215 protein-coding genes, 8 tRNA genes, 2 pseudogenes and 1 CRISPR repeat array (2 of these 226 running past the window's edge) are annotated in these 226,753 nt (G+C 71.8%); of the genes and pseudogenes, 174 read left to right on the plus strand and 51 right to left on the minus strand.

Translation table 11 applies throughout. The annotated features are described in order from the left end of the window. Nucleotides 1-674 carry the 5' portion of a GGDEF domain-containing protein gene (locus tag C1701_RS12225; RefSeq protein WP_051314165.1) on the minus strand. Its footprint begins 130 nt before the window's first position, so 674 of the gene's 804 nt are visible here — the first part of the coding sequence; it begins with the start codon at nt 672-674; its stop codon lies off the left edge, out of view. Between the two features lie 539 nt (nt 675-1,213). Continuing rightward, complete coding sequence (gene dusB / locus C1701_RS12230) at nt 1,214-2,356, minus strand: tRNA dihydrouridine synthase DusB (protein WP_016697503.1); 1,143 nt, start codon at nt 2,354-2,356, stop codon at nt 1,214-1,216. Nucleotides 2,357-2,763: 407 nt separating this feature from the next. Between dusB and C1701_RS12240 the strand changes: the two genes are divergently transcribed. The 4 genes from C1701_RS12240 (at nt 2,764) to C1701_RS12255 (ending at nt 6,471) form a co-directional block, all read left to right on the plus strand. Further along, on the plus strand, nt 2,764-3,711 hold the full coding sequence (locus tag C1701_RS12240) for a DMT family transporter (RefSeq protein WP_026419665.1): 948 nt from the start codon (nt 2,764-2,766) through the stop codon (nt 3,709-3,711). Between the two features lie 51 nt (nt 3,712-3,762). After that, a complete protein-coding gene (locus C1701_RS12245) occupies nt 3,763-4,692 on the plus strand; it encodes an AEC family transporter (RefSeq protein WP_016697506.1) in 930 nt (309 codons plus the stop codon). 100 nt (nt 4,693-4,792) lie between these two features. After that, a tRNA-Lys gene (locus C1701_RS12250) sits at nt 4,793-4,865 on the plus strand. A 436-nt stretch (nt 4,866-5,301) separates the two neighbouring features. Continuing rightward, entirely contained in the window at nt 5,302-6,471 is a 1,170-nt protein-coding gene (locus C1701_RS12255; protein WP_337662249.1) for an erythromycin esterase family protein, read from the plus strand. Nucleotides 6,472-6,638: 167 nt separating this feature from the next. Here C1701_RS12255 and C1701_RS12260 read toward each other — a convergent pair whose 3' ends face one another. After that, nucleotides 6,639-6,920 (minus strand): hypothetical protein, encoded by a 282-nt coding sequence (locus tag C1701_RS12260; protein ID WP_016697508.1) that lies wholly within the window; start codon nt 6,918-6,920, stop codon nt 6,639-6,641. A gap of 429 nt (nt 6,921-7,349) precedes the next feature. Here C1701_RS12260 and C1701_RS12265 point away from each other — a divergent pair, with 429 nt between their 5' ends. From C1701_RS12265 to C1701_RS12275, 3 genes are all read left to right on the plus strand, one after another. Beyond that, a complete protein-coding gene (locus C1701_RS12265; RefSeq protein WP_030104600.1) occupies nt 7,350-8,231 on the plus strand; it encodes a helix-turn-helix domain-containing protein in 882 nt (293 codons plus the stop codon). Nucleotides 8,232-8,257: 26 nt separating this feature from the next. After that, nucleotides 8,258-8,464: a DUF397 domain-containing protein gene (locus tag C1701_RS12270; RefSeq protein ID WP_030104599.1), complete on the plus strand. Its 207-nt coding sequence runs from the start codon at nt 8,258-8,260 to the stop codon at nt 8,462-8,464. An 806-nt stretch (nt 8,465-9,270) separates the two neighbouring features. After that, complete coding sequence (locus tag C1701_RS12275) at nt 9,271-10,176, plus strand: alpha/beta fold hydrolase (protein WP_030104598.1); 906 nt, start codon at nt 9,271-9,273, stop codon at nt 10,174-10,176. A gap of 73 nt (nt 10,177-10,249) precedes the next feature. Here the strand turns inward: C1701_RS12275 and C1701_RS12280 are convergent, their stop codons facing one another. Continuing rightward, nucleotides 10,250-10,909 carry a response regulator gene (locus C1701_RS12280; protein WP_016697513.1) on the minus strand — a complete coding sequence of 220 codons (660 nt, stop codon included), beginning with the start codon at nt 10,907-10,909 and terminating at the stop codon, nt 10,250-10,252. Continuing rightward, nucleotides 10,906-12,054 (minus strand): sensor histidine kinase, encoded by a 1,149-nt coding sequence (locus C1701_RS12285; RefSeq protein ID WP_103055941.1) that lies wholly within the window; start codon nt 12,052-12,054, stop codon nt 10,906-10,908. Before C1701_RS12285 ends, C1701_RS12280 begins: the two co-directional genes overlap by 4 nt. 642 nt (nt 12,055-12,696) lie before the next feature. Between C1701_RS12285 and C1701_RS12290 the strand changes: the two genes are divergently transcribed. After that, nucleotides 12,697-13,413, plus strand: coding sequence for a hypothetical protein (locus tag C1701_RS12290; protein WP_016697515.1), 717 nt, complete (start codon nt 12,697-12,699; stop codon nt 13,411-13,413). 100 nt (nt 13,414-13,513) lie between these two features. On the opposite strand, the gene C1701_RS12295 is transcribed toward C1701_RS12290, so the two are convergent. Continuing rightward, nucleotides 13,514-14,089: a hypothetical protein gene (locus tag C1701_RS12295; protein ID WP_016697516.1), complete on the minus strand. Its 576-nt coding sequence runs from the start codon at nt 14,087-14,089 to the stop codon at nt 13,514-13,516. A gap of 144 nt (nt 14,090-14,233) precedes the next feature. On the opposite strand from C1701_RS12295, the gene C1701_RS12300 reads away from it, so the two are divergent. The 4 genes from C1701_RS12300 to C1701_RS12315 all read left to right on the plus strand — a co-directional run bounded on the left by C1701_RS12300 (nt 14,234) and on the right by C1701_RS12315 (nt 18,888). Further along, nucleotides 14,234-14,752, plus strand: coding sequence for a hypothetical protein (locus C1701_RS12300; RefSeq protein ID WP_337662250.1), 519 nt, complete (start codon nt 14,234-14,236; stop codon nt 14,750-14,752). A 491-nt stretch (nt 14,753-15,243) separates the two neighbouring features. Continuing rightward, nucleotides 15,244-16,260: a GNAT family N-acetyltransferase gene (locus tag C1701_RS12305; RefSeq protein ID WP_155886207.1), complete on the plus strand. Its 1,017-nt coding sequence runs from the start codon at nt 15,244-15,246 to the stop codon at nt 16,258-16,260. Between the two features lie 140 nt (nt 16,261-16,400). Then, nucleotides 16,401-17,855: a hemolysin family protein gene (locus C1701_RS12310; protein ID WP_026419660.1), complete on the plus strand. Its 1,455-nt coding sequence runs from the start codon at nt 16,401-16,403 to the stop codon at nt 17,853-17,855. Beyond that, entirely contained in the window at nt 17,845-18,888 is a 1,044-nt protein-coding gene (locus tag C1701_RS12315; RefSeq protein ID WP_026065774.1) for a hemolysin family protein, read from the plus strand. The genes C1701_RS12310 and C1701_RS12315 overlap by 11 nt, the downstream gene beginning before the upstream one ends. 39 nt (nt 18,889-18,927) lie before the next feature. Here C1701_RS12315 and C1701_RS12320 read toward each other — a convergent pair whose 3' ends face one another. Further along, on the minus strand, nt 18,928-20,148 hold the full coding sequence (locus tag C1701_RS12320; RefSeq protein ID WP_103055943.1) for an ROK family transcriptional regulator: 1,221 nt from the start codon (nt 20,146-20,148) through the stop codon (nt 18,928-18,930). A gap of 208 nt (nt 20,149-20,356) precedes the next feature. Here C1701_RS12320 and xylA point away from each other — a divergent pair, with 208 nt between their 5' ends. The 6 genes from xylA to C1701_RS12350 all read left to right on the plus strand — a co-directional run bounded on the left by xylA (nt 20,357) and on the right by C1701_RS12350 (nt 27,392). Then, nucleotides 20,357-21,529 carry a xylose isomerase gene (gene xylA, locus C1701_RS12325; RefSeq protein ID WP_026419658.1) on the plus strand — a complete coding sequence of 391 codons (1,173 nt, stop codon included), beginning with the start codon at nt 20,357-20,359 and terminating at the stop codon, nt 21,527-21,529. Between the two features lie 62 nt (nt 21,530-21,591). After that, the gene (locus C1701_RS12330; RefSeq protein WP_030226646.1) at nt 21,592-22,659 is read left to right on the plus strand and encodes an alcohol dehydrogenase catalytic domain-containing protein; all 1,068 of its coding nucleotides are present in this window, start codon (nt 21,592-21,594) and stop codon (nt 22,657-22,659) included. Then, entirely contained in the window at nt 22,656-24,080 is a 1,425-nt protein-coding gene (xylB, locus tag C1701_RS12335; protein WP_030226643.1) for a xylulokinase, read from the plus strand. The genes C1701_RS12330 and xylB overlap by 4 nt, the downstream gene beginning before the upstream one ends. Nucleotides 24,081-24,286: 206 nt before the next feature. Next, the gene (locus C1701_RS12340; protein ID WP_026419655.1) at nt 24,287-25,375 is read left to right on the plus strand and encodes a Gfo/Idh/MocA family protein; all 1,089 of its coding nucleotides are present in this window, start codon (nt 24,287-24,289) and stop codon (nt 25,373-25,375) included. 122 nt (nt 25,376-25,497) lie between these two features. Beyond that, on the plus strand, nt 25,498-26,604 hold the full coding sequence (locus C1701_RS12345) for a PmoA family protein (RefSeq protein ID WP_245588871.1): 1,107 nt from the start codon (nt 25,498-25,500) through the stop codon (nt 26,602-26,604). Continuing rightward, a complete protein-coding gene (locus C1701_RS12350; protein ID WP_245588870.1) occupies nt 26,601-27,392 on the plus strand; it encodes a cupin domain-containing protein in 792 nt (263 codons plus the stop codon). Before C1701_RS12345 ends, C1701_RS12350 begins: the two co-directional genes overlap by 4 nt. A gap of 93 nt (nt 27,393-27,485) precedes the next feature. Here C1701_RS12350 and C1701_RS12355 read toward each other — a convergent pair whose 3' ends face one another. Continuing rightward, nucleotides 27,486-28,103, minus strand: coding sequence for a phosphoribosylanthranilate isomerase (locus C1701_RS12355; RefSeq protein WP_026419652.1), 618 nt, complete (start codon nt 28,101-28,103; stop codon nt 27,486-27,488). Between the two features lie 790 nt (nt 28,104-28,893). Between C1701_RS12355 and C1701_RS12360 the strand changes: the two genes are divergently transcribed. Continuing rightward, nucleotides 28,894-30,162, plus strand: a complete 1,269-nt coding sequence (locus tag C1701_RS12360) for a hypothetical protein (protein WP_103055944.1) — start codon at nt 28,894-28,896, stop codon at nt 30,160-30,162. Between the two features lie 55 nt (nt 30,163-30,217). Here the strand turns inward: C1701_RS12360 and kynU are convergent, their stop codons facing one another. Both kynU and C1701_RS12370 read right to left on the minus strand, forming a co-directional pair. After that, on the minus strand, nt 30,218-31,477 hold the full coding sequence (kynU, locus tag C1701_RS12365; protein WP_337662251.1) for a kynureninase: 1,260 nt from the start codon (nt 31,475-31,477) through the stop codon (nt 30,218-30,220). A gap of 5 nt (nt 31,478-31,482) precedes the next feature. Continuing rightward, nucleotides 31,483-32,319 carry a tryptophan 2,3-dioxygenase gene (locus C1701_RS12370; RefSeq protein WP_103055946.1) on the minus strand — a complete coding sequence of 279 codons (837 nt, stop codon included), beginning with the start codon at nt 32,317-32,319 and terminating at the stop codon, nt 31,483-31,485. Between the two features lie 619 nt (nt 32,320-32,938). On the opposite strand from C1701_RS12370, the gene C1701_RS12375 reads away from it, so the two are divergent. Then, entirely contained in the window at nt 32,939-33,865 is a 927-nt protein-coding gene (locus C1701_RS12375) for an LCP family protein (protein WP_030104579.1), read from the plus strand. 67 nt (nt 33,866-33,932) lie between these two features. Here C1701_RS12375 and C1701_RS12380 read toward each other — a convergent pair whose 3' ends face one another. Then, the gene (locus C1701_RS12380; RefSeq protein WP_051314162.1) at nt 33,933-34,229 is read right to left on the minus strand and encodes a hypothetical protein; all 297 of its coding nucleotides are present in this window, start codon (nt 34,227-34,229) and stop codon (nt 33,933-33,935) included. A gap of 818 nt (nt 34,230-35,047) precedes the next feature. Between C1701_RS12380 and C1701_RS12385 the strand changes: the two genes are divergently transcribed. The 10 genes from C1701_RS12385 to C1701_RS12430 all read left to right on the plus strand — a co-directional run bounded on the left by C1701_RS12385 (nt 35,048) and on the right by C1701_RS12430 (nt 43,494). Then, the gene (locus C1701_RS12385) at nt 35,048-35,284 is read left to right on the plus strand and encodes a hypothetical protein (RefSeq protein WP_016700499.1); all 237 of its coding nucleotides are present in this window, start codon (nt 35,048-35,050) and stop codon (nt 35,282-35,284) included. 352 nt (nt 35,285-35,636) lie between these two features. Then, nucleotides 35,637-36,272, plus strand: a complete 636-nt coding sequence (locus tag C1701_RS12390) for a ScbR family autoregulator-binding transcription factor (RefSeq protein ID WP_162147322.1) — start codon at nt 35,637-35,639, stop codon at nt 36,270-36,272. 436 nt (nt 36,273-36,708) lie between these two features. Beyond that, nucleotides 36,709-36,781 (plus strand) — tRNA-Glu (locus C1701_RS12395). Between the two features lie 22 nt (nt 36,782-36,803). After that, nucleotides 36,804-36,880, plus strand: a tRNA-Asp gene (locus C1701_RS12400). 31 nt (nt 36,881-36,911) lie between these two features. After that, nucleotides 36,912-36,985, plus strand: a tRNA-Phe gene (locus tag C1701_RS12405). A 1,371-nt stretch (nt 36,986-38,356) separates the two neighbouring features. Then, entirely contained in the window at nt 38,357-39,736 is a 1,380-nt protein-coding gene (locus tag C1701_RS12410) for a sugar transferase (protein ID WP_026419647.1), read from the plus strand. Beyond that, a complete protein-coding gene (locus tag C1701_RS12415) occupies nt 39,736-41,004 on the plus strand; it encodes a class I SAM-dependent methyltransferase (protein WP_030104574.1) in 1,269 nt (422 codons plus the stop codon). Before C1701_RS12410 ends, C1701_RS12415 begins: the two co-directional genes overlap by 1 nt. Then, nucleotides 41,001-41,813, plus strand: coding sequence for a glucose-1-phosphate cytidylyltransferase (locus C1701_RS12420; protein ID WP_026419645.1), 813 nt, complete (start codon nt 41,001-41,003; stop codon nt 41,811-41,813). Before C1701_RS12415 ends, C1701_RS12420 begins: the two co-directional genes overlap by 4 nt. Beyond that, nucleotides 41,810-42,472: a PIG-L deacetylase family protein gene (locus C1701_RS12425; protein WP_026419644.1), complete on the plus strand. Its 663-nt coding sequence runs from the start codon at nt 41,810-41,812 to the stop codon at nt 42,470-42,472. Before C1701_RS12420 ends, C1701_RS12425 begins: the two co-directional genes overlap by 4 nt. Continuing rightward, nucleotides 42,457-43,494, plus strand: coding sequence for an NAD-dependent epimerase/dehydratase family protein (locus tag C1701_RS12430; protein WP_030226635.1), 1,038 nt, complete (start codon nt 42,457-42,459; stop codon nt 43,492-43,494). Before C1701_RS12425 ends, C1701_RS12430 begins: the two co-directional genes overlap by 16 nt. A 23-nt stretch (nt 43,495-43,517) precedes the next feature. Here the strand turns inward: C1701_RS12430 and C1701_RS12435 are convergent, their stop codons facing one another. Next, nucleotides 43,518-44,072 carry a dTDP-4-dehydrorhamnose 3,5-epimerase family protein gene (locus tag C1701_RS12435; RefSeq protein ID WP_026419642.1) on the minus strand — a complete coding sequence of 185 codons (555 nt, stop codon included), beginning with the start codon at nt 44,070-44,072 and terminating at the stop codon, nt 43,518-43,520. Between the two features lie 83 nt (nt 44,073-44,155). Between C1701_RS12435 and C1701_RS12440 the strand changes: the two genes are divergently transcribed. From C1701_RS12440 to C1701_RS12480, 9 genes are all read left to right on the plus strand, one after another. Next, on the plus strand, nt 44,156-45,319 hold the full coding sequence (locus C1701_RS12440) for a methyltransferase C-terminal domain-containing protein (RefSeq protein ID WP_030226633.1): 1,164 nt from the start codon (nt 44,156-44,158) through the stop codon (nt 45,317-45,319). Further along, the gene (locus tag C1701_RS12445) at nt 45,316-46,245 is read left to right on the plus strand and encodes a glycosyltransferase family 2 protein (protein ID WP_051314160.1); all 930 of its coding nucleotides are present in this window, start codon (nt 45,316-45,318) and stop codon (nt 46,243-46,245) included. The genes C1701_RS12440 and C1701_RS12445 overlap by 4 nt, the downstream gene beginning before the upstream one ends. A gap of 92 nt (nt 46,246-46,337) precedes the next feature. Then, a complete protein-coding gene (locus tag C1701_RS12450; protein ID WP_103055948.1) occupies nt 46,338-47,075 on the plus strand; it encodes a hypothetical protein in 738 nt (245 codons plus the stop codon). Next, the gene (locus tag C1701_RS12455; protein WP_103055949.1) at nt 47,072-48,463 is read left to right on the plus strand and encodes an O-antigen ligase family protein; all 1,392 of its coding nucleotides are present in this window, start codon (nt 47,072-47,074) and stop codon (nt 48,461-48,463) included. Before C1701_RS12450 ends, C1701_RS12455 begins: the two co-directional genes overlap by 4 nt. 4 nt (nt 48,464-48,467) lie before the next feature. Continuing rightward, entirely contained in the window at nt 48,468-49,517 is a 1,050-nt protein-coding gene (locus C1701_RS12460; RefSeq protein ID WP_026419638.1) for a glycosyltransferase family 2 protein, read from the plus strand. Continuing rightward, nucleotides 49,514-50,800: a glycosyltransferase family 2 protein gene (locus tag C1701_RS12465; RefSeq protein ID WP_051314159.1), complete on the plus strand. Its 1,287-nt coding sequence runs from the start codon at nt 49,514-49,516 to the stop codon at nt 50,798-50,800. The genes C1701_RS12460 and C1701_RS12465 overlap by 4 nt, the downstream gene beginning before the upstream one ends. Continuing rightward, nucleotides 50,797-52,353, plus strand: a complete 1,557-nt coding sequence (locus tag C1701_RS12470; RefSeq protein WP_026419637.1) for an oligosaccharide flippase family protein — start codon at nt 50,797-50,799, stop codon at nt 52,351-52,353. Before C1701_RS12465 ends, C1701_RS12470 begins: the two co-directional genes overlap by 4 nt. 170 nt (nt 52,354-52,523) lie before the next feature. Beyond that, nucleotides 52,524-53,789 (plus strand): glycoside hydrolase family 6 protein, encoded by a 1,266-nt coding sequence (locus C1701_RS12475; protein WP_155886205.1) that lies wholly within the window; start codon nt 52,524-52,526, stop codon nt 53,787-53,789. Between the two features lie 492 nt (nt 53,790-54,281). Beyond that, nucleotides 54,282-55,076, plus strand: a complete 795-nt coding sequence (locus tag C1701_RS12480; protein ID WP_051314157.1) for an ESX secretion-associated protein EspG — start codon at nt 54,282-54,284, stop codon at nt 55,074-55,076. Nucleotides 55,077-55,106: 30 nt separating this feature from the next. Here C1701_RS12480 and C1701_RS12485 read toward each other — a convergent pair whose 3' ends face one another. Both C1701_RS12485 and C1701_RS12490 read right to left on the minus strand, forming a co-directional pair. Beyond that, entirely contained in the window at nt 55,107-56,321 is a 1,215-nt protein-coding gene (locus C1701_RS12485; RefSeq protein WP_337662252.1) for a glycosyltransferase, read from the minus strand. Next, a complete protein-coding gene (locus tag C1701_RS12490) occupies nt 56,318-57,139 on the minus strand; it encodes a WecB/TagA/CpsF family glycosyltransferase (RefSeq protein ID WP_337662253.1) in 822 nt (273 codons plus the stop codon). The genes C1701_RS12485 and C1701_RS12490 overlap by 4 nt, the downstream gene beginning before the upstream one ends. A 165-nt stretch (nt 57,140-57,304) precedes the next feature. Here C1701_RS12490 and C1701_RS12495 point away from each other — a divergent pair, with 165 nt between their 5' ends. Continuing rightward, complete coding sequence (locus C1701_RS12495) at nt 57,305-58,693, plus strand: glutamate-1-semialdehyde 2,1-aminomutase (protein WP_103055953.1); 1,389 nt, start codon at nt 57,305-57,307, stop codon at nt 58,691-58,693. 93 nt (nt 58,694-58,786) lie between these two features. Here the strand turns inward: C1701_RS12495 and C1701_RS12500 are convergent, their stop codons facing one another. The 3 genes from C1701_RS12500 to C1701_RS27355 form a co-directional block, all read right to left on the minus strand. Beyond that, the gene (locus C1701_RS12500; RefSeq protein ID WP_030104560.1) at nt 58,787-59,596 is read right to left on the minus strand and encodes a protein phosphatase 2C domain-containing protein; all 810 of its coding nucleotides are present in this window, start codon (nt 59,594-59,596) and stop codon (nt 58,787-58,789) included. 675 nt (nt 59,597-60,271) lie between these two features. Further along, complete coding sequence (locus C1701_RS12505) at nt 60,272-61,261, minus strand: hypothetical protein (protein WP_156038321.1); 990 nt, start codon at nt 61,259-61,261, stop codon at nt 60,272-60,274. A gap of 28 nt (nt 61,262-61,289) precedes the next feature. Further along, nucleotides 61,290-61,469: a hypothetical protein gene (locus tag C1701_RS27355; RefSeq protein ID WP_030104558.1), complete on the minus strand. Its 180-nt coding sequence runs from the start codon at nt 61,467-61,469 to the stop codon at nt 61,290-61,292. A gap of 166 nt (nt 61,470-61,635) precedes the next feature. Between C1701_RS27355 and C1701_RS12510 the strand changes: the two genes are divergently transcribed. The 4 genes from C1701_RS12510 (at nt 61,636) to C1701_RS12525 (ending at nt 66,801) form a co-directional block, all read left to right on the plus strand. Then, entirely contained in the window at nt 61,636-62,859 is a 1,224-nt protein-coding gene (locus tag C1701_RS12510) for a S8 family peptidase (RefSeq protein ID WP_026419632.1), read from the plus strand. 120 nt (nt 62,860-62,979) lie between these two features. Continuing rightward, entirely contained in the window at nt 62,980-63,594 is a 615-nt protein-coding gene (locus tag C1701_RS12515; RefSeq protein WP_051314154.1) for an RNA polymerase sigma factor, read from the plus strand. After that, on the plus strand, nt 63,584-64,075 hold the full coding sequence (locus tag C1701_RS12520) for a hypothetical protein (protein ID WP_026419631.1): 492 nt from the start codon (nt 63,584-63,586) through the stop codon (nt 64,073-64,075). Before C1701_RS12515 ends, C1701_RS12520 begins: the two co-directional genes overlap by 11 nt. After that, complete coding sequence (locus tag C1701_RS12525) at nt 64,072-66,801, plus strand: CHAT domain-containing protein (protein WP_103055954.1); 2,730 nt, start codon at nt 64,072-64,074, stop codon at nt 66,799-66,801. Before C1701_RS12520 ends, C1701_RS12525 begins: the two co-directional genes overlap by 4 nt. A gap of 95 nt (nt 66,802-66,896) precedes the next feature. Here C1701_RS12525 and C1701_RS12530 read toward each other — a convergent pair whose 3' ends face one another. Next, on the minus strand, nt 66,897-68,078 hold the full coding sequence (locus C1701_RS12530) for a pyridoxal phosphate-dependent aminotransferase (RefSeq protein ID WP_103055955.1): 1,182 nt from the start codon (nt 68,076-68,078) through the stop codon (nt 66,897-66,899). Nucleotides 68,079-68,173: 95 nt separating this feature from the next. Here C1701_RS12530 and C1701_RS12535 point away from each other — a divergent pair, with 95 nt between their 5' ends. Beyond that, complete coding sequence (locus tag C1701_RS12535) at nt 68,174-69,382, plus strand: DUF445 family protein (protein ID WP_030226620.1); 1,209 nt, start codon at nt 68,174-68,176, stop codon at nt 69,380-69,382. 60 nt (nt 69,383-69,442) lie between these two features. Here the strand turns inward: C1701_RS12535 and C1701_RS12540 are convergent, their stop codons facing one another. Next, nucleotides 69,443-69,940, minus strand: coding sequence for a CGNR zinc finger domain-containing protein (locus C1701_RS12540; RefSeq protein ID WP_026419627.1), 498 nt, complete (start codon nt 69,938-69,940; stop codon nt 69,443-69,445). A 364-nt stretch (nt 69,941-70,304) separates the two neighbouring features. On the opposite strand from C1701_RS12540, the gene C1701_RS12550 reads away from it, so the two are divergent. From C1701_RS12550 to C1701_RS12585, 8 genes and pseudogenes are all read left to right on the plus strand, one after another. Next, on the plus strand, nt 70,305-70,694 hold the full coding sequence (locus C1701_RS12550; RefSeq protein ID WP_030104551.1) for a VOC family protein: 390 nt from the start codon (nt 70,305-70,307) through the stop codon (nt 70,692-70,694). 310 nt (nt 70,695-71,004) lie between these two features. After that, nucleotides 71,005-72,006, plus strand: coding sequence for a LacI family DNA-binding transcriptional regulator (locus tag C1701_RS12555; protein ID WP_103055956.1), 1,002 nt, complete (start codon nt 71,005-71,007; stop codon nt 72,004-72,006). A gap of 41 nt (nt 72,007-72,047) precedes the next feature. After that, a complete protein-coding gene (locus tag C1701_RS12560) occupies nt 72,048-73,289 on the plus strand; it encodes a sugar ABC transporter substrate-binding protein (RefSeq protein ID WP_026419623.1) in 1,242 nt (413 codons plus the stop codon). Nucleotides 73,290-73,386: 97 nt separating this feature from the next. After that, nucleotides 73,387-74,307 carry a carbohydrate ABC transporter permease gene (locus C1701_RS12565; RefSeq protein WP_026419622.1) on the plus strand — a complete coding sequence of 307 codons (921 nt, stop codon included), beginning with the start codon at nt 73,387-73,389 and terminating at the stop codon, nt 74,305-74,307. A gap of 53 nt (nt 74,308-74,360) precedes the next feature. After that, the gene (locus C1701_RS12570) at nt 74,361-75,122 is read left to right on the plus strand and encodes a carbohydrate ABC transporter permease (RefSeq protein ID WP_211256544.1); all 762 of its coding nucleotides are present in this window, start codon (nt 74,361-74,363) and stop codon (nt 75,120-75,122) included. Between the two features lie 49 nt (nt 75,123-75,171). Further along, nucleotides 75,172-75,698: pseudogene (locus C1701_RS12575) on the plus strand (PadR family transcriptional regulator). Further along, a complete protein-coding gene (locus C1701_RS12580) occupies nt 75,695-76,420 on the plus strand; it encodes an ABC transporter ATP-binding protein (protein ID WP_051314153.1) in 726 nt (241 codons plus the stop codon). Before C1701_RS12575 ends, C1701_RS12580 begins: the two are co-directional and overlap by 4 nt. Next, nucleotides 76,417-78,783, plus strand: coding sequence for an ABC transporter permease (locus tag C1701_RS12585; RefSeq protein WP_026419619.1), 2,367 nt, complete (start codon nt 76,417-76,419; stop codon nt 78,781-78,783). The genes C1701_RS12580 and C1701_RS12585 overlap by 4 nt, the downstream gene beginning before the upstream one ends. Before the next feature lie 457 nt (nt 78,784-79,240). On the opposite strand, the gene C1701_RS12590 is transcribed toward C1701_RS12585, so the two are convergent. The 3 genes from C1701_RS12590 to C1701_RS12600 all read right to left on the minus strand — a co-directional run bounded on the left by C1701_RS12590 (nt 79,241) and on the right by C1701_RS12600 (nt 80,880). Further along, nucleotides 79,241-79,630: a zf-TFIIB domain-containing protein gene (locus tag C1701_RS12590; RefSeq protein ID WP_035292516.1), complete on the minus strand. Its 390-nt coding sequence runs from the start codon at nt 79,628-79,630 to the stop codon at nt 79,241-79,243. Between the two features lie 346 nt (nt 79,631-79,976). After that, nucleotides 79,977-80,354 carry a fluoride efflux transporter CrcB gene (crcB, locus tag C1701_RS12595; protein ID WP_337662254.1) on the minus strand — a complete coding sequence of 126 codons (378 nt, stop codon included), beginning with the start codon at nt 80,352-80,354 and terminating at the stop codon, nt 79,977-79,979. A 67-nt stretch (nt 80,355-80,421) separates the two neighbouring features. Continuing rightward, on the minus strand, nt 80,422-80,880 hold the full coding sequence (locus tag C1701_RS12600; RefSeq protein WP_051314152.1) for a fluoride efflux transporter FluC: 459 nt from the start codon (nt 80,878-80,880) through the stop codon (nt 80,422-80,424). Here C1701_RS12600 and C1701_RS12605 point away from each other — a divergent pair. From C1701_RS12605 to C1701_RS12625, 5 genes are all read left to right on the plus strand, one after another. Then, on the plus strand, nt 80,879-81,283 hold the full coding sequence (locus C1701_RS12605; RefSeq protein ID WP_026419615.1) for a DUF5313 family protein: 405 nt from the start codon (nt 80,879-80,881) through the stop codon (nt 81,281-81,283). The genes C1701_RS12600 and C1701_RS12605 overlap by 2 nt on opposite strands. A gap of 296 nt (nt 81,284-81,579) precedes the next feature. Next, nucleotides 81,580-82,050 (plus strand): helix-turn-helix domain-containing protein, encoded by a 471-nt coding sequence (locus C1701_RS12610; RefSeq protein WP_103057040.1) that lies wholly within the window; start codon nt 81,580-81,582, stop codon nt 82,048-82,050. Continuing rightward, nucleotides 82,050-82,757, plus strand: coding sequence for a hypothetical protein (locus C1701_RS12615; RefSeq protein ID WP_051314151.1), 708 nt, complete (start codon nt 82,050-82,052; stop codon nt 82,755-82,757). Before C1701_RS12610 ends, C1701_RS12615 begins: the two co-directional genes overlap by 1 nt. Nucleotides 82,758-82,965: 208 nt before the next feature. After that, on the plus strand, nt 82,966-83,277 hold the full coding sequence (locus tag C1701_RS12620) for a DUF2516 family protein (RefSeq protein WP_026419613.1): 312 nt from the start codon (nt 82,966-82,968) through the stop codon (nt 83,275-83,277). Nucleotides 83,278-83,295: 18 nt separating this feature from the next. Beyond that, nucleotides 83,296-83,856, plus strand: coding sequence for a YbaK/EbsC family protein (locus C1701_RS12625; protein WP_103055958.1), 561 nt, complete (start codon nt 83,296-83,298; stop codon nt 83,854-83,856). A gap of 71 nt (nt 83,857-83,927) precedes the next feature. Here the strand turns inward: C1701_RS12625 and purU are convergent, their stop codons facing one another. The 3 genes from purU to C1701_RS12640 all read right to left on the minus strand — a co-directional run bounded on the left by purU (nt 83,928) and on the right by C1701_RS12640 (nt 86,541). Beyond that, nucleotides 83,928-84,809 carry a formyltetrahydrofolate deformylase gene (purU, locus tag C1701_RS12630; protein WP_026419611.1) on the minus strand — a complete coding sequence of 294 codons (882 nt, stop codon included), beginning with the start codon at nt 84,807-84,809 and terminating at the stop codon, nt 83,928-83,930. Between the two features lie 302 nt (nt 84,810-85,111). Continuing rightward, on the minus strand, nt 85,112-85,930 hold the full coding sequence (locus tag C1701_RS12635) for a hypothetical protein (RefSeq protein ID WP_030104543.1): 819 nt from the start codon (nt 85,928-85,930) through the stop codon (nt 85,112-85,114). 101 nt (nt 85,931-86,031) lie between these two features. Continuing rightward, a complete protein-coding gene (locus C1701_RS12640; protein WP_051314150.1) occupies nt 86,032-86,541 on the minus strand; it encodes a DUF2505 domain-containing protein in 510 nt (169 codons plus the stop codon). Between the two features lie 17 nt (nt 86,542-86,558). Between C1701_RS12640 and C1701_RS12645 the strand changes: the two genes are divergently transcribed. Further along, a complete protein-coding gene (locus C1701_RS12645) occupies nt 86,559-87,659 on the plus strand; it encodes a UDP-N-acetylmuramate dehydrogenase (protein WP_051314149.1) in 1,101 nt (366 codons plus the stop codon). Between the two features lie 110 nt (nt 87,660-87,769). On the opposite strand, the gene C1701_RS12650 is transcribed toward C1701_RS12645, so the two are convergent. From C1701_RS12650 to C1701_RS12665, 3 genes are all read right to left on the minus strand, one after another. After that, complete coding sequence (locus tag C1701_RS12650; protein WP_051314148.1) at nt 87,770-88,558, minus strand: SDR family NAD(P)-dependent oxidoreductase; 789 nt, start codon at nt 88,556-88,558, stop codon at nt 87,770-87,772. 87 nt (nt 88,559-88,645) lie between these two features. Then, entirely contained in the window at nt 88,646-89,941 is a 1,296-nt protein-coding gene (locus C1701_RS12655; RefSeq protein WP_081715557.1) for a GDSL-type esterase/lipase family protein, read from the minus strand. Between the two features lie 198 nt (nt 89,942-90,139). Continuing rightward, complete coding sequence (locus C1701_RS12665) at nt 90,140-91,381, minus strand: GDSL-type esterase/lipase family protein (RefSeq protein ID WP_051314146.1); 1,242 nt, start codon at nt 91,379-91,381, stop codon at nt 90,140-90,142. Between the two features lie 402 nt (nt 91,382-91,783). Between C1701_RS12665 and mshA the strand changes: the two genes are divergently transcribed. The 8 genes from mshA to C1701_RS12705 all read left to right on the plus strand — a co-directional run bounded on the left by mshA (nt 91,784) and on the right by C1701_RS12705 (nt 100,754). After that, a complete protein-coding gene (gene mshA, locus C1701_RS12670; RefSeq protein WP_245588866.1) occupies nt 91,784-93,118 on the plus strand; it encodes a D-inositol-3-phosphate glycosyltransferase in 1,335 nt (444 codons plus the stop codon). Continuing rightward, nucleotides 93,115-93,630, plus strand: a complete 516-nt coding sequence (locus C1701_RS12675; protein ID WP_030104538.1) for a YbjN domain-containing protein — start codon at nt 93,115-93,117, stop codon at nt 93,628-93,630. Before mshA ends, C1701_RS12675 begins: the two co-directional genes overlap by 4 nt. A gap of 599 nt (nt 93,631-94,229) precedes the next feature. Next, nucleotides 94,230-94,982 carry a phosphoglyceromutase gene (locus C1701_RS12680; protein WP_026419606.1) on the plus strand — a complete coding sequence of 251 codons (753 nt, stop codon included), beginning with the start codon at nt 94,230-94,232 and terminating at the stop codon, nt 94,980-94,982. Nucleotides 94,983-95,110: 128 nt separating this feature from the next. After that, nucleotides 95,111-96,319 carry a sensor histidine kinase gene (locus tag C1701_RS12685; RefSeq protein ID WP_081715555.1) on the plus strand — a complete coding sequence of 403 codons (1,209 nt, stop codon included), beginning with the start codon at nt 95,111-95,113 and terminating at the stop codon, nt 96,317-96,319. Beyond that, complete coding sequence (locus tag C1701_RS12690; RefSeq protein ID WP_026419605.1) at nt 96,316-96,996, plus strand: response regulator transcription factor; 681 nt, start codon at nt 96,316-96,318, stop codon at nt 96,994-96,996. The genes C1701_RS12685 and C1701_RS12690 overlap by 4 nt, the downstream gene beginning before the upstream one ends. A gap of 513 nt (nt 96,997-97,509) precedes the next feature. Beyond that, nucleotides 97,510-98,817, plus strand: a complete 1,308-nt coding sequence (locus tag C1701_RS12695) for a hypothetical protein (protein ID WP_103055962.1) — start codon at nt 97,510-97,512, stop codon at nt 98,815-98,817. Nucleotides 98,818-98,822: 5 nt separating this feature from the next. Then, nucleotides 98,823-99,746: a sugar phosphate isomerase/epimerase family protein gene (locus C1701_RS12700; protein ID WP_030104535.1), complete on the plus strand. Its 924-nt coding sequence runs from the start codon at nt 98,823-98,825 to the stop codon at nt 99,744-99,746. Between the two features lie 126 nt (nt 99,747-99,872). Continuing rightward, the gene (locus tag C1701_RS12705; RefSeq protein ID WP_051314143.1) at nt 99,873-100,754 is read left to right on the plus strand and encodes a hypothetical protein; all 882 of its coding nucleotides are present in this window, start codon (nt 99,873-99,875) and stop codon (nt 100,752-100,754) included. Between the two features lie 319 nt (nt 100,755-101,073). Next, a CRISPR array of direct repeats spans nt 101,074-101,468; the repeat unit is 29 nt; unit sequence GAAAGCCCCGCGCAAGCGGGGGTGAGCCG. Between the two features lie 229 nt (nt 101,469-101,697). Here C1701_RS12705 and C1701_RS12710 read toward each other — a convergent pair. Both C1701_RS12710 and C1701_RS12715 read right to left on the minus strand, forming a co-directional pair. Next, the gene (locus C1701_RS12710) at nt 101,698-101,880 is read right to left on the minus strand and encodes a DUF397 domain-containing protein (protein WP_103055963.1); all 183 of its coding nucleotides are present in this window, start codon (nt 101,878-101,880) and stop codon (nt 101,698-101,700) included. Further along, nucleotides 101,877-102,710, minus strand: coding sequence for a helix-turn-helix domain-containing protein (locus C1701_RS12715; RefSeq protein ID WP_081893384.1), 834 nt, complete (start codon nt 102,708-102,710; stop codon nt 101,877-101,879). Before C1701_RS12715 ends, C1701_RS12710 begins: the two co-directional genes overlap by 4 nt. A 676-nt stretch (nt 102,711-103,386) precedes the next feature. Here C1701_RS12715 and C1701_RS12720 point away from each other — a divergent pair. The 12 genes from C1701_RS12720 to C1701_RS12770 all read left to right on the plus strand — a co-directional run bounded on the left by C1701_RS12720 (nt 103,387) and on the right by C1701_RS12770 (nt 113,915). Next, nucleotides 103,387-103,800 carry a hypothetical protein gene (locus tag C1701_RS12720; RefSeq protein ID WP_337662255.1) on the plus strand — a complete coding sequence of 138 codons (414 nt, stop codon included), beginning with the start codon at nt 103,387-103,389 and terminating at the stop codon, nt 103,798-103,800. 2 nt (nt 103,801-103,802) lie between these two features. Beyond that, nucleotides 103,803-103,958 carry a hypothetical protein gene (locus C1701_RS27360; RefSeq protein WP_337662256.1) on the plus strand — a complete coding sequence of 52 codons (156 nt, stop codon included), beginning with the start codon at nt 103,803-103,805 and terminating at the stop codon, nt 103,956-103,958. 443 nt (nt 103,959-104,401) lie between these two features. After that, complete coding sequence (locus C1701_RS12725) at nt 104,402-105,397, plus strand: radical SAM protein (protein ID WP_103055965.1); 996 nt, start codon at nt 104,402-104,404, stop codon at nt 105,395-105,397. A 53-nt stretch (nt 105,398-105,450) separates the two neighbouring features. Next, nucleotides 105,451-107,187 (plus strand): asparagine synthase-related protein, encoded by a 1,737-nt coding sequence (locus C1701_RS12730; protein WP_337662257.1) that lies wholly within the window; start codon nt 105,451-105,453, stop codon nt 107,185-107,187. After that, on the plus strand, nt 107,184-107,480 hold the full coding sequence (locus tag C1701_RS12735) for a PqqD family protein (RefSeq protein ID WP_103055967.1): 297 nt from the start codon (nt 107,184-107,186) through the stop codon (nt 107,478-107,480). The genes C1701_RS12730 and C1701_RS12735 overlap by 4 nt, the downstream gene beginning before the upstream one ends. Nucleotides 107,481-107,518: 38 nt before the next feature. Beyond that, a complete protein-coding gene (gene lysX, locus C1701_RS12740) occupies nt 107,519-109,027 on the plus strand; it encodes a bifunctional lysylphosphatidylglycerol synthetase/lysine--tRNA ligase LysX (protein ID WP_103055968.1) in 1,509 nt (502 codons plus the stop codon). Nucleotides 109,028-109,062: 35 nt separating this feature from the next. Further along, a complete protein-coding gene (locus tag C1701_RS12745; protein WP_103057041.1) occupies nt 109,063-109,455 on the plus strand; it encodes an Imm1 family immunity protein in 393 nt (130 codons plus the stop codon). A gap of 222 nt (nt 109,456-109,677) precedes the next feature. Further along, nucleotides 109,678-110,514 (plus strand): pyrroline-5-carboxylate reductase, encoded by an 837-nt coding sequence (proC, locus tag C1701_RS12750; RefSeq protein WP_016698404.1) that lies wholly within the window; start codon nt 109,678-109,680, stop codon nt 110,512-110,514. A 174-nt stretch (nt 110,515-110,688) separates the two neighbouring features. Then, nucleotides 110,689-110,901 carry a helix-turn-helix domain-containing protein gene (locus tag C1701_RS12755; RefSeq protein WP_016698403.1) on the plus strand — a complete coding sequence of 71 codons (213 nt, stop codon included), beginning with the start codon at nt 110,689-110,691 and terminating at the stop codon, nt 110,899-110,901. 377 nt (nt 110,902-111,278) lie between these two features. Continuing rightward, nucleotides 111,279-111,380: a 30S ribosomal protein bS22 gene (locus C1701_RS12760; protein WP_003402602.1), complete on the plus strand. Its 102-nt coding sequence runs from the start codon at nt 111,279-111,281 to the stop codon at nt 111,378-111,380. Nucleotides 111,381-111,734: 354 nt separating this feature from the next. Beyond that, nucleotides 111,735-112,769, plus strand: coding sequence for an NAD-dependent epimerase/dehydratase family protein (locus tag C1701_RS12765; protein WP_103057042.1), 1,035 nt, complete (start codon nt 111,735-111,737; stop codon nt 112,767-112,769). A gap of 111 nt (nt 112,770-112,880) precedes the next feature. Next, the gene (locus C1701_RS12770; RefSeq protein WP_026419600.1) at nt 112,881-113,915 is read left to right on the plus strand and encodes a 1-acyl-sn-glycerol-3-phosphate acyltransferase; all 1,035 of its coding nucleotides are present in this window, start codon (nt 112,881-112,883) and stop codon (nt 113,913-113,915) included. A gap of 51 nt (nt 113,916-113,966) precedes the next feature. Here the strand turns inward: C1701_RS12770 and C1701_RS12775 are convergent, their stop codons facing one another. Beyond that, complete coding sequence (locus C1701_RS12775; RefSeq protein WP_372492988.1) at nt 113,967-114,959, minus strand: HAD family hydrolase; 993 nt, start codon at nt 114,957-114,959, stop codon at nt 113,967-113,969. A 130-nt stretch (nt 114,960-115,089) separates the two neighbouring features. Beyond that, nucleotides 115,090-115,662: a sigma-70 family RNA polymerase sigma factor gene (locus C1701_RS12780; RefSeq protein WP_026419598.1), complete on the minus strand. Its 573-nt coding sequence runs from the start codon at nt 115,660-115,662 to the stop codon at nt 115,090-115,092. A gap of 244 nt (nt 115,663-115,906) precedes the next feature. Between C1701_RS12780 and C1701_RS12785 the strand changes: the two genes are divergently transcribed. The 18 genes from C1701_RS12785 (at nt 115,907) to C1701_RS12870 (ending at nt 135,059) form a co-directional block, all read left to right on the plus strand. After that, the gene (locus tag C1701_RS12785; RefSeq protein WP_026419597.1) at nt 115,907-117,064 is read left to right on the plus strand and encodes an acyl-CoA dehydrogenase family protein; all 1,158 of its coding nucleotides are present in this window, start codon (nt 115,907-115,909) and stop codon (nt 117,062-117,064) included. Next, on the plus strand, nt 117,061-117,309 hold the full coding sequence (locus tag C1701_RS12790; protein ID WP_030104529.1) for a glutaredoxin family protein: 249 nt from the start codon (nt 117,061-117,063) through the stop codon (nt 117,307-117,309). Before C1701_RS12785 ends, C1701_RS12790 begins: the two co-directional genes overlap by 4 nt. Before the next feature lie 524 nt (nt 117,310-117,833). Next, the gene (locus C1701_RS12795; protein ID WP_081715553.1) at nt 117,834-118,619 is read left to right on the plus strand and encodes a fasciclin domain-containing protein; all 786 of its coding nucleotides are present in this window, start codon (nt 117,834-117,836) and stop codon (nt 118,617-118,619) included. Between the two features lie 346 nt (nt 118,620-118,965). Beyond that, nucleotides 118,966-119,811, plus strand: coding sequence for a redox-sensing transcriptional repressor Rex (locus C1701_RS12800; protein ID WP_026419595.1), 846 nt, complete (start codon nt 118,966-118,968; stop codon nt 119,809-119,811). Beyond that, nucleotides 119,808-121,214, plus strand: a complete 1,407-nt coding sequence (locus C1701_RS12805; RefSeq protein WP_026419594.1) for a glutamyl-tRNA reductase — start codon at nt 119,808-119,810, stop codon at nt 121,212-121,214. The genes C1701_RS12800 and C1701_RS12805 overlap by 4 nt, the downstream gene beginning before the upstream one ends. After that, on the plus strand, nt 121,211-122,149 hold the full coding sequence (gene hemC, locus C1701_RS12810; RefSeq protein WP_030104527.1) for a hydroxymethylbilane synthase: 939 nt from the start codon (nt 121,211-121,213) through the stop codon (nt 122,147-122,149). Before C1701_RS12805 ends, hemC begins: the two co-directional genes overlap by 4 nt. 15 nt (nt 122,150-122,164) lie before the next feature. Continuing rightward, nucleotides 122,165-123,694, plus strand: a complete 1,530-nt coding sequence (locus C1701_RS12815) for a uroporphyrinogen-III synthase (RefSeq protein WP_026419592.1) — start codon at nt 122,165-122,167, stop codon at nt 123,692-123,694. Nucleotides 123,695-123,779: 85 nt separating this feature from the next. After that, complete coding sequence (hemB, locus tag C1701_RS12820) at nt 123,780-124,760, plus strand: porphobilinogen synthase (RefSeq protein WP_030226591.1); 981 nt, start codon at nt 123,780-123,782, stop codon at nt 124,758-124,760. A gap of 334 nt (nt 124,761-125,094) precedes the next feature. Further along, nucleotides 125,095-125,634, plus strand: coding sequence for a hypothetical protein (locus C1701_RS12825; protein ID WP_155886203.1), 540 nt, complete (start codon nt 125,095-125,097; stop codon nt 125,632-125,634). A 147-nt stretch (nt 125,635-125,781) separates the two neighbouring features. After that, nucleotides 125,782-126,486, plus strand: coding sequence for a hypothetical protein (locus C1701_RS12830; protein WP_155886202.1), 705 nt, complete (start codon nt 125,782-125,784; stop codon nt 126,484-126,486). 84 nt (nt 126,487-126,570) lie between these two features. Further along, entirely contained in the window at nt 126,571-126,969 is a 399-nt protein-coding gene (locus tag C1701_RS12835) for a hypothetical protein (protein WP_051712999.1), read from the plus strand. Nucleotides 126,970-127,074: 105 nt separating this feature from the next. Then, on the plus strand, nt 127,075-128,397 hold the full coding sequence (gene hemL / locus C1701_RS12840; protein WP_030226589.1) for a glutamate-1-semialdehyde 2,1-aminomutase: 1,323 nt from the start codon (nt 127,075-127,077) through the stop codon (nt 128,395-128,397). Further along, nucleotides 128,394-129,026 (plus strand): histidine phosphatase family protein, encoded by a 633-nt coding sequence (locus tag C1701_RS12845; RefSeq protein WP_026419587.1) that lies wholly within the window; start codon nt 128,394-128,396, stop codon nt 129,024-129,026. The genes hemL and C1701_RS12845 overlap by 4 nt, the downstream gene beginning before the upstream one ends. Nucleotides 129,027-129,151: 125 nt before the next feature. Next, nucleotides 129,152-129,868: a TlpA family protein disulfide reductase gene (locus C1701_RS12850; RefSeq protein WP_081893383.1), complete on the plus strand. Its 717-nt coding sequence runs from the start codon at nt 129,152-129,154 to the stop codon at nt 129,866-129,868. Nucleotides 129,869-129,944: 76 nt separating this feature from the next. Next, entirely contained in the window at nt 129,945-130,826 is an 882-nt protein-coding gene (locus C1701_RS12855) for a cytochrome c biogenesis CcdA family protein (protein ID WP_051314140.1), read from the plus strand. Then, the gene (gene resB, locus C1701_RS12860) at nt 130,826-132,484 is read left to right on the plus strand and encodes a cytochrome c biogenesis protein ResB (RefSeq protein ID WP_103055970.1); all 1,659 of its coding nucleotides are present in this window, start codon (nt 130,826-130,828) and stop codon (nt 132,482-132,484) included. Before C1701_RS12855 ends, resB begins: the two co-directional genes overlap by 1 nt. Further along, complete coding sequence (gene ccsB / locus C1701_RS12865; RefSeq protein ID WP_103055971.1) at nt 132,484-133,473, plus strand: c-type cytochrome biogenesis protein CcsB; 990 nt, start codon at nt 132,484-132,486, stop codon at nt 133,471-133,473. Before resB ends, ccsB begins: the two co-directional genes overlap by 1 nt. A gap of 125 nt (nt 133,474-133,598) precedes the next feature. Then, complete coding sequence (locus tag C1701_RS12870; protein WP_443098151.1) at nt 133,599-135,059, plus strand: nucleotide-binding protein; 1,461 nt, start codon at nt 133,599-133,601, stop codon at nt 135,057-135,059. Between the two features lie 184 nt (nt 135,060-135,243). Here C1701_RS12870 and C1701_RS12875 read toward each other — a convergent pair whose 3' ends face one another. Both C1701_RS12875 and C1701_RS12880 read right to left on the minus strand, forming a co-directional pair. Further along, nucleotides 135,244-135,483 carry a hypothetical protein gene (locus C1701_RS12875; RefSeq protein ID WP_372492990.1) on the minus strand — a complete coding sequence of 80 codons (240 nt, stop codon included), beginning with the start codon at nt 135,481-135,483 and terminating at the stop codon, nt 135,244-135,246. Between the two features lie 134 nt (nt 135,484-135,617). After that, nucleotides 135,618-135,779, minus strand: a complete 162-nt coding sequence (locus tag C1701_RS12880) for a BldC family transcriptional regulator (protein ID WP_245533479.1) — start codon at nt 135,777-135,779, stop codon at nt 135,618-135,620. A 302-nt stretch (nt 135,780-136,081) separates the two neighbouring features. Here C1701_RS12880 and C1701_RS12885 point away from each other — a divergent pair, with 302 nt between their 5' ends. Continuing rightward, entirely contained in the window at nt 136,082-136,549 is a 468-nt protein-coding gene (locus C1701_RS12885; RefSeq protein ID WP_026419583.1) for an Lrp/AsnC family transcriptional regulator, read from the plus strand. Nucleotides 136,550-136,668: 119 nt separating this feature from the next. Continuing rightward, complete coding sequence (locus C1701_RS12890; protein WP_245588864.1) at nt 136,669-137,025, plus strand: DUF4229 domain-containing protein; 357 nt, start codon at nt 136,669-136,671, stop codon at nt 137,023-137,025. 45 nt (nt 137,026-137,070) lie between these two features. Here C1701_RS12890 and C1701_RS12895 read toward each other — a convergent pair whose 3' ends face one another. Together C1701_RS12895 and C1701_RS12900 are read right to left on the minus strand one after the other, a co-directional pair. Then, nucleotides 137,071-137,943, minus strand: a complete 873-nt coding sequence (locus C1701_RS12895; RefSeq protein WP_026419581.1) for a 1,4-dihydroxy-2-naphthoate polyprenyltransferase — start codon at nt 137,941-137,943, stop codon at nt 137,071-137,073. A 101-nt stretch (nt 137,944-138,044) separates the two neighbouring features. Then, the gene (locus C1701_RS12900) at nt 138,045-139,568 is read right to left on the minus strand and encodes a peptide deformylase (protein WP_026419580.1); all 1,524 of its coding nucleotides are present in this window, start codon (nt 139,566-139,568) and stop codon (nt 138,045-138,047) included. A gap of 236 nt (nt 139,569-139,804) precedes the next feature. Between C1701_RS12900 and C1701_RS12905 the strand changes: the two genes are divergently transcribed. From C1701_RS12905 to C1701_RS12920, 4 genes and pseudogenes are all read left to right on the plus strand, one after another. Next, the gene (locus C1701_RS12905) at nt 139,805-140,248 is read left to right on the plus strand and encodes a hypothetical protein (RefSeq protein ID WP_155886201.1); all 444 of its coding nucleotides are present in this window, start codon (nt 139,805-139,807) and stop codon (nt 140,246-140,248) included. Between the two features lie 131 nt (nt 140,249-140,379). Beyond that, a complete protein-coding gene (locus C1701_RS12910; protein WP_103055972.1) occupies nt 140,380-141,573 on the plus strand; it encodes a helix-turn-helix domain-containing protein in 1,194 nt (397 codons plus the stop codon). 210 nt (nt 141,574-141,783) lie between these two features. Continuing rightward, nucleotides 141,784-142,221 carry a hypothetical protein gene (locus C1701_RS12915; protein ID WP_155886200.1) on the plus strand — a complete coding sequence of 146 codons (438 nt, stop codon included), beginning with the start codon at nt 141,784-141,786 and terminating at the stop codon, nt 142,219-142,221. A gap of 116 nt (nt 142,222-142,337) precedes the next feature. Further along, nucleotides 142,338-142,976 (plus strand): annotated as a pseudogene (locus C1701_RS12920) (DedA family protein); the annotation flags it as partial. 379 nt (nt 142,977-143,355) lie between these two features. Here the strand turns inward: C1701_RS12920 and menE are convergent. Further along, nucleotides 143,356-144,591 (minus strand): o-succinylbenzoate--CoA ligase, encoded by a 1,236-nt coding sequence (gene menE / locus C1701_RS12925; RefSeq protein WP_030104512.1) that lies wholly within the window; start codon nt 144,589-144,591, stop codon nt 143,356-143,358. Nucleotides 144,592-144,822: 231 nt separating this feature from the next. Here menE and menB point away from each other — a divergent pair, with 231 nt between their 5' ends. The 3 genes from menB (at nt 144,823) to C1701_RS12940 (ending at nt 148,008) form a co-directional block, all read left to right on the plus strand. Next, nucleotides 144,823-145,692 carry a 1,4-dihydroxy-2-naphthoyl-CoA synthase gene (gene menB / locus C1701_RS12930; RefSeq protein ID WP_081715548.1) on the plus strand — a complete coding sequence of 290 codons (870 nt, stop codon included), beginning with the start codon at nt 144,823-144,825 and terminating at the stop codon, nt 145,690-145,692. Next, the gene (gene menD, locus C1701_RS12935) at nt 145,689-147,446 is read left to right on the plus strand and encodes a 2-succinyl-5-enolpyruvyl-6-hydroxy-3-cyclohexene-1-carboxylic-acid synthase (protein ID WP_030226569.1); all 1,758 of its coding nucleotides are present in this window, start codon (nt 145,689-145,691) and stop codon (nt 147,444-147,446) included. Before menB ends, menD begins: the two co-directional genes overlap by 4 nt. A 91-nt stretch (nt 147,447-147,537) precedes the next feature. Continuing rightward, nucleotides 147,538-148,008: a DUF3592 domain-containing protein gene (locus C1701_RS12940; RefSeq protein ID WP_245588863.1), complete on the plus strand. Its 471-nt coding sequence runs from the start codon at nt 147,538-147,540 to the stop codon at nt 148,006-148,008. A gap of 11 nt (nt 148,009-148,019) precedes the next feature. On the opposite strand, the gene C1701_RS12945 is transcribed toward C1701_RS12940, so the two are convergent. From C1701_RS12945 to C1701_RS12955, 3 genes are all read right to left on the minus strand, one after another. Next, entirely contained in the window at nt 148,020-148,511 is a 492-nt protein-coding gene (locus tag C1701_RS12945) for a hypothetical protein (protein WP_026419573.1), read from the minus strand. A 94-nt stretch (nt 148,512-148,605) separates the two neighbouring features. Continuing rightward, nucleotides 148,606-149,835, minus strand: coding sequence for a helix-turn-helix domain-containing protein (locus C1701_RS12950; RefSeq protein WP_030104508.1), 1,230 nt, complete (start codon nt 149,833-149,835; stop codon nt 148,606-148,608). A gap of 111 nt (nt 149,836-149,946) precedes the next feature. After that, on the minus strand, nt 149,947-151,044 hold the full coding sequence (locus C1701_RS12955) for an alpha/beta hydrolase family protein (protein ID WP_162147321.1): 1,098 nt from the start codon (nt 151,042-151,044) through the stop codon (nt 149,947-149,949). A 1,013-nt stretch (nt 151,045-152,057) separates the two neighbouring features. Between C1701_RS12955 and C1701_RS12960 the strand changes: the two genes are divergently transcribed. The 17 genes from C1701_RS12960 to C1701_RS13040 all read left to right on the plus strand — a co-directional run bounded on the left by C1701_RS12960 (nt 152,058) and on the right by C1701_RS13040 (nt 172,273). Next, complete coding sequence (locus tag C1701_RS12960) at nt 152,058-152,747, plus strand: demethylmenaquinone methyltransferase (protein WP_081715546.1); 690 nt, start codon at nt 152,058-152,060, stop codon at nt 152,745-152,747. A 226-nt stretch (nt 152,748-152,973) separates the two neighbouring features. Then, complete coding sequence (locus C1701_RS12965) at nt 152,974-154,224, plus strand: geranylgeranyl reductase family protein (RefSeq protein WP_026419570.1); 1,251 nt, start codon at nt 152,974-152,976, stop codon at nt 154,222-154,224. A gap of 604 nt (nt 154,225-154,828) precedes the next feature. Continuing rightward, nucleotides 154,829-155,194 (plus strand): NADH-quinone oxidoreductase subunit A, encoded by a 366-nt coding sequence (locus C1701_RS12970; RefSeq protein WP_026419569.1) that lies wholly within the window; start codon nt 154,829-154,831, stop codon nt 155,192-155,194. Nucleotides 155,195-155,224: 30 nt separating this feature from the next. Further along, nucleotides 155,225-155,776 (plus strand): NuoB/complex I 20 kDa subunit family protein, encoded by a 552-nt coding sequence (locus tag C1701_RS12975; RefSeq protein WP_016698904.1) that lies wholly within the window; start codon nt 155,225-155,227, stop codon nt 155,774-155,776. A 91-nt stretch (nt 155,777-155,867) separates the two neighbouring features. Then, a complete protein-coding gene (locus C1701_RS12980) occupies nt 155,868-156,566 on the plus strand; it encodes an NADH-quinone oxidoreductase subunit C (RefSeq protein ID WP_245588885.1) in 699 nt (232 codons plus the stop codon). Next, on the plus strand, nt 156,563-157,939 hold the full coding sequence (locus C1701_RS12985; RefSeq protein WP_026419567.1) for an NADH-quinone oxidoreductase subunit D: 1,377 nt from the start codon (nt 156,563-156,565) through the stop codon (nt 157,937-157,939). Before C1701_RS12980 ends, C1701_RS12985 begins: the two co-directional genes overlap by 4 nt. Further along, nucleotides 157,936-158,697 carry an NADH-quinone oxidoreductase subunit NuoE gene (nuoE, locus tag C1701_RS12990; RefSeq protein WP_026419566.1) on the plus strand — a complete coding sequence of 254 codons (762 nt, stop codon included), beginning with the start codon at nt 157,936-157,938 and terminating at the stop codon, nt 158,695-158,697. The genes C1701_RS12985 and nuoE overlap by 4 nt, the downstream gene beginning before the upstream one ends. 15 nt (nt 158,698-158,712) lie before the next feature. After that, entirely contained in the window at nt 158,713-160,041 is a 1,329-nt protein-coding gene (nuoF, locus tag C1701_RS12995; protein ID WP_026419565.1) for an NADH-quinone oxidoreductase subunit NuoF, read from the plus strand. Further along, nucleotides 160,041-162,596, plus strand: coding sequence for an NADH-quinone oxidoreductase subunit G (locus tag C1701_RS13000; RefSeq protein WP_026419564.1), 2,556 nt, complete (start codon nt 160,041-160,043; stop codon nt 162,594-162,596). The genes nuoF and C1701_RS13000 overlap by 1 nt, the downstream gene beginning before the upstream one ends. Continuing rightward, a complete protein-coding gene (nuoH, locus tag C1701_RS13005) occupies nt 162,593-164,026 on the plus strand; it encodes an NADH-quinone oxidoreductase subunit NuoH (protein WP_081715545.1) in 1,434 nt (477 codons plus the stop codon). The genes C1701_RS13000 and nuoH overlap by 4 nt, the downstream gene beginning before the upstream one ends. After that, on the plus strand, nt 164,013-164,579 hold the full coding sequence (gene nuoI / locus C1701_RS13010; RefSeq protein WP_026419563.1) for an NADH-quinone oxidoreductase subunit NuoI: 567 nt from the start codon (nt 164,013-164,015) through the stop codon (nt 164,577-164,579). The genes nuoH and nuoI overlap by 14 nt, the downstream gene beginning before the upstream one ends. Beyond that, complete coding sequence (locus tag C1701_RS13015; protein WP_026419562.1) at nt 164,576-165,589, plus strand: NADH-quinone oxidoreductase subunit J; 1,014 nt, start codon at nt 164,576-164,578, stop codon at nt 165,587-165,589. The genes nuoI and C1701_RS13015 overlap by 4 nt, the downstream gene beginning before the upstream one ends. Continuing rightward, on the plus strand, nt 165,586-165,885 hold the full coding sequence (gene nuoK / locus C1701_RS13020; RefSeq protein ID WP_016698086.1) for an NADH-quinone oxidoreductase subunit NuoK: 300 nt from the start codon (nt 165,586-165,588) through the stop codon (nt 165,883-165,885). Before C1701_RS13015 ends, nuoK begins: the two co-directional genes overlap by 4 nt. A gap of 10 nt (nt 165,886-165,895) precedes the next feature. Further along, nucleotides 165,896-167,878, plus strand: a complete 1,983-nt coding sequence (gene nuoL / locus C1701_RS13025) for an NADH-quinone oxidoreductase subunit L (RefSeq protein WP_026419561.1) — start codon at nt 165,896-165,898, stop codon at nt 167,876-167,878. 142 nt (nt 167,879-168,020) lie between these two features. Continuing rightward, entirely contained in the window at nt 168,021-169,610 is a 1,590-nt protein-coding gene (locus tag C1701_RS13030; protein ID WP_337662259.1) for an NADH-quinone oxidoreductase subunit M, read from the plus strand. Nucleotides 169,611-169,632: 22 nt separating this feature from the next. Continuing rightward, nucleotides 169,633-171,219, plus strand: coding sequence for an NADH-quinone oxidoreductase subunit NuoN (gene nuoN, locus C1701_RS13035; protein ID WP_051314138.1), 1,587 nt, complete (start codon nt 169,633-169,635; stop codon nt 171,217-171,219). A gap of 34 nt (nt 171,220-171,253) precedes the next feature. Beyond that, the gene (locus C1701_RS13040; RefSeq protein ID WP_030104495.1) at nt 171,254-172,273 is read left to right on the plus strand and encodes a polyprenyl synthetase family protein; all 1,020 of its coding nucleotides are present in this window, start codon (nt 171,254-171,256) and stop codon (nt 172,271-172,273) included. A gap of 750 nt (nt 172,274-173,023) precedes the next feature. On the opposite strand, the gene rarD is transcribed toward C1701_RS13040, so the two are convergent. Next, nucleotides 173,024-174,001 (minus strand): EamA family transporter RarD, encoded by a 978-nt coding sequence (gene rarD / locus C1701_RS13050; protein ID WP_026419556.1) that lies wholly within the window; start codon nt 173,999-174,001, stop codon nt 173,024-173,026. 347 nt (nt 174,002-174,348) lie between these two features. Here rarD and C1701_RS13055 point away from each other — a divergent pair, with 347 nt between their 5' ends. Next, nucleotides 174,349-175,797 carry a hypothetical protein gene (locus C1701_RS13055; RefSeq protein ID WP_026419555.1) on the plus strand — a complete coding sequence of 483 codons (1,449 nt, stop codon included), beginning with the start codon at nt 174,349-174,351 and terminating at the stop codon, nt 175,795-175,797. 189 nt (nt 175,798-175,986) lie between these two features. On the opposite strand, the gene C1701_RS13060 is transcribed toward C1701_RS13055, so the two are convergent. The 3 genes from C1701_RS13060 to C1701_RS13070 all read right to left on the minus strand — a co-directional run bounded on the left by C1701_RS13060 (nt 175,987) and on the right by C1701_RS13070 (nt 179,894). Further along, entirely contained in the window at nt 175,987-177,051 is a 1,065-nt protein-coding gene (locus tag C1701_RS13060; protein WP_026419554.1) for a 2-oxoacid:ferredoxin oxidoreductase subunit beta, read from the minus strand. Nucleotides 177,052-177,145: 94 nt separating this feature from the next. Further along, nucleotides 177,146-179,086, minus strand: a complete 1,941-nt coding sequence (locus tag C1701_RS13065) for a 2-oxoacid:acceptor oxidoreductase subunit alpha (protein WP_030104492.1) — start codon at nt 179,084-179,086, stop codon at nt 177,146-177,148. Nucleotides 179,087-179,429: 343 nt separating this feature from the next. Next, nucleotides 179,430-179,894 (minus strand): Lrp/AsnC family transcriptional regulator, encoded by a 465-nt coding sequence (locus tag C1701_RS13070; protein WP_026419552.1) that lies wholly within the window; start codon nt 179,892-179,894, stop codon nt 179,430-179,432. 215 nt (nt 179,895-180,109) lie between these two features. On the opposite strand from C1701_RS13070, the gene ddaH reads away from it, so the two are divergent. Then, nucleotides 180,110-180,898 (plus strand): dimethylargininase, encoded by a 789-nt coding sequence (gene ddaH, locus C1701_RS13075; protein WP_030104490.1) that lies wholly within the window; start codon nt 180,110-180,112, stop codon nt 180,896-180,898. Between the two features lie 96 nt (nt 180,899-180,994). On the opposite strand, the gene C1701_RS13080 is transcribed toward ddaH, so the two are convergent. After that, complete coding sequence (locus tag C1701_RS13080) at nt 180,995-181,240, minus strand: hypothetical protein (RefSeq protein ID WP_026419550.1); 246 nt, start codon at nt 181,238-181,240, stop codon at nt 180,995-180,997. Nucleotides 181,241-181,297: 57 nt separating this feature from the next. On the opposite strand from C1701_RS13080, the gene C1701_RS13085 reads away from it, so the two are divergent. The 5 genes from C1701_RS13085 (at nt 181,298) to htpX (ending at nt 184,476) form a co-directional block, all read left to right on the plus strand. After that, nucleotides 181,298-181,837: a VOC family protein gene (locus C1701_RS13085; protein WP_211256542.1), complete on the plus strand. Its 540-nt coding sequence runs from the start codon at nt 181,298-181,300 to the stop codon at nt 181,835-181,837. 96 nt (nt 181,838-181,933) lie between these two features. Continuing rightward, nucleotides 181,934-182,440, plus strand: coding sequence for an NADH-quinone oxidoreductase subunit B (locus C1701_RS13090; RefSeq protein ID WP_026419548.1), 507 nt, complete (start codon nt 181,934-181,936; stop codon nt 182,438-182,440). Then, nucleotides 182,437-183,024: an NADH-quinone oxidoreductase subunit C gene (locus C1701_RS13095; RefSeq protein ID WP_026419547.1), complete on the plus strand. Its 588-nt coding sequence runs from the start codon at nt 182,437-182,439 to the stop codon at nt 183,022-183,024. The genes C1701_RS13090 and C1701_RS13095 overlap by 4 nt, the downstream gene beginning before the upstream one ends. After that, complete coding sequence (locus tag C1701_RS13100; protein ID WP_245588861.1) at nt 183,021-183,566, plus strand: 4Fe-4S binding protein; 546 nt, start codon at nt 183,021-183,023, stop codon at nt 183,564-183,566. Before C1701_RS13095 ends, C1701_RS13100 begins: the two co-directional genes overlap by 4 nt. A gap of 40 nt (nt 183,567-183,606) precedes the next feature. After that, the gene (gene htpX / locus C1701_RS13105; RefSeq protein ID WP_026419545.1) at nt 183,607-184,476 is read left to right on the plus strand and encodes a zinc metalloprotease HtpX; all 870 of its coding nucleotides are present in this window, start codon (nt 183,607-183,609) and stop codon (nt 184,474-184,476) included. 58 nt (nt 184,477-184,534) lie between these two features. Here htpX and rfbA read toward each other — a convergent pair whose 3' ends face one another. Together rfbA and C1701_RS13115 are read right to left on the minus strand one after the other, a co-directional pair. Next, on the minus strand, nt 184,535-185,413 hold the full coding sequence (gene rfbA, locus C1701_RS13110; protein WP_026419544.1) for a glucose-1-phosphate thymidylyltransferase RfbA: 879 nt from the start codon (nt 185,411-185,413) through the stop codon (nt 184,535-184,537). Nucleotides 185,414-185,675: 262 nt separating this feature from the next. Then, the gene (locus tag C1701_RS13115; RefSeq protein WP_026419543.1) at nt 185,676-186,167 is read right to left on the minus strand and encodes a YajQ family cyclic di-GMP-binding protein; all 492 of its coding nucleotides are present in this window, start codon (nt 186,165-186,167) and stop codon (nt 185,676-185,678) included. A 282-nt stretch (nt 186,168-186,449) separates the two neighbouring features. On the opposite strand from C1701_RS13115, the gene C1701_RS13120 reads away from it, so the two are divergent. Next, nucleotides 186,450-186,530: transfer RNA gene (locus C1701_RS13120), tRNA-Tyr, on the plus strand. Nucleotides 186,531-186,768: 238 nt separating this feature from the next. Next, nucleotides 186,769-186,957, plus strand: a complete 189-nt coding sequence (locus tag C1701_RS27365; protein WP_026419542.1) for a hypothetical protein — start codon at nt 186,769-186,771, stop codon at nt 186,955-186,957. Here C1701_RS27365 and C1701_RS13130 read toward each other — a convergent pair. Next, nucleotides 186,944-187,900, minus strand: coding sequence for a quinone oxidoreductase family protein (locus tag C1701_RS13130; protein WP_030104488.1), 957 nt, complete (start codon nt 187,898-187,900; stop codon nt 186,944-186,946). The genes C1701_RS27365 and C1701_RS13130 overlap by 14 nt on opposite strands. Before the next feature lie 641 nt (nt 187,901-188,541). On the opposite strand from C1701_RS13130, the gene C1701_RS13135 reads away from it, so the two are divergent. The 6 genes from C1701_RS13135 (at nt 188,542) to C1701_RS13160 (ending at nt 192,767) form a co-directional block, all read left to right on the plus strand. Then, nucleotides 188,542-191,172 (plus strand): putative bifunctional diguanylate cyclase/phosphodiesterase, encoded by a 2,631-nt coding sequence (locus tag C1701_RS13135; protein ID WP_026419540.1) that lies wholly within the window; start codon nt 188,542-188,544, stop codon nt 191,170-191,172. Nucleotides 191,173-191,252: 80 nt separating this feature from the next. Next, nucleotides 191,253-191,328 (plus strand) — tRNA-Thr (locus tag C1701_RS13140). 62 nt (nt 191,329-191,390) lie between these two features. Further along, nucleotides 191,391-191,466: transfer RNA gene (locus C1701_RS13145), tRNA-Met, on the plus strand. Between the two features lie 72 nt (nt 191,467-191,538). After that, on the plus strand, nt 191,539-191,703 hold the full coding sequence (gene rpmG / locus C1701_RS13150; RefSeq protein ID WP_016698064.1) for a 50S ribosomal protein L33: 165 nt from the start codon (nt 191,539-191,541) through the stop codon (nt 191,701-191,703). 153 nt (nt 191,704-191,856) lie between these two features. Continuing rightward, on the plus strand, nt 191,857-192,342 hold the full coding sequence (locus C1701_RS13155) for a MaoC family dehydratase N-terminal domain-containing protein (RefSeq protein ID WP_051314184.1): 486 nt from the start codon (nt 191,857-191,859) through the stop codon (nt 192,340-192,342). After that, on the plus strand, nt 192,339-192,767 hold the full coding sequence (locus tag C1701_RS13160; RefSeq protein WP_026419539.1) for a MaoC family dehydratase: 429 nt from the start codon (nt 192,339-192,341) through the stop codon (nt 192,765-192,767). The genes C1701_RS13155 and C1701_RS13160 overlap by 4 nt, the downstream gene beginning before the upstream one ends. A gap of 69 nt (nt 192,768-192,836) precedes the next feature. Here C1701_RS13160 and C1701_RS13165 read toward each other — a convergent pair whose 3' ends face one another. Then, nucleotides 192,837-194,078: a pyridoxal phosphate-dependent aminotransferase gene (locus C1701_RS13165; RefSeq protein ID WP_026419538.1), complete on the minus strand. Its 1,242-nt coding sequence runs from the start codon at nt 194,076-194,078 to the stop codon at nt 192,837-192,839. A 311-nt stretch (nt 194,079-194,389) separates the two neighbouring features. On the opposite strand from C1701_RS13165, the gene C1701_RS13170 reads away from it, so the two are divergent. The 4 genes from C1701_RS13170 to rplA all read left to right on the plus strand — a co-directional run bounded on the left by C1701_RS13170 (nt 194,390) and on the right by rplA (nt 196,561). Next, a tRNA-Trp gene (locus C1701_RS13170) sits at nt 194,390-194,462 on the plus strand. Between the two features lie 34 nt (nt 194,463-194,496). After that, nucleotides 194,497-194,889 (plus strand): preprotein translocase subunit SecE, encoded by a 393-nt coding sequence (secE, locus tag C1701_RS13175; protein ID WP_026419537.1) that lies wholly within the window; start codon nt 194,497-194,499, stop codon nt 194,887-194,889. A 72-nt stretch (nt 194,890-194,961) separates the two neighbouring features. Beyond that, a complete protein-coding gene (gene nusG, locus C1701_RS13180) occupies nt 194,962-195,747 on the plus strand; it encodes a transcription termination/antitermination protein NusG (RefSeq protein WP_026419536.1) in 786 nt (261 codons plus the stop codon). A gap of 94 nt (nt 195,748-195,841) precedes the next feature. Continuing rightward, nucleotides 195,842-196,561, plus strand: coding sequence for a 50S ribosomal protein L1 (gene rplA / locus C1701_RS13185; protein WP_026419535.1), 720 nt, complete (start codon nt 195,842-195,844; stop codon nt 196,559-196,561). Between the two features lie 93 nt (nt 196,562-196,654). Here rplA and C1701_RS13190 read toward each other — a convergent pair whose 3' ends face one another. Together C1701_RS13190 and C1701_RS13195 are read right to left on the minus strand one after the other, a co-directional pair. Further along, nucleotides 196,655-197,089, minus strand: a complete 435-nt coding sequence (locus C1701_RS13190; RefSeq protein ID WP_026419534.1) for a hypothetical protein — start codon at nt 197,087-197,089, stop codon at nt 196,655-196,657. Nucleotides 197,090-197,186: 97 nt separating this feature from the next. Beyond that, on the minus strand, nt 197,187-198,434 hold the full coding sequence (locus tag C1701_RS13195; protein ID WP_035273677.1) for a hypothetical protein: 1,248 nt from the start codon (nt 198,432-198,434) through the stop codon (nt 197,187-197,189). A gap of 402 nt (nt 198,435-198,836) precedes the next feature. On the opposite strand from C1701_RS13195, the gene rplJ reads away from it, so the two are divergent. The 32 genes from rplJ to secY all read left to right on the plus strand — a co-directional run. Beyond that, nucleotides 198,837-199,370 (plus strand): 50S ribosomal protein L10, encoded by a 534-nt coding sequence (gene rplJ / locus C1701_RS13200; RefSeq protein ID WP_026419532.1) that lies wholly within the window; start codon nt 198,837-198,839, stop codon nt 199,368-199,370. Between the two features lie 69 nt (nt 199,371-199,439). Beyond that, nucleotides 199,440-199,823 (plus strand): 50S ribosomal protein L7/L12, encoded by a 384-nt coding sequence (rplL, locus tag C1701_RS13205; RefSeq protein WP_026419531.1) that lies wholly within the window; start codon nt 199,440-199,442, stop codon nt 199,821-199,823. Nucleotides 199,824-200,537: 714 nt separating this feature from the next. Further along, a complete protein-coding gene (gene rpoB, locus C1701_RS13210; protein WP_030104484.1) occupies nt 200,538-204,032 on the plus strand; it encodes a DNA-directed RNA polymerase subunit beta in 3,495 nt (1,164 codons plus the stop codon). 78 nt (nt 204,033-204,110) lie between these two features. After that, entirely contained in the window at nt 204,111-208,022 is a 3,912-nt protein-coding gene (locus tag C1701_RS13215; protein ID WP_026419529.1) for a DNA-directed RNA polymerase subunit beta', read from the plus strand. A 152-nt stretch (nt 208,023-208,174) separates the two neighbouring features. Next, a complete protein-coding gene (locus C1701_RS13220; RefSeq protein ID WP_051712997.1) occupies nt 208,175-209,410 on the plus strand; it encodes a sensor histidine kinase in 1,236 nt (411 codons plus the stop codon). Then, nucleotides 209,407-210,012 carry a response regulator transcription factor gene (locus tag C1701_RS13225; protein WP_026419528.1) on the plus strand — a complete coding sequence of 202 codons (606 nt, stop codon included), beginning with the start codon at nt 209,407-209,409 and terminating at the stop codon, nt 210,010-210,012. Before C1701_RS13220 ends, C1701_RS13225 begins: the two co-directional genes overlap by 4 nt. A gap of 497 nt (nt 210,013-210,509) precedes the next feature. Then, complete coding sequence (gene rpsL, locus C1701_RS13230; protein WP_016698050.1) at nt 210,510-210,884, plus strand: 30S ribosomal protein S12; 375 nt, start codon at nt 210,510-210,512, stop codon at nt 210,882-210,884. A 2-nt stretch (nt 210,885-210,886) separates the two neighbouring features. After that, complete coding sequence (gene rpsG, locus C1701_RS13235; RefSeq protein WP_016698049.1) at nt 210,887-211,357, plus strand: 30S ribosomal protein S7; 471 nt, start codon at nt 210,887-210,889, stop codon at nt 211,355-211,357. A gap of 88 nt (nt 211,358-211,445) precedes the next feature. Continuing rightward, nucleotides 211,446-213,545 (plus strand): elongation factor G, encoded by a 2,100-nt coding sequence (fusA, locus tag C1701_RS13240; protein ID WP_103055975.1) that lies wholly within the window; start codon nt 211,446-211,448, stop codon nt 213,543-213,545. Between the two features lie 157 nt (nt 213,546-213,702). Beyond that, nucleotides 213,703-214,896 (plus strand): elongation factor Tu, encoded by a 1,194-nt coding sequence (gene tuf, locus C1701_RS13245; protein ID WP_016698485.1) that lies wholly within the window; start codon nt 213,703-213,705, stop codon nt 214,894-214,896. Between the two features lie 396 nt (nt 214,897-215,292). Then, nucleotides 215,293-215,598, plus strand: coding sequence for a 30S ribosomal protein S10 (gene rpsJ, locus C1701_RS13250; protein ID WP_016698486.1), 306 nt, complete (start codon nt 215,293-215,295; stop codon nt 215,596-215,598). A 44-nt stretch (nt 215,599-215,642) separates the two neighbouring features. Beyond that, nucleotides 215,643-216,296, plus strand: a complete 654-nt coding sequence (gene rplC, locus C1701_RS13255; protein WP_026419526.1) for a 50S ribosomal protein L3 — start codon at nt 215,643-215,645, stop codon at nt 216,294-216,296. Next, a complete protein-coding gene (rplD, locus tag C1701_RS13260) occupies nt 216,296-217,012 on the plus strand; it encodes a 50S ribosomal protein L4 (protein ID WP_026419525.1) in 717 nt (238 codons plus the stop codon). The genes rplC and rplD overlap by 1 nt, the downstream gene beginning before the upstream one ends. Beyond that, nucleotides 217,009-217,308, plus strand: a complete 300-nt coding sequence (rplW, locus tag C1701_RS13265) for a 50S ribosomal protein L23 (RefSeq protein ID WP_026419524.1) — start codon at nt 217,009-217,011, stop codon at nt 217,306-217,308. Before rplD ends, rplW begins: the two co-directional genes overlap by 4 nt. Before the next feature lie 49 nt (nt 217,309-217,357). Then, nucleotides 217,358-218,191 (plus strand): 50S ribosomal protein L2, encoded by an 834-nt coding sequence (gene rplB, locus C1701_RS13270; protein WP_016698490.1) that lies wholly within the window; start codon nt 217,358-217,360, stop codon nt 218,189-218,191. 18 nt (nt 218,192-218,209) lie between these two features. Continuing rightward, entirely contained in the window at nt 218,210-218,491 is a 282-nt protein-coding gene (gene rpsS / locus C1701_RS13275; protein ID WP_016698491.1) for a 30S ribosomal protein S19, read from the plus strand. A gap of 46 nt (nt 218,492-218,537) precedes the next feature. After that, the gene (rplV, locus tag C1701_RS13280; RefSeq protein WP_016698492.1) at nt 218,538-218,969 is read left to right on the plus strand and encodes a 50S ribosomal protein L22; all 432 of its coding nucleotides are present in this window, start codon (nt 218,538-218,540) and stop codon (nt 218,967-218,969) included. After that, a complete protein-coding gene (gene rpsC / locus C1701_RS13285; protein ID WP_026419522.1) occupies nt 218,969-219,787 on the plus strand; it encodes a 30S ribosomal protein S3 in 819 nt (272 codons plus the stop codon). Before rplV ends, rpsC begins: the two co-directional genes overlap by 1 nt. 3 nt (nt 219,788-219,790) lie before the next feature. Then, nucleotides 219,791-220,210: a 50S ribosomal protein L16 gene (rplP, locus tag C1701_RS13290; RefSeq protein WP_016698494.1), complete on the plus strand. Its 420-nt coding sequence runs from the start codon at nt 219,791-219,793 to the stop codon at nt 220,208-220,210. Beyond that, nucleotides 220,210-220,464 (plus strand): 50S ribosomal protein L29, encoded by a 255-nt coding sequence (gene rpmC / locus C1701_RS13295; RefSeq protein ID WP_016698495.1) that lies wholly within the window; start codon nt 220,210-220,212, stop codon nt 220,462-220,464. The genes rplP and rpmC overlap by 1 nt, the downstream gene beginning before the upstream one ends. Beyond that, on the plus strand, nt 220,461-220,763 hold the full coding sequence (rpsQ, locus tag C1701_RS13300; protein ID WP_026419521.1) for a 30S ribosomal protein S17: 303 nt from the start codon (nt 220,461-220,463) through the stop codon (nt 220,761-220,763). The genes rpmC and rpsQ overlap by 4 nt, the downstream gene beginning before the upstream one ends. A 135-nt stretch (nt 220,764-220,898) precedes the next feature. Then, entirely contained in the window at nt 220,899-221,267 is a 369-nt protein-coding gene (rplN, locus tag C1701_RS13305; protein WP_016698497.1) for a 50S ribosomal protein L14, read from the plus strand. Continuing rightward, on the plus strand, nt 221,267-221,581 hold the full coding sequence (rplX, locus tag C1701_RS13310; protein WP_026419520.1) for a 50S ribosomal protein L24: 315 nt from the start codon (nt 221,267-221,269) through the stop codon (nt 221,579-221,581). Before rplN ends, rplX begins: the two co-directional genes overlap by 1 nt. 2 nt (nt 221,582-221,583) lie before the next feature. Continuing rightward, entirely contained in the window at nt 221,584-222,147 is a 564-nt protein-coding gene (rplE, locus tag C1701_RS13315; RefSeq protein WP_016698499.1) for a 50S ribosomal protein L5, read from the plus strand. Nucleotides 222,148-222,195: 48 nt separating this feature from the next. Then, nucleotides 222,196-222,381 (plus strand): type Z 30S ribosomal protein S14, encoded by a 186-nt coding sequence (locus C1701_RS13320; protein WP_016698500.1) that lies wholly within the window; start codon nt 222,196-222,198, stop codon nt 222,379-222,381. Between the two features lie 103 nt (nt 222,382-222,484). Beyond that, nucleotides 222,485-222,883 (plus strand): 30S ribosomal protein S8, encoded by a 399-nt coding sequence (gene rpsH / locus C1701_RS13325; RefSeq protein WP_026419519.1) that lies wholly within the window; start codon nt 222,485-222,487, stop codon nt 222,881-222,883. Between the two features lie 16 nt (nt 222,884-222,899). Further along, nucleotides 222,900-223,439, plus strand: a complete 540-nt coding sequence (gene rplF / locus C1701_RS13330) for a 50S ribosomal protein L6 (RefSeq protein ID WP_026419518.1) — start codon at nt 222,900-222,902, stop codon at nt 223,437-223,439. Further along, nucleotides 223,436-223,852: a 50S ribosomal protein L18 gene (gene rplR / locus C1701_RS13335; RefSeq protein ID WP_016698503.1), complete on the plus strand. Its 417-nt coding sequence runs from the start codon at nt 223,436-223,438 to the stop codon at nt 223,850-223,852. Before rplF ends, rplR begins: the two co-directional genes overlap by 4 nt. A 40-nt stretch (nt 223,853-223,892) precedes the next feature. Further along, entirely contained in the window at nt 223,893-224,498 is a 606-nt protein-coding gene (rpsE, locus tag C1701_RS13340; RefSeq protein ID WP_016698504.1) for a 30S ribosomal protein S5, read from the plus strand. Between the two features lies 1 nt (nt 224,499). Next, nucleotides 224,500-224,682, plus strand: a complete 183-nt coding sequence (gene rpmD, locus C1701_RS13345) for a 50S ribosomal protein L30 (RefSeq protein WP_016698505.1) — start codon at nt 224,500-224,502, stop codon at nt 224,680-224,682. A gap of 5 nt (nt 224,683-224,687) precedes the next feature. Next, nucleotides 224,688-225,131 carry a 50S ribosomal protein L15 gene (gene rplO / locus C1701_RS13350; RefSeq protein ID WP_026419516.1) on the plus strand — a complete coding sequence of 148 codons (444 nt, stop codon included), beginning with the start codon at nt 224,688-224,690 and terminating at the stop codon, nt 225,129-225,131. Nucleotides 225,132-225,622: 491 nt separating this feature from the next. Then, a protein-coding gene (gene secY, locus C1701_RS13355; RefSeq protein WP_026419515.1) for a preprotein translocase subunit SecY crosses the window boundary here: on the plus strand, nt 225,623-226,753 show its 5' portion. It continues 180 nt past the right edge of the window; only the first 1,131 of its 1,311 coding nucleotides appear in the window; the start codon lies at nt 225,623-225,625; the stop codon falls past the right edge of the window.

A 226,753-nucleotide genomic window follows, 5' to 3' on the forward strand; every position in this document is an offset into this window, starting at 1 on the left:
CTGTCGGCCTGGAGCAACTGCTCCTCGTGGTTCTCCGGAGGTCTCGCGGCGCCCTCCGCCGGCCGGGGCTGGTGGGCGAGCCCGATGCTCACCGTCACCCGGAGACCCGCCGTCAACTGCTGCCACGGGTGCCGCTCGATACGAGCCCGGGCGGTCTCGCAGACGGCCACGGCGGTGGCCTCGTCGATGTCGGGCAGCACCAACACGAACTCCTCGCCTCCGTACCGGGCGCAGAACGCCTCGCCCGGGAGTCCTTCCTGCAACAGGTCGACGACGCGCTGGAGCACCCGGTCACCGACCAGGTGTCCGTAGGTGTCGTTCACCTGCTTGAAGAGGTCCAGATCGACCAGGGCCACCGCGAGCCCCCGACCGGGGGTCCCGGCCCGGCCGAGGTCGGCCAGCATGCCGACGAGGCGCTGGTCGAGGTACCGGCGGTTGTAGCTGGCCGTCAGGTCGTCCCGCAGGCTCTGCTCGTGCACCTCGGCGTGTTCCCGCCGCAGGCGGTCGACCTCCCTGCGGAGCTGTTCCGGTACCCGGATGGGCTCGGAACCCTCGGTGCTCGCCAGGTCGAGCGCGGACCGCAGGTGCTGGTACGCCTCCCGCCACTGCCCCCGCGAGGCGTGGAGCGCCGCGATGGACTCGTGCAGGCGGACGAGACCCGAGGTGTCGATCATGTCGGCGAGGTGGTGCGCCCGCTCTCCGCGTCGCCTGGGGCCGCCGTCCCGAGAGCCGGCGGCAGCGCCCGTGCCCGTCTGCCCTCGCTCACGCCCCGGTCCGGACTCGCTGACATCGGGTTGCAGTACGGTCACCGCACACACCTCCCTACATGTCTGAGGTGTCGACTCTCCGACGGTGTCGCTTGAGGCGCCATCGCAGTGAAGTTTCGATTTCGCTCATCTGGCTGACCGTCGTGGCGACGTCCGTCGGGGTCCTGTTGGGCTGATCGTGGGTGCCCTCATCCTCCCGGTGGAGGTCGTGGCGGCGGCCACCGCGGCGGCCGCCTCCTCGGGGCGCGGTTCGTTCGTCGGGAGCCGCGGCCGACGGACGCTGGGGGTTCGGCGGCGGGTCGGAGTGGAGGTCGCTTCCCGGCCCACCGCCCAGTCTCCTGCCCGCGCCCAGCGCTGTCACTGTGCGATGGATGGATTGCCAGGCGACACTCCGGTGCCGTAATCCGGGTTTACCGGCCGAATCCCACTCGTTCGAGCGAGCCCGGTCATCCTCCCGAGTGGTCGATCTCGGCTCCCGCTGGCACGGTGTCGTCCTCGGCGTCGTTCAGCCAACCGGCGGGCAGGGCCACCTTGCCGGCCGAGCCCTGCCGGCCTCTCGGTCCCTCGGCGTCCGAGGGGAACGGGGCGGACGCGTCCAGCCTGCCCAGCAGGTCGGTGAGCTCGGCGATGCTCGTGATGAGCCCGAAGGACCGGCGCAGGTCGTTGCCCACCGGGAACCCGCGCAGGTACCAGGACATGTGCTTGCGCAGGTCGCGGCAGGCCTTGTCCTCCCCGAGGTGGTCCGCCAGCAGTTCCGCGTGGCGGAGCAGCACCCCCGCCACCTCGCCGAGCCTGGGAGCGGGCGGCACCGGACGACCGGCGAACACCGCCTCCAGATCGCGGAACAGCCAGGGGCGTCCGAGGCAGCCCCGCCCCACCACCACCCCGTCACAACCGGTTTCCCGGACCATGCGCAGCGCGTCGTCGGCGCTGAAGATGTCGCCGTTGCCGAGTACGGGAATGGTGCGCACGGCCTGTTTGAGCTCGGCGATCCGCGTCCAGTCGGCGGTGCCGGAGTACCGCTGCGCGGCGGTCCTGGCGTGGAGGGCCACCGCCGCCGCGCCCTCCTCCTCGGCGATCCGACCAGCGTCGAGGAACGTCGTGTGGTCGGCGTCGATACCGACCCGGAACTTCACGGTCACGGGAATCCCGGCGGGGGCGGCCTCGCGGACGGCGGCCCGGACGATGGAGGCGAACAGCCGACGTTTGAACGGCAGCGCCGCGCCGCCACCCTGCCTGGTCACCTTGGGGACGGGGCAACCGAAGTTCATGTCCACGTGGTCCGCGAGGTCCTCGTCGACGATCATGCGGACCGCGCGCCCCATCGTCACCGGGTCGACGCCGTAGAGCTGCATCGAGCGGGGGCGCTCGTCCTCGTCGAACCGGATCATGTGCAGCGTCCCCGGGTGGCGCTCGACCAGGGCGCGCGAGGTGATCATCTCGCACACGTAGAGACCCGCGCCGTAGCCGCGGCACAGCTGCCGGAAGGCGATGTTGGTGATGCCGGCCATCGGCGCGAGCACCACGGGCGGGTCGACCGCGTGCGGGCCGATCCGCAGCGCTGGCTTGGTCAGGGCCTCGGTAGTCACGTCCCCATTGTGGCCGTGACGGGGGACACCCCACGGGTGGAGGGCTGGTCGGTGGGCGGGCCGACGGGCCGCCTCCGGCCGACCGCGTTCGTCGAGCCCAGGCCGACCGCGTTCCTCGACGCCGAGCGGGGCGGCGCCCGGCGGCACGAGGGCCCGAGGATCCGCGCCCTGTCGTGGACCGACCAGGGCGGCGGACGGGACACCGCGGGCGCGGACCGGGCAGTGACCGTTGTCGCTTTGCGCCCCGCATCACTCCCGATCGGCCGGAACGGCCGCCGTCCCGCGTGGTCCAGCCTCCGTCGTACCTGGTCAGCGGCGGTGGGCGTCGACCAGTGCCCCGCCGGCGGAGGAGTGGGCGCGCGCCGGAGCCCGAAATGTCCCCTGGCCTCGGTGATTACCGTGTTCGAGTGACGACGGCAGGGGAGACAGCGGGCGGAGCCCGCACCTCGGGAACCGGAGACCGGACCTGGTTGGTCGCCTGCGCCGCCGCGCTGTGGGGCACGGACGGGCTCCTGCGCAAACCGCTGGCCGAGACCCTGCCCGCCTCCTCGGTGGTGTTCTGGGAACACCTGATCATCGTGCTGGTGATGCTGCCGTTCCTGCCGAGCGCCGTGCGGGCCTTCCGCCGCTCCGGGGTCCGGGAGCGGGTGGCGATGGTGACCATCGGCGTCGGCTCCTCGGCGCTGGCCACGGCGTTGTTCACCGCGGCCTTCGCGGTGGGCGATGGGATCACGCCACTGGTGCTCCAGAAGCTGCAACCCCTGTTCGCCGTCCTGGCCGCCTACCTCCTGCTCGGGGAACGGGTGCGGGCCCGCTACTGGGCCTTCGCGCTCCCCGCGTTGGCCGGAGCCTGGCTGCTCAGCTTCCCCGACCCGCTGTCCGTCCAGATCAGCGCCCTCCAGCCAGCCCTGCTGGCGATCGGGGCGGCGGTGCTGTGGGCCGCTGGCACCGTGCTCGGGCGGGTGGTGAGCCGTTCGATCCCAGCCCGTGACGTCACGGTCCTCCGCTTCGGGCTCGGGCTGCCCGCCGCACTGGCGGTGCTCACCGTCCAGGGCGATCCCCTCGCGGTGGGCTGGGAGAACGCGGTCGGTCTCATCCTGCTCGCGCTGATCCCCGGGCTGATCTCGCTCAGCGTGTACTACCTGGGGCTGCGGGGGACACCGGCCGCCAGGGCGACCCTCGCCGAGCTCGCCTTCCCCGCCACCGCGGCGTTCATCGGCGTCACGGTGCTCGGCGAGCACCTAGTCGCCACCCAGTGGATCGGGTTCGTCGTCGTGATCACCGCGATCACCGCGCTGGGGTGGCACGAACGCGTGGGGCGCAGGGCGGTGCTGGCCGGCACGCCACCGGCCTGACCCGCTCCGGGTGCCGGGGCGAGCGGAGGGCCGAGGAACGGGAGGAGTGCGGTGCAGGGCGTCATCGCCGGGTTCAGCGTCATCGCGGTGGTCATCGGGATCGGCTACCTCCTCGGTCGCACCGGGACCCTGGGGCCGTCCGGTCGGGACGTGCTGTCCACACTGGCCTTCTTCGTCGCGACTCCCGCGTTGCTCTTCGAGACGCTCGCCACCGCCGACGTGGGAACGGTCTTCTCCCCCACGCTCGTGGTCACCGTCGCCAGCACCGTGGTCGCCGCGCTCGTCTTCGTCCTCGTCAGCTGGCTGGTACTGCGGCGTTCCGTCGCGGAGACCACGATCGGCGCGCTCACCGCGAGCTACGTCAACGCCGGGAACCTCGGCATCCCCATCTCGGTCTACGTGCTCGGGGACGCCGCCTACGCCGCACCGATCATGATCTTCCAGCTCGTCGTCATGACGCCCCTGTCGTTCGCCGTGCTCGACACGGCGACCGCCGGGCGGCGGCGTTCCCTGTGGCGCGTCTTCGCCCAGCCGCTGCGCAACCCGGTGACCATCGCGTCATTCCTCGGGCTGGGGGTGGCGCTGGCGGGCCTCCCGCTGCCCGAGCTGGTGCTCCAGCCGTTCCAGCTGGTCGGCGCGATGGCGGTTCCGGCGATGCTGTTGGCGTTCGGGATCTCGCTGCACGGCGGAGGCCGCCCCGGCAGCGGCCGGTACAAGCGGGACCTGTGGACCGCCGTGGCGCTGAAGAACCTGCTGCAACCGGTCGTGGCCTTCCTCCTCGCCCGCTACGCGCTCGGACTGGAGGGGACCATGCTGCTCGCCGCGACCATCACCGCGGCCCTGCCCACCGCGCAGAACATCTTCGTGTACGCCATCCGCTACGACCGGGCCGTCGACCTGGCCCGGGACGCCATCCTCATCACCACGGTGGTCTCGGTGCCGGTGATCGTCACCATCACCGCCCTCCTGGCCCCCGGCTGACCCCGGAGGAGCGCCTCGGCGAGATGGGAGCCGGGGCCGAGCCCCGGCCACCGCGCTCCAGGAACCCCGGGCGCGTCGCGGTGGTCTAGAATGCCAGCGCGGGGCGTTAGCTCAATTGGTAGAGCTGCGGACTTTTAATCCGTAGGTTCTGGGTTCGAGCCCCAGGCGCCCCACCTCGCGCACGAGGCTCGAACCCTTGCCGATGGGATCGTTGGCCGGGGTTCGAGCTCGTTCTCCCGCATCGGGCGGGGCCGCTCCCGTGTCGTCGCCATCGTGGTGCCCTGCCGAGCCCCGAGCACCGGCCGGTCAGGCCCGGTGGCCACCACGCCGGGAACACGAGCAACGACACAAGGGACGACGTGCCCATCCGGCACGGCGGTGCACCCGACGAGTCCCTACCGGAGCACCAGCCTCGGCGATCGGATCGCCACGCCAGGCCGAGCAACGGGTGGCCGACCTCAATGGCCAGCTGAACTCGCCCGGTTCGGCTGAGCTCGGTGAGCCGGGCGCGGCACCGGGCTCCTGAGCTCCGCCAGCCCGTGGACGCGGCTGAGGTGATCCGGCCGCACCCCTTGACCTCAACATATGTTGAGAGACGAGGCTGCTGGTATGAGCACGCCACCAGTCCTCCCGCCCGACCCGTCGCCTCCCGTTGCCGCATGGCTCACCACGCAGCCTGTCGGCGCGCGCCCGGAGCTGATCGCCGAGGCCGCCCGCGAGGCGGTGATCGTGGGCCTGGGTGTGAGCACCCGCGAGGCCCACGAGGTGTTCGCCTTCGTCACCGACACCACCTGGCTCCTGGTCGAGCGCGGGTTCACGACCATCGCCGTGCTCGACAACCAGCGCGTCGCCGACCTGTACGACCGGTACGTGTCCGGTGAGGACATCGACCTCGACCGCGCGCTCGCCCAGGCGTGGGGACCGTGGCAGGTCGTTGAGATGCGAGACGCGCTGGTCCGGTTGCGTGAGCTCAACCGGACCCGGACCGGTGCTCGGGTGCGGATCGTCGGCGTGGCCAGCTCGCGCGTCCTGTCCTCGGACTATGACCGCGTCGTCGACCTGCTGGCCGGGATCGACGCCAGCACGGCCGTGAGGGTCGAAGCGCTCCTCGACGTCATCCGCGTCGCGCACGGCAGCGGCGAGCACGTCCTGCGCGCACGCGGCACCCACCCCGGCACGCCCTTCGTGGAGATGGCCCGCACAGCCCGAGCCCACACGGCCAGGCTGGCGCCCAGCGGCGAGAGGGATGCCGCGCTGGAGCTCCTCGACGCGGTGGTGGACTTCCACGCGAACGCGATCGGTGTCGGCCACGACATGGCTCGCGAGGAACACCTGGCCGCCGACCGGCTCCTGGACCACCACCGCCGCACCGGGGAGCGGATCGTGCTGTGGGAGGGCAGCGCCCACATCGCCGCGCACCCCGGCCCGATGCTCGGTTCACACCTGCGCACCGCGTTGGACGATCGGTATCTCGCCGTGCACATCACCTTCGGCCAGGGCCACATCACCAGAGCGACGATCCCCGCTCCGCGCGCGGACTCCATCGACGCACGACTCGCCGGCGCGCACGGTGAGCGCACCATCGACCTGCGCACACCACCCCCGGCGACGGTCGCGGGAGACCTCGGCCGCTCCTGGCCGACCAGGCTCATCTCCGGGCTGTACGACCCCGCCGACGATGACGAGCACTACTTCGACCTGCCCTCCCTCACCGGGAGCTTCGACGCGCTCGTGTACATCCCGACGATCACGCCCATCCGTCCACTCGCCGACGAATGACGTCCCGGCCGCTCCTACGAAACCCGGGCAAGGGGTGGGCATGCCAGCCAGCGGGTGACCTCGACCCAGGTCTGGGCGGCGGTGTACCGCGGCGGCTGCCCCGTACAGCGGCCGGAGCAGGGGCAGCGGCGGCTGAGATGGTCAGGACGGCACCGTCGTCGGACCGCTCACTCCCGCTGCCCCGGGTCAACGGCTTCCTCCAGCAACAGCACCGTGTTCGGTGAATCCGCCAGCTCGCGGCCCTGCTCGTCCAGCGCACTCATCTCGACCAACGCCCGGCCGGCCAGTTCGACGAACTTCCGAAGTGCTTCGCCCTCGTAGACCAACTCGAATGTCTGTGAGTGGCCGCTGACCGTGAACTCCACCGCGTCACTGCCGTTGATCCGGTATGTCATCTGACAGTCATCACGGATGCCAACCCACGAGCTGACGATCAGATCGCTGTACATGACGTCCCCCTCCTGGTGCTGTTCCAGAACGCGTGGTGGAGTGCCAGGAGGTTCGGGCGACGGCGAGCGCCCGCGACCGGGTGAGCGCCAGCTCCACACACTCCCCAGGAAGTGGCTGGATGCCGATGTGCTCGGTCTCGGCCGCGACCGACCTCGCTACTCGGTTTCGCTTCGTGTCGTCGGTGCGAATGGTTTCTCGCAGCTGGCTGTTCCGCACCCCAGCCCTCCTCCCCCGGCTCGATTCCCCGCCCCGTAGCCCTGGGCTAAAGTCGCCACCGCAGAACCTGCGGATTTTCCTGGGCGGTGTTAGATGTAGCTTACGACGAAAGTTCCGTCGTACATGCGCATAAACGGGTGAATCTGCTCGTGACTGTCGGTGGTCGCGGGGCCGTGCGTTGCCCCTGCGCCCCGGACGTGGAGGGTGTACCGATGTTCGTAGACGACCCGGTCGTCGCCCAGATCCAGCTCGGCATCCTGCTGCGCGAGCTGCGAGAGCGCGCCGGCCTCACCGCCGACGAAGCGCGCCGATCCGTCGACCTGTCGTCAGCGAGCATGAGCCGCATCGAGAACGGCAAGCAGGAGGCCAGGCCGGAGGTCGTCGCGGCACTGCTGGAGCTGTATGAGGCCGGAGACGCGGATTCGGCGGAAGCACTGCGGCTCGCGGCGGTGCCCAAACCGCGTGCCCGGCGTCGACGCAGTGCCTCGTACCGGGACGCCGCACCCAACTGGTTCACCCGCTTCCTCGTCCTGGAGGGTGAGGCCAGCGACATCTGGGTCTACGAGAACGAGGCGATCACCGGGCTGCTCCAGACCGCCGACTACGCGCGGGCGACCCTCCAGGCAGGCGCGCCGCTGGCCAGCAGGCAGGAGGTCGACAAACGGGTCGACCTGCGTATCGGGCGGCAACGCATCCTCACCCGCGACGAGCCACCACCAGCCAAGGTCGAGGCGATCCTGCACGAGGCGGCACTGCACAGGGTCATCGGTGACGACGCGGTCATGGCAGCCCAGCTGGCGCACCTGCTCGACATCGGCGAGCGCGCGAACGTCGACATCCGCGTACTGCCCTTTCGGCCCGAACCCACGTCCAACCACGACGAGTCGTTCGTCGCCGCAGCACGGTTCATCCTGCTGAAGCTGCCCGAACGAGGCACGATGCTCTACCTCGACGACTTCGCCGGAGCGACCTACCCCGAGGACATCACCGTCATCCAGGAGTATGCCGCCGCGTACCAGCGGTTGCGCAACGTCGCACGGGATCCGGGGTCGTCCCGCGAGCTGATCGCTAAACTGGTTGAGCGATACCGATGACCAGACAAGGAGAGGAGGTGGCTGCGATGGTTCCAGTGGACCCCGGCCAGCTCCGATGGCGTACCAGCAGCTACACCGGGAGCAACGGCTCCTGCGTCGAAATCGCGCCTGTGGGCGGCGGCGCCGCGATCCGCGACACGAAGGACCGGGACGGCGGCATCCTGATCGTGAGCGAACGCTCCTGGAACACCTTCCTCGCGGCGGTCAAGGCGGGCAGAGCGGGTAGCGCCTAGTCCAGCTCCTCGAGGTTGCCGGGGCGGGCGTCCCACCCCTTCCTGTCCGAACCCCTCGGGTCCACCGGACCGGCCCCGGCGCACCGTCGGGGCGGCTCGATGTCCCATCGGTGAAGCGAATCCCACCTCGCCGGTGCTCCGGTCGACATCGCGTCGATCCGGGTGGTCGGCGGGTCGGCGCCGACCCGGGTGCCGTCACAGGATCAGCAGGGCACCGGGCCGAACCGGGTCCAGGCGACGACCCCGGCCACGGGGTTCGAACTCCCACTTCCCCCGTGCACGACGATGGCCCCGATCACCAGCGGCACCACCCCGCGGGCGGCGATCGGCGGCGGCACCGGTCAGGAGGTTGAGCGGGCCCGGCACGTTCGTGCCCGCCGCGTCCACCGCGTCCGGTTCGGCCGCCCAGCCCCGTTCCCTCCCCCGCCCGTCCCGGGTCGTCTCTCCGCCGGTGGGCGATCGCGGCCAGCCCGGTGCGGGTCACGGCCGGAGGGGTCCTTGGGGAGGCGGGATCGCCGCCCAGAGCGGGCGGCACCTCCGTCGCGACCGACGCGCACGAACCGCCGAAGTCGCTCCGGCGTTGTCCCCCGAGCGAGCTACACGCGAGTGTCCACCGAGTGGTGACGACATGGCGCCCGTGGCTCCGTAGCTTCTTGACCCAGCGATGGCGCGGGGCGGTGGACCCCGCACCGGGCCAGTGGTCCGACCGGCCCCCGACTTCCCGTTCCGTGCCAACGACACCGGTTCCGGCACGCCCGCGTCATCGCGTGCCGGTCCGCCCACAGCTTCCGCACCTGGAGTTCCTCATGACCCGTAAGGCATCCGTCGCGGCCGCGTTGGTGGCCGCCGTCGCCGGAACCGCGTTGGCGGGCTGCGGCGCGGCCCCGCAGCCCTCCCCGGCCCCCTCCGCGAACGCCACCTCGACCGCCGGCGAGCCACGGGACGCGTTCACCGGCGTCTCGTCGATCGACGTCGACGGCCGTTCCGTGCGGGTGTCCTGTTCGGGCGACCCGGTGGAGGGCAGGCCGGTCGTCGTCCTCCTGCACGGGGGAGGCGACGGGCTCGCGGAGCTGGCGGACCTCCAGGAGACCCTGGGTGAGCGGGACCGGGTCTGCTCCTACGACCGCCTCGGCGCCGGTGACAGCGACGAGCCAGCCGGCCCGCAGACCCTCGACAGCACCGGGGAGGTCCTGACCGAGGTGATCGACCAGGTCGCCGGCGACGCCCCGGTCGTCCTGGCCGGGCATTCCCTCGGCGGGCTGATCGCCGCCCGGTACGCCCCCGACCACCAGGACCGGGTCCGCGGCCTCGTCCTCATCGACGCCACCTCCCCGACGCAGGGCGCGGACCTCCGGGCGAGCATCCCGGAATCAGCCACCGGGCCGGCGGCCGAGCTGCGGGACCAGACCCTGGCCGTCTTCGAGGGGGAGTGGCCCGAGCGGCTGGCGGTCGCCGACGGCGAGGTCGCCTCCGCCGGGGACATCCCGGTGGAGGTCCTCCAGCACGGCGGGGACTACCTCACGGCCATTCCCGAGTACGGACCGGACCTGGAGCGGGCGTGGTCCGAGGGGCAGCGGAAGTGGCTGGCCGTGTCGAGCCAGAGCACCCTGAGCACCGCGAGCGACAGTGGGCACCACATCTACCTCGACGAACCCGAGGTCGTGGTCGAGGCGATCCAGCGGGTCGTCTCCGAAGCGGCGGACCCCTCGTAGGCGCCGAACCGCCGCTTCCCGGCGCGGGCTGGTGCTGGTCGCCGCCCGCGCCACGCGCCTGGCGGCCGAGCGATCAGGTGACCAGGCCGTTGCGGTAGGCGAAGACGACGGCCTGGACGCGGTCGCGCAGTCCGAGTTTTCCGAGCATGCGGGACACGAAGGTCTTGACGGTCTCCTGGCTGAGCACCAGTGCCGTGGCGATCTCCCTGTTGGAGAGGCCGTCCGCGACGAGCCGGAGCACCTCGAGTTCACGCGGGGTCAGCGGCAGGTCGTTCGGGGCGCTGGCCGCCGGCCGGATCCGCGTCGCGTACCTGCCCACGAGCTGCCGCGTCACCTCCGGCGCCAACAGCGCCGCGCCCGACGCCACGGTCCGGATGCCGTCCAGGAGCTGGCTCGGCGGAGCGTCCTTGAGCAGGAACCCGCTCGCCCCGGCGCGCAGCGCCTGGTAGACGTACTCGTCCAGGTTGAACGTGGTCACCACGAGCACCTTGACCGGTTGGGCGACGTCGGCACCGGCCAGGAGGCGGGTCGCCTCGATGCCGTCGAGCACCGGCATCCGCACGTCCATCACGACCACGTCCGGCTCCAGCCGGCCGGCCAGCGTGACGGCGGTCTTCCCGTCCCCGCACTCGCCCACCACGTCGAGGTCGGGTTGCGCGTCGATGATCGTCACCAGCCCGGTGCGGACCAGCACCTGGTCGTCGCAGACCAGGACGCGGATCGGAGCGGTCATGACGGGACCCCGGTCCGGAGGCGGGCCCGCACGAGGAACCCGCCGTCGGCGTCCCGGCCGGCGGTGAACTCGCCGTCGAGGGCGTCGACCCGGTCGCGCAGCCCGGCGAGGCCCCGGCCGTTCCCGCCTGGTGAGCCGGCCGAGGTGCCGGAACCGTCGGTGCTGACCTCCACGGTGATCTCCTCCTCGCCGTGCCGCACCCGCACCCGGGTGCCGCTGCCGTGCGCGTACTTGAGGGCGTTGGTCAGTGCCTCCCGCACCACGCGGTAGGCGACCGGACCGGCACGCCCGGCCACCGTCGAGGGGGTGCCCTCCTCCGTGAACTCCACGGGTTGCCCGGCCTGGCGTGTCCGCTCGACGAGCGCGCGGAGCTCGTCGGAGGACGACGACTGGACCTCGTGGTCCGGACTGAGCACGTCGAGCAGGTGTCGCAGGTCGGAGATGGCACGCCGGCCGGTGGCGGTGACCGAGGTCAGGCTCTGGTCCAGGCGTTCGGGCGCCGAGGTGAGGTAACGGGCGGCCTCGGCCTGCACGACCATCGCCGTCACGTGGTGGGTGACCACGTCGTGGAGCTCCCGCGCGATCCGGGCGCGTTCGGCGGCACGGGTGTCCTCGGCGACCCGGCGGCGACGTTCGGCCTCCAGCAGGCGGGTGGAGCGCAACCACGTCCCGACGGCCCAGAAGAGGACCAGCGCCAGGTAGAAGGTCAGGACCTCCGCGAGCGGCTCACCGGCGCCGAGCAGGGGGAACGCGGCGGCGAACGGCACGTACGCCGCGGAGAACCCGAGTGCGGTGGCCCGCCGCCGCCGGTCGAGCCGTGACCCCGCGTTCAGCAGGGCGAGCGGCAGGGCGGTGCCCGCGAACGAGTGGTAGCCCAGGAGCTGGTCGGCGGCGAAGCCCACGGACACCAGCGCGAGGCAGGGCACCGGCCACCGCCGGCACGCCACCAGCGGGAGGCACTGGAGGGCGATCGCCACGACGGCCAGGACGTCGAACGGGCGGTCCGGCATCCCGCCGAACCTCGTTCCGTGACCGTGCGACGCCGGTACCAGCGACCCGACGAGGAGCACCAGTCCCAGCAGGGAGTACCAGGCCGTGCCGCCGAACCGTTGCCACGACTCCGGGATCCACCTCGGAGTGATCACCGGGGAAGCCTAGTGGCGGCCCCTCGGACGAGTGACAAGCTCCCGGAGCTGGCCGTCGCTGAGCGGGGGAGGTGGTGCCGGGGTGAGCGCCCCCCAGCGGGCCGTGGCGGCGGGATCGGTGGCCGTCGCCGAGGATCGCGGTACCCGCTCGCCGGCGTGGGGGCGTGCCGTCGCGCCGTTCGGTGCCTGGTGGGGAGCTTGGGTGTTCCCGAGGGGTCGCCAGGCGCGATGTCCTGAACCGGGCGAGCAGTGCCCGAACGCGTGGCTGGAACCCGAGGCACCGAACGAGGCGGGAACGACCAACACCTCCCGTCCCACCTCGTCGGTGCTGTGGCCTGGCATCGATCGGGATCCGGGGCCGGAGCGAGGGCGTGCCAGCCGGACCCGATCGCCTGGTGCGGCCGTCGCCGGTCGCCGCCCTCGCGTGGCCTGCCGCCTGTCGGCGCGGTGGTAGCGTCGGCCCGCCGCCTGCCCGACAGGCCGGCTGTCGAGCGTCGCGAGCTCGTCCCGGTGTCGAGTCGAAGGCTGTAACGGCGGGTCGCTGGCCGTCGATCTCCGGGGCGACACGGTGGCCCTCGGCGGGAGAGCGTCGGTGGACATACCAGCTGACGTCGGACGGGCGTCGTGGTGAGGGGGAGGGACATGACGAGCCAGGAAGGCACGCGGGGCGACCAGACCGGTGCGGTCGCCACCGGCGGCAGGGGGCCTCGCGGCTTCTGGTACTACCCGGTGGTCCTCGTTTCGCTGGGCCTGTTCGCCTGGGTGCCGTTCGCCCACGCGGCGTCCAGGCTGCGCACCCCCAAGGCGCGGAGGTACGCCTGGCTGTTCGGCGCCATCGACGCGGTCCTCTACGTCCTGGTGTTGGCCACGCCCGAGACGGGGCCCGAGGGCGAACCCTCGGTGGGTGCGTTCGGCGGGCTGTTGGCGTTGACCGCCATGATCCTGGGTTGTGTCCTGATCTCGCCGTTGCGCCGCCAGGTGTACGAGGGGGCTCCCCAGGAGGGCGCGCCCGCGTCCGCGTCCGATCCCGCCGTCGCCGCGGCCCTCGCCGCGCGGGCGAAGCGCGACGAGGCCCGCACCCTCGTCGCGGATGACCCGCTGCTCGCCAGGGAACTCAAGATCGGCCGTCCCGACCTGGCGGGCACCTACGACGACGGCGGCCTGGTCGACCTCGGTGCCGCCCCGGCCGAGGCGATCGCCCAGACCTGCGGCCTCACCCCGGAGCAGGCCGCGACCATCGTGCGGACCAGGGGACAGCAGGGGACGTCCTTCTTCACGGTCGAGGAGTTGCTGATCGCCGCGGAGCTCCCGGTGGAGGTCTGGGACCGCGTGCGGGACCGGGCGATCCTGCTCGTCTGACCCGGCCGCCGGGAACCGGCACGGTTCGCCTGCCCCCTGTCGACCCGACAGCCAACAATGTGGTGGCAGGGCACCCCGGTGCGGGGTGCCCTGACCGCTGTCAGCCGCCGAAGGCGGCGGCGTTCTCCCGGACCCACCGCTCGAAGGCCCGAGGCGGGTGACCGGTGACCTCCTCGACGGTGGGTTGTGGCACGGCCCCCTGCCGGGGCGGATTGGTCCGCATCTCGAGGAAGAACTCGATGTGTTCCTGGGTGAAGCCGGCCGCCCGCCAGCCGGCCACCGCCTCCTCACGGGTCTGTTCGACGTACCGGATCTCCCGCCCCAGCACGTCCGAGATCGTCCGGACCTTGTCGTGCACGGTGAGGGCCTCCGGCCCGGTCACCCAGTACTCGCGTCCACCGTGGCCCCCCTGGACGAGGGCGGTGGCGGCGACGGCCGCGATGTCGGCCTCGTGCACGATCGCGCTCCGGACGTCGGGGAACGGTTCGGTGACGTACCCGCGTTCCCGGAGGGTCTCCGCCCACTCCAGCAGGTTCGACATGAACTCGCCCGGGGTCAGCGCCGTCCACTCCAGGTCGCTGTCGGCGGCACACTCGCTCGGCCGGATGAGCGCGGTGGCGTGTCCCCTCGCTACCGGCCAGCCGACCAGCGGGGAACGGCGGAGCGGCGGGACCACCCCGACTGGGTCGGTTTGGGGGCCACGACCGCGGGTAGGTCTTGCGGGCCGGTGGTACGTGGCGGAGCGGGGACGCGGTCCTCGGCCAGGGCTGAATGGCCCTGGCCCGGCTGGCCGTGCCCTGGCGGGGGAGGGAGGCGGCCGATGGGCGCGTTGGTCGCGACGCGACGACTCGCGGTGGTACCCGGCTGGTGGCGTCGCGCCCGTGTTCCCGCTGGCGGGTCGCTCCGCCGGCTCCGAGGCGGGATGGGCACGGTTGCCGGGATGGTCCTCCAGTTCCGGGGGAACGGTCGGACGACGCTGCGGGTGCGCGGTTGGCGCGGCGGCCGTGTGGTCGCCAGGCCCGTCCTCGTCACCCGGTACGAGGGCGGCCGATACCTCGTGTCGACGATTTCCGGTTCGGAGTGGCTCGCCGACGTGCGTGCCGCCCGAGGCCGGGCCGTGCTCGGCCGGGGGCGGAGGCCGGTGCGCCTGGTGGAGGTCGATCCGGCGGACAGGGCACCCGTGCTGCGTCGGCGCCTGGAGTGGCGTGGGAGCCGCTGGCCGGGACGCCCCCTGCCCACCGGGCTGTCCGAACCGGATTTCGCGCGGGCGGCCCGGCACGTGCCCGTGTTCCGCGTCCTACCAGTCGGAGGTCGGCGGTCGCGTTCCCGCCGTGGTTGACCGCCCGCCGGAGCCGCGCCGTGCGCCTGCCGGCCCCGCGCCGCCCCCGGCGGAAGCGGGCGGATCCCGTTCCCGCGCCGCGCGGTGCACCCGGTGGGGCCGCCGGGTGCTCTGAGGGCCGGGGCGTGGGGCAGGGCGTCCCCGACATCTGAGGTGCGACGTCCGGGCAGGTGCCGGTGGATCCCCCACCCGGACTCCCGGCGGCATGCGGTCGGCCCCGACCACCCCCAACGCGGTCGGCGGCCGGGGTCGAAGTGAGTGGTCCCTCGTCCCGGGCGGTGCGTGGCGGCGTGCGAGGAACGTCACCGGTGGACGGGGGAGAGCCGAGCACCGAACGAGATCGGGTCGACCTGGAAGTGATTCACTGTCCCCACGTAATCATCAACACTCGATGGATACCTCGCTTTACCCGATCGAGTCCCGTATCAATAATGGGTCATGGTCGCTGCGGTGAGATCGACGGGTGACGGGCTATCGGTAGGGCTTCTGGTATGACTGGCCATCGCGTGGAGACGCGAGGCGCCGGGGTGCCGCGACCACGCACGGCCGAGGATTCGGCGAGGCTGGAACGAGACGTTCTCCGGACCTACGCCTACGCCATCCGAGTGCGGGAGGACTTCGACCCGCAGGTGCGCGGCCCGTCGAGGCGCGGTTCCTCCCGCTCGGCCGGTGGTCCGCAGCGACTCGCCCTCTACATGAGACTCCTGGTCCGCAGCGTCGACAGCGATCCGTCACGGCTGGCCGCGACACGGCAGGTCTGCCGTCGTCGCTCGGAGGGCCACACCGCGACGGAACTCGACGACGACCGCCGGCAGGTGTACCGGGTCGCGGCCGACCTGGTGGGACAGGCACTCGACACCATCGAGCCCCGTGGGCCGGTGGACGGCCGACAGCGCGGACCAGCCGGGGCGGGGACGCCCTTCGGCACCACGGAGCCCTACGTCCAGGGCTCCTGGCACCGGCACGGCGCGGTGCGCCGTGGGTTGCGCCGGCTCAACCCCGTGTACTGGCTGCGGAGACTCCGCGCCGAGCAGCTCAGGCTGGTGCACCGCCGGCCGGCCCGCCCGGCCGGGATCCAACGCATCGAGGTGCGGCAGGGGCGGACCGCCGTCGGCTGGATGCTCTTCCAGGTGTGCGCGGAGTGCCGGCTCGGGTACGTCGGCAACGTGGTCGTCGACGACGCGTTCCGTGGGCGCGGGCTGGGGAGGCGGATGGTGCTGGCGGCCCGCGAGCTGGCGCCCGGGTGCAGCTGGTTGACCACCAGCCAGTACGACACGGCGGAAACGTTCTGGCGCGAGATGGCGCGCCGGACCGGTGACGCCTACCGCGAGGTGAGCGGGGTGTCCGCCTGCCCGCACACCGGGCACGAGGTGATGCGGTACGCCGCAGGGGCGGACGTGCGGCGCAGCGTTCCGCTCACCCGGGTCGAGCTGCCCGCCGACCTGGCGGCACGCGGCCCGCGCGGGCCGGTGGGCGGGGCGCCCCGCCCCGGCCGTCCCCGCTCCTGATCCCCGGGAAGGTGGTCGGGGGGCCTGGTGGTGCCCGCTCCTGATCTCGGGGGAGGGGCGGCGGGTTTGGTCCTCCGGCCGGTGGGGCACCAAGGCGGTACCGTCGATCCACGGTCGGCGATCATCCGCGGGGGTTGTCTGTGACCGAGTGGTTGCTGTTGGGCGTCGTGGTCCTGCTGGTGTTCCTGAACGCGTTGTTCGTCGCCGCCGAGTTCAGCCTCGTCACGGTCGACCGCGCCACCGTCGAGGAGCGGGCCCAGCGCGGGGACGCCCGTTCCGCCGGGGTCCTCTCCGCGCTGCGGACGCTCTCGACCCAGCTGTCCGGCGCGCAGCTGGGCATCACCGTGACCAGTCTCGTCGCCGGGTACGTCGCGGAGCCCTCCCTCGGCGCGTTGCTGGTCGGCCCGCTCGACGCCGTCGGTCTGGGGGCCGCCGCCTCCGGCGTGGCGTTCACCCTGGCGTTCGTCCTGGTCACCGCCTTCCAGATGGTGCTGGGTGAGTTGCTGCCCAAGAACTGGGCGATCGCGAGGCCCCTCGTGGTCGCGCGGGCGGTCGCCGGTGCCCAACGTGGTTTCACCGCGCTCGCCCGCCCCCTGCTGCGGGTGCTGAACGGCAGCGCCAACGCACTGCTGCGGGCGGTCGGTGTCGAGCCCCGGGAGGAGCTGGCCTCGGCGAGGTCCGCGCAGGAACTCGCGTCACTGGTGCAGCGGTCCGGTGAGGAGGGCACGCTCGACTCGGGGACGGCGCGCCTGGTCACCCGGTCCCTCGAGTTCGGCGAACGCACCGCGGGGGACGTGATGACCCCGCGCGGGCGGGTGCGCTTCGTCCGGGCGGACGCGCCGGTGTCCGAGGTGGTCTCCCGAGCCAGGGCCACCGGCCACTCCCGGTTCCCGGTGGTCGTCGACGACCTCGACGACCTGGTGGGGGTGGTGCACCTGAAGCACGCGGTCGCGGTCCCCGTCGACCGCCGGGCCGCCACCGAGGTGCGGGCGGTCGTCTCCGACGCCCTGCTGGTGCCGGAGACGCTGCCGCTCGACCCGTTGCTGGTCCGGCTGCGGGGGTACGGGCTGCAGCTGGGGGTGGTCGTCGACGAGTTCGGTGGCACCGCCGGCGTGGTCACCTTGGAGGACGTGGTCGAGGAGATCGTCGGGGACATCAGCGACGAGCACGACCGGCCGGTGTCCCAGGCGCGCCGACTCGCCTCGGGGGCCTGGCTGCTGTCCGGGTTGCTCCGGCCGGACGAGATCGCCGAGATCACGGGGACCGCGCTGCCCGAACACCCCGACTACGACACGGTGGCCGGGCTGGTGAGCCACCTGCTGGGCCGCATCCCCGAGGTCGGTGACGAGGCCAGGCTGGCGCTGCCGGGCCAGGAGGTGGTCCTCACCGTTCGGCGTCGGGACGCGCTCCGGGTCGATCTGGTGGAGCTCCTGGTGCGGGACGAGGCGGAGGGAGAGCCCGGCCGGCGCGCCGGTCCGGATGCCGAGCCGGGTGACCCGGCGTCGGGTTCACCGGGTGGGACGGGCCGGGGCGACCCCGGCCCGCACGGCCGGGGCGGCCGCGCGGATCGAGGGGGTGAGGACCGTGACCGGTGAGCTCACCGCCCTGGTCGTGGCCGTCGCGCTGCTTGCCGGCAACGCCTTCTTCGTCGGAGCGGAGTTCGCCCTCATCTCGGTGCGGCGCACCCAGTTGGAACCGCGGGTCCAGGCGGGTTCCCGGGTCGCCCGGCTCACCCTGCGCGCCGTGGAACGGGTGTCGTTGATGATGGCCGGCGCGCAGCTGGGGATCACGATGTGCTCCCTCGGCCTGGGCGCGGTGGCCGAGCCGGCGGTCGCGCGGCTGTTGGAGGGGCCGTTCGAGGCGTTGGGGGTTCCGGCGGGGCTGGTCCACCCGGTGGCCTTCGCGGTCGCGATGGCGGTGGTCGTCTACCTGCACATGGTGTTGGGGGAGATGGTGCCGAAGAACCTGGCGGTCGCGGGCCCCGTGCCCGCCGCCCTGGTGCTGGGGCCGCCGCTCTACCTGCTGGTCACCATCCTGAAACCCGCGATCGTGGTGCTCAACGCGGTGGCGAACGGCCTGCTCCGGCTTCTGCGGGTCGAACCGAGGGAGGAGGTGGCGTCGGCCTTCACCCGGGAGGAGGTGTCCGCGCTGGCCGCCGAGTCCCGGCGGGAGGGACTGCTGGACGCGGACGAGTACCGGCTGCTCACGGGTGCGCTGGCGCTGCCGGAGAGCAGTGTGCGCTCGGTGCTGCTCCCCTTGGCCGACCTGGACGCGGTACCGACCTCCGTGACACCGGCCGACCTCGAGCGGGCGGCGACCCGCACCGGTTTCTCCCGGTTCCCGGTGGTCGACGACGCGGGAGAACCGGTCGGCTACCTGCACCTGAAGGACGTCCTCGAGGAGGACCCGGCGCGGCGGGAGCGGCCGGTGCCCTCGGAGCGGGTGCGGCCCCTGATCGGCGTGCGGCCGGAGGACACGCTGGAGAGCGCGTTGGGGTTGATGCGTCGGCACCGCGCGCACGTCGCGGCCGTGCGGGGCGCGGACGGGCGGACGCTGGGGATCGTGGCGCTCGAGGACGTGGTGGAGGAGCTGGTGGGGGAGATTCGGGACGCCACCCGTCGGCGCTGATCCCGGCCACGCCCTCCGTCCCCGGGGCCGGGTTCCGGCTCAGGTGGGCGGTCCGACGAGGAAGGGCTCCGGGTCGTCGAGGATTCCCCGCACCACCCAACCGGCGGCCCCCTGGACGGCGGCCCGGCTGCCCAGCACCGAGGGTTCCACCGCGATCGGAGCCCACCCGGAGGACACGACCCTGCGGTCCAGCTCGGCCAGCAGCGTCGAGCGCAACCAGGGCTCGAGCCTGGCGTAGGTACCCCCGAGCACGACGGTGGGGATGTCCACGAGGTTGATCACGTCGGCCATCGCGATCCCGAGCCAGCGTCCCGCGTCGGTCACCGCCGTCAGCGCGGCGGCGTCGTGGTCGCGCAGCCGCCCGAGCAGGTCGGCCATCCCGTCCCCTCCACCGCCTTCGGGCTCGGCCGGAACCCCGGCCGCGGCGAGCACGGCCGCCCGGCCGGCGAGCCGTTCGAGGCAGCCCCGGCCGCCGCAGGAACAGGGTGGGCCGGCCGGGTCCACCGACAGGTGGCCGATCTCGCCGCCGAAGCCCCGCACGCCGGGGAAGAGCTCTCCCGACACCACGAGACCGGCCCCGATGCCGATCTCGCCGGACACGTGCACGAAGTCGCGACGGTCCTCCCGGCCACCGAACCAGAGTTCGGCGAGGCCGGCGAGGTTCGCCTCGTTCCCGACGAGCAGGGGGCGGTCGGTCACACCCGTGCGGGCGCGCAGCTCGGTGTGGAGCGGGACGTCGCGCCAGCCGAGGTTGGGGGCGCTCCGCAGCAGGCCGGTCGAGGACTCCACCAGGCCGGGGACCGCCACGCCCACGCCGCCCACCGACACCCCGAGCCGGGCCGCCTCCGCCTGGGCGAGCCCGACGAGGTCCGCCACCTGGGAGAGGCCCTCCTCGACGGTCCGTCCCCGAGGTTCCACGTCCCGCGTCCAGCTGACGCGGACGCGTCCGGTGAGGTCGACCAGCGCGCAGGAGAGGGTGTCCACCCCGATTTCGACGCCGAGCCCGTGCGGCCCGGTGGGGGACAGCGACAGCGCGGTCCCCCGCCGCCCCCGGCCGACCCGGTGTTCGGGGCCGCCGTCGACCACGAGGCCGGCCGTGATCATCCGGTCGACGAGGCTGGAGACGGTGGCCTTGGTGAGGCCGGTACGCGCCGCGACGGACGCTCTCGACAGCCCGTCGGCCGTCGCGATGGTGTTGAGCACCAACGCCGAGTTGTGCCTGCGCACCGTGTGCTGCCCGGCCGGGCCCGACTGGTTCACCCGGCCACCCTAGTTTCCGGCCGGTGCCAGGCGGACGAGCGCGGTGAGGTCCTGGCCGCCGCGCCCTGAGGGGAACGTCCTGGCCAGGACGCCCGCGGGGCCGGGCCGCACCACCCCGGTCGTGCGCCGGCCAGGTGGAGGGTTGACCCGACCGGACCACGCGCGTACAAATTCAGTCATCAAACTATTTGGGGCACCGGGAGGCAGCGTGGCCGACAAGCCGACTCGCGAGGACAGGTTCAGCTTCGGTCTGTGGACCGTTGGCTGGCGGGCGAACGACCCCTTCGGGGACGCCACCCGCGCCGCGCTCGACCCGGCGGAGGCCGTGCGCCGACTCTCCGAACTCGGCGCCTGGGGCATCACCTTCCACGACGACGACCTCATCCCCTTCGGGAGCGACGCCGCCGCCCGCGACGGGCACATCGGCCGCTTCAAGCAGGCCCTCGAGGAGACCGGGCTGGTCGTCCCGATGGTGACCACCAACCTGTTCGGGCACCCGATCTTCAAGGACGGCGCCCTGACCAGCAACGACCGGTCGGTGCGCCGGTTCGCGCTGCGGAAGGTCATGCGCAACATGGACCTCGCCGCCGAACTCGGGGCGAGCACCTACGTGCTCTGGGGCGGCCGTGAGGGTTCCGAGACCGACGCCGCCAAGGACGTCGCCGCCGCGCTGGACCGCTACCGCGAGGGCGTCGACACCCTCGCCCAGTACTCCATCGACCAGGGCTACGGCCTGCGGTTCGCCATCGAACCCAAGCCGAACGAACCGCGCGGGGACATCCTGCTGCCCACGATCGGGCACGTGCTGTCCTTCGTGTCCACCCTGGAGCACCACGAGCTCGTCGGCGTGAACCCCGAGGTCGGCCACGAGCAGATGGCCGGCCTGAACTTCGTCCACGGCATCGGCCAGGCGCTGTGGCAGGGCAAGCTCTTCCACATCGACCTGAACGGCCAGAAGGGACCGCGCTACGACCAGGACCTCGTGTTCGGGCACGGTGACCTGCTCTCGGCGTTCTTCCTCGTCGACCTCCTCGAGCACGGCGGGTACGACGGACCCCGGCACTTCGACTACAAGCCGCTGCGCACCGAGGACACCGACGGCGTGTGGGCGAGTGCCGCGGCGAACATGCGCACCTACCTGCTGCTGAAGGAGCGGGCGGCCGCCTTCCGCGCCGACCCCGAGGTCCAGGCCGCCCTGGAGGCGTCCCGGGTGCCGGAGCTGTCCCAGCCCACCCTCGCGCCCGGCGAGTCCGTCGCCGCCTTCCGCGCCGACCGCACCGCGTTCGAGGACTTCGACGTGGAGGCCGTGGCACGCCGGGGTTACGGTTACGTCGATCTGGCCCAGCTGGCGCTGGAGCACCTGGTCGGCGCTCGCGGCTGACCCGAGACGCCCTGGGTGTGGCGCGGCCGGCTGGGCGCGCCACACCGAGCACGGGGGTGAAGATGACCAGGCAGCGCGTGGCCGTCCTGGACCGCGTCGGTCATGTCAGGACCGAGGAGCGGGAGGTACCGGAACCGGGAGTGGGGCAGGTCCTGGTCCGGGTCGCCGCCGTCGGCGTCTGCGGTTCCGACGTCCACTACTACGAACACGGCAGGATCGGGGACTTCGTCGTCGACTCGCCGCTGGTCCTCGGCCACGAGGCCTCCGGAACCGTGGTCCGACTCGGCCCGGAGGTCCTCGGACCGGAGGTGGGCCAGCGGGTGGCACTGGAACCGCAGAGCACCTGCGACCGTTGCGAGCAGTGCGCGCGGGGCCGCTACAACCTGTGCCCCAACGTGGTCTTCTTCGCGACGCCCCCGGTGGACGGCGCCTTCGCCGAGTACGTGGTCGTCGACGCCCGTCGGGCCCACCCGGTGCCCGACGGGTTGTCCGACGAGGCCGCCGCCCTGATCGAGCCGCTGGCCGTGGCCGTCCACGCCACCGCCAAGGCCCGGGTGGAGCCGGGGCAGAGCGTCCTGGTCAGCGGAGCCGGGCCCGTCGGACTGCTGTGCGCCCAGGTCGCGCTGGCCAGGGGCGCCGGCCGGGTGACCGTCACCGACGTCAACGAGCACCGGCTGCGGGTGGCCGCCCGCCTCGGCGCCCACCAGGTGCTGAACGTGGCGGAGGAACCCGACGCGGACGTGGCACCCGCCGAGGTGGTGCTCGAGTGCAGCGGGGCTGCCCGCGCGGTCGAGTGGTCGGTGCGGCGCGCCGCACCGGCCGGCACCGTCGTCCTGGTCGGGATGGGCGCCACGGTGACCTTGCCGCTCGACCTGATCCAGGCCAGGGAACTGTGGATCACCGGCACCTTCCGGTACGCCCACGCGTACCCCGCCGCGATCGCTCTCGCGTCCTCGGGAGCCGTCGAGCTCGACGACCTGGTCACCGGCCGGTTCGACCTCGACGGCGTGGAGGACGCGCTCCTCTCCGCCCGCCGGGACCCGACCGCACTCAAGTCCGTGGTCAGCCCCGGAGGGCTCTCCCGGGCGTCGGCACCAACCACCTCCGACCGAGCAGGAGAACAGGCATGACCGAGCAGCGCACGCTGGTCGCCGGCATCGACTCGTCCACCCAGTCCTGCAAGGTGGTGGTGCGGGACGCCGACACCGGGGAGCTCGTCCGGCAGGGGCGGGCGAGCCACCCGGACGGGACGGAGATCGACCCCGCCCTGTGGTGGGGGGCCTTAGGCGAGGCGGTGGACCAGGCGGGAGGGCTGGACGACGTCCAGGCGCTCTCGGTGGGGGCCCAGCAGCACGGCATGGTGTGCCTCGACGAGGCGGGGGAGGTCGTCCGGCCCGCCCTGCTCTGGAACGACACCCGTTCCGGTCAGGCCGCGCTCGACCTCCGCGCCGAACTGGGCGCGGACGGTGCCGGCGACCGGGCCTGGGCCGAGGCGGTCGGGGTGGTCCCGGTCTCCTCCTTCACCGTGACGAAGCTGCGCTGGTTGGCGCGCAACGAGCCGGCGGCGGCCGAACGGACCGCGGCGGTCGCGCTCCCCCACGACTGGCTCACCTGGAAACTGGCCGGCGCCGCCGGGATCGAGACCCTCGCCACCGACCGCAGCGACGCCAGCGGTACCGGGTACTGGTCGGCCACGACCGGGGAGTACCGGCGCGACCTGCTCACCCTCGGCCTCGGGCACGACGCGGTGCTGCCGGCGGTGCTGGGGCCGAGGGACACGGCGGGCAGCACGCCGACCGGGGCGGCCCTGGGGGCCGGCGCTGGAGACAACGCGGCCGCCGGTCTCGGTGTCGGCGCGCGCCCCGGTGACGTCGTCATCTCGATCGGCACCTCCGGCACCGTGTTCGCGGTCGCCGACAACGCCGTCGCCGACCCCAGCGGCATCGTCGCCGGGTTCGCCGACGCCACCGGTCGGCACCTCCCCCTGGTCTGCACCCTCAACGCCGCCCGGGTGCTCGACGCCGTCGCCGGCACCCTCGGGGTCACCCTGGACGAACTGGGGCGCCTCGCGCTGTCCGCCCCGGCGGGCAGCGACGGGCTCGTCGTCGTCCCCTACCTGGAGGGAGAGCGCACCCCGGACCGCCCGGACGCCACCGGTTCGGTGCACGGCCTGACCCTGCGCACCTCCACGGCCGCGCACCTGGCCAGGGCCGCGATCGAGGGCATGCTCTGCGGCCTGGCCGACGGGCTCGACGCCCTCATCGCCCAGGGGGTCCGCTGTGACCGGGTCCTCCTGGTGGGTGGGGGCGCGCGGTCGGAGGCCGTGTGCCGCATCGCCTCGGCGCTGCTCGGACGTCCCGTGGTGGTGCCCGCTCCCGGCGAGTACGTGGCCGACGGCGCGGCGCGGCAGGCCGCGTGGCTGCTCTCGGGCGGCACGGAGCCGCCGGAGTGGTCCATCGGTGACACCCTCGGTTACGAGGAGGACGCCGCTCCCCAGGTGCGGGAACGGTACGCCGCCGCCCGGGACAAGGTGCTGCCCCAGGTCGGTTGACCTCGCGCACCCCTGGTGGTGGGCCGATGCGGGTTCGGGACCGTCGCGGTGTCGGCCACCCGCGGCACCGGGACGTCCGTTCCAGCGGCTCCGGGCGCGGGCGGGCGCGGCGGAACCGGGCCGCCGGCGCGCCGCTCGTGGCCGGCACCGGCCGCGTGTCCCGCCGTGGTCGGTCCGTTCCCACGTCGGTGTGAAACAAAGGAACGATGGGACGAACGCGTATCGCCATCGTCGGCACGGGGGGCATCGCCCACGCCCATGCCGACGGGCTCAGCGGGCTGGCCGAGCGTGCGGAACTGGTCGCCGCGGTCGACGTGGACCAGGGGCGGCTCGACGAGTTCGCCGAGCGGTGGGGCATCGAGAACCGGTACACCGACCTGGCCACGGCGTTGCGGGAGGCGGCACCCGACCTCGTCCACCTCTGCACGCCCCCTGGGGCGCACCACCAGCAGGCCATCGCCTGCCTGTCGGCGGGTGTCCCGGTGCTGTGCGAGAAACCCCCGACCCTCTCGCTGGCCGAACTCGACGACATCCTGGCCGCCGAGCGGGCCGGCGGGGCCCGGTTCGCCACCGTCTTCCAACACCGCTTCGGCAGCGCCGCGCTGCGGCTGCGCCGCCTGGTCGAGGCCGGTGACCTCGGCAGGCCGCTCGTGGCGGTCTGCCACACGCTCTGGTATCGGCCTGACGAGTACTTCGCGGTGCCGTGGCGCGGGAACTGGGAGATCGAGGGCGGTGGCCCCACGATGGGCCACGGCATCCACCAGATGGACCTCCTGCTCTCCGTGCTGGGCGAGTGGGCCGAGGTCACCGCCGTCGCCGACCGGAAGGCGCGCCCCACGGCCACCGAGGACGTGTCCTGCGCCCTCGTGCGCTTCGAGAACGGTGCCGTGGCCACCGTGGTGAACTCGCTGCTGTCGCCCAGGGAGACGAGCTATCTGCGGTTCGACCTCGAACACGCGACCGTCGAGGTGGAGCACCTGTACGGGTACCAGGACCAGGACTGGCGGGTCACCCCGGCGCCGGGGCGGGAGGCGGAGGTGCGCGCGGCGTGGGACACCGGGGACGAGGACGTGGCCAGTGGGCACCGCGCCCAGTTCGACGCGCTGCTGACGGCCCACGAGGGCGGCCTGCCGCTCCCCGTGTCGGCCGCCGACTCGCGGTCCACCCTGGAACTGGTGGCGGCGATCTACGCCTCGTCCTTCACCGGCACGCCGGTCCGCCGGGGCGAGATCACCGACGGCCACCCCTTCCACGGCCGGATGAGCGGTGGCGCGGTGCCGTGGCCAGCTCCCTAGGAAAGCGTTTTCCACCTGACATCCGTCCCGAGAGGGGTCTGGCGCGGGGCGAGCGCGTCCGTACGGACCGCCACCCGGCACCCGGCACCAGCAAACCAGCGGACCAGAGCGTTCCCCGGGTGATGACCGCCCCCGGGACCCCGGACCCGAACCCCGAGAGCACCGACCCGACCAGCGGAGGCGAGCCGTCCGTGCGCACCGAGTACGCCAGCCCCCGTCCGGAGCAACCTGCCTCCGGACACCGGCCACTGCCCACCTCGACAGAACCAGCCCCGGCCGGCCTCGGCCTCCACCACGACGCGGAGCGCTCGCTCCAGGTGACCGTGGACGGTCGGGAGATCGTCCGCTACGTCTACCGGCCCTGGGACGTCCAACTGGAGTCCCCCCGACCGTTCTTCCACCCGCTGCGGACGCTCGGCGGTGACCTGGTCAGCCTGTTCCGCCCGCACGACCACGTGTGGCACCGGGGCATCGCCTGGTCACTGCCGCACGTCGGCGAGGACAACTTCTGGGGCGGCCCCACCTACGTGACGGGCAGCGGTTACCAGCAGCTGGACAACGACGGGTCGATGGACCACGAGGGCTTCGCCCGGGCCGAGCTCACCCGGGGCACCGCCGTCGTCGAGGAGGCGCTGCGCTGGCACACCCAACAGGGCGTGCCGAGGATCGCCGAACACCGCCGCTTCGCGGTCGGGCTCGCTCCGGAGGTCGACGCCTGGGCGCTGGCCTTCGAGTCGACGATGACCAACCTCGGAGCCGAGGCCGTGGCCTTCGGCAGCCCCACCACCAAGGGCAGGGAGAACGCGGGCTACGGCGGTTTCTTCTGGCGGGGGCCCCGATCCTTCACGGGTGGGCGCATCGAGCTGCCCGGCACCACCGGAGCCGACGAACTCATGGGCGAACGGGCGCCGTGGGCGGCGTTCGTCGGCCAACACGACGACCACGGCAGGTGGTCGACGCTCACCTTCGTCGACGACGAGTCCAACGCGGCGGCCACCGGGGCCGGCGGGCCCACCCGGTGGTTCCTCCGGTCGGACCCCTTCGCGGCGGTCTGCCCCGCTCCCTTCTTCTCCACCGAAGTCGACCTCGACCCGGGGGCGGCGCTCACCCTGCGCTACGCCGTCGTGATCGCGGACGGGGACCGGGGACAGGACGGCTGCGCTCGTCTGGCCGAGGCCGGGGTCCGCGCGCTCGCCTCGCTCGCGTCGGACGAGGGGGGCCAGCGGTGACTGGCGGGATCGAGCCCGGGTCCGCCGAGGGCTTCCCCGGCGCGACGGCCGTCTCCCACCTCCGCGTGTACGACTGGCCGGCCGAGGACGGCCGGCGGGGCGGGTCGCCGCACCTGCACACGGCCTCGAGCGAGGGCTACGTCGTGCTGTCCGGCGAGGGCCGGCTGGAGACGCTCGGCGCCGATGGATACCAGGAGACCCCGTTGACCAGGGGGACCCTGTTGTGGTTCACCCCGGGGACGGTGCACCGGCTGGTCAACCTCAGTGGTGACCTGGAGATCCTCGTCGTCATGCAGAACGCCGGGCTTCCGGAGGCAGGTGACGCGGTCCTCACCTTCCCCGCCGAGGTGCTGGCGGACGGGGCGCGGTACGCCGACGCGCACCGCATCCCCGCCCCGGCACCCGACGAGGGACCCGAGGACCTCGACAGCCCCGCCGCGCTGGCCGCCCGCGCCCGCCGCGATCTCGCCGTCAGCGGTTACCTGGAGCTGCGGGAGCGGGTTCGCGCCGAGGGCCCTGGCGCGCTGGAGCCACTGCACGACGCGGCGGCCCGCCTCGTGGCGCCCAGGATCGACGAGTGGCGGTCGAGGTGGGAGCGGGGCGCGGCCGCCCAGGCGGATCACACCGGGCGCGCGTTGGCGGACCTGGCCAGCGGGCGCGGCCCCCACCTCAGGGACGCGCGGGTGCGTTCGGTGCTCCCGAGGACCGGGCCCCTCGGATACGGGATGTGCGGCCGGCTGCGGGTCTGGGACCTGGATGGAGCCGTGGTAGCGGGCGGCGGCGACTGAGACCGGCGGCCGGGGCGCGGGCGACGGCCCCGTTCCGGCCGCTCCCCGCGACCGGGCCGGTAGGGCGTGCTCCGCCGCGCGCTGGTCCCGAGGTCAGTCGGTGGCGGCGGCGCGCGCCGCGCGGACGAACTCCTCGATCAGGAGGTGGTCCTTCACACCCCGTTCGCGCTCCACGCCGCTGGAGACGTCCACACCCCAGGGGCGGAGCACCCGGACGGCGGTTCCGACGTTGCCGGGGCGAAGACCACCCGCGAGCAGCCACCGCCGGCCCGCGAGGAGTTCGGCGTCGGTCGGGGACCAGTCCCAGCTCTCGCCGGAGCCCGCGACCGGGGAGTCGACCAGCAGCAGGTCCGCCCGAGGTTCCTCGCCGTCGGCGGGACCACCGCGAACCGAGTCGATCGGCACGGCCCGCACCAGCCGAACGGGGAGGTCGCGCACCTCGTCGAAGGCCGACGCCGGGTAGTCGCCGTGGAGCTGGAGCGCGCCGACCCCGGACTCCACCGCCAGTGCGCGCGCACCGGCGGCGGACACACCCCGGACCACTCCGACGGTGAGCACCTCGGGGGGAACCAGTTCGGCGAGCTCACGCACCCGTCCGGGCGCGAGCTGACGCGGGCTCTCGGTCAACACGAAACCGATCGCGTCCGCTCCCGAGGACACCGCCACCTCGACCGCGGCCTCGGTCGTGAGCCCACAGATCTTGACGAACACCCCCCAAGCCTAGTGCCACCGGGCGGAACCCGGTGGCGCCCGGTCCGGCTCCCGAATCCCGGGGACCCGTCCTCTCGGGGGCGCCCGGTCGCGGGGCCCGCACCCCAGCGGACGGGAATGGGAATGCCAACCCCATTCGTGGTCGGACCCGTTCCTCGGAAAACACCTCCGCCGACGGGATGCGGAAACGGGTCGGGCAGGTCCCCGCGCCGGCTGGGAACAATCCGTCGAGGAGTCGTGCGGGTTCTCGTGGCGGGCGAGCGGTCGCGGGTTTTCCGCCGCCGCCGGAACCGGATCACGTTTCGCGCTCCGCCCTTTCTCGATAACGGGACGCCGTTTCTCCGGAAATGGGCGGCGCGCGCTCCTCGGCTCGTGCCGCCCGTGGCCGGGATGGGCGCGCCCGTGCTCGGCGCGGTGCCGGGCCGGGACGCCGTCACCCTGCGTGGGGGAGGGGCGCCGTCGACGCGCCCGTCGCCTTCGAACACCTGATCGACCGCGACATCCCGTGGAGTGTCCCCCATTCCGGGGGCGGGCCGCCCGGGAACCGGGTGAGTCGATCGCTCGAGCCCCGGGTGGTGGCCGTCGTCGGCCGAGCGGTCCCCCGGCCGGGTTATGGATCATTCGTCAGGACCGCACCCGATGTGGCCGATGTCCGCTCTGCCGTGATCGCGACGTGATCTCGCCTGGTCGTCGCGTCGTGACTCCTCCGGGACGGACCGCCCCCGGCCGCTCCGGTCGCTCCGCTCGGTGGAGGCACAACGGGAATCGTCGACGGTGTTAGAATCGTGCGATGGCGCGCGAAGAGGATGGAGAACTGATCCCTCTCAACCCGCCCTTCGACGTCGTCTATCGCGGTTTCCACAGAACCCAGGTCCTGGATTACGTTCGGTCGCTGGAGGGCGACCTGCGCATAATCGCGGCCGACCGGGACGCCGCGTTATCGCAGTGCGCCGATTTACGGAACAGCCTGGAACTCACCCGGCGGGACCTGGACCAGGCGCGGGAGGCCGCCGACCGCATGGTCCAGGAGCCGGTCAGCGCCGCGACGCTGAGTGAACGCCTCCAGCGGATGCTCGCCCTGGCCGAGTCCGAGGCGGACGCGCTGCGGGCCCAGGCCGACGAGTACGTCGTCAACCGCAGGGCGGAGGCGGAGCGCGAACGCGACGACCTCTGCCGGGAGTACGAAGGGCTCGTCGCCGGCCAGGAGGAGCACCGCCGCCAGGTCGAGCGGGACTACGAGCGCCGTGTCGCCGACATGGCCAGGGAGTACGAACGCCGGTACGCCGGCATGTTGGCCGAGGCGGAGGCGGTCCTCGCGGACGCGAAGGCCAAGGCCGAACAGCGGGTCTCCGACGCGACGGCCGCCGCGGAGCAGACGGTGGCCGAGGCCACCACCACCGCGGAGCGGATGGTCGCGGAGGCGACCGCGACCGCGGAGGGGATGGTCGCCGAGGCCACCCGCAGGTGCACCCACATCGAGTCCTCCTCCGCCGCCAGGCGACGCCAGGTGGAGAAGGACTTCGAGATCGCGATGGCCAAGCGGCGCAGCGACGCGGCGCGGAGACTGCGCGAGCACGAGGCCGAGGTCGAACGACGCCTCCACGCCAGGACCAGGCAGGTCGACGACCACGTCGAGAACCGACTGCGCCACGCCCAGGACAGGGAGGACGAGGTCCGGGACGCCCAGCGTTCCGCGCTCGCCCAGTTCGAGGTGGCCCGGCGACTGCTCGACCAGGCGGCGGACAGCGTCCACGTCCTGCCGGAGCGCCGGGACGCCGCCCGGCCGTCGCGGCAGCCCTCGGATGCTCGCCCAACACCCCCGGCCGAGCGGGGAACGGTGGGTGCCTCCCCGCCGGCGGACCTCCCCGCCCGGGCCACGACGGGACCCGCCAGCCGGGACCAGGCCCCCGGCGCGGTGACGGACGAGGCCGCCGAGGAGGGGGACGACGACGCCCCGCCCGCGCGGCAACAACCCGGGAAGTCGCTCGCCGCGCAGTCGGCGAAGAAGAACCGCAACGCACGCGCCCGGTCTCGGCGTCCGGCGAAGTCGCGCCGCTGAAGGGGGTCGCCGGACCCGCCACCCGTGGCGGGGCGTCCGGCGACCGTTCCTCACCTCAGGCGCGACCGATGCCGACCCGTGCCCGCAGACAGGTGGAGAGCGCGTCGGCGGCGGTGAGCGCGTCGACGAACCGCGTGTACAGCGGCGCGAAGCCGAACCGGCAGACGTTCGGCGGGCGGTGGTCCCCGATGACCCCCTGGCGTTCCAGCGTCGCCATCACCGCCCGCGCGTCGTCGCACTCCAACGCCACCTGGCTCCCGCGTCGTCCGTCCTCACGGGGCGTCAGGAGGCGGAACGAGCCCGGTGGCGCCAGGGCGTCGAGGCAGGACACGAAAAAGTCGGTGAGGGCCAGGCTCTTCCGCCGGACCTCGGCGAGGTCCACGTCCGCCCACACGTCCAGCGCCGCGTCGAGCGAGAGCAGGGAGAGGATCTCGGGCGTACCGGTGCGGAGGCGGGTCGCCCCCTTGGCCGCCCGGTACTCCGGCTCCATGCCGAAGGGGTCGGCGTGCGAGCACCAGCCGGCCAGCGGTTGGTCGAGCCGGTCCTGGAGGTCGGAGCTGGCATAGCAGAAGGCCGGCGCGCCCGGGCCGCCGTTCAGGTACTTGTAGCCGCAGCCCACGGCGAGGTCGACCTCGGCCCGGTCCAGTCCGACCGGCAGGGCTCCCGCGCTGTGCGAGAGGTCCCAGAGGGTCAGGGCGCCCGCTCCCCGGGCGGCGGCGGTGAGCGCGGGGAGGTCCCACAACTCGCCGGTGCGGTAGTCGACGTGGTTGAGCAGCACCAGCCCGGTGCGGTCGTCGAGGCGGTCCACGAGCTCCGAGGGGTGGCACGGCACCAGTGTTGCCCCGGTGAGCCGGGCCGCGGACTCCGCGAGGTAGCCGTCCGTGGGGAACGTGGTCCCGTCGACGAGGAGTTCGGTTCGACGCGGGTCCCGCCCGACCGCCGCCCGCAGCCCCGCGACGGTCAGGCGGAACACGTTGACGCTCGTGGAGTCGCCCACCACGATCTGGCCGGGAGCCGCGCCGACGAGCGGTGCGATCCGGTCCCCCACCCGTTCCGGGGCGTCCCACCACCCGGCGTCGCGCCACGACCGGATCAGGCCCCGGCCCCACTCCTGCTCGACGACCTCGCGCAGGCGGCTCGGGACCGAGGTGGGAAGCGCCCCGAGCGAGTTGCCGTCGAGGTACACGAGCTCCTCGTCCAGGTCGAACTGGTCGCGGAGGTGGGCCAGCGGGTCGGCCGTGTCCGCGGCGGCCGCCCGTGCGGCCAGCCCCGCGACCGACGTGTCCCGGCCGTCAGCCACTCGCTGTGGCACCACGTGCCTCACACCCTTCCTCGCGCGGACCAGAGTTCGGGGAACACCGGCCGAGCCGCTCGCTTCGTCAACCAGGCGACCCCCGAGGAGCCACCGGTACCAGTCTTGTCACCCATCGCCCGCCGGGTCGCCATCAGGTGGTCCTGCCGCCACCGCCACACCCCCTCCGCCACGTCGGTGAGCACCTCGCCGAGCGAGAGGAGATCTCGCTCCTCGTCGGCCGTGCCCTCCGCGCGGTAGATGTCGGCCCAGGCGCGTTCGACGGCCTCCGTGTGCTCGTGGCGCAGCGAGGGCTCGCGGTCGAGCACCGACGCGGGGAGGGGGTGGCCGCGACGGTGCAGCAGCCGGAGGGCCTCGTCGTACAGGCTCGGGGTCGCCAGCTCCCGTTCCAGGCTGGCGTGGGCCACCGGATCGGCCCGGTGCGGGGTGAGGAAGTTCGTCGAGCGGTCTCCCAGCACGAACTCCAGGTGCCGGTACTGCGCGGACTGGAAACCCGACCCCTCGCCCAACGCCGACCGGTAGGAGTTGAACTGGGTCGGGGTGAGCCAGGCGATCGGCTGCCAGGAGGCGACCAGCGCCGCGAGGGTCGGAAGGCTCCTCCGCAACGAGGTCACGCCCGTGGCCACGTCGTCATCCCGGAGCGCCCGTCTCGCGTGGTCCCACTCGTGCGTCAGCAGGCGGAACCAGAGCTCCATCACCTGGGTGGTGACCAGGAACGCCATCTCGGCCGGGTCGCCGGAGCGGGGTTGCTGGAGGCTGGTCAGCACGGATGCGCGCACGTAGTCCTCGTACGGGGTGGCTCCGCCGAAGTCGAGCCTCGGTTCGGATTCGTCGTCGACCGGCATGGGGTCCTCCTGTCGGTGTCGGCGTCGGTGTCGGACCGCCTCGGGGTCGCCGCGGGGCCCGCCCAATTCCACCCGCTGGACGGAGAAAGCGGAAGGACCGCGCCGCGACTCACCCGCCGTTCGCGGCGCGGCCGCGTCCACCGGTGCCGGGTGGGGCGCGCGCCCACTGCCCCCGGGAGCCCACGGGCCGGGCCTCGACCGGCCGAGGCCGGCTGTACGGCACCTGAGCTGGGCCGGAACGCGCATCCGATGGTGCTTGATGTGCCACCTCGACGGGGAGCACCGCCTGGTTGGTGCCGCCGGCGGCGCAACCTCCCGCGTCAAGGCGCGTCTACTCTCCGTGGGGGCCGACCGGCCCGAATTCCGAGATGTAGCGGGTGCGAGGCGTATGAGTGGTAGGTGGGACGGTCCGCGGCAGCCCCCGAGACGACCCCCGCGACAGCCGCCGCCGGACCGGACGGCGATGATGCCCCAACCTCCGCACGGTCGACGTCCTCCGCCGCGCCCGGGGGGTGGACGGCCCCGCCCCGGCGACGCGGACCGACCCCGGGCCACCAGCACCGCCCATCCGCCGCCGAGGGGCCGGGCGCGCCGGCGGCCGCGCTGGGGCCGGCGGCTGATGGTCCTCCTGCTGGTCCTCGTGGTCGGCCTCGGTGCCCTGGTCTTCTGGTTGGACACCCGGTTGAACCGCGAGGAGATCCTCGCCGACTACCCCGGCCGTCCCGCCGGCACGGCGGGCACCAACTGGCTGATCGTGGGCTCGGACAGCCGGGAGGGCCTGGACGACGACCAGCGTTCCGACCTCGCCGCCGGGGACGCGGCGGGGCGGCGGACCGACACCATCATGCTGGTCCACGTCCCCGACAACGACACCCCGCCCACGATGGTCTCGCTGCCCCGTGACTCCTATGTGCCGATCGAGGGGTACGACGACAACCGGATCAACGCGGCCTTCGCCTTCGGCGGCCCCCAACTGCTGGTCCGGACCGTCGAAGGCGCCACGGGCCTGCGCATCGACCACTACGCGGAGGTGGGGTTCGCCGGGTTCGCCGGGATCGTCGACGCGGTCGGCGGTGTCGAGATGTGCCCGGACGAGCCGATGCGGGACCCGTTGGCCGGACTGGACATCGAGGCGGGGTGCCAGGAACTGGACGGCGCCCAGGCCCTGGGCTACGTGCGGACCCGTGCGAGTGCGCGGGCGGACCTCGACCGGGTCGAGCGGCAGCAGGAGTTCTTCTCCGCGTTGATGGACCGGGCCACCAGCGCGGGCGTGCTCGCCAACCCCTTCCGGGTCTTCCCCCTCGCCTCCAACGGTGCCGAGATGCTGACCGTGTCCGAGGGGGACCACCTCTGGCACCTGGGTGGGCTCGCCCTGGCGATGCGGAGTTTCTCCTCCGGCGAGGGGGTGAGCACCACGGTGCCCATCGGGTCGATGGAGCGCCGGCGGGGCATGGCTGTGGTGCTGTGGGACCAGGCGGCGAGCCAGCAGCTGTTCGGCGCACTCGCCGAGGACCGCCCCGTGCCGCCGGAACTGGTGGGCGGCTGATGACGAGGGCGTCCGGGCGGGATCGCTGACGAGTCCCCGCCCGGACGCCCTTCGCGTGGAGCCTCGGTCAGATCTGGCCGCTCAGCTGGCTCTCCGGTTCGGTCCACTGCTGTTGGCGTTGGCGCACCTCCCAGGCCAACCGCTGCTCAAGCCATTCCTGGGCCAGGGTCGTCGGAGCGGTGTCCAGCTCCTCGGCGAGCTGGCGCAGCTGCTCGCTGGACTCCGGTCGCAGCCGGAGCTGGAGCACCTGGGCCTTGCCGAAGCGGAGCCCGGTCGCGGTCGTCTCCTCCTCGCTCTCCGGCGCCAGCGCGGCCAGGTAGGAGTCGAGTTCGTTGTCCGGACCCGCCTCCGTCCCCTGCTTCACCGCGGGGCGCCGCCGTCCTGAAGGTTTCGCTCGTCCGAAAGCCACCCGTCAACGATAACGACTTGGTTGCGGTCGCCCAAGGGGGCGGCGGCAAGCACATCGTCCTCAGTGGACTCGACGTGCCCGGGGCCGAGGGTGGCGCGAGGCCCAGGAATGCGGAGGCCCCCGCGCCAGGGGGAGGAACGCGGGGGCTGGAGGGGAATCTCCACAGTGCTGGCTGGGGGTTTGCCAGCGGGGAAATTGTCGCACGTCGGGCCGTGATACCGCATCGGATTCGTCAACTTTCCTTCGTGATCTTTCCGTGAGGTGACCAGCTGCCGCCGTTGGGCGGCAGCTGATGACCACCCAACGGTCGTGTGGGGAGGGCCGAGCGGAGCACTCGGTCCCGGACCGCCCTGAGCCAGGGCCCCGGCTGGTGCGGTCGGTCACCTCCGCCCGCCATGCGGCGACGATGGGGGCACGCGTTCCCCCGTTGTACCGGGAGCCCACCGCGCCTGTCGCCGACGACGCGTCACTCTTCGTGTTCGAAGCGGGTGGTGGGGACCAGGGGTCGGGAAGGCGGGGTCGGGAGGGTGTCTCCGGGGCCCGCGCGGGGTAAGCCCGGGAAAGCCACGCCCAACCGGGGTGGGCGACTCCGGGGAGCGGAGCCATTTGTCCCCGGAAGAGTGGTTTGAACTGACGTCAGCGCGGCACTCTACAGCGAAGACAGAGGTGCGTTAGCACACTACACACGGTAGTAATCGAATCACCCCTGCGGGGGGCTGCTGATGGGGTCGGCGGGCAGATACTCTGCGCCGAAACCAGATCGGGGAGGTGTCATGGCCGGCTCACTGGACATGCGGAAGTTCCTGTGGCAGAGCGATGAGCCGTTGTCGTCGACGCCGCAGGTGCCGGCGCCGCGGAACGGCGAACTGCCCAGGGTCTCCGAGGAACAGGTGCACCGGGCGCGGGTGGCGGTGGCGGCCGGCGCGACCGGAGCGGAGGACTGCCGGTTGCTGCTGGACATGCTCGGCCTGACACCCGGCGAGGACGGGGTGCCGCCCGTGCGGCGGTGACCACGACGTTGGTAGCGGCGGGGGTGGGCGCGTTGGCGCCCACCCCCGCCGCGTGTTCGGCGCCGGGGCGCCGAACCAGGCGCGCACCCCCCGGAGCGCGACTGATCTCGGGTTGGCGGCCGCGAAGGCATCGGTGATCTCGAAACGCGGCGACCGTCCCGGGGGAAACATACCGACCGGTCCCTTTCCCGGCAACGGGTCGCGTATCGGCAGTAATGGTTCCGGCGTGCGGCCTACTCGTTCGGGCCACCAATGTGGGTGACACGGTAACTTTGTTGATCACCGACCGATGTCGTCGGTGTGGGCCTCGGCCGGGGTCCACCTGTCCGTGTTTCCCCATGTTGGAGCCGCAATGCCGCAGCAACATCGGGCCAGGGTCACCCGCGAGGCCATAGTGCTGGCCGCCGCCAGGGAGTTCGCCCGTCTCGGGTTCGGGGCCACCTCGCTGAACATCATTCTGGAACGGAGCCGGGTTACCAAGGGCGCCTTCTATTTCCACTTCCCGTCGAAAGAGGCGCTCGCCCAGCACTTAATTGACCATTCAAGGAGGGGGTGGATGGAAATCGAGCGGCACCGGCTGCGTGCCGCGTCCGACCCGCTGCGCACCGTGGTCCTCATGGTCGACGACTACGCCCGCCTGTTGACCGAGGACGAGCTCGCCTGGGCGGGGATCCGCCTCCTGGGGGAGGACGGCGGACCCGGTGAGCTGTTCGGGGCCTGGTACGTCAGTTGGGAGGGGTTGCTGCGCCGGTTGTTGACCGACGCCGGGCGGAGGGGACTGCTGCGGCCCGGCGTCGACCCGGGGGACGTGGCCGGTGTGATCGCCGCCGGTGTCGTGGGGGCGAGAGCCGTGTCGCACGGCACCGCCGGGAGCGGCGATCTCGCGGATCGGGTCTCCCGCCTCTGGCGCGTGGTGCTGCCCGGTGTGGCCACGGCGGGGTGGTGGAGCGAGTTCCAGGGCAGCGACCCGGCTCTCGTCGGTGCCTGACGCCGTCCGCCCTCCCCGGTGGGGCAACGGGGCGCGGCCGGGTGGGGCGGGCGACGGGGCCGGGTGGCCGATCGGGGCCCGCGCCGGCACCGGTCGCCATCCGGGCGGCCCCACTCGTTCCCTACGCCGAACGGAGTAATCTGGCGAGTGACCAGCGCCACGTTCGCGATGTTGTTCGCCCGTGGCACTTCGGGAGGGGGGTGCGCGCCGGGGCGCCGCGGAGGGCTTGAAGGGCCAAAATGCCCTCTGACCAGCGGAGATGCCCTCGATCGCCGGGACGGGGAAGGGGTTGTCGTTCGCGTGCCCAGAGGGGTCGCGGGCCTCTGACCACCCGTTTTGGCATTCACCTCGAACGTGTCCTAAGCTATGCGTGCTCCCAACGAGAGAAGTTAACAAAATCGTTGAGGGCGAGGCCGGGTCAGGCTAGTCCGGCCACGCTCCCATCGTCTAGCGGCCTAGGACGCCGCCCTTTCAAGGCGGTAGCGCGGGTTCGAATCCCGTTGGGAGCACGGCACAACACAAGGCCATCAAGGCCCCGTGGCGCAGTTGGTTAGCGCGCCGCCCTGTCACGGCGGAGGTCGCGGGTTCGAGTCCCGTCGGGGTCGCCAGAGCTATCGGTCAGCATGACCGGGAGCGAACGGCCAGGTAGCTCAGTTGGTACGAGCGTCCGCCTGAAAAGCGGAAGGTCGCCGGTTCGACCCCGGCCCTGGCCACAGCGGACGAGCAGCAACGAGAGGGCTCCACCCAGCAGGGTGGGGCCCTTCGTCGTGCGTGCCGGACGCGGCCCCGCCTGCGTGCTGGTCCCAGGCGGACGCGCGTTGCTGGCCCGGGGAACCGACTCGCGAAGGGTGCGGCTTCCGCACCCGACCTCCCCGCACCTCCGATCCCGCGCACCGGCCGTGGTGGGCCAGCTGGCGCCGCCGGCCGGTTCTCGCGCCGCCCAGGGGCGGCCGCTGCCCGGCGGGACGCGCTCCCCCGCCGTCCGCTCGCGTGTGCGGCCCAGCGCGGGACCGTGCCGACACGCTCGTCCGGTCTCCCGTCCGGGGTGGCGGTGCCTCCCCGGCCCGTCCGAGCACGCCGAGTGGGATGCCACGTGCCCGGCGGTCGAGGAGCCCTCGCCCGCCCCCCCGGTGCGAGGCGGTGACCCGCTCCGGCCACCCGCGGTGGCCCACTGGACCAACGCTGGTCGTGGCGCGCCCCCGTGTCCGGCTGGGCTCCGGGGAGGCGAGGAGGGGGAGGGAGCGAGCCGGGCGAGTGGCGGCGGGGCCGGCGAACCCGCCCACGGGAGCGCGTGTCGGCGTGGAGCGCCAGCCTCGACGGAGTAGCAGGTGTGACTCTGCGCTGATCGCGGGTCGCCTCGGTCGATCGCGCGGCCGGTTCGGCACCGCCGATGGCGGAGCGGGCTGAGCCGTTCGTCGCGCCCGCCTACGCTGATCGTTTCGATCCGATAACAGACGGTCACCGGCTTCTGGTTCCGCTGCGTGACGGCCCTCCGCCGAGAGCTCGACACCTGTCAGGACCGCGCGGAGTGCAAGTCCGAAGATCAACTCTGTCGAGGGACATGTTCGCGGCGGTGCGTGACTTGATCCATCTCTTCGAAGGTTTTTTCTCGCCTCGAACGAACGATTGTCAGCCGTCTGATTCGGAACGCTGCGCCGTGAGCCGGGTGGTTGACTGCGCCCGGTGGTGCCGCGGGTCGCCGCTCGCCGTCGCGGACGTGCGGACACCGGGGCACCGCCGGGATGCCTGGCAAGAATGGGAAAGGCTGGGGGTTCATCAGCGTGCACACGCAGCGCACCGTTCGGTTCTCGCGAAGCTTCCAGGACGGGACGGGTACCACCGCTACCGGCGTACTGTCCGGACCAATCTCCCTCGACACCGCACAGGACACGACGACCCTGCCACTGGCGAGGCCCACGTTCGCCACCGCCGCAGCGGAGGAACCCCGGGCGAGCGCCCCGACGGGGCGACCCCCGACAGCGGTCGACGGTGGGCATCCGCATCCGCATCCGACTCCACCGTGTCCGCCCTCGCCCTCCGCTCGACCAACGACGGGTTGGGAACGCCGGCACCGCACCGGTGTGGTGCTGGCCGACCAGCTGATCACCGTGGCGGTCGCGCTCGGGGCCGCCCTCGTCCTCGGTGGCGGTCCCTCCGAGGTGGCCCCGGCGGTCGCGTTCACCCTCGCCGGCGTCACCTGGGTGACGGTGACGCTCGCGATGGTGGGCTGCCGGGTGTGGGAACCGCGCGTACTCGGGCAGGGCGCCGAGGAGTACCGCCGCCTCGGTCGGGTGCTGCTCACCACGATGGTCTTCCTCGCACTGGCCGCGATGGCGCTCGACACGCCAGCCCTGCGGCCCTGGATCTTCGGTGTGGTCCCGGTTCTCGCCGGCGGGCTCATCCCGGCGCGGTACCTGCTGCGGCAGGCGCTGCACCGTCGGCGTCGTCGCGGCGAGTGCCTGTTGCCGGTGCTGGCCGCCGGTGGGGCGGGGGCGTTGGCCGACCTCATCGACCGGACCCGGCGGGAACCGCACTACGGCTGGCGGGTGGAGGCGGTGTGCCTGTCCACCGCACCGACCGCCCCACTCGACGGCTGTGTCGGTGAGGTGGGCGGGGTTCCCGTCGTCGGAACGGTGGAGGACGTGGCCGCCCGCGTCGAACGCGGTGGTTACCGGGTGGTGGCCCTGGCCCCCGACCCCTACTGGACACCGGCTCGGGTGCAACGGCTCGCCTGGCAGTTGGAGGACAGCACCGCGGAGATGGTGGTGGCCCCCATGCTGCTCGAGGTGACGGGCCCCCGGCTGCACGTCGCCCCGGTCTTCGGGCTGCCGCTCCTGCGGGTCAGCGCTCCCTGCCTGACCGGCGCCCGCCGGGTGGTGAAGAACCTGGTGGACTGCCTGCTCGCCGCGGTGCTGCTCGTGCTCACCCTGCCCCTCCTGCTGGTGATAGCCCTGCTCGTCGTCGTGGACTCCGGTGGCCCCGTGCTCTACCGGCAGCGACGGGTCGGGCGGCACGGCCGCATGTTCACCATGCTCAAGTTCCGCAGCATGGTCGTCAGGGCCGATGACCAGCGGGCCGCGCTGGTGGCGGCGAACCGGGGCGCCGGCCCGCTGTTCAAGATGCGTTCCGATCCGAGGGTGACGCGCCTCGGAGCGGTCCTGCGCCGGTACTCCCTGGACGAACTCCCCCAGCTGGTCAACGTGCTGACCGGGTCGATGTCGCTGGTGGGGCCCCGCCCGCCCCTCCCGGAGGAGGTGGCCTGCTACGACGCGGCGGCGCACCGGCGCCTGATGGTGAAGCCGGGGCTCACCGGGCTGTGGCAGATCAGCGGCCGGAGCGACCTGTCGTGGGAGGAGTCGGTGCGGCTCGACCTGCGGTACGTCGAGAACTGGTCACTCGCCCTCGACTTCGTGATCCTCTGGAAGACGGGCTGGGCCGTGGTGCGCGGCCAGGGGGCGTACTGATGGACACCTGCCGACTGTGCGAGCGCCCCGACCTGCGCGGCGTGCTCGACCTGGGAGCGACGCCCCCCTGCGAACGCTTCCTCGGACCGAGCGAACTCGACCTGCCCGAACCCACCTACCCGCTGCATCTCAGGGTCTGCTCCTCCTGCCTGCTCGCCCAGCTCCCCGCCTTGGTCACCCCGGAGGAGACCTTCACCGAGTACGCCTACTTCTCCTCCTTCTCGGTGTCCTGGGTGCGGCACGCCGCGCGGTACGTCGCCGACGCGGTGGCGCGGCTGGGCCTGGGGCGCGACTCCTTCGTCGTCGAGGCCGCGAGCAATGACGGTTACCTGCTCAGGCACCTGGTCGAGCGGGGCGTCCGCTGCCTCGGGGTAGAACCGGCGCGCAATGTCGGCGCCGTGGCCAGGGAGAACGGTGTGCCGACCCTCACCGAGTTCCTCGGACCGGAGACCGCCGCCCGGATCCGGGACGAGCACGGCCCGGCCGACCTGGTCGTGGCCAACAACGTCTACGCGCACGTCCCCGACATCCGGGGCTTCACCGCCGGCCTGCGCGGTCTCGTCGCGGACGACGGCTGGGTGAGCATCGAGGTCCAACACCTGCTGAGCCTCGTCAGGCACTGCCAGTTCGACACCATCTACCACGAGCACTTCCAGTACTACACGGTGCGATCGGCGCAACAGGCGCTGGCGACCGGCGGGCTCGTGGTGGTCGACGTGGAGCTGTTGCCCACGCACGGTGGGTCGATCCGGCTGTGGGCACGCCCGGCCGACGCCGCCGGACCGCCCTCGGCGGCGGTGCTGGAGGTGCTCGCGGCGGAGGCGGACGCGGGCCTGCACACGGCGGACGGTCACCTGGGGCTCGCCGAGGACGTGCACCGCATCCGGGCCGACCTCCTGACGTTCCTCCTGGAAGCGCGTCGGTCCGGGCGGACGGTCGTCGGGTACGGCGCTCCTGGCAAGGGGAACACCCTGCTGAACCACTGCGGGATCCGACCCGACCTGCTGCCGTACACGGTGGACCGCAACCCCTACAAGCACGGCCGTTACACGCCGGGCGCCCGCATCCCGGTGCACCCGCCGGAGCGGCTCGCGCTGGACCGCCCGGACTACGTGCTGGTGCTGCCGTGGAACCTGCGGGACGAACTGGTGGACCAGCTCGCCCACGTGGCCGACTGGGGCGGCCGGTTGGTGTTCCCCATCCCCAGGCTCGAGGTCGTCGATCCCCGGTCCGCGCAGGGCCAGCCCGTGGTGAGGAGCCAACGATGAAGGTCGTGTTGTTCTGCGGCGGCCACGGCATGCGGATGCGTGTCGGGACCACCGACGAGCTGCCCAAACCCATGCACCCGGTGGGCCCACGGCCGTTGCTGTGGCACGTGATGCGCTACTACGCCCACTTCGGGCACACCGAGTTCGTGCTGTGCCTGGGGTACGGGGCCGAGCACATCAAGAACTTCTTCCTCACCTATTCCGAGACCGCGTCCAACGACTTCGTGCTGCGCGGCGGACGGGTGCAGCTGCGCTCGTCCGACATCCGCGACTGGACCATTGAGTTCGTCCACACCGGACTGGACTCCCCCATCGGGGAGCGGTTGCGCCGGGTCAGGCACCTCGTGGAGGACGAGGAGCTGTTCCTCGCCAACTACGCGGACGTGTTGACCGACGCCCCGCTCGACCGGGTCGTGGAACGGGTCCGCCGCGGCGATGTCGCGGCCGGGATGATGGTCGTCCCCCCGCAGTCCTCGTTCCACTGCGTCGAGCTCGGCGAGGACAGCAGGGTGGGCGCGATCACGCCCGTCAGTCGGCTGCCGATCTGGGAGAACGGCGGCTACTTCGTGTTGCGCCCCGAGGTGTTCGATCACCTGCCCCCCGGCGGCGACCTCGTCGAGGACGCCTGCGGTGAGCTGGCGAAGCGGGGACGGTTGCTGGCCTACCCGCACCGGGGGTTCTGGGCCCCGGCGGACACCGTCAAGGAAAGGGTCGCCCTCGACCGAGCCTACGCGGCCGGAGAACGGCCCTGGATGCTGTGGGACGTCGACGGGGCGTCCGAGGCGCGGCGTCCGGTGGCGGCCCCGTGATCGGCCTGCGCCCGGAGCGGGTCGACCGGGTCCTGGTGCTGGGGGCGCACTGCGACGACATCGGCATCGGGGCGGGCGGGACGTTGCTGTCGCTGTGCTCGTCCCGTCCAGGGCTCGCGGTGGACGCCCTGGTCTGCACCGGCGGCGGCGGTGACCGGGAGGCCGAGGAGCGGAAGGCGCTGGCCGCCCTCTGCGGTGGGGCCGACCTCTCGTGCCGGGTCCTGGACCTGCCCGACGGCCGCCTCCCGGCCCACTGGTCCGAGGTCAAGGACGCGTTGGAGCGCCTCGCCTCGACCCTGGACCCCGACCTCGTGTTCGCCCCGGCCGCCCACGACGCGCACCAGGACCACCGCACCCTCGCCGCCCTGGTGCCCACCGTCTTCCGGGACCACCTCGTGCTCGGTTACGAGATCCCCAAGTGGGACGGCGACCTCCTCCAACCGGCGGTGTTCGTGCCGCTGAGCGAGGAGTGCGCCCAGGCCAAGAGCCGGATCCTGGGCGAGTGCTACCCGTCGCAGGCGGACAGGCACTGGTTCGACCCCGAGACGTTCCTGGGCCTCGCGAGGGTCCGAGGGGTACAGAGCAGGGCCAGATACGCCGAAGGCTTCTTTGCGGACAAGTTCGTGCTGAACGGAGGCACCCCATGCGCGTGCTGGTGACCGGGCACCAGGGATACCTGGGCAGCGTCGTGGCGCCGATCCTGGCGGGGGCGGGGCACGAGGTGGTGGGTCTGGACTCCGGGCTGTTCGCCGACTGCGTGCTCGGCCCGGCGGTGCCCGACCCGGTGGGCTACACCACCGACATCCGCGACGTCACCCCCGGCCAGCTGGCGGGGGTCGACGCGGTGGTGCACATGGCGGCGCTGTCGAACGACCCGTTGGGCGCGCTGACCCCGGAGGTGACCTACGAGGTCAACCACAAGGCCTCGGTGCGACTGGCCAGGCTGGCACGGGAGGCGGGCGTCCGCCGCTTCCTCTACGCCTCCACGTGTTCGGTGTACGGGGCCGCGGGTGACGCACTGGTCGACGAGGACGCCCCGCTGCGCCCGGTCACGCCGTACGCGACGAGCAAGGTGATGGTCGAGGACGACGTTCGCGACCTCGCCGACGACGACTTCACCCCGGTGTTCCTGCGCAACGCCACCGCCTTCGGCGCCTCGCCCCGGATGCGCGCCGACATCGTGTTGAACAACCTGGTGGGTCACGCCGTGCTGACCGGTGAGGTGCGGGTCCTCTCCGACGGCACCCCGTGGCGGCCGTTGGTGCACGTCCGGGACATCGCCGCGGCGTTCCTTGCGACGTTGGAGGCACCGAGGGCCGCGGTGCACGGCGAGGCCTTCAACGTCGGTACCTCCGCGAACAACCTGACCGTCGCGGACATCGCCCGCCGGGTGGTGGACGCGGTGCCGGGTTCCCGGCTCGTCATCACCGGGGAGACCGGCGGCGACCCCCGGTCGTACGTGGTCGACTTCTCCCGCATCATGTCGCGGCTGCCCGCGTTCGAGCCGAGGTGGGGCGTGAGCGCCGGCGCCGAGGAGCTGTCCGCCAGCTACACGGCCTACGGCCTGACCCAGGATGGGTTCCGCCGGCGTTTCACGCGGCTCGCCAGGCTGTCCGAGCTGCGTGCCGACGGCGTGGTCACCGAGGACCTGCGGCCGGCTCCGGCGGGGGCCCCGCTGTGAGCGCCCCCGTCGACCGCTCGACGTCAGGCTCCCGCCACCAGCCTGTCGCGCAGTTCCTCCCACCCGCCGGCAGTCGCGTCACGTGCGCTGACGACGCTCACGGGCAGCGGCCACACCACCCCCAGGCCGGGGTCGTCGTAGCGCACGGCGACATCGGCCGAGGGGTCGTGGGTGGCGTCGATCCGGTAGCAGACGTCGGCGACGTCGGTGAGCGCCTGGAAGCCGTGCAGGAAACCGGCCGGCACGTAGAGCTGGGAGAAGGAGTCGTCGTCGAGCCGGAACGCCTCGTACTCCCCGAAGGTCGGCGAGTCGGGCCGGGCGTCGACCACCACGTCGTACACCGCTCCTCGGGCGCAGCGCACCAGTTTGGACTCGCCCCGGCCGATCCTGCCGTGCAGTCCGCGCAGCACACCTCGGCGGGACCGCGACTGGGAGTCCTGGCGGAACGCGGTTCCGTCGACACCGTGTTCGGCCGCGACGTCCACGTCGAAGGTGCGGGTGAACAGGCCCCGGTCGTCGTGGTGGGGAGTGGGCACGAAGAGCAGCACCCCTGGAAGCCGACCCGGCCGGACACGCATGGCCGCCATTGTCCACAGTGGTCCACCCGGGTCGGCGGCAGGGGTGGGCGGAACCGCCGTGGCCAGGGAAGGCGGCTCGCGCGATGACCCGGTTCGACTGCCGCTGGTGCGGCACCAGCGCGCCCCAGCCCGTCCTGGACCTCGGGGAGCAGCCGCCCTGCGACCTCTTCCCCTCGGTCGTCGACGGCGGCCCTGATCCCCGTTGGCCGCTGCGGATGGGCTGGTGCCGGGAGTGCGGGCTGGCGCAGCTCCTGGAGGACCCGGGCATTCCCGAGCGGGCCAGGGGGGTGGAGCCGGCGGCGCTCGCCCGCCAGGCCGAGGAGGCGGTGTCCCGGGTGGCCGCCGAGGGCTGGCTACCGGACCGTGGGGGTTTCCTGGAGTTCGGCAGCCCGCACGGAGGTTCCTGGTCGCTCCTGCTCACCCATCGGGGGCTCACGCCGACGGCTCCTGGCGCGGCCTCCGACCTGGTCCTGGACTGCTTCGGGATGATGCACCACCCCGACCAGGCCGCCGCCCTGCGACGCCGGGTGCGAGCCCTCGCGGAGGACGGGGTGCTCCTCGTGCAGTTCCACAGCCTGGCCGCGATCCTGCGCGGCGACCAGTGGAACGCGCTGCGGCACGGCCACTTCGCCTACTACTCCACGGCGGCGCTCGTGACGATGCTCGGCCAGCTCGGTGTCGTCGTCCGGAGGGCCTGGCGGTTCGACCTCTACGGGGGGACCGTCCTGCTCGCCTGCGCCCGACGTGGCACCCAGGACGACAGCGTGCGGGCGCTCCTCGCGGAGGAGGCGGCGCTGGGGGTCGGTGACCCACGACACCTGCGGGCGCTCCAGCACGCGGTGACCCGGGACGTCGAGAGCCTCCGGTCCTGGCTCGCCGAGGGCAGGGCGTTGGGCCGGCGCGTGGTCGGTTACGGGGCGGGCTCCCGCGCGGTGCCGCTGCTGTGCGCGGCCGGCGTCGGCCCCGACCTGCTGCCGTTCGTCGCTGACGCGTCGGTGTCGAAGGACGGTCGGCGGTTCCCCGGCAGCCGGGTTCCCATCGTCGCACCGAACCGGCTGCGTTCCCGGCGTCCCGACGTCGTCCTGGTGTTCCTGCCCGAACTGCTGCCCGAGGCCCGGGCCGCCCTGCCCTGGGTCGAGGAGTCCGGGGGCCGTTGGGTCGCTGTCGACCGGCTGCCGCCCTGGCTGCCACGACAGCGGGCGGACACCGCGGCGGCCGAGGTGACCAGGGTGGGGAGGAACGGATGAGCGACCCGGTCGCGGCTCCTCCGATCAGCGTCGGCCTGCCCGTGCGCAACGGTGAGCCCTACCTGGAGGCGGCGCTCAGGTCGCTGCTCGACCAGCGGGACGTCGACTACGAGCTGATCGTGGCCGACAACTGCTCGACCGATGCCACCGCCGACATCGTCGGGGACCTCGCCCGAGGCGACGCCCGCGTCCGCTACCTGCGGCGGGCCCGGGACATCGGCGTGATGGGCAACCACAACCGGCTGGTGGGGGAGGCCCGGGGCGGGCTCTTCGCCTGGGCGGCGGCGGACGACGTGTGGCGCCCCGACCGCCTCGCCCGGCTCGCCGCCGCGCTCGCCGACCGACCCGAGGTCGTGCTGGCGTCGTCCTCGGCGACCGAGATCGGCCCGGACGACGGGGTCCTCGGCTCCTGGCACAACGAGTGCCGGGTCGACCACCCCGACCCGGCCGTGCGGGTGCGGGACCTGTTGGAGGTGCCGCATCACAACTACTACTGCTACGGCCTGGTCCGCCGGCACGTGCTGGCGAGCACGATGCTGAACCCGCCGATCAAGGCGGGGGACCGCGTGCTGGTGGCCGAGCTGGCTCTGCGGGGCCCGTTCGTCCACCTGGACGAGGAGCTGCTGCTGCACCGGATCCACCCCGACCGGATCAGCGAACGGGTCGACCCCCGCGAGTTCTACCGGAGCCAGCGTCCCGGTCGGCGGTCGCTCGTGCTCCCCAACGTGGAGGAGGGCGGCTGGTTCCTCCGGGCCGTCCTCCGATCGCCGCTGTCCCCGGGCCAACGGCTGGCGGCGTTGGCCGCGTTGCGGCCGTGGCTCCGGGACAACGCGGTGCCCATGGCCCGCAACGTCGCCAGGGCGGCGGTGGATGCGGGTCGACGGCTCGCCGGGGCGGCCGACCGGTCATCCAGGCCCCGGGGCTGAGAGAGCGGGCTCGGCACGGGACGACTTCCTGGTCCCGGCCGGGAGCCCGCCGACCTCGCGCCGGGACGACACGAGAGGTACGGGAAGCGGAGATGGACGCGGTGCAGGTACTCCGGGTGCTCGCCCGCCGGTGGCGGCTCACCCTGGCGCTGGGTGCCCTGCTCGGCGGGGTGCTGGCCGCGGTGGCGGTCGCGGTTCCACCGCAGCAGCGGGTCACCGCCGTGCTGCTGGCCATCACGGAGCCGGGACCGGAGGGGGGCAACCCCTTCGCGCGAGTGGACCGAGCCCAGGAGCAGGCCGCGACGCTGGTCAGGACGGTGCTGACGGCACCGGGTGCCGACGAACGCCTCGCGGCCGCCGGGGTCGTGGGTGACGTGGAGGTCAGCAACGACGACGTCCAACTGGGTGGGGCGAGCGCGTTCCTCACCGTCACGGTGACGGCGGAGACCGGCCCCCGTGCGAACGCCTCGGTGGCCCGGGTGATCGATCTCGCCGGCGCCGAGCTCCGGGAACGCCAGGAACGGGCCGGTGTCACCGCCGGTGAGCTGGTCGTGCTCAGCGAGGTGGTCGCACCCGGGAACGCGGTCACGACCCGGGGCGCGCAGCTGCGCGCCCTCGGCCTGCTCGGTGCGCTGGGGGCGGCGGCGCTCACCGCCGTGGTCCTGCTCGTGGACCGCCGGAAGCCCGGACCCGGGGAGCGCGGGGCGGGGGACCCGCCCGAGCCGACCCCCCGGCGGGGCGGTGGCGAACGGACCGCCGCCTCGGCACCGGGGGACGGGGCCGTGGCGGACCGCGTCGGCGTGACCCCGGAGCGGGTGGCCGGCGGGTGACCTGGGGGCTGGCGGAGCGGCCGGTCAGCCACCCGCTCCCGCGCGGGGAAACGGGCACCGGCCGGTGGCGCGCACCGGTCGGTGCCGTCCTCGCGGTGTTCGCGCTGCTGCTGGCACTGCCCCAGAACCTCGTCGTGGTGGGGGGAGCGGGCGGGGTCACCCCGGCTCGGCTGCTCGCCCTCGCCTGCCTGCTGTGGTGGCTGGTCGCGGTGGTGGGCGGGCTCCGGAGGTCCACGGGCGCGAACCCGGTGACCCGCGCGCTGCTGGGGTTCCTGGTGCTGGTGCTCACGGCGCACGCCCTCGCCACCCTCGATGGTGGCGGGGTCGGCGCGGACCGGATCGTGGAGACCGACCGGGCGCTGTTGGCCCTCGTCCCGGCGATCGGGGTCGCGTTGCTCGCCTCGGACGGGGTTCGCGGTCGCCGTGAGGTGAGGTGGGTGCTGGGGGCACTCGTGCTCGGCACCACCGCGTCGGCCGGGGCGGCGGTGGTCCTCTTCACGGTCGGCGTCGACCCGCGACCGCTGCTGGAGGTACCGGGCCTGGAGCTCGCCCCGCTGTGGGACGCGGATCTCGCCAGGGGCGGCCTGGTCCGGGCGATGGGGTTCGCGCACCACCCCATCGAGCTGGCCGCGCTCGCCGCGATGGCACTGCCGCTCGCCATCCACCTGGCCGGTCACGGCCGGCGGCCCTGGCTGTGGTGGGGGTGCGCCGCCCTGCTGGCCCTCGGAGTCCTCACCACGATCTCCCGCACCGGGCTGCTCGGGGTGGCCGTGGTCCTCGTCGCCCTGCTCCCCCGGATAGGGCTGCGGCGGTGGGTGTCGTTGGGGTTCGGCCTGGTGGGGGCGTTGGTGGTGGTGGTCACCGCCTGGCCCCGGCTGGCGGAGGTCCTCGCCGCCACGGTCCTCGGGTCCCGAACGGACAACAGCGTGCGCGGCCGGTTGGAGGACTACACCTACGTCGCCGGTCGCCTCGCCGAGCACCCGTGGTGGGGGCAGGGCTTCGGGACCTACCTGGCGCCTCCACAGCCCTACCTCGACAACCAGTACCTGCTGACGCTCGTCGAATCCGGGCCGCTCGGGCTGCTCGGGCTGCTCGTCCTGCTGGCCACGCCCCTGCTGCTGGCCCGCCGGGTCGCGGGGGGCGCCGTGGGGAGTGGTGACGGGGACGCGACGGGCGAGGCGACGCGGGATCGGGACACCGGTTGGGCACTGGCCGTCGCGCTGCTGGTCGGCGTCTGCTGCCTCGGCACCTTCGACGCGCTGGCCTTCCCCCAGTTCCAGGGTTACCTGTTCCTCCTCATCGGCCTGGTCGGTGCCGTGTCCTCCCCGGCCGCGTCGGCCCGTGCCAGGTCTCCGCGCTCGACCGACCACCCCACCAGGAAGGGATGAGCACGTGCACGTTGGTCCAGACGTCCTCGTCGCCGTCGTGACCCACCAGTCGGCGGAGGACCTGCCCGGGTTGCTGGAGTCACTCCCGGCGGCCATGCGCGGTGTCGGGCGGTGGCGACTGGTGATCGCCGACAACCACTCGACGGACGGGACGCTCGACGTCGCCCGCCGCCTCGCGCCCTACGCCCACCTGTTGCCGTTGGGGGCGAACCTGGGTTACGCGAGCGGGGTGAACGCCTGCGCCGCGCTCGCCACCCCGGCGGAGGGCCTGCTGGTGCTCAACGCGGACGTGCGTCTCGATCCAGGCTCCGTCCTGCCCCTCGCGGCCGCGTGCCAGCCCGACAGCGGCGCCGTGATCCCGACGTCGTCCGGCCCGGGAGGCCGAGGTCGGAGCGGTGACCGAGCCCGCGATGAGGCGCGGGGCGGTGTCGGGGTGGCGGCACCCGCGGTCCGCGACGGTGCCGGACGGCCAGAACCGACGATGCGCCGCCGCCCCAGCCCGGGACGGGCCTGGGGTGAAGCCCTCCTCGGCGGGTGGGCGGGCCGCTTCCCCGCCCTCGGGGAACGCATCGACCCCACCGGCCAGGAGGAACCGGGCTGGGCGAACGGAGCGGTGCTCTTCGTACCGGCCCACGTGCGGCGGCGCATCGGACCCTGGCGGGCGGACCTCTTCCTCTACTCGGAGGAGGTGGACTACTGCCGGCGGGTGACCGACGCGGGTTGGCGGATCGCGCGGGTGCCGGAGGCGACCGCGGTCCACCTCGGCGGGCAGGTGTCCTCCACCCCGGCGCTGTGGGCGCAACTGGTCACGAACCGGGTGGTGCACGTGGCGCGGTGGGACGGCCGTCGGGCGGCGCGGTTGGTCTGGAGCGCCCTGCTCGTGGGGCAGTTGGTCCGGATTCCCCTCCGGCGGCGGGTCCACCGCCGGGCGTTGCGGGAACTCTGGGCGGGCCGTGGCCGGCTCCTCGCCGGGCACCCCACCCACCCGGCCGCCGGCCCGGACTTCGGGACCCACCGGCGGACCACCCCCTGGCCGTTGGAGGTGTCCAGGTGAGCGATCCCAACCGGCGGGCACCGGTGGAGTTCCCCCGCCTGGCGAAGGACCTGCTGCGACGGCTGGTCGGACGCCACGTCGTCGCGGAGCGCTGGTACCGGCTGCGCTACGCGGCCACCAGACGGGCGGCACGGGCCGAGGAGGACGCCGAGGTGGAGCGGCTGTCGACGGTGGTGGCCCCCGTCCCGGAAGCCACCGTCGTGGTGGTCATCCCCACGTACCGCCGACCGGGTCGCCTGCTCGCCGCGGTGCGGAGCGCCCTCGGCCAGACGGTCCGGGACGTCGCGGTCCTCGTGGTGGACGACGGCGGCGGTGAGGTCGGAACGCTGCCACCGGACCCCCGGCTGCGCCTGATCAGGCTCGGGCGGAACCACGGGAGCTGTGGTCTCGCCCGCAACGTGGGGATCAGGCTGTCCCGGTCGCCCTTCGTGGCCTTCCTGGACGACGACAACACGTGGCGGCCGGACCACCTGGAGCGCGCGCTCCGCGCCCTGCGGGAGGAGCCCGGCCCGGGGCTGGCCTACACGGCGGTGCGCCGCCTCCGTGCGGACGGTTCCCAGCTGGACATCATCGGCCGCGAGTTCGACCGGCGCGCCCACACCGACGACTCGTGGGCGGACTCGAACTCCATCGTCGTGACCAGGAGCCCCCTCGTGCGCTTCGACCCGTGGGCCCGGCCCCGGTCGGTCAACCCGAAGGAGGACTGGGAGCTGGTGCACCGGCTCTCCCGGCGGATGCGGGTCACTTACGTACCGGTGGTGACGGTGGACTACGCCGTGCACCGGGGGAGCTACTTCACGGACTGGGGTGAGCGGTCGGGCGCCGGGGCGTGGAACGGGACCGGCCCGGGCGCGCGGCCGCCTGCCGCGGCACCCCTCGCGTTGCCGGCGGGACGGGAGGGGGCGGGCCCGCCTCGGCCGGCGCGAGCGCCCGAGGCGGGACCCGGGCGCGCCGGGTCCCCGGAGGCCAGGACGGGGCCGGGCGACGACGGGCGCGAGGACCCGAGGGTGGTACCCCGCCCGGGAGGGGTGCCCTGGTCACCGCCGTCCGGTCCGATGCGTCGGCCGGTGGCGCCACCCGTCCGCGTCGAGGAGGGGACGGCACCACCCGAGCTGACCGGGCGGTGCGGGGTCCCCGAGGGCGGGTGGCCGGAGGAGTGGTTCGCGGGCCCGGGCCAGGGTGGCCGATCGCCCACCGGTGGAGCGCCGCCGGCACCCGGTGACCCGGTTCCCGGGGCACCGGCGGACGGGCGCCGGCCACCGTTACCGGGGGAACCGGGATGAGGGGCCTGGAACGGGGCGAGGTGTCCGCCGAGTCGGGTCGGGACGGCTCCCCCGACCCTCCGACGTCCTCCCACCCGTCCGACGCGGCTCGTCACCTCGGCCAGGAGGACGGCGGTGCTGGCCTGGGGGCGCGAGTGCGCCGCGGCCTGGGCCTGAGCCTGGCCAACACCCTGCTGTCCAGGGTGGGCACCTTCGCGATGGGGATCGTGCTGGCCAGGCTGTTGGCGCCGGACGAGTTCGGCGTGTACGCGGCGGCCCTGGTCGTCCAGCACCTGCTGCTCGCGGTCAACGACCTCGGTGCGGCGGCCGCGCTGGTGCGGCAACCGGGCAGCGGCAGGAGCGCCGTCAGGCCGCTGCTGCCGACCGCCTGGACCCTGTCCGTCCTGTGGGGCCTCGTGGGTTTCCTGCTGTGCCTGCTCTCGGCGCCGCTGCTCGCCGAGGCGCTCGGTAGTCCGGAGGCCACCGGGGTGATCCGCCTGATGTCGGTCAACGTGGTGCTCGACGGGTTCGCCGCCGTGCCGGGAGCCCTGCTGACCAGGGAACTGGCCCAGGCCCGCCGGCTGGTGGCCGACGTGTCCGGGATGGCGTTGAACCTGGCGGTGACCGGGGCGCTCGCCGTCCTCGGCGCGGGGGCCTGGTCCCTGGCTGGGGGGAACATCGCGGGGACGGCGCTGGTGGTGGTGCTGTTGGTGGTGCTCGCCGGTACCCGGCCGCGTTTCGGCCTCCACCGCGCGCACGCGGCGACGATCACCCGGTGCGGCGCGGCGATGCTGGGTTCCTCGACGGTCCTGGTACTGGCGCAGGCCACCCCGCAGCTGGTCACGGGGACGCTGCTCGGGGCGAGCGCCCTCGGTCTGCTCTACCTCGCCTCCAACGTCGCCAACTGGCCGGCCGCCATCGTCACCGGCACGGTGGAGCGGGTGGCGCTCGCGACGTTCTCCCGGGTCAGGGAACGCGGTGGGGACCTCTCCCGCGCGGTCTCCGGTGTCTTCGGGTTGGTCGGGGTCGTCGTCCTGCCCGGGGGGATCGGTCTCGCGGTGCTCGCCGAACCGCTCGTCCTGGTCCTCTACGGCCCGGACTGGTCCCCGGCCGCGATGGCGCTGTCCGGTCTCGCGGTCGCCGCCGTCGCCCGCGTCGTCTCGGAGCTGGTGTTCAACCTCATGGTGGCCGCGGGTGCCCTGGCGTCCTCCGTCGGCCTGCAACTGGCCTGGCTCCTCGCGCTCGTGCCGTTCAGCTGCGTCGGCGCGTGGTGGTGGGGGTTGACCGGCGTCGCGTGGGCGCAGGCGTTCGTCGCCGCGACCGTCGCGTTGCCGTTGCAGGTGTGGGGAGCCCACCGGGCGGGGGTCCGGGTCCGGGAACTGGCGCGCGGTGTGTGGCCGGCCTCGGTTCTCGGCCTGGTGCTGCTGCTCGCGCTGCTCGCCCTGCGCCTCACCGGTCTCACCGCCGTGGTCGAGCTCGTGGTGGGGGTGGTGCTCGTCGGGGTGATCGTCGTCCTCGGGGGCCTGCGGCAGTACCGGCGCTGCCGCGGGCTGCTGGACGAACCGGCGCGGTGACCCCGCTGAGGAGTGACACCCGGTCAGGTTGTCAACCACGGTCGGACGCCCGACCGGGTCCGCCGTTCGGGGTGGGCCCGCGCTCCAACGGGTGTCACCTACTGCGGTTCCGCCCCGGCGCTGCCATCGTGTGGGCAGGGCGTGTGGAACGGGAGGCGGGTGGGACGAACGTGACCAGGTACGCGGGATGGACGGCGACGTTGTCCACGGCACTGCTCGGCGTGGCCCTCGCGGTCCCGGCGCCGCCCGCGGCGGCGGCGGAGGTCTCCGGGACGGCGGCCGTCGGCACCCCGGAACCGGCGGCGTCCAGCGAGCAGTCCCAGCCAGAGGACGCCGTGCACTGGTCCGAACTCCGCGCCCCCTGGTCCGGGTGGTTCCCGGCGGGGTGGCCGCTGTGGTTCTGGGACTGGGGCGACTGGTACCAGGACGACCGAGGGCCGGTGCCCTCCGGCGAGGTCGAGCCACCCGAGCCGACCCAGGCACCCGGCGGGGCGGGGAGCGATTCGGGCGGTCCCTCCGACGACGACCAGCACGTCGTCCCGGGCAGCGAGAACCCCTTCGAGGCCACCACCGGGATCTACGGAGATCCGGCGACCGAGGCGTGGAAGTGGATCAGCGACAACGCCGGCGACGAACGGGCGACCCTCTTCCTCCGGGACATCGCCTCCCAGCCGGTGGCCAAGTGGATCGGGGGCGGCGGCATCCGCGACGAGGTGAGCCGGTACGTCTCCCAGGCCGGCGCCCGGGGTGAACTGCCGGTTGTCGTCGGGTACAACGTGCCCCACCGGGACTGCGGGGGCCATTCCTCCGGCGGAGCGGCCAACGCGCGGGAGTACCGGCAGTGGCTGCGCGACGAACTCGTCCCGTCCTTCGGCGACACCCCCGCCGTGCTGGTCCTCGAACCCGACTCGTTGATCCACCTGACCTGCCTCTCCGAGGAGCGCCGCCAGGAGCGGCTCGACCTGCTGGGCGAGGTGGTGGCGGAGATGTCGGAGCGGGCTCCCCGGACGTGGGTCTACCTCGACGGTGGGGACGGGCGGCACAACCGCCCCTCCGAGATGGCGCCCCGTCTGGCGGCGGCCGGAGTGGCGGACGCGCGGGGCTTCGCCGTCAACGTGTCGAACTACAACAGCACCGAGGAGGCGGTGGCCTTCGGCGAGGAGGTTCGCGCCCTGTTGTCCTCGGACCACGGCATCGACGCGCACTACGTGATCGACACGAGCCGCAACGGCGCCGGCGCGACCGGGGACTGGTGCAACCCCCCGAACCGGCGGCTCGGGGAACCACCTCGTCCCGCCACCGGCGACGAGCCGATGGACGCGCTGCTCTGGATCAAGCACCCGGGCACCTCCGACGGTGACTGCGGCTCGGGGGAGGGGACGGTGAGCGGCCTGTTCTACCCCCATCTCGCCCTCGACCTGATGGGCCTCCGCTAGGAGGGCGGTCCGAGGTCGTCGGCGGTCGTCGGCGAGGGCCACCGCCGGTGGCGCCGCGGGTGCTCGACAGCGTGGCCCCGGCGGATGGCACCCACTTCCACGCGGGTGCCGTGCCACCCCGCCGAGCGGAATCGGGGCGGCGCACGCTCATTCGAACCGTTCCGCGTGGACGCCCCGCGAGCCCCGGTGGACTTCCGAGCGCATTTCCACGATGTCGAATTCGTCGGTGACCGAGTCGAACTCCGGTTTTTACCGTGAATAACGGAACAATCACGGCTGTTTTCGGTGGTACGCCCCGTCGGTATGGTGCTGAGGGGTTTCCGAACCGCGGAGGACGGCGATGGTGGCGGAAGGCGAGTACGTCCCTGTTCCCGGTCGAGGTGCCACGTCTCGCCCTCGACGTCCCGGGACGGCGCGAACGTCGGTTCGTCCGAGCGGGGAACCCCGTTCCCGCCGGCGGTCCTCGGCGAAGCACCCGCGAGGTGGGCTGCGGTGAACGCGCCGATCTCCACCGGCACCGCGCACCTCACCCTGTCCCTGGTCGAGTTCGACGTCTGCTGGGAGGTGCTCGGCCTCAACGCGACACCTACGCACCTCGAGGTGCCGAGTCCCGGGAAGACCTGGGAGGAACGTCGGCAGATCGTCCGGGCGGTGCTGTCCGGTCTCACCGCCCGGGGGCTGGCTCGGGGTGGTGCGCCGCACCCCGACCTGGAGTCCTCACTCGGCTTGCTCGCCCACCCTGACTGGGGCCTGCACGGGGGGATCCGGGGGACACGCCAGGTGCGCGCCATCGGTGCCGCGAGGGAACGGCAGGGCGTGGTGGCCGCGCGGCGCGGGGACGAGGTGCGGCTGTGGCCGGCCCCGGTCTGGGAACTCGCGGACCAGCTCGTGGGCCTCGCCGGTGACCGGCCCGCCGGGCCCGGCGAATCGGTCAGCCTGCGCTCGGAGGTCCTCGAGGTGGCGAACAGGCGGGCCACCGACGCCCGGGCGCTGGCCCGCCACCTGGTCGCGGAGGGTGAGCCGCCGGGGCAGGCGCGAGCGCTGGCCGCGATGGTCGACGGGGCGTTCGGTGGCGGGCACTTCGGCGCGGTGGTCCCGGACGGCGGAACCGGGCGCCGGCGGGGCGCCGGCCGGCTCGTGGCGTTCCACGACACCCCCGGTGGTCGGTACCTCCAGCTGCGGCGCCGCACCCCGTCCGGGGCGGAGTGGGTGACGGTGACGCCGGCCGGCAACGCCAGGGTGGCCACCGCCCTGCGGGAGTTGGTCGACGAGGCGCGGGCCGACTGACCGGGGTTCCGCCAGCCGGCCCGCCCGAGCTCAGGCGCTGGTGACCGGGAGGACACCGTCCAACGCGGCGAGCGTCTGGCCGGCGTCCTGCGCGCGCACCCAGGAGCCGACGTCCGGGGACTGCCTGAGCCGCCACCAGCGGGCGATCGCCGCCGCCATCGAGTCCGTGTCGTCCGCCACCAGCCACGGGCCGGCGGGGTCGATCGCGGCCGCCAGCGGGCTCGGCACGAGGGCGGGCACGCCGTTCTCCGCGGCTTCGAGCACCTTCACGCTGACACCGGTGCTGGCCCCGAACCGGGGAACGACCACGAGGCCGACCCGGCGGTAGAAGTCCGAGATGTCGGCCACCCGGCCCGTCGCCACGACCCTCGGGTGGTCCGAGACGGCTTCGGTGCCCCGCCCGGCGAGCACGTAGTCCACGGGAACGCCCAACTGGGTCAGCCGGTGGTGGACGGGGCCGAGCAGCGCGCGGATCGCCCTGGTGTTCGGTGGCCACCCCGCCTTGCCGATGAACCCCACCACTGCCGGGGTTCTCGGTTGTTCCGGCAGCGGCGGCACCGGGGCCCGCCCCCAGCGCGGTTCGGGGGTCCTGGCGGCGGGAACCGAGGGCTCGGCCGGGGCGGGCGCGGCCGTCAGGGGGACGGGAAGCGCGGTGGCGGGAATCCCCCACTCCCGGAGGATGCCCGCATCCGTCCGGGAGAGGGCCAGCACCCGGCCGGCCCGTCCCAGCAGCCACCGTTCCGCGCGGCGGAGGCGCGGGACCTCCCCGAGCACCCTGAGCGGGAGGGGGGCGTGCTCGGCGGCGACGGCTGACTCCACGTTGTGCGCGACGTGCCCTGCGACGGGGACCCGGGCCGCGTCGGCGAGCAGCAGCGCGGGCCAACCGCTGGTCAGCACCGTTCGTCCCGGCGACCGCTCGGCGAGCAGCCCCGCCGCCTGCGGCCAGCCCTCGAAGGAGGTGAACTTGTGGCACAGGTAGGGCTGCGTCGAGGTCATCATGGCGACGGCGACTCCCCACAGCCGCCGCCGGTCGTGCCGGATCTCCAGGGGGACGGAGCCGGCGGAGCGTTGGACCACGCCCTCGCTCGTCCACTGCCCGGGCGGGCCGGTGACGCACACCACCTCGACCTCGTGCCCCGCCGCCTGGAGGGTCCGCACGAGGCGCCGGTCCACCCAGCTGCCACCGCCCAGGTCCTGCCGTTCCAGCGGGTAGCTCGTGACGAAACAGATCTGGTTCGCGCTCATTGCTCGACTCTCCTGTGCGACGGACGGGCTGGCGGTTCGGAGATCTCGGGTGCGGGGAGCTGGCTGGTCCGCCGGGGGAAGCACCGTTCGCGCACCACCCGGGCCAGGAAGAGGGGGTTTCCGACGACGTACCGGTGGAAGAGGCGGCCGGGTTCCTGGCCGAGCCGGAAGACCCATTCGACCCCCGACTCACGCATCCACCGGGGGGCGCGAGGAACCCGCCCCGCCGCGAAGTCGAGGAAGGCTCCCCCCGCGATGCCCAGCCGGACCCCGGTCCTGCGCAGGTGGGCGGCGAGGAACAGTTCCTGGGCTGGGCTGCCGAGTCCGAGGACGAGGAGGTCCGCCCCGCTCGCTCGCACCGCGTCGGCCACCGACCGCGCCGCCCCGGGCGGGAAGTAGCCGTGGGCGTGGCCCACGACGCGGAGGCCGAGGTGCCGCCCGGCCAGCGCGCTGGCCGCGCTCCGCGCGACCCCCGGGCGCCCGCCGAGCAGGAAGACCCGGTGCGACTGGCACGCGGCCAGGTCGAGCACGAGGGGGATAAGGTCGGTTCCGTTCAGGTTCGCTCGGAACCGCGTTCCCTGGAGGCGCGCGGCGAGCTCCACGCCGGACCCGTCGTTGAGCACCAGGTCGGCCGCGAGCAGCGTCCGGCGGTAGGCGGGGTCGCGGTGCGCCAGGTTGGCGGAGTGCGCGTTGACGAAGCACAGCACCGCGGGCTCCGGGTGGTTTAGGAGCCGGTTGGTCTCGGCGATCGCGTCGGGAACGGAAAGGTTCGCGACGGGAACACCGAGAACGGAGGTCGTCGGGATGGACGCGCGCATGCGAACATCGTGCCGCTTTCCCATGCGAAATCAGGCGTGCCACTCCTTCAACTATCGAGTGAGAGTGGAGAACCCAATGGGGGATGAGGCGATGAGAAAAGCAACTCACTGCTACCGAATTGAGAAGAAAAACCGACTGGATCGGCGATTCGGATGAAAAAGGGAGTGAACTTCGAGCCGTGGGTCCGGTCGGCAGGAGGGGCCGTCGTCACCGACCTCGCCCGGTCGAGGCGGCTACAGGCCCGGCTGCACGAGCTGGTGCCCGGCGGTGCCCACACCTACGCGCGGGGATCCGACCAGTACCCGGAGGACATGGCCCCCGTCCTGGTCCGAGGTCGAGGTGCCAGGGTCTGGGACGCGGACGGGAACTCCTACGTGGAGTACGGGAGCGGGCTGCGGTCGGTGACCCTCGGCCACGCCCACCCGCCCGTGGTCGAGGCGGTCCGGGCGTGCCTGGCCGACGGCGTCAACTTCAGCAGGCCCACCGCCCTGGAACTCGCGGCGGCCGAGGACTTCCTGGCCCTGGTGCCCGGGGCGGACATGGTGAAGTTCGCCAAGAACGGCTCGGACACGACGACGGCCGCCGTCCGACTCGCCAGGGCGGCCACCGGGCGTGACCTGGTCGCCGTCTGCCGGGACCAACCCTTCTTCTCCACCGACGACTGGTTCGTGGGAACGGTGCCCATGAACGCCGGCGTACCCGCCGTGACCCGCCAGCTCACCGTCGGCTTCGGGTACAACGACCTCCCCTCGCTGGCCGAGGTGCTCGATCGGCACCACGGGAAGGTCGCGGCGGTCGTGCTCGAACCGGCGACCGCCCTGCGCGAGCCGGAACCGGGTTTCCTGGCCGGCGTGCGCTCCCTGTGCGACCAGCACGGCGCGGTACTCGTGTTCGACGAGATGATCACCGGGTTCCGGTGGGCGGCGGGAGGCGGCCAGGCGCTCTACGGGGTGACCCCCGACCTGTCCTGCTGGGGCAAGGGAATGGGGAACGGGTTCCCGATCGCCGCGCTGGCCGGGAGACGCGAGCTGATGGAGCTGGGTGGACTGGCCACGGCCCGGCCGAGGGCCTTCCTGCTGTCCACGACGCACGGCGCCGAGTCCGTCGGGCTCACCGCGTTCCGCGCGGTGGCCCGCGTGTACCGCGAGACCGATCCGGTCGCCGTGATGGAACGGCGGGGCGCCCGGCTCGCGGACCTGGTCAACGGGGTGGCCCACGAGTTGGGGGTGGCCGACCACGTGGCGGCGGTCGGCCGACCGTCCTGCCTGGTCTTCACCACCTCGGACGCCAGGGGCGTGCCCTCGCAGGCCTTCCGCACCCTCTTCCTCGCGGGCCTGCTGCGGGGTGGGGTTCTCGGCCAGTCCTTCGTGGTCTCCGCCGCGCACACCGACGACCAACTGGACCAGACCGCCTCCGCGGTTCACTCCGCCCTCGTCACGTACCGGCGCGCCCTGGAGGCGGGGTCGACGGAGGGCCTGGTGGCCGGTCCTCCGGTGGCACCGGCGCTGCGGTCCCACGCCAGCCCGCGACAACGACCCGCCGCTCCGCCCTGACCGGGTTGAGGCGGTCGGTGCGCGGGTGGGGGTGCGGCGGGAGCCGGCGTTCCCGATGACCGGCGTGGGCGCCGCCTTCCAGGCGACCCCGGGTCACCCGAAGCGCAGAACGACGAGGCTCTGGTCGTCGTGCCGCTTGGCCCGGGGCCACCGCCGTCCGTCCGGGTCACCCTCCTCGGCGGCCCGGACCCGGTCGAGCACCGCTCGGGGCCCGTCCGTGGTCGCCTCGGCGAGGAGCTCCGGCCAGTCCCGGTAGAGGCCGTAGTCGTCGACGCCGCAGGACACGCCGTCGCTGGCCAGCAAGGCCGCTCGCACCTCGTCGCGGGGCCACCGGGCGACCACGGCGCGGTCGGCGGCATCCGGGTCGGCTTCGGCCACCCAGAACCCGCCATCGACGTTGCGCGACCGCGCGGTCCCCCGCATGGCCGCGCGCAGCCGGGTCCAGTGCTCCTCGTCGTAGCCCGAACCGGAACGGAGCCGGTCCCGGAACCCACCGCGCCGCCCCGGTGAGCGCAGCCGCGCGAGTCGGTCGTCCGTCACGGGGTGGTAGCCGGTCCCGGTGAAGACCACGACCGGGCTGTCGGCCAGGACCAGCGCCTCCACGGCCGTCGACGTCCACCTGAGCAGCGCGGCGGTGCTGGATGGTGAGTCGCCGGGCACCAGGCCGTGCCGGGAGGCGGTCGAGGCGATGCCCGCGCGCAGGATGTCCCGGAGCCCCAACTCCTCGCGGGGGAGCAGCTCGGCGAGTTCGGCCGCGAGACGCTCCGCGTACCAGCCCCCGGTACGCGCCCCCGGTTCCAGTGAGGTGGCGCCGTCGAGCAGGGCGACGGAGTTCGGCAGCACCACCACCCGGTCCTCGGAGTGGTCCCGGCCCGGCCGCTCGGCCACCTCGACGTGGGGCATGGGATCAGCCTAGCCAGGGTCCGCTGGTGGAACGCGCGCTTCGGCGCACCAGGCAGGGAACGGGAGCCGGTGTCCCGGTCGGCACGGGTACCCGTGGAGCTCCCTGGAGGGCGGGCGAGGCCAACGGCCCGGTGGGTCGGGCGGGGCGGCCAGGCGGGCGTCGCTCCGGGCACCGGGTCCGCGTAGGAGCGGGGAGCGGGGGGAGTGGGGGGAGCGGGGCTGGCGCGGGTGCCCGCTCAGGACGCGGTCGCTCGGCAGCACCGCGTGCCTCGCGGTGTCGTGCGGGCGACGACGGCGCCCAGTGGCGGGACGGATTCGGTGCCCTGGCTGGTGGCGGGGTGGGGAGCGCGTGCTCCCCACCCCGCGTGGGCCCGGCCGGCACGGCCCCTCGACGTGCCGGTCGGCGAACCAGCCCTCGCCGGTTCGCTCCAGTCCCGACCAGGGTGGGTCTCGCGCGCGGGCGGGCTCTGGAGCAGCTCCGAGACACCCGCCCGTGGCGGAGGCTCGGAGGTTGGGATGTCTCGAGTGGAGTGGTGGCTCCCCGCTCGCCGAGCCGCGTTCTGGTGTGCCGAACGCCAGCCGACCGTACCCGCTGTCGACTGTCGACGGTGCCTCGTCAGCGGAGTGGGGGGTCTGGGCATCGGGCGGGGGAGCGGGAGCGGAACACCCGAGGTCTCAGTCGGGGGACGGCGCGGGGCGTCTCGCCAGGTGCGTCGACGGCGACATGTCCTCCAGTCGGGAAACCCGTACCAGGGTGGGCTCGTCGAGGTCCGGCGTGAAGGTGAGCATGGCGGTGATGGTGCGGTAGCCACCGTCGTGGCCAACGGCGGAGCTCGCCGGGCTGATGGCGTGCGCCGGTCGGCTGGCGGGTTCCCCCGGCGGCCCTGGGGTGTCGGGGTGGGCGTCCTCGCCGGCCGTCGAGCCGTCCGCTGAGGACGGGACACCCGGCGACGGGGAGTGCCGTGCCCTGCCGGCCTGCTGCGCTTCCCGGCGGACGGGGTCGGCCGTGAAGCCGGCGTGCGCCGGTGACGGGGCCGAACCGCCGTCCGCGTGACCGGACACCGCCTCCTCCTCGGTGGCGGTGCGCTCCTGTTCGGGATCCGTCGACGGGTCGCCGCTCGGGCTCGCGGTGCCGTCCTCGGCCGCGCCGCACTGGCTCGCCGCCGGTGGGGTGCCGTGTTCGCCCTGGTCCACCAGCTCGTCGGGCGATGGGTCGTCCGGGACGCCGGGGCGGGCGGTGAGGAACACCTCGGGCACGGTCGGAGCGGCGGGCGGGGCCTCCTCGGCGGAACCCCCCTCCCAGGGCAGCGCCGGTCCGGGCTCCCGGGCGGGTGGTGCGGTGACGAAGTCCACCGGGACAGGTTCGAGCGGGGGGAGGTCCGGCTGGAGGCCCTGGATTCGGTCGGGAAGACCCCGGAGGCGTTCCTCGAACGCCCGCGTCGCCGCCACGATCCGGTCCTCGACGGTGTGGCTCGCCGCGGGCACCGGCGGGGGATGGGAGGGCAGTGGCGCGGCGCCGGGCGCCGGCGGGGTGAACTCCTCGGCCGACGCGGTCACGCTCGTGCCGAGCCAGGCTCCGACGACGAGCCCCCCGGCGGCGAGGACCCGCAGCCCGATGGCCCGCAGCAGCCGCCCGCGACGGGCCGCGGTCGCGGTGCTGGCCACCCTCACCATTACCACCTGTTGGTTGCCTTCACCTGAGTTCGTTCCGCACGTGCCCTGGAAGGTCCGGCGGTGTCGTGTCGCCGGCGGGGTGGGGCACGTCGCGGAGGACATTGACATCGTCCGCTCCCGCCGTCCGCAACGCGAGCATCCCCTGTCCCAACCACTCGTACAGGCGGACGATCCGCACCGGTTGAGGGATAGGCGACATAGGGGTCACTGTGGGTTATCCACGCCCGGAAGCAGGCTTGATCGGTTGAGTGCGCCGGTCCGCCGCCCGGATGCCCACGCATCCCCACTCACCACCTCGGGTGAAGAGATCACCGGCCGGGCGCGTCCGGCCGATGACCGAAGATGATCTTGGCAAGCTGGCTGCCATGACGATCTCGAACCTGCCGGTGGGACCGGCCGCCGAGTCCCAGCGGCCGCTGCCCGACCTGGTGGAACAGCTTCGTCCCTACGACCCGGACCTCGTCGTGCACGACCCGGGCGGCCCGGCGGAGTGCGTGGTCCGGGGCGGTGAGCTGCTCGTCGCCGCCGACAAGGCCGAGCTGGTGCGGGACGGGCTCCGGCGTTGGGTGGACGGGGAACAGACGCACGACCAACTCGGCGTGACCCGCCTGCGGCTCCGCCCCGCGGAACGCGGTCACTGCGTCGAGCTCGCGGCGGAGGCCGCGACGGCGGCCGGCACGACCGGACCGTCGTCAGTGCAACCCAACCACGTGCACTTCGGCAGCCCGGTCCTCCACGGAACCCCCCTGCTCCAGGACACCCCCGCGCCGGTCGGCCCCGAGCTGGACCGACCAGGGGAACCGGTTCCCCCCGCGCCCGCCGACGAGGTCTGGGAGCCGGCGGTCACGGTGGCCGTGCTCGACACGGGCCTCGACCCCCACCCGTGGTTCGCCGGCCGCACCTGGTTCTCCGAGTGGGGTCTCTCCCCGGAGGTCCTCGACGCCGACGACGACGCCGGCCAGGACCGGCACGCGGGCCACGGCACCTTCATCGCCGGCATCCTCCTCCAGCACGCGCCAGGGGTGACCCTGCGCCACCAGCGGGTGCTGTCGTCCCTGGGGATCACCGACGACGTCACGGTCATGGGTGGGCTGCGCCGGGTCCGCCGCCGTGCCGCCGGCAGCGGGGAGCACGTGCACGCCGTCGTGCTCAGCTCCGGATGCCTGACCGCCGACAACGCCTGCCCGCCGCTCCTGCGCCGGGAGGTGCTCGCGTATCGGGACGCCACCGTGGTGGCCGCCGCCGGGAACCTCGGCTCCGACCGGCCGTTCTGGCCGGCGGCCCTCCCCGAGGTGCTGGCCGTCTCCGCGATCGATGCGGCGGGCCGGCGCCCGGGCTTCGCCAACCACGGGCCCTGGGTGGACGCCGCCGCTCCTGGCGTCGACGTCGCCTCCAGCTTCGTGCAGCTGCGGCCGGGGGCCGGGTACCACGCACCGGGGACCGAACACCGGAGGTACGGCTTCGCCCGGTGGAGCGGCACTTCCTTCGCCGCGCCGAGGATCGCGGCCGAGTTGGCCCTGCTGCGGCGGAACGGGGTGACGGCGGAGGCCGCCCGGGCCGAGGTGTTGCGGCACTTCCCGGCACGCTGAGGGACCGCCGACGGCCGTCCCCGCTCACCCCTTCGGGCGGTCCTGGGCCCCGCTCGGAGCCGAGACGGGTGCTGACGCCTCCAACCCGCGTCGTGATCGGGAACGGGGCGGAGGTGCGGGGTGCGGGGACGGCCGAGGCAGGACGGGGCACCAGGACTGGTCGAACGAGCGCTCGCGGGTGACGAGGTGGCCTGGCGCGAACTGGTCGACGAGTACGCCGAACTCGTCTGGGCCGTGGCGAGGTCGTTCCGGCTCGACCCCGCCGACGCCGCTGACGTGGCGCAGACGACATGGCTGACCCTGGCCGAACGCCTCGCCAGTGTGCGGGACCCGTCCCGCCTGCCTGGCTGGTTGGTGGCCACCACCAGGAACGCCGCCCGTCGGCTGTTGCGCGACCGGCACGGCGAGATCCTCGCCGGCGCGGGCGCGGACATCGCCACCTGGCACGGCCAGGCCCGTTCGGCGGAGGTCGAGGCGATGCTCGGCGCCGAGCGCGCCGGGGTCTGGCGGGCACTGCGGTCCCTGCCCGACCGCTGCCAGCGGCTGCTCACGGCGCTCGCCTTCGCCCCCGAGTGGAGTTACCGGCAGATCAGCCTCGCGTTGGACGTCCCGCTCGCCAGCATCGGCCCCGCCCGGGGCCGCTGCCTCCGGCGGTTGCGCGAACGGTTGGGCGGCGCGACGCCAGCCGACCACCGGTCCCGGGGCGAGGACGTCGGAGGCCGAGGTGAGCTCTGAGCGTCCCGGCGCCCCCGACGAACTCCTCGACGTCCTCGCGGCCGCGCTGCGCACCACCGACCCGATGCCGGAGCGGGCGCGTCGGGACGCGCTGGCCGCCTACTCCCTGGGGCGACGGCGCGCCGCGACCAGCGCCGGTCAGCTGCGTCGACTCGGTGACCAGCTCCTCGCCGGCGGCGGTCCCGTCCTCCGGCGGCGCGGATCGGGGGTGGGGGCCCGCGTGCTGGCCTTCGCCGGGGAGGGAGTGACCCTCACCCTCGACCTGGACTGGGGTGAGCGCGACCAGCTCCGGGTGGTCGGGTTCGTCACCCCGTTCCCCCGCCCGGGCGGCGGAGTCCGGGTCCTGCACCCCGCCGGTTCGGTGTTCGTCGAGCTGGACGGGGGCGGCCGGTTCACGGCGGAAGTCCCCGCCGGCCCGCTCCAGCTGATGCTGGTGCGGCAGGACCAACGGCCGCTGTCCACCGGGTGGTTGGTGCGATGACGGCGCTCGCGCGGGAACACCCGGCGGCCGGGCACGGGCGGGGCGGGCCGGATCCGAGGTGGTTGCTCCGCCGGGCGACCGCCGAGCCCCGGCGGGTCCTCGACGAGTCCGCCCGCGTGCTCGCCCCGGGCACGCGGGGCACCGCTGACCGTTCGCTCGTCGAACACGCCAGGGCGCTGGCCTTCCTGGAACTCGGCGAGCCGGCGCGAGCCCAGCACAGCCTCGACTCGGCGCGCGCGGCCGCGGTCCGCGCCAGGGGAGGCCCGGGGACGGCCTCGGGGTCCTCGCTGAGGCTCACCTCGGCCTGGGTCCGGCTCCGGCTCGGGGACACCGAGGGCTGCCTCGCGCACCTCGACCACCTCGCCCGCCGCCCGGACCCGGGAGTTCGGGCCAGGGCGCACTGCGTGCGGGCGGTGGTGGCCTGCTCCCTGGGTGAGTGGGCCGAGGCCGTCGGACGGCTGGACCGCGCGCTGCGGTCGCTGGCGGCCAGGGGGGACCGGCGGTGGCTCGCCGTCGGGTGCAACGCCCGGGCGGTCGCCTGCGGGTACCTCGGGCGGGAACGGGAGGGTGAGCGAGGACTCCGGCGGGCGGAGCGCATCTGGGAGGCGTTGGGCGAGACCCCGCGTCTCGCCGCCTGCCGGGACAACCGCGGGTTCCTGGCGCTCCGGCGAGGGGACGTGGCGGCCGCGCTGCGCGCGTTCGACGGACCCACCGAACGGGCGGGCGGCCACCGAGGGGACCCGGGGGCGCTGGTCGACCGGGCGGAGGCGCTGATCGCGGCCGGCCTCCTCCGGGAGGCTGGCGACGTGCTGGACGAGGTGGTGTCGCGGGCCGAGGAGTCACGGGATGACGTGGCACGGGCCGAGGCGCTCGTCACGCGGGCGTCCTGCGAACTGGCGCGGGGGCGGCCCGACCTCGCGGTCGGCTCCGCGCGGTCCGCGGCCAGGCTGAGCCGCGCCCGCCGGGGCGCGGCGTGGGTGGTGCTGGCCGACGCGCTGGTGTGCCGGGCGTCCCTGTCCCTCGGCGGACCCGCCGCCCCGGACCTGGCGGCCGCCGAGCGGGTGGCGATGGCGTGCCGTCGGCGCGGCTGGCACTCGGTCGCCGTGGGACTGCTGCTGGCGGTCGGGCGGTTGGCGGCGGAGCGTGGGGTGGCGCACGAGGCCGACCGGGCGCTGCGCGCGGCCAGCGACACCGCGGAGGACTACCCCGGGGGCGATCGTCTGGTGACCGCGAACGGTCTGCTCGCCAGGGGCCTGCGAGCCCTGGGACGGGGCGACGCCGCCGCGGCCGGGCGCGCCGCGACCAGGGGGATGGCCGTCGTCGACACCGATCCGACGCTCCGGGCAGCGGTGGAGCTTCGGGGGCGGGCACTCGAGGTGAGCTCGGAACTCGCCACCGTGGGGCTGGTGTCGGCGGTGCGGGCCGGGGAGCCGGCCGCCGCCCTGCGGTTCGTCGAGCGGCACCGGGCGCGCACCGAGTCGGTCGGGCCGGGTGGGGATCGGAAGCCCCCGTGCCGGGGCGGCGGGCGCGGGGCCTCGCCGGGGCAGCCGGCGGTGGGGTCGCCGCCCTCAGCGGGAACCGAGCCCGGGCGGTGGTCGCGGGACGCGTTCCTGCTGCGCCGTCGCCTCACCGAGCTGCGGGCGGTCCGGCGGACACGCGGCGAGGAGTTCCCCGCGTCAGCGGAGCGGGCGGTGGCGGAACAGGCGCTGCGGCGGGCGAGTGGTCAGCTGTGCGCGCCCCGCGCGCCGGTGCCACCGGAGGTGCTCCCCGACCTGTTGCTCGACCGGTGCCTGGTGAGTTTCTCGCAGGTGGGGGGCCGTCTGGTCGCGGCGACGGTGGTCGCCGGTTCCGAGCCTCGCTGGTGTGACCTCGGGACGACGCGCGAGATCGCGGCGGAGGTCGGTTACCTGCGTGCCGGCCTCGTCCAGCTGGTCGCCACCCCGAGGGGCCGGCTCCGAGGGGCCGCCGCCGGCGCCGTGGCGCGGTCCTCGGCCGCGCTGGACCGCGTCCTGCTCGGGCCGCTGCGAGGCGCCCTGGCCGACCGAGGCGTGGTGGTGGTCCCGACGGGGCCGTTGCACTCGATGCCGTGGGCGGCGCTGCCAGGTCTGGCCGACCGGCCGGTGGTCGTGACCTCCTCCGTGAGCGCCTGGGCGGAAGGCGAGCGCGCTGGGCCTCGCGGTGCCGTGCGGATGGACGGCCCCGCGCTGTGGGTCGCCGGCCCCGGGCTGCCCGCCGCCGAACGGGAGGTCCGCGTCCTCGCCAGGAGGTTCGGTGGCCGCACGCTGGTGGGCGGCGCGGCGACCGCGTCCGCCGTGCTGACCGCCGCCCGGCACGCCTCGCTGGTGCACGTGGCCGGCCACGGGGCCCTGCGGCGGGATCGCCCGCTGCTCTCCGGGCTGGTGCTCGCCGACGGCACCGTCTGTTGCCACGACCTCGCGCCCGCCGGCGGTCGTGGCGGCCCCGACCTGGTGGTCCTGGCGGCCTGCGACCTCGGCCTGGCGTCGGTGGGGCCGGGCGGAGCGGCCACCGGGGTGCCCGCTGCCGTCCTGGCCGGTGGGGCCCGCACCCTGATCGCCAGCGTGCTGCCGGTCCCCGACGGCAGGACGGCGGCCGTGATGGGCGCCCTGTACCGGAACCTCGCGCGGGGCCAGTCGCCGGCGGCCGCCCTCGCCGGGGCGGGGTCAGCCACCGGCGAGCGCGGCTTCGTGTGCCTCGGCGTCGGCTGAGGACCCCGGAGTGGCGGGTCGGGGGGCGCGTCGGAGCCGGGGCGCGCTGAAGCGGGGTGCCCCGCCGTCCCGCCGGCGGTGGGACGCCGGCGTGCTCAGAGCCTCCGCAACCGGCGCAGTGCCTCGTCCAGCACCGCCGTCTTCTTGCAGAAGGCGAAGCGCACCAGGTGCCGCATCGGATCCGGGTTGTCGCAGAAGACCTGGACGGGGATGGCCGCCACGCCGATCCGCTCCGGCAGCGCCCGGCAGAGCTCGGCGCCGTCCTCGTAGCCGAGCGGACGCGCGTCGGCGCAGACGAAGTAGGTCCCCGCCGTGCCCAGCACGTCGAACCCGGCATCGGTCAGCCCCTCCGACAGGCGGTCCCGCTTCGCCTGGAGGTCCTTCCGGAGGCGTTCGACCCAGTCCATCTCCTGGCGCAGGGCGTGCGCGATCGCCGGTTGGAACGGCGCGCCGCCGACGAAGGTCAGGAACTGCTTCGCCGCCCGCACCGCCGAGACCAGTTCGGCCGGCCCGCAGACCCAGCCGATCTTCCACCCGGTGGTGTTGAAGGTCTTGCCCCCGCTGGAGATCGCCAGGGTGCGGTCGACCATGCCCGGCAGGGTCGCCAGCGGCCGGTGGACGGCCCCCTCGGGGGCGTCGTCGTAGACGAGGTGCTCGTACACCTCGTCGGTGATGGCGATCAGGTCGTGCTCCCGGCAGAGCTCCGCGACGGCGGTGAGCTCGTCCTCGGTGAGCACCGTGCCCGTCGGGTTGTGCGGGGAGTTGAGCAGCAGCGCCCTGGTGCGGGGGCCGACGGCCGCCCGCAGCGCGTCGATGTCGAGGCGGAAGCGCTTGGTCGCCGGGTCCAGGACGAGGGGGGCCACCCTGCGGGTGGCGCCGGCCAACGCGACCGCCGCGGCGTAGGAGTCGTAGTAGGGCTCGACCAGCACGACCTCGTCGCCCGGTTCGACCAGGGCCAGCAGGCTGGCCGCGATGGCCTCGGTGGCCCCGACGGTGACCAGCACCTCGGTGTCCGGGTCGTACTCGGTGCCGTACCTGGTGCTGCGGTGCGCCGCGATGGCCTCCCGCAGCTCCGGGCGGCCCGGTCCGGGCGGGTACTGGTTGACTCCCTCGGCGATCGCGCGCCGCGCCACCTGCAACATGCCCATCGGGCCGTCGCTGTCCGGGAAACCCTGCCCGAGGTTCACCGCGCCGGTGCGGGTGGCCAGGGCCGTCATCTCGGCGAAGATGGTGGACGTGAAGGGTCGCAGCCTGTTGACGAGAGCTGGAGTACTCACACGTCGCATCCTGTCAGCCCGCTCCGTCGGGAAGAATCGGCGTCGTGTCCCAGCCTCTGCCCGATGAACTGACCAGGCGGCGCGCCCTGCGCCGGATGAAGGCCGTCGCCACCGGCCTGCTGCTGCTCGCCTCGGTGGTGTACGTGGTGGCCAGGTGGCAGGAACACGCCGGGGCACCGGTCTGGGTGGGGTACGTGCGGGCGGCGGCCGAGGCGGGCATGGTCGGTGCCCTGGCCGACTGGTTCGCGGTGACGGCGTTGTTCCGCCGGCCGCTGGGGCTGCCGATCCCCCACACCGCCATCATCCCCACCAGGAAGAACGAGATCGGCGACAGCCTCGGTGACTTCGTGGGGGCCAACTTCCTCGCCGAGACGGTGGTCCGGGACCGGCTCCGCCAGGCCGAGGTCGGGGCGCGGGTGGGTAGGTGGCTCGCGCGTCCGGACAACGCGGAACGGCTCACCTCCGAACTGTCCACTGCCCTGCGCGGGGCGGTCGCGGTGCTGCGGGACGACGACGTGCGGGTGGTCCTGGAGCAGGCCGTGGTGCGGCGGTTGGAGGAACAACCGTGGGGGCCGCCGCTGGGGCGCCTCCTCGGCCAGGTGGTGGCCGAGGGCAGCCACCACCGGCTCGTGGACCTGCTCTGCGACCGCGCGTACGAGTGGGTGCGGGACAACGAGGACACCCTCCGGCGGGTCGTGTCGGAGCGGGCGCCGTCCTGGTCGCCCCGTTTCGTGGACTCCATGGTCGGCGACCGGGTCTACGGGGAGGTGCTCACCTTCGCCCGGGCCGTCCGGGACGACCCGAACCACCGGGTCCGCCTGATGCTCGACGACTTCCTCACCCAGTTCGCCAGGGATCTGCGGGAGGACCCGGAGGCGATGGCCAGGGCCGAGCGGTTCAAGCGCGAGGTGCTGGCGCATCCCGCCGTGCAGGGTCTCGCGGCCTCGCTCTGGAGCAGGGCCAAGGAGATGCTGTTGTCCGCGGCGGAGGACCCGTCGAGCGAGCTCCGGACCCGGGTTCGCGGCGGGATCGAGTCGTTGGGCGAGCGGCTGGCCACGGACCCCGAGATGCGGGACAAGGCCGAGCGGTGGCTGGAGACCGCGGTGGTCCACGTGGTGGAGAACTACCGCCACGAGCTCACCTCCCTCATCAGCGACACCGTGCGGCGCTGGGACGGGGTGGAGACGGCGAGGAAGGTCGAACTCCAGGTGGGCCGCGACCTCCAGTTCATCCGGATCAACGGCACCGTGGTGGGCGCCCTGGCCGGGTTGGCCATCCACACCTTCTCCCACCTGGTGCTCTGAGCTCGGGACCGCCCCCCTCGGCCGGCCCGGCCTCGGGCGGCTGGGCGGGGGCGGCCACCCTCACTCCCTGGCGCGGTGCCGCCAGTTCCTCGACTTGGCCCGGTTGCCGCACACCCGCATCGAGCACCAGGAGCGGGACCGGTTGCGGGACCGGTCATAGAAGGCCCACAGGCAGGTGTCGGCTGGGCAGATCTTGACGCGGTCCCAGGTGCCGAGGACGGCGAGCCTGGTCGCGGTGATGAGCAGGGTCCCGATGGCGTCCTCACTGGTCAGGGCGGGTACGCCGTCGAGGAGCGTCACGGCGACCGGCCAGGGGCGTGGCGGTTCCACCCGCTCCGTTCCCGGTGCGCCGGCCGCCGCCCGGAGCGCGTCCCGCACCCGCCTGGCCGCCTGGGCGTCGCCGGGCTCGCCGAGCCCGCGCTCCGCGACCCAGCGTTCCCACGCGCTGCCCGAGTCGAGCAGGTCGGTGCCCCGCTCGGCGTCCGCCGTGTTCATGAAGACGATCAGGAGCTCGATCTCCGCGTCGTGGGGGCTCGTCACCGAGGGTCCCTCCGTCATCGGTCAACCCTAGAACGTCCGGTCGTGTGATCCACCCGTTGCGCCCTCTCTGGCATAACCCCCATAATCCTCACGGTGGTTGCTAACCACTGTGACGAGAACGGTGGTGTCGGCGCGAGGGTGGGAAGAACGGCGGTCGAGGTGGACCTGCTCATGTCCGAGCACCGACGTCGAGTGGCGGGAGCCGTCGAACGCGCCCCGGTGGGCTCGGTGGCCTTGTCACCGGCCCGGACCGCGTGGGGGTGGCCGCGGTGGCTGGGCGCACGTGCCTTCCGGCCTCGGTCGCCGGCCGTCCGACTGGCCGCCCGACCGTGCGGAACCGACGATGCGACCGGAACGTGACCGAGGAGAAGGGTGATGACCGATGAGTGAGACGGCCGCCTCCGACAGGCCCGCGACGCCGTTGGCCCTGGAGGGCTACGTGCTGGACTGTCCGGACCCGAAGGCGTTGGCCTCCTTCTACCAGGACCTCCTGGGGTGGACCGAAGTGGTCGCGGACGACCCGGACTGGGTGTCGCTGCGCAACCCGAGCGGGGGGACGCTGTCGTTCCAGCGGGACCCGGAGGTGCTCCCCTCCACCTGGCCCGACCGGGAACGGCACCAGATGGCCCATCTGGACGTCACGGTGGGGGACCTCGAGGCCGAGAGCGAGCGGGCGATCCGGATCGGGGCGACGCGGTTGTCCGAAGGACAGGGGAACTGGGTGGTCTTCGCCGATCCGGCCGGCCACCCCTTCTGCCTCTGCCGGTCCTGAGGTGGATTGAATCGGGGCGGTGACGCGGAATCCCCGGAACTGATCCGGGTCGCCGTTTCCGATTCCTCCGCCGTACGGCTGAGCTGGATTCGACCGTCCGGTGGTGGCCTGCGGTCCGGCCAGGTCAGACGGCTCTCGGCTGTTCGCCGCGCTGGTGACGACGATTCCCGTTTCGCGGTCTCCCTGGTGGCGGAAACCGTTTCGACAGCGCCGAAAAATCCGTCGTCCCCCTTTTTTCTCCAATCCGTTGAGTCGGGAATATTCGCGGTGCTAGTTTCGCGGAACCGGTTCGGCGGCGAACGGGGAAGAGATGGCGACGATCGCCGATGTGGCCAGAGCCGCGGGGGTTTCCCGCAGCACCGTCTCCTACGCCCTGTCGGGGAAGCGGGCCGTCGCACCGGAGACCCTGTCCAGGGTGCGGCGCGCCGTCCGGGACCTCGGCTACACGCCCCACGCGGGAGCCCAGGCCCTGGCGCTGGCCAGGACCGAGGTCATCGGCCTCGTGCTCCACGTCGACCACACCGGGGCGGCGCCGGCGGTGACGCGGTACGTGGCACCGATCTCCTCAGCCGCGCGCCGACTCGGGTACGACCTGCTGCTGGTGACCGACATCGACGGTCCCTCGGCGCTGCGCCGCATCACCGCGTCCGGCCGGGTGGACGGGCTCGTGCTCCTCGACGTCACCCAGGACGACCTCCGACTGCCGGTGCTGCGCGCCGCGGAGCGGCCCGCTGTCCTCATCGGACTACCCCGCGACGTCGGAGGGCTCGACGTCCTCGATCTCGACTTCCCGGCCGCCGCCGAGGTGGTGGTCGACCACCTCGCCGCCCTCGGCCACCGGCGGGTCACGCTGGTCACCCCGCCACGGGAGGTCTTCGCGCGGGGCGTCGGCCACGCCTGGCGCTTCCGGAGCGCCTGCCTTTCCCGGGCCAGGGAGTGGGGGCTGCGGGTCTACCCGCACTTCGCGGCCGCCCGGCAGGTGGACACCGGGCCCGTCCTCGACGCCGTGTTCCGCGCCCACCCCGACGCCACCGCCCTGGTCGTCCACGACGACCGGTCCGTCGCCGCGCTCCCCTCGGTCCTGCACCGCCGTGCGATGCGCGTTCCCGCCGACCTGTCCGTCGTCGCTCTCCACTTCTGGGGCGCCGGTGGCACGCCACCGCCCTACACCGCCGTCGACGCCGCACCGGCCGAGCTGGGCCGGCTGGCGGTGCGGCGGCTGGTCAGCCGGATGACCGCCGCGTCGGGCGACGAGCCCGCCGGCGTCACCTTGGTCAGACCACAGCTCACCGACCGGGCCAGCACCGCCTGACGGTGTCGTGGTCGGGGCCAGCCAGGACGAGGGGAACGGCGATGACAGGAGCCAGGGCCAGGCGGGTGCTGACGGCGACGGCGCTGGTGCTCGGCCTGGCGGCGGCCTGTTCCGGCCCTGGCGCCGACGGCCGGGGCGGAGAGCGCGACTACCGCTTCTGGGACCCCTACACGCAGTTCGGGGACGACTCGGAGTGGGCCGCCCTGGTCGCCGACTGCGGACGCCGGGCCGGTGTCTCCCTGCACCGGACCGGGTACGACGGTTCGGACCTGACGACCAGGGCGATCCTCGCCGGGCAGCAGGGCAGCTCCCCCGACGTCCTCGTGCTCGACAACCCGGTGGTCACGACCCTCGCGGAGGGCGAACTGCTCCTGCCGGTCGACGAGCTGCCCGTGGACCTCGGCGACTTCGAGGAGAACCTGCTCGAGTCGGGGGAGCTCGACGGGACCAGGTACGGGGTGCCGATCGGAGCGAACACCCTCGCCCTGTACTACAACGCGGACGTGCTCGCCGACGCGGAGGTCGATCCGGCGGCCATCCACGACTGGGCCGACCTCAGCGCCGCCCTGACGGAGATCTCGGCGAAGGGCCACCGGGGCATCACCTTCGCGGCGATCGGCAACGAGGAGGGCACCTACCAGTTCCTGCCCTGGTTCTGGGGCTCGGGCGCCGACCTGGAGGAGCTGGACTCACCGGCGGCCGTCGCGGCGCTGCGGCTGTGGAAGGGGTGGCTGGACGCCGACCTCGCCCCCAACTCCGTCATCAACAACAACCAGACCACGAGCTGGCAGGAGTTCGAGACGGGGACGTACGGGTTCGCCCTCAACGGGACCTGGCAACTGGCCAACGCCCGCGCGTCCGGCATCGACTTCGGGGTCATCCCGATCCCCTCCCGGCACGGCGGTCCGGCTCCTGGCGCCGCGGGCGGGGAGATGGTCACCGTCCCCGTCCAGGAGGACCCCAGGAGGTACGAGCGCAGCCGCGCCATCGTCGAGTGCCTCGTCAGCGACGACAACCTGCTGACCACGGACACGGTGCTCTCCTACGTGGCCCCCGTCGAGGCGCTCACCGCCCGCCAGCGGGCCGAGGACCCCGAACTGTCGCCCTGGATCAGCGCGGTGCGGGAGGCCAGGGGGCGCACCGCCAACGACCTGGGGACGAGGTACCCGTTGATCTCCGAGAACCTCTGGACCGCCGTGGGGAACGCGTTGTCCGGCGCCGAGACGCCCCAGGACGCCCTCGCCTTCGCCCAGGAGGCGGTGACCAGCGACTTCGGGCGCTGAACTGGACCGTCCCGCGCCCCCGAGGGCGGGACGGACGCGCGTGGGCGGCGAGGGGCGGAGCCAGCCGGGGAGGCGGGGGCCGACAGTGAGGAACCAGATGACGACCGCACCGAACAGGAGTGGGCCGCGCCGGCGTTGGCCGTCCCCGAGAACGACCGCCTGGGGGTTCCTCGCGCCGCTGGTCGTGTACCTGGTGGCGTTCTACCTCTACCCGCTGCTGCGGAACCTCGACCTGAGCCTGCGCGACCACACCGTCCGTTCCTTCGTGCGGAACGACGCGCCCTTCGTGTGGCTGGACAACTACGTGCGGGTGGTCACGAGCGCGGCCTTCGCCCCCGCGTTGTGGAACACCCTCGTCTTCACCGCGCTGTCCCTGGTCTTCCAGTACGGGATCGGTCTCGCGCTCGCCGTCTTCTTCCACCAGCACTTCAGGTTGTCGGTGCCCCTCAGGGCGCTGTTCCTCGTGCCGTGGTTGCTGCCGCTCATCGTGTCGGCCTCGACCTGGTCCTGGATGCTCAACAGTGAGTCGGGGGTGGTGAACTCGGTCCTCACCGCGTTCGGCGCCGACCCCGTCAACTGGCTCACCTCTCCCCAGTACTCCCTGCTCGCCGTCCTCGTCGCCAACATCTGGATCGGGATCCCGTTCAACCTCGTGCTGCTGTACAGCGGTCTCCGGAACATCCCACCGCGACTCCACGAGGCCGCCGCCCTCGACGGTGCCGGCGGCTGGCAGCGGTTCTGGCGGATCACGATGCCCCTGCTGCGACCGGTGTCGGCGATCACGCTCCTGCTCGGCCTCGTCTACACGCTCAAGGTGTTCGACATCATCTGGATCATGACGCAGGGAGGGCCGGGGAACTCGTCGACGACCCTCGCCACCTGGTCCTACGAGCTCGGCTTCGGTTCGCTGCTGCCCCGCTTCGGCCCGGGGGCGGCGGTCGGGAACCTGCTCATCCTCATCGCCCTGTTCTTCGGCGTCATCCACATCCGGGTCCAGCGGCGGCAGGAGGCGGCGTGAGCACACGGCGGCAGTGGTGGAAGACCGCGCTCGGGGTCGTGCTGACAGCCCTCATGCTCTTCCCCGTCTACTGGATGATCAACGTCTCGCTGACACCCGGCGAGCGGATGCGCCAGACCCCACCCGACTGGTTCCCGACCTCGCCGACCTTCGAGGGGTACGCGGCCGTCCTCCGTGACCAGCTGCCCGCGTTGGGCACCAGCCTGCTGGTCGGGGTGTGCACCGCGGCCCTGACCGTGGCCGTGGCCGCCCCGGCGGGCTTCGCCCTGGCCAAGCTCTCCCCCCTCGGGGGTGGACCACTGCACTTCGTGCTGGTCATCGCCCAGATGATTCCCGGCATCATCATGGCGATGGGGTTCTACTCCCTCTACCTCAGCGTCGGGGGTCTGGACACCTGGTGGGGGCTGGTCATCGCCGACTCCACCCTGGCGGTGCCCTTCGGCGCGCTGGTGTTCACCGCCTTCATGTCCGCCGTCCCCGACGAGATCATCCAGGCCGCGCGCATCGACGGCGCCGGTCTCTGGCGCACCTTCCGGTCGGTCGTCCTGCCCGCCAGCCGGAACGCGGTGGTCACCGTCTCGCTGTTCGCCTTCCTGTGGGCGTGGTCGGACTTCGTCTTCGCCAACACGCTGAACGGGAGCGGGGACGTCCGGCCGATCACCCTGGGCATCTACCGGTACATCGGGAACAACGACCAGGACTGGAACTCGATCATGGCCACCGCCGTCGTCGCCTCGGTGCCGGCGGCGGTGTTGCTGGTGGTCGCCCAGCGCTACGTGGCCGCCGGTGTCACCGCGGGCGCGGTCAAGGACTGACCCCAGGAGTTGCGCACCCGGTGCGTACACCCGGTGTAGGGTGCGCCCCATGTCGACGAGCCAGGCCCTGCTCGGGCTGCTCGACCAGGGGGCTCGGCACGGTGACGACCTCGAACGTGCCTATGACGAGCGCTTCGGCCGCGAGCGGGAACTGAAGCTCGGCCAGGTCCACTCGACCCTGTCCCGCTCGCTGCGGGACGGGTTGGTCGAGGTGGAGCGGACGGAACCCGGCTCGGGACCGGAGCGCGAGCGCCACACGATCACCGAGGCCGGTCGCCGCCACGTCGCCGAGTGGCTCTCCACCCCGGAGAGACCCAGCGCCCACCTGCGGAACGTGTCGTACACGGAACTGAGCCTCGCCCTGCTCACGGGACGCGATCCCGTCCGGTGATCGACCTGCAACGGGGAGAGCACCTGACGCTGATGCGCGAGTTCACCCGCGGGAAACGGGATGGCGACGTGGCCGACCAGCTCGTGCGCGACTACGCGCTGCCGCACCTCGAGGCGGACCTGAGATGGTTGGACACCGCCGAGGCGAGGATGGGACAGCTCGTGAACAACGGGGGACAGGAATGACGGCGGGCGTGAGGGGTGCGGCGGACGGTGGATCCGGGCCGCTGCTCACCGCGGTGGGACTCGAACTCACCTTCGGGCGGAACCCGGCGCTCAGAGGCGCGAACTTCACGATCGAGCCCGGTGAGATGGTCGCGGTCCTCGGCCCCTCTGGTTCGGGCAAGTCGACCCTGTTGCACTGCCTCGCCGGAATCCTGGTGCCCACGGCCGGCTCGGTGGTCTTCGACGGCCAGGAGGTCTCGGCGATGAACGATGTGCGGCGCAGCGAGCTGCGCCGCACCTCCTTCGGGTTCGTCTTCCAGTTCGGCCAGCTCATCCCCGAGCTGACGGCCCTCGAGAACGTGGCGATGCCGTTGCGGTTGTCGGGGAAGCGGCGTCGGGTGGCGGAACGGCAGGCCCTCGAGTGGCTGGACCGGCTGGGCGTGGGTTCCGTGGCCGACCAGCGCCCCGGCGAGATCTCCGGCGGGCAGGGACAACGCACGGCCATCGCGCGGGCCTTGGTGGCCGGTCCGAGGGTCGTCTTCGCCGACGAGCCGACCGGCGCCCTCGACTCGGTGCAGGGGGACGAGGTGATGACCCTGCTCGCATCCGTCGCGAGGGAGACGGATGCCGCCGTCGTCCTGGTCACCCACGAACCACGCGTCGCCGCCTACTCCGACCGCGAGGTGATCGTTCGGGACGGGCGGACCGACGACCAGCGGGCGAACGGGGAGCGGAACCTGTGAGTCCGCCGTCCTTCACACCGGTTCGCTGGCTGCGCGACCTCGCGCTGGGGGTCAGGTTGGCGTTGACCGGCCGCACCCCCTGGGGCCGGATGGGCCTGAGCGCGGCCGGGATCGCGCTCGGCGTCACGGCCCTCTTCGCCGTCGCCACGTTGCCCGAGATCATCGGCCTCCGCGAGGAGCGGGACGCGGCGCGGGCCCCCGTCGCCGTCCACGAGCTGTCCGACGCGGAGGGCGTACCGGCCGCGGCGCTGGCGGCGACCTCCGCCAGCACCAGGTTCCAGAACGAACGGATCAGGGGTTTCTACGTCACCGACGTCGGCCCCGAGTCCCCGCTCCCGCCCGGCGTCGACGCGCTGCCAGGCCCAGGGGAGATCGTCATCTCCCCTGCCCTGCGCGAGCTGCTGGCCGCCCCCGAAGGGGAGCTGCTCCGGCCCCGCTTCCCCGAGCGCGTCGTCGGCGAGATCGGCCCGGAGGGGCTGACAGGGCCGTCCGATCTGTACTTCTACGCCGGCGCGGAACGGCCGATGGTCCAGTCGGACGTGGTGGTCGGTTTCGGCGGGTACGACCGGATCGGAACCCTGTCCCCGATCCTCTGGGTCAGCTACGCGGTGGGGACCGGGGCGATCCTCGTGCCCGTCGTCGTCTTCGTAGCCAACGCGACCCGGCTGGCGGAGTTCTCCCGCATCCGTCGACTGGCCGCGCTGCGGCTGCTGGGCGCCGACCGCCACCAGATCCGGCGGCTGGCCGTCGGCGAGGCCCTGCTCGGAACCGCTCTCGGGCTGCTGGTCGGAGCGCTGCTCTTCGCGGTCGCCAGGGCGTGGCTGACGTCCCTCCCGATCGTGGAGGGCGGGCTGTTCCCGGACGACATCCGCCCGAACCCGTGGATCCTGGCCGTCGTGGTCGTGGGACTGCCGCTGCTCGCGGTCGGCAGTGCCCTCTTCGCGACGCGTCGCGTCGCGGTCGAACCACTGGGGGCGGCCAGGGCGGGCGCGGCGGAACCGAGGCAACTGGGGTGGCGGGCCGTCCCGCTGTTGCTCGGCCTGGTCGGGATGGCTCTGGTCAACTGGGGCATGCTCTCGGGGAGCAACGATTTCGCGCCGTTGCTCCTGACCACCTCGGTGGTCCTGATGCTGGCCAGCATCCCCGCCCTGCTGCCGTGGATCGTCGAGCGGCTCGTCGGTGGGGCACGCGGGGGGCCGGTGGCGTGGCAGCTCGCGGTGCGACGTCTCCAGCTGGACAGTTCGACGGCCTCCCGGTCCGTCAGCAGCGTCGCGGTCGTCCTGGCGGGTGTCATCGCGCTCCAGGCCGTGCTCACCTCGACCGCCGCGTCGCTCAGGGAGATCGAGGCGACCGGGGACGGGAGCTCTGGATTCACCATTTCCTCCTCACCCCAGGTGATCCCGGTCCCGAGGGAGGAGGGCGTTGACGCGCTCCGTGGCCTGCTCGACTCCCTGTCCGCCGACTTCCCCGAGGGGCACGTCACCGGGTGGCTGGAGACGTCGGGCGAGGACGGGGACGGGGACCACTTCCCGGTCGTGATCGGCGACTGCCCCAGCCTGGTCACGATGTTCGAGGTGAACGACTGCGTGGACGGCAGTTCCTACCGCGCGGCCCTGGACGGCGAGCCCATTCCGCTCGTCCCTGGGCAGACACTGACCCTCGACCCCAACATCTGGCCGGTGAGGCCTGGGGAGCCGGTGCGGGTGGGCGAGCCCTTCGAGATTCCGGCCGGCGCCAGGGTGATCAAGCCCCTGGACGAGACCGTCGGCTGGTACCACGGTCGCGCCCTGGTCCTCACCCCCGGGGCCGCGGTCGACCTGCCCGAGGCCACCTACTACCAGCACCTGCACCTGCGGTTCGACGAGGTGGATCCGAGGCTGGTCGAGGAGGTGCGCAGCGCGGTCTGGGAGGAGTTGCCCGCGACCTACCTGTACGACGACATCCTCAGCTTCGACGAGGAGGCCAGCTCCCTCGTCCACGCTCGCCAGGGGCTCTGGATCGGAGCGTTGATCACCTTCGCGCTGGTGGCGAGCAGCCTGCTGGTGGTGGCCGTGGAACAGATCCAGGAGCGGCGCCGCCCGCTGGCCGTGGTGGCGGCGGTGGGGGCGCGTCGGCGCACGCTGGCCGGGTCCGTGCTGGTGCAGACGGCGATCCCGATGGTCGCGGGACTGTTCATCGCCGTGGTGGTGGGACTGCTGATCGCCGGGTTGGCCCTCGTCCTCCTCTTCGACCACTTCGAACCGGACTGGGCCGGGATCGCGGCGATGGCGGGCGTGTCGGCGGCAGCCGTTCTCGTGGTGACTTTGTGTACGCTGCCCACACTCCGGCGCGCGTCCCGCCCGGAGGAGCTCCGTTCGGAATAGGTAGGGCCGGGCGAGCTGCGCCGGGGGAGTCCTCGGTGGTGGTGCGGCGTTCGGGGCGCGGCACCAGCCTGGTGGCGACCGGAGTGGACCCGACGAAGCCGCGTCGGTTCACCGTGACGGCCGCCGGCGAGCCTGGGCCGTGGTCGAACGGGGTGGCCACGGCCCAGGCCCTTCCCGGGAGGACGATGCTCCGGCGCGGTACCCGCCGCACGGGTGCCCGGGGCGAGGCCGATCGGTCGGCCCGCGAGGTGCTCCGCCCGTGTTCGCCGCGACCCGTCCGCACGCTCCCACCGGGGGATGGGCGCGGGGTCCCGGGCACGGCGAGCGCGCCTCACCGGCGGCGGTAGGCGAGCGGGCGCGGCCCGCCGTGCGCAGCGGGTCCGGTAGCCGCAGCGGGTTCGGCCGTGCGAGGTGCCGGCCCGGGCGGGCGAGGACGCGCCACCCGGCGGCCGGCGGATCACCCGAAGATGTCGAACACGTTGTCCAGGAAGTCCTTGCGCCGCTTCTTCTTGGAGTCCCGGTACCGTCCGTGGTGGTCCCGGTCGCGGTGGTCGTCGTCCCAGTACTCGCGGTCGCGGTGGTCGTCCCGGTAGCGGTCGCGGTACCGGTCGTCGCTCCGGGGATGGGGCTCGTGACGGCGGTCGTGGACCCGCGAGGGGGGTGGGCCGGGGCGAGGTCCGGGTGGTGGCGCCGGCCGGCCGTAGTGCGCCCGCTCGGCGAGTGCGAGCTGTTCGAGTTCCCCCCGGTCGAGGAAGATCCCCCGGCAGCCCTGGCACTGCTCGATGTGCACTCCGTTGCGCTCGTACGTGCGCATCACGTCGTGACACTTGGGGCACAGCAGATCCATGCCGTCAGAGTAGGAACGACCTCGTTCGTACCCGGTGAGGTCGTCGGTACCGCCGCTGCGCGCGCGTGGCGCGGCCGGAGCCTCGCGCGTTCGGGGGCTGGCTCCCCTCCCGTGGGAGCCACCAGCCCCAGGGTCACCCCTCGCGCCGGCACACGGGACCGCCGGGGTGCCCCGCCCCCTTCTCGCCGGGAGGGGGCGGGTCGGGACGCCCCTCCGCCGAGTCTCGGTGGTCCAGGCCCGGGTGCCCGGCGGAGGCTCCGCGTCGCCCCTGGCCGGGGCTCGGTTCGCGGCGCGGGGTGCGCGAGCGGGCACGATCGGGACGGCGCCGGGCCGGGGTCACCGGGGGTCACCCGAGGAACAGCGAGCCGAGTCCCCAGCCCAGCGCGGCGGCCGCCAGCCCGAGCGCCAGGTTGGCTCCCACGTTCGCCAGCGCCAGCCACCGCCGGCGGTCGTCGAACAGGGCCAGTGTGTCGTGGGCGAAGGTCGAGTAGGTGGTGAACGCCCCGCACAGGCCGGCTCCCAGGAGCGGCTCCGACCAGGTCGGCGCCCACCCCGCGCCCAGCCCGGCGGCCAGCAGCCCGAACACCAGGGAGCCGCTCACGTTCACGAGCAGTGTGCCGAGGGGGAAGGGGCCAGGATACCACCTCCGCGCGGCCCGGTCGACGAGGTAGCGCAGCGGCGCGCCGACGCCAGCCCCCACGGCGACCAGGAGCGAGGTCAGCACGCCGTACCCCCGGCGGCACTGGGAGCGAACGCGTTCGCCGGGCTCCGCCCGTCCGGGCCGCGCCGCATCACCACCGCCCCTCCCGGGTCCGCACCACCCACCGCGCGAACGCGTCCCCGCCCGCCACGGCCACCAGCGCCCCGAGGAGGGTGCCGGCGAGCACCAGCACGGCGACCGCCGGCCTGCCGGCGACCAGCAGTGCCGTCACCTCGACGCTGTGGGCGGAGAAGGTGGTGAACCCGCTGATCACCCCGGTGACGAGGAACGGCCGGAGCAGGGGGAGGCGCGGCCAGACGCGCGGGGCGAGCACGGCCACCACGCCGATCAGGAAGGACCCGAGCAGGTTGACCGACCAGGTCGCGAGGGACGGGCCGCCCGTGGGCAACGCCACGCCGACGCCGTGGCGGGCGAGCGAGCCCACCACACCGCCCAGCGCGACCACGCCCACCGTCGCGAGCTGACTCCTCCCGGCCATGACGGCTCGACGGTAGTCCCCGAGGGCGGCCTTCGGTAGCGTCCCTGGCATGAGCTCTCCTCGCCCGAATCCGCCGCAGCTGCTCTGGTACGCCCTCGGAGGACGGCTGCCGGGGCGGTACCGGGAGTGGGTGCTCGCGGACGTCACCACCCCGGGTTGGCTGTGGCGGTACGGGGCACGGGCGTTCGTCCGCCTGGCCCCGGTGGCCGCGCTGGTCGCATGGGCGCTGTGGCTCGTGAGCGGTGAGCCGCTGGTCGCGGCGATGTCGGTCTTCCTCGGCCTCATCGTCGGCGTCTACTTCTCCCTGTCCTACGCCATCGAGAAGGCGGACGCCCGTCTCGTCAGGTACGGGTACCCGCCCAACCACGCCTCGGCGGTCCGCCGGGCGGACCGGGAACGGCTGCGGCAGGAGGAGAGCGCCCGCTACGCGGCCCGATGGCGTTCCTCCCCCTGAGCAGGGGCACCGCTCGCCACCCGTTCCCCGTCCTCGCTCGCCCGGCTTCCCGCCGGCGCCGTCCCCCGCCCGGCCTCGGCCTCGGGGTCCCCCGGTGCTCTCGGGCGTCGGAGGCGTCGACGGCGCACCCGCTCGTCCCTGATCGGATCCCGGCCTCGAGGGGCCAGCGGACGCGCGGGCATGGGGCCGTGCAAGCAGGGTGCTTGCGGTAGCTAGCACGCGCGCGTACCGTCGAAAGCGCGGAGAACGTCCGCGCGAGCGAGTCCGCCGCTGATCGAGGACAGGGAGACGTGCCGATGCCACGGGTCGACAGGGTGGTCAACCGGGCTGTCGCCGACATCGGTGAGTACATCCGCACCCAGCGGAACAACGCCCAGATCTCCCTGCGGCAGCTCGCGAGGGCGGCGGGGGTGTCCAACCCCTACCTCAGCCAGATCGAGCGGGGGCTCCGACGCCCCAGCGCCGAGATCCTCTCGCAGATCGCCAAGGGGCTGCGCATCTCCGCCGAGACCCTCTACGTCCAGGCCGGGATCCTCGACCGGCCGCGAGGGGGGCCGGTGGTGGACGCCATCCACGCCGACCCGGACCTCACAGAGCAGCAGAAGCAGGCCCTGCTGGCCGTCTACGAGTCGTTCCGCGTCGGAGCCGAGCAGGCCGCCGAAGATCCCGACGACTCCGCGGTCGGCCGGTCCGTCGACCTGAGCGGAGCCGGAGCGGGAGAGGCCCCGCCCGTCTCCTCCGAGATCCGACCCCACGACAAGGAGTGATGACCATGCCCGCACTGCCCACCGCTGAGGACATCGACAAGGCGCGCGAGCAGGCGTCCGCCGTCGTGAACGAGGTGCTGTCCCAGGCCCGCACCCCGCTTCTGGCCGTGCTGGGAGCCGGCGACGTCGCGGCGAGGACGGTTCGTGACGCGCTGGAACGCGCCCGGAAGGAGCTCGCCGAGCGCGCCGAGGCCGCCAAGGACGGCATCGGCGAACTGCAGCTCGACACCGGCCAGTGGCGGGAGAAGTTCGACCCGGCCGAGCTCCGCAAACTGGTCGACGCCTACAGCGAAGCCGCCGTCCGGATCTACGGCACCCTCGCCGAACGCGGCGAGGAGACCTTGGGCAGGCTGCGCGCCCAGCCTCGGGTCCAGCAGGCGTTCGACCAGGTCGGAGCCGGCGTGGACACCGCCCAGGAACGGGTGGAGACGGTCGTCGAGGACGTCCGCGAGCTCGCGGACGACGTGCTCGGCAAGGTGAGCCGGAGCACCCGGTCCACCGGCGAGAAGGTGGCGGTGGCCACGAGGAAGGCCGCCGACGAGACCGCCCGCGCGGTGCGGGACACTGCCGAGGAAGCGGCTGACGCCGTCACCGAGGCCGGCGCGTCCGCCGCCTCGGCGACGCGGAGCACGAGCAGGAAGGCGGCCAACCGCACGCCGAGGAAGGCGCCGACCGGCGGTGCTCGGCGCGGCCAGAAGAAGGACTGAACGCGGCGACCACGTCTCCGGGGCGTGCCGTGGCCGGGGGGCCGGCGCCGGCCGGGGGGTGCGCCCCGCAGAGCCCGCGCCGGATGGCTGGCGGCCGGGCGGGGTGCGCCGTCCACTCGTGACCGAGGTCACCCGTCGGCCCCTGTCGGACGTGGACCTCGGCCGACACTCGGGGACACCCCTTCCGCTCGGCCCGTAGGCTGGGGGCATGTACCAGGGACACCCAGCTCTCGAGCCCATCGCCTGGATCCTGTTGGCCATCAAGCTCGCTGGGATTCCAGTGGGAGCGTTCGCCTTCCTGCACGCGGTGACCCAGCGGGCGGATGCCTTCGTGGCGGCGGACAAGCTGAGCAAGAACGCCTGGATGGGCATCACCGGTGGCGCGACCCTGGTGCTGCTGCTGTTCCACCCGATCGGGCTGGGCACGATGTTCTGGATCGCCGGCCTCGTGGCGGCTCTGGTGTACATCGTCGACGTTCGACCGAGGATCACCGACGTGCAACGCGGGCCGAGGTGGTAGGCGGCTAGCCTCCACCAGATGGGCACCTTCAGCATCGGAGCACTGGGTACCGAGCCCGCGACGGATCACACCGACTTGCTGGCCGAGCCGGTCGCGGCGGCCCTGGCCGCCCTTCCACCCGATGTCGCCCGCCAGTTCGGGGTCGCCGAGATCGACCCCGACGACTCCGACACCGCGAGGTTCACCGAACGGTACGAGGTTCCGCTCGACGCCTCGGCCAACTGCGTGGTCGTCTCGGGCCGGCGGTCCGGCGAGACCCGCACGGCCGGCTGCCTGGTGCTCGCCACGACCAGGGTGGACGTGAACGGGGCCGCCAGGCGGCGGCTCGACGTGCGGAAGGCGTCGTTCGCGGCGCAGCGGGACGCGGTGGAGCTGACCGGGATGGAGTACGGGGGCATCACCCCGCTCGGGCTGCCCCCGGGGTGGCCGCTGCTGGTGGACGAGGCCGTCCTCACGGCTCCGCTCGTGGTCCTGGGCAGCGGGGTTCGGCACGGCAAGCTCGTCGCGCCCGGTGCCGCCCTGCTCGCGCTCCCCGGCGCCGAATCCCTCCCGGGGCTGGGAGTTCCCCCGGTCTCCTGACCCGATCGGCGCCGACGCCGTCGTGTCCGCCCACCCGGCTCCGGGGGCCGTTGGGGTGCGCGCGGCGCTGGTCAGAACACGACGGTGCGGTTGCCGTGGGTCAGGACCCGGTCCTCCAGGTGCCACCGCAGGCCCCTGGCGAGGACGACCTTCTCGATGTCCCGGCCCTTGCGCACCATGTCCGCCACCGAGTCGCCGTGGTCCACCCGGATCACGTCCTGTTCGATGATCGGCCCCTCGTCCAGGTCGGCCGTCACGTAGTGGCAGGTCGCGCCGATGAGCTTCACGCCCCGGGTGTGCGCCTGGTGGTAGGGGCGGGCTCCGATGAAGGACGGCAGGAAGCTGTGGTGGATGTTCAGCACCCGCCCGGCCCACCGCTGGCACAGCTCGGTCGGCAGGATCTGCATGAAGCGGGCCAGCACCACGGCGTCGGGGTCGTGCTCGTCGACGATCTCGGCCACCCGGGCGAAGGCCTCCGCGCGGCGTTCAGGCTCCCGCCCGGAGGCGGGGAAGGGCACGTGGTGGAAGGGGATGCCGTGCGCCTCGGTGATCCCGGCGAGGTCGGTGTGGTTCCCGATCACCGCGCGGACGTCGACGTCGAGTTCCCCGGAGGCGACCCGGCCGAGCAGGTCGTAGAGGCAGTGCCCGGCCCGGGAGACCAGCAGGACCACGCGGCGACGGGTTCCGCTGTCGCTCACCCGCCACTCCGTGCGATCCCCCAGCTCGGCGGCGACCTCGGCGAACCGGGCGCGCAACTCCTCGAGGTCGAGGTCGAGGGAGTCGGCCCGCACCTCCTGCCGGGTGAAGAACCAGTTGGTCTCCGGGTCGGTGTGGTAGCCAGCGCCGACGATCGAGCCCCCCAGGCGGTACAGGAACCCGGAGATCGCGGCGACGATCCCGGTGCGGTCCGGGCAGCCGAGGGTGATGACGTAACGGCGGTCTGGCGTGGACATGGTTGCTGAGTCTGTCATTCCGCCTGGTCGGCTCCCGCACTGCCCGGTACCGATGACGCCCACCAGCGCGGTGCTCGACCGCAGGTCAGGCGGTGGGCGGGCCGGCGGGGACGGCGCCGGCCGCGTCCGGTGACCGGGGCGCGACGGTGGGTTCACGCCGACGAGGGACCCGCGCCGGGGGCATGGCGGGAGCCGACCCGGTGGAGCATCCACGTGAGGCCGCCGGGTCGACGTCGTGGCGCCCCCGCGCGTCCGGGGGAGGGCTCTGGGGGGGCGTGGGGTGCGGCAACCCCGTGGTCCGCTCAGCCCGGGGCGACGGCCGACCAGTCCACGGTGAGTTCCCCGGCCCGCCACCGGCGGTGGTTGTCCCGGACCGGCCACCCCCTGGCCGTGAGGAGGCGCACGGCCTCCGCCCACCGCGCGCGGGGCCCGAACGGGCGCAAGGGCGCCGCGGTGGCCCAGCACGAGTCCAGTTCCGCCAGCAGCGCGTGGACCCGTTCCCCGGGCACGTTGCGGTGGATGAGCGCCTTGGGCAGGCGTTCGGCCAGGTCGGACGGTGTGTCGATGTGCGCGGGCGAGCAGGCCATGGTGAAGCTCAGGGGACCGTTCCGGGAGAGGGTGACCCAGCAGCACCGCCGGCCGATCTCGTCACAGGTCCCCTCCACGAGGAGACCGCCCGGCGCCAGACCGGACGTGATGGTGGTCCACGCCGCCAGTGCCTCGGGTTCCGCGTACTGGCGGAGCACGTTGAACGCCCGCACCAGCACCGGGCGCTGACCGGCGAGTTCGAAACCACCGCGGGTGAAGCGGAGCCGGGGTGGGTCGGCCAGGCGGACGGCGTTGCCGACCCGCTCCCCATCGATCTCCAGGCCCAGCACGCGCACGTCGCTCCGCACATCGGTGAGGCGCGCGGCGAGCTCGACGGTGGTCACCGGTGAGCTCCCGTAGCCGAGGTCGACCACGAGCGGATCGGCGGCCGACCGCAACACCTGGGACACCCACGGCGTGCCGCGCACCCAGCGGTCCACCCGCCGCAACCGGTTCGGCCCGGTGGTGCCCCTGGTCGGCATGCCCAGCGCGCGGGCGCGGCCGGCCGCCAGTCGGGGCGCTCGCTTGGCCATCCGATGTCCTCCCACACCTCTCCACCGTCGCCCGGGTCCGCCGTCCAGCGCGGTGGGAGGTGGTCGATCTCCGGGGCGCGCCCGCTCGTTCCGTGACGGGATCAGCCGCTGCGCCGGCGGGCGACGTACTCCAGCGTGAAGCGGGACTCCGCGTCGAGCAGCGCGGTCACCTGCTCGGACACCGCCTTCTCCACCATCCCGCCGACGAGTGGGAGCCGGACCGTGACCTGGCCGGCACCCCGGAGTTCCGCGCCCCCGCCCACCGGGCGGATCGACGTGGTGGCGTCGATGGTGGCGGGGGTGTCGGTGACCCTGGCCGCCATCGTTCCCACGTAGCCCGCGCCCTCGCGCCGCCACGTCTCGGTGCGTTCGACCGAGATCCCGTTCGGGGCGATCGAACGCATCGCGGCCGGCAGCCCGCCGGAGGAGATGCCGTGTCGGAAGACCGCGCGGGACCCGTTGTCGTCGCTGGTCAACGCGACCAGTTCCGCCGAGGAACCGCCGAGCTCGGCCAGTCTGTCCCGCAGGTACGTCTCGTCGACCAGCACCGCGTGGAGCTCGTCGGGGGAGAGGGAGTCGGCGTGGAGGGTGAACTGGATGGGGCGTGCCATGGCAGCACAGATTACCGTTGGCGTCCGTGACTACTCGTTCGTCCGGCGAGGCCGTCGGCGTCGCCGTTCCCCTCGCCGAGCACACCACCCTCCACCTGGGCGGGCCCGCGGCCCGCCTCGTGGAGGCGACCACGGCGGAGGACCTCGTCGAAGCGCTGCGGCGCGCCGACACCGGCGGTGACGACGTCCTCGTCCTCGGTGGTGGATCCAACCTGGTCGTCGGCGACGAGGGGTTCGCCGGGACCGTGGTGCGGGTGGCGACGACGGGGAGACGAGCGGACCGCGTCGCGGACGGCACCGTCCAGCTCACGGTCGAGGCGGGTGAGGACTGGGACGCGGTCGTGGCCGCCGCCGTCGCCGACGGGCTCTCGGGCGTGGAGTGCCTGTCCGGCATCCCGGGCCGGGTGGGCGCGGTCCCCGTGCAGAACGTGGGCGCCTACGGCGTGGAGGTCGCGGAGCTGCTCGACTCGGTGGACGTCTACGACCGCCTCGACGGGTGCGTCCGCACCGTGCCCGCAGCCGATCTGGGGCTGGCCTACCGGACGAGCCGGCTCAAGGGCAGCGCCACGTCGGTCGTCCTCCGCGCGCGCTTCGCACTGGCGGACAGCGGCTCCTCCGTGCCCATCCGGTACCCCGAACTGGCCAGGGCGCTCGGGGTCGAACTGGGCGACCGGGTGCCGCTCGCCGCCGCGCGGGAGGCGGTGCTCGCGCTGCGTGCCGGCAAGGGCATGGTGCTGGACCCGGCGGACCACGACACCTGGAGCGCCGGATCGTTCTTCACCAACCCGTTGGTGCCCGACGAGGCCGTTCCCGAGGTCCTCGCCCGGATCGCCGAGCGGCTCGGCGGGGAGGCACCGGTGCCGAGGTACCCGGGAGGGCCGGGGCGCACCAAGTTCTCCGCGGCCTGGCTCATCGAGCGAGCGGGCTTCCGGCGCGGCCACCAGGGCCCCGGCGGCCGGGTGGCGTTGTCGAGCAAGCACACGTTGGCCCTCACCAACCGGGGGACGGGGAGCACCGCGGACCTGCTGGCGCTGGCCTCGGAGGTTCGTGACGGTGTCCGAGCGGCGTTCGGTGTCGTGCTGGAGCCGGAACCCGTGTTGGTGAACTGCGCGCTCTGAGACCGGCGGGCGGTGGGGGTGAGACGGGCCCCGGCCCCCGCCGGACCGCTCACCGGAACTGGTTACCAGTGGTGGCCGGTTGGGGCCGTTCGCGGCCCCGCCTGGTCGGTTCAGGACCGCCGGTGGGCTCGGGTGGCGGAGTGCTGGTCCCGGGGTTTCAGCACGATCTGGTCGATGTTGACGTGCGACGGCCTGGTGACGGCGAAGACGATGGCCTCCGCCACGTCCTGCGCGGTGAGCGGTGTGAGGCCCTGGTAGACGGCGTCGGCCCGAGCGGCGTCACCCTCGAACCTCACCAGGGAGAACTCCGTCTCCACCATGCCCGGGCAGATCTCGGTGAACCTCACCGGATCTCCCAGGTGTTCCCCGCGCAGCGTCCGGTGCAGCACGGCCTGCGCGTGTTTCGCGGAGGTGTAGCCGGAGCCGTTGTCGTAGGCCTCCAGGGCCGCGATCGAGGTGACGGTCACCACGTGCCCGTCACCGGAGTCGATCAGCCTGGGCAGGAGCGACCTGGTCATCCGGAGGGTGCCGAGGACGTTCGTCTCCCACATCCACCGCCAGTTGTCCTCGTCCGACTCGGCGACGCGCTCCAGCCCGCGTGCCCCGCCGGCGTTGTTCACCAGCACCCGGCACGTCGGGACCTCGGCGAGGAAGGCGTCGACGGATTCGGCGTCGGTGACGTCGAGCCGGTGGGCGGAGCCGCCGATCTCGGCGGCCAGCTCGGCGCACCGGTCGAGGCGGCGGGCGCCCAGGACGACGTGGAACCCGGCTTCCGCCAGGCCGCGCGCGGTGGCCTCGCCGATGCCGGCGCTGGCTCCCGTCACGACCGCGACCGGCTTTCCGGCGGCCGGGGACGTGGTCGGTGGGGTGTGGTGCTGGGGCTGCTGGTCGTGGGTCATGACGCCGATCGTGCCTGACCCGCCGGTGGTCTGTCAGCGGCGGGCGAGCGGGGAGCCCCGGCCCTCGCGAGGCCGGGGCCGCTGTTCTCAGTCCAGCAGGTTGAGGTCGCCGAGGATCATGTCGAGGTCGACGGCGTTCGCCAGTTCGACGGCGCCGGCGCTGTTCGGGTGGATGCCGTCGTGGACATCCCACTCCGGGAGGATCCGGCTCGGGTGGTCGGGGTCGCGGACGGCGGCGTCGAAGTCGACGACCCCGTCGAACTTGTCGGAGGCGCGGATGCGCCGGTTGATCTCCTGCCGGTTCTCCTCCAGGTGCGGTTCCCAACTGAACCAGCCCTCGAACGGCGTGATCGTCGCCATGTAGAAGAGCATCCCGCGCTCGTGCGTGCGGTCGGCGAACTCCTCGAAGGTCGCCATCAGCAGGTCGAGGTCGGTGGTCTGCGGGGGGTGTTGCATGTCGTTGATGCCCGCGGCGAAGAGGACGGCGTCGGCCCCGGGGAGGTCGAGCACGTCGCGGTCGTACCGTTCCAGCACCCGCTGGCCTCCGTAACCCGAGGAGGTCAGCATCCTGTTGCCCGACATGCCCGCGTTGGCCACCGAGAGCCGGCGCGGCCCGTACTCGTCCACGATCCGGCGGGACAGCACGTCGGACCAGCGGTCCGAGCCCTTCGAGAAGTCGACGCCGACACCGTCGGTCATCGACCCGCCGATGGTCACCAGGGTTCCCGTGGCCGTCTCGGGCACCACCGTGATGGCGCCGACGAGCGGACGGGTGCTCATCGTCTTCTCCTCGACCTGGAAGGGGCGGCCGTTGACGTTCTCGGTGTGGTCACCGGTCGCGATGCGGCTGTGCTCCCCGGCGAACGAGTGGGTGGTGACCCGGCCGGTGGGCCCCGGGAAGTAGAAGGACACCGCGACGTCCGCCCCGTCGGGGATCTCCATCCGAGCCAGGTCGGTGTACACGCTCTCCCCCGGCGCGAGGGTGAAGGAGGTTTCCCGCTCCACCCGGAGCTCGGTCAGGCTGGACGGGTTGATGCCGCCCTCACGGTCGGTGGCCAGCGCGATGGTCACCCGGCCGACGTGCAGCTCGTCGGGGCTGAAGGTGTTGTCGAGCCGCACACGGACCGCCGAACCACCGGAGCTGACGCGCATCCGGGTGCGGACGGTGTTGTCGGTGAACCCCTCGAACTCCCGTTCCCTTTCCTGGGCTGCCTTGGGTGAGGCGGTGAAGGTCGTGATCTCCCGCTCTTCCGCGAGCTCCGCACCGGCGGGTAGTGCCCGTTCCAGCGTCGTCTCCGGGACCATCGCGCATCCGGCCACCAACAGGCTCATGCCCGTGACCGCCGCGAACCACCGTCGGCGCACCATCATCTCCGTCCTCATGCCGCTGACTGCTCGCCGACTCACGGACGACGTGGACGCCGGGGATCTGGGAGACCGGACAGCAGAACGGCTCCGGATTCGCCTCGGGCGCCACGCGACCGGCTCGGCGAGTTTCTGCGGAGAAGAATAGACAACCCCGAGATCAACACGGGTCGCCACGGTGCCGGAACGGTCGGCGACCACGTCCTGGCCGGGGGTTCAGCGGGGGAGGAGCGCCTCCACCGGCACCGACTCGCCGACGAGGGTGTACCCGCGCTGGTTCAGGTGCAGGCCGTCCCCGAGGTCGAGATCCGGCCGGACGAGTTCCGGGTCGTCCGGGTCCCGGAGCAACGTGTCGAGGTCGAAGACGGCGTCGTACTCGTCGGCGTGGGTCCGGATGAGGGCGTTCACCCGGGTCCTCGTGGTCTCCAGTTCGGGCTTCCAGGTCTCCCAGCTCCCGAAGGGGGGGATGGTGGCCACGACGACCCGCAGGCCCGCGTCCCGGCTCCGCCGGGCGAGGTCGTCGATGGCGGCGAAGAGCGTCCGCGCGTCCGTCTCGTGCGGTGTCTGCTGGATGTCGTTGGTGCCCACGGCGAGGATGACGGCCGCCGCGCCGGGCAGCGACAACACGTCGGTGTCGTAGCGGTCGAGGAGGCGCGGGCCGCCGCCGACCGATCCGAGGAGGATGCGGTTGCCGGACAGGCCGGAGTTCGCGACCGCCAGCCGACGTCCCGGTGGTAGGGAGAGCAGGCGGTCCGCGAGGACGTCGGGCCAGCGACCGGATTCGGGGAAGTCGACTCCGAGGCCGTCGGTCAGCGAACCGCCGACGGCCACCACCGTGCCGCTGGCCTCGGAGCCCAACACCAGGACCGCGTCCACCACCGCCCGGTGCTCCACCGGGCGGAACCTGTCCGAGGTGGGGTTCTCGGTGTGGTCTCCCCTGGCGAGCAGGGTGGGTTCCCCGCTGATCGGGTGGTTGCCCAGCGGACCGGTCGGACCGGGCAGGAAGAGGCTGACGTGGAGCCGAGCGCGGTCGGGCACGTCCAGGCCGGCGGGGTCGGTGTAGCGGTGGTGGCCGGGCGGGACGGTGAAGTCCGACCGCCCGTCGAGCAGCAGCGGCCGGACCGTCCCCGGGAGCGAGGACCCGTCGAATCCGTCGGCCAGGGCGACCGAGGCCGCCCCGATCCGCAGCGGACGGTCGCCGTAGGTGTTGTCCAGGCGGACCCGGACCCCGGAACCACCGGCGCTGATCCGGACCATCGTGCGCAAGGTCACGTTGGCGAAGCCCAGTTCCTCCCGTTGGTTCGGTTGGGCCGGCATCTGCGGTGCGGCCCAGGTGGTCACCCCGGTGGTGGGTACCGGCTCGGCCGTTCCCGGGGACAGCGGGGTCGGGGGCACCACGGGTTCGGCCGACACGAGGAGGCCCAGGCAGCACACGACGATCAGCAGGAGTCGGACCACGGCGCGACCCCCCTCGGTGCTCCCTCGCCGTCAACGCGCGCCGACCGGGCGTGCGCTGGCGTTGCCCCGACGGCGTGGCCAGGGTAGACACCGGTCGTCCTCACCCAGGTGAGCGACTGATCACGGCCCCGCGAGGGGCTGGAAGCTCTACCGCCTCGTTTGTGTTGCATTCCCATGACAGGCAGCGAGCATCGGGGCGCGGGCAGGCCCGGAAAGGTTGACTACACGTGGCTAAGCGTGGGTTCGTGTGCGCGACAACCGCGCAGGTTCGACTCGCTGGTAGCAGCGGATCCTCCGATCGAGGAGGGTCTCCTCGTGAGTGACTCGTTACGAGTGATAACTGGTGGCGAGGGGAGATCGGCGACTTCCGCCGGCAGTGGTTCCCCCCGCCGGGTGGCGCTGTTGTCGCTGCACACGTCGCCGTTGGAACAACCGGGCACCGGGGACGCGGGCGGGATGAACGTCTACGTGCTCCAGACGGCCCGTCGTCTCGCCCGGCGCGGGGTCGAGGTGGAGGTCTTCACCCGGGCCACGTCCTCCGAGCACCCACCGCTGGTGCGGGTGGAGCCGGGGCTGCTGGTCCGCAACATCATCGCCGGGCCATTCGAGGGCCTGGGCAAGAACGACCTCCCCGCCCAGCTGTGCGCGTTCGCCGCCGGGGTGCTGCGGGTCGAGGCCAGGCACGAGCCCGGCTACTACGACCTGGTCCACTCCCACTACTGGCTGTCGGGCCAGGTGGGGTGGCTCGCCCGGGAGCGGATGGGGGCGCCGCTGGTCCACACGGCGCACACCCTCGCGCGGGTGAAGAACGCCGCGCTCGCCGAGGGGGAACCCGCCGAGCCCCGGGTCCGGGTGATCGGGGAGCAGCAGGTCGTCGACGAGGCGGACCGCCTGGTGGCGAACACGAGCGTGGAGGCCGAGCAGCTGGTGCGGCTCTACGGTGCCGACCCCGCCGCCGTGGTGACCGTCGAGCCCGGGGTCGACCTCGACTGCTTCACCCCCGGGGAGCGGTCGGAGGCGCGACGGACCCTCAGAGCGGCCGGCGTGGTGCTCCCGCCGGACCCGGTCGTCCTGACCTTCGTCGGGCGGATCCAGCCGCTGAAGGCGCCGGACGTCCTCCTGAGGGCGGCGGCGCGCCTGCTCGCCGAGGAGCCACGCCTGCGGGGCCGGCTGGCCGTGCTCGTCGTCGGCGGTCCCTCCGGCTCCGGGCTCCAGGAACCGGAGGCCCTCCAGAAGCTCGCGGGGGAGCTGGGGATCACCGACGTGGTGACCTTCCTGCCGCCCCGGTCCGGTGCCGAGCTCGCGGACGTCTACCGCGCCTCCGACGTCGTGGCCGTCCCCAGCCACAACGAGTCGTTCGGCCTGGTGGCGCTGGAGGCCCAGGCCTGCGGGACGCCGGTGGTCGCCGCGGACGTGGGCGGCCTGTCGGTCGCCGTGGTGGACGGGTCCACGGGACTGCTGGTGCCCAGCCACGCACCGGAGGACTGGGCGGCGGCCCTGCGCGCCGTGGCGCTACCCGCGACCGGCTCACCGGACGAGGTCCCGGAGTCGGTGCGTTCCCGGGCGGCCGGGGTTCGGCCGGAGAACGCGGTGCGGCACGCCAACGACTTCTCCTGGGACCGCACCACCGACGGGCTGCTGCGCGCCTACCGGCAGGCTGCCCTGGCCTTCGGCCGGGGCGTGCGCGACGCTGGTGGGGGCAGGAACCGGCACGGACGGCGAGGGGGCGAGGCGTGAGCTCGGACGCGGACGGGAGCTCTCCCGAGGAGGCGGTGCGGACGGTGGAGCGCACGCTGCGCGACCGCGACCTGGACTTCGACCACGCCTCCCCGGGTCGCTTCCTCGTGCGGCTGCCGGGGGAACGGAAGCAACGGACGAGTTGCTGGCTCGTGGTCGGGCGCCACGGGCTGCTCGTCGAGGCGTTCGTGTGCCGCCGCCCCGATGAGAACCAGGCCGGGGTCCACCACTTCCTGCTCCGGCGCAACGCCAGGCTGTACGGGGTGCACTACACGGTCGACGAGGACGGTGACATCCACCTGGTGGGGAGGTTGGGGGCGCACGCCGTGACCGAGGACGAGCTGGACCGGGTGCTGGGCCAGGTGCTGGAGGCGGCCGACGGCGACTTCAACAAGCTCCTGGAGCTGGGCTTCGCCGGGGCGATCCGCCGGGAGTGGGCCTGGCGGAGGTCTCGTGGTGAATCCCTGGCCAACCTCGCCGCCTTCGAGCACCTCGCCCGGGACCAACGCTGACGCCCTCGACGGACCGGCGCGACCGCCAGGTGCGCCGGCCGGGGGAGTGGCAGGGCGGGGCGGCTTGGGAGAGAGGGGGAGTCACGAACTCAAGCCGCCCCGCCGTGAGGTCCCGCCACTGCGGGTTCCCCTGGCGGGGGGCACCCGGGAACCCGGACGGGCCGCGGCCTGACGGGGGAGGCAGACCACGGTGCACCCTCTCAAGATCGGGGAGTGCGTGGGAGCCGATCGAAGAGAGTGTTGCCAACTTGGCAGAATCGACGACCTGGGCACAAGCCCATCGCGCTACTCCATTCGAGTGTATCTGCGACGTGATCGTAACGTCGCGGAGTCAAAGCCTCGTAACGTAACCGCCCGGGTCGCCCCATCTCACACCGCTGGGCCAGGTCAGTGAGCGTTTCTTCCTTCCGGTGACTGTAAGTGTTGGTGGGCGTGGGTGTGGGCCGGTGCCCCGCGAGCGCCGTCACCCCAACGCCACCGCCTTGCCGCTCCGGCAACCCGCGCGGCCCCACCGGGGTGGACCGGACCGGAGCGGTGGGAGCGCGGCCAGGAGACGACGTCGTCCGCCGTCCCTCGACCGGACCTGGCAGGCTGGGCGCATGACCAAGGCAGTAGGCACCCTGGTGCTCCTCCGCCACGGAGAGAGCACGTGGAACGCGGAGAACCTGTTCACGGGATGGGTCGACGTCCCCCTGTCGGAGAAGGGGCAGGCGGAGGCCCGGCGCGGCGGCGAACTGCTGGCCGAGGCTGGCCTGCTCCCCGACGTGCTCCACACCTCCCTCCTGCGCAGGGCGATCTCCACCGCCAACATCGCGCTCGACGTGGCGGACCGGCACTGGATCCCGGTGCGCCGCGACTGGCGGCTCAACGAGCGCCACTACGGCGCCCTCCAGGGGAAGAACAAGAAGCAGACGTTGGAGGCCTACGGCGAGGAGCGGTTCATGCTCTGGCGCCGTTCCTACGACACCCCGCCTCCCGAGATCGAGCCGGGAGCGGAGTACGGGCAGGACGGCGACCCGAGGTACGCCGAGCTCGGGGACGAGCTGCCCCGCACGGAGTGCCTCAAGGACGTCGTGGCCAGGCTGCTGCCCTACTGGGAGAGCAGCATCGTCCCCGACCTGCGCGCCGGCCGGACGGTGCTGGTCGCGGCCCACGGGAACTCGCTGCGCGCCCTCGTCAAACACCTCGACGGCGTGTCCGACGAGGTCATCGCCAAGCTGAACATCCCCACCGGGATCCCCCTGCGCTACGACCTGGACGAGCAGCTCATGCCGGTCGTCCCCGGCGGGACCTACCTCGACCCCGACGCGGCGGCCGAGGCGATCGACGCTGTCGCCAACCAGGGGCGTTGACCAGCGGGTGAACACCGGGTGACAGGATGCGCAACCCCGCCGCCCAGGGTGTAGTTACTGTCACGTCCTGGGCGGCAGGGCTGGGCTAACCGGGTGGTTTCGTGCTTACGATTCGGAACGTGACCGGGATGGGTTACCTCGCCCTGTCGATCAGCCTCGTGCTCGTCGGCGGGCTCCTCGGTTTTGTCGCCGGACGGCTCTCGGAGCGCCGGCCACGCCGAGGACACGGCGGCGTCACCGTCGCGGAGCTCCTCCGCAGGCTGGTGAACTCCTCGCACAGCGGGGTGGCCGTCCTGAACCGCTTCGGCGATGTCCTCTTCCACAACCAGCGGGCCGTGGAGCTGGGGGTCGTCACCGCCAACGTCATCGACCCCAGAGCCGGCCAGGCGGCCGACCTGGCACTGGCGGAGAACCGGGTCGTCGCGGTCGACCTCCCGCCGACCGGGGCCGTCCGCAAGCGCCGGCCCGAGGCGGTCGCCGCCGAGGTGCGTCCCCTCGGGGAGGGGTTCACGGTCGTCGACGCGGCGGACGAGTCCGAGGCCGTGCGGCTGGAGGCCACCCGCCGTGACTTCGTCGCCAACGTGAGCCACGAGCTGAAGACCCCCGTCGGCGCGCTGGCCCTGCTCGCCGAGGCGATGCTGGACGCAGCCGACGAGCCGGACGAGGTCCGTCGCTTCAGCGAGAAGATCCGCCACGAGGCCACCAGGCTCGGGGCGCTGACCAGCGAACTCATCGTGCTCTCCCGTCTCCAGGGCGCGGAGCCGCTTCCCGACCCCGACCCGGTGTCAGTCGACGCGGTCGTCGACGAGGCGCTCGGTCGGTGCCGGCTGACGGCCGAGGCGGCGGGCATCACCGTGACCACCGACCCGAGGAGCGGGCTGGTGTGCGCGGGCGACCGAGTGCTGCTCACCACCGCGCTGTCCAACCTGCTGACCAACGCGATCGCCTACTCCCCGGAGGGCAGCGCCGTGTCGGTGTCCCGCCGCCTCCGGGACGGGATGGTGGAGGTCGCGGTCACCGACCGGGGGCTGGGCATCGCCCCTGAACACCAGGAACGGGTCTTCGAACGGTTCTTCCGGGTCGACCCGGCCAGGTCGAGGGCCACCGGCGGGACGGGCCTCGGGCTGGCCATCGTCAAGCACGTCGCCAACAACCACGGCGGCTCGGTGCGCCTCTGGAGCCTGCCGGGCACCGGGTCCACCTTCACGCTCAGCCTGCCGGCCCTCGACGCGGAGGAACCGCGTGCGGGAACGGAGCGGCCACTCGCCGCCGCGTCCGCCGGTGGACCGGGCACCACGATCTCCTCGCAACCCAGGAATCCGGGAGGAAAGCCATGACGAGGGTGCTCATCGTCGAGGACGAGGAGTCCTTCGCCGATCCGTTGGCGTTCATGCTGCGCCGGGAGGGCTTCACTCCTGCGGTGGCCACCGACGGTCAACAGGCGCTGGCCGAGTTCGACCGCAACGGCGCCGACATCGTGCTGCTCGACCTGATGCTGCCCGGAATGAGCGGGACGGACGTCTGCCGGCAGCTGCGCGCCAGATCATCGGTGCCGGTCATCATGGTGACGGCGAGGGACAGTGAGATCGACAAGGTCGTGGGACTCGAACTCGGGGCCGACGACTACGTCACCAAGCCGTATTCCGCCCGGGAGCTGATCGCGCGGATCCGGGCCGTCCTCCGCCGAGGCGGTGAGTCCGAGGAGACCGCGCCCCAGGTGTTGGCCGCCGGGCCGGTGCGGATGGATGTCGAACGTCACGTGGTGACGGTGGGTGGCGGCGACGTCACGCTGCCGTTGAAGGAGTTCGACCTGCTGGAGTACCTGTTGCGGAACTCCGGTCGGGTCCTCACCCGCGCCCAGCTCATCGACCGGGTCTGGGGGGCGGACTACGTCGGGGACACCAAGACGCTGGACGTGCACGTCAAACGCCTGCGGTCCAAGATCGAGCCCGACCCGGGGAACCCGAGGCACCTGGTGACCGTGCGCGGGCTCGGCTACAAGTTCGAGGCCTGACCCCTCGCCGACGCGGCCAGCGGGACGTGGTGCCCCGGAACGAGGTAACGTAGCGTGTCACGTCCCGCGGGGTTCGACCACCGTCGAGCGCTCGCGGCAGGTGGGGACGCGGCCCTGTCACGATCCGACGTCGTCGTGGCTCCCGAGGGAGCCGGTCGCCGGGGTGCCAGCGGCCACGGCCGGCGCCGGTGCCGGGGCACCGTTCACGAACGCCGAGGGCGGGGGCCCGGCGGGAGTGCGGAGAACCACCGCTGGTCCGGGAGGACTCGGCTGCCGGCCCCTCTCCGGAGAGCGGCGAGGGGTGACGCGGGCCACGACCCGTGCTCGGTCACTCGTCCGGCCCCTGCCTGTTTGCTGCCAGTATGGAGCGAGGGCATCGCACCTGCTCTGTCGGATAGATGGTTCAAACAGGAGAGAACGAGCTGCTGTGACTGTTCCAGCGCCCCGGCGAACCGAGCGAGTGACGGAACCAGTCACTGGACGAACGACGCCTTACTGGGCACGGTGGAAGCGATGAGTCGGGATAACCGGTCGGAGAGCGAGGGCCAGCGCAGCGTCGCGGAGCTGCTGGCCGCCTACGGCGGCAAGGGGGGCGGCGGCCGCCGCCGTCGCCGCAGAGCCGAGGACCCCACCGACACCGCTCCGCAGGCCATCATCGACCGGGTCCTGTCCGAGAGCGGGAACCTCCGCCGGGTCGAGGAAGCCGACGAGGCCCCCGGACCCGAGGGACAGCAGTACCAGCCGCCGCCCAGGCCGGCTCCCGTCGGCCAGGACCGACCGACGCCCTCACCGCACCCCGAGCCACCGCACCACCCGGCCGAGCCGGACTACCCGCGAAACGACTACCCGCAGGGTGACTACCCGGAGGACGACTACCCGACCGCGAGCGACTACCCGCGGGGCGACTACCCGGTGGACCGGGGGCAACGTGGCCAGGTCGATGGGCCAGGTCCGCAACCCGAGGCCGGTGCCCGCCCGGCGTTCCCCGCTGCCGGTCAGCTCCCAGCCGACCAGACCGTGCTCTACCCCGTCGACCCCGACATGACCGCCCAGTACCCGCCACTCACCGGGGAGGCACCGGCCGTGGCGTCCGACGTCGGGGGGCGGCTGGACGCACCCCCCGACGACCCGCACACGGAGCAGTTCCCCCGGGTCGCCGGCGACAACTTCGGCGGCTCCATCCTCGACGACCCCGCGGGCACCTTAGACGCCGGCTCCGACGCGGAACGCACCGTCGTGGGGACCGGCTGGTTCGAGACCGGTGAGGTCGCCGCCTACCGGGAGGACGGTCCGGACCCCTCGGCGGGGCCCGCCGAGACGCGGCAGCAGGCGCCGGTGGCACCCGGGGTGGACGTCGACCCGGACGCGGGGGAGCGCCCGGCGGACCGGCGCGACGACGCGGACGACCACGACTACGAGCCCGGCGACTACGGGGCCGATGACTACGGGTCCGGCGACTACGAGCCCGATGACTACGGGGCAGACGACTACGACGAGGACTACGACGAGGACGACTCGGCCGAGGAGGGCGTCGAGGAACCGGCGGAGAAGCCGGTGTCCCCCGTCAAGGAGTGGCTGCTCATGATCGGGCAGCTGGTGGTCGGAGTGGTGGGAGGAGCCGGGCTGTGGCTCGTCTTCCAGTGGCTCTGGCTGAACATCCCCGCCGTCGCCCTGGTGGTGGCGCTCCTCGTCATCACCGGCATGGTCTTCCTCGTGCGGAAGATCCGTCGCAGCGACGACCTCCAGACCACCCTGTTCACCGTGCTCGTCGGACTCATCGTGACGGTGTCGCCGGCCGCCCTGCTCCTGTTGGGAACGTGATCCCGGTGGGAGATGGCGTCAGGATTCCCGTGGGCCTGTCCACCGCCTCCGTCTGGCCGGAGCCGGCTGAGGGAGCCTTCCGGCTCGCCGCCGAGCTCGGTTACGACGGGGTCGAGGTGATGGTGTGGGCCGACCCGGTCAGCCAGGACCCGGAGGCCGTCCGGCGGCTGGCTGGCCAGTACCGAGTTCCCGTGCTGGCCGTGCACGCCCCGTGCCTGTTGATCACGCAGCGGGTGTGGTCCTCCGACCCGGTCGAGCGACTCCGCCAAGCGGTGCGCGCGGCCCAGACGCTGGACGCCGCGACGGTCGTGGTGCACCCCCCGTTCCGCTGGCAGCGGCGCTACGCGGACATGTTCGCCGACCTCGTCGCCGAACTGGAGGACGACACCGGCATCACCGTCGCCGTGGAGAACATGTTCCCGGTGCGGCCGTTGGGCAACCGGCAGCTCGGCACCCGGCCACCTGGCTCTGGCCCCTTGTCGTCCCGGCTGATGAACTCGCAGCTCATGGGCGCCTACCTCAAGGGCGAACAGCTGATCGGAAGTCAGCTGCGGGACTCCTGGCCCCCGAGGGTGTCCGCCTTCCACCCCTCGCCGGACCCCACCGAGGCCGGCTACCGCAGCTACACCCTCGACCTGTCCCACGCGGCCGTCGCCCACGCCGATGCCATGCTGCTGGCAGCCCGGATGGGAAGCGGCCTGCGTCACGTGCACCTCGGGGATGGCACGGGTGCGCCCCGCGACGAGCACCTGCTCCCGGGGCGGGGGAACCAGCCCTGCGCCGAACTGCTCCGCAGCCTCCGGCCGTCCGGCTTCGACGGGTCCGTGGTGCTCGAGGTGAACACCCGGAAGGCCCGAGCACCGGGGGAACGGGCGGCGGAGCTCACCGAGGCACTGCTGTTCGCCAGGAAGCACCTCGGTCCGGAGTGACCGGGCCCGGGGCGGAGTGAGCCGGCCTCGGGGCGGTGGTGCTCGCACTCGCCTCGCCCGTGGTCGCGGGGAGGTCCACCCGGGCGGAGTCTCGCGCGAGGCAGCTGACGGTGTTTCCATCGAAGCATGCCGTCGAGGGCCCGGGTTCTCCTGACGAGCGCCGCGCTGGCCGCGGCGAGGAACGACGCCGTGCGCGGCCGGTCCGTCGTGACCCGCCGGCGCACCCGGCAGAACGCGGGGAAGGACGCGGTCGGGGCGGTGCTGGCGGCCCGTCGCCTCGTCGCCAGGTTCGGTCGAGTCCGCCTCGACCACCTCGTGGAGGGCGCCACCGACCGAGGCGCGGCGGTCCGGGCCACCCAGGAGTTGCTGGACCTGCTTGGCGAGATCGACCTCTCCGGACTGGCCCCGTTCGTCGACGTCGGGCTCCGGCCCTCGGGCTGCGGGCTCGCGCTGGACGTCGGCCTGGCGGAGGAGAACCTCGACCGGATCTGCGGGCTCGCCCACCGCGTCGGGTGCACCGTCACCCTGGACACCGAGGACCACTCCTCGGTGGACCAGGTCCTGGCCGTCGCCGGCTCGCTGCGCGACCGGTGGCGCGGCCTCGGGGTGGTGCTGCACGCGAACCTCCACCGGACCGTCGAGGACTGCGTGGCGCACTCGCGCGCCGGTTCCCGGGTCGTGCTGAGCCCGGCGTCCCACCCCGAGTCGGCGTCGGTCGCGGTGTTCGACCCCCACGAGGTGGACCTCCAGTACGTGCGCTGCGCCCGCGTCCTCCTCGCCGGTGCCTGCCGACCAGTGTTCGCCGCCCGACGTCCCCGGCTGCTCGGCGCCGTGGTCGGCGCGGCCAGGTGGCACCGACGGGATGTGCGCTCGTTCGAGTGCCAGGTGCCCCCCTGGATGCCGCCGTCGGACCGCCGCCGGCTGGCCGGAGCGGGGGTGGCGCTGCGGGCGGTGGTGAGGTTCGGGGCGGACGCCGGGCCGCCGGTGGTGCCTCGGCCTGGGCACTGAACTCGAGCGTGGTGCTCCGCCTGCGGGCCGGCGCGGTGGTGCGAGTGGTGGACGGGGACGTCGGTGGGTGTGCCCTGACGGTCGGTCACTGGGGCGGGCGTTGGAGCACGTGGCCGGTGGTGGCGGCGGTACGGTGGGCGGCGTGACGAGGTCGGCGGTGGGAGTCGCGGCGGTCGAGGGCGAGGTCGCGAGTCCAACGGGGACCGACCGCGCCGGGAAGGGGCAGCCATCGCGGGCCGGAGCCCGGCGCCAACGGTGGCGCCGAACCGCACAAGGTCAAGAAACGGTAACGGTCCTCCATTGGTGCAGGTCGCGAAGGGAAAGCCCCGCGCAAGCGGGGGTGAGCCGCAGCCCCGGACGAGACCCTTCGCGGAGGACCCGAAAGCCCCGCGCAAGCGGGGGTGAGCCGGATGCCCTCGACATCGGTCGGCGTCTCCCCTTGAAAGCCCCGCGCAAGCGGGGGTGAGCCGTGCGTGATGGCGGAGATCGCCTGGCCCACTATGAAAGCCCCGCGCAAGCGGGGGTGAGCCGTCGGACACGGCGTAGGCGACGCCGCAGCTCACGAAAGCCCCGCGCAAGCGGGGGTGAGCCGGCCGTGTACCAGGGGCAGGAGTACACCGCGAGGAAAGCCCCGCGCAAGCGGGGGTGAGCCGCCCGACCGCACCCGTCACACGTGTGACGCCGTGAAAGCCCCGCGCAAGTGGGGGTGAGCGGCCGCCACCTGCCGGCCGCATCCGCACCCCCCGGAAAGCCTTGCGCAAGTGGGTGAGCCGCGCCTCGCGACCGGGTACCCGGTCACCCCTCGGCGGCGGGCAGGGGCGTGTCCGGAGTGATGTTCCGGTCCCGGCACGGGGTGCTGGTGGTGTGGTCCGCCTGGCTCCCGCTGGCTGGGCGGCACGGAACAGCCCCCGGCTCCGCGCGGAGCCGGGGGCTGGGGTGGTTGTCAGTGCAGGCGGTCGGCCTTGACGGCGTCGACCAATGCCGCGAACGCGGCCCGGTGCACGAGGAGTGTTCCGCCGTCCCGGTTCTTGGTGTCGCGGATGCCGACGACCTCGCTCGCTCCCGTACCGATCTCGACGCAGTTGGACGACGAGACGGATCGTCGAGGTTTGCGCCACCGTGTCACAGCTCGCCCTCCAGTGCGCGCAGCCGCGTCCGCGACTCCTCCTCCGACAGGGCCACGCCGAGCAGGTGGTCTCTCGTCGCGACCACGGGCGCGACGTCCCGTTCGCTGTACAGCCAGGTGGATGACCGGTAGTGCTCCAGGTGCACGACCGCCGGCGCGTCATCGAACTCGATGATCTCGAACCCGGCGACCAGGCCCCGGTAGAAGCCCCGCTCGGCGGGGATGACGCGGACCGACACGGCGGGCAGCCGTGACCACTCGCGCAGGGCCGCCAGTTGGCCGCGACGGACGTCGACCCCGCCGGGCGGCGTGGTCCTCCGAAGCGCCAGCTCGTCGATGATCGCCAGGTAACCCACGTCGCCGCCGAGGACGTGAGCCCGCCGACGTTCCCTCATCGCGAGTGCCTGGTCCATGTCGATCGCCGGCGTCTCCCCGTGCGCCAGCAGCGCCGCCGCGTACTCGCGCGTCTGGAGCGGGCCGGGGACGAGGACCGGGTGGACCTCCGTGATGGAGCTGGCGTCGCGTTCGTAGCGCTCCAGATCGGTCAACGATTCGGCGATCTCGTCCGATCCGACCGGCGACCACTGCTGGACGGTGACCGTGTCGACCAGTTTCCCCAACTCGGCGCGGAGCGCACCGGGCGGGTCGTAGAGCTCGATCATCCGGTCGACGGCGCTGCCGTCCGGTGTCCGTGAACCGCGTTCAGATCGGGATATCAGCGACTGGCTGACTCCCAGCTGTCGGGCTGCCTGCTGCTGGCTCAGGCCCGCTGCGGTGCGGGCTTGTGCCAGGGCGCGGCCCAAGGCCAGGACTGCCGGTGAGCGCGCCATACTGCCTTCCTTTCATGCTTACGGGTTATTCGCTGACTGTCGATTCGCACTAGTCGACTGAGTCGCGACTGGTTATGACGGAATGAAAAGTCGCGCTTACGGATTGAGGTTAGCGCACGAGCGGATCGCTTCTTGTCGGTGTGATCGTCGTTGTACCGGCTGTCCTCCTGGTCGTCGTCGCGGTCCTGGTCGGATACCACGTGGACCGTTCTGAGCAGCACCGCGACCCTGACCCGAAGGTGGTGGTCTCCGCCTCGTCCGCTCGTCGGGTTCCCGCTCGTTCGATCCCTGTGGCGGTGTTGCTCGCGACGTGTGCCCAGGACAGGCCGGACGCGCTCCCCGCCCCGACGCGGCGCGCCCGGCCGGGGACAGCGGCCCCCGACGCTGTCCCCTCCCAACGGCCGGCCCCACCTCCCCTTGAGGGCCGGTCCGGTGTGGCGGCGGGAGGGCAGCCCGCCGCCACACCACCCCCACCGTCGCCCCCCGCCCCGCGCGACCCGTGCGGGAGGCGACGGCAGGGGACGGTGTTCCCCGGCGCCGTCCCCGAACACCCGGCCCGCACAACCGATGCGCCCCGGCGCGGGCCGGCGGGGGTGGTGGCGTTCGACGCTTCCGCCACCACCCCCACCCTCCCCGCTTTCGCCGGTGTGCTGCCGCTGTGGACGGAGCCGGGGCGGTGACCGCCCCGGCCCGACGGACCAGCCGCCAGTGTTCGGCCACCGTCCCCGCCGTCGACCCGACCGGCCGGCTCACCACACTCGCCCTCACCCTCACCGTCGAGCGCTCCGCCGTCGCCCTCGCCGGCAGCGGAACCAGGTTCCTGGTGCTGCCCTCGGGCGTGCGGCAGGTGGCCGCCGCCCTACGAACCCGGCGACGCCTGGCGGTTTCCGCGCACATCGGACCCACGACCCGAACGCTGTCCGTCGCGCCCACGGCCATGCCGGGTGCCCTGGCCTCGGGGGCGAGGCTGACGCTGCGGTCGGCCTCCCAGGTCGCCGCGTACTGGCCGTTGATGCTGGGCCCTGGCCCGGCGCGGTCCCTGGCCCGCCTGCTGGACCAGGCCGCCGACCAGTGCCAGCCGAGGCGGTGACCGTGATCCCCACCGCCACGATCACCGACTCGGTCACCCAGGCCGTCACCCTGCTGATCCCCCGGGTGGACGCACGGCCCGCCTCCCGCATCCGCCGCTACGCCCTGCCCCACCGAGCCCGTCGAGTGCGGCCCTTCCTGGGTTGGGGTGCTCGATGAGCGCCACGTGGCCGAGCTAGGTGAGAAGCGCACTGGTTCCTCAGCCGTGATCACGCTCGTGACCGAGGCAGGCGATGTGCCTTCGTCCGAGATATGCCATCACAGCGGGGTGAGCGGTGGCAGGGAACCAGGGTCCCCCTTTCCTTAATAGCTCGAAAGTGGGAATCGCCTTCGGCTCGCGAGCTATTACATTTTGTAGTCAAGTGCCAGTTGATCAGGAGGTATGTGATGCAGGCAAAGAGCACGGAACCCGTGGCCAGCCGGTCGTGTCCTGCGAACAGTGACTACGAGCGGCCGACTGTCGTCGCGACGTTCCCGAAGCGCGACCTCGCGAACGATCTGCCCGAAGACCTGGCGCCACACATCCACTCGACTCAGAACAGCTAACACGCCGAACCCACGAGTGTGAGCAGTGATCACAACTCGGGCAGAGAGGTGAAGTCATGCGCTACAACACGCTTGGTATCCACATGACGAACACATGTCAGCTGAGTTGTGATCACTGCATCACCGACTCGTCGCCGACGGCCTCCGGGGATTTGGAGTGGGCCCAGATCGAGGCCGCGATCCGCGCGGCCGCGTCCCATGTGGATGGCGTCTGCGTGACAGGCGGCGAAGCCCTCATCCGCCGTAGTCGAACGCTGAGAACCATCCGGTTGACAAGGGAGCTCGGTCTGATCAGCTCCCTTGTGACGAACGGGTACTGGGCACGCCGTGAAGCGTTCGCACAACGTACGCTCGACGAACTCGTCACGGCAGGCCTACACAAAATGGCTGTCTCGTACGACACCTACCATGAACGGTTCCTCGGTCCCGAGGTCTACGCCCGCCTGCTCGCCCTTGGTACCGACACGGACATCGTCATCAAACTCCAGTACTGCGGCGACGGACGTGACGAGGCATACCGGAACGCCGTTGCCCTCGCCAGTCGATACGGCGTCGAGCTCGACCGAGCCGAAGTCCTGCCCTTCGGGCGCGGCAGCGCACTTGTGCCGGCCGGCGTACCCGCTGTTGACGAGGTTCCGAACGGGCCGTGTGGAGTGGTGGTCCGCCCGGTGCTCACACCTGAGAACGAACTGTTCACCTGCTGCGGGCCGGCTCGCGGCTCGCACCCTCACTCGCCTCTACGTCTCGAGATCACGACTACGTCGGACGTGGGCAGCGCTTTGGGAGAGGCCGAGGCTGATCCCATTTTGAACGTGATTCACAGTCACGGGCCACGCCGGCTGTTCGACTATCTCGATCCCTCGACCCGAGACCGGATCACGGGCCGACTGCGGGATCCCTCGCTGTGCTCGATGTGCCGGGCCATCACTGACGATCCTGATGCGGTCGCTGAACTAACCAGAGCCTTGGACCCACAACGGCTCCGTCTGATCGCGTTGTCCGCAGTGCTGCACGACGCGCGGGAGGACCAGAAACGGAGGTCGGCATCTTGACCGGCCTTGCCCTCGCCGTAGTGCCTGACCAGCCGCGAGGCACCGTGCAGGCCATGCTCGCCGCGATTGGCCGGGACATCAGCACGTGGAACATCGCCGAGGGCCCTGGCGCGGCCTTGGGTGTCGGTGTAGTCAACCAGGGCTCGCCGACTGCGGAGATGCTCACCCTCCCCGGCGGTGTTCGGATCGCGGTCGACGCGCCCGGATGGGTGCGACGGGACCTCGCGTCCCGGCTCCATCGACTTCGGGAATGCGAAACCCGGACGACACCGGCCGCGTTGGTGGGGCTGTTCGCCTCAATCGCAGGTGACGGCCACTGCGTTGCCGTCGTGCCTGACCTGGGCTGCGTTGCCTATCGGGGGCCGATGTCGCCCCGACCGCTGTTCTACACCTGCGACGAGGGCTCGATTCTGGTCGCCTCCCAGATCCGGGCGCTGAACGCCGCGCGGCCCACCGAGATAGACGCAGACGGCTTGGCCTCGTTCCTCGTCCCTCAGCTCTGCGACCCTCGTGGCACCACATGGAAGGCGGTTCGCCGTCTTCCTCCCGGGTACGTGCTGACCACAGGGGATGGCACCGTTGACGTGCGTCCCGTCGCTCAGGTTGAACCGCTCGACAGTCGTGGTGCCAGCAGATCTGACTTCATCACCGAGTTCCGTGAGCGTTTCCTCATGGCGGTCAGACGGTGCAGCGGCCCGTCTACGGGGATACTGCTCTCCGGTGGCATCGACTCCTCGGCGTTGGCCTGTGCCTCTACCGCCGTTTCCGATACACCGGGCAGAGCCTATGTCCTCGACTACGAGGCACCGCTGACCTCCTGCGATGAACGACGGTTCGCCGACGATGTGATTGCCACGTGTGGACTGGAAGCCGTTCGGGTTCCAGGGAACCGGCTGCTGCCGCTGGTCGCCGACTACCCACACAGTGATGAGCCGGAGGCGTGGGCGTACTCCGGGAGGAACTGGGCGATGCTGCGGCGCATCGCTGCCGGTATGCCCGCACCCACGACCGTGCTTGCGGGTGAGGGGGGCGACGAGCTGCTACTCGGACAGGTTTTCGCGGTCGCCGACCGTATCGCCCTCGGTGACACCGATGCGGCACACCGGGAGTTGGCGACGTTCCCCGATCCCGACGGTACCGCGAAGGTGGTCCACCGCTTGTTGGCCGGCGACTACGACACTCGTGGCGCCCGCGTCATCCGTGCGTTGCGTGAGCTGCCGCCATGGTTGAGTACTGCCTACGTCGAAAGCGTAGGGATCGTTGACCAGCTCGCCTCCACGTACCCGAGCCTTAGCCCACCTGGGCACATCGCGAGCTCATACTCACGGGCACTGGTCGCTGAGGCGGGAGCTGCCGGTCGAGCTCAATGCGGTGGATGGTGGCCCGACATGGGCCACCGCGTCGGACTCACGATCACCTACCCGTTTCTCGACCCTGATCTCGCCGCGCTCGTGTGGTCTCTACCACCGGTACTGCTTCGTGACATGGGAGAGGAGAAAGTTGTACTCCGTGAGGCTCTTGCCGACCGCCTGCCAATATCGGTCGCTCGGCGTCGCGACAAGGCCGAGGCACTCGCGCTCCTGCGCGCCGGCCTTGTTGAGGGCATCGATCAGCTCCACTCCATGGCCTCCGAAAGTCCGCTCAATGACCTCGGCATCATCGATTGCGCCCGGCTCCGTAACGGAATTGACCGCTACGCAGCCGGCGAATCAGGCCTAGGCCCCGCACTGTGGGCAACCGTCTCAACGCACCGCTGGCTCACCGAGATCAACAGAGGAGCTCCATCATGAGTGCCAACTACCTGCCGTGCCGGGTGCCTGCCACGATGACCAAGATCGGTGTTCACTGGGTGATCGTGCCCGTTGATGACGCCGAAGTCGCGCTGATCAACGAGACCGGGCGGACCATCGTCGAGCAGTGCGACGGCACCCGCACGGTCGAGGACCTGGTACATGCGGTTGCCGGGGCCGGTGTCGAGCACGATATCGCATTGGCCGACGTGACCGAGTTCCTGAACCGCTTGTACAGCTCCGGCCTGCTCAAGCGAGTTCTGGGGCCGACACCGCTTGATCACGTTGGGTGAGGAGTAGGTGTTTTCGCAGGATGGATACACTGCCGGCCGTGAGCGACACCGCCGACGACCTCGCGGACCTGACGACTCTCCCTGAGCAGATCCGGGTCCGCCGCGAGAAGCTCGACCGGCTGCGGGCAGCTGGGGCCGACCCCTTCATGCAGCGCTCGCCCCGGACGATCTCGATCGGCGACGTTAGGGAGAAACACGGTCATCTCGAACCCGACCATTCCACCGGAGAGCAGGTTGGCGTCGCCGGTCGCGTCATGCTCTACCGCACCGGCGGCAAGCTGTGCTTCGCCACGATCCGCGATGCCACGGGTGACCTCCAGATCATGTTGTCCCTCGACCGGCTCGGCGAAGAGGCACTCGCCGCCTGGAAGTCCGACGTCGACCTCGGCGACCACGTGGGCATCGAGGGCGAGATCATCACGTCCCGCCGGGGCGAGCTGTCGGTCATGGCCGATCGGTGGGTGTTGACAGCGAAAGCGCTCCGCCCATTGCCGGAGAAGCACAAGGGGCTCACCGACCCCGAGGCGCGAGTTCGTCGTCGCTACGTCGACCTGATCGTCAATCCCGAAGCGCGTGAGATGGCGCTACGACGCTCGGCGGCCGTGCGGGCGCTGCGTGACGGCCTGCACGAGCAGGGCTTCGTCGAGGTCGAGACCCCGATGCTGCAGCAGGTGCACGGCGGCGCGACGGCACGGCCGTTCACCACGCACATCAACGCCTACGACCTCGACCTGTACCTGCGGATCGCACCTGAGCTGTACCTCAAGCGCCTGGTCGTCGGAGGCATGGACAAGGTGTTCGAGATCAACCGCAACTTCAGGAACGAGGGCGCGGACTCGACCCACAACCCCGAGTTCACGATGCTGGAGTTCTACCAGGCGCACGCCGACTACGACGAGGTCGCGCGGGTCACGCGGGAACTCGTTCAGGGGGTCGCGCGTGCCGTCCTCGGGGGCACCGTGATCGAACGCGACGGCACCGAAATCGACATCGGCGGCGACTGGCCTTCGATCACGCTGTACGGCTCGGTGTCCGACGCGCTTGGTGAGGAGATCACCCCGCACACCTCGGTCGAGACCCTGGCCACGCTCGCCGATGCTCACGGCCTGGGGCGGGACGTCCGCTGGGGCAACGGCAAGTTCACCGAGTACCTGTTCGAGGAGCTCGTCGAGCCCACGATCGTGCAGCCGACGTTCGTGCGGGACTTCCCGCTCGAGACCTCCCCGTTGACCCGGCAGCACCCCGACGAGCCGCTGCTCACCGAGAAGTGGGATCTCATCGGCTGGGGTATGGAGCTTGGTACCGGGTTCACCGAGCTGACCGACCCGCTCGAACAGCGACGCCGCCTCACCGAGCAATCCCTGCTCGCCGCCGGTGGCGATGCCGAGGCCATGCAGCTCGACGAGGACTTCCTCGAAGCTCTGGAGTACGGCATGCCCCCCACCGGCGGGGTTGGGGTCGGGGTTGACCGACTGCTCATGGCCTTCACGGGCAGGGGCATCCGCGACACGATCCTGTTCCCCATCGTCAAGCCCAACGTCCAGTAGCGGAGACCACCCATGTGGACGGCGTGTCGCTCGTGATGACTCGAGGTGGATGGGTTCGTCGAACGATCGCACGTTCCCGGGGGGCGTGGCTGCCCCACACCCGGGCCGTGGACGGTGATGTCCTCAGCCGAGGCCGCCCCGCTGAATTGTGGTCACGGCAGGGCGGCGGAGGGGGTGGCGGTCACGACCTGAGGAAGCTCACGTGTTGCTCGGCATGGTCCAGCCACAGCGAGTGCCGGCCGGTGTCGGTGACGGTGAGCCCGTTCCGTTCGGACGGTGAACCCGTCGAGTTCGACCAGTCCGTTCCGCTGTTCTTCCCGTCGTTGGCGTCGCTACCGATCGAGCAGGTGCGCCGGGCCGTCGCGGAGTACTTCCAGACGGGCCGCCGGCCGGACTGCGTCCAGCGGCAGCCGGGGGACTGGTACTGAGAACGCCCTCGCCCGCCTCGTGGGCGAGTCCGGCGGCGATGACGAACCAGGCTCCGTCTCCCGGTCGCGGCGCCGGCGGTGTGGTGCGGGAAAGCCCCGCGCGAGCGGGGGTGAGCCGGTTCGGGCGACCGGGTTTCGCGCACCGGCGGGAATCCCACCGATCGGGCGGGCTCCGCTGGAGTGCGTGCGGCGGCGGAGCGCGAGCTGGCAGGCTCACCCTCCATGAGTTCTATCGCAGTACTCGGTGCGGGCAAGATCGGCGAGGCGTTGCTCTCCGGCCTGATCCGAGCCGGACACCAGCCCGACACGCTCTCCTTCACCGAGCGCCACCCGGGCCGGGCGAAGGAGCTGGCGGGGCGGCACGGGGTTGACGCGGTGGCGGTCGCCGAGGCAGCCGTGAATGCCGACGTCCTGGTGGTGGCGGTGAAACCGCAGGACATCGAGCCGCTGCTCGACGACCTGAGCGGCTCGGTGGCCGAACGCCCGGCGGACAGGGGCCTCCCGCTGGTGGTCTCGCTCTGCGCGGGCCTGCCCACCGCCCTCTACGAGAGCAGGTTGCCGCCGGGCACGCCGGTGGTGCGGGCGATGCCGAACACGCCGATGCTGGTGGGTGAGGCGATGAGCGTCATCTCGGCCGGTAGCCACGCGTCCGAGGACGACCTCTCGCTGGTGGAGGAACTGCTGGCGAGCGTGGGCCGGGTCCTGCGGGTCCCCGAGGAACAGCAGGACGCCGTGACCGCGCTGTCCGGTTCCGGCCCGGCCTACTTCTTCTACCTCGTCGAGGCGATGATCGACGCGGGCATCCTGCTCGGACTGCCCAGGGCGGCGGCGGCCGAGCTGATCATCCAGTCGGCGGTGGGCGCGGCCACCATGCTCCGTGGATCGGAGAGCCATCCCGTCATCCTCCGGGAGGCCGTCACGTCTCCGGCCGGCACGACGATCGCCGGGATCAGGGAACTGGAGAAGCACGGCGTGCGGGCGGCGATGATCGACGCGATCGAGGCGGCCAGGGACCGGTCGGTGGAACTGGGCAGAGCCCACGAGGGAACCGGGAGCTGACCCGGGTCCGGCCTGGTCAGCGCGGCTCCCGCCGGTCGTGCGCCCCTCGGCCGCCTCGCTCGTGCGTCGCAGGAACACCAGGGGCACCGTTACCCTCGACAGCAGCACGTGCGTGTCGGTACCGCTGGGAGGGGAAGCCCGGCGGCGCGGCAGGTGCCGAAGGAAACGGTGGCTATGTTGACGCAAAGGGAGCATGACAACGGATTCGGCCAGGTTCGATTCCTGACTGTCGCCGAAGTGGCGGCGATGATGCGAGTGTCCAAGATGACGGTCTACCGACTGGTCCATTCGGGTGAACTGCCCGCGGTGCGGGTCGGCAGGTCGTTCCGCGTCCCGGAGAAGACCGTGCACGCCTATCTCCAGAAGTCGTACTACGACGTGGGATGAGCGAGCGTCCGGCTGCCGGCCGTCCGGTCGGCAGCCGGGTCACTCCACCAGGCGCCGCGTCCACCACCGCCCGCGTCGCTCCCGAACGCGTCCACCGATCGTTCCCGGAACCGTGCTCTTCCCCCGGCCCACCGGCGCGGGAGGGCACGATCCGTCTCGGCGCCCGCGCGGCGCCGGAAACCCGGCCCGGCGCGTCCCGTGCCCCCGCCCCGCCCCGGTGGCCGACGCCGGCGCCCGGACAGGGCTGCGAGGACCGGCTACCGACCCGGGTACGCTGGTAGGCCGTTCGCACCCGACGTGTTCCCGCGGTCCTCGACTCGCGGTTCGCGTGGTGCGAGGAACGCACCAAGAGACGATGAGAACTGCGAGGGACCCGTATGGGCTCGGTCATCAAGAAGCGTCGCAAGCGGATGTCCAAGAAGAAGCACCGCAAGCTGCTCCGCAGGACCCGCGTGCAGCGGCGCAAGCTCGGCAAGTGAGTCCGAGCCGGCCGGTCCGCCCCGCAGGTGGCCCACCGCGACGCCCAGCGGCGTCGCGGTGGCGGCTCCGCGCGTCATGGGCGACCGGCCGGCCGGCGCCGTCCACCCGGCTCGTCCGTTCCCCGCGGGGCGGTGGGCGTCCGGGTGAACCGATCGGCCGCCCGTGACCCGGCTCAGCCCGCCGGATTGCGCCGATCGAGTGGAACGGTCACCCGTCGGTTGTCGCGGCCCTCGTGACGTCTCGTAGCCTGGCACCAGCGGTCTCGTCGGCGATCCAGCGAGGTGTCGGCCGCGACCCGGTCCGTCTGGACGGGTGCCGCCGTGGTCCCGACACCACGTGATGGGAGCCAGACCATGACACCTCGCGTCGTCCTGGTGACCGGTGTGAACGGGTTCCTGGGAGCCCAGCTCGCGATGCGGCTGGCGTCCGACCCGGACATCGAGCGCGTGCTGTGCGTGGACATCGTTCCCCCCTCCCCCGAGGTCCGGCGGAGGCTGGGCAGGGCGGAGTTCATCCGCGCCGACATCAGGAACAGGCTGATCGCCAAGGTGATCGCCGCCGCCCGGGTGGACACGGTGGTGCACACCTCGGTCAGCCCGGAACCCGTCGGTGGTGGTCGCGCGCTCAACAAGGAACTCAACGTCATCGGCACGATGCAGCTCCTCGCCGCCTGCCAGACCTCGCCGCTGGTCCGCAGGGTGGTCCTGAAGTCGACGAGCGCCGTCTACGGCAGCAGCCCCCGGGATCCGGCGGTCTTCACCGAGCGGACGGAACCGCGCGAACTGCCCAGCGGCGGCTACGCCAAGGACGCCGCCGAGATCGAGGGCTACCTGCGGGGCTTCGCGCGACGGCGGCCCGACGTCGTCACCACCACACTCCGTTTCAGCAACTTCCTCGGCCCCCGGGCCGACACCGTCCTGTCCCGGTACTTCGCGCTGCCGGCGGTACCCGTTCCCCTCGGTCACGATCCCCGCCTCCAACTCGTGCACACCGAGGACGCCGTCGCGGTCACCCGACTCGCCACCCTCACCGACCTGCCGGGCGTGTACAACGTGGCGGGTGAGGGCGTGCTGACGCTCACCCAGGCGGTGCGCAGGGCTGGCAGGCTGCCAGTGGTCCTGCCCAGGCCGGCGTTGCGCCCCGTCGGCGCCGTGCTGCGCCGGGTGGTCCCGCTCGGGTGGCCACCGGAGTCCGGTACGCCTGACTTCGGACAGGTGATGGACACCACCTCTCTGCGGGAGAACGCCGGCTTCATGCCGCGGTGGTCGACGGCTCAGGTGTTTGATGACTTCGTCCAGGGCAGGGGACTGCGCCCGCTGGTCGACGCGGACCGGTTGGGCGGCGGGTGGGATCGGATCCGGTCCGCGACCGTGCCCGGACGACGCTGATCTCGCGGGCGAGGTCCACGTCCCGTGGCCCGGGAGGACGAGGACGTGCGCCCGGGGGGTGACCCGTGTCGCGGTGCCGCGGCCGTCAGGACGATCACGGAGGAGGAACGAGTGGCCGAGGCACGAGTGATACCGCTGCGTCCGGGACGGGTGTCCGGGGGCGGCGCCCAACCCGTGGCGGAGGACACGACCGCCTCCGAGGACCTGCCCGGCACCGTGCGGGCAGCGCGGAGCGGCGACGGCCCCGCGCAGGCGGGCGGCGGGCGGGACGGGGAGGCCCCGGAACCAGACCCCGCCGTGGACGCGCGCCTCGAGGACCGGCTGGCGGGGCTGGCGCGGTTCGTCCGCCGCCGCCTCGCCGGTGAGTACGAGGTCGACGAGTTCGGGTTCGACGCGGAGCTCAACGACGCGGTGTTCCTGCCCGCGCTGCGCCTGCTCTACGAGCGGTGGTTCCGGGTCGAGGCGGTGGGGTTGCACAACGTGCCGGGCGACAGCGGGGCGCTCATCGTCGCGAACCACGCGGGCACGCTGCCGGTGGACGCGCTGATGACGGCCGTGGCCGTCCACGACCACCACCCCGAGCGGCGGCACCTGCGGTTGCTCGGGGCCGACCTGGTCTTCCGCCTTCCCGTGCTCGGTGCGACGGCGCGCAGGGCCGGTCACACCCTCGCCTGCGGTCCCGACGCGGAGCGGCTGCTCCGGGGTGGCGAGGTGGTCGGTGTCTGGCCGGAGGGGTTCAAGGGGGTGGGCAAGCCCTTCCGGGACCGCTACAAGCTCCAGCGGTTCGGCCGGGGTGGTTTCGTCTCCGCGGCGTTGCGCACGGGGACGCCGATCGTGCCCTGTTCCATCGTGGGTGCCGAGGAGATCTACCCGAAGATCGGGGACATCCGACCGCTCGCTCGGCTGCTCGGGTTGCCCTACTTCCCGATCACACCGTTCTTCCCCCTGCTGGGACCGCTGGGCGCCGTTCCGCTGCCGTCGAAGTGGTACATCGAGTTCGGCGAGCCGATCAGCACCGCGGAGTACGGTCCCGACGCGGCGGAGGACCCGATGCTGGTCTTCGACCTCACCGACCAGGTGCGCGAGACGATCCAGCAGACCCTCTACCGGATGCTGTCCCAGCGGCAGAGCGTGTTCCTCGGCTGAGGCGGACGGGCCACTCGCGGCTCGGGCGCCCCGGCGGCGTCCGCCGGGTCGTCAGATCCTCGGGCGGCGGTGGTAGCGCAGGCCGGCGGCGACCGCTCCCACGAGAGCGCCCGCTCCGAGCATCGAGTTCACCCCGATCTTCGCGGCCCGCCTGCCGGTGCGGAAGTCCCTGATCTGCCAGCCCCTGGCCCTGGCGGCCTCCCGCAGCGGGGGGTCCGGGTTCACCGCGACGGCGGTGCCCACCGCCGACAGCATCGGGATGTCGTTCACCGAGTCGGAGTAGGCGGTGCACCGGCGCAGGTGCAGGCCCTCGCGAACCGCGAGCGCGCGCACCGCCTGGGCCTTGGCCTTGCCGTGCAGCAGATCCCCGACGAGCCGCCCGGTGTAGACGCCGTCCTCGCTCTCGGCCACCGTCCCCAGCGCACCGGTGAGCCCGAGGCGACGGGCGATGATGTCGGCGAGTTCGCGTGGTGTCGCGGTCACCAGCCACACCCGCTGGCCGGAGTCAAGGTGCTTCTGCGCGAGCGCGCGGGTGCCCTCCCAGATCCGGTCCGCCATCACCTCGTCGTAGATCTCCTCGCTCAGGCGGACCAGTTCCTCCACCGAGCGCCCCGCGACGAAGGAGAGGGCCTGTTCCCGACTGGACTGGATCTCCTCGGGGTTCTCCCGCCCACCGATGCGGAACTTGATCTGCTGCCAGGCGAAGCCCGCCATGTCGGAGGTGGTGAAGTACTTCCGCGCCGCCAGTCCGCGGGCGAAGTGGTAGATCGACGCCCCCATCATCATGGTGTTGTCGACGTCGAAGAACGCCGCGGCCGTGAGGTCGGGCGCCACGGCGGGTACCTCGGCTGGCGCGGTCACCGCCGCCTCCGCCGAGATCTGCCCCGCCCGGGTCGCATGGTCTTCCAGTGCCTGGCCGGTCTCGCGCTTCCGCCACAACGGCACCGCGGCGCCTCCCTGGATCGGTGGGTGTCGCTCCCAGCGGATCGGTTCCGGAGGGGATTCGGTATCCAGGGTAACGATCGGGCGAGGCCGCGAGATCATCACTCGCCGTGACCCGAGCCTCAACGCGGGTCCGCGCCGGTGCCGGAGCGGCGCCGAGGACCCGGATGGCGCGGCGCGCGCCGGGCGCGGGTGGTGACGGGAACCCCCGGCGCCGCCGCGGCCGGACCGCTCACCGCAGGCCCTCCGGCAGCATCCGCGCCAAGCGGCGCACGGCCCGTTGTTGCAGGGCCTTCACCGCGCCCTCGTTGCGGCCCATCCTGGCCGCGGTCTCGGCCACCGACAGGCCGCCGAGGAACCGGAGGACCACGCACTCCCGTTGGTCGGTGCCGAGTCGGCCGAGGTGGCGCAGCAGCTCGGAGTGCACCGCCTCGGTGAGGACCTTCTGCTCGGGGCCGGCCTGCACCGGCAGCGATGCCGACAGCGGCCCGTCCTCCGGCCGGGCGACCGGGACCTCCATGCGGTACTGGCCGGAGCGCACGTGGTCGAGGACCAGGTTGCGCGCGATCGTCACGAACCAGGCGCCCACGTCCCGGCCGCGTTCACGGAGTGAACTGATCCTGCGCAGCGCCCGCAGGAAGGTCTCGCTGGTGACGTCCTCCGCCAGCTCCCGGTCGCCGGTCCTCAGCAGCGCGTACCGGAACACGACGTCCACGTGGGTCCGGTACAGCTCGGCGAAGGCGGTCGGGTCGCCCCGCTGCGCGGCGCGTACGAGCGACCACCCTTCTGCCCGTGTCGTCGACATCCCACCCCCTGTCGCACCGAACCCGACTCGTGACGGAGTGGTCACCCAGGGTTGGTGGTCGGGGGGATTCTGGCGAACCCCGGGCGCCAACTTCCAGTTCAGCCCGGTTTTTCACTCCAGCAGGGTCCTTCTCCTGGCAGGTGATCGGAGACACCCGCCAACTCGGGGGAACATTGGACGACCGAGTATCGGATGACCCAGAATTCGAGCGGAATGTGCTCGCCAGCAGTACGGAGGTCATCGAGTGACGAACGCGCGAGAGGTGGAGCGGCAGTTACCGAGCCAGGAGGCGCGGGACCTGCTCGCGCTCACGAGTGACATCGCCAGTCGGGAACTCGCCCCGCGCGCGGCGGCGGCCGAGGAGCGCCGTGAGTTTCCCCGGGACCTCTTCGGCCTGCTCGGGCAGGCGGGTCTCCTCGGCCTGCCTTACCCGGAGGAGTACGGCGGGGGTGGGCAACCCTACGAGGTCTACCTCCAGGTGGTGGAGGAGCTGTCGAGGGCCTGGCTGACGGTGGGCCTCGGCACCAGCGTGCACTGCCTCTCGTGCCACGGGCTGGCCACCTTCGGCAGCGACGAACAGCGCGAACGCTGGCTGCCCGACCTGGTCGGCGGTGACCTGCTCGGGGCGTACTGCCTCTCCGAGCCGCACTCCGGGTCCGACGCGGCCGCGTTGCGGACCAGGGCGGAGCGGACCGCCGACGGATACCGGCTGTCGGGCACGAAGGCGTGGGTGACGCACGGAGGGGTCGCCGACTTCTACCTGGTCCTGGCCAGGACGGGCGAGGACGGGCCCAAGGGGATCAGCGCCTTCCTCGTGGACGGCGGCACCCCGGGCCTGAGCGGGGCCAGTCCGGAACGGAAGATGGGCCTCCGGTCCTCCGTGACGTCCCAGGTCGTGCTCGACGGAGTCGAGGTGCCCGTGGAACGGCGCCTCGGCGCCGAGGGCGACGGCTTCCGAGTGGCGATGGCGGCGCTCGACGCCGGACGTCTCGGCATCGCCGCCGGCGCGGTGGGCGTCGCCCAGGCCGCGCTGGACGTGGCGGTGGAGTACGCGGGGCAGCGCACGGCGTTCGGCCGGCCGATCGGGGAGTTCCAGGGGGTGTCGTTCCTGATCGCCGACGCGGCGGCGGGCATCGAGGCCGCGCGGCAGCTCTACCTCGCCGCCGCCCGTCGCAAGGACGGTGGTCTGCCGTACGGCCGGCAGGCGGCGATGGCGAAGTTGGTGGCCACCGACACCTGCATGCGGGTGACGACCGACATGGTCCAGGTCCTCGGGGGCGCCGGGTACGTGGAGGACTACCCGGTCGAGCGCTACATGCGGGAGGCGAAGGTGTTGCAGATCGTGGAGGGCACCAACCAGATCCAGCGCATGGTGATCGCCCGCTCCCTGATACAACGGTGAGCGTGCCAGACCACCACACCGTCACGCTGTTGGTCCGCCAGGGCTGCCACGGCTGCGTCGAGGCGGAGCGGGACATCGACCGGATCTGCGGTGAACTCGGGGTCCCCTGGACCTCGGAGGACGTCGACGACGACCGTGAGCTGCGCGCCGAGTACGGGGACCGGGTGCCGGTGATCCTGGTCGACGGGCGGGAACACGGGTACTGGCGCGTCGAGGAGGAGCGGCTTCGCGCCGCTCTGCGCTGAGCGCTTCACCTCCTGGGAACCGACCGGGAGCGGGGAGGACCCGGGTGGTCCCTCCCACCCGTCGCGGAACGTCGCTGCGTCCGCCCTGTGGAGCCAGCTGGCGGGGCGGCCCCCTCGGTGGCCGGCGGGGCCGGCCCTCCCGCCAGCCCCGCCAGTCGGGCCGCTTCCGCCGTGGCCGGTTCCGGTCTTCCAGCGGGCTCGTCCGCGTGGCGCTCCGCTCCGCCGGGCGGGCCGCCTCGTCCTCGGCCACGCTCGTCTCGCCGGGTGGAGCGATCCCGCCCGCGCCCAGTGCCCGTGCGGCGCCCTCCGCTCGAGGTGGTCGCCGGGGTGTTCGCCCCGCCTCGGGGCTCCCCGTTCGCGACGCGCCGGTATCCGGCTGAAATGCCCGTCGGTGCGCCCACCGCTACCTATCGTGCTGAACCAGGTTTGACGCGAAACCTCACCCGCGACCAGCGCGCGGCCGGCCGGTTCGACACGGTCGCCGCTGGTCGGGCCTGGTCGACGATCGAGAAGGAGTGATCTGCGTGCGGAAGGCGCAACGCCACGCTGTGGTCGGGACTCTCGCGGCGGTTGCCCTGGTGGCGCCCGCCTGCTCGAACAACGAGCAGCCCGCCGACGACACCGCTACCACCACCACCGCCGAGCAGGAGACCTCCGCGGAGCAGTCCCCGTCCCCCACCCGCGATCCGAACAGCGGCGTGACGACCGTCGACGACGCCTTCGGCCCGGGCTGTCCGGACCTGCCGCAGGACGACGAGCCCGGATCGCTCAACGCGATGTCCGAGCAGCCGGTGGCGACGGCGGTGGAGAGCAACCCGCTGCTCACCCAGTTGACCGCCGCGATCAACGCCGTGCCCAACCTCGCGGACACCCTGAACAACTCGCAGGCCCTGACGGTGTTCGCCCCGGCGGACTCCGCGTTCGAGCAGCTGGGCGAGGACCAGCTCAACCAGCTCCTGGCCAATCCGACCGAGCTCGAACCCCTCCTCTCCTACCACGTCGTCGGGGAGAGGTTCGACGCCGAGGAGCTGTCCGAGGCGGGGTCGGTGGCGACCCTGCAGGGCAGCCACGTCAGCGTCGAGGGCAGTGGTGAGGACATGACGGTGGGCGGGGCGCAGGTCCTGTGCGGCAACTTCCCCACCGCCAACGCGACCGTGTTCGTCGTCGACCAGGTGCTCCAGCCGGAGGAGGGAGCGGCGCCCAGCGGTGAGAGCAGCGCACCGGCCGAGTCCGAGGCTCCTGGCGCGGAGGAGCCGGGCGGGGGCGAGCCGGTCGAGGAGGACGGTGAGATGCCGGTACCCACGAACTGAGCCTCGTCGCCGAGGGGGTCCGGCTCGGCCGGGCGCCCCTCGGCCCGTACGAGGCGCCGCTTCCCCGCATTCGAGGGCGGCCACCGCGGAACCCGTGGTGGCCGCCCTCGTTTTTCACCCTTTCAGGGAGTTGCCTCGCAGGGGAGCTGACCTCGTCTTACGGGTCGATTCACGTATGCAACTTTGTGCACCTCTTCACAAGCGCTACCGTGTAGCCGTCACCCCGCCGGGGCCGCGTGCGGACCAACCGCGGTCGGCCGGCGGTTCGTCGACGCAGGTCATGGCGAAAGTCATCACGGCGAGGAGAGTCAGCGTGGCAACACAGCGGGATGCGGGCGAGAGTGTCGTGACCGGTACCGCAGCCGCCGCGTCGGACCGTGCCGGAGAGGGCGCTGCCGAGGGCGACCCCGGCGCGTCCCCGGACGCCCGGCCGGCGGGGACGGCGGCGCCGGACGCCGACGTCGCCGTCGTTCGCGCCCGAGCGCGCGCCATCCCGGAGGCCGCCGTCGCCAGGCTCGCCGTCTACCTGCGCGTGCTCTCGGACCTCTCCGACGACGGCGTCGTGACCATCTCCAGCGAGGAGCTGTCGGTGGCCGCCGGGGTCAACTCGGCGAAGCTCCGCAAGGACCTCTCCTACATCGGCTCCTACGGAACGCGCGGCGTCGGCTACGACGTCAACGTGCTCGTCGGGCAGATCGAGCGGACCCTCGGCCTCACCCGCAAGCACAAGGTCGCGGTCGTCGGTATCGGTAACCTTGGTCACGCCCTGGCCAACTACGGAGGGTTCCCGAGTCGAGGCTTCCCGGTCGCCGCGCTCTTCGACGTCGACCCTGACCTCGAAGGAATCCCGGTCGGCGGGGTCCCGGTGCACCACACCGACGAGATCGTCCGGGTCTGCGGTGAGCTGGAGATCACCATCGGCGTCATCGCCACCCCAGCCCAGGGCGCCCAGGCGGTCTGCGACGGTTTGGTCCAGGGCGGTGTGCGGTGCATCCTGAACTTCGCACCCGTCGTTCTCCAGGTCCCGGACAACGTCGAGGTGCGCAAGGTCGACTTGGCGGTGGAGATGCAGATCCTGTCCTTCCACGTCGCCCGGCGGGACGACGCAGCGTCCGGCCCGGAGGCGGCACGCGTCGGTGACGGCGCCAACCCGGACCGCGACGAGGTCAACGGGGTGGTGGTCTCGAAGTGACGGTCCTCGCCGTCGGCCTCTCGCACCGCACCGCGCCCATCCAGCTCCTCGAGCGGGTGGCCGTCTCCGGCGACCGGTCGGAGAAGCTGCTGCTCGAACTGCTGGAGTGCGGCTCGCTCTCCGAGGTCGTGCTGCTGTCCACCTGCAACCGGGTCGAGATCTACGCCGTCGCCGACTCGTTCCACAGCGGTTTCGACGATGTGGCCGGCGTGCTCGCCCGACGCGCGGGCGTCGAGGTGCCGGACCTGGGCGGCAGCCTCTACGTGCACTACGCCCAGGCCGCCGTCGAGCACCTCTTCACCGTCGCGGCCGGCATGGACTCCATGGTCGTCGGCGAGTCCCAGATCCTCGGTCAGCTCCGCTCCGCCTACGCCCAGGCCGAGCGGCTGGGCACCGTGGGCAGCGTCCTCCACGAGCTGAGCCAGCAGGCGCTGCGGGTCGGCAAGCGCGTCCACGCGGAGACCGGGATCGGGGCCGAGGGCGCGTCAGTGGTCTCCGAGGCGCTCTCCGACGCCAGCGAGCTGCTCGGCGGGCTGGCCGGGCGACGGGCGCTGCTCGTCGGGGCGGGCTCGATGGGCGGGCTCGCCGCCGCCCACCTGCGTCGCGCCGGGGCCGGTGAGATCGTCGTGGCCAACCGCGGCCTGGACAACGCCCGTCGGCTCTCCGAGCTGAGCAGGCAGAACGGCACCCCGGCCCGCGCCGTGGGCCTCGACTCCCTTGCCGAGGAACTGGCCGTGGCCGACGTCGTCGTCGCCTGCACCGGAGCGGTCGACGCCGTCGTGGAGGTCGGAGCCGTCGTGCGCGCCAACCAGCTGCGCGCCGAGGCGGGGAGGGCGCACCACCCGCTGGTGCTCTGCGACCTCGGCCTGCCCAAGGACGTCGCGCCCGGCGTCGCCGAACTCCCCCAGGTGCGGGTCGTCGACCTGGAGTCGCTGCGCGCGCGGCTGCGCGGCGACCAGGACGGCAACGCCTTCGCGCGTGCCTCGGAGGTCCTGGCCGAGGAGGTCGCCAACTACCTCGCTGCCCAGCGCTCCGCCCAGGTCACCCCGACCGTGACCGCGCTGCGCAAGCGCGCCGCCGACGTAGTCGACGCGGAACTGCTCCGGCTGGACTCCCGGTTGCCCGACCTCGACGTGACCGTGCGGGAGGAACTCGCCAGGACGGTCCGCCGCGTGGTCGACAAGCTCCTGCACACGCCGACGGTCCGGGTGAAGGAACTGGCCGCCGGCCCGGGCGGCGGTGACTACGCCGACGCGCTCCGCGAGCTCTTCGCCCTCGACCCGAGGGCCCCTGGCGCCGTCAGGTCCCGACGCGGTGGGGCCGGCAGCGCGCTGCCAGCACACGGTGGTCCCGGCCGGCAGGACGTCCCCCCGGAGCGCGACCAGGAGGGTGAGGCCAGGTGACCCGCACTCTCCGGCTCGGGACCCGGGGCAGCGCACTGGCGATGACGCAGGCCGGATGGGTCGCCGACCGGCTCAGGGCCGAGGGCGTCGCCGTGGAGCTGGTGACGATCAGCACCGAGGGCGACCGGTCCAGCGCCCCCGTCGCCGAGATCGGCGTCGGCGTCTTCACCTCGGCACTGCGGGACGCGCTGGCCGAGGGGGAGGTGGACCTCGCGGTCCACTCCTACAAGGACCTGCCGACGGCACCCGACCCCCGGCTCCGCCTGGCCGCCGTCCCCACCAGGGAGGACCCGAGGGACGCCCTCGTCGCCAGGGACGACCTGCTCTTGGCCGAGCTGCCGGCGGGCGCGACCGTCGGCACCGGCTCGCCCCGGCGCGCCACCCAGCTCCGAGCACTCGGACTCGGACTGGAGGTACGCGCGTTGCGGGGCAACGTGGAGACCCGGCTGCGCAGGGTCGCCGATGGCGACCTTGACGCTGTGGTGGTGGCGCGTGCCGGCCTCGCCCGACTGGGCAGGCTGGACGCGATCACCGAAACGCTCGACCCCCTCCAGATGCTTCCCGCGCCCGCGCAGGGAGCCTTGGCGGTGGAGTGCCGCGTCGACGACGCGGACGTCGAGCACCTGACGCAGTCCATTGTGGACGACCCGGCCAGCCGCGACGCGGTGACGGCCGAGCGCGCCTTGTTGGCCGCGCTCGACGCCGGTTGCAGCGCTCCCGTCGGCGCGCTGGCCGAAATGGTGGAGGACCTCGACGACGAGGGACGAGCGGTGACCCGCCTGTTCCTCCGGGGTGTCGCGGGAACCGCGCGGGACGCGGTGACGCGTGCCTCCGCCATCGCAGAGACGACAGCAGCAGAGCAGCTCGGCCGCGATGTCGCCGCCGAGCTGCTCGACCTCGGGGCAGCGGTGCTCAGCGGCCCCGAGCGGCAATGAGTGGGGAGTGCCCTGATGACCCGAGCACGTAAGACCCCCGGACGTATCGCCTTCGTGGGTACCGGCCCCGGAGACGCGGGACTCCTCACCGTCCGGGCGAAGAAACTGTTGGCCGCGGCCTCGCTGGTGGTCACCGATCCCGACGTCGCCTCGGAGGCGAGTTCGCTCGTCGCCGACGGGGCGGAGGTCCGCCCCGCGGTGGGGAACCCGGGCGAGGTGGCGACCGACCTGGCGAACGAGGCCCGGGCCGGCCGCTCCGTCGTCCGGCTGGTCAGCGGCGACCCGCTGACCTCGGACGCGGTGGTCGCCGAGGCCCGGGCGGTCGCCGGCACCGACGTGCCCTTCGACGTCGTGCCCGGCGTCGCCGCGGGCAGCGCGGTGCCCGCCTACGCCGGGGTCGCCCTCGGCGCGGTGCACACCGAGGCCGACGTCCGAGGCGACGTGGACTGGGCGGCGCTGGCCGCCGCCCCCGGCACCCTGGTGCTGCACGCCGCCGGCAGCCACCTCGCCGAGGCGGCGTCCTCCCTGGTGGAGCACGGGCTGTCCGCCCAGACGCCCGTCGCGGTGACGGCGGAGGGCACGGCGTTCACCCAGCGCACCCTGGACACCACCCTGGCCTCCCTGGCGGCGGACGCGGGCGAACTGCCCGGCCCGCTGGTCGTCACCATCGGTGACGCGGTCGCCAACCGCCAGGAACTGTCCTGGTGGGAGTCGAGGGCGCTGTACGGCTGGAAGGTGCTGGTCCCCAGGACCAAGGACCAGGCCGGGGCGATGAGCGACCGGCTGCGGGCGCACGGCGCCATCCCGGTGGAGGTGCCGACGATCTCGGTCGAGCCCCCGCGCAGCCCCGCGCAGATGGAGCGCGCGGTCAAGGGCCTGGTCGACGGTCGCTACCAGTGGGTGGTGTTCACCTCGACCAACGCGGTCCGTGCCGTGTGGGAGAAGTTCCGCGAGTTCGGCCTCGACGCCAGGGCCTTCTCCGGCGTGAAGATCGCCTGCGTGGGCGAGGCCACCGCGGAGCGCGTGCGCGGCTTCGGCATCGTGCCGGAACTCCTGCCCTCCGGGGAGCAGTCCAGCGAGGGGCTGCTCGCCGACTTCCCGCCCTACGACGACATCCTCGACCCGGTGGACCGGGTCCTGCTGCCCCGGGCCGACATCGCCACCGAGACCCTGGCCGCCGGCCTGCGGGACCGCGGGTGGGAGATCGACGACGTCACCGCGTACCGGACCGTGCGGGCCGCTCCGCCGCCCGCCGACACCAGGGAGATGATCAAGACCGGCGGCTTCGACGCCGTCTGCTTCACCTCCTCGTCGACGGTCCGGAACCTGGTCGGCATCGCCGGCAAGCCGCACACCAGGACGATCGTGTCCTGCATCGGGCCGGCCACCGCCGAGACCGCGACCGAGTTCGGGCTCCGGGTCGACGTCCAGCCGGAGACGGCGCAGGTCGCGGCGCTCGTGGACGCGCTCGCCGAGCACGCCTCACGGCTCCGGGCGGAGGGCGCCCTGCCCCCGCCGAGGAAGGCGAAGCGGGCCCGCCGCTGAGCACAGGGGGACTGGCCGGTGGTCGGGTGGGCGCGAGGCGCCACCCGACCACCCCGCCCCGACGCGCGACGAAGGGAGACGACGGATGTTCCCCCTGGAACGCCCGAGGCGGTTGCGGCGCACCCCGGCGATGCGCCGCCTCGTCGCGGAGACCAGCCTCGAACCGAGGCACCTGGTGCTGCCCCTGTTCGTCCGGGAGGGGGCGTCGGAACCGGTTCCCATCGCGTCGATGCCCGGTGTCGTGCAGCACGACCTCGACTCGCTGCGGCGGGCCGCGGTGGCCGCCGTCGACGCCGGTGTCGGCGGTCTCATGCTGTTCGGGGTCCCGGAACGCCGGGACGCGAGGGGCAGTGGCGGCGCGGCCCCCAAGGGCATCCTCAACGTGGCGCTCCGCGCGCTGTCCGAGGAGGTGGGTGACGGCACCGTGCTGATGGCGGACACCTGCCTCGACGAGTTCACCGACCACGGTCACTGCGGCCTGCTCACCGACGACGGCGTGGTGGACAACGACCTCACCCTGGAGGCGTACGCGGAGATGGCCGTCGCGCAGGCCGATGCCGGCGCGCACGTGGTGGGCCCCAGCGGCATGATGGACGGGCAGGTGGAGGTGATCCGCCAGGCCCTCGACGAGGCGGGGCATGACGAGACCGCCGTGCTCGCCTACTCGGCCAAGTACACCTCGGCCTTCTACGGCCCGTTCCGCGACGCCGTCGAGTCCCAGCTCACCGGTGACCGCCACACCTACCAGCAGGATCCGGCCAACGGCCGGGAGGCGCTGCGGGAGGTTCGGCTCGATCTGGCCGAGGGCGCCGACGCCGTCATGGTGAAACCGGCGATGTCCTACCTGGACGTGGTGCGCCAGGTCGCCGAGATCTCCGAGGTCCCCGTCGCGGCCTACCAGGTGTCCGGTGAGTACGCGATGGTGGAGGCCGCCGTGGCGAACGGGTGGCTCGACCGCCGGCGCACGGTCCTGGAGACGCTGACCTCGATCCGCCGGGCCGGGGCCGACATCGTCCTCACCTACTGGGCGGCCGAGGCCGCCGGGTGGCTGCGCTCGGCCCGCTGAGCCCTGGGACTCCGCACGACTGGTGGGACGCCGTGCTGACCTCGGTGGACGCTCCCGGGGGTGGCGGAACGGGTTCCGGGCCGAGCCGATCGGATCGCCGCGCGCCCGGTCGGCGTTCCCCGCTCCCGTCGTCGGGGCGGACCGCGCGGGAGCCGGCGTCCCCGGCTCGTCGGAGGCCTTGGCGGGACGAGCGGCGGTCGCTCGCGACCCCCTCGTCGTCATCCTCCGAGGGATCGACCGGAGCCATTACCGCACGCCACGGTGTCTGGTTCGTCCCGGAACGGCGGAATGGCCCTCGGTGGACGTTCCCGCCGAAGGCTCGTAGCGTTGACGCGTGTCCACTCCCCAGGATCCCCGTGAGCCCGACGAGCCCGACCGTCAGCCGGGAGGCGGGATGCCCCCGCCTCCGCCGTTGAGCCCGGACGAGGACGGTCGGAGCCAGCCGGCGATGCCCACCGAGGTCAGGGTGTCGTTCTGGATCTGGATCGGTAGCGCCGTCCTGAACATCGTCTTCAACCTCCTCGCGCTGACCGGTCTGGACGAGTTGCGGGAGGAGTTCCGCCGGGAGGGTCAGGCGAACGGTCTGAGCCCGGACGAGGTGGACAGCGTCTTCAACACGGCCATCGGCGTGACACTGGTCGTCGCGCTGGCCATCCAGGCCCTGTACGTCCTGTTCGCGTTCAAGATGCGCGACGGCCGGAACTGGGCCCGGGCCGCGCTCACGGTGCTCGCCGTGCTGAACCTGCTGCTCTTCGCCTCCGCGGGAGGCGGCAACGGCATGAACACCCTGTTCAACATGTTGCCCGTCGTCGCCACCGTGTTGCTGTTCCTCCCCAACTCCAACGCCTACTTCCAGGCGCACCGGAGACACTGACCCGAGGCCGAGGGCGCGACTTCAGGTGCGCCCTCGGCCAGGTCCCCCGCCGGTTCCCGCGCCGCCGAGGTGCCGTTCCTCGGGTCTTCGACAACGAATATCTCCAGTTCGGTGGACACCCGGGTGGCCGGCTTCTACCGTCGCCGGGTGACCAACCCTCAGGGCCCCTACCAGCAGGGCTCACCGCATCCCGCCAACACTCCGCCACCCGGCTGGGGGCCGCCGCCCGGCGCGTCCGGCGGCGGTACTCCGCCGCCCGGGTACGGGCAGCCCCAGTTCCCCGCCGCTCCCGGCTACGGCCAGGCACCAGGCCAGTTCGGTGGCGGCATGCCGCCGGCGGGGTTCGGCATGGCTCCGCCCCCGCTGTCCGACCCCGAGCAGCGCGCCGGGCAACGGCCAGCCTCCGTGAACACCGCGTTCTTCCTGTGGATGGGCAACGCGGTGCTCGGCATCCTCGCCACGGTCGCCATGATCGTGCTGCTGGACACCGTCGTCGCGCGTGAGGTGGCGGCCTCGGGCGTCAGCGCGGAGCTCGGCGAGAGCGTCACCAGCCTCGCGCGGTCCGCCGCGATGGTGGCGGCGACGATCAGCGCGATCCTGGCCGGCCTCATGATCCTCTTCGTCTTCAAGATGCGGGCCGGGCGCAACTGGGCCAGGATCCTGCTGACCGTGCTGGGAGCCCTCTCGATCCTGGGCACCCTGAGCGACCTCGGCAGCCTCGCCGCGAACTTCGAGGTCGGTGGCCCCGGGATCCTGCTGGGCCTCCTCGCGATCGCGCAGCCCCTGCTGGTCATCGGAGGTCTCGTGATGATGTACCTCGCCGACTCCAACCGGTACTTCCGGCAGTCCTGACCGCCTCGGGGACCCCGAACGGGCGGCCCGGCTGCGGTCGGTGCCGGTGAACCCGACGGCTCTCGCGTGGAAGACTCACGTTCCGTGAAGGCAACCGAGACTGGCGAGCTCCCCGACCGGCGGGACGGGGCCTCGGCCGACGGTGGCGTCCCCGTCACACCGGAGGAGGCCGTGCCACGGCTCCACAGCCCGCTCCGCGCCGTCATCGGCGGCCTTGAGCTGCTGCTGGCACTGGGCGCCGGGGCGCTGACCGCGTGGATGTGGCAGCGCGGGGTGGTCGTCCTCGACTACGTCGCGACCGACGGCCAGGTCGAACACGTCTCCCACCGGCACCTGGGGAACTGGTTGGCCGGGGCCGTCGGTTGCGGCACCCTCGGTGCCCTGCTGCTGCTCGACGCCGCCCGCCAGTTGGTGCTGGCCAGCCGGGCCGGGAAGGGGCCGGCCCCGGATGTCGAGGCCGGCCCAGAGCCGCCGCCGCGGTGAGGTGCGCGACTCCACCCCCACCTCGGACCCCGGCCGCCGAGAGGTCCTTGCGAGACTGGTCCCGTGAGCGAGCAGCGGGAACCAACGGGTGCGGAAGGACACGGCATCGGATCGGCTGGCCGATCCGTCGAGCGGTCGAGGGAGTGGTTCGAACGGGCCAGCGCGCTCACCCCGGGCGGGGTGAACAGCCCGGTGCGGGCGTTCCACTCCGTCGGGGGCACCCCGAGGGTGATGGTGCGCGGCGCCGGCCCGCACCTGTGGGATGTCGACGGGAACCGGTACGTGGACCTCGTGTCCTCGTGGGGGCCGATGATCCTCGGGCACGCCCATCCCGCCGTCGTGGAGGCGGTTCGGTCGGCGGCCACGAACGGGCTGTCCTTCGGCACGCCCACCACCGGTGAGGTGGAGCTCGCCCAGGAGATCATCGACCGCGTGCCCCCGGTCGCCCAGCTGCGACTGGTCAACTCCGGCACCGAGGCCACCATGAGCGCCGTGCGGCTCGCCAGGGGCCACACCGGGCGGCGCAAGGTCGTGAAGTTCGCCGGCTGCTACCACGGGCACGTCGACGCCCTGCTGGCCAGCGCCGGCTCCGGGGTCGCGACGCTGGGACTGCCCACCACTCCGGGCGTCACCGGCGCCCAGGCCGAGGACACCCTCGTCCTGCCCTACAACGACCTCGCCGCCGTGCGGGAGGCCTTCGACCGCCACGGCGCCGACATCGCCTGCGTGATCACCGAGGCCGCGGCCGGCAACATGGGTGCCGTCGCGCCCGTGCCCGGCTTCAACGCCGGTCTCCGGGAACTGTGCGACCGGCACGGCGCCCTGCTCGTGATGGACGAGGTCATGACCGGGTTCCGGGTGTCCCGGTCCGGGTGGTACGGCCTCGACGGGGTCGCCGGCGACCTCTACACCTTCGGCAAGGTGATGTCCGGTGGGCTCCCGGCGGCCGCGTTCGGCGGCCGGGCCGAGGTGATGGCCCGGCTCGCTCCGGCCGGCCCCGTCTACCAGGCCGGCACGCTCTCCGGGAACCCCGTGGCCGTGGCGGCGGGTCTGGCGACGTTGCGCGCCGCCGACGACACCGTGTACGCCCGGCTCGACGAGAACGCCCGTCGGCTCGGTGGCCTGCTCGGTGACGCCCTGACCTCGGCCGGCGTGCCACACCACGTCGCCTACGCCGGTAACCTGCTCAGCGTCTTCTTCAGCGAGGACGAGGTCCACGACTACGCCGCGGCCCAACGGGCCGACACCTGGCGCTTCCCCGCGTTCTTCCACGCGCTGCTGGAGCGTGGCGTGTACGCGCCGCCCAGCGCCTTCGAGGCCTGGTTCGTGTCGGCCGCGCTGGACGACGACGCGTTCGAGGCGATCGCGGCGGCGCTGCCGCCGGCCGCCGAGGCCGCCGCGGCGGCGAGCCGAGAGGGGACGAGATGACGACCCGGACGACCGTGCACCTGCTCCGCCACGGCGAAGTGCACAACCCGAGCGGCGTGCTGTACGGCCGCCTGCCGAACTTCCACCTCTCCGCGACCGGGGAACAGCAGGCCAAGGAGGTCGCGGCGTTCCTGGCCGACCGGGACCTCGTGCACGTGGTGGCCTCGCCGCTGGAGCGGGCCCAGCAGACCGCGCAGCCGCTGGTGGCCACCCACGGCGTGGAACTGGCCACCGACGAGCGCCTCATCGAGGCCGGCAACCTCTTCGAGGGGCTCCGGGTGTCGGTGGGGGACGGCGCGCTGCGGTCCCCCAAGCACTGGTCCAAGCTGCGGAACCCGTTCCGCCCCTCCTGGGGCGAGCCCTACCTGCGGATCGCGCACCGCATGCTCGGAGCCGTCCATCGGGCGCGGGCCGCCGCGGAGGGCCACGAGGCGGTGTGCGTCTCGCACCAGCTGCCGATCTGGACCATCAGGCTGTTCCTCGAAGGACGGCGGATGTGGCACGACCCCCGGCGGCGGCAGTGCTCACTCGCCTCCCTGACCAGCCTGGTCTTCGACGACGAGCAGCTGGTTCGGATCTCCTACTTCGAGCCCGTCGGCAGCACCGACGCACGGGTGACGGGAGCCTGAGCGGCGGCCGCCGGCCCGGTTCCGAGGTGCCGCCTCGGCGGTGGCAGGCTGGCGCCGGGGCACCGCCACCCCGGCGGACGGGCGATGTCCGGTGACGGCGACGGACCCCAGCGGGAAGGTGTGTGATGAGCGGTACCGAAGAGGCCGACCGCGGCGTCGGCGGGACACGGAGTCGACGGCGACGCCGTCCCCTCGCGGCCCTGGTGGTGGCCACCGGCCTGCTGGTCGGCGCCTGCGCCGGCACCGACCAGGTGGAGGGGGACTTCCAGTTCATCGCGCCCGGCGGCCAGACCCGCCTCCACTACGAGGCGGCGGAACGGCAGCCCGTACCGGACATCTCGGGTGAGGACCTGTTCGACGAGGACAGCCGCATCAGCGTCGCCGACTACGCCGGTGACGTCGTCGTCGTCAACATCTGGGGTTCCTGGTGCACGCCGTGCCGGGAGGAGGCCCCCGAGCTCCAGCGCATGTCCGAGGCGACCGCGGACGCGGACGTCCAGTTCCTGGGGATCAGCGTGCGGGACAACCCTCGCAGCGCGCCGATCGACTTCATGGAGAACCTCGGGCTGACCTACCCGAGCATCTACGACCCCTCCGGCCGGTCGCTGCTCGGGCTGCGCGGCTACCCGCGCAACGCCGTGCCCTCCACCCTGTTGATCGACAGGGAGCAGCGGGTGGCGGCCGTGTTCCTCGCTCAGGTCCACGAGGAGGAGCTGATGCCCGCCGTCGAGGACCTGCTCGCCGAGGGCGGTGGCGACGCGGCGGCCCCGGGGGCCGACGACCGGGGCGAGGAGACCGACGGCACCTCCGCCGGGGACGCCGGGGAGGTGGGTGGCCGGTGAGCGGAGGAGTGGGCCGCGCCACGCGTGGACGACCCCCGGCGCCGTATCCGTTTCGTACTACTTACTCTCGTTGAGCGTGGACCCCACCGAGTTCGTGATCAGCGGCCCGCTGCTGTTGGCGATGGGCCTCTCGGCGCTGGCCGGCGTCGTGAGCTTCGCGTCGCCGTGCGTGATCCCGCTGGTTCCCGGCTACCTCGCCTACCTCGCGGGGTTGGTCGGCGCGTCCGCACCCGACGAGGTCCCCGACCGGGCGGGGAAACCGGTTCCCGCCGGCGCGTCACCCTCGGCGTCCCAGACCTCGACGTCCTCGGTCGAGCCGGTCGAGGGGCCGGCGACGGCGCGGGACGCGCGCCAGCAAGCGGGTGCGGGTCGGTGGCGGGTCGCCGGCGCGGCGCTGCTCTTCGTCCTGGGTTTCACGGTCGTGTTCATGCTCGCGACGGTGAGCCTCCTCGGCCTCTCCGAGACGATCACGGCCAACGAGGTCGTGCTCCAGCGGGTGGGCGGCGTGATCACCATCGCGATGGGACTGGTCTTCCTCGGGTTGGTGCCCGCCCTGCAACGTGATCTCCGGTTCCACCGGGTCCGCCGGGACGGTCTCCTCGGCGCCCCACTCCTCGGTGGGGTGTTCGCGCTGGGCTGGACACCCTGCCTCGGCCCGACCCTGACCGGGGTGCTGTCCTTCGCCATCGCCACCCAGGGCGACGGCGGGGTCCTGACCAGGGGGGTCACCCTCGTCGCCGCGTACTGCCTCGGTCTGGGTCTGCCGTTCGTGCTCCTCGCGGTCGGCGCGGGCTGGGCGGTGCGCAGCGCCGGTTGGCTGCGGCGGAACACGAGGAGGATCCAGCTGGCGGGTGGCGTGATGATGATCGTGGTGGGGGTTCTGCTCGTGACCGGTACCTGGAACTGGCTCATCGGCGTGCTGCGTGGTCCGATCAGCGGCTTCGAGTTGCCGCTCTGATGGCCGAGGAGTCGAAGGCCCGGGAGGAGACCAGGCCGGGACGCGCGCCACACCGGGTGGTGCTGGCGACCCTCCGGAACTACTGGCGTGGTCTGACGACCATGCGGACCGCGCTGGTGCTGCTGTTCCTGCTGGCGCTGGCGTCGGTGCCCGGCGCGCTGCTCCCCCAGCGGTCGGTGGCCCCGGAACTCGTCGTCGACTACTACAACGACAACCCGCGTCTGGCCCCCCTCCTCGACCGGCTGTCGATGTTCGACGTCTTCGGCAGCGTGTGGTTCGCCGCGATCTACGTCCTGCTGTTCACCTCCCTCGTCGGGTGCGTGGTGCCGAGGTGCGCGGAGTTCGTCCGGCAGCTGCGCGCCAGGCCGGTGTTGACGCCGAGGAACCTCGACCGGCTGCCGCACCACCACCGCGTGGAGACCGACGTGTCGCCCGAGGAGGCGGTCGCGCACGCCCGGACCGTGCTCAGGGGGTGGCGGGTCGCCGAACGCGAGGAGGACCAGGGCGTCCGAACCCTCAGCGCCGAACGCGGTTACCTCCGCGAGGCGGGGAACCTGGTCTTCCACACCGCGATGCTGGGCCTGTTGGTCGCCTTCGCCCTGGGCGAGCTGTTCGGGTACGAGGGCCAGACCATCGTCCGAGCCGACGGCCAGGAGTTCTGCAACTCGGGCATCTACAACTACGACTCCTTCAACGCCGGGATCAGCGTCGACGGCACCAACCTGAACCCGTTCTGCGTCCGCGTCGACGGGTTCCGCGCCGAGCACCTGCCCACCGGGCAGGCCCTCCAGTACCACGCCGACCTGTCCTACCAGGTGGGCGACGCCCTGGAGACCGGCGAGTGGAGTGAGCACGAGCTCCAGGTGAACCACCCGCTGCGCACCGGCACGGACCGCGTGTACCTGCTGGGGCACGGTTACGCGCCCCGTTTCACCGTCACCTTCCCCAACGGGGAGGAACGGGTGAAGAACACGCAGTGGCGGCCGGTGGAACTCCAGACCATGCTCTCCGAGGGGGCGACCAAGTTCGATCCGCCGGGGACACCGGACGAGGAGGAACGCCACCGCGGCCAGCTGGCCATCACCGGCCTGCTCGCGCCCACCCCCGCCTACGACGGAACCCTGCTGACCTCCCGGTTCCCCGCGCTCAACGAGCCGGCCGTCGCCGTGGACGTGTTGCGCGGGAACCTGGGCAACGACTCCGGCCGAGGGCAGTCGATCTTCGAGATCGACCAGGAGATGGTGGACGCCGGCCTCCTCGAACGGGTCGCCAGGGAGAACCTGTCGGTCGGTGAGGAACTGGAGCTGGACAACGGCACCGTGATCCGCTTCGACGGGGTCGACGACTGGGTCTCGCTCCAGGTCTCCCACGACCCGGCGCAGATCTGGGTCCTGGTCGCCAGCATCGCGGTACTGCTGGGGCTGAGCCTGTCGTTGGGGATCAAACGGCGCCGGGTCTGGGTGCGCGCCACCCCTGCCGATCCGGATGACCCCGGTGGTCGTACCGTGGTGCGCATCGGTGGTCTGGCACGGACTGACCAGGCCGGTTACGGCGAGGAGTTCACCCGGCTCGCCGCCGAGCTGGAGCCCGCCGGCCGTTCGGAACCGCCGGCTGACCCGGAGCCCGCCTCGGCCCGGGCGCACGGGAAGGACACCTGATGCCTGTCAACGAGACGCTGTCGGTCTACAGCGATCTCTGCTACGCCGCCGCGTTGGCCGTGTTCATGCTCGGACTGCTGCTGCACGCCGCGGAGTACGGTTTCACCCGCAAGCCGAAGCAGCGCGCGGCGACACCGGCCGCCGGGGTCTCCGCGGGCGGGGTGGCCACGCTGGACCGGCCGGAGGAGGACTCGCCGGGCGGGGCGGTCGGTCCCGGGGTCCGCGACCGACGTCCGCTGGCGGCTCGGCTTGGCCGGATGGGCGTGGCCCTGACCGTGCTGGCCGCCGTCCTCCAACTGGCGTCCCTGGTGCTGCGGGGTCTGGCGACCAGCCGCATCCCGTGGGGCAACATGTACGAGTACATCGCGGCCCTGTGCCTGGCCGCGGTCGTCGCCTGGCTGGTGGTGCTGCGGCGTCACCCGGTCCGGGAGATCGCGGTCTTCGTGCTGCTCCCGGTGGTCATCCTCTACTTCGTCGCTGGAACCTTCCTGTACGCCGAGGCCGCGCCGCTCGTGCCCTCGCTGCGTTCCTACTGGATCATCATCCACGTCTCCGCGGCCATCGTCGGCAGTGGAATCCTGCTGGTCTCCGGCATGGGTGCCGTGGCATACCTGATCAAGTCCGCGCACGAACGGCGGCCGGAGCGGTTCCGCAACCTCGGCGCGAAACTGCCGGACCTCGTGGCGCTGGACCGGCTCGCGTACCGCACCGCCGTCTTCGCGTTCCCGATCCTGACCTTCGGCATCATCTGCGGGGCCATCTGGGCCGAGGCGGCCTGGGGCCGGTTCTGGGGGTGGGACCCCAAGGAGACGGTGGCCTTCATCTCCTGGGTGGTCTACGCGGGTTACCTGCACGCGCGGGCCACCACCGGCTGGCGCGGGGTGCCCGCCGCCTGGATCAACGTGATCGGTTTCGCCACCGTCGTCTTCAACCTCTTCTTCGTGAACCTGGTTGTGGCGGGCCTGCATTCCTATGCTGGAGTCGGTTGATCGGCGGTGGCGCTGGTCTGGCGGACGGAACGCGAACCCCCCACAAGCACGGGAAACGACTGGCGTTACCGTCGGAGGCGGGTCGGGGAAGGCTCGATCCGTTCGCTCGTGTGGAAGGACGAACGGTGACCGGACAGTACGAGCCGGAATCGCGCTCGGAGCCGAACTGGCAGGCGGCCGGTGGACACCCCGGCGGGGACGGTTCCGCCAGCGGGCCCTACTACGTGGAACAGACCCCGTCAGGTCCGCAGCCGGCCGGTTACCCCGATCCGTCGCGTTCGGGTCCGTACCAGGTCGATCCGTCGCGTTCGGGTCCGTACCAGGTTGACCCGTCGCGTTCGGGTCCGTACCAGGTCGATCCGTCGCGTTCGGGTCCGTACCAGGTTGACCCGTCGCGTTCGGGTCCGTACCAGGTCGATCCGTCGCGTTCGGGTCCGTACCAGGTTGACCCGTCGCGTTCGGGTCCGTACCAGGTCGATCCGTCGCGTTCGGGTCCGTACCAGGTCGATCCGTCGCGTTCGGGTCCGTACCAGGTCGACCCCGCGGTGTCCGGACCGCACCAGACGCAGGACGGGGGAGCGGCGGGGCAGCCGCCCTACGGTTACTCCAACCCCCAGCACGGTCAGCAGCCGGCCGCTCCGCCGGCCGGGGGCCAGCAGCGGGACCTCGCCTCCTCACGGCTGCTGCGGCAGGCCAAGCGCCCGCCCCAGTCCGGGTGGCGGCGAGCCGTCTACCGGCTCAGCGGGCAGACCATCAACCTCGGCGAGAGCACGGACGACCGACGGCGGCGGGAACTGATCGCCCGGATCAACCAGCCACTCCAGGGTTGCTACAAGATCGCCATGCTCAGCCTGAAGGGTGGCGTCGGGAAGACGACCACGACCGCGACGCTCGGGTCCACCTTCTCCTCCCTCCGGGGGGACCGCGTGATCGCGGTGGACGCCAACCCCGACCGGGGCACCCTGAGCCAGAAGATCCCGCTGGAGACGACGGCCACCGTGCGCCACCTCCTCCGGGACGCCGAACGGATCCGGAAGTACAGCGACGTCCGCGCGTACACCTCGCAGGGCCCGAGCCGGTTGGAGGTGCTGGCGAGTGAACAGGACCCGGCCGTGTCGGAGGCGTTCAGCGAGGACGACTACCGACGCACCGTGGACCTGCTGGAGCTCTTCTACAACGTGGTCCTGACCGACTGCGGGACGGGGCTGATGCACTCGGCGATGCGGGGCGTGCTCGACGTCGCCGACTCCCTGGTCATCGTGTCGTCCGGTTCCATCGACGGGGCCAGGAGCGCGTCAGCGACCCTCGACTGGCTGGACGCGCACGGCTACCGCAACCTGGTCTCGCGCTCCATCGCCGTCATCAACTCGGTCCGGCCGAGCTCGGGCAAGGTGGACCTGGACAAGTTGACGCAACACTTCGAATCCCGCTGCCGGGCCGTCTGCCGGATCCCGTTCGACGGTCACCTGGAGGAGGGGGCGGAGATCGAACTGGACCGGCTCGGGCCGGACACCCGGCTGGGGCTGCTCGAACTCGCGGCGACCGTGGCGGACGGTTTCCCGCAGGCGGTCAGCCGGACGAGCTGAGCCCGCTGGGGCCGGGTGGCTCCGCCACGCCGGCTCGGGGTCGCCCAGCTAGGTGACGGGTGGGGTCGCTGGCCGGCGGAACGGCCCGTGTGGTCGCTCCACCCGGCGTCCGGACGCCGCCGCCGGGCGCCCGCGCCGACGGGACGTCGGCGGCGGACCCCTCCGGCGTGGCCGGGCCGGTGTGTCAGGAACCCGAGGGGTTCTCGTTGTCGGGGTCGGAACGCTCCGACCGGCGTTGTTGCCGCCGGCGTTCCTCCCACTGCCGCTCGGCCAGTCGGCGCAGGAACTCCGGGTCGTCGTCAGGGGCCTTGGCCGTCTCCGGCCGTGGGGCGGCCCCTACCCGCTCCGGAGCGAACGCGCGCCACAGCAGCACCGCGACACTGATCACGCCGATAGCCGCGAGCAGGTACAGCACAGTCGCCACCTCCTTGTCCCTATGCGAGGTTAACCCGTTTCGAACTGTTCATGTTGAGCAGGGCTGGGGTGGCGGGTGCCCTGGGGCCGGGACCGGAGCCGGCCGAACGGCTGGCGGCGGCCCCTGGCCTGGGGCGGACGTGGTCAGCTCGCCGTCACCGGCGTGCTCGCCTCCCGGGTGAGCGTGGCGAGCAGGCTCTTCACCTCCGACTCCCGGAAGCGGCGGTGGCCTCCCGGCGTGCGGATGGAGCCGATCCGGCCCGCGGTGGCCCACCGGGTCACCGTCTTGGGGTCGACCCGGAACATGGTCGCCACCTCGCCGGGGGTGAGCAGTCGTTCCGGTGAGCGTTCCTCGGCCTGCTGGATGGACCCGGACACAAGCAGCCTCCTCGACTGTCGGGAAAACCGACGTACCGGTCGCATCGTGACACCTCACCCACCAGGTACTCGAACGCTTGTGAGTAGGTAAAGGGACAGTAAGGCACGAATCGCTCGCTTCGGACTCGCGCCGACCTCCCGGGCCTGGTCACGCGGGGAAAACCGCTGGCGAGCGCCCCGCGCCGACGGTTCGTTGGGGGCCGAGCGCCTGTCCGGGACAATCGACGGTCATGGACGCTGTCGACCGGAGGATCATCGCCGCGCTGCGGATCAGCGGGCGTGCCACCTACGCGGATCTGGGACGTCAGGTGGGACTGTCCGCCTCCGCCGTGCACGAGCGGGTGGGCAAGCTGGAGGCGGCCGGGGTGATCACCGGGTACCACGCCGTCGTCGACCCGAGCACCGTCGGGCTCGGCGTGACCGCTCTCGTCGGGATCCACCCCACCAACGAGGGGGACGACGACCGGATCGCCGAGGCGCTGGCCGAGCTGCCCGAGGTGGAGTCGTGCTACGCCGTCGCGGGCGAGGAGGCCTTCGTCGTCAAGGTGCGGGTGGCGGCGATGGACGAGTTGGAGAAGAGCCTGGGGCGGCTTCGGCGCATCGAGGGGGTGGCCCGCACCCGGACGACGATCGTCCTCTCCACCCGCTTCGAGGGGCGGCCCAACACCCCCTCGGAGCTGGGTCCGGTGGAGGCCTGAGGCCGGGTTCGGCGTGCGGGGTCGTCCCGTCCGTGACGTGGCCGCGTAGGGTGCGTGGGTGGGTGGTGACGGCTCCGGCCGTCAGGCCCGTACCGCAGGACCCGGGTGAGGAGGATGCCGTGAGCACCGGTGGTCGACCCGTCGAGACTCCGTCGGTGTCCGAGGAGACCCCGCGGGGGGCGGAAGCCGCCCCGAGCGCGACCGACGAGCCGGTGGCCTGGATGGGACCCGTACTGCTCTACACGGCCGCCCGAGTCGGCATCGTCCTGCTCTTCGCGCTGCTGCTCGGGCTGCTGGGGGTCCCCCTGCTCGTGGCGTTGCTCATCGCCCTGGTCTTCGGGATGGCGGTGTCGATGATCGCCTTCCGGGGACTGCGGTCCCGGATGGCGGACGCGTTGGCCGCGCGGTCCGGCCAGCGCAGGGCCAAGCGGGAACGCCTCCGGGCCGAGCTGCGCGGCGAACGCGCCGGTAGCTGACCGCGCCGTGCGCCGGAGCGCGGGATTCGCCGAGGCCCGCTGGCGTCAGCCCAGCGCGAGCGCCACTCCGGTGGCCACCGACCACACCAGCAACGCCAGCCCGGTGTCCCGGAGCACCCCGACCAGGGCTCGTCCGGTGCCGCCGCGCAGCACGATCCTGATCGGCAGGATCACCAGCAGGATCGCGACGAACCCGGCCAGCGCCGCCGAGTTGCGCAGACCGATCAGCGTCGTGATGAAGAACGGGATTGTCACCAGCGCCGCGTAGAGGAACCGGGTGTCCCGCGCGCCGAGCAGCACCGCCAGGGTTCGTTTCCCGACGTTGGCATCGGTCTCGATGTCCCGCAGGTTGTTCGCGACCAGTACCGCGCTGGAGAAGCAACCGACGGCGACCGCGCAGCCGATGTCGATGCCGCTGATGCGTTCGGCCTGGAGGTAGACGGTCCCGAGCGTGGCGATGAGCCCGAAGAAGACGAAGACCGCCAGTTCGCCGAAGCCGGCGTAGCCGTACGGTCGCTTGCTGCCCGTGTAGAACCACGCTCCGGCGATGCAGAACAGGCCGAAGGGGATGAGCCACCACTGCTGGGTGAGCAGCGTGACCACCGCGCCCCCCAGCCCGCCCAGCGCGAGGCAGCCGACGGCGGCGAAGAGGACCTGCCGGGGTTTCGCCGCGCCCGAGCCGACCAGCCGCAGCGGGCCGGTCCGCACCGTGTCGGTACCCCGGATCCCGTCGGAGTAGTCGTTCGCGTAGTTGACGCCCAGGATCAGCAGCAGGGCGATCCCCAGCGCGGCCAGCGCTCGCCACAGCACGAAACCGTCGACACCGTAGGCGGCGCCGCTCCCGACGATGATCGGGGCGACCGCGTTGGGCAGCGTGCGCGGACGCGCGCCCTCGATCCACTGCGCGAGTGTGGCCATGTGCCCATCCTCTGCTATCGCCGTTCCCGGTGAACCGCCGGCCAGGTCGTTCCCCGGCCGTGGACGCCGCGCCCGGCGCGGTGCCCGGTCGCCGAGGGCGGTCAGCCCTGCGGGGACGAGTAGGACCAGGCCTGCCCGCTGCTCCGGTACTGCTCGACGGGGATGGGTTGGGCGCGCTCCCCGAGGTAGTCCCGGCAGAGGACACCGTCGAGGTGGTCGATCTCGTGGGCCACGAGACGGGCGACGCCGCGCTCGAACACCGTGATCCGGCGCTCGCCGTTGAGGTCCTGGTGCGCCACGTGGATCATGAGCGGTCGGGGGACGAGGGAGCGGACGTCGAAGAAGCTGAGGCAGCCCTCGTACTGCTCGTCGGTGTCGTCACTCGCCTCGATCACGCGCGGGTTCAGCAGGGTGATGGGTTCGGAGCTGCCCGGCGGGCGGATGATCGCGGCCGCGCGTTCGATGCCCAGTTGCGGGGCGGCGACCCCCATGCCCTTGCCGAAGGTGTGGGCCCGGACCACCCGGTCCCCGGCGAGCCGCAGCTCGCTGATGACCCGCTGCGCGTCGGCCGCCTCCGAGGGCAGGTCGAACTCCCGCGCGGGCCGGCGGAGGACCGGATCACCTTCCTGCACGACCCCGAGCGAGGCCATGATCTGGCTCGGCTTCGGCGGGACGGGCTGTCGGCGCTCGTCGTTGCGGAAGTGCCATTCGAGCCGGTAGCGGGCGTGGAGGGGCGGATCGTCGGTTGACCACGAGTGGATACGGCGTCCGTCGCGTTCGTGGGTGTCGATCGCGGTCTGGAACGGCATCGACTCGGCGGTCATCGAGGTGTGCAGCCCCCACACCGAGGGGTCGAGCGCGGCGGGGAAGTCCAGGCTGATCGACAACCGGTGGGTGGGCAGCCGGACCGCGCGCCGGAACCAGTGCCCCCACTTGTCGTCGGGCACGCGGTAGGTGTACTCGATCCAGGTGCTCTGCCCCGGGTACAGCGGGAACCGGCCGGACTCGTTGGCGAACTGGAGCCAGACCTCCTTGAAGGCGTCCCGGTCGTGCTGCACGCTCCAGCGCATGGGCTCGTGGCGGCCCTCCCCGTGCCAGGCGCGCAGGCCCAGTTCCTCCCAGTCGAGGGGGTTGTCCCGGTAGAGGTCGTTGGACCGGCGCGGGTCGTCCGGGAACCGGTCGACCGAGATCCTGATCAGGTACCGCGTGATGGGGGCGTCACCGGTGTTGACGATCTTCCGGCGCATCGTCGCCGTGTAGAAGCCCTGCTCGTAGCGGAGTTCGGCGTGGTCGTGCTCGACCAGCAGCCCGGTGGCGGGTTCGATGACGGGGACGGGCGGGGGGCTCGGGGTGCGGGTCGCCCCGCCGCGTAACGCCTGCTGTTCGCGCCAGGCCCTGCGCAGGGCCCCGCCCGCGTTGAGCGCGCTGTCGGCCGCCCTGGCGAACTCGCGGGAGGCCTGTTCCCCACCGCTCTCGACCTTGGACACGTAGGACCTGCTGTAGTCCATCGCCTTGGCCAGCGCGGCCCGTGACAGGCCCCGGACGTCTCGCCAGCGGCGGAACTCGGCGATGAAGGCAGCCTGTTCCGGCCTGGTGTCGGTTCCGGGTTGAGCCTGGTCTGGCATGGATTCCACCAACCGTGAGTGTGCGTGAGTTCACCGTGAGGAGGCTCCCAGGCTACGGGAACACCCCGAGGCGCCGGTCTTCTTGTCTGGCACCTTCTACCGGCCGGACTAGGGGGTTTGACATGGACGAACGGTCGTCTCCCGCAAGCGGCGCAGCGGGTTGCGCCGATCGGAGTGCCGAGGACTGCCGAGTGCCGGACGGGATGGTGCCGGCCCCTCGGTTGGGGGACAGCGTCGTGAGTGGTGGGCTGCCGGTTCCGGCGAACGAGCTGGTTCCGGAGGACGGCCCGGACCGCTACCGCTGGTTCCACCGCGTGTACGGCTGGGATCTGGAGCGGGATGGCCGCGTCACCAACCAGGTGGAGATCAGCCCCCGGCGGCTGTTGGTCGTCCTCCGGCTCGGCTCGACGATGGTCGGCAGCTTCGGGCTCGACCGCCGGGGGGCCGAGCAGACCGCGCGGTGCCTGCGCTCCGGTACCCGGCTGGTGGTCCCCGTTCTGCACCGGGAGGCCAGCGGCTGCCAGCTCGTGGTCGAGCCCGACCCGCTGGGAGTGGTGCTGTTCCTCCTCGGCCGGGGCGCCCCGGGCTGGCGCATCCGCTTCACCGACACGGTCGGGCAGCTCGCCGACCTGTTGGAGGAGGGCGCCAGCCTGGTGTACCTGCGTCCGCCACCCGTCTAGCGGGCGTCCGCACCGACCGCGGTCCGACCGGGTCGCGGTGTCCCTGACCACGCCGACCTCATCGCCGTGAGGCGACTCCCTTCGCGCCGTCGCGGCCGGGAGGCGGCCACTCGGATGAAGAGGTCGTTTCGATGGGCAACACCAGCATCGGTGTTCGCATTCGTGAACTGCGGGGAAGGGTCATCACCCAGCAGCAGCTCGCCGACCGGGCTGGAGTCTCGGTCGACCTCGTGCGCAAGCTCGAACAGGGCATCAGGCAGACCGCGTCCATCGGCAGTCTCCAGCGGATCGCGCGCGCGCTCGACGTCGACATCTCCGAACTGCTCGGGCGTCCGGCCGGCATCCCCTCCACCGATCCCGACGCCGGCATCGTCGCTGTCCGGCGCGTGCTCACCTCGGTGGACGACCTGCTCGACGACGGCGATCCCACACCCGGCGAGGCCAGCACGCTGGTGGACGCCAGGCGCATCGTCGAGTACGCGTGGGGCGCGTACTGGAGTGGCCGGTACGCGTTGTTGAGCGCGGTGCTGGCGCCGACCCTGCACCAGCTGCGGGCCACGGCACGGGCGGCGAACGAGGGCGAGCGGGCCGCCGCCGCCGAGCTGCTGGCCAGGGGGCTGTGGGTCACGGGCTGCTCCCTGGTGCACCTCGGCCAGCACGACGCGGCCTTCCTCGCCGTCCGGCAGGCGCTCGCCGCCGCCCAGGGCGGCTCCGACGAACTGCTGTCCGCGACGCTGCGCGGGTCGGTGGCCTGGCAGCTGCTCGGGCGCGGCCGGTACGAGGAGGCGCGGCGGCTCGCGGTGCGCACCGCGGAGGCCATCGAACCGCTCGGCGACGCGCCACCCACCCACCTGTCCGCCTTCGGCAGCCTCGTCCTCACCGCGGCCACCGCCGCCGCCCGGGACCAGCGGTCGGCGGAGGCGGCCCACCTGGTGGGGCAGGCCGACGCGGTCGCCCGCAGGATCGGCCACGACCGGCGGGACTACGAGACGTACTTCGGTCCCTCCCAGGTGGCCATGCAGCGGGTCGACGTCGCCGTGGTGACCGAGGACTACACGACGGCGCTCACGGTGGCCAGGAGGATGCCGAGAACCCCGGCGTTGCCATTGGCGTCCCGGGCACGGCACCTGGCCGACCGCGCCCTCGCCCACGCCCGCCTCGGCCACCAGCAACAGGCCCTGGACATCCTGCTCAGCGCCGAGCGGATGGCCCCGGACTGGATGAGCCACCAGACGATGCCCCGCCGCATCGTCTCGGAGCTCCTCGCCAGGGAACGGCCCAGTCGGCTGCGGGGACTGGCGGAGCGGCTGGGGATCTTCGGCTAGTCCGGATCCGCCGAACGGGCAGTAGGACAGCGCGTCCCAGGTGGTGCCGGCGCGGACACGTACCGTCCTCGGCAGGGGGACGTCGCCGCACAGCTGACGCCTCCCCGGCAGTCCACAGCGTGGAGAGAACGGAACCTGACCGGCGCGCGCCCGGCCCCTGCTCCGCAGCGGACCCGGAGCCGCACCCCTGGCGTGACGGAGTGCACCGTGATGAGTCCTCAACTGCCCGACCACCCCGCCGAGGCCCCTGTCTGGACCCGCCGAATCGTCGGCTGGGACGAACACGACCGGGGGCCGGTCCCCGTCACCCTGGAACTCGGCCCCAACCAGCTCCTGCTGTTGCTCAGACTGGGGGACGCCACCGGCGGAACGGTCGGGTTCGAGGTCGGGCAGGCCCGCAGGGCGACCTCGGCCATCCAGCGGCGCGCGCCCGTCGTGGTGACCGTCCTCCACCCCGAGGCCGTGGTGGCGAGCCTGCTGGTGGAGCCCGCCACGAACGGGGTCATCCTCACCCTCGTGGGCGAGGGCACGGCTCGGCGCCGCGTCCGTTTCCACGGGAGGTCGGCCGACAGGCTGGCCTCGCTGCTGGCCGCCGGGGTCGGCCTGCTGGCCATGCCCGTATCGTCACCCTCCGTGTCCGACTGCTGAGCGGGTTCCCGGCCCCGGCTCCCCTGCGCGGAGCCGGGGCCGGGGCTACCGTCGACCTCATGGTGTCGTGACGGGCGCCTCCGTACCGTTTTCCTGGTGACTACCAGGAGTAGTGGATGAACCTCGCGCAGGACACGGCCGGCGCCGAACTCGACGGGCTCGCCGGTTGGGCCGTCAACCTCATGGAGACCCTGGGCGGCCCCGGGGCGGCGCTGATCGTCGGCCTCGACAACCTCTTCCCCCCGATCCCCAGCGAGCTGGTGCTGCCCCTGGCCGGGTTCACCGCCAGCCAGGGCACGATGAGCCTGCCTGGCGCGTTGTTCTGGACGACGCTCGGCTCCGTCGTGGGAGCGGTCATCACCTACCTCGTCGGGGCGGCCCTCGGGCCGGAGCGCACCAGAGCGCTGGTGACCCGGATCCCCCTGTTCAAGGTCTCGGACTTCGACAGGACCGAGGCCTGGTTCGTCCGCCACGGAGCGAAGGCCGTCTTCTTCGGCCGGATGATCCCGATCTTCCGCAGCCTCATCTCCGTGCCGGCCGGTATCCAACGCATGCCGATGGTGTCGTTCATCGCCCTCACCACGGCGGGCAGCCTGATCTGGAACACCATCTTCGTGCTCGCCGGCTACCAGCTGGGCGAGAACTGGCACCTGGTGGAGGACTACGCGGGGATCTTCCAGCGCGTCGTCATCGTGGCCGTGGCCGCCGCGGTCATCTTCTTCGTCGTCACCCGGGTACGGGCCGCGCGACGAGCGGGGGAGCCCGAGGGGGAGCTGCCGGGCGAGGAGCGCGACGCGCCCACCGAACGGTTCGCCGAGGTCGAGGCCCCCACGGACCAACTACCGAGGATCGTCGGGCCCCCCGTCCGCCCCCGGCCCGCCCCGCCGTCACCGGACCCGGGGGCGGGTGACACCCGACCCAGGCGGTTCTCCCCGGCCCCGGGCCAGCGGGGGCACGGCGGGACGGGACCTGTCGCGGGTCGGGCGCCCGGACCGCTGCCCCGTCCGCCGCGCCGGACCCACCCGCCGAGGAACCAGCCAGGACCGCCGCCCCCGCCGGGCGCGGGGTGAGCGGCGGGGGCCGACCCGCGGTGGCGGGCCGGGGCTCGGCCGAGGGCGGTGGAGGTCCGGGGGGTCAGCGCCCGCCGAACAGCGCGACCACCGCCGCCCGGTCCACCTTGCCGGGGCCCCGCGACGGGAGTTCCGCGACCACCCGCACCACCTTGGGTGTCGCCGCGGCTCCCAACTGGTCCCGAACGGCGGCTCGGAGTTCGGCCGGGTCGGGTGGCGCGGCCGTCGGCTCCCCCACCACCACGGCGACGACGGCCTGACCCCACTCCGCGTCCGGGAGCCCGACGACGCACGCCTCCCGAACCGACTCGACGGCCGTCAGGGCGCGCTCGACCAGCACCGGGGCGATCTTGAGGCCGCCGCTGTTGATGAGGTCGTCGTGCCGCCCGATGATCTCCAGCGTTCCCTCCCCGTCGTGGCGACCGAGATCCCCCGTGCGGAACCACCCGTCCCGGAACGCGGCCGAGGTGGCGTCGGGGTCCAGGCGGTAACCGGCGGCCAGCACCGGGCCAGCCAGCTCGACGACACCAACCCCGTCCCCGGTCACCAGGTCGGCGGGGGACGTCCGGGGATCGTCGGCGAGGCGGAACCGCACGCCGGGGAGGGGCCGGCCGTCGTAGACGCAGCCCCCGGCCGTCTCACTCATCCCGTAGGTCGTGACCACCGGGACTCCCGCCGCCCTCGCCCGGGCCAACAAGGCGGGCGGGCAGGCCGCGCCGCCGAGCAGCACCGCGTCGAACCGGGCGAGGGCGCGGACCGCGTCCCCGCCCTCGGACAGCACGCGGCTGAGCTGGGTGGGCACCAGCGCGGTGTAGTGGCGGCCCTCCCTGGCGAGCGCCCGTCCGGCGGCCTCGGCGAACTCCACCGGGCGGAAGCCGCCCCGGCCGGCCATCACCACCGGCTCGGCGGAGGCGAGCAGGGAACGCACCAGCACCTGGACCCCGGCGATGTGCGTGGCGGGCAGGGCGAGCAACCAGGTCCCCCCACCACCCAGCCGCGCGTGCGTGGCCTCGGCCGAACTCCGCAACGCGGACGCGGTCAGGCGAACCCCCTTGGGGAGGCCGGTCGACCCCGAGGTGGGGACGACCAAGGCCGTGTCGTCCTCCACGGGCTCCGCCGGCAGCAACGCCGCCGCCAGCCGCGCCACCTCCGGGGCCGGCCCGCTCGGGAGCGGCAACACCGCGCTCCGACCGGCCAGCGCCCGATCCAGCTCGGCGAGCAGCGCCGGCACCGCGTCGACGCGGTCAGCGCCCCGCACCACGACCAGCCGCCGGCGGTCGGTCCCCTCGTTCGTGTCCATCTGCCCGATCCTCGCCCATCCGGTGCCCGACGCGGCGACGGTAGCCCCGGGCGGCGGGGCCGGTGCCCCCGGACCGGTGAGACACCGCTCACGCGACCGGCCGTCTCCGACCCGGACGCGGCGGGAACGGCCCCCCGTGAGCGATGGCGGCTCCACGTCGGTCGCTGCCCGTGACCGATTCACGGCAACGCCGTGGTGTGGGGCCGCTTCGGGAATAGTTAGCCTGAGCGGGTGACGTCCACCGATCCCGCACACTCCTCGATCGAGCTGGCCTGCGAGTGGCAGCAGCTCGGCGACTACCAGGACATCCGTTATGAGATCGCCGAGGGCATAGCGAAGATCACCATCAACCGCCCCCGGGTCCGCAACGCGTTCCGACCCCAGACGCTCTTCGAGCTGTCGGACGCGTTCAACCGGGCCAGGGACGACGACGAGGTGGGGGTCATCATCCTCACCGGTCAGGGCGATCTGGCGTTCTGCTCCGGCGGAGACCAGCGCATCCGCGGCGACGACGGCTACCTCGGCGACGACGAGGTGGCCCGCAGGGGGATCGGGCGGCTCAACGTCCTGGACCTCCAGGTCCAGATCCGCCGCCTCCCCAAACCCGTGATCGCGATGGTGGCCGGTTACGCCATCGGCGGGGGCCACGTGCTGCACATCGTCTGCGACCTCACCATCGCCGCCGACAACGCCCGTTTCGGCCAGACGGGACCCCAGGTCGGCTCCTTCGACGGCGGTTACGGCTCCGGCTTGCTGGCCAGGATCGTCGGCCAGAAGAAGTCCCGCGAGATCTGGTACCTGTGCCGCCAGTACGGAGCCCAGGAGGCCCTCGACATGGGGCTGGTCAACACGGTGGTGCCGCTGGTCGACCTCGAGCGCGAGACCGTCGACTGGGCCAGGCGGATGCTCCAGCACTCCCCACTGGCGTTGCGGATGCTCAAGGCCTCCCACAACGCGGCCGACGACGGACTGGCCGGCGTCCAGCAGCTCGCCGGTGACTCCACGCTGCTCTTCTACATGACGGAGGAGGCCCAGGAGGGTCGCGACGCCTACCGCGAGAAGCGCAAGCCCGACTTCGGCCGGTTCCCCAAACGTCCATGAATCCCTCGACGGCGCAAGCCACGGTCATCGTCGACGAGCTGATCCGCAACGGGATGCGGCACGTCGTCCTGTGCCCCGGCTCCAGGAACGCCCCGCTGGCCTACGCGCTGCACGACGCGGCCGAGGCGGGGCGGGTCGCGTTGCACGTGCGGGTGGACGAACGTTCCGCGGCCTTCCTCGCGCTGGGCATCAGCAAGGGGTTGGGCGCCCGCCACAGCCGCACGGGCTTCGCGGCCGTGGTGTGCACCTCCGGAACCGCCGCCGGGAACATGCAGCCGGCGATGATGGAGGCGTACCACGCGGGCGAGCCGCTGCTCGTCGTCACCGCGGACCGGCCACCGGAGCTGTTGGGCACCGGGGCGAACCAGACGACCCTGCAACACGGCCTGTTCGGGCCGCTGGTCAGCACCACGGCCTTCCCCCTGGCCGAACGGCGCGCCGGGCGGAACGCGGTGTGGCGCAGCCTGCTGTGCCGCGCCGCCGTACCCCTGCACGCCGGGCGCCCGGCGCACCTCAACATCCCGTTCCGGGAACCTCTGGTCCCGCACCGCCCGGAGCGGGACCAGCCGGACTGGCCGGACTCGCTGGCCGGGCGCCCGGACTGCGGCGCCTGGACGGTCACCCTGGCTCCCCAGAGCGCGCAGGGAGCCGACGGGGGCGCGGCGTTGGCAGGTCTCTCCCCCCGGACCCTGGTCGTCGCGGGGGAGGGGCCGGTCGGCGCCCTCGACGGCGTCGCAGCCCTGGCGAAACGGGTGAACTGGCCCCTGCTGGCGGAACCGTCCGCCAACGCGGGGCTGGCCCCCACGCTGGTCAGGCACGGCATGCTGCTGCTGAACTCCGGAGCGCTCCCGGAGCGGCTCATGCCGGATGCCGTGCTCGTCGTCGGACGACCAACCCTCAGCCGGGGCGTCCAACGGTTGCTGCGCGGCGCCGGCACGGTCCACATGGTCGCCGACCCGGAGAACTGGCCGGACCCGCAGTACGTGGCGCGGCGGGTCCACCCGGGGCTGGACGACACCGACCTGGACAGCCCCGCCGGCCACGAACTCGTCTCGCACGCCGACCCCGACTGGTTCGCCGCCTGGCGGGAGGCGGACGCGGCGACCGCCGCCGCCGTCGACGGATTCCTGGCGGCCGAGGAGTGGCCGACCGGCCTGCACGTGGCCAGGGAGCTCATGGACACGGCTGGACCCGAGTCGGTCGTCTTCCTCGGCTCCTCGAACCCGATCCGCGACGTGGACCTCGTCGCGGGGGGCGGGCAGCGGACACGCACCCTGGCCAACCGGGGGCTCGCCGGTATCGACGGCGCCGTCTCCACCGCCGCCGGCGCGGTGCTCGGAGCGGCCAGCCGGGACGACGGCGCGACGAGCGGCTACGCGTTGCTGGGGGACCTGACCTTCCTCCACGACGTCAACGGTCTGCTGATCGGGCCGGCGGAACGACGACCCGACCTGACCCTGGTGGTCGTCAACGACGACGGTGGCGGGATCTTCGAACTGCTCGAACAGGGCGAGCCCGACTCCCGGCACGGTTTCGAGCGGGTGTTCGGAACACCGCACGGCGCTGACCTCGGCGCACTCTGCGCCGGGTACGGCGTCCCCCACACGAGGGCGCGCGACCGCGAGGAGTTCGCGGCCGCCCTGGCGACGGTGCGCGGACTCCGCGTGGTGGAGGTGCGGGTCGACCGGGGCCGGCTCCGCGACCTCCACGACCGGCTGCGGGCGGCCGTGCGCCGAGCGCTCCCCGAGAGGTGAGGATCCGGCCGGTCCGCGCCCCGAGACGTGGTCCGTCCGGGGGCCGACGTGTCCGGCCGGGCGGCGGCACCGCCGACTAGACTTCGCTGCCGTGCCCGAGAAGCGTGACGCACCCCGCGGAGCGAGGTGGGGCGGGTTGTCCCGACCCCGCAGGTGGTCGGTGGTCGGTCTGGCGGTGACCGGGCTGCTCGGCACCCTGCTGGGTTCGCTGCTGGTCCTCGGAGCGTGGAGCAACGACCGGAACATCGACCAGAACCTGGGGGAGACCACGGCCGAGGTGCTCTCCGTGTCCGGTTTCCGCACGCTCGTGCGCTACCACGCCAGCGACGGCGCGGTCCACAGCCCGGCCACCGGAGTGCTCTACCCGGACGGCCTCGAACGCGGGAACCTCGTCCGGGTCGAGTACGACCAGGAGAACCCGGACCTCGTCCGGGTGGCCGGGCGGGGGTTCGGGCTCGGGGTGGTGCCCGTGGTGGGAGTGGTCACCGGGCTGTGGATCGTCCTGTGCCTGCTGATCTGGTGGCTGCGCCGCCCGATGCGGGCGGCGGCCGCCCCTGCCTGACCCCGTGTTCCTCAGCCCGTCGCCGCGAGCGGGGTCCGCTCGACCGGCTGGGGCCGGTGCGGGAGCAGGCGGTCGGCTGCCAGCCGCAGCGCCTCCCCCAACTCGTCCACCCGGGAGTCCGCCAGGACTACGGTCACCGGACTCCCGGTGACCACCACGTCGAGCACCGTCACCGGGGCGTGGCGCCACCGGTTCGTGCTGATCGACAGCGCCGCGGTCACCGCGCCGTGGTGGGAGGCCACCGCGCACCCGTCCGTCCGACTGCGCAGCCGCCCGGCGGCGAACCGGGCCTGCCCGTGGTCCAACGCGAGCTCGACCTGGCGGTCCCCGGACTCCGGCCACGCCGCCACGGTCACGATCACGAGGCTCCGCGCCGCGTCGGTCGCCACCCGGCACCGCACCGGGTAGCCGCGCAGCACGTCACGTGACTCCAGTACGAAGGGCAGCCCCACGTGGTGGTCCTGACGCGGACGGTGTGGACGGGTGGTGGCGTTCTCGCTCATGACAAGTCCCCCGACTGGTGAGCGTGGCTGATGAGGACCGGCGCCGCCGGTCGCCGCACTGTACGGGACGTTGTCACAGCCGGTGTTACATCGGTCACTCTCGGTGCGAGGGGTGGAACCTCACCCGGAGGCAGGTCAGCTCCGCGCTGGCGCGGGGAGCCCGGGCCAGGAGGTCGTCGAGCAGTTCGCACGCCCTCGCGTCGTGCCTGGTGCGGGTGGGGGCCGCGCGTTCGGCGAGTCGGAGGCAGCGGATGGCGTCGGCGTCCCGGCAACCGCCGGCCTGCCCCCAGGCCAACGCCTGGTCCAGGTGGTGCGCACCGAGGCGTTCCGGCGAGCCGAGGGCACCGGGGTCGACCCCCGACCGCCGGAACCGTTCGGCCGCGGCCGGCCCGTCGCCAGCCTCCGCCTCGGTGGCCAGCCGCCAGAGGGCGACGTTCGTCGGCCCCCAGTGCAGGCGGAGGAAGCCGCCCTCGCCCGTGCGCGCGGCCAGTGCCGCCGCCTCCTCGAGGTGCTCGGCCCCGGTGCCGCCGGTCCTGGCCTCGTGCAGGCCGGCCGCCAGGTGCACCATCCCGTACGCCTGGGCGACGCTGGTGTCCTCGGCCGTCGGGTCGGCCCTGGCCGCCACCTCGTCCACGGTCCGCTCCAGCAGCGCCCGTACCCGCCGGTGCGCGCCGAGCCGTTCGAGCGCGGTGCCGTACTGCCAGGCCGCGAAGGCGAGGTAGGCCGGCTCCTCCAGCCGCCGCGCGGCCCGGTAGCAGCGTCGGGCCGCCTCGCCGGCGAGTTCGGGGTGACCGAGGTTCCTGGTCAGGCTGAAGGCGACGTAGCAGGCCAACGCCAGGCCGCGCAGCGCCTGCCGCCGTTCCTCGTCCCGCCCGTGGGCGGCGACGACGTGCAGTTCGGTGAGCAACGGCGCCAGGCCGGCAGCCGAGGCCCCGTAGCGGGCGGCGTCCCGGTGCCTGTTGGCGCGGTGCGCCGAGGCGAGCAGTTCGGCGACCGGTCGGGTCTCCTGGTCGGGTGCGTCGTCGAGGTCGCAGCCGTAGAGGGCCGCGGTGATGGCCGGTAGGAGCGACAGCGCCGCCGTGCCGGAGGGATCGGCGGACGGGTGGGGTTCGCCGGTGAGGTCGACGGTGGAGCAGGACAGCGCCGAGGCGAGGGCGGTGAGGAGACCACTCCTGTCGAACCGGCGTTGACCCGACTCCAACAGCGCCAGGTACGGCCTGCTGATCCCGGCCCGCCTGGCGACGGCTTCCTGGGTGAGCCCCCGGCGGCGCCGGGTCACGCGCACGCGGTGTCCGATCTGGACCGGGTCGGCGCTCTCGTCCATCTGGCCACCCCCGGGTCGTCCGCCGTGGACGGCGCCCAGTCTAGGGCGGGCCACCCCCCGCGAGCGGGTGAAAGAGCTGCTCGCGAGGGTGGTCCGGCCAGTCCGACGGCGTCAGCCCAGCCAGAGGTGCCGGAGGGAGAACACCGAGAGCTCGGCGCGCAGCCGGCGGGAGAAGGGGAGCGGATCCCCGTACTCGCTGCCGTCCGAGCCGTTGGAGCCGACCTCCTTGAGGACGTGGTTGACCTGGGGGAGCCGGGTGTACCGGAGGGTCCCGGCGGGACGGTCGTCCAGCGCCGAGCGGACCTCGTCGACCATGGAGCAGGGGACCTGGATGTCGGAACCGGCGCAGGCCAGCAGCACGGGCACCTCGGCGGGGACCTCCCCGGCCAGCTCCCTGGGGTCGTGGTGGTCGGCGGTGACGAGGAAGCGGAGGCTGCTCGGGTGGAAGATGCCGAGGTAGTAGAACTCGGCGGGCATCCAGGGCGGTATCTCGCCCGTCTCGCGGATGGCCTCGACGGTGTCGTCGAGGGCGTCGAGCAGCGGCTCCACCCGGGACTCGGGGATCAGGCCCCGCCCGGGCCACTCCGGGATCTGCTCACGCAACTGGAGCTGGATGGTGGTGAGGTAGGGCAGGCTGGCGGGGGCGAGCAGCGCGAGCGAGGAGACCGAGGGCGCGGTCTCCTCCTGACCGTTCGCCAGCACCAGCGCGATCAGGCCCCCCTCGCTGTGCCCGACCACCATGAGCCGGTCGGGATCGACACCGGGCTGGTCGGCGAGGAACCCGAGGGCGTCGGCGGCGTGTTCGACGAACAGGTCGAACTCGAGCGAGGCCGGGTCGAGGTCGGGGTCGGCACCTGTCTCACCACTGCCGAACTTGTCGTACCGGAGGGTGGCGACCCCGCTGCCGGACAGCGTGTCCGCGACGGACAGCAGTGTGTTGGCCTCCAGGCCCGGCTGGTTCCCGTCGCGGTCGGTGGGACCGCTGCCGGGGATCAACAGCGCCGCTGGTCCCGGCCGGTCGGGGTTCTCGGGAAGCCGGAGGCTCCCGTGCAGGGTGGTGCCGTCCCTGGCGTCGACGGTGACGGACTGGTCGGGACCGATGGTGCCGGTCCGGCCGATCGCGGTGCTCTCGGTGGCGTGGGCCGTCACCGCGGGTGCCAGGCCGATCGCGGTGGCGAGGAGCGGCACGAGCGCTCGACGGCTCGCCACGCTCCTCGATGACCCGAAGTGGGGACGCCACTGGCGGCCCTCGGGCCGGGTCCGCCGCGCCGCGGAAGATCCAAGCACGCTCTTTCCCCCTGTCGTCGTGTCGCGGCTGGTCCGCCGACGAATAAAGAGATATCACATTTTTCTGGGGTTGGCGAGGGCCGCGGAGGAGGGGTGGTCGCCCGGCGCGGGGTGGGACCCGCGTTCCCGTCGGAGATCCGAGAAGGGGGTAGGTTGCCTCCGATCAAAGGTGATATCGGTCATGTCATTGGAGTCACACTGCGCCGTGTGACGCTTTCGTGAAGCTTTGTGGTCGGGGTCTCGAAAACGGCTGATGGCCAAGGCTCCCTGTGGTGCCTCCCACACCGTGGTCGCCGTCTCCGGCGGTCGGGGACGTTTCGGGGGCCGAATGGTTGCCTCGGTTCGGAGCCCGGTTTTCGGCAGTGGTGCCGGAGTCGCGGATTCGTCGGTACCGGGTCACTCGCTCCCGTTGGTGAGGTGGTCGACGTCCGGTTCGCGGCGCGGGCCAGGGCCAGCGGTGGTGGGAGTCGGGGCAGGTCGGGAGGCCTCCCGGGTGGGCATCTCGCGGGTCTGGAGGCGTCCTCCCACTGCCGGCGGCCTCATCCGATCCGGACGTCCCGAATGCCGCGCCAAGGGGGGAGCGGAGATGACCGAGTCTTCTCCTCCGCGACCGGTCCCCGAGTTCCGAGGCGGTGTTTGGGAATTCCTCAGGAGTTCCTGGAATTCGGCACGTGTCCGATTGGTGGGACGTTCCGGAAACCGTTCCTTCGCCAAGGTGGACGAGGAGATGAATTGTCGGGGGTGGTCGTGGGGAAAGGTGACCGTTCTTCGGCGGCCGTGCCCACCGAAGAACGGCGGGCGGGAAATGGGGGACTTCGGAGGAATGGTTCTCCCGTATCCCGCCCGACTTCGAGCCGTGTGAACCGGCGGGGTCGGGCGGGCCGGCTGTCACCGACCGTGTCCGGTGGGCGCGGGGTGGCACGTACCCTGTCCTCGTGCCGAGGGCTGGACTGGACAAGCAACCGCGAGACGTCGCCGAGATGTTCGACGGCGTCGCTCAGCACTACGACCGGACCAACACGGTCCTGGCGTTCGGCATGGACCGGCGCTGGCGGAACCTGATGGTCCGCGCCCTGGACCCGCGCCCTGGCGAGCGCATCCTGGACCTCGCCGCCGGCACCGGCGTCTCGACGGCCCAACTGGCCAGGTCAGGTGCTTTCACGGTCGCCGCTGACTTCTCCATCGGGATGCTGCGCCGTGGTCAGTTCCGCCGGCTCCCGATGGTCGCGGCCGACGCCCTGCGCCTCCCCTTCGCCGACGCGGCGTTCGACGGTGCCACCATCTCGTTCGGCCTGCGCAACGTGGCCGACACCGACCAGGCGTTGCGGGAGCTGGCCAGGGTCGTGCGTCCGGGAGGGCGGCTGGTGATCTGCGAGTTCTCCACGCCCACCTGGCGCCCCTTCCGGGTGGTGTACCAGAACTACCTGATCCGGGCGTTGCCCAGGATCGCCCGCCTCGTGTCCTCCAACCCCGACGCCTACGTCTACCTCTCGGAGTCCATCCGGGACTGGCCTGACCAGCGGGCGCTCGCGGAGCGGGTGGCGGAGGCCGGCTGGGACGACGTGGCCTGGCGCAACAGCGTCGGTGGCGCGGTGGCCCTGCACCGGGCGGTCCGCCCCTCCTGACGCCGAGGAGGCGCTCCGGCGCGCCTGGGTGGGCACCGGTCGGCGCGGGCTCGGTACGTAGCCGTGCGAGGCATTGACCTAGACTCGGGTTCCAGTTAGTGAATTGATTCACAAGGAGCGAGTCGTGACCCAGCAGCCCCACAGCCGCGAGACCACCGGGCCCACAGCCGAGGCCGCAGCGGGGGCGGTCCCGCTCCGACGCCGACCGGAGGAGGACGCCGACGTCATCGTCGTCGGGGCCGGTCCGGCCGGTTCCGCCGTCGCGACCCACCTGGCCAGGGCGGGCCTCGACGTGCTGATGCTGGAGAAGAGCACCTTCCCCCGGGAGAAGGTGTGCGGCGACGGCCTGACGCCGCGCGGTGTCAAGGAGCTCATCGACCTCGGGGTGGACACCCGCGAGGAGGCTGGCTGGTTGCACAACCGGGGCCTCCGGGTCGTGGGCGGCGGCGTGCGGATGGAACTCGCCTGGCCGGAGCTGGCCAGCTACCCGCCCTACGGGGTCGTGCGCCCGAGGCAGGACTTCGACGACATGTTGGCCAGGCACGCCCAGGCGGCCGGAGCTCGGCTCAACCAGGCCACCACGGTGGTGTCGGCGATCACCGACGACCGCACCGGCCGAGTGGTCGGTGTCCGCGCCAAGGTGGGGCGGGAACGCACCGAGGTCAGCTACCGCGCACCCCTGACCATCGCCTGCGATGGCGTGTCGGCGCGGCTCGCGCTCTCGGTGGGGTTGGAGAAGCGCGACGACCGCCCGATGGGCGTCGCCGTGCGGCGCTACTACACCAGCCCCCGCACCACCGACGACTACCTGGAGTCCCACCTGGAGCTGTGGGACCGGAGCGACCCGGCGAACCCTCGGCTGCTGCCGGGCTACGGGTGGCTGTTCGGGATGGGTGACGGCACGGTCAACGCCGGCCTGGGCATCCTGTCCACGTCGAAGGCCTACGGGCGCACCGACTACCGGGCCCTGATGCGGTCCTGGCTCGACGGGACCCCGGAGGAGTGGGGATTCCGGGAGGACAACGCGGTCGGCAAGGTGGGTGGCGCCGCCCTCCCGATGGGCTTCAACCGGGTGCCCCACTACCGCGACGGCCTGCTGCTCGTCGGGGACGCCGGGGGCATGGTCAACCCGTTCAACGGTGAGGGCATCGCCTACGCGATGCAGTCCGCGAAGCTCGCCGCCGACTGCGTCGTCCACGCGCTCTCCCGCCCCACGCCGGCCTCCCGCGAGCACGCCCTCTCCCGCTACCCCGTCGCCCTGCGGCAGCAGCTGGGCGGCTACTACCGCCTCGGCAACATCTTCAGCAAGTTGATCGGCAACCCCGTGATCATGCGCACGGCCACCAAGTACGGCCTGCCGATCGAGACGCTGATGCGCCTGGTCCTCAAGCTGCTCGCCGGCCTGTACGACCCCAAGGACGGCGACGCCTTCGACCGGATGATCAGCGCGGCGGTCCGGATGAGCCCGAGCGCCTGACCGCCGGGGGAGGTCCGTGCCTCCCGCCTGCTCCGTTCGGCCCAGTGCGAACCCGAGGAGCGCGGCGTCGGCCGGGGAGTGTCGCGGAGAACACAGTCCCGGCTGCCGCCAGGGCTCCGACCTCGACCGACGCTGGTGGTGGTCACGCATCGTGCTGGCCGGAACCGGTCCGGGTCCTCCCGCCCCGTGGGTGTCGGGACGTGCTGGTCCGTCGCGCTGACGGGCCCGGACCGTCGAGGCGTTTCTCCTGATCACGGAGCTGGCAGGTCGTGGGCGCCCCGTCGGGCGCCCGCCACGTGGCGGGTGGCTCCGACGAGGCGGGCGGGCCGTTTCCGGCCCGCCCGCGCGGGGTGACCCCCGCCGGCGGGGGGAGGTACCGAACACGCTCTGTTGGTTGAAAGGGGCAGTAATTGCGTCTTTACTGCCTTCCGCGGGTGGTTACGGTCCTGGCGGAAGTCCGGCGGGCGCCGGTCTCACTCGGGAGAGTGATGCCGGGAGGGACTACTTAGGCTCGCCTAAGAAGTTTTTGTGAAATAGCCACCCTTAGGGTTCGTTCGGGCGGCGGCTCTGCCGCCGGGAGTGGCGAGGATGAAAGGACGGCGACGTGTTGGAGTCCTACCTCCCCCTCGTGTTGCTGTTCGTACTGGCAACCGGGTTCGCGGTGTTCTCGGTCTCGGTCGCGCCGCTTGTTGGTCCCCGCCGGTACAACAGGGCCAAGCTCGACGCCTACGAGTGCGGGATCGAACCCTCGCCGGTGCCGGTCGCCGGCGGCGGTCGAATTCCGGTCAAGTTCTACCTGACCGGAATGCTGTTCATCCTGTTCGACGTCGAGGTCGTCTTCATGTACCCCTACGCCGTCGCCGCCGGCGGGCTGGGGGTCTTCGGGCTGGTGGCCGTCGGGGTCTTCCTGCTCGCCGTGACCATCGCCTTCGTCTACGAATGGCGCCTCGGCGGCTTGGACTGGGACTAGGTCGGCGAGCGGGGAGGACACGCGAGAGTCATGGGACTGGAAGAGAAGCTGCCGAGCGGGGTCCTGCTGACCACCGTCGAGAAGCTGGTCAACTGGAGCCGGAAGACGTCGATGTGGCCGGCCACCTTCGGGCTGGCCTGCTGCGCCATCGAGATGATGACCTCCGGTGGGGCGCGCTACGACATCGCCAGGTTCGGGATGGAGCGGTTCAGCGCCACACCGAGGCAGGCCGACCTGATGATCGTCGCGGGGCGGGTGAGCCAGAAGATGGCGCCGGTGCTGCGCCAGATCTACGACCAGATGCCCGAGCCGCGCTGGGTGCTGGCGATGGGCGTGTGCTCCTCCTCGGGCGGCATGTTCAACAACTACGCGATCGTGCAGGGCGTCGACCACGTCGTGCCGGTGGACATGTACCTGCCTGGCTGTCCGCCCCGGCCCGAGGCGCTGCTCGACGCCATCCTGAAGCTGCACGCCAAGGTCATGGACGAGCCGCTCGGTCCGAAGCGCGCCGCCGCGCTCGCCGAGAGCGGGCACCGCACCGAGCTGATCCCGTCGTCCGTCCGCTACGCGAAGAAGAAGTGAGCGGTGGTTTGCCGTGAGCGATGACGAGACCGACCGCAAGATCCCGGTCAGGGGACCGCTCGCCGGGGAGTCCCCGCCGAGCGCCGCCGAACTGTCACCCCAGGAGGAGGCCGAGCACGAGGCCCGGGGTGGCGTCGTGGCCGGCAGGTCGCGGCAGGGCATGTTCGGTGTCCGGGGCTCGGGTGACACCAGCGGGTACGGCGGGCTCCGACTTCCCGCCCACGTCCCGCAGCCGGCCCAACGCCCCTACGGCGACTGGTTCGACGACTTCACCGACGACCTCCTCGCGGCGATGGAGGACAACGGGATCCCGGCGGAGGCCATCCAACAGGTCACCGTCGACCGGGGTGAGATCACCTACTACGTCCGGCGCGAGGACCTGCTCCCGCTGTGCCGGGTGCTGCGCGACGACGCCTCGCTCCGGTTCGAACTGTGCAGCTCGGTGTCCGGAGTGGACTACGGGCCCGAGGTCCCGCAGCGGCTGCACTCCGTCTACCACCTGACCTCGATGACCTTCCGGCGCCGCATCCGGCTGGAGGTCACGCTCGAGGTCGACGACCCGCACGTGCCGAGCGTGGTGGAGGTGTACCCCACCGCCGACTGGCAGGAGCGCGAGACCTGGGACATGTTCGGCATCGTCTACGACGGACACCCGGCCCTGACGCGGATCCTGATGCCCGACGACTGGGACGGTCACCCGCAGCGCAAGGACTACCCGCTCGGCGGGATTCCGGTGGAGTACAAGGGCGCCGAGATACCGCCGCCTGATCAGCGGAGGGCGTACTCATGAGTCACGAACGGCTTGCCGACGTCACGACCGGCACCGACACCGCCGTGGGCGAGGGGCGGGACCCCTACGCCGCCGAGCGACGCACCACCGAGGGACCGGTCTACACGGTCACGGGCGGCGACTGGGACGAGCTGCCCAGCGCCCCGGGGCACGACGAGCGCATCGTCATCAACATGGGCCCGCAGCACCCCTCGACCCACGGTGTCCTGCGGCTCGTCCTCGAACTGGAGGGCGAGACCGTCACCCAGTCCCGGTTGGTGATCGGGTACCTGCACACCGGGATCGAGAAGAACACCGAGTACCGGACCTGGACCCAGGCCGTCACGTTCATCACGCGGATGGACTACCTGGCGCCGCTGCACAACGAGACCGCCTACTGCATGGCGGTCGAGAAGCTGCTGGGCACCGAGGCACCGCGCCGGGCGCAGATCATCAGGGTGCTGCTCATGGAGCTGAACCGCATCAGCTCCCACCTGGTCTTCCTCGCGACCGGCGGCATGGAGCTCGGCTCCACGACCGGCATGGTCTTCGGGTTCCGGGAGCGTGAGGAGGTCCTGCACCTGCTCGAGTTCCTGACCGGGCTGCGGATGAACCACGCCTTCGTCCGGCCCGGTGGGGTCGCGCAGGACCTGCCCATCGGCTACGGCGAGAAGATCCGCGACTTCCTCAAGGTCATGCGCGGGCGTGTCCCGGACTACCACCGCATGTTCACCGGCCAGCCCATCTGGCAGCGCCGCCTCAAGGGGGTCGGCCACCTGCCGCTGGACGGCGCGATCGCGCTCGGTGCGACCGGCCCGATCCTGCGGTCCGCCGGACTGGCCTGGGACCTGCGGAAGATCCAGCCGTACTGCGGCTACGAGGAGTACGACTTCGAGGTCCCCACCTCCTACGACGCCGACTGCTTCGCCCGCTACCTGCTGCGGGTCGAGGAGATCGACCAGTCGTTGGGGATCGTCGAGCAGACCCTGGCCAAGCTCGCCGAGACCGAGGGTGACCCGGTCATGGTCGAGGACGGCAAGATCGCCTGGCCGGCCAAGCTCAGCATCGGCCCCGACGGGCTCGGGAACTCCCTCGAACACGTGCGCAAGATCATGGGCCAGTCGATGGAGTCCCTCATCCACCACTTCAAACTGGTCACCGAGGGCTTCGACGTGCCTCCCGGCCAGGTCTACGTCCCCGTCGAATCGCCTCGTGGCGAACTCGGCTACCACGTCGTGTCCGACGGCGGTACCCGACCGCTGCGGGTGCACGTGCGCGAACCCAGCTTCGTGAACCTCCAGTCAATGCCAGCGATGACCGAGGGCGGCCTGGTGGCCGACGTGATCGCCTCGGTCGCCTCCATCGACCCGGTCATGGGTGGTGTGGACCGATGACGATCCAGCACGACAAGCCCGGAACGCCCCAGGGCCCGTCCGGACCCGAGCCGACGGGCTCCCCGTTCGACGAGCTGACCGACGAGCGGGCCCGCCAGCTCGTCGCCCGGTACCCGGTCGCCCGGTCCGCCCTGCTCCCGCTGCTGCACCTGGTGCAGTCGGTGGAAGGGCACGTCAGCCAGGCGGGCATCGAGTTCTGCGCCCGCCACCTCGACCTCAGCGCGGCCGAGGTGAGCGCCGTCGCCACCTTCTACACGATGTACAAGCGGAAGCCGTGCGGCGAGCACCTCGTCAGCGTCTGCACCAACACGCTGTGCGCGGCCCTTGGCGGCGACGACATCTACGCCCGCCTGCGCGGCGAACTGGGCGTCGGCCACGAGGAGACCGCAGGGGAACCCGGCACCCCGGGTTCGGTGACCCTCGAACACGCGGAGTGCCTCGCGGCCTGCGACCTCGGCCCGGTCCTCCAGGTCAACTACGAGTACTTCGACAACCAGACGCCCGACTCGGCCAGCGAGCTGGTGTCCAGGCTCCGCGCCGGGGAGCGACCGGAGCCGACCCGGGGAGCGCCCCTCACGGACTTCCGCCAGGCGGAGCTCCAACTGGCCGGCTTCTTCGAGGGCCGGGACAGCGACGTGGAGGCACCGTCCACCGCCCCCGAGACGGTGCGCGGCGCCCGGATCGCGGCCGAGAAGGGCTGGACCGCCCCGGCGATGCCGGACGAGGCGGAGCTGCCCCCGGTTCCGGAGAAGAAGTAGGGGAGTGGACGGACGATGAGCGAACCGACACCGGGCACGGGCGTGGCACCACTGACCCCGGTCCTGACGCGGCGCTGGCTCTCCCCCAGGTCCTGGAGCCTGCGCACCTACGAGCAGCTGGAGGGGTACTCGGCGCTGCGCCGCGCGCTCGGCGCGCACCCCGACCAGCTCATCCAGCTGATCAAGGACTCCGGCCTGCGGGGTCGGGGTGGTGCCGGCTTCCCGACCGGGATGAAGTGGGGCTTCATTCCCCAGGGGGACGGCAAGCCCCACTACCTGGTGATCAACGCGGACGAGGGCGAGCCGGGGACCTGCAAGGACATCCCCCTGATGATGGCCGACCCGCACTCGCTCATCGAGGGCGTCATCATCACCGCCTACGCCATCAGGGCCAACTTCGCGGCGATCTACGTACGCGGTGAGGTGCTGCACTGCATCCGGCGGCTGAACGCCGCCGTGCGCGACGCACGCGAGGCGGGCTACCTCGGCAAGGACATCCTGGGCAGCGGATTCGACCTCGACGTCGTCGTGCACGCCGGCGCCGGCGCCTACATCTGCGGCGAGGAGACCGCCCTGCTGGACTCCCTGGAGGGGCGACGCGGGCAGCCCAGGCTCAAGCCGCCGTTCCCGGCGACCGCCGGCCTGTACGCCTCGCCCACCGTGGTGAACAACGTCGAGACCATCGCCAGCGTTCCCTACATCGTCAACGGCGGTTCGGACTGGTTCCGGACGATGGGACGTGACCGCTCACCGGGTCCGAAGATCTACTCCATCTCCGGCCACGTCGAGCGCCCCGGCCAGTACGAGGCCCCGATGGGCACCACGCTGCGCCAGCTGCTGGAGCTCGCCGGTGGCATGAAGGACGGGGTACCGCTCAAGTTCTGGACTCCGGGCGGCTCCTCCACCCCGCTGTTCACCAGCGAGCACCTCGACGTCCCGCTCGACTTCGAGGGCGCGTCCGAGGCGGGTTCCATGCTGGGCACCACGGCGGTGCAGGTCTTCAACGAGACCGTCTCCGTGCCCTGGGCCGTGATGAAGTGGACCGAGTTCTACAAGCACGAGTCCTGCGGCAAGTGCACCCCGTGCCGGGAGGGCACCTACTGGCTGGCCCAGACGCTGCAACGGATGGTGCGCGGCGAGGGGACCGAGTCCGACATCGACACGCTGCTCGACGTCTGCGACAACATCCTCGGCCGGTCGTTCTGCGCGCTCGGTGACGGTGCGGTCAGCCCGATCACGAGCGGCATCAAGTACTTCAAGCACGAGTTCCTCGAGCTGTGCGAGAAGAACAGGACAGGCAAGGCGGACCGCTCCGCCGACGCCGCGTTGGCAGGAGCGCACTGATGACGGTTGCCCCTGAGAAGAAGCCCAGCTCGGAGAACCCGGTGCCCGAGGGCCACGTCCGGCTGACGATCGACGACATCGAGGTCGACGCCCCCAAGGGTGAACTGCTGATCCGCACGGCGGAGCGGCTGGGCATCGTGGTGCCCCGGTTCTGCGACCACCCGCTCCTCGAACCGGCTGGCGCCTGCCGCCAGTGCCTGGTCGACGTGGAGATGGGTGGGCGGAAGATGCCCAAACCCCAGGCCTCCTGCACCATGACGGTGGCCGACGGGATGGTCGTCAACACCCAGCGGACCTCGCCCGTGGCCGACAAGGCGCAGCAGGGTGTGATGGAGCTCCTGCTCATCAACCACCCGCTGGACTGCCCGATCTGCGACAAGGGCGGGGAGTGCCCCCTTCAGAACCAGGCGCTCAAGCACGGTCGCACCGACTCCCGGTTCGAGGAGCGCAAGCGGACGTTCCCCAAGCCGATCAAGGTCACCGAACAGGTCCTGCTGGACCGGGAGCGCTGCGTGCTGTGCCAGCGCTGCACCCGGTTCTCCAAGGAGATCGCCGGCGACCGCTTCCTCGACCTGCTGGAACGGGGTGCCGAGCAGCAGGTCGGGACGGCCGTGACGGCCGACATCGACGGGACCGCGCCGAGGGAGCAGAGCTACTTCTCCGGCAACACCATCCAGATCTGCCCGGTCGGCGCGCTCACCAGCGCCGCCTACCGGTTCCGCGCCCGGCCGTTCGACCTGGTCTCCACCCCGGGTGTCTGCGAGCACTGCTCCTCCGGCTGCGCCGAGCGCACCGACTGGCGCCGGGGCAAGGTCACCAGGAAGCTCGCCGGCGACGACCCCGAGGTCAACGAGGAGTGGCTCTGCGACAAGGGCCGCTTCGCCTTCCGTTACACCACCGCCGCCGACCGGATCCAGCGGCCGATGGTGCGGGACGCCGAGACCGGTGAGCTCCGCGCCACCTCCTGGACCGAGGCGCTGCGGGTCGCGGCGGACGGTCTGCTCCGAGCCAGGGAACGCGGGGTGGGCGTGCTCACCGGCGGCCGGCTCACCGTGGAGGACGCCTACGCCTACTCGAAGTTCGCCAGGGTGGCGCTGGGGACCAACGACATCGACTTCCGGGCCAGGGCCCACTCCGCCGAGGAACTCGACTTCCTCGCCTCCTCCGTGGTCGGTACCTCCCCGGAGACCGGCGGGGTGACCTTCGCCGGCATCGAGAAGGCACCGACCGTGCTGTGCGTCGCCTTCGAACCGGAGGAGGAGGCGCCCATCGTCTTCCTGCGGTTGCGGAAGGCGGCGAGGCGCGGTGGGACGAAGGTCTTCCACCTGGGGCAGTGGACCTCCCCGGCGGTGACCAAGACCACCACCCAGCTCGCCACCTCGCGGGCGCTGCCGGGCGGCGGCCTGCTGGCCTGCGCCCCCGGCGGGGAGGCCGCGTCCCTGGAGGCGCTGCCCCGCCACGCGGCCGACGTCGAGGAGGCCCTGAGCGCTCCGGGTGCCGTGATCCTGGTCGGGGAACGCGCCGCCGAGGTGCCGGGCCTGCCCTCCGCGGTGCTGCGTGCCGCGCAACGCACCGGAGCGCGGGTCGCCTGGGTTCCCCGCCGAGCCGGGGAGCGCGGCGCACTCGCCGCCGGTGCCGTCCCCACGCTGCTCCCAGGCGGCCGCCCGGTGACCGACGCCGAGGCCAGGGCCGAGGTCGAGCAGGCCTGGGGCCTGGACGCCGGCACCCTCCCCTCGACCCCGGGCCGCGACACCGACGGGATCCTGCGGGCGGCGGCGGCCGGGGAGCTCGACGCCCTGGTCGTCGGCGGTGTCGATCCCCACGACCTGCCCGATCCCGCCCTCGCCGAACGGGCGCTGGCCGAGGTGGGCTTCGTCGTCAGCCTCGAACTGCGCGAGAGCGCGGTGACCAGGGTCGCGGACGTGGTCCTCCCGGTGGCGCCCACCGTGGAGAAGGCGGGGACCTTCCTGAACTGGGAGGGACGCCGACGCACCTTCGGGACCACCATCGACGGCACCGGAGCCCTGCCCGACTGCCGGGTCCTGGACACCTTGGCGGTCGAGATGGACGCCGACCTGTTCACCCAGACCCCGAGCGCCGCGGCCGGTGACCTGGATCGCCTTGGCACCCACACGGGTAGCTCGCTCCCGGCGCCGACCGTGACCGCCGGCGCTCCGCCGGCCCCCCGGCCCGAGGGGCCGGGGCGGCGGCAGGCGGTCCTGGCCACCTGGCGGCAGCTGCTGGACCGCGGTTCGCTCCAGGAGGGCGAGCCGCAGCTGGCGGACACCGCCCGTCCCACCGTCGCCCGGCTCTCGCCCGCCACCGGTGAGCGACTCGGCCTGGCGGTCGGGGATCCGGTCACGGTCAGCACGGACCGGGGCTCGGTCACCCTGCCCGCCGAGCTCGCGGACCTCCCCGACGACGTGGTGTGGCTGCCGGCGAACTCCGGTCCGTCCAGGGTTCGAGGAACTCTCGGAGCCGGCCACGGCTCACTGGTCACCGTCAGCGGCGCCGAGAACCGCACCGCGGGCGTCGAGAACGGAGGAGGCCGATGAGCCCCACGGCCGAGCTCATCGCGAACGACCCGATCTGGCTGACCATCGTGAAGATGGTCGCGATCTTCGCCATGCTGATGGTCATCACCATCCTCATGATCTGGGCGGAACGCCGGATCATCGGGCGGATGCAGAACAGGCCGGGCCCCAACCGGGCCGGCCCGTTCGGCATCCTCCAGTCGGTCGGTGACGCGCTGAAGCTGGCGTTCAAGGAGGACATCCGGCCCGCCCTGGCGGACAAGTGGGTGTACTTCCTCGCCCCGATCGTCGCCGCGATCCCCGCCTTCCTCGCCTTCGCCGTGATCCCGATCGGCGGCGAGGTCTCCATCTTCGGCCACACCACGGCCCTCCAACTGGCCGACGTGCCAGCCGGGGTCCTGGTGGTCCTGGCCTGCGCCTCCGTCGGCGTCTACGGCATCCTGCTCGGCGGCTGGGCCTCGGGCTCGCCGTACCCGCTGCTCGGCGCGCTGCGGTCCGCGGCCCAGGTGATCTCCTACGAGATCGCGATGGGACTGGCGATCGTGACGGTGGTCCTCTACTCGGGCTCGCTGTACACCTCGCAGATCGTCGCGGCCCAGGCGGAGCAGGGGTGGTTCGTCTTCCTGCTGCCGGTGCCGTTCCTCATCTACGTCATCTCGATGGTCGGTGAGACGAACCGGGCGCCCTTCGACCTCCCCGAGGCCGAGTCCGAGCTGGTCGGTGGCTTCCACACCGAGTACTCGTCGCTGAAGTTCGCCATGTTCTTCCTCGCCGAGTACGTGAACATGACGACGGTCTCCGCGCTCGCGACCACGATGTTCCTCGGTGGCTGGCACGCGCCCTTCGGGTTGGGGTCGGTCGCCGACGGCATGTTCAACACCGGCTGGTGGCCGTTGTTGTGGTTCCTCCTGAAGACCTTCGCCTTCCTGTTCCTGTTCATCTGGCTCCGGGCGGCGCTCCCCCGGTTCCGCTACGACCAGTTCATGCACCTGGGCTGGAAGGTCCTCGTGCCGGTCGCGTTGCTGTGGTTCGTGCTGGTCGCCGCGATCCGCGCGTTGAGCAGCGAGGGCGTCACCACCACCCAGTTCATGATCGCCTTCGCGATCACCCTGGTCGTGCTGGTCGCCGCGACCTTCCTCATCCCCGACCGGCGGGTCGAGGAGGAGACCGGGCCGAGGTTGTCCGGCGGGAACTTCCCCGTTCCGCCGCTGGACCTGGAGGTACCCGAGCGGCCGAAGCGGCGGCCGGCGGCCACCCAGACCCGTGAGCGCGCCGCGATCGGCGCGGGCACCTCAGCACTCGGGGCCGGCGCCGCGCTCGCCGACGACGAGCCCACGGGCGGCGACGACACCGAGGGCACAGCAGCCGACCGGCCCGACGCCGGTCAGTCCGGAGTTGACACGCGGGACCGTGCCAGCTCCGCGAAGGAGGACGGCAATGGGACTGTTTGACCCCCTCAAGGGTTTCGGGGTCACCTTCTCGACGATGTTCAAGAAGGTCGCCACCGAGGAGTACCCGGAGGTCCCGAAGATCCCGGCGGCCCGCTTCCACGGCAGGCACCAGCTCAACCGGCACCCGGACGGGCTGGAGAAGTGCGTGGGCTGCGAGCTGTGCGCGTGGGCCTGCCCGGCGGACGCCATCTTCGTCGAGGGCGGGGACAACACGGAGGAGGCCCGGTTCTCGCCCGGCGAGCGGTACGGAGCCGACTACCAGATCAACTACCTGCGTTGCATCGGCTGCGGCCTGTGCGTGGAGGCCTGCCCGACCCGGTCGCTGACGATGATCACCGACTTCGAGTTGGCCAACGACAACCGCCAGGACCTGATCTACACGAAGGAACAGCTCCTCGCTCCGCTGCTGCCCGGCATGGAGCAGCCGCCGCACCCGATGCGGCTCGGCGAGGACGAGCAGGACTACTACGTCCACGGCCCCGAGCTGGCCAGGCGGGCGGGTGTCCCGGAGGGAAGCACTGTGGAGACCGGCTCTGAGGAGGCCCGGCGGTGAGCCTGGCAACACTCGCGAGTCAGCTCGGCGCGGCCGCGTCCGCGTCGGGCCCGCTGCTGGCCCAGGCCGGTACGCCGGTGTCCGGACCCGAGGTCATCGGAATCGGCGAGACCATCGCGTTCTGGATCCTCGGCCCGCTGGCCCTGGCTGGCGCGCTGGGCATGGTGTTCGCGCGGAACGCGGTGCACTCCGCGCTCTGGCTGGTGCTGACCATGCTCTCGCTCGGTGTCGTGTACATGGTGCAGCAGGCCCCGTTCCTCGGGATCGTGCAGATCATCGTGTACACCGGCGCGATCATGATGCTGTTCCTGTTCGTGCTGATGCTGGTCGGCCGGGACAGCGCGGACTCCGTGGTCGAGGTGATCCGGGGCCAACGGCTGCTCGCGACGCTGTTCGGCGTGGGTTTCGCCGTGCTGGTGGTCGGAGCGGTCGCCAGGTCCCTCGGCACCGTGGAGTCGGCGGGGTTGGGCGCGGTGAACGCCGTGCAGGACGGGAACGTGACCGGGCTGGGCAACCTGCTCTTCACCGACTACGTGTTCCCCTTCGAGCTCACCGGCGCGCTGCTGGTGGTCGCGACGGTGGGCGCGCTGATGTTCGTCCTGGCCGACAAGCGGTCGGCGCCGCCGCGCAAGTCCCAGCGCGAGCAGGCCGACGAACGGTTCCGGGGTGACAAGCCCCGGGTCTCGCCACTGCCCGGGCCCGGCGTGTTCGCCACCGCCAACTCGGTCGCGGTGCCGGCGCTGCTGCCCGACGGTTCGGTCGCGCCGGAGTCGCTCTCCGAGATCATCGAGTCCACCGCGGTGCGCACGCTCGACGCGGACCGGGCGAGTGTCGCCGGCGGTGCCGGCGAACCCGGCGCCCGCGCGTTGACGACGGGCTCCCCGGAGGACGCGGACGCCGAGGACGCGGAGCCGACGGGGGCTGACGCGGCGGGGCCGGAGGCCCCGGCGGCGGAGGACACGGACCGGAAGACCGGCTCCGACACGGGGGAAGAGGAGGGTAGGGCGTGACACCGACGTACTACCTGCTGCTGTCGGCTCTGCTCTTCACCATCGGAGCCGTCGGCGTGCTGGTCCGGCGCAACGCGATCGTGGTGTTCATGTGCGTGGAGCTGATGCTCAACGCGGTCAACCTGTCGCTGGTGACCTTCGCGAGGATCAACGGGGAGCTCGACGGCCAGATCATGGCCTTCTTCGTCATGGTCGTCGCGGCTGCCGAGGTGGTGGTCGGACTGGCGATCATCATGTCGATCTTCAAGACGCGCCGGTCGGCCTCGGTCGACGACGCCAACCTGTTGAAGTACTGAGGGGTCGACGTTGGAGACGTTCCTGGCTGTCCAAGAGCCGCTCGCCGCGTCGGGCGTGGCCGAGTACGGCTGGCTGCTGATCGCGCTGCCGCTGTTCGGGGCGGCGGTGCTGCTGCTGGGTGGCAGGCGGACCAACGCCTGGGGCCACCTGCTCGGTTGCGCCACCGTCATCGCCGCCTTCGTCTACGGGCTGGCGTTGTTCCTGTCGATGACCGGCATGCCGGCCGACGAACGCGTGCGGGAACTGCACCTGTTCGACTGGATCCCGGTGAACGCGCTGAACGTCGAGTTCGGCCTGCGCATCGACCCGCTGTCCATGGTGTTCGTCCTGCTCATCACCGGTGTGGGTGCGCTCATCCACATCTACTCCGTCGGCTACATGAGCCACGACCAGGCGGGCCGGACCGGAGCGGACAACACCGAGCGCCGGCGCTTCTTCGCGTACCTGAACCTCTTCGTCGGCGCCATGCTCATCCTGGTGCTCGGCAACAGCTTCGTGACGCTGTACCTGGGCTGGGAGGGTGTCGGCCTCGCCTCCTACCTGCTGATCGCGTTCTGGCAGCACCGGCCAGCAGCGGCGACCGCCGCGAAGAAGGCCTTCCTGATGAACCGGGTCGGCGACGTCGGCCTGGCGCTGGCGATCTTCCTGATGTTCGCCGAGCTGGGGACCACCCAGTACACGGAGGTCTTCGCCAGGGCCGGCGAGATGCCGACCGGTGTCCTGCTGGCGATCGCCCTGCTGCTCCTCCTGGGTGCCTGCGGCAAGTCCGGTCAGTTCCCGCTCCAGGCGTGGCTCCCCGACGCGATGGAGGGCCCGACCCCGGTGTCGGCGCTCATCCACGCGGCGACGATGGTCACCGCCGGTGTCTACCTGATCGCCCGGTCCAACCCGATCTACAACCTCACCGAGGACGGCCGCCTGGTCGTCACCATCATCGGCGCGCTCACACTGCTGATCGGCGCGATCATCGGGTGCGCCTACGACGACATCAAGAAGGTGCTCGCCTACTCCACGGTGAGCCAGATCGGCTACATGATCCTCGCCGTCGGCCTGGGGCCGGCCGGGTACGCGCTCGGTATCTTCCACCTGCTCACCCACGGCTTCTTCAAGGCGGGGCTGTTCCTCGGGGCCGGTTCGGTCATGCACGGCATGAACGACGAGGTGAACATGCGCCGCTTCGGCGGGCTGGCGAAGCACATGCCGATCACCTTCGTCACCTTCGGGCTCGGCTACCTGGCCCTGATCGGGTTCCCGTTCCTCTCCGGCTACTTCTCCAAGGACGAGATCGTCGCGGCCGCCTTCGCCCAGGAGGGCTGGCGGGGCTGGGTCTTCGGCGGGGCCGCCGCGCTGGGCGCCGCGCTGACCGCCTTCTACATGACCCGCCTGATGCTGATGACCTTCTTCGGCGAGAAGCGCTGGAAGGGGCAGAAGTCGGCGGACGGCCGCGAGTACCACCCGCACGAGTCGCCGGCGAGCATGACCGTGCCGATGATCGTGCTGGCCTTCGGCTCGGTGTTCGGCGGGGTGCTGCTGTACTCGGGTGACCGCCTGCTCGGCTGGCTGGAACCCTCGCTCGGCGCCGTGGCCCACGCCGAGGGCGGCGCGTTGCCGCACTCGGTGATCCCGTTCCTGGTGGTCGGTCTCTCGGCCGTCGGCGTGCTGCTGGCCTGGTTGCTGGTGGGACGCCGCCCGGTTCCCGCCACCGCACCGGCCCAGGTGTCGTTCCCGGTCCGCGCGGCGCGGGCCGACCTCTACGGCAACGCGCTCAACGAGACGTTGTTCGCCCGCCCGGGCACCTGGCTCACCAGGGCGCTCGTCTACGTGGACAACAGGGGTGTCGACGGGCTGGTGAACGGGATCGCCGCCCTGCTCGGCGGCAGCTCCGGCCGGTTGCGACGCGCCCAGACCGGTTTCGTCCGGTCCTACGCGCTGAGCATCCTGGGTGGAGCGGTCCTGCTCACCGCGGCGCTGCTGATGGTGAGGTTCACGTGACCGGACAAGTCAGGAGCGTCCAGCGACGCATGCGTGGTGACAACCGGCCCGGCGCACGGGCCCACGATCGGTATCCAGTGAGGACGACGCGTCCGGTGGCCGGCTTGCCGGCCGGGACCGGCCCCGTCGGTGGGGAGGACCAGTGAGCGGTTCGGTATTGCTCCTCGCGCTACTCTTCCTGCCCCTGCTCGGCGCGCTGGTCGTGGCGTTCCTGCGCTCCGACGACCGGGTGGCCAAGGGTGTCGCGCTCGGTTTCTCGATCGCCGAGCTCGCCCTGGTCATCGCCGCCTGGGCGGCGTACGACCCGGCCGGTGACCCGATCCAGCTGAGCAGCTCGGCGGAGTGGATCCCGCAGTTCGGTGTGCACTTCGCGGTCGGGGTGGACGGCATCGCGCTCGTCATGATCGCGTTGATCGGAATCCTGGTCCCGATCGTCATCGGCGGGTCGTGGAACGACCGGCTGCCCGAGGAACGCACCGCGGCGGGTTTCTACTCGCTGATCCTGCTGATGCAGGCGCTGATGGTGGGTGTGTTCGCCGCCACGGACGTGCTGCTCTTCTACGTGCTCTTCGAAGCGGTGCTGGTGCCGATGTACTTCCTCATCGGCCGGTTCGGTGGGGCTCGGCGGCAGTACGCGGCGGTCAAGTTCTTCCTGTACTCGCTGCTCGGCGGCCTGATCATGCTGGCCTCCGTGATCGGCGTGTACGTGGTGAGCGGCAACCAGCTCGGCAGCGGCACCTTCGACTGGGAGACGCTGGTCGCCACGGTGTCCACGGCGGACACGAGCACCCAGATCTGGTTGTTCCTCGGCTTCTTCATCGCCTTCGCGATCAAGGCTCCCCTGGTGCCGTTGCACACGTGGCTGCCGGACGCCGGTGCCGAGGCGCCGATCGGCGTCGGGGTGCTGTTGGTCGGTGTGCTGGACAAGATCGGCACCTACGGTTTCCTGCGGTACTGCCTGCCGATGTTCCCCGACGCCAGTCGGGAGCTCGCACCGCTGGTGCTGGTGCTCGCGGTGGCGGGCGTCATCTACGGCGCCCTGCTCGCGGTGGGCCAGGACGACATGAAGCGGTTCGTGTCCTACACGTCGGTGGCGCACTTCGGGTTCATCGCCCTCGGTGTGTTCGCCTTCACCAGCCAGGCCCAGGCGGGCGCCGTGCTGTACATGGTCAACCACGGCATCGCCACCGGCATGCTGTTCCTGGTGGTCGGCATGGTCATCGCCAGGGGTGGCTCTCGCAACATCAGCGACTACGGCGGGTTGGCGAAGCTGACGCCGGTGCTCGCCGGCATGTTCGTCGTCGCTGGTCTCGCCTCGCTGGCCCTGCCGGGCACGAACTCCTTCGTCAGCGAGTTCCTGGTGCTCATCGGCGCGTTCCCGACGCAGCCGGTGTTCACCGTGATCGCGGCGGTCGGCATGATCCTGGCGGCGTTGTACGTGCTGTGGGTGTACCAGCGGGTCATGCAGGGACCGCTGCGCGGCAACGCGGTCCTGGGGCTGGCCGGCGGCCCGGGCGCGGCCGGGGACCCGTCCTCGGAGGGGCTGGCCGCCAGGCTCGCGAGCAAGGTTCCGGACCTGAGTCGTCGGGAGCTGGCGGTGCTGGCGCCGTTGGTGGCGCTGGTGCTGTTCCTCGGTGTGTACCCCCAGCCGGTGCTGGACGTGATCACACCTTCTGTTGACGCGACGCTGACGGAGCTCGGCGTCACGGACCCGGTGCAGGAAGGCAACTGACGTGGGGATGAGCCTGTCACCAATGTTCCAGGCCACGCTCGGCTCCCAGGATGTCGCGCAGTCGGCGGTGAACATCCCGGAGATCGACTGGCAGGCGATCTCGCCGGTCGTGGTGGTGTTCGTCGCCGCCTGCCTCAGCGTGCTGGTCGAGGCGTTCCTTCCGAGGGAGCGCCGGTGGTCGGTGCAGGTCACGCTGTCGCTGCTCACCGTCGTGGTCGCGGGTCTCGCGCTCGGCCTCTACGTGAACTCGGACGCCGTCGTCGGCACCGGGGGCATCACGGTCGCGGGGCAGGCCGTTCCGTTGTTCTCCGCCGACTACCCGGCGTTGTTCCTGTGGGGCACCCTGCTGGCGCTGTCCTTCGGGGCGCTGTTGCTGATCGCCGACCGTTCGGTGGACGGCGGGGCCTTCGCCAGCCCCGTCCCGCCGGCCCCGGGGGGTGACCCCGTCCAGTACCAGGCGCCCGGTCGGCAGACCGAGGTGTTCCCGCTCGCGCTGTTCGCGCTCGGCGGCATGATGGTCTTCCTCGCGGCGAACGACCTGCTCACCATGTTCGTCGCCCTGGAGGTGCTCAGCCTCCCGCTCTACCTGATGTGCGGTCTGGCCCGGCGCCGGCGGCTCATCTCCCAGGAGTCGGCGGTCAAGTACTTCCTGCTGGGCGCGTTCTCCTCGGCGTTCTTCCTCTACGGTCTCGCGCTGCTCTACGGCTACGCGGGTTCCGTCCGCCTGGTCGACATCGCGGCAGCCACCGCCGGCACCGACCGCCCGGAGACCCTGCTCTACGCCGGCTTCGGCCTGCTGGTGGTCGGCCTGCTCTTCAAGGCCTCCATCGGCCCGTTCCACGCCTGGACGCCGGACGTGTACCAGGGCGCGCCGACCCCGGTGACCGCCTTCATGGCCGCGTGCACGAAGGTCGCCGCCTTCGGCGCCATCCTGCGGGTGCTGACCCTGGCGTTCGAGGCGAGCAGCTGGGAGTGGCGTGGCGTGCTGTGGGCGGTGGCCATCGTCTCGATGCTCATCGGCGCGGTGCTGGGCCTCACCCAGACCGACATGAAGCGGATGATCGCCTACTCCTCGATCGCGCACGCCGGGTTCCTGCTCGTGGGAGCCATCGCGATGACCGAGGACGGCCTGTCCGGCACGATGTTCTACCTGCTGGCCTACGGCTTCACCACGCTGGCGGCGTTCGGGATCATCACGCTGGTCCGGGACGGCAACGGCGAGGCCACGCACCTGTCCCAGTGGGCCGGGCTCGCGAAGCGGTCTCCGCTGGTCGCCGTGACCTTCGCGTTCCTGCTGCTGGCCCTGGCCGGGATTCCCATGACGAGTGGCTTCATGGGCAAGCTGGCGGTCTTCTCCGCCGCGATCGCCGACGGGATGGCCCCGTTGGTGGTCGTCGCCCTGCTGGCGAGCGCCATCGCGGCCTTCTTCTACCTGCGCGTCATCGTCCTGATGTACTTCAGCGAGCCGGCCCAGGACGGTCCGACGGTCAGTGTGCCCGGTGCCTTCACCACGGCGGCCATTACCCTCGGGGTCGTGGTCACGCTCCTGCTGGGCGTGCTCCCGGCGTTCGCCCTGGACTGGGCAAGTGTGGGCGGGTTCGTGTCGTAGGCGCGCGGGCCCCTGGTGAGAAGGCGGCGTTGACGTGTCGAGTAGTGCGCGGACCGGTTCGGGCGGCGAGAGATTCTCCTCCCTGAACATCGAGGACCCAGGGCTTTCCTCGGCCCTGGGTTCCGGGCTGCGGGAAGTGGAAGCGCTCCTCCGGGAGTTGTTGCGCAGCGAGGTCGCCCTGATCTCGGAGACCTCGCACCACCTCTTCGAGGCGGGGGGCAAGCGGTTCCGGCCGCTGTTCACCCTGCTGGCGGCCCAGTTCGGTCGGGGCATCAACGAGGACGTGGTCAAGGCCGCCGCGGCCGTGGAACTCGTGCACCTCGCGAGCCTGTACCACGACGACGTGATGGACGAGGCCAGCATGCGGCGCGGGGCGCCGAGCGCCAACGCCCGCTGGGACAACTCGATCGCGATCCTCACCGGGGACTTCCTGTTCGCCAGGGCCTCCTACCTGGTCGCCGACCTCGGGGTCGAGGCGGCGAGGATCATCGCCTCGACTTTCGGGGAGCTGGTCACCGGGCAGATGCGGGAGAGCACGGGGCCCGCCGCCGGGGCGGACCGGGTCTCGCACTACCTCACGGTCATCGCCGAGAAGACGGGGTCGCTGATCGCGACTTCGGGGCAGTACGGGGGGATGCTCTCCGGTGCCGCCGAGGCCGAGGTCCGGGCGCTGCGCCGGTTGGGCGAGCTCGTCGGCAGCATGTTCCAGATCTCCGATGACGTGATCGACATCGACTCTCCGGCGACCGAGTCGGGGAAGACGCCCGGAACGGACCTGCGGGAGGGCGTGCTCACCCTGCCGATGCTCTACGCCCTGGGCGACGAGAACGGCCAGGGTCGGTTGACGGAGCTGTTGCGGGGCCCGCTGACCGACGACCGCCAGGTGGCCGAGGCGTTGGAGCTGCTCCGCGCCTCGGACGGCCTGCGCAAGGCCCGGGAAACCCTCGCCGACTACGCGCGCCAGGCCCGTGCCCAGCTGGACACGCTGCCGAAGGGGGCGGCGAACGACGCGCTGGGCGACCTCATCGACTACATGCAGGCGCGAACGACCTGACCCGGCAGGGCGGCACGTGACATGGCCGGGCCCCGGACGGCGTTGGAGCCGCCTCCTCCGTCCCCGGGGCGGGAGTTCCGGACGGGCCGTCGACGTCCCGTTCCTCGGGGCTGGCGCCCGCTGCTGGTAGTTGGTCCGGAGCCGCGCGCCGACTCGGGCCGCGCGGCCGGGTAGGGCGAGGATTCGCCGCCGGGGTAGGGACGTCCCCGCGCCGCCCGTGCGAGCGGGGACGAGCGCGCCAGGGTGGGAGCCACGCGGGGGCGTGCCCCGATCGACGTCCCTGCCGGGGCCGCCGCGGGTGCCCGCTCGGCGTTGCCCGTTGGCGGGCCGGCGTCCGCCACTCGGGAACGGCGTGCGACCTCCGGTGGTCTGGGCGGGCCGTCGACACCGCGACGTCTCCCGCGCGGTGGGACGGAGGGTCGGCTCAGCTCGATCTGGGGCGCACGCGCCCGACGCACCAGACCGGGGAGCGGCCGTCGAGCACGAGGTCCCGGGCCCTGACCACCGTTCCCAGGACGTCGTCGGCCGACGTGGTCGCCCCGCGGTGCCGGCACACCGGACGCCGCCGGGCGGGGCCCGCGAGCGACGGACCAGCGGGCATCCGCCGGCGGGTCCGAGGATTCCCCTGCAGCGCCCGGCCTCCCGACACGTCGTCGTGGCCGCCGGCTCGGATCCCCGCGCCCGTCGAGGTGACCGTTCCCACACACGGGACCGGGTCGGGAGGGTCGGGCGCAGTCCGGGGCCGACCGCTCACACCGGTGGGAGCGCAGCCGTTGCCGCCCGGTTCCTCCTCCTGGTCCGACGCGAGGACAGCAGGCTGTCCACCGTGAACACCAGGAGCGCCAGCCACACGATGCCGAAGCCCGACCAGCGCGCCGCGGACATCGGTTCGCCGTCGACGACGAGACCGTAGACGAGCATCAGGGTCGGCGCCAGGTACTGGAGCATCCCCAGCAGGGTGAGCGGGATGCGGCGGGCCGCCCCGTTGAACAGCAACAGCGGCACGGCGGTGGCCGGGCCCGCGAGCACCAGCAGCAGGGCGTGGCCCACCCCCTCGCCGACGAACGTCGCCACGCCGGCGAGTTGGGCCCACACCAGGAATCCGAGCGCCAGCGGCGCCATCAGCGCGCTCTCCGTCATCACGCTCGTCGCGGCCCCGAGCGTGACGGTCTTCTTCAGCAGCCCGTAGAGGCCGAAGGTGATCGCCAGGCTGACGGCCAGCACCGGGGGCTGGCCGTAGTCGACGGTCAGCACGAGGACCGCGCAGAACCCGATGGCCAACGCCACCCACTGGCCGGGCCGCAGGCGTTCCCGGAGCACGGCCATCCCCAACAGCACGCTCACCAACGGGTTGATGAAGTAGCCGAGGGAGACGTCGACCGTCTGCCCGGACTGGACACCGATGACGTACAGCCCCCAGTTCACGGTGATGAGGGCGCTCGCTCCCAGGACCATCGCCCACTGTCGCGGGGGGAGCGTCCGCAGCGGCCGCCACCACCCGAAGACGAGGCCGGCCCCGCCGAGCATCACGAAGGTCCACAGGAGGCGGTGGGCGAGCACCTCGAGGGAGCCCGCGGCGGCGAGGAGTGCCCAGAAGGCGGGGAGGACCCCCCAGACCAGGTATGCGGCGACCCCGAAGAGCGTGCCGCTGCGGACCGTTCCGTCGCCACCGCCGCGACCGCCGCTGTCCTCGGCCCGCGTTCCACCCTCCACGATGCTCGCTGACACCGCGCCAACATACGCCTGGAGGAAGGGGCAGCGCTCGTTCCGGTGGGAGACACGACGACGTGAGTGCGCCTGAGGTGGAGTTTCCGGTGAATTGCCTACTCACTGGTGCACAACTCACACCTTCGAGTGAGATCAACTGCGCGTTGGGTAGCGTATGCGGGGCCTTGCGGGTTCGGGTCCCGCCAACGTGGCCGTCGCTGTCCGACCGCCGGGTGTCCGGTTCGAGGGGCCGTCGGACGCGCGGAGCCGCCGTCGACGTGGGCCGAACACGTGGAGCCGTGTTGGCGCGGTGCGGTGCCGGCGCGGTTGGGGGCGCCAGCGTTGCCGTGCGCTAGGAGGAACTTCCTGTGACGTCGATTTTCGGGCAGGTCTGGCTGTGGAGCCTGCTCGCCTTCCTGCTGGGAGCACTGGCCACCTGGCTGTTGCTCGTGCGTCCCGTGCAGCGGAGGCTCAACCGGATCACGAGCGGCGGGGGCGCCACCGAGGACGGGCAGTCCTCGGCCGACCCACCGTCGGAGGTGGAGATCAGCTCGGACGACGTCTTCGCGGGACTGCGGGAGGGTCCGTCCCAGGCGGCGTCGCCGGACGAACCGTTCGAGGACCCCTGGGAGAACGAACGTCAGCCCGCACCCGCCGGTGACGCGGCGGACCAGCGGTCCCCGGGTTCGGGGACCCTGGTGTCCCCACCCGTGTCGACCGAGCCGGAGCCCCCGGCCTCCGGTGCGGGTCCCACCGAGCGCGGGGCGGACGAGGGAGCGTCGGCGTGGTCCCCCGCCTCGGCGCGAGGTGGGTCCCCGCCCGCCGCCGCCGCCGAGCAGACCGCCGTCATCCCGCCCGTTCCCGCCGACGACCGCCCCGTGGGCGCTCCGGAGCGGACCGGTCGTGCCGCCCAGGACGACGCCGAGCGGACCGGCAAGTTCCTCCCCGTCACCGGAGGAGGGGACCGACCGGTCGAGGCGAGCGGGCGCACCGGTCGGCTGGACGCTCGACCCCGCCCGACCCGCAGGGGCCCGGTGGACGATCCCGCGGACATCGAACTGTCGGACCCGACCCCCGGGGGCGCGGCGGAACCGGGGTTCCCGACGACGGAGCCGGCCCCGGCTCCGGGAGGCGGTTCGGCCGCCACGGCTCCGGCCGACGGGGATGACCTGGACGCCGCCTGGCCCGCGCACGACTACGAGCCGACCGGTACTCCGGACCGACCGGCGGTCGACCCCGCCGAGGGGCGCACCGACTTCTTCCGCCGACCTGACTTCTCCGAGGACGGCACGGGGGGTCGGAAGCCGGCGGCGGCGGTCAGCCAGAACGACGAGGTCGAGGAGATGGCCTGGCCGGCCGAGGACGACGACGCGCCCGCCTTCCCGGAGGAGGAGACGCCGGAGCCGGCAGCCGGGGCGGTGCCGCCGGCCCCCGCGCCGAGCCAGCCCACCGACGGCGACCAGGGCGAGACCAGCGTCATCCCGGCGATCCGGCAGGACGTCGCACCCGACACACCACGACGGAACCCGACGTCGCGCGAGGAGCGCGGCGGGAGCACGCCCAAGCCACCCCGCCCGGCGACCACCGGGCCGAACCGAACGGACGACGTGGAAACCCAGCACAGCACCGCGCCCGCAGCCGACCCGGCCCCGAGGGAGGCGACGCGCGACGGGGAACGGGCGCGCAGTCTCTTCGAGCCGGTGCTCGACCCTGAGGAGTTCGCCGACTCGGGGCTGCCCCGCCGCGCCGGCGACGGCAACCCCAACCCCTCGGCCGGTGGCGACTTCATCTGGTTCGACGAGAAGAACCAGGCCTGAGGCCTGGTGGGAGCCAGCGGCTCGGCGGGGCCGGGTACCGACCACCGAGCCGGGCTCCCCGCCGCCCGCGACGCCCAACGGGAGGCGGCTCGACCTGCCCCCGGGCGGCCGACCCCGCACCGGGAGGAACGGGCGCGCCGGCACCCGACGTCCCCGGGCCGCGGTCTCTCCGGCACCCGGCCGGGTGGTTCAGCCGAGCACCTGCCAGGTGTCGTTCCCACGCAGCAGCGCGGCCAGGTCGCCCGGCTTCGACTCCTGGGCCAGCCGCACCTGCTCCCTGGCCAGGTCGTCGTAGGTCGGACGGCTCACGGACCGGAAGATCCCGGTCGGGGTGTGCTCCAGGTCCTGCCCGCCGAGCCGGGACAACGCGAACGCGTAACCCGGGTCGGTGCGGCTGGCGTCGTGCACGACCACGGCGTCCTCACCCACCTCGGAGACCTTGCGGACGCGCAGTTCGAAGCCGTCCTGGACGACACCGAACTCGCCATCCGGCCCGAACCGGATCGGCTCGCCGTCCCGCAGCGGGACGATGCGCCGCTCCCGCTCACCCGGATCCTTGAGCACGTCGAACGCGCCATCGTTGAAGATCGGGCAGTTCTGGTAGATCTCGACGAGGGCGCTGCCCCGGTGCTCCGCCGCCGCCCGCAGGACCTCGGTCAGTTGCTTGCGGTCGGAGTCCATCGCCCGGGCGACGAAGGTCGCCTCCGCGCCCAACGCCAACGAGACCGGGTTGAACGGGTGGTCCAGCGAGCCGGCCGGGGTGGACTTGGTGACCTTCCCCTGCTCCGAGGTCGGCGAGTACTGGCCCTTGGTGAGCCCGTAGATCCTGTTGTTGAACAACAGGATCTTCAGGTTGACGTTCCGGCGGAGCGTGTGGATCAGGTGGTTCCCGCCGATCGACAGCGCGTCACCGTCACCGGTGACCACCCACACCGACAGGTCGGGACGCGAGGTGGCCAACCCGGTGGCGATCGCGGGGGCGCGGCCGTGGATCGAGTGCACCCCGTAGGTGTTCAGGTAGTACGGGAAGCGGGAGGAGCAGCCGATGCCGGAGACGAAGACGGTGTTCTCCCGCTTCAGCCGCAGCTCGGGCAGGAAGGACCGCACCGCGGCGAGCACGGCGTAGTCCCCGCAACCCGGGCACCAGCGGACCTCCTGGTCCGAGGTGTAGCTCTTCGCGGTCTGCTTCTCGTCCGTGGTGGGGACTCCGGCGGTGCCACCGATCGAGGGCAGGCCGAGATCAACCGTGGTCACGCGTCCTCCTGACGTGATCCTGCGCGCCCGGTCCGGTGGACCGGGCGGCCCGAGGCGGGCTGGTCCGGTGTGTGGTGCGGTGCGCGGGACCCGTTCACGCGTGGGCCCCCTGGAGCACCTGGTCGAAGACCAACTGGAGCTCCTCGGCCTTGAACGGGAGACCCGCCACCTTGGTGTGGCTGACCACGTCGACGAGGTACCTGGCGCGCAGCAACGTCGCCAGCTGCCCGAGGTTCATCTCCGGCACGATCACCCGCCGGTAGCGCCCCAGCACGTCACCGAGGTTGGATGGCATCGGGTTGAGGTGGCGCAGGTGCGCCTGCGCGATCGGGGTCCCCGTCGCCCGGACCCGCCGACAGGCCGCTCCGATGGGCCCGTAGGTGGAGCCCCAGCCCAGGACCAGCACGTCAGCCACCCCGGAGGGGTCGTCGACCTCGATGTCCGGCACGGTGATGCCGTCGATCTTGGCCTGGCGGAGGCGCACCATCCGGTCGTGGTTGTCGGGGTCGTAGGAGATGTCCCCGCGCCCGTCGGACTTCTCCAGACCGCCGATGCGGTGTTCGAGGCCCGGCGTCCCCGGAACGGCCCACGGTCGCGCCAGCGTCTCCGGGTCCCGCAGGTAGGGCCAGAACTCGCCGGACCCGTCCGGGGCGTTGGGTTCGGTCGCGAACGGCACGCGGAGGTCGGGGAGCGCCGTGAGGTCCGGCAGCAACCACGGCTCGGAGCCGTTGGCGATGTACCCGTCGGAGAGCAGCAGCACCGGCGTGCGGTAGGTGAGCGCGATCCGGGTGGCCTCCAGCGCGACGTCGAAGCAGTCGGCGGGCGAGGACGGGGCCAGCACCGGCACGGGAGCCTCGCCGTTGCGCCCGTACATCGCCTGGAGCAGGTCGGCCTGCTCGGTCTTGGTCGGCAGTCCCGTGGACGGGCCGCCACGCTGGATGTCGCAGATCAGCAGCGGGAGCTCCGTCATCACGGCCAGCCCGATCGTCTCGGACTTGAGGGCGATGCCGGGCCCGGAGGTCGTGGTCACACCGAGGGCACCCCCGTAGGAGGCCCCCAACGCCGCCCCGATCCCGGCGATCTCGTCCTCGGCCTGGAACGTCGTCACCCCGAAGTTCTTGTGCTTGCTCAGCTCGTGCAGCACGTCGGAGGCGGGGGTGATCGGGTAGGTGCCGAGGAAGACGTCCAGCCCGGACCGTTGGCCGGCGGCCACGATCCCGTAGGCCAACGCCAGGTTCCCCGTGATCTGGCGGTAGGTGCCGGGCGGTAGCTTCGCCGGCGCGACCTCGTAGGTCACCCCGAAGGCCTCGGTGGTCTCGCCGTAGTTCCAGCCGGTGCGGAACGCGAGGATGTTGGCTTCGGCGATCTCGGGGCGCCGCCGGAACTTCTCCCGGAGGAACCGTTCGGTGCCCTCCGTGGGGCGGTTGTACATCCAGGACAACAGGCCGAGCGCGAACATGTTCTTCGCCCGCTCGGCATCCTTCTTCGACAGCCCAGTCTCCTCCAGGGCGCCCCTGGTCAGGGACGCCATGGCGACCTCGTGCACCTGGAACCCGCCGAGCGAGCCGTCCTCCAACGGGTTCGACGAGTAACCGACCTTGGTCAGGTTCCGCTTGGTGAACTCGTCGGTGTTGAGGATCAGGATGCCGCCCTGCGGCAGGTCCCGGATGTTGGCCTTCAACGCGGCCGGGTTCATCGCGACCAGGACGTCGGGGCGGTCTCCCGGGGTGAGGATGTCGTAGTCCGCGAAGTGCAGCTGGAAGCTGGACACCCCCGGGAGCGTGCCGGCGGGGGCGCGGATCTCGGCGGGGAAGTTGGGCAGGGTGGCGAGGTCGTTGCCGAAGGCGGCGGCCTCGGAGGTGAAACGGTCGCCGGTGAGCTGCATCCCGTCGCCGGAGTCACCAGCGAACCGGATCACCACCCGGTCGAGTTTGTGAGCCTCTTTCGAGCGGGCCGGTAGGCCCTGGACGCCGTCCGGGAGCGCGGCTGCGCCGTTCCCGGCGGGACCGTCGCCGCCGTGGCCGGTCACGGTCATGTCTTCGCAGTCCTTAGCGTTGTTGGGGTGGCGGCCGTCGCCGCTCTCGACGCGTTTCCTCCAGTCGAGAGTAGCCGCTGATCGGTTGGCCACCGGAGGCCGAGCAACGGTTCGTTCACCATCCGGACACCGGTGTCCGGAACGCCACGGCCCGCCGCCGTGGCCAGCCGGACCCCCGGCTTCGTCCATTGGCACGATAAGGACAACCTTACTAGCCAGCCGGGTTAGTGAATCCGGTCACTTGCTCGACTGACGTCGTGACCCTCGGCGTTCACCGGACCCCGGGGAGTGGTCGCGCGGTCGTCGCGTCGTGGAGGGGGCCGGCGGGCACGCCGGCGCCCCCTCAGGAGGACGGTGCGGTTCGCCCGTCTGGTTGCGGGGGGCGCTCCAGGAGGGTCGACAGCACCACGGTCGAGACGGTGCGGTCGACGATGTCCACCGCCCGCAGGCGTTCCAGCGCCGTCTCGAGGTGGTGGATGCTCGCGGCCCGCAGGTGCACGATGGCGTCGGCCGCTCCCGACACGGTGTAGGCGGCCACGATCTCCGGGAGCGGTTCGAGGCTGCTCCTGATCCGTCCCGGCGTCACGTTGCCGTTGCAGTGCACCTCGACGAAGGCCTCCGTGCCCCAGCCGAGGGCCTCCGGGTCGACCACGGCGGTGAAGCCCCGCAGGATGCCCAGGTCGAGCAGTTTGTCCACCCGCCGCTTCACCGCGGGCGCCGAGAGCCCCACCACCGCGCCGATGTCCGCGTAACTCGATCGGGCATCGGCGACCATGCGTGAAACGATTCGTTGGTCAATCTCATCCATGCGAAACATTCTGCCGGTAAAAACGCAACGCAGCGGCGTTGTTCGTAGTATCTGGCGGGATTTACATTTCGTTCATGTCGTCCATCACCTCGGGTGCTCCCGTTTCCGCCGCCGCTCCGGTCGCCAGTGGCGCCACGCCCAGCCAGGTGCTGTCCCAACCGGCCGAACGGCGGAGCACGACGACCGATCGCCAGGAGGCCCCCCGCCGGTACCTGATGTGCCCTCCCGCGCATTTCGAGGTGAGCTACGCCATCAACCCGTGGATGGACCCCGCCGCCCCGGTCAGCCGGGAGCGGGCCCTCGACCAGTGGCACGCGCTGCGCCGCGTCTACGAGGGACTCGGGCACCGGGTCGAGGTGATCGACCCCGTCGAGGGGCTGCCGGACATGGTGTTCGCCGCGAACTCCGGGACGGTGGTCGGCGGCCGGGTGCTGGGCGCGCGGTTCCGGTCGGCCGAGCGGGCCGACGAGGCGGCGCACTACCGGCGCTGGTTCGAGGCCAACGGCTACGCCGACGTGACGATGCCGGTGCACGTCAACGAGGCGGAAGGGGACCTCACCTGGACCGGACGCCTGCTGCTGGCCGGAACGGGATTCCGCACCGAACTCGCCGCGCACGCGGAGGCACAGGAGGCCCTGGGCGTCCCGGTGGTGTCCCTGCGCCTGGTCGACCCCCGGCTGTACCACCTGGACACCGCGCTCTTCGTGCTCGACGACCAGGGGCCCGACCCCCTGATCGCCTACTACCCGCCGGCCTTCTCCCCCGGATCACGCCAGGTCCTCGAACGCCTCTTCCCGGACGCGGTGATCGCGGACGACACCGACGCCCGGTGCCTCGGGCTCAACGGGGTGTCCGACGGCCGCCACGTCGTGCTGCCCCTCGAGGCCACCAACCTGGCCGCACGGGTCGCGCTGCGCGGGTTCGACCCCGTCCTCGTCGACGTCAGCGAACTCCGCAAGGCTGGCGGGGGGCCCAAGTGCTGCACGATGGAGCTGCGGGACTGAGGCGGACCGGCGTCGGACCGGAGTCGACGTCGCGCCCCGGGAGGCGCGCCTGGCCGACACGGGCCGGCCGGCCCGCGCGCCGGCCGGCCCCACCCGTCAGAGCATGCCCGCCTCGGCCAGCTTGTCGGCCAGGCAGGTGTCGTACACGGGGTCGTACAGCTTGCCGCCGGTGACCGCGCCGACCACGACGGTGGTCGCGCAGACGTGGTTCTCCACCTCGGTCCCCAGCCGGTCGAGCGCCGGGTCCAGCCGGTTCCCCGCCTCGGCGGCGAAGGCGGCCGGGGCGCCGGCGGCGAGCAGACCGGCAACCGCGGCGGAGACCGTTCCAAACTGCTTCAACACTGTGATGACCTCTTCGTCCGGGACATGGCCACGCCGCCATCCGGCGGGAAGCCCTGGATGATCAAGAGGTCAAACGTAGTGGCGGCCGCTCGCCCCTCGGCCTGTCCTGACCGCATCGAGTGGATCTCTTCGCCCGTCCAGGTGAGGGGCGGGCAGCGAGTTCCCTCGGCTCGCCGAACCCCGGACTTCGTGCTCCGCTCCCCGGCGGCCGGCCGTGAGAGGCTGACCGTCATGGTCACCGCCCGCCGCATCGCCCCGATCCTCCCCGTCCGCGACCTGCTCGCCGCGATGGAGCACTACCGGACGCTCGGCTTCGAGGTGGCGGCCCACGACGACGCCAGCTACGCCTTCGCCCAGCGGGACGAGGTCGAGATCCACCTCACCCCCGTGGTGGGGCACGACCCGGCGACCAGCGCCGGCGCCGCCTACCTCTACGTCGACGACGCCGCCGCGCTCGCCGCCGCCTGGGAGGCGAGCTCCTCCCTCGGCACCACCCGGCCGCCGGTCGCCACCGACCACGGGCTCCTGGAGGGCGCGCACGTCGACCCCGACGGCAACCTGATCCGGTTCGGCTCCCCGCTGCCCCCACCGGGCTGACCACCCCCCACCCCTCCGGCCGGTCACCTCCGCCGAGCGAGTCCGGCGGCTCACCGCCGGGTCCCCGGCCGCCCACCCCGCCTACGCTGTCGCCTCGTGACCACCACCCCACTCCGACTCGGCCCACCCGCACCTCGGCGGACATCGCTGTCGTGGGAGGGGCGGTTCCGGGTCACCGTGCTCGACCTGGGGCTCGCCTGCTGCGGTGTCGAGGTGATGGCGGCACTCCACGAGGAGGGCGCCCCCACCGAACCAGACGCCACCGAACCCCCGGACCTCCCCATCGGGTGGGTGCTGGTGGTGTCCGGGACGGTCACCGACGTGATGCTCCCCGCCGTGCTGGCCACCTACGCCGAACTACCGGAGCCCCGCTACGTCCTCTCGGTCGGAGCCTGCAGCAACACCGGCGGCCCCTACTGGGACTCCTACAGCGTCACCAAGGGCATCGACCAGTTGCTCCCGGTCCACGTCGCGGTCCCCGGCTGCCCGCCCCGCCCCGACGCCGTGCTGGGCGGACTGCGCGCCCTCCACCGGATGCTCACCGAGGGCGCGACACCCGGCACGGCCAGCGCGCCGGGCACATCCGAGGGGGACACCGCATGAGGGCCGGATCCGCGGAGCTCGCCGAGGAGCTGTCGCGACACCTGACGGACGCCGAGATCTCCTCGGAGTTCGGCCAGCACGCGGTGTCCGTGCCGCTCACCAGCTGGCCCGGCGCGGCCCTCGCCGCCCGCGACCTCCTCGGATGCGCCCTCTTCGACTGGCTCGGCGCGGAGGACGACGGTGCCCCCACCGAGGAACCAGGGCGGGCACACCGCGTCACCCTGCACGTCGTGGACCCCGCGCGCCGCCTCGGGCTGCTGCTCCGCACCCAGGTGGTGTCCGGCGGAACCCTGCCCAGCCTGCACCAGGTGTGGGACGGCGCCGCCTGGCACGAACGGGAGCTCGCGGAGATGTTCGGGCTCGACGTGACCGGGCTGGCGACACCACCGCTGTTGCTGGCCCCCTCCTTCGTTGGCCACCCCCTGCGGAAGGACTTCGTGCTGGCCTCCCGGGCCACCCGCCCCTGGCCCGGAGCTCCGGAGCCGGGGGAGTCCACCGCCGACGCCGCGACGGGCGGCCGGCGGCGCGGCACGCCGCCGGGCGTGCCGGACCCGTCGTGGGGACCCAGGAGGGAAGGACCGTGAGCGGCGTGCGGCCGACGACCGACAGCGGAACCGGTCCGGGGGACACCACCGGCACCCACGGCGGGCGCTCGGGGGTCCCGGCGCGATCCCGGGGCGCCATCGCCCTCGTGGAGGCGAACTGCACCGTCTGCATGCTGTGCGCCCGCGAGTGCCCGGACTGGTGCATCCACATCGAGTCCCACACGGAGACGCTCCCGCAGCCGGGACGGGCGCGGGACCGCAGGCAACCGGTGCTCGACCGGTTCGCCATCGACTACGGACAGTGCCTGTACTGCGGGATCTGCGTCGAGGTCTGCCCCTTCGACGCCCTCCACTGGGCCGAGACCCACGACTACCCGGGGACCGGGGGCGCTGGCGGACTGGGAGCGACGTCGGAGCTGGTGGCGGAGCGGGACGACCTGACGGCCTCGGTCGCCGCCGTCCCTCCTCCCCCGCCGCTGGACGACGGAGCGGAACCACCTCCCGAGCGAACGGGACCTCGGTCACAGAAAGTGAGTGGGGGAACGTCCGGTCGGCCCAGCACGTTGTTCGGACGGACGTAACCGCACCGGCAGTCGAGTGATCCGGCGGAGGCGATACGACGTGCACAAGCATTGGAACGGGCTGAAGACCGCGCTGCTCCTCGGCGGCCTCAGCGCGCTCATCATCGTCGTCGCGGGTGTGATCGGAGCGCGGACCGGCCTGCTGATCGGTCTGGTGTTGGCGCTGGCCGTGAACGGCTACGCCTACTTCAACTCCGACAAGCTCGCCCTGCGCGCCATGCGCGCCAGGCCCGTCTCCGAGGCGGAACAACCGGCGATGTACCGGATCGTCCGGGAGCTGGCCACCAGCGCCCGGCAGCCGATGCCGCGGCTCTACGTGAGCCCCACCGAGGCACCCAACGCCTTCGCCACCGGCCGCAACCCGCGCAACGCCGCGGTCTGCTGCACCACCGGCATCCTGCGCCTGCTGGACGAACGGGAACTGCGCGGCGTGCTGGGCCACGAGCTCTCCCACGTCTACAACCGGGACATCCTCATCTCCTCGGTCGCCGGCGCGCTCGCCAGCGTGGTGACCTTCCTGGCGAACTTCGCCATGTTCTTCGGCGCCTTCGGCGGCAACGGCAACCGCTCGAACCCCTTCGCGTTGCTGCTCATCGCGCTGCTCGGCCCGATCGCCGCCGCCGTCGTCCAGATGGCGGTGAGCCGGTCGCGCGAGTACCAGGCGGACGCCTCCGGCGCGGAGCTGACCGGTGACCCGCTCGCCCTCGCCTCCGCGCTGCGGAAGCTGGAACGGGGTACCCGGGAGGCGCCACTCGCTCCGGAACCCCGGCTCGTGTCCGAGTCGCACCTGATGATCGCCAACCCGTTCCGCCCGGGGGAGGGGATGGCCAGGATGTTCTCCACCCACCCCCCCATCGACGACCGGGTTCGCCGACTCGAGCAACTCGCCGGCCGGCAACTGCCCTGGTGAGGCGGGCTGGCTCCGAGGCCGGCGCGCCTCGGGCCGCCAGCTCGGGGGAGGGGAGCCCTCAGCCGTCGAGGATGCCCCGCGCGACGTCCATCACGTAGCGGCCGTACCCGGACTTGGCGAGCGTGACCCCCAGCGCGTGGCACGCCTCGGCGTCGATGTACCCCATGCGCAGCGCGATCTCCTCGAGGCAGGCGATCCGGACGCCCTGTCGGGCCTCCAGCACCTGGACGAACTGCCCCGCCGCCAACATCGCGTCGTGCGTCCCGGTGTCCAGCCAGGCGAAGCCGCGCCCCAGGTCCACCAGCTGGGCGCGGCCCTCCCGCAGGTAGGCGAGGTTCACGTCGGTGATCTCCAGCTCGCCCCTCGGTGACGGCGTGAGCTGCTTGGCGATCTCGATCACGTCGTTGTCGTAGAAGTACAACCCGGTGATCGCCTTGTTCGACTTCGGCGTGAGCGGTTTCTCCTCGATCGAGAGCAACCGGCCGTGCGCGTCGACCTCGCCGACGCCGTACCGTTCCGGGTCCTGCACCGGGTAACCGAACAACACGCACCCGTCCACCGAGGCGGAGTGCCTGCTCAGCAGTCGGGGCAGCCCGTGCCCGTAGAAGATGTTGTCGCCCAGCACCAGGGCGACGTCGTCCTCACCGATGAAGTCGGCCCCGATCAGGAACGCCTCGGCGAGCCCGTTGGGCTCCGGCTGCACCGCGTACTCGAAGCGCAGGCCCAGCTGCTGGCCGTCGCCCAGCAGCCGGCGGAACAGCGGGAGGTCCTGGGGAGTCGAGATGATCAGGATCTCCCTGACTCCGGCGAGCATCAACACCGAGATCGGGTAGTAGATCATCGGCTTGTCGTAGACCGGCAACAACTGCTTGGACACCGCCTGGGTGATCGGGTGCAGTCGGGTACCGCTGCCGCCGGCAAGCACAATCCCCTTCACGGTGCCAGGACGTTACCCGCTCGCGCCGCGTCGCGGCACCGCCCGATTGCCGAAGTCACCGCACAGCCGTCCTCCGGCGAGACCGGGTTCCCCGCGCCACCCACGGGAGGACGAGCGGCGCGTGGCGCCTGCCCGGGCCGCCTCGGACGCTCATCGGCGGCAGGAGACCAGGCGCGCACCCGACGAGGGCGGGCGACGAGCACCGCCACCGCACCCTGGTCGCCTGGACCGCCTGACCAGGACGACCGGGGGCGGCGCTGGCCTACCGGTAGTTGGTGAACTGGAGCGCGATGTCGAAGTCGGCTTCCTTGAGCAGGGTGATGGTCTTCTGGAGGTCGTCCTTCTTCTTGGCCGACACCCGGAGCTGCTCACCCTGGATCTGCGCCTGCACGCCCTTCGGGCCCTCGTCCCGGATCTTCTTGGCGATCTGCTTGGCCTTGTCGCTGGCGATGCCCTGGATGATCTTGCCAGTGACCTTGTGGACCTGCCCGGACAGGGCGGGGTCACCCACCTCGAACGCCTTCATCGAGATGCCCCGTTTGATGAGCTTCTCCTTGAAGACCTCGATCGCGGCCCGGCAGCGCTCCTCGGTCTCGGACTCGATCGTCACCGCCTCCTCGCCGGCCCAGGAGATCCTGGTCCCGGTCCCCCGGAAGTCGAAACGGCTCGACAGCTCCTTGGCCGCCTGGTTGAGCGCGTTGTCCACCTCCTGGCGGTCGACCTTGCTCACGACGTCGAATGACGCGTCCGCCACCTGGCCCCACCTCCGCGGTCGTGTGCCGACACGGCAGGGCGCCGCATCGCCTGTGGTGGCGCAAACCTACTAGGCGCGGTCGCTCCACCGTGTCGCACCCGCCCCTCCCGCCAGGGCCGATACCACCCGCGCGACGCCTCCTCCCCGCGCGGGAGGAATGGTGCGCGGCGGGCTTCCGCGAGCCGTGGCCGAGCGGGCGACACGCCGACCACAACCCCCGTGCGGGTACCACCGGTGGTGTGTGTATGCTCTGTGGCGTCGGATCGGGTGACGGTTCGGCAAGGCGGGTTGCCCGAGCGGCCAAAGGGAGCGGACTGTAAATCCGTCGCGCAAGCTACGAAGGTTCGAATCCTTCACCCGCCACACCAGCCAGAACGCCCCGGTGAGCTGCGAGAACAGCTGACCGGGGCGTTCGTGCGTCGTCCGCCGTGTCCGGCTCGCAGCGGCCGCTTGTGCCCAGTGCGTGCCCAAATCAGGGCGGCTGTGCCGAATACGTGCCGAAGTCCTCGGCCGCTGGGCGCCCCGGGCCGCCGCGATCCAGGCGGGCTCCACGCCGCCGTGCTGGGTCGGCAGGGCGCGACCTGGCTCCCTGGGGGTCACCATGTCCGGGCGGTCGCCGCAACGGCTGCTGGTGGTCGCGGCGCACTCGCGGGACGTGCGGGGAGCTCGGCGCCTGGTCGTGGGCCTCGCGGGCCTGGTCGACGGTGGCGGGGCGCGCCGCGACGAGACCAGTGCCCTCGGGGTGTTCCCGGGCGTGCCCGTGCTCGCACCTGCCCTCAGGGGACCATGATGACGCGACCGAGCCGCCCCCGTTCCTCGGCGCGGGCGTGGGCGGCGGCGGCCTCGCTGAGCGGGTAGACCCGGTCCACCGGAGCGGACAGCGCACCGGTGGCGACGTCACGGAGCATCGTGTCGAGCAGGGCGCGGGTCGCCGGTTCCGCCATGACACCCCCGAGGAAGCAGCCGATCAGCGTCAGCCGCCTGGCGAGGATCTGGAGGGTGTCGATGGCCGCCGATCCGCCGGACCTGCCGCCGACGAGCACGACACGACCACCGTCCTCGACGGCTCCGAGCCCGGCCAGCAGGGCGTCGCCGCCGACGGTGTCGATGAGGACGTGCGCGCCGTGGTCGAGCACGGCCCTCACCTGGTCGGCGATGGCGTGGGGACGCGGGACGACCGCGTCGGTGAGGCCGTGGGGGCGCAGCGCGTCGAGTGCGGCCGGGTCGCTGCCCGTGCCGAGCACCCTGGCTCCGGCCCGGTGGGCGAGTTGGACGAGGCCGACGCCGACGCCGCCCGTGGCGCCCTGCACCAGGACGGCCTCGCCGGGCTGGATCGCGGCCTGGGACACGGCCAACGCGGCGGTGCCGAGTCCGATGAACGCGGCGGCGGCCGTCGTGCTCGACACTCCGTCCGGCACGGCCCAGGTCGTCGCGGCGGGCGCGGCGCGGAGTGACGCGTGGGAGCCCTCGAAGCCGAAGGTCACGACCCGTTGGCCCACCGAGAAGCTCGTGACCGCCGTCCCCAGGGCCACGATCTCGCCGGCGGCCGCGTACCCCACGACCCGCGGCGGAGAACCCGGGTCGACGGCACGCCGTGCCTGGAGGTCGCCGCCCTCGATGCTGATCGCCTCGACGCGCACGAGGACCTCGTCCTCTGCGGGTTCGGGGTCGGGGACGGTCTCGACGCGCAGCACCTCGGGTCCGCCGGGAGCCCGGTAGATCGCAGCCCTCATCGTCCCGCCCCCCGCTCCGTCCGGTCGATCGACCGGCCACATCCTAGGCGTGGCGGGGGACGCGGTGGCGACCACCGGCCACGTGGACCGGTCGACCGGGCGGCCCGGGTCGCGTGCCAGGTGGGAACGGGCGCCCGCGCGAGGAGAATCCGCGAATGGAATTCGACGACGAGGCGATCGATGCGGGTCCTGGCGGCAACGGCGTGGAACCCGGGCGCGTGGCCGGCGATTAACGGCTCCGATATTACCCCTTGTGAGCTGGGGTATCGATGATCGTGACCCGGTGTCGACCTCGCGGGGACCCGCTTCAACGGCCTGCGCCCGGACAGGGCGCTGAGCTGTGGTTACGCATGGCTTCGTCGGTCTCACCCAGCGTAGGAATAGCTGGAGGAAATGGGTTCCGGCCCATTTTGGGGAGTTGGGGGCAATCGCTTTCCTGTTGACTTCGTCGCAGGGTTGTTCACTTTTCGGCCTCGATGGCGAAAAGATCGGCGAGGAGCGTGGTAGAACTGGATCAGCCCGTCGGTCGCCCCTCCTGGACGCCGATCGCGACCACGGTTCCCGCCGGCCGGCGTGCTCCACGGTGACACGAGGTGCACGGCCCCGAGGTGTCACCGCGGGGGCAGGGAAGGGGAAGTCGCATGTCCGACGAGACGGGTGTCGCGCGGAGTCAGGACACGGACCCGAGGACGGACCCGAGGAGCGCGCACCAGCGCGCCTTCCGGTTCTTCGCGTTCCTGGTGTTCGCCGCCGGCGTGCTTGCCTCCCTGGTGGTCGGGTTGTCCGGGACCGGCTTCGCCCCCTACGGGGAGTCGATCTGGTGGATCGGACCGCTCCTGGGCGCGGGTTTCCTGCTCGCCGAACGGTTCACCATCCACGTCGACGTGAACCGGGTGGGCTGGACGGTCTCCTTCACCGAGATCCCCCTGGTGGTCGGTCTGCTGGTCGCGCCCTTCGAGGTCGTGCTCCTGGCCCACCTCCTCGCGGGGATGGGCATGCTGATGGGCACGCTGCTCAGCCGCCGGGCCCTCAGCCACGGCGTCTACAACGCCGGCGTCATGTGCCTCGAGGTGGCCATCCCCTTCGGCATGGTGGCGCTGCTGAGCGGCGCGCTCCAGGGCATGGGGCCGGCGTGGCTGCCCGTGTTGCTGGGCGCGCTGTCCTCCCCGCTGGTCAGCGCGGTGCTCGCGCTCGGTGCGATGCGTGTCCTCGGCGGTGAGATCCGTCTGTCCGGCGCGGTGCGGATGGCGCTGTACATCCTGGTGATCGGCCTGCTGAACACCTCGGTCGCCCTGGTCGGCTACGAGGTCGCCGTCGCTCAGCCCTGGGGTTGGGCGCTGGTGGTGTTCCTCTGCGCCACCGTCGTCGGGCTCTACCACGCCTATTCCGGCCTGCTGCGCGAGCGCCGCGACCTGGAGGCGCTCAGCGAGGTCAGCCTGGCCGTGGCCCGTTCCGGGCAGGACGCGATCAGCCGGCCGGCCTCCGTGGTCTCCCACTCCCAGACCGACCCGGTCGACTGGCGGCGCGTCACCGACCGGATCCGCGACCAGTTGAACGCCAACCGCGTCGTCCTCCACCTGTTCCGCGACGGTCCGTCCGAGGTCGTGACCACGGTGTCGGGGGAGGACCAGGGCGAGGCGTCGGCCCAGGAGCGGCCGTGGGCGACCAGGGTCGACCCGCTGTTGCGGTTGCCCGGTTCCCAGGTGCGGTACTTCAGGGCGGCGGACGCGCCGGAGGACGTGCGCGACGCCCTGCGGGCCCGTGGCGCGACGGAGGCGCTCGTCGTCCCGCTCCACGGAGCCCAGCAGGTCCTCGGAACCGTGGAGGCCCATGACCGGATCAGCCGGTGGCGGGGGTTCGGCCTCGCCGACGTGCGGTTGCTGCGGACCCTCGCCAGCCACCTCGCCACCGCCCTGGACAACCGCCAACTGCTCGGGAGGCTGCGCCACGACGCCTATCACGATCCGCTCACCGGGTTGCTGAACCGGCAGGGCTTCCGGGAGCTGACCGCCGACCGGTTGCGCTCGGAGCGGCGGCTGGTGCTGCTCCGACTCGACCTGGAGGTGCTGTCGACGGTGAGCGAGGCCCTCGGGCACGCCTGGGGGGACCGGATGGTCGTGGCGGCCGGACGTCGGATGCGGGACGTGTTGGGGCCGGTGGCGGTGCTCGCCCGGTTGGAGGGCGGCTCCTTCGCGGTCCTCCTCGCCGGTCACACCGACGAGGAGGTCGCCGGCCTCGCGGAACGGCTGCGGGCCGAGGTGGCGGCGCCCTACCCCGTCGACCGGTTGACGGTCGAGGCGGGTGCCGTCGTCGGGTACGCGGTCGCCGGGGTGGACCCCGAGGTGCGGGACGATGCCGACAGCATGCTCCAGCACGCCGACGTGGCCTTGCGCGCGGCGAGGAACGGGGACGTGGCGGTGCGCGGGTACGCCCCGAGCATGGGGCAGATCTTCCTCCGCCGGTTCCAGCTCGTGACCCATTTCCGGCAGGCCCTGGACACCGGCCAGGTCGAGGTGCACTTCCAGCCGAAGATCGCGTTGCGCGATCGCGAGGTCATCGGGGTCGAGGCCCTCGTGCGCTGGTCCCACCCCGAGTTCGGTCGGCTGGACCCGGACGAGTTCGTGCCGGCCGTGGAGGCGACCGGCCTGGTCGACGCGCTGACGTGTTTCGTGATGGAACGGGCGCTCGAGCAGGTCCGGGGGTGGTTGGACCGGGGGCTGCGCCTGTCCGCGGCGGTGAACCTCTCCGTGCGCAACCTCGCGGACGAGGACTTCCCGGACGTGGTGGCCGAGGCACTGGGGCGGACCGGGGTGCCACCGGAGCTGCTGACCTTCGAGCTGACGGAGTCGGGGGTCATGGCCGACCCGGAACGGGCGCTTCCCGTGCTGCGCCGGCTGCACGCGCTGGGGGTCGTCCTCGCCGTGGACGATTTCGGGACCGGCTACTCCTCGCTGGCGTACCTGCGCCAGCTGCCGGTGGACGAGGTCAAGATCGACAAGAGCTTCGTCTTCGGGATGGGATCCGACCTCAGTGACATGGCGGTGGTCCGGTCGATCATCGAGCTCGGCCACTCGCTCGGCCTGGCCGTCGTCGCCGAGGGCGTCGAGGAGGACGCCGTGCGGGACCAGCTGGTGGGGATGGGCTGCGACACGGCGCAGGGCTACCTCATCTCGCGTCCGCTGCCGCCGGACCGCTTCGAGGCGTGGCTGCGGGCTCGGACGGTGCGGGCGAGGGGGAGCCGGGACCGGCTGGTGTTGACGCTGCTCAGCTGACCCGATCCGCCGGCGGCACCCCCCCGGTTTCACCTTCGGGACGGGGTTGTGTAGAGTCATCATCGCTCAAGGCGGAGCAGGCCCCAATAGCTCAGTCGGCAGAGCGTCTCCATGGTAAGGAGAAGGTCTACGGTTCGATTCCGTATTGGGGCTCCACGAACTGCCGCAGTGCCCGACAGTGGCACTGCGGTTGTATCGTGTGTGTGGTTTGCCCGCGTGGCGGTGTAGCTCAGTTGGTAGAGCAAACGGCTCATAATCGTTGCGTCGCGGGTTCGAGTCCCGCCACCGCTACCAATCGGTCCCGTCGACCCGGGCGCGACCGGGATCACAGACCGACTCAGGACCCTAGCTTGAGAGGGAGGCACCGTGGCCGCCACGGACGTTCGCCCCAAGATCACGTTGGCGTGCGAGGAGTGCAAGCACCGCAACTACATCACCAAGAAGAACCGTCGGAACGATCCCGACCGGCTCGCGGTGAAGAAGTACTGCCGGAACTGCAACGTGCACCGCGTGCACAAGGAGACCCGCTGAGCCTCGGCCTCGCCGAGGAGCCGCGGCTCACGAAGGACCTGACCCCACGGGGTCGGGTCCTTTCGTCATTCCGGTACCAGGGACGGCCCGGTGGGCGTCGAGGACCAGGACCGCCGGACCGGCCGTGCTGCGGTCTCGGCTACGGTGGCCGCCGTGGGGCTTGACCAGAGGTTTGTTGGACGTGCTTACCCGCCGACCGATCCGTACGAGGTCGGCAGGGAGAAGATCCGGGAGTTCGCGGACGCGGTGGGGGATCCGAGCCCGGTGTACCGGGACCCGGCCGCGGCCAGGGCCGCCGGCCACCCTGACGTGATCGCGCCGCCGACGTTCGCGTTCCTGCTCTCGGTCCGGGCGAACGAGGTCATCGTGACCGATCCGGAGCTGGGGCTCGACTACGGCACCGTGGTCCACGGCGACCAGAGCTTCGAACACCACCGCCCCATCAGGGCGGGGGACAGGCTCGTGGTGACGGCACACGTCGACGCCGTGTCCAGCCGGGCCGGCAACGAGTTCCTGACCCTCAGGTCGGAGGTCACCACCGAGGGCGGTGAGGCCGTCGTCACGGCTCGCACCATGCTCGTCGCACGGGGAACGGCCGGCCGCGCGACGGCGGCCGAGGCGGAAGGGGTGTCGGCGTGAACCGCCCGAGTGTGTCGGAGGTCTCCAGCGGGACCGTGCTCCCCGAACTGCGGGTGCGGGTGACGAGGGAGCGGCTGGTCCGCTACGCGGGCGCCTCCGGGGACTTCAACCCCATCCACTGGAACGAGCGGTTCGCCCGCGACGTGGGGCTGCCGAACGTGATCGCCCACGGCATGTTCACGATGGCGCAGGGCGCGCGACTCGTCGGTGAGTGGGCGGGCGACCCCGGAGCCGTGATCGAGTACGGCGTCCGGTTCACCAGGCCGGTGGTGGTGCCCGACACCGAGGAGGGCGCGCTCGTGGAGTTGACGGGCAAGGTGACCGGCGTCGACGAGGCCGGCGTGGCCAGGGTCACCATCACGGCCCGCAGCGAGGGTCAGAGCGTCCTCGGCAAGGCGGTCGCCCGGGTTCGCCTGGCCGACTGATGCGGAACGCGCCAGGGGCCCCGGGAGCGGGTCCCCTGGCGCGGGTAGGTGGTGCCGCGCCGTGACGGCTCAGCGCATCTCGCCGAGCAGCGCGGCGACGCGGCCCACGCCCTCCTCCAGGTCGGCGTCACCGAGCGCGTAGGAGAACCGGAAGTACCCGGGGGTCCCGAAGGCCTCACCCGGCACCACCGCGACCTCGGCGTGTTCCAGGACCAGTTCCGCCAGTTCGACGCTGGAGCGGGGGGTGCTGCCCCGCAGTTCGCGACCGAGCAGTTCCTTCACCGACGGGTAGACGTAGAACGCTCCCTGGGGAACGGGGCAGCGCACGCCCTCGATGGCGGACAGCATCGAGACGATCGTCCGACGGCGGCGGTCGAAGGCGGCACGCATCTCGTGCACGGCGTCCAGCGGTCCGCTCACCGCCGCGAGGGCGGCGCGCTGCGAGACGTTCGACACGTTCGACGTCAGGTGCGACTGGAGGTTCGACGTGGCCTTGATCACGTCCTGCGGCCCGATCATCCAACCGACCCGCCAGCCGGTCATCGCGTAGGTCTTGGCGACGCCGTTGAGGATCACGCACTGGTCGGCCAGCTCTGGGACGGCGACCGGCATCGACACCGCGCTGGCCCCGTCGTAGGTCAGGTGTTCGTAGATCTCGTCGGCGACCACCCAGATGCCGTGTTCGACGGCCCACCGGCCGATCGCCTCCACCTGCTCCCTCGGGTAGACGGCGCCCGTCGGGTTCGACGGCGAGCAGAAGAGCAGCACCTTCGTGTTCGGGGTGCGGGCCGCCTCGAGCTGCTCGACGCTGGCCAGGTAGCCCGTCGTCTCGTCGGTGGGGACGACGACGGGAGCGCCGCCGGCGAGGGTGATGGCCTCCGGGTAGGTGGTCCAGTACGGGGCGGGCAGCAACACCTCGTCACCCGGGTCGAGCAGCGCGGCGAAGGCCTGGTAGACGGCCTGCTTGCCGCCGTTCGTCACGAGGATCCGCGAGGGCTCGACCGCCAGCCCGGAGTCCCGCAGCGTCTTGGCCGCGAGCGCCTCGCGAAGTTCCGGGAGTCCCGCGGCGGGCGTGTAGCGGTGGTTCCTCGGATCGGCGCAGGCCTCCTGGGCCGCGGTGACCACATGCTCGGGGGTGGGGAAGTCGGGCTCGCCCGCGCCGAACCCGATCACCGGACGTCCTGCCGCGCGCAGCGCTTTCGCCTTGGCGTCCACCGCCAGCGTGGCGGACTCGCTGATGCCCCCGACTCTCGCCGAGACGCGGGGGCGGGAGGACGGGGCGGGTACGGTGCTGGGTTCGGGTACGGCCATACCCCAGATGGTGTCAGACCAGGTCGAGGGACGTTTCGCCCGCCCGAGGGGTGGACCCCTGCCCGGTGTCGGAGCCGGCCGGCGGGGTGTCGTGGACAGCTAGGGGCCGGTGAGGGTGGTTCTGCGGCGGAAAACCGTGTTTCGCGCTGCGAAAACCCCTCCTGACCTCGGAAGTTGGAGAAATCCACCCTCAGTGCAATAGACTGCGCGCACTGAGATTCCTGCTTGCCCTCCCGCAAGTCGCGTGGGAGGCTGTCCGGCGTCTTGGAACTGTGGTGGTCATACCGGGTGACCGGTGGGGTCCACCGCAAAGGGGTGTAGCTCAATTGGCAGAGCAGCGGTCTCCAAAACCGCAGGTTGCAGGTTCAAGTCCTGTCACCCCTGCGTCGAGAATCGACGGCGAGCGGAGGAACCAGGCGTGAGCGAGGACCGCGAGCAGCAGCGGGGCGAGGGTGGCGACGCCGAGCGCCCCTCCAGTGCCGCTGAGCGTCGTGCGCGCCGGGCAGCCGCACGCCCGTCCGGTCGGAAGGACCGCGCCGAGGGTGTTGGTGGCTCGGCCGGGTCCTCGGACGCCGGGAAGGGCCGTCCCACGCGAGCGAGGGACGAGAGCGGCAAGCGCCCGTCCTTCCCGCGCCGGATCGGTAGGTTCCTCCGTGAGGTCGTGGCCGAGCTCCGCAAGGTCATCTGGCCAACGCGCCGTCAGATGGTGACCTACACGCTGGTGGTGCTGGTCTTCGTATCCTTCGTCGTGACGCTGGTGGCGGGACTGGACATCGCCTTCAGCCAGGGTGTGCTCTGGCTGTTCGGCTGACAGCGGTCCCGTGGGTGGGCCGTGCGGTCCGCCGGGTCAGGCGCACGAGCACGAGAGGAAGCGAGACCGACTGTGACCTCCCATGAGGACGGCCAGAACCAGACCGGCTCGTCCGACGAGCAGGTGACCGCCGCGGCGGCGTCCGAGGGCTCCGAACAGGAGACGTCGGGGGCCGAGGCCGTCGAGAACACCGCCGCGGAGGGCACCGAGCTTCCGACTGAGGCGGAGGCCGTCGACGAGGAGGCTGAGTACGATCCCGTCGCCGAGATGCGCGCGGCACTGGCCAGCGCCCCCGGCGAGTGGTACGTCGTGCACTCCTACGCCGGCTACGAGAACAAGGTGAAGGCGAACCTGGAGACCCGGGTGCAGACCCTGGACGTCGAGGACTTCATCTTCCAGGTCGAGGTGCCGGTCGAAGAGGTCACCGAGATCAAGAACGGCCAGCGCAAGCAGGTGCAGCGCAAGGTGCTGCCCGGGTACATCCTGGTCCGGATGGAGCTCAACGACGCCTCGTGGAGCGCGGTGCGCAACACCCCCGGGGTGACCGGCTTCGTCGGTGCCACCTCGCGCCCGTCCCCGCTGACGCTGGACGAGGTGCTCAAGTTCCTCGCACCGCAGGTGGAGGAGACCAAGCCCGGCAAGGCTGGGGCGGCGACGGGTGCCCAGCCGTCGAAGTCGACGATCGAGGTCGACTTCGAGGTCGGCGAGTCCGTCACCGTGATGGACGGGCCGTTCGCGACGCTGCCCGCCACCATCAGCGAGGTCAACCCCGACGCCCAGAAGCTCAAGGTCCTCGTCTCGATCTTCGGGCGCGAGACGCCGGTTGAACTGTCGTTCAGCCAGGTCGCCAAGATCTGAGCGCACGACGGGGAGTACGCTCGGTCGTTCTGACCGCGTGGGAGGGCGAGCGCTCGCCCGACACCACTACTGATCCAGCAGACAAGGAACAGACATGGCAAAGCGCAGCAAGGCCTACCAGCGGGCCGCGGAGCTCATCGACCGCGACCGCCTCTACAGCCCGTTGGAGGCCGCCAAGCTGGCCAAGGAGACCTCCAAGGTTCGCCTGGACGGCACCGTCGAGGTCGCGATCCGGCTCGGTGTCGACCCTCGCAAGGCCGACCAGATGGTCCGTGGCACGGTGAACCTCCCGCACGGTACGGGCAAGACCGCCAGGGTGATCGTGTTCGCGACGGGCGACAAGGCCGCCGAGGCCGAGGCCGCCGGCGCGGATGTCGTGGGGGCCGAGGACCTGATCGAGCGCATCCAGGGCGGTTGGCTGGAGTTCGACGCCGCGATCGCGACGCCCGACCAGATGGCGAAGGTCGGCCGCATCGCCCGCATCCTGGGCCCGCGCGGCCTGATGCCGAACCCGAAGACCGGCACCGTGACGCCGGACGTCACCAAGGCCGTCAACGAGATCAAGGGCGGGAAGATCAACTTCCGCGTCGACAAGCAGGCGAACCTGCACTTGATCATCGGCAAGGTGTCCTTCGAGGCCGAGAAGCTGGTGGAGAACTACTCCGCCGCCCTCGACGAGATCCTGCGGGCCAAGCCGTCCGCCGCGAAGGGCCGCTACCTCAAGAAGATCACCGTCTCCACGACGATGGGCCCCGGTATCCCGGTCGACCCGAACCGGACCCGCAACCTGCTGACCGACGAGGCCGCCGCCTGATCCAGGCGCCCGCGTCACCGGCATCGAACGCCGCTCCAGCCACCGGCCGGGGCGGCGTTCGTCGTGCCGGCGGGTGGGCCTGGGTGGGACGGGTCAGTTCCCGCTTCCCGCGTTCCCCCGGCGCTTCGCGGTCTTCAGCGGCGTGACCGGCCTGGCGTGGTCCCCCAGCGAGCAGTCCGTCGGGCTCACGGCCTCCACGGCGAACGTGGTGTCCAGCCGGATCCCGGTGTAGATGGACTCCCCGCGTGAGGCGAGGGACTCGTGGACCCGGAACGAGTCGCCGAAGTCGCGGTCGTCCTTGGCGCGCTTGCCCGTCTCCTTGTTCGCCGGCGCGGTGGCGCGCTTGAGCTGGGTGTCCAGCCAGGTGGCGACGTCCTTGGGGGTGAGGAGTACCTGGTCGGGCTCTCCTTCGAGCCGCTCGCGCCGCGACCGCGCGGCGGCCATCGACTGTTCCTCCACGTAGGCGTGCCAGTGCAGTTCCCTCGTCGCCCACTCGTTCTCCACCGGCCACTGTTCCGACGCGCTCATGTAGCTAGCCTCCCCCGAATCGCCTGGGTACCGATCAATGATGCACTCCGGACCCCCGGCGATCGGCAGGCACCGGGGTGGCCCGGAGGGGCCTCGGTCAGCAGGTCTCCGCGTGGTGGTCGACGACGAGCCACCGACCGTCCGACCGTTGCTCCAGGTCGAGGGCGCCGAGTCGGGGGCCGCCCACCACCTCCAGTCGGCAGGAGCTGATGGTGGTCCCGCCGCCGGCGGGCGGCTCCCGGTACTCGTCGGGGAACCCCGGGTCGGAGTAGGCGTCGGGGTCGGTCACCTGGCCCGCGAGCTCCTCAACGGCGAGGTGGCAGTACATGGTGCGGTGGTTGGCGCGGAAGGCGTCGTTCGCGCGGCCGACGAGCAACTGGCAGGCCTCCCTGGACCGGTTCTCCGCGACCAGCGCGTACAGCTCCCGGACCGTGGCCTCCGGGCCCTGGCCGTCGACCGTGGCGGGCGGGGCGCCGTCGGCCGACGGCGCGGGCGAGCCGGAGGGCGGCGCCGCCGGCGGGGAGCACGAGTCCTCATCGCGGTGCCCCGCGATGACCCAGCCGCCGTCGTCGCGCAGCTCGAGTTCGAACACCCCCAACGGGGGCCCACCGCGCACGTCGAGGTCGTCGCACGAACTCACCTCCGTGCTGGAGCCGTCCACGCCGTTGATGTCGGCGGCGACGGCGGGACTGGCCTGGGTGGGGTCGGCGTAGGCGATCGGGGTGGTCACCGTTGCGGCGAGGGCGACGGCGGCGTGCTGGCAGTCCTCCGCGTCGTTGTTCCGAGCGAACTGGGCCGCCGCCTCCTCGGTGAACAGGGTGCAGGCGCTGCGCTGTTGTTCCGCCTCGGGCGCGGCGATCCTGCTGTACACCCCGATCACGCTCTCCGAGGGGTTGGAGGAGAAGACCGGTCGGCGGGCACCGAGACCGGGGCTCTCCCCGCCGTACTGGTCCCCGCCGGTCCCGAAGAAGTGGTCCCTCGCCAGCGACAGCAGGAACAGGACGAGGAGCAGGAGGGCGATCCTGCGGACCCAGCGCCGCCGGAGGAAGCGCTTCAGCCACGGGGGCCAGGGGCCGCCCGGGTCGGCGTCCCGCTGGGCCCGCTGGTGTTCCTGGAACCGTTGGAAGTCCTGGAACTGCTGGAACTGCTCGTACCGCTGGCGCTCGTCGTGGCTCAGCTCCGCGCCAGGGGTGGGGTTCGCCGGCGCGGCTTCCGGCAGCGGCCGTGTGCGTTCCGGCGGGCCGGGCTCAGCGCCCTGGCCCGGTGCCCTCGGCGCCGGGGAGGGCGGCGGCGTGCGGGGGACGAGCTCGCCGGACGGTTCGTCCGGCCGGTGCTGATCAGCCACTCCGTCATCATGCCGTGTCCGAGCGACCGCGTGGAGTGCCCTGGGGATCCCCTCCGCGGCCGTGCCGACGGCTCTCGGAGGCCGCGTCGGCGTGCCGGGGTGGGCGGCGCGGCCGGGGGGCGGCCCGTTCGTCGGGGGTGGGCGCGAGGCAGGTCCCGGCTTGGGTAGACTCGTGCGAGTTCCACCCAAGACCGCTGGTCTTCAGCCCCTGCCCGCAGGTGCTGGACGAAGGCCCCGCAGCACGTGGGCGGCCCGCGCAGGAGGACGAGGCAAGTTTCCCGTGTGCGTCGCACACGTACGTTCGCGCCCCGTGCCCTGCGCCGGGGCGTTCGTCGTCTCCGGGGTCTGGCTGTCAACCAGCAGACCCGAGCTGTCCGTTCAGCTAGAGAGAGGAGGCGACACATGGCAAGGACCGACAAGGTCGACGCGGTTACCGAGATCTCCGACCGGTTCCGCAACTCGTCCGCCGCGGTGATCACCGAGTACCGCGGTCTGTCCATGGAGCGGCTCACCGAGCTGCGTCGCGCTCTTGGCGAGGGCGCCACGTACCGGGTCGCGAAGAACACGCTGGTGAAGCGCGCCGCCGAGGACGCGGGGATCGAGGGTCTCAGCGACCTGTTCATCGGCCCGACCGCGATCGCCTTCGTCGAGGGCGAGCCCGTCGACGCCGCGAAGGCACTGCGTAACTTCGCGAAGGACAACAAGGCGCTCGTCATCAAGGGCGGGTACATGGACGGCCGTGCGCTGTCCGTGGACGAGGTCAACCAGATCGCGGACCTCGAGTCCCGCGAGGTCGTGCTGGCCAAGCTGGCCGGCGCCCTCAAGGCGAACCTGGCCCAGGCCGCCGCGGTGTTCGCCGCGCCCGCCTCGAAGATGGTCCGCCTCGCGGCCGCCCTCGAGGAGAAGAAGGCCGGCGACAGCCCGGCCGAGGGCTGACCGCCCTCACCCCAACCCCCAGCGCCCTGGAGGACCAGGTCGCCCCGAGCTAGGAAGGAAGACGTCACCATGGCGCAGCTGACCAACGAGGAGCTGTTGGAGCACTTCGGCGGGATGACCCTGCTGGAGCTGTCCGCCTTCGTGAAGGCGTTCGAGGAGAAGTTCGAGGTCACCGCCGCCGTCGCCGCCGCCGCGCCGGCCGGTGCCGCGGCCGCCCCCGCCGAGGCCGTCGAGGAGAAGACCGAGTTCGACGTGGTCCTCGAGGCCCCCGGCGACAAGAAGATCCAGGTCATCAAGGTCGTCCGCGAGGTCGTCACCGGCCTGGGCCTCAAGGAGGCCAAGGAGCTGGTCGAGGGCGCGCCGAAGCCGATCCTGGAGAGCGTCAAGAAGGACGTGGCCGACCAGGCCAAGGAGAAGCTGGAGGCCGCTGGCGCGACCGTCAGCGTGAAGTGATGCCGGCGGCCGAGGGCCGCCGCTCACCCGCCCAGGGGTGGTTCCGTCACGTGACGGGGCCACCCCTTCGGCGTGTCTGGGCTGGTGCTTCGTCCGGGTGACGGCGTGACGGCCCGGCCGGCGTCGCCCCCGTCGGCGGGGCCTACCCGCCGTCGCGGGACGCGCGCGGGGAGCGACAGCCCCCCCCGAGTCGGCCCACCCAACGTGAGCAATGTCTCACTCTCGGCCAGTCGTCCTCGGGCGCGTCCCGATCCGGGGCGAACCGGGGGCGGCGCTGGCCAGTGGTTCTCCTCGGACCCGGTGGCTGGGTGCGGGTCCCGGAGCGGGCGGCCCCGGGTGTCGCGGCGGAGCGAGGGGTGGCATCCTGTCGGCGCTGCCAAATAAGATCGGAAGCACCAGATGGGCGGGCCAGTCGCGCGGACCGTCCGTGGTCACGAGTCGTAACACCACGTTCCACCACAGGGGTGATCGAGGCGAAGCGTCTTGACTGAGCGCCCTCCCGCGGTCAGTCTGTTAGCAACGCGAGTGGCGGGCTGGCGGCCCCCACTCGACAGTCGCCCTCTTCGCGGCTAGACTGCTTCTTTGCGCTGCCCTCGTTCCTGCTTGCCCTGGTTTCGGGCGTAGGATGCGGGCACCACTGCACCCTTGACAGCTGTGTTAGCCGGCTGCTAGCGCCGCTGCTTAGCCAGCTACCAGTCCCTGGAAGGACGCATCTTGGCAGTCTCCCGCGCGACCAAGGCCACTGCTGCGACCAACTCCACGTCGGGGATACCCGGGGCACCCAAGCGGGTCTCGTTCGCGAAGATCCGTGAGCCGCTCGAGGTGCCCGACCTGCTGGACCTCCAGGTCCAGTCGTTCGAATGGCTCACCGGGGCCGACGAATGGTTCCAGCGCCGCATCGACGCCGGAGAGGACGCCCCCGTCGGCGGCCTCGAGGAGATCCTCAACGAGATCTCCCCGATCGAGGACTTCTCCGGTTCGATGTCCCTCTCCTTCTCCGACCCGCGCTTCGACGAGGTCAAGGCCTCCGTCGAGGAGTGCAAGGACAAGGACATGACGTACGCGGCCCCGCTGTTCGTCACCGCGGAGTTCACCAACAACACCACCGGCGAGATCAAGAGCCAGACGGTGTTCATGGGTGACTTCCCGATGATGACGAACAAGGGCACGTTCATCATCAATGGCACCGAGCGGGTCGTTGTATCCCAGTTGGTTCGTTCTCCCGGCGTCTACTTCGACCACGCGGTCGACAAGACGACCGACAAGGACGTCTACAACGTCAAAATCATTCCCAGCCGGGGCGCCTGGCTGGAGTTCGACGTGGACAAGCGCGACACCGTCGGTGTCCGCATCGATCGCAAGCGCCGCCAGCCGGTCACCGTCCTGCTGAAGGCCCTCGGCTGGACGACCGAGCAGATCCGCGAGCGGTTCGGTTTCAGCGAGACCCTGGTCGCCACGCTCGACAAGGACCACACCGCCGGGCAGGACGAGGCCCTGCTGGACATCTACCGGAAGCTGCGGCCCGGCGAGCCGCCGACCCGGGAGAGCGCGCAGACGCTGCTGGAGAACCTGTTCTTCAAGGACAAGCGGTACGACCTCGCGAAGGTGGGCCGCTACAAGGTCAACAAGAAGCTCGGCCTCAGCCTGCCCGTCGAGTCCGGCACGCTGACCGAGGACGACATCGTCACCACCATCGAGTACCTGGTCCGGCTGCACGCCGGCGACACCAGGATGACCAGTGGTGAGGGCGAGGAGGCGACCGAGGTCCCCGTCGAGGTCGACGACATCGACCACTTCGGCAACCGGCGGCTCCGCACCGTGGGCGAGCTGATCCAGAACCAGATCCGGGTCGGGCTCTCCCGCATGGAGCGCGTCGTCCGCGAGCGGATGACGACCCAGGACGTCGAGGCCATCACCCCGCAGACCCTGATCAACATCAGGCCGGTGGTCGCCGCGATCAAGGAGTTCTTCGGAACCTCCCAGCTCTCGCAGTTCATGGACCAGACCAACCCGCTCGCGGGGCTGACGCACAAGCGCCGGCTCTCCGCGCTGGGACCCGGCGGTCTGTCCCGGGAGCGCGCGGGCATGGAGGTCCGCGACGTGCACCCGAGCCACTACGGCCGGATGTGCCCGATCGAGACGCCGGAAGGCCCGAACATCGGTCTGATCGGCTCCCTCTCCTCCTACGCGCGGGTCAACCCGTTCGGGTTCATCGAGACCCCCTACGCCAAGGTCGAGGGTGGTCGGGTCACCGACCAGCTGGACTACCTGACGGCCGACGAGGAGGACCGCTTCGTCATCGCGCAGGCCAACGCGCCGGTGGGTGACGACGGCAACTTCCTCGAAGAGCGCGTCCTGGTCCGCCGCAAGGGCGGCGAGGTCGAGTTCATCAGCCCGGAGGGCGTGGACTACATCGACGTGTCGCCGAGGCAGATGGTGTCGGTCGCCACGGCGATGATCCCGTTCCTGGAGCACGACGACGCCAACCGCGCGCTGATGGGCGCGAACATGCAGCGGCAGGCGGTGCCGCTGCTGCGCAGCGAGTCCCCGCTGGTCGGCACCGGCATGGAGCTGCGGGCCGCGGTCGACGCCGGTGACGTGCTGGTGGCCGAGAAGGCCGGTGTCATCGAGGAGCTGTGCGCCGACTACGTCACCGTCATGGCCGACGACGGCACCCGGCAGACCTACAAGCTGCACAAGTTCCGCCGCTCCAACCAGGGCACCTGCATCAACCAGAAGCCGATCGTCTCCGAGGGCGACCGCGTCGAGGTCGGTCAGGTCATCGCGGACGGCCCGTGCACCGAGAACGGCGAGATGGCGCTGGGCAAGAACCTGCTCGTGGCCATCATGCCGTGGGAGGGGCACAACTACGAGGACGCGATCATCCTGTCCCAGCGCCTGGTGCAGGACGACGTGCTCACCTCGATCCACATCGAGGAGCACGAGATCGACGCCCGGGACACGAAGCTGGGTGCCGAGGAGATCACCAGGGACATCCCGAACGTCTCCGAGGACGTGCTGGCCGACCTGGACGAGCGGGGCATCATCCGCATCGGCGCCGAGGTGCGGGACGGCGACATCCTGGTCGGCAAGGTCACCCCGAAGGGCGAGACCGAGCTGACGCCGGAGGAGCGCCTGCTGCGCGCCATCTTCGGTGAGAAGGCCAGGGAGGTCCGCGACACCTCGCTGAAGGTGCCGCACGGCCAGAACGGCAAGGTCATCGGGATCCGGGTGTTCAGCCGGGAGGACGAGGACGAGCTGCCACCCGGGGTCAACGAGCTGGTCCGCGTGTACGTGGCCCAGAAGCGGAAGATCCAGGACGGCGACAAGCTCGCCGGCCGGCACGGCAACAAGGGCGTCATCGGCAAGATCCTCCCCGCCGAGGACATGCCCTTCCTGCCCGACGGCACGCCGGTGGACATCATCCTGAACACCCACGGTGTTCCGCGACGGATGAACATCGGCCAGGTCCTCGAGACCCACCTCGGGTGGATCGCCAAACGGGGCTGGAGCGTCGAGGGCGACCCGGAGTGGGCTGCGAAGCTGCCGGAGGACCTGCGGCAGGCGGACCCCGGCACCAACACCGCGACGCCGGTCTTCGACGGCGCCAAGGAGCACGAGATCACCGGTCTGCTCGGCTCGACGCTGCCCAACCGGGACGGCGAGCGGATGGTGAAGGCGGACGGCAAGGCGCAGCTGTTCGACGGCCGGAGTGGCGAGCCCTACCCGTACCCGGTCGCGGTCGGCTACATGTACATCCTGAAGCTGTCGCACCTGGTGGACGACAAGATCCACGCCCGGTCCACCGGCCCGTACTCCATGATCACCCAGCAGCCGCTCGGTGGTAAGGCGCAGTTCGGTGGTCAGCGCTTCGGTGAGATGGAGTGCTGGGCCATGCAGGCCTACGGCGCCGCGTACACGCTCCAGGAACTGCTCACCATCAAGTCCGACGACGTCCTGGGCCGGGTCAAGGTCTACGAGGCGGTCGTCAAGGGCGAGAACATCCCGGAGCCCGGTATTCCGGAGTCGTTCAAGGTGCTGCTCAAGGAGCTGCAGTCGCTGTGCCTCAACGTGGAGGTGCTGTCGAGTGACGGCGCTGCGATCGAGATGCGCGACGGTGACGACGAGGACCTCGAACGTGCCGCCGCCAACCTCGGAATCAACCTGTCACGGTCCGAGTCGCCCTCCGTCGACGACGTCGTGAACTGACCCGCGCTGCTCACCTCCGACAGCCGCCCCCACCAGGCCGTCACGGCCTGAACCAACGATCAGGGGAGAAGAACCGACGTGCTGGACGTCAACTTCTTCGACGAGCTTCGTATTGGCCTGGCCACCGCTGACGACATCCGCCAGTGGTCCTTCGGCGAGGTCAAGAAGCCGGAGACCATCAACTACCGCACGCTCAAGCCCGAGAAGGACGGCCTCTTCTGCGAGAAGATCTTCGGCCCGACCCGGGACTGGGAGTGCTACTGCGGCAAGTACAAGCGGGTCCGGTTCAAGGGCATCATCTGCGAGCGCTGTGGCGTGGAGGTCACCCGCGCCAAGGTCCGGCGTGAGCGGATGGGCCACATCGAGCTCGCGGCCCCGGTGACGCACATCTGGTACTTCAAGGGTGTGCCCAGCCGGCTCGGGTACCTGCTCGACCTGGCGCCGAAGGATCTCGAGAAGATCATCTACTTCGCCGCCTACGTCATCACCTCGGTGAACACCGAGCTGCGCCACAACGACCTGTCCACGCTGGAGAACGAGTTCAGCGTGGAGCGCAAGCGGGTCGAGGAGAAGCGCGACTCCGACATCGAGGCTCGGGCCCAGAAGCTCGAGACCGACCTGGCCGAGCTCGAGGCGGAGGGCGCCAAGAGCGACGTCCGGCGCAAGGTCAAGGAGGGCGGCGAGCGCGAGATGCGCCAGCTCCGGGACCGCGCGCAGCGTGAGCTGGACCGCCTGGACGAGATCTGGGAGACCTTCACCAAGCTGGAGCCCAAGCAGCTCATCGCCGACGAGCTGCTGTACCGGGAGCTCTACGACCGGTACGGCGACTACTTCACCGGCGGCATGGGCGCGGAGGCCATCCAGACCCTGCTCGGCAACTTCGACATCAAGGGCGAGGCCGAGAACCTGCGCGAGACCATCCGCAGCGGCAAGGGGCAGAAGAAGCTGCGTGCCCTCAAGCGGCTGAAGGTCGTCGCCGCCTTCCAGGCGACGGGCAACAGCCCGCAGGGCATGGTGCTGGACTGCACCCCGGTGATCCCGCCGGACCTGCGCCCGATGGTCCAGCTCGACGGTGGTCGGTTCGCCACCTCCGACCTGAACGACCTCTACCGCCGGGTCATCAACCGGAACAACCGCCTCAAGAGGTTGATCGACCTCGGTGCGCCCGAGATCATCGTCAACAACGAGAAGCGGATGTTGCAGGAGGCCGTCGACGCGCTGTTCGACAACGGCCGTCGCGGGCGTCCGGTGACAGGGCCGGGCAACCGGCCGCTGAAGTCGCTGTCCGACCTGCTGAAGGGCAAGCAGGGCCGGTTCCGGCAGAACCTCCTCGGGAAGCGCGTCGACTACTCCGGCCGGTCGGTCATCGTGGTCGGCCCGCAGCTCAAGCTGCACCAGTGCGGGCTCCCCAAGAAGATGGCGCTGGAGCTGTTCAAGCCGTTCGTGATGAAGCGGCTGGTGGACCTCAACCACGCGCAGAACATCAAGTCCGCGAAGCGGATGGTGGAGCGTTCCCGCAGCCAGGTGTGGGACGTCCTGGAAGAGGTCATCACCGAGCACCCGGTCCTGCTGAACCGGGCGCCGACCCTGCACCGGTTGGGCATCCAGGCCTTCGAGCCGCAGCTGGTCGAGGGCAAGGCGATCCAGCTGCACCCGCTCGTGTGTGAGGCGTTCAACGCCGACTTCGACGGTGACCAGATGGCGGTGCACCTGCCGCTGTCGGCCGAGGCGCAGGCCGAGGCCCGGATCCTCATGCTGTCCAGCAACAACATCCTGTCGCCGGCCTCGGGCCGGCCGCTGGCGATGCCCCGGCTGGACATGGTGACCGGTCTGTTCCACCTGACGAAGCTGCAGGAGGGCGCCGTGGGAGAGGGCCAGGCCTTCTCCTCGCCGGCCGAGGCCATCATGGCCTTCGACCGCAAGGCGCTGTCCCTGCACGCGAAGGTCAGGATCCGGTTGCTCGACCAGGTCCCGGCGCGGGGCGCCGAGCCGGAGGGCTGGGAGCCCGGCCAGCCGTGGCTGGCCCACACCACCCTGGGTCGGGTCCTGTTCAACGACCTGCTCCCGGCCGACTACCCGTTCATCGACGAGGTGCTGCCCAAGAAGCGGCAGGCCACGATCGTGAACGACCTGGCCGAGCGGTACCCGATGGTCACCGTGGCGCAGACGCTGGACAAGCTGAAGGACGCCGGCTTCTACTGGGCCACCCGTTCCGGTGTGACGCTGGCGATCTCCGACGTGGTCGTTCCCGCCAACAAGCAGGAGATCCTCGACAAGTACGAGCGCGAGGCCGACCGGATCGAGAAGCGCTACCAGCGTGGCGCGCTCTCGCACGCCGAGCGGAACAGCGAGCTCGTGAAGGTCTGGCAGCAGGCCAAGGACGAGGTCGCCGAGGAGATGGAGCGGAACTTCCCCGAGAACAACCCGATCCCGACGATCGTGAAGTCCGGCGCCGCCGGGAACATGACGCAGGTCGTGCAGCTCGCCGGCATGCGTGGGGTCGTGTCCAACACCAAGGGTGAGTACATCCCTCGGCCGATCAAGTCCAACTTCCGTGAGGGCCTGTCGGTGCTGGAGTACTTCATCTCCACGCACGGTGCCAGGAAGGGTCTGGCGGACACCGCGCTGCGGACCGCCGACTCCGGGTACCTGACCCGTCGTCTCGTCGACGTCTCGCAGGACGTGATCGTGCGGGAGATCGACTGCGGCACGGAGCGCGGCATCTTCATGCCGATCGCGGCCCGGAGCCAGGACGGGACCCTGCTACGGGACAACTACGTCGAGACGAGCGTGTACTCGCGCAGTTCGGCGGAGGACGTCACCGACGCCGACGGCGGGCTGCTGCTGGCCAGGGGCGCGGATCTCGGTGACACCGCGATCGACGCACTCACCAGCGCGGGCGTGACCCGGGTGAAGGTCCGCAGCGTGCTCACCTGTGAGTCCGCGATCGGGGTCTGCGCCACGTGCTACGGCCGTTCGATGGCGACGGGCAAGCTCGTCGACGTCGGTGAGGCGGTCGGCATCGTCGCCGCCCAGTCGATCGGTGAGCCGGGCACGCAGCTGACGATGCGTACCTTCCACCAGGGTGGTGTGGCCGGTGATGACATCACCACCGGTCTGCCGCGTGTGACCGAGCTGTTCGAAGCCCGCATCCCGAAGGGCAAGGCCCCGATCTCCGAGGTCGACGGCCGGGTCCAGATCGAGGAGGGCGAGCGGTTCCGGAAGATCACGATCATCCCGGACGACGGCAGCGAGGAGATCGTCCACGACAAGCTGTCGCGGCGGCAGTGGCTGGCGACGATCCAGCGGGACGGCACCGAGCGGCCGTTGCAGGACGGGGACCACGTCACCGTCGGCCAGCAGCTGCTGGAGGGGGCCGTCGACCCGCACGAGGTGCTCCGCATCATGGGGCCGCGTGAGGCGCAGCTCCACCTGGTGCGCGAGGTGCAGCGGGTGTACCGGACGCAGAGCGTGGCCATCCACGACAAGCACATCGAGGTGATCGTCCGCCAGATGCTGCGCCGGGTGACCATCATCGACTCGGGGTCGACGGAGTTCCTGCCGGCGTCCTGGGCCGAGCGGAGCGAGTTCGAGGCCGCCAACCGGCGGGTCGTGGCCGAGGGCGGCGAGCCCGCCTCCGGCCGGCCGGTCCTGATGGGGATCACCAAGGCGTCGCTGGCCACCGAGTCGTGGCTGTCGGCGGCGTCCTTCCAGGAGACGACCAGGGTGCTCACCGACGCCGCGATCAACGGCAAGAGCGACAAGCTGGTCGGCCTGAAGGAGAACGTGATCATCGGAAAGCTGATCCCGGCCGGTACGGGCATCAACCGTTACCGGAACATCCAGGTGCAGCCGACGGAGGAGGCACGGGCGGCGGCGTACGCCATCCCGTCCTACGACGACGGCTACTACACGCCGGACGTGTTCGGGACCGGCACCGGTGCCGCGGTGCCGCTGGACGACTACGACTTCGGTCGCGACTACCGCTGAGCGGTTCGTCACCGGAATCGGCAAGGCAGGGACCCACGGGGGCGCGCCACACACGGCGCGCCCCCGTGGCGCTTTCCGGGCCGGGTGGTGACACCTGTCATCCCCGGCGGCGAATCGGCACGCCGGCGCTCCCCGGCGGTTACGGTGCCGGGGTGACCGCAGGCCAGCCGCTCGACTTGCTGCGCCGTCGTTCCCGGAACGCGGTGTTGAGCTCCGCGATGGGGTGGGGCAGCGTCCTGGTCGTCCTGGTCGTCCTCCAGCCGGTACCGGCTGGCGCCCAACAGGTCCTGCTGTTCGGAGCCGCGTCCTTCGCGGCCCTCCACGCGGCCTGCGTGCGCCGCGCGCTCCGCTCCCCGACGGCTCGGGTGCCGGTCGGGTTGTCCGGTCCGTCGCTCGCGGTCGCGGTGGGGCTCGGCGTCGTCGGGGGCGCGTTCACCATGTCGGTCGGGCAGGACTTCGCGGAGGGTGCCTGGGGAGCCAGCGCCGGGCTGCTCTGGCTCGGAGTGCCGGGCGTCGCCGTGGCCGACATCGGCGTGGGACGTTCTCGCCGCCACCTGACCGTCATCACCGCCGCGGTGACGGGGCTGGTGTGCCTCGGCGTCGTCGTGGTCACGTTGGTGTTCGTCGACGCCACGGCGTCCTGGCGGTCGCTCGCGGTGCCCGTGGTGTTCGGGCTCCTGGTGGTGCCGCTGGTCGTCTACTCCGACTTCCGCGTGTTGGAGTCGTGGCGGTCGGCCACGGAGCTCGACAACGCCCAGCGAGCCGCCGTCGAGATGGCGGGGCACCGGGAACGGATGCGGTTGGCGGAGGACCTGCACGACATCCTGGGCCACAGCCTGGAGGTGGTCGCGCTCAAGAGCGAGCTGGCGTTGCGCCTCCGGGAGGTGGATCCGGAGCGGGCCGACGCCGAGGTCGCGGAGACGCACCGGCTGGCGAGGGCCGCGCTGCGGGAGGTTCGGGAGGTGGCCAGGGAGCGCCGCCGGACGGAGTTGGCCGCCGAGATCGTGGCCGTGACGCACCTGGTCGAATCGGCCGGGATCCAGGGGACGACCGTCGGCTTCCCGGCGGTTCCCGAGCCCGGGACCCCGGCCTCGGTGATCCTCGGCCGGGTGCTGCGGGAGGCGACGACGAACCTGCTCCGGCACTCCGACGCGACCTGGTGCGGGATCACCGTGCGGGAGCGGGACGGACGGGTCGAGCTGGTCGTCCGCAACGACGGTGTCCGGGCCACGGCGGGGGAGACGTCGTCCGGGGGCGGTCTGGAGGGCCTGGGGCGGCGGCTCGGTGAGCTCGGTGGGCGGCTGTCCGCCGGCGTACGGGAGGACGGCGTGTTCGAGCTGGCCGCGAGCGTCCCGTCCTCGGCGTCGGTCCGGGAGGTGACGGAGTGATCCGCGTCCTGCTCGCCGACGACGAAGCGTTGACCAGGGGAGCGGTGGCGGCCCTGCTCGACCTGGAGGATGACCTCGTCGTGGTGGGGCAGGCGGCCGACGGGATGTCCGCGCTGGCGGCGGTTCGCCGTCTCCGCCCCGATGTCGCACTCGTGGACGTGGAGATGCCCGGGCTCGACGGGCCACGGCTGGCGCTGGAGGTGGCCCGGTCGGCCCCCGGGACGCGGTGCGTGGTGCTCACGCGGCATGCCAGGGCGGGAGTGCTGCGCCGGGCGCTGGCCAACGGAGCGCGCGGCTTCGTGCCGAAGACGTCGCCGGCGGCGCTGTTGGCCGATGTGGTCCGCCGGGTCCACGCCGGTGGGCGGTACGTCGATCCGGACGTGGCCGCTGACGCGTTGTCCGTGCGGGAGAACCCGCTCACGGATCGCGAACGCCAGGTCCTCGCGGAGGTGGGGGACGGGGTCACCGCGCGGGCGATCGCCCGCGTCGTGCACCTCTCGCCGGGGACCGTGCGCAACTACCTCTCGTCGGCGATGGCGAAGCTGGGGGTGGGGACGCGGTGGCAGGCCGCCGAGCGGGCCCGGGACCACGGCTGGATCTGAACGGTCCCCACCGGGGCGGTGAACGGGTCTCGGCCTGGCCGTGCCGTTCCGGGGTGGTCGGCGGGTCGGGACGCGGGGGTGGTGGAACTCACGTGGCGTACGACAGGGTTCCGGCAGGATCCGGGGGTTACGGGCCCGCTCCCCGCCGGTACGCTGGTCGGCAGAGTCCCGACCCGGTGCGAACCAGGTGGTATGTGGTACCCGTTTTGACCCCGCGTTCGGGCAACAGGTATCTTTGCTACTCGGGCCCAATGCGCATTGGGTCGGTCCGTGTGCCTGTGAGCGGCGGTTTTGACACCGTGGTCGTCACTGCGCAGCGGAACTCCTCCCGACATCCCGCAGGGGAAGCTTCACGCCACGGGACCGAGAAGAGGGCGACACGCCCGACCTCGGGTTACGGGGGAGGGCGAACTACACAGAGCCATACATACCGCCTGACGTGCTCAAACACGCAACAGTGAGCACCTAGGGCCGCGAACGGAAGAAGTAGCCGGTCCATGCCCACGATCCAGCAGCTGGTCCGCAAGGGCCGTGAGGACAAGGTCGCGAAGACCAAGACCGCGGCGCTCAAGGGGAGCCCGCAGCGGCGCGGCGTATGCACCCGCGTCTACACCACCACCCCCAAGAAGCCGAACTCGGCGCTGCGCAAGGTGGCCCGTGTGAGGCTCACGAGCGGCATCGAGGTCACGGCCTACATCCCCGGTGAGGGCCACAACCTCCAGGAGCACTCGATGGTGCTCGTTCGCGGTGGCCGTGTGAAGGACCTCCCCGGCGTGCGCTACAAGATCATCCGCGGTTCCCTCGACACCCAGGGCGTCAAGAACCGCAAGCAGGCCCGCAGCCGGTACGGCGCGAAGAAGGAGAAGAGCTAAAGATGCCCCGCAAGGGTCCGGCCCCGAAGCGGCCGCTGATCTCCGATCCCGTCTACGCCTCACCTCTGGTGACGCAGCTCATCAACAAGGTGCTCAGGGACGGCAAGCGCTCGCTGGCTGAGAAGATCGTCTACGAGGCCCTGGAGGGCACTCGGGAGAAGACCGGCACCGACCCGGTCGTCACGCTCAAGCGTGCCCTGGACAACGTGAAGCCCACCCTGGAGGTGCGCAGCCGCCGGGTCGGTGGCGCCACCTACCAGGTGCCGGTGGAGGTGCGCGCTGGTCGTTCCACCACGCTGGCGCTGCGTTGGCTGGTGTCCTTCGCCCGGCAGCGCCGGGAGAAGACGATGGTCGAGCGGCTGATGAACGAGCTGCTGGACGCCAGCAACGGCCTGGGTGCGAGCGTCAAGCGGCGCGAGGACACCCACAAGATGGCGGAGTCCAACAAGGCGTTCGCGCATTACCGCTGGTGATTGGAGTAGCTCGACGCGTACCCGCGTCGGGTCTTCGACCACCCCACAGACAGCTAGGACCAGCTGATCAAGAACGGGGAAGAGTCTCGTGGCACGCGAAGTGCTGACTGACCTGGCCAAGGTCCGGAACATCGGCATCATGGCCCACATCGACGCCGGCAAGACCACCACGACCGAGCGGATCCTGTACTACACCGGGATCAACTACAAGATCGGCGAGGTGCACGACGGCGCGGCGACGATGGACTGGATGGAGGAGGAGCAGAAGCGCGGCATCACCATCACCTCCGCCGCGACCACCTGCTTCTGGGACGACAACCAGATCAACATCATCGACACGCCTGGCCACGTGGACTTCACCGTCGAGGTCGAGCGGTCCCTGCGGGTGCTCGACGGCGCCGTCGCCGTCTTCGACGGCAAGGAAGGTGTCGAGCCCCAGTCCGAGCAGGTCTGGCGGCAGGCGGACAAGTACGAGGTTCCGCGCGTCTGCTTCGTCAACAAGATGGACAAGCTCGGCGCGGACTTCTACTTCACCGTCCGCACCATCGAGGACCGCCTCGGGGCCAAGCCGCTGGTGATCCAGCTGCCGATCGGCGCGGAGAGCGACTTCGCCGGTGTCATCGACCTGGTGGAGATGCGCGCCCTGACCTGGCGCGGCGACGTCCAGAAGGGCGAGGGCTACACCGTCGAGGAGATCCCGGCGGAGCTCGCCGACACGGTGGCCGAGTACCGGGAGAAGCTGCTCGACGCGGTCGCCGAGACCGACGACGACCTGATGGACGCCTACCTCGGTGGCGAGGAGCTGACGGTCGAGCAGATCAAGGCCGGTATCCGGAAGATCACCTGCGCCCGTGAGGCGTACCCGGTGCTGTGCGGGTCCGCGTTCAAGAACAAGGGCGTCCAGCCCATGCTCGACGCGGTCATCGACTACCTGCCCTCGCCGCTGGACGTCCCCGCGGTGCACGGGACGCTCCAGGACGGCGAGACGCACGTCGAGCGCAAGGCGAGCGTGGACGAGCCCTTCTCCGCGCTGGCGTTCAAGATCGCCGTGCACCCGTTCTTCGGCAAGCTGACCTACGTCCGGGTCTACTCCGGCAAGTTGGCCAGCGGCACCCAGGTGGTCAACGCCACCAAGGAGCGCAAGGAGCGCATCGGGAAGCTCTTCCAGATGCACTCCAACAAGGAGAACCCGGTCGACGAGGCCAGGGCGGGCCACATCTACGCGGTGATCGGTCTCAAGGAGACCACCACCGGTGACACGCTGGCCGACCCGCAGGCCCCGGTGGTCCTGGAGTCGATGACGTTCCCGGCTCCGGTCATCGAGGTCGCGATCGAGCCGAAGACCAAGAGCGACCAGGAGAAGCTCTCCACGGCGATCCAGAAGCTCGCCGAGGAGGACCCGACCTTCCAGGTCAAGCTCGACGAGGACACCGGCCAGACGATCATCAAGGGGATGGGCGAGCTCCACCTCGAGGTGCTGGTCAACCGGATGAAGAGCGACTTCAAGGTCGAGGCCAACATCGGCAAGCCGCAGGTGGCCTACCGGGAGACCATCCGGAAGACCATCGAGAAGTACGAGTACACCCACAAGAAGCAGACCGGTGGCTCCGGTCAGTTCGCGCGGGTCATCATCAAGCTCGAGCCGCTGCAGAGCACCGAGGGTGCCCTCTACGAGTTCGAGAACAAGGTGACCGGTGGCCGGGTCCCGAAGGAGTACATCCCCTCGGTCGACCAGGGCGCGCAGGACGCGATGCAGTACGGCGTCCTGGCCGGGTACCCGCTGGTGGGTGTGAAGCTCACGCTGCTCGACGGCGCCTACCACGAGGTCGACTCGTCGGAGATGGCGTTCAAGGTGGCCGGCTCGATGGCGTTGAAGGAGGCGGCGCGCTCCGCGAGCCCCGCCCTCCTCGAGCCGATGATGGCGGTGGAGGTGACGACGCCCGAGGACTACATGGGTGACGTCATCGGTGACCTGAACTCCCGCCGTGGGCAGATCCAGTCCATGGAAGAGCGCAGTGGCACTCGCGTCGTCAAGGCGCTCGTCCCGCTGTCGGAGATGTTCGGGTACGTGGGTGACCTGCGGTCGAAGACCCAGGGTCGCGCCAACTACTCGATGCAGTTCGACTCCTACGCCGAGGTTCCGCAGAACGTCGCGAAGGAGATCATCGCGAAGGCGACGGGCGAGTGATCCAGCCCACCTGAGCGGAGGTTCGCCACCGTCGCACGGCGGTGGCGGGCCATCGCACCACGGGCCGCTCAACCCGGGCGGCGACCGATCGAAACCGCCTGGCACTGACCACAGGTCGAACGGCGGGAAGCAAGAAGAAGTCCAGGAGGACAAACCAGTGGCGAAGGCCAAGTTCGAGCGGGACAAGCCGCACGTCAACATCGGAACCATTGGTCACGTCGACCACGGCAAGACCACCCTGACCGCGGCGATCACCAAGGTTCTGCACGACAAGTACCCGGAGCTGAACCCCTTCACGCCGTTCGACGAGATCGACAAGGCGCCGGAGGAGAAGCAGCGCGGTATCACGATCAACATCGCGCACGTCGAGTACCAGACCGAGAAGCGTCACTACGCGCACGTCGACGCCCCCGGTCACGCCGACTACATCAAGAACATGATCACCGGTGCCGCCCAGATGGACGGCGCGATCCTGGTGGTCGCGGCGACCGACGGCCCGATGCCGCAGACCCGTGAGCACGTGCTGCTGGCCCGTCAGGTGGGTGTGCCCTACATCCTCGTCGCGCTGAACAAGTCCGACATGGTGGACGACGAGGAGATCCTGGAGCTCGTCGAGCTCGAGGTCCGCGAGCTGCTCTCCTCGCAGGAGTTCCCCGGCGACGACGTCCCGGTCGTGCGCGTCTCCGCGCTGAAGGCGCTGGAGGGCGACGCCGAGTGGGGCGCCAAGCTCCTGGAGCTGATGGAGGCTGTCGACGAGAACGTGCCGGACCCGGTGCGTGAGGTCGAGAAGCCGTTCCTGATGCCCATCGAGGACGTCTTCACCATCACCGGTCGTGGAACGGTTGTCACCGGTCGTATTGAGCGCGGCCAGATCAACCTGAACGAGGAGGTGGAGGTGGTCGGCATCAAGGAGAAGTCCTTCAAGACCACCGTCACCAGCATCGAGATGTTCAAGAAGTTCCTCGACCAGGGCCAGGCCGGCGACAACGCCGCCCTGCTGCTCCGCGGTGTGAAGCGCGAGGAGGTCGAGCGGGGCCAGGTCGTGGTCAAGCCCGGCACGACCACGCCGCACAAGAAGTTCGAGGCGCAGGTCTACATCCTGTCCAAGGACGAGGGTGGCCGCCACACGCCGTTCTTCAACAACTACCGCCCGCAGTTCTACTTCCGGACCACGGACGTGACCGGCGTGGTGACCCTCCCCGAGGGCACCGAGATGGTGATGCCCGGTGACAGCACCAGCATCTCCGTCGAGCTGATCCAGCCCGTGGCCATGGACGAGGGTCTGCGGCTGGCGATCCGTGAGGGTGGCCGCACCGTCGGTGCCGGCCAGGTCACCAAGATCGTCGAGTGAGTCGTTGAGGAGGCGCGCTCCGTCAGGAGCGCGCCTCCCCCCGATTTGGGTGGCCACACCGTGGTGTGGCATCCTGTATGGGTTGCTCGCCCTGAGGGCGAGAGCCGGCGTCCCGAGCCAGATGGGAGCTTGGGTCGATTACGGATCGCCGCCGGGAGTTCTTCGCTGTGCGGAGGATGGCGGTGGCGATGGATCCCAACGACCAGAGCCGACGGGCAGGTCTGTGAGCATCGGGCGCGACACGCCCGACCGCGTGGACCGGTGACCGTGATGACTGGCCGTGTTTCCTCCGAGGTGGGGGCGCTGTCATGAGTCGGGACCAGGTCGGGGAGCAACGCGGCACACTCGCAGCGTTAGTCACATAGCGGCACGAGACTAGAGGAACGGCAAGCCATCATGGCGGGACAGAAGATCCGCATCCGGCTCAAGGCCTACGACCACGAGGCGATCGACGCGTCCGCGCGCAAGATCGTCGAGACTGTGACGCGCACCGGCGCTCGGGTCGTCGGACCGGTGCCGCTGCCCACCGAGAAGAACGTGTACTGCGTCATTCGCTCGCCGCACAAGTACAAGGACTCTCGCGAGCACTTCGAGATGCGTACGCACAAGCGTCTGATCGACATCCTCGACCCGTCGCCGAAGACGGTGGATGCGCTCATGCGTATCGACCTGCCGGCCAGCGTCGACGTCAACATTCAGTGATTTCGGGCGCGACGGATTCCAAGCGGCGGAGATGAACGAGACCCATGTCTGACAGGCAGATCAAGGGGATCCTGGGTACCAAGCTCGGTATGACCCAGGTCTTCGATGAGAACAACCGGATCGTGCCGGTGACGGTCGTGAAGGCCGACCCGAACGTGGTCACGCAGATCCGGACCCCGGAGAAGGACGGCTACTCGGCCGTGCAGCTCGGCTTCGGCGCGGTGGACCCGCGCAGGGTGACCAAGCCGCGCGCCGGTCAGTTCACCGCGGCCGGGGTGACCCCGCGCCGCCACCTGGTGGAGCTGCGGACGGCCGACGCCGGTGGCTACGAGGTCGGCCAGGAGGTGACGGCCGAGGTGTTCGACTCCGGCGTCCTGGTGGACGTCGTCGGCACCAGCAAGGGCAAGGGCACCGCGGGTGTGATGAAGCGGCACGGCTTCGCTGGCCTCGGCGCGAGCCACGGTACCCAGCGCAAGCACCGCTCGCCCGGCTCGATCGGTGGCTGTGCCACCCCGGGCCGCGTGTTCAAGGGTGTGCGGATGGCCGGCCGGATGGGCAACGTCCGGGTGACCACCCAGAACCTCAAGGTGCACCGCACCGACGTGGACGCCGGCCTGATTCTGATCAAGGGCGCCATTCCCGGCCCGAAGGGCGGACTGGTGCTGGTCAAGACCGCCGCGAAGGGTGGTGCCGTCTGATGAGCGCGAGCTCTGTTGAGATCAAGACCCCGGCCGGCGGGACCGACGGCTCGGTCGAGCTGCCCGCTGAGGTGTTCGACGCCCAGGCGAACGTGGCGTTGATGCACCAGGTCGTGGTGGCCCAGCAGGCCGCCGCGCGCCAGGGCACCCACTCCACCAGGACGCGTGGCGAGGTCGCCGGCGGTGGCCGCAAGCCCTACCGCCAGAAGGGCACCGGCCGGGCCCGCCAGGGTTCGGTGCGGGCTCCGCAGTTCGTCGGCGGTGGCACGGTGCACGGCCCGGTTCCGAGGGACTACTCCCAGCGGACCCCCAAGAAGATGAAGGCCGCCGCCCTGCGCGGCGCGCTGTCGGACCGCGCGCGGGCTGGCCAGGTCCACGTCGTGTCGGCCGTGGTGGCGGGCGACGCCCCGTCCACCAAGAGCGCCCGCAAGGTGCTGGAGGGCGTCACCTCCGCTCGCCGGGTGCTGGTCGTCCTCACCCGCGAGGACGTCCTCGGCTGGCAGAGCCTGCGCAACCTGACGAACGTGCACCTGATCGCACCGGACCAGCTGAACACGTACGACGTGCTGGTCAACGACGACGTGGTGTTCACCAAGGACGCGCTGTCGTCCTTCCTCGCCGGCCCCATCAGTGGCAAGGCGGTCAAGGCGACCGCCAGGTCCTCCGAGGTGGCCGAGTCCGGCGTCGGTGAGGCTGAAGAGGAGGCTGGGAAGTGATTTCCGACCCCCGCGACATTCTGGTCGCGCCGGTGATCTCCGAGAAGAGCTACGGGCTCCTCGAGGAGAAGAAGTACACCTTCGTGGTGTCGCCGAGCGCGAACAAGACCGAGATCAAGATCGCGGTCGAGAAGGTCTTCGGTGTGAAGGTCACCACGGTGAACACGCTCAACCGCAACGGCAAGCGCAAGCGCACCCGCACCGGGTTCGGCAAGCGCAAGGACACCAAGCGGGCGATCGTGACCCTGCACCCGGACAGCAAGCCGATCGAGATCTTCGGCGGCCCGGCCGCGTGAGGCGGCCGGATAGTCGAACCGGACTCTAGTGACTGAGGACTGCTGAGACATGGGCATCCGCAAGTACAAGCCGACGACGCCGGGCCGTCGTGGCGCCAGCGTGTCCGACTTCGCCGAGATCACTCGGTCGGAGCCGGAGAAGTCGCTGGTGCGCCCGCTGCACGGCCGCGGCGGCCGCAACGCGCACGGCAAGATCACCACCCGGCACAAGGGTGGCGGTCACAAGCGCGCCTACCGCCTGATCGACTTCCGCAGGGCGGACAAGGACGGCGTGCCGGCCAAGGTCGCGCACATCGAGTACGACCCCAACCGGACCGCGCGGATCGCGCTGCTGCACTACGCCGACGGCGAGAAGCGCTACATCATCGCCCCGGACAAGATCAAGCAGGGTGACCCGATCGAGAGCGGCGCTCGCGCCGACATCAAGCCGGGCAACAACCTGCCGCTGCGCAACATCCCGACGGGCACCGTGGTGCACGCGATCGAGCTCCGCCCCGGCGGTGGCGCGAAGATCGCCCGCTCCGCCGGTTCGCGGGTGCAGCTCGTGGCGAAGGACGGCCCCTACGCCCAGCTGCGGATGCCCTCCGGGGAGATCCGCAACGTGGACGTGCGCTGCCGCGCCACGGTGGGTGAGGTCGGGAACTCCGAGCACAGCAACATCAACTGGGGCAAGGCGGGCCGCAACCGCTGGCGGGGCAAGCGCCCCACCGTGCGTGGTGTCGTCATGAACCCGGTGGACCACCCGCACGGTGGTGGTGAGGGCAAGACCTCCGGTGGTCGCCACCCGGTCAACCCGAACGGCAAGCCCGAGGGCCGGACCCGCCGCCGCAAGCCGAGTGACAAGCTCATCGTCCGCCGCCGGCGCACCGGCAAGAAGCGCTGAGCAGGGAGGGAGTGAAGGATGCCACGCAGCCTGAAGAAGGGCCCGTTCGTTGACGACCACCTGCTCAAGAAGGTGGACGCGCTGAACGAGACCGGCAAGAAGACCGTCATCAAGACCTGGTCCCGCCGCTCGACGATCATCCCGGACATGTTGGGCCACACCTTCGCGGTGCACGACGGCCGCAAGCACGTCCCGGTGTTCGTCACCGAGTCGATGGTCGGGCACAAGTTGGGCGAGTTCGCCCCGACCCGGACCTTCAAGGGACACGTCAAGGAAGACCGCCGTTCGCGCCGCCGCTGAGGCGCCAACCGTGACACGGATGAACCAAGAGCAAGGGGTAACAGCGATGAACGCCCGAAAGGACGCCGCGGCGCCGGAAGACGCGGAGACGCCGTCGCGCGCCGTGGCGCGGGCCCGCTACGTCCGCGCGACGCCGATGAAGGTGCGCCGCGTGGTCGATCTCGTGAGGGGCCGCAACGCCCAGGAAGCTCTGGCCGTGCTGCAGTTCGCGCCGCAGGCGGCGAGTGAGCCGGTAGCGAAGGTGGTCGCGAGCGCGGTCGCCAACGCACAGAACAACCTGGATCTTGACCCGGACACGCTGTGGATCTCGACGATCTACGTGGATGAGGGGCCGACGCTGAAGCGGATTCGGCCGCGCGCCCAGGGGCGGGCGTACCGAGTCCGGAAGCGGACCAGCCACATCACCGTCGAGCTCGAGTCGCGGCCGAAGGCCGCGGCGGGTGCTCGCAAGTCCAGCGCGAAGGGAAGTGCCCGGTAGTGGGTCAGAAGATCAACCCGCACGGCTTCCGGCTGGGGATCACCACTGACTGGAAGTCCCGCTGGTACGCCGACAAGCAGTACTCCGAATACGTCGCCGAGGACGTGAAGATCCGCCGGATGCTCTCCAAGGGCATGGAGCGGGCCGGTATCGCCAAGGTGGACATCGAGCGGACCCGGGACCGGGTGCGCGTCGACATCCACACCGCGCGGCCGGGCATCGTCATTGGTCGTCGTGGCGCGGAGGCGGACCGCATCAGGACCGAGCTGGAGAAGCTCACCAAGAAGCAGATCCAGCTCAACGTCCTCGAGGTCAAGGGACCCGAGTCGGACGCCCAGCTGGTGGCCCAGGGGGTCGCCGAGCAGCTGTCCAACCGTGTCGCCTTCCGGCGTGCCATGCGCAAGGCGATCCAGTCGGCGATGCGCTCGCCGCAGGTCAAGGGCATCCGCGTCAAGGTGAGCGGCCGGCTCGGCGGTGCCGAGATGTCCCGTTCCGAGTTCTACCTCGAGGGTCGGGTGCCGCTGCACACGCTGCGCGCGGACATCGACTACGGCTTCTTCGAGGCGAAGACGACCTTCGGCCGCATCGGCGTCAAGGTGTGGATCTACCGAGGTGAGCTGGTCGGCGGGCTGAAGGCCCGCGAGGCCAACACCGAGTCCCGCCCGCCGCGCCGTGACCGCTCCGACCGCCCGAACCGCCGTCGTGGCGAGGGTGGGCAGCGGGGTGGCCGGGCCAAGGAGGCCGTGGCGGCTGGTGCCGGCGCGGCCGAGTCCACCCCGGCGGCGGCTGAGGCGCCCGCCGAGAAGACGGAGGGCTGAGAGATGCTCATCCCGCGCAAGGTCAAGTACCGCAAGCAGCATCGCCCGGTCCGCCGTGGCATGTCCAAGGGCGGGAACCAGGTCACCTTCGGTGAGTTCGGCATCCAGGCGCTGGAGCCGGCCTACGTGACCAACCGGCAGATCGAGTCCGCTCGTATCGCCATCACCCGGCACATCCGCCGTGGCGGCAAGGTCTGGATCAACATCTTCCCGGACCGTCCGCTGACGAAGAAGCCCGCCGAGACCCGGATGGGTTCCGGTAAGGGTTCCCCGGAGTACTGGGTGGCCAACGTGAAGCCCGGTCGGGTTCTGTTCGAGATGAACTACCCGAACGAGCCGGTGGCTCGTGAGGCCCTGCGCCGCGCGATCCACAAGCTCCCGATGAAGTGCCGGATCGTGACCCGTGAGGGTGGTGAGTTCTGATGGCAGCGGCTACCACGAGCGCGGCCGAGCTGCGTGAGCTCAGCCACACCGATCTGGTGCAGCGTCTGCGGGAGGCCAAGGAGGAGCTGTTCAACCTCCGTTTCCAGATGGCCACCGGCCAGCTCGAGAACAACCGTCGGCTGCGCGTCGTGCGGCACGACATCGCCAGGATCTACACGGTGATGCGTGAGCGTGAGCTGGGCCTCTCGGTGTCGCCGGAGCAGGACGAGGCCACGGATGAGGGTGCCGCATGAGTGAGAAGGACGTGAACGGCGCGGTGACTGACACCACTGGTGGCGACGCGCGCAACAGCCGCAAGGTGCGCGAGGGATACGTCGTGTCCGACAAGATGGACAAGACGATCGTGGTCCAGCTCGAGGACCGCAAGAAGCACGCGCTCTACGGCAAGGTCATGCGGCGCACCACCAAGGTGAAGGCGCACGACGAGCAGAACTCCGCGGGCGTGGGCGACCGCGTGCTGCTGATGGAGACCCGGCCGCTGTCGGCCACCAAGCGGTGGCGGCTGGCCGAGGTCCTGGAGAAGGCCAAGTAAGAGGCTCGAGGGCACCTGTGGTGTCCTTGGTCTGGACGGGTGGCGGCCCGACGGTGGTCGGGCCGCCCTCCGCATGAGGAGACCGCGTGCGTCGGGTCGGAAATCCGGCGCACAAGAAGCAGGTCAGGAGTAGACGTGATCCAGCAGGAGTCGCGGCTTCGGGTCGCCGACAACACGGGCGCCAGGGAGATCCTGTGCATCCGGGTTCTCGGCGGGTCCGGGCGGCGGTACGCGAGCATCGGCGACATCATCGTGGGCACGGTGAAGGAGGCCATCCCGGGCGCCAACGTCAAGCGTGGCGACGTGGTGAAGGCCGTCGTGGTGCGCACCGCCAAGGAGAAGCGCCGTCCGGACGGTTCCTACATCCGGTTCGACGAGAACGCGGCGGTCATCATCCGGAACGACAACGAGCCGCGTGGGACCCGCATCTTCGGCCCGGTCGGCCGGGAGCTCCGGGACAAGAAGTTCATGAAGATCATTTCGCTGGCGCCGGAGGTGCTCTGATGAAGGTGCACAAGGGCGACACCGTGGTGGTCATCGCCGGCAAGGACAAGGGCGCGAAGGGCAAGGTCATCCAGGCCTACCCGCACACCCAGCGCGTCCTGGTCGAAGGCGTGAACCGGATCAAGAAGCACACCAAGATCTCCCGTACCCAGCGTGGCGCGCAGTCCGGCGGCATCGTGACGCAGGAGGCCGCCATCCACGTGAGCAACGTGCAGGTGGTCGACTCCGACGGCAAGCCGGCGCGCGTGGGTTACCGCGAGGACGAGGACGGTCGGCGGGTGCGGATCTCCCGCAGGAACGGTAAGGACATCTGAGCATGACGACCGCAGAGAAGATCGTCCCCCGGCTGAAGGTCCGCTACCGCGAGGAGATCGTCCCCGGCCTGCGCGAGCAGTTCGACTACGGCAACCCGCACCAGATCCCCGGTGTGGTCAAGGTCGTCGTCAACATGGGCATCGGCGAGGCGGCCAGGGACGGCAAGCTGATCGAGGGTGCCGTTCGCGACCTCGCCAGCATCACCGGCCAGCGGCCCGAGGTCCGCCGGGCCCGCAAGTCCATCGCACAGTTCAAGCTCCGTGAGGGCATGCCGATCGGCGCCAGGGTCACCCTGCGCGGCGACCGGATGTGGGAGTTCCTTGACCGACTGCTGACGATCGCGCTGCCGCGTATCCGCGACTTCCGCGGTCTGTCGGACCGGCAGTTCGACGGCAAGGGCAACTACACGTTCGGCCTGAGCGAGCAGTCGATGTTCCACGAGATCGATCTCGACTCGATCGATCGTCCGCGGGGCATGGACATCACGGTCGTCACCTCGGCGATCAACGACGAGGAAGGCCGGGCGTTGCTGCGCCGGCTGGGCTTCCCGTTCAAGGAACGCTGAACCGACCGTCCGTCATCGCGACGTGAGCATCGAAGTTGAGGAGAACCGATGGCCAAGAAGGCGCTGATCGCGAAGGCGTCGCGCAAGCCGAAGTTCGCGGTGCGGGCCTACACCCGTTGCCAGCGCTGCGGGCGTCCGCACGCTGTGTACCGCAAGTTCGGCCTGTGCAGGGTGTGCCTTCGTGAGATGGCCCACCGCGGCGAACTGCCCGGTGTGCACAAGTCGAGCTGGTGAGGTCGCGGGCGCCGGAGTCGGCGCCCCACCGCCAGTTCGCTGACCACTAGTTCGCTCAAGGCCCCGACGGGGAACCAGGGCGAGAAAGGTTGACCAGGTCACCATGACGATGACCGACCCGATCGCAGACTTCCTGACACGTCTGCGTAACGCCAGCTCGGCATACCACGACGAGGTCGTGCTGCCGCACTCCAAGCTGAAGGCGAACATCGCCGAGATCCTCAAGCGTGAGGGTTACGTCTCCGGCCACCGTGTCGAGGACGGCGAGAAGAGCCAGAACCTGGTCGTCGAGCTCAAGTACGGGCCGAACCGCGAGCGGAGCATCGCGGGCCTGCGGCGTGTATCGAAGCCCGGCCTTCGGGTGTACGCCAAGTCCACCACGCTGCCGCGCGTGCTCGGTGGTCTTGGTATCGCGATCATCTCGACCTCCGGCGGTCTGATGACCGACCGGCAGGCGGCCAAGCAGGGCGTGGGCGGGGAAGTCCTCGCCTACGTCTGGTGAGGAAGGGGGTAACGGCATGTCGCGCATTGGGAAGCTGCCGATCACCGTTCCCTCGGGTGTCGATGTCGCCATCGACGGCCGCACGGTGACGGTGAAGGGCCCGAAGGGTTCGCTCAGCCACACGCTGGTGGAACCCATCACGATCGATCGTGACGAGGATGGCTCCCTGCTGGTGAGCCGCCCCGACGACGAGCGGAAGAGCAGGTCGCTGCACGGGTTGTCGCGGACTCTCGTCAACAACCTGATCGTCGGCGTGAACCAGGGCTACGAAAAGAAGCTGGAGATCCACGGCGTCGGTTACCGCGTGACGCTCAAGGGCTCCGAACTGGAGTTCGCGCTCGGCTTCAGCCACCCGGTGAAGGTCGCGCCCCCGGAGGGTGTGACGTTCCAGGTGGAGAGCCCGACCAAGTTCTCCGTCCACGGCATCGACAAGCAGCGCGTGGGCGAGGTCGCGGCCAAGATCCGCAAGCTGCGGCGGCCGGACCCGTACAAGGGCAAGGGCGTGCGGTACGCGGGCGAGGTCATCCGCCGCAAGGTCGGAAAGACGGGTAAGTGATCATGAGCGAAAGCACTGCAACCACCGCCGCCAAGCGCAAGCCCGTCGGCAAGGACGTGTCGACCACGCGTCGGGTGGCCAGGGCCCGCCGGCACTTCCGTCTTCGGAAGAAGATCAGCGGTACGGCGGAGCGGCCGCGTCTTGTCGTGCACCGTTCCTCGCGGCACATCGTGGCCCAGGTGATCGACGACCTGGCTGGCCACACGCTGGCGTCCGCGTCGAGCCTCGAGGGCGACGTCCGCGCGCTGGACGGCGACAAGAAGGCCAGGGCGGCCAAGGTCGGCGAGCTGGTGGCGGCCCGCGCGAAGACCGCGGGCATCGGCACCGTCGTGTTCGACCGGGGCGGCTACGAGTACCACGGCCGGATCGCGGCCCTGGCCGACGCCGCGCGCGAGGCGGGGTTGGAGTTCTGAGAACCATGGACAGGATCGAGTTGAACGAGAGGGTCGTCTGATGCCAGGACGCACGCGTCGTGACGGCGGGTCGGAGCGCGGAGAGCGCCGCGACCGCCGGGACGGTGGCCGCGGCGGGGCGGCCCAGGAGAAGACCCCGCATCTTGAGCGCGTGGTCGCGATCAACCGCGTGGCCAAGGTCGTCAAGGGCGGTCGGCGTTTCAGCTTCACCGCGTTGGTGATCGTCGGTGACGGCGACGGCATGGTCGGTGTCGGTTACGGCAAGGCCAAGGAGGTGCCGGCAGCGATCGCCAAGGGCGTCGAGGAGGCCAAGAAGAGCTTCTTCCGCGTCCCGAGGATCGCCGGCACCATCACGCACCCCATCCAGGGCGAGGCGGCGGCCGGTGTCGTGCTGCTGCGCCCGGCGGCCCCCGGTACCGGTGTCATCGCCGGTGGTCCGGTGCGTGCCGTGCTGGAGTGCGCCGGTGTCCACGACGTGCTGAGCAAGTCGCTCGGCAGCGACAACGCGATCAACATCGTGCACGCGACGGTGGCCGCGCTGAAGGGCCTGCAGCGGCCGGAAGAGGTCGCGGCTCGCCGTGGCCTGCCGCTCGAGGACGTCGCGCCGGCCGGAATGCTGCGGGCCAGGGCCGGGCAGGGAGTGTGACATGGCGCAGCTCAAGGTGACCCAGGTGCGCAGCACCATCGGTAACAAGCAGAACCAGCGGGACTCGCTGCGGACGCTCGGGCTGCGGAAGATCCGCCAGTCCGTGGTCCGCGACGACAACCCCGAGGTTCGCGGTCTGATCAACACCGTCCGCCACCTGGTGACGGTGGAGGAGGTGAACTGAAGGTCATGACCATCAAGATTCACCACCTGCGGCCCGCGCCCGGTTCCAAGACCGCCAAGACCCGCGTCGGTCGTGGTGAGGGTTCCAAGGGCAAGACCGCGGGTCGTGGGACCAAGGGCACCAAGGCACGGAAGAACGTGCCCGCGGCCTTCGAGGGTGGGCAGATGCCGCTGCACATGCGGCTGCCCAAGCTCAAGGGCTTCAAGAACCGTTTCCGGGTGGAGTACCAGGTCGTCAACGTCTCGGACCTGGGGCGCCTCTTCCCGGAGGGTGGCACGGTGGGCATCGACGAACTCGTCGCCGCCGGCGCCGTCCGGAAGAACCAGTTGGTGAAGGTGCTGGGCACCGGCGACCTCGGCGGAGTCAAGCTGGACGTCACCGCCAACGCCTTCTCCAGCAGCGCGATCGAGAAGATCACCGCCGTCGGTGGGACGACCACCACGGTCTGATCGCGTCAGAGCACCGCGCGCGGCCCGCAGGGGAGTCCTCCCCTGCGGGCCGCGCGCGTTCTCGCCGTTCCGGGGGGTCCACGCCGGGGCCGAGCGGTGGGTGGGAGGGGTGGTGCAGGAGATCATCGGATCCGGTGACCGCCTCGCTGGGGCCGTCACCCGGTGTGGACCTCCTCGGGACGCGAACCCTGGTTCGAGGCCGCTTGTGACACGGAAGTGGGAGTCGGTGGGCGGGCCACTGGTACGAGTGGACGAAGGAGCACGCGACACCCCGCCGCTCGCCGTCCGCCCGGTGCGCGGAAACCGGCCGTAGATCGACAAGTTTCCCCGCAGCACTGGTGGTCAACCCCGGGCAGGCTGTTAGAGTCGTGCACGCTTCGTGTCAGCAGGCACGAGGCCGGTTGCCTGCGCGGCAGGCCGCAATGCTGCCGGCATCCGCCGGCCACGAAGATCGTCGGTCGGAGAGGCCGACGACGCCGAGGAGGTCACGCGTGCTCAGCGCCTTCCGCGCGGCTCTCACGACGCCGGACCTGCGCAAGAAGATCCTGTTCACCCTCGGGATCGTCGCGGTGTACCGGCTCGGGGCCAACGTTCCGTCGCCTGGTGTCTCCTCGCCCAACATCCGGCAGTGCCTCGAACTCATCGAGAACAGCGGCAGCGCGAACATCTACTCGCTGCTGAACCTGTTCAGCGGTGGCGCCCTGCTCCAGCTCTCGCTGTTCGCGCTGGGCATCATGCCCTACATCACCGCGAGCATCATCGTGAACCTGCTCGGGGTGGTCATCCCCAGGTTCGAGCAGCTGCGCAAGGAGGGCCAGTCCGGCCAGGCGAAGCTGACGCAGTACACGCGGTACCTCGCGATGGCCTTCGCCGTCCTGCAGGCCACCACGTTCGTGGCGCTCGCCCGGTCGGGCCAGCTGTTCGGCAACTGCCCGCACCAGGTCATCCCGGACGGGTCGGTCTTCAACCTCGTCGTCATCGTCATCGTGATGACGGCCGGCACCGCCCTGGTCATGTGGTTCGGCGAGATGGTCACCGAGCGCGGTGTCGGCAACGGCATGTCGCTGCTGATCTTCTGCTCCATCGCGGCCCGGATCCCGGCCGAGGGCAGCAGCATCCTCCAGACCCAGGGCGGCGTGGTCTTCACCGTCGTCTGCATCTTCGCGCTGGCCATCATCGTGGCGGTCTGCTTCGTCGAGCAGGCCCAGCGCCGGATCCCGGTGCAGTACGCGAAGCGGATGGTCGGGCGGCGGATGTACGGCGGCACCTCGACCTACCTGCCGTTGAAGGTGAACCAGGCCGGCGTCATCCCGGTGATCTTCGGTTCCTCCCTGCTCTACCTGCCGCAGTTGATGTCGCAGCTCGTCGGTGACGGCACCGGGTGGCTGAACAGGTTCATCGACGACTACATCGTTCCCCAGTCGAGCTGGGTGCACATCCTCCTGTTCTTCGCGCTGATCATCTTCTTCACCTACTTCTACGTGTCCATCACGTTCAACCCGGACGAGCGGGCCGACGAGATGAAGAAGTTCGGTGGCTTCGTCCCGGGGATCCGCCCGGGCCGCCCGACGGCGGAGTACCTGAGCTTCGTGTTGAGCAGGATCACGCTGCCCGGCTCCATC

The organism is Actinoalloteichus sp. AHMU CJ021 (genome assembly GCF_002895405.1).
Classification (GTDB): Bacteria; Actinomycetota; Actinomycetes; order Mycobacteriales; family Pseudonocardiaceae; genus Actinoalloteichus_B; species Actinoalloteichus_B caeruleus.

Bases quoted from the DNA above. Each gene is read 5' to 3' on its own strand.
- C1701_RS12255 (WP_337662249.1), top strand. From the start codon at position 5,302: ATGAGCACGCCACCAGTCCTCCCGCCCGACCCGTCGCCTCCCGTTGCC.
- C1701_RS12260 (WP_016697508.1), bottom strand. From the start codon at position 6,920: ATGTACAGCGATCTGATCGTCAGCTCGTGGGTTGGCATCCGTGATGAC.
- C1701_RS12265 (WP_030104600.1), top strand. From the start codon at position 7,350: ATGTTCGTAGACGACCCGGTCGTCGCCCAGATCCAGCTCGGCATCCTG.
- C1701_RS12270 (WP_030104599.1), top strand. From the start codon at position 8,258: ATGGTTCCAGTGGACCCCGGCCAGCTCCGATGGCGTACCAGCAGCTAC.
- C1701_RS12275 (WP_030104598.1), top strand. From the start codon at position 9,271: ATGACCCGTAAGGCATCCGTCGCGGCCGCGTTGGTGGCCGCCGTCGCC.
- C1701_RS12280 (WP_016697513.1), bottom strand. From the start codon at position 10,909: ATGACCGCTCCGATCCGCGTCCTGGTCTGCGACGACCAGGTGCTGGTC.
- C1701_RS12290 (WP_016697515.1), top strand. From the start codon at position 12,697: ATGACGAGCCAGGAAGGCACGCGGGGCGACCAGACCGGTGCGGTCGCC.
- C1701_RS12300 (WP_337662250.1), top strand. From the start codon at position 14,234: ATGGGCGCGTTGGTCGCGACGCGACGACTCGCGGTGGTACCCGGCTGG.
- C1701_RS12305 (WP_155886207.1), top strand. From the start codon at position 15,244: ATGACTGGCCATCGCGTGGAGACGCGAGGCGCCGGGGTGCCGCGACCA.
- C1701_RS12330 (WP_030226646.1), top strand. From the start codon at position 21,592: ATGACCAGGCAGCGCGTGGCCGTCCTGGACCGCGTCGGTCATGTCAGG.
- xylB (WP_030226643.1), top strand. From the start codon at position 22,656: ATGACCGAGCAGCGCACGCTGGTCGCCGGCATCGACTCGTCCACCCAG.
- C1701_RS12340 (WP_026419655.1), top strand. From the start codon at position 24,287: ATGGGACGAACGCGTATCGCCATCGTCGGCACGGGGGGCATCGCCCAC.
- C1701_RS12345 (WP_245588871.1), top strand. From the start codon at position 25,498: ATGACCGCCCCCGGGACCCCGGACCCGAACCCCGAGAGCACCGACCCG.
- C1701_RS12360 (WP_103055944.1), top strand. From the start codon at position 28,894: ATGGCGCGCGAAGAGGATGGAGAACTGATCCCTCTCAACCCGCCCTTC.
- C1701_RS12370 (WP_103055946.1), bottom strand. From the start codon at position 32,319: ATGCCGGTCGACGACGAATCCGAACCGAGGCTCGACTTCGGCGGAGCC.
- C1701_RS12375 (WP_030104579.1), top strand. From the start codon at position 32,939: ATGGTCCTCCTGCTGGTCCTCGTGGTCGGCCTCGGTGCCCTGGTCTTC.
- C1701_RS12385 (WP_016700499.1), top strand. From the start codon at position 35,048: ATGGCCGGCTCACTGGACATGCGGAAGTTCCTGTGGCAGAGCGATGAG.
- C1701_RS12390 (WP_162147322.1), top strand. From the start codon at position 35,637: ATGCCGCAGCAACATCGGGCCAGGGTCACCCGCGAGGCCATAGTGCTG.
- C1701_RS12415 (WP_030104574.1), top strand. From the start codon at position 39,736: ATGGACACCTGCCGACTGTGCGAGCGCCCCGACCTGCGCGGCGTGCTC.
- C1701_RS12420 (WP_026419645.1), top strand. From the start codon at position 41,001: ATGAAGGTCGTGTTGTTCTGCGGCGGCCACGGCATGCGGATGCGTGTC.
- C1701_RS12430 (WP_030226635.1), top strand. From the start codon at position 42,457: ATGCGCGTGCTGGTGACCGGGCACCAGGGATACCTGGGCAGCGTCGTG.
- C1701_RS12435 (WP_026419642.1), bottom strand. From the start codon at position 44,072: ATGCGTGTCCGGCCGGGTCGGCTTCCAGGGGTGCTGCTCTTCGTGCCC.
- C1701_RS12440 (WP_030226633.1), top strand. From the start codon at position 44,156: ATGACCCGGTTCGACTGCCGCTGGTGCGGCACCAGCGCGCCCCAGCCC.
- C1701_RS12445 (WP_051314160.1), top strand. From the start codon at position 45,316: ATGAGCGACCCGGTCGCGGCTCCTCCGATCAGCGTCGGCCTGCCCGTG.
- C1701_RS12450 (WP_103055948.1), top strand. From the start codon at position 46,338: ATGGACGCGGTGCAGGTACTCCGGGTGCTCGCCCGCCGGTGGCGGCTC.
- C1701_RS12470 (WP_026419637.1), top strand. From the start codon at position 50,797: ATGAGGGGCCTGGAACGGGGCGAGGTGTCCGCCGAGTCGGGTCGGGAC.
- C1701_RS12485 (WP_337662252.1), bottom strand. From the start codon at position 56,321: ATGAGCGCGAACCAGATCTGTTTCGTCACGAGCTACCCGCTGGAACGG.
- C1701_RS12490 (WP_337662253.1), bottom strand. From the start codon at position 57,139: ATGCGCGCGTCCATCCCGACGACCTCCGTTCTCGGTGTTCCCGTCGCG.
- C1701_RS12500 (WP_030104560.1), bottom strand. From the start codon at position 59,596: ATGCCCCACGTCGAGGTGGCCGAGCGGCCGGGCCGGGACCACTCCGAG.
- C1701_RS27355 (WP_030104558.1), bottom strand. From the start codon at position 61,469: ATGTCGCCTATCCCTCAACCGGTGCGGATCGTCCGCCTGTACGAGTGG.
- C1701_RS12510 (WP_026419632.1), top strand. From the start codon at position 61,636: ATGACGATCTCGAACCTGCCGGTGGGACCGGCCGCCGAGTCCCAGCGG.
- C1701_RS12525 (WP_103055954.1), top strand. From the start codon at position 64,072: ATGACGGCGCTCGCGCGGGAACACCCGGCGGCCGGGCACGGGCGGGGC.
- C1701_RS12535 (WP_030226620.1), top strand. From the start codon at position 68,174: ATGAAGGCCGTCGCCACCGGCCTGCTGCTGCTCGCCTCGGTGGTGTAC.
- C1701_RS12540 (WP_026419627.1), bottom strand. From the start codon at position 69,940: ATGACGGAGGGACCCTCGGTGACGAGCCCCCACGACGCGGAGATCGAG.
- C1701_RS12550 (WP_030104551.1), top strand. From the start codon at position 70,305: ATGAGTGAGACGGCCGCCTCCGACAGGCCCGCGACGCCGTTGGCCCTG.
- C1701_RS12555 (WP_103055956.1), top strand. From the start codon at position 71,005: ATGGCGACGATCGCCGATGTGGCCAGAGCCGCGGGGGTTTCCCGCAGC.
- C1701_RS12560 (WP_026419623.1), top strand. From the start codon at position 72,048: ATGACAGGAGCCAGGGCCAGGCGGGTGCTGACGGCGACGGCGCTGGTG.
- C1701_RS12565 (WP_026419622.1), top strand. From the start codon at position 73,387: ATGACGACCGCACCGAACAGGAGTGGGCCGCGCCGGCGTTGGCCGTCC.
- C1701_RS12570 (WP_211256544.1), top strand. From the start codon at position 74,361: ATGCTCTTCCCCGTCTACTGGATGATCAACGTCTCGCTGACACCCGGC.
- C1701_RS12580 (WP_051314153.1), top strand. From the start codon at position 75,695: ATGACGGCGGGCGTGAGGGGTGCGGCGGACGGTGGATCCGGGCCGCTG.
- C1701_RS12590 (WP_035292516.1), bottom strand. From the start codon at position 79,630: ATGGATCTGCTGTGCCCCAAGTGTCACGACGTGATGCGCACGTACGAG.
- C1701_RS12605 (WP_026419615.1), top strand. From the start codon at position 80,879: ATGAGCTCTCCTCGCCCGAATCCGCCGCAGCTGCTCTGGTACGCCCTC.
- C1701_RS12600 (WP_051314152.1), bottom strand. From the start codon at position 80,880: ATGCCAGGGACGCTACCGAAGGCCGCCCTCGGGGACTACCGTCGAGCC.
- C1701_RS12610 (WP_103057040.1), top strand. From the start codon at position 81,580: ATGCCACGGGTCGACAGGGTGGTCAACCGGGCTGTCGCCGACATCGGT.
- C1701_RS12615 (WP_051314151.1), top strand. From the start codon at position 82,050: ATGACCATGCCCGCACTGCCCACCGCTGAGGACATCGACAAGGCGCGC.
- C1701_RS12620 (WP_026419613.1), top strand. From the start codon at position 82,966: ATGTACCAGGGACACCCAGCTCTCGAGCCCATCGCCTGGATCCTGTTG.
- C1701_RS12625 (WP_103055958.1), top strand. From the start codon at position 83,296: ATGGGCACCTTCAGCATCGGAGCACTGGGTACCGAGCCCGCGACGGAT.
- purU (WP_026419611.1), bottom strand. From the start codon at position 84,809: ATGTCCACGCCAGACCGCCGTTACGTCATCACCCTCGGCTGCCCGGAC.
- C1701_RS12635 (WP_030104543.1), bottom strand. From the start codon at position 85,930: ATGGCCAAGCGAGCGCCCCGACTGGCGGCCGGCCGCGCCCGCGCGCTG.
- C1701_RS12640 (WP_051314150.1), bottom strand. From the start codon at position 86,541: ATGGCACGCCCCATCCAGTTCACCCTCCACGCCGACTCCCTCTCCCCC.
- C1701_RS12650 (WP_051314148.1), bottom strand. From the start codon at position 88,558: ATGACCCACGACCAGCAGCCCCAGCACCACACCCCACCGACCACGTCC.
- C1701_RS12655 (WP_081715557.1), bottom strand. From the start codon at position 89,941: ATGAGGACGGAGATGATGGTGCGCCGACGGTGGTTCGCGGCGGTCACG.
- C1701_RS12680 (WP_026419606.1), top strand. From the start codon at position 94,230: ATGACCAAGGCAGTAGGCACCCTGGTGCTCCTCCGCCACGGAGAGAGC.
- C1701_RS12685 (WP_081715555.1), top strand. From the start codon at position 95,111: ATGGGTTACCTCGCCCTGTCGATCAGCCTCGTGCTCGTCGGCGGGCTC.
- C1701_RS12690 (WP_026419605.1), top strand. From the start codon at position 96,316: ATGACGAGGGTGCTCATCGTCGAGGACGAGGAGTCCTTCGCCGATCCG.
- C1701_RS12695 (WP_103055962.1), top strand. From the start codon at position 97,510: ATGAGTCGGGATAACCGGTCGGAGAGCGAGGGCCAGCGCAGCGTCGCG.
- C1701_RS12705 (WP_051314143.1), top strand. From the start codon at position 99,873: ATGCCGTCGAGGGCCCGGGTTCTCCTGACGAGCGCCGCGCTGGCCGCG.
- C1701_RS12715 (WP_081893384.1), bottom strand. From the start codon at position 102,710: ATGGCGCGCTCACCGGCAGTCCTGGCCTTGGGCCGCGCCCTGGCACAA.
- C1701_RS12725 (WP_103055965.1), top strand. From the start codon at position 104,402: ATGCGCTACAACACGCTTGGTATCCACATGACGAACACATGTCAGCTG.
- C1701_RS12730 (WP_337662257.1), top strand. From the start codon at position 105,451: ATGCTCGCCGCGATTGGCCGGGACATCAGCACGTGGAACATCGCCGAG.
- C1701_RS12735 (WP_103055967.1), top strand. From the start codon at position 107,184: ATGAGTGCCAACTACCTGCCGTGCCGGGTGCCTGCCACGATGACCAAG.
- C1701_RS12745 (WP_103057041.1), top strand. From the start codon at position 109,063: ATGACTCGAGGTGGATGGGTTCGTCGAACGATCGCACGTTCCCGGGGG.
- proC (WP_016698404.1), top strand. From the start codon at position 109,678: ATGAGTTCTATCGCAGTACTCGGTGCGGGCAAGATCGGCGAGGCGTTG.
- C1701_RS12755 (WP_016698403.1), top strand. From the start codon at position 110,689: ATGTTGACGCAAAGGGAGCATGACAACGGATTCGGCCAGGTTCGATTC.
- C1701_RS12760 (WP_003402602.1), top strand. From the start codon at position 111,279: ATGGGCTCGGTCATCAAGAAGCGTCGCAAGCGGATGTCCAAGAAGAAG.
- C1701_RS12765 (WP_103057042.1), top strand. From the start codon at position 111,735: ATGACACCTCGCGTCGTCCTGGTGACCGGTGTGAACGGGTTCCTGGGA.
- C1701_RS12775 (WP_372492988.1), bottom strand. From the start codon at position 114,959: ATGATCTCGCGGCCTCGCCCGATCGTTACCCTGGATACCGAATCCCCT.
- C1701_RS12780 (WP_026419598.1), bottom strand. From the start codon at position 115,662: ATGTCGACGACACGGGCAGAAGGGTGGTCGCTCGTACGCGCCGCGCAG.
- C1701_RS12815 (WP_026419592.1), top strand. From the start codon at position 122,165: ATGACCCGAGCACGTAAGACCCCCGGACGTATCGCCTTCGTGGGTACC.
- hemB (WP_030226591.1), top strand. From the start codon at position 123,780: ATGTTCCCCCTGGAACGCCCGAGGCGGTTGCGGCGCACCCCGGCGATG.
- C1701_RS12845 (WP_026419587.1), top strand. From the start codon at position 128,394: ATGACGACCCGGACGACCGTGCACCTGCTCCGCCACGGCGAAGTGCAC.
- C1701_RS12850 (WP_081893383.1), top strand. From the start codon at position 129,152: ATGAGCGGTACCGAAGAGGCCGACCGCGGCGTCGGCGGGACACGGAGT.
- resB (WP_103055970.1), top strand. From the start codon at position 130,826: ATGGCCGAGGAGTCGAAGGCCCGGGAGGAGACCAGGCCGGGACGCGCG.
- ccsB (WP_103055971.1), top strand. From the start codon at position 132,484: ATGCCTGTCAACGAGACGCTGTCGGTCTACAGCGATCTCTGCTACGCC.
- C1701_RS12880 (WP_245533479.1), bottom strand. From the start codon at position 135,779: ATGTTCCGGGTCGACCCCAAGACGGTGACCCGGTGGGCCACCGCGGGC.
- C1701_RS12885 (WP_026419583.1), top strand. From the start codon at position 136,082: ATGGACGCTGTCGACCGGAGGATCATCGCCGCGCTGCGGATCAGCGGG.
- C1701_RS12895 (WP_026419581.1), bottom strand. From the start codon at position 137,943: ATGGCCACACTCGCGCAGTGGATCGAGGGCGCGCGTCCGCGCACGCTG.
- C1701_RS12900 (WP_026419580.1), bottom strand. From the start codon at position 139,568: ATGCCAGACCAGGCTCAACCCGGAACCGACACCAGGCCGGAACAGGCT.
- C1701_RS12910 (WP_103055972.1), top strand. From the start codon at position 140,380: ATGGGCAACACCAGCATCGGTGTTCGCATTCGTGAACTGCGGGGAAGG.
- C1701_RS12915 (WP_155886200.1), top strand. From the start codon at position 141,784: ATGAGTCCTCAACTGCCCGACCACCCCGCCGAGGCCCCTGTCTGGACC.
- menE (WP_030104512.1), bottom strand. From the start codon at position 144,591: ATGGACACGAACGAGGGGACCGACCGCCGGCGGCTGGTCGTGGTGCGG.
- menD (WP_030226569.1), top strand. From the start codon at position 145,689: ATGAATCCCTCGACGGCGCAAGCCACGGTCATCGTCGACGAGCTGATC.
- C1701_RS12945 (WP_026419573.1), bottom strand. From the start codon at position 148,511: ATGAGCGAGAACGCCACCACCCGTCCACACCGTCCGCGTCAGGACCAC.
- C1701_RS12950 (WP_030104508.1), bottom strand. From the start codon at position 149,835: ATGGACGAGAGCGCCGACCCGGTCCAGATCGGACACCGCGTGCGCGTG.
- C1701_RS12975 (WP_016698904.1), top strand. From the start codon at position 155,225: ATGGGACTGGAAGAGAAGCTGCCGAGCGGGGTCCTGCTGACCACCGTC.
- C1701_RS12985 (WP_026419567.1), top strand. From the start codon at position 156,563: ATGAGTCACGAACGGCTTGCCGACGTCACGACCGGCACCGACACCGCC.
- nuoE (WP_026419566.1), top strand. From the start codon at position 157,936: ATGACGATCCAGCACGACAAGCCCGGAACGCCCCAGGGCCCGTCCGGA.
- nuoF (WP_026419565.1), top strand. From the start codon at position 158,713: ATGAGCGAACCGACACCGGGCACGGGCGTGGCACCACTGACCCCGGTC.
- C1701_RS13000 (WP_026419564.1), top strand. From the start codon at position 160,041: ATGACGGTTGCCCCTGAGAAGAAGCCCAGCTCGGAGAACCCGGTGCCC.
- nuoH (WP_081715545.1), top strand. From the start codon at position 162,593: ATGAGCCCCACGGCCGAGCTCATCGCGAACGACCCGATCTGGCTGACC.
- nuoI (WP_026419563.1), top strand. From the start codon at position 164,013: ATGGGACTGTTTGACCCCCTCAAGGGTTTCGGGGTCACCTTCTCGACG.
- nuoN (WP_051314138.1), top strand. From the start codon at position 169,633: ATGTTCCAGGCCACGCTCGGCTCCCAGGATGTCGCGCAGTCGGCGGTG.
- C1701_RS13065 (WP_030104492.1), bottom strand. From the start codon at position 179,086: ATGACCGTGACCGGCCACGGCGGCGACGGTCCCGCCGGGAACGGCGCA.
- C1701_RS13070 (WP_026419552.1), bottom strand. From the start codon at position 179,894: ATGGATGAGATTGACCAACGAATCGTTTCACGCATGGTCGCCGATGCC.
- ddaH (WP_030104490.1), top strand. From the start codon at position 180,110: ATGTGCCCTCCCGCGCATTTCGAGGTGAGCTACGCCATCAACCCGTGG.
- C1701_RS13085 (WP_211256542.1), top strand. From the start codon at position 181,298: ATGATCAAGAGGTCAAACGTAGTGGCGGCCGCTCGCCCCTCGGCCTGT.
- C1701_RS13095 (WP_026419547.1), top strand. From the start codon at position 182,437: ATGAGGGCCGGATCCGCGGAGCTCGCCGAGGAGCTGTCGCGACACCTG.
- C1701_RS27365 (WP_026419542.1), top strand. From the start codon at position 186,769: ATGTCCGGGCGGTCGCCGCAACGGCTGCTGGTGGTCGCGGCGCACTCG.
- C1701_RS13130 (WP_030104488.1), bottom strand. From the start codon at position 187,900: ATGAGGGCTGCGATCTACCGGGCTCCCGGCGGACCCGAGGTGCTGCGC.
- C1701_RS13135 (WP_026419540.1), top strand. From the start codon at position 188,542: ATGTCCGACGAGACGGGTGTCGCGCGGAGTCAGGACACGGACCCGAGG.
- C1701_RS13165 (WP_026419538.1), bottom strand. From the start codon at position 194,078: ATGGCCGTACCCGAACCCAGCACCGTACCCGCCCCGTCCTCCCGCCCC.
- rplA (WP_026419535.1), top strand. From the start codon at position 195,842: ATGGCAAAGCGCAGCAAGGCCTACCAGCGGGCCGCGGAGCTCATCGAC.
- C1701_RS13190 (WP_026419534.1), bottom strand. From the start codon at position 197,089: ATGAGCGCGTCGGAACAGTGGCCGGTGGAGAACGAGTGGGCGACGAGG.
- rplJ (WP_026419532.1), top strand. From the start codon at position 198,837: ATGGCAAGGACCGACAAGGTCGACGCGGTTACCGAGATCTCCGACCGG.
- rplL (WP_026419531.1), top strand. From the start codon at position 199,440: ATGGCGCAGCTGACCAACGAGGAGCTGTTGGAGCACTTCGGCGGGATG.
- rpsL (WP_016698050.1), top strand. From the start codon at position 210,510: ATGCCCACGATCCAGCAGCTGGTCCGCAAGGGCCGTGAGGACAAGGTC.
- rpsG (WP_016698049.1), top strand. From the start codon at position 210,887: ATGCCCCGCAAGGGTCCGGCCCCGAAGCGGCCGCTGATCTCCGATCCC.
- rpsJ (WP_016698486.1), top strand. From the start codon at position 215,293: ATGGCGGGACAGAAGATCCGCATCCGGCTCAAGGCCTACGACCACGAG.
- rplC (WP_026419526.1), top strand. From the start codon at position 215,643: ATGTCTGACAGGCAGATCAAGGGGATCCTGGGTACCAAGCTCGGTATG.
- rplD (WP_026419525.1), top strand. From the start codon at position 216,296: ATGAGCGCGAGCTCTGTTGAGATCAAGACCCCGGCCGGCGGGACCGAC.
- rplB (WP_016698490.1), top strand. From the start codon at position 217,358: ATGGGCATCCGCAAGTACAAGCCGACGACGCCGGGCCGTCGTGGCGCC.
- rpsS (WP_016698491.1), top strand. From the start codon at position 218,210: ATGCCACGCAGCCTGAAGAAGGGCCCGTTCGTTGACGACCACCTGCTC.
- rplV (WP_016698492.1), top strand. From the start codon at position 218,538: ATGAACGCCCGAAAGGACGCCGCGGCGCCGGAAGACGCGGAGACGCCG.
- rplP (WP_016698494.1), top strand. From the start codon at position 219,791: ATGCTCATCCCGCGCAAGGTCAAGTACCGCAAGCAGCATCGCCCGGTC.
- rpmC (WP_016698495.1), top strand. From the start codon at position 220,210: ATGGCAGCGGCTACCACGAGCGCGGCCGAGCTGCGTGAGCTCAGCCAC.
- rpsQ (WP_026419521.1), top strand. From the start codon at position 220,461: ATGAGTGAGAAGGACGTGAACGGCGCGGTGACTGACACCACTGGTGGC.
- rplX (WP_026419520.1), top strand. From the start codon at position 221,267: ATGAAGGTGCACAAGGGCGACACCGTGGTGGTCATCGCCGGCAAGGAC.
- rplE (WP_016698499.1), top strand. From the start codon at position 221,584: ATGACGACCGCAGAGAAGATCGTCCCCCGGCTGAAGGTCCGCTACCGC.
- C1701_RS13320 (WP_016698500.1), top strand. From the start codon at position 222,196: ATGGCCAAGAAGGCGCTGATCGCGAAGGCGTCGCGCAAGCCGAAGTTC.
- rpsH (WP_026419519.1), top strand. From the start codon at position 222,485: ATGACGATGACCGACCCGATCGCAGACTTCCTGACACGTCTGCGTAAC.
- rplF (WP_026419518.1), top strand. From the start codon at position 222,900: ATGTCGCGCATTGGGAAGCTGCCGATCACCGTTCCCTCGGGTGTCGAT.
- rpsE (WP_016698504.1), top strand. From the start codon at position 223,893: ATGCCAGGACGCACGCGTCGTGACGGCGGGTCGGAGCGCGGAGAGCGC.
- rpmD (WP_016698505.1), top strand. From the start codon at position 224,500: ATGGCGCAGCTCAAGGTGACCCAGGTGCGCAGCACCATCGGTAACAAG.
- rplO (WP_026419516.1), top strand. From the start codon at position 224,688: ATGACCATCAAGATTCACCACCTGCGGCCCGCGCCCGGTTCCAAGACC.